Origin of the sequence: Vibrio mangrovi (assembly GCF_024346955.1) — a bacterium.
GTDB lineage: Bacteria > Pseudomonadota > Gammaproteobacteria > Enterobacterales > Vibrionaceae > Vibrio > Vibrio mangrovi.
On the sequence record NZ_AP024883.1, the window covers coordinates 1,268,773 to 1,499,458 of the forward strand.

The following is a 230,686-nucleotide window of genomic DNA, read 5'->3' on the forward strand; positions in this document are numbered from 1 at the left end:
TCAACAATTATCCTGTTTGGTGATGGCGCCGGAGCAGTTGTCCTTGGGCGGAGTGAAATGCCCGGAATACTATCTACTCATATTTATTCTGACGGAGAATATGGACCATTGCTGTCTCTGGAAACACCACAAAACGGTGGAGATTCAGATAAATGGCTTTATATGGCCGGTAATGAAGTCTTTAAAGTAGCCGTGACGCAACTGGCTCAGTTAGTTAAAGATACGTTGGCGGTTAATCAGATGGATAAAACCGAACTGGACTGGCTGGTACCTCATCAGGCCAATCTGAGAATTATCACCGCGACTGCGAAAAAGCTGTCTATGTCCATGGATCAGGTTGTCGTAACCTTGGATCGTCATGGTAATACATCAGCGGCGTCAGTACCGACTGCTTTGGACGAGGCTGTTCGTGACGGACGCATTCAGCGTGGTCAGACATTACTGCTGGAAGCTTTTGGCGGTGGTTTCACGTGGGGCTCCGCGTTAGTCGTATTTTAATACTGAGATGAGACAACCAATATCACGGAGTGATGATGCTCCGGGATGATGGTTGCTCGGCGAAAGGAATAAAAAATGAGCAAATTTGCTATCGTATTTCCCGGTCAGGGGTCGCAAACCGTTGGAATGCTCGCTGAATTGGGTGAGCAGTATGAAGTGGTTCAGCAGACTTTTGCAGAAGCATCAGACGCATTGGGATATGATTTGTGGTCACTGGTTCAGAATGGACCAGCCGATGACCTGAACCAAACTTTCCGGACTCAGCCAGCGTTACTTGCTTCTTCTGTTGCAATCTGGCGTGTATGGCAATTTCTTGGGTTGGAGCAGCCGTCCGTGTTGGCCGGACATAGTCTGGGGGAATATTCTGCACTGGTTTGTGCTGGTGTGATTGATTTTAAACAGGCGATCAAGCTGGTTGAATTACGTGGACAACTGATGCAGGAAGCTGTTCCTGCTGGTAGTGGTGCAATGTACGCTATCATCGGTCTTGAGGATGATGTGATTGCCAATGCATGTGAATCAGCCGCTCAGGGACAGGTTGTATCACCGGTAAACTTCAACTCTCCCGGACAGGTAGTGATTGCCGGTCAGAAAGAAGCTGTTGAACGTGCTGGAGAGCTATGTAAAGAAGCAGGGGCGAAACGTGCATTGCCACTTCCTGTTTCTGTACCTTCTCATTGTGCTTTGATGAAACCTGCTGCGGATAAACTTGCAGAGACACTAAAAGCAATTGAATTCAATTCACCGGAAGTTCCAGTCATCAACAATGTTGATGTGATTGCTGAAACGGATCCGGAGAAAATTAAAGATGCGCTTGTTCGTCAGTTGTATAATCCGGTCCGCTGGACTGAAACTGTACAGAAGATGCACGAACAAGGTGTTGAACAACTGTTTGAAGCTGGTCCGGGCAAAGTGTTGACCGGTCTGACAAAACGCATTGTTAAAACACTGACTGCCGGGGCAGTTAACGATACTGCTTCGTTTGATGCAGTTCAGTCATTATAGGGAAAAGAAACATGAGTAATTTCATGAATCTAGACGGTAAAATTGCACTGGTTACAGGTGCCAGCCGGGGAATTGGTCGTTCTATTGCTGAACTTCTGGTCGAACGTGGCGCGACTGTTATTGGGACTGCAACCAGTGAAAATGGCGCAGCTGCAATCAGTGAGTATCTGGGCGAGAACGGTAAGGGGTTTAAGCTGAATGTCACAGATACTGATTCTATCGAATCAGTACTGAAAGCCATTACCGATGAATTTGGTGTGATTGATGTTCTTGTGAACAATGCCGGAATTACACGTGATAACTTACTGATGCGTATGAAAGATGAAGAATGGTTAGAAATTATGGAAACCAACCTGACTTCTATCTATCGTCTTTCAAAGGCTGTTTTGCGCGGTATGATGAAAAAGCGCTGTGGCCGTATTGTGAATGTTGGTTCAGTTGTTGGAACCATGGGAAATGCGGGGCAAACGAACTATTCTGCCGCGAAAGCCGGTGTAATTGGTTTTAGTAAATCTATGGCCAGAGAAGTTGCTTCTCGCGGTATTACGGTCAATACTGTTGCACCTGGTTTTATCGAAACTGATATGACAAATGCCATGAATGATGAGCAAAGAGCTGCTACACTCGCTCAGGTTCCTGCAGGAAGACTAGGTTCTCCTCGTGAAATTGCGGCGGCTGTTGCGTTTTTAGCTTCGGATGAGGCAGCGTATATCAGTGGGGAAACGTTACATGTCAATGGCGGCATGTATATGATCTAAACCAGTGGTGAAAATGCTTGTAAAAGTGGATAAAATGCTATTATCGATGTTTATGAGCATTATCGTCATGAGTGTTTAGTATTTATGCATGATTTATATCAAAAATGGTCTGAACTTCGGTTAAAATCGTAAAAAAGTGTGGTTTGACCAGCGATGACCCTCTTGCAACTTTCCCTAGTTCTAATAAACTACGGGACATCGCATTAAGCGAAATCTGTAAAGGAAAAGAAAAATGAGCAACATCGAAGAACGCGTAAAGAAAATCATTGTTGAACAGCTAGGTGTAGACGAAGCAGAAGTTAAAAATGAAGCTTCTTTCGTTGAAGATCTAGGTGCAGATTCCCTAGATACTGTTGAGCTTGTTATGGCTCTTGAAGAGGAATTCGACACTGAGATTCCTGACGAAGAAGCTGAGAAGATCACGACTGTTCAAGCTGCGATCGATTACGTTAATAGCGCTCAGTAATCTATCTCTCCAGGCGGCTATCTGGCCGCCTGAGTTTTAATTAACTCGTCTTATCTCTTCCATAGAACTTTTCAATTCCGGAGAATATGATTGTGTCCAAGCGTCGTGTCGTTGTTACTGGTATGGGGATGTTATCACCAGTAGGCAACACAGTAGAATCTTCTTGGAAAGCCTTGCTTGCAGGTCAAAGTGGTATTGTTAATATTGAACACTTCGATACTGAAGGCTTTTCAACTCGTTTTGCAGGGTTGGTGAAAAACTTTAACTGCGAAGACTATATGTCCAAAAAAGATGCCCGAAAAATGGATTTATTTATCCAGTATGGTATAGCTGCGGGTATCCAGGCATTAGACGACTCAGGTCTTGTAATAAACGAAGAAAATGCAGCTCGTGTTGGTGTTGCGGTCGGTTCTGGTATTGGTGGTTTAGATCTGATTGAGGCTGGTCATCAAGCTCTTATTGATAAAGGTCCACGTAAAGTCAGCCCATTTTTCGTTCCTTCAACTATCGTGAATATGGTTGCTGGAAACCTATCGATTATGCGCGGATTACGCGGCCCGAATATTGCTATTTCTACCGCCTGTACAACTGGTTTGCACAATATCGGACATGCCGCACGTATGATTGCGTATGGCGATGCCGATGCAATGGTTGCCGGTGGTGCAGAAAAAGCTTCAACCCCACTGGGTATTGCCGGTTTTGGTGCGGCAAAAGCTTTATCTACCCGTAATGATGAGCCAGAAAAAGCGTCTCGTCCATGGGATAAAGGCCGTGATGGGTTTGTCCTCGGGGACGGTGCCGGTATCATGGTTCTTGAAGAATACGAACATGCGAAAGCTCGCGGTGCAAAAATTTATGCAGAGCTGGTTGGCTTTGGTATGTCTGGTGATGCTTATCATATGACTTCACCAAGTGCGGATGGTTCAGGCGGAGCTCTGGCCATGGAAGCTGCGATGCGAGATGCCGGAATTACGGGAACTCAGGTCGGTTATATTAATGCCCATGGTACTTCAACACCAGCTGGTGATGTTGCTGAGCTGAAAGGTGTGAAGCGTGCTCTAGGTGAGGAAGGTGCAAAACAAGTGCTTGTATCATCTACAAAATCAATGACAGGTCACCTTTTGGGTGCTGCTGGTTCGGTTGAGGCAATCATTACGGTAATGTCCCTCGTTGACCAAATTGTACCACCGACAATTAATCTGGATGATCCGGAAGATGATTTAGATATTGACTTGGTTCCGCATACTGCGCGTAAAGTTGATATCGAGTATGCAGTCTGCAACTCTTTCGGTTTCGGTGGAACGAATGGCACTTTAATCTTTAAAAAAGTGTAAGTCATCACTTTATCCACTTGTATTGATACGGCTTGATGCATAGCATTAAGCCGTTTCTTTTTTTGTAGGGTAGCAAAATATGTTTTTGATTGATGGGCAGCCAGCATCATCCATACCTGCTGATGATCGATCTTTTCAGTATGGTGATGGTTGTTTTTCGACGATTCTGACGATTGATGGACAGATGCAGCACTGGCCGTACCATCGGGAAAGAATGGAACGCTGTTTGCAGACATTGTTGATCCCATTTCCTGACTGGAATGAGGTCAGGCAATGGATTGATCAGACTGTTTGCTCTGATGCTAAAGCTGGTATAAAAGTTCATATCAGCCGGGGAAGCGGAGGAAGAGGATACAGTCCCGGTCGTTCTCACGCTCCCAGAGTAACAATCCAGTCGTTTACTTATCCCGAACATTATGATGTTTTCAATTCAGATGGAATTCAGTTAGGAGTCTGTCAGCAGCGGTTGGGGCATAATCCTTTACTGGCCGGACACAAACACAACAATCGTCTGGAGCAGATTTTAGCCAAGGCTGAAGCAGAAAATTGTGGTTATCCGGACGCTATCGTTCGGGACTTAAACGACAATGTCGTTGAAACAACCATGGCAAATTTATTTTGGTTTCGGGATAATACTCTTTATACCCCGGATCTGGCACTTGCCGGAGTTGCCGGAGTGATGAGACGTGTTGTTCTGGATATTGCTGCCCGAGAGAGGATTCCAGTGTGTATCAATCACTTTCCGTTGGATGATGTACTACTGGCTGATGAAGTATTTATCACCAATTCTATTCTGGGTGTGGCGCCCGTTATCCAGATTCAGTCTGCGAACTTTTTACCGGGAAAAATGGTGCGGGATTTCCAAAAGAGAGTGAACGAGTGTTAAAAAAAATATTATTGGGATGTTGTCTTATTTTCCTGGTGATGGTTGGGAGTGCTGTTGCGCTTTATCAGAAAGTTGATGCTTACCTGACACAATCCTTTCAGTTACCGGCGCAACAGTTTGTGACGATTCATCAGGGAGAGTCTTTACGTTCGGTTCTGAAGTCTTTTGAAAAGAAAAACTGGTTAAATAGTTCTGTTGCCGTGCATTTAGTTCATCGGTTTCATCCTGAGCTGGCTAAAATTAAAGTGGGTACATATTTGCTACAACCGAATGAGGTTTTACAAAGTGTACTTCAGCGGTTTGTTGCCGGAGATGAGTATCAGTTTGCCATTACTCTGATTGAAGGAAGCCGTTTTCAGGATGTATTGCAAAAGTTGGCGACAGAATCGCATCTTAAACATGAAATCCAGTCGATGACGGAAGCTGAGATAGCCAGTCAATTATCGATTTCCCGGTCAAAACTTGAGGGATTGTTTCTCGCTGAGACTTATCATTATACTGCAGGGACCAGTGATCTGGATATTTTGAAGCGGGCACATCAGAAGCTTACGGCGGTTTTACAGGATGCCTGGGAAAATCGCCAGAACAGCTTACCGTTGAGTTCACCTTATGAGGCTTTAATCCTCGCTTCTATTATTGAGAAAGAGACGGCAATTCAGAGTGAGAGAACTCGTATTGCTTCTGTTTTTATCAACCGGCTCAATAAGAGAATGAGGTTGCAAACTGATCCCACGGTCATTTACGGGATGGGAGAGCATTATGATGGCAATATCCGGAAGAAGGATTTGCTGACACCGACACCTTATAATACTTATGTTATTCGGGGATTGCCGCCGACGCCGATTTCCATTGTGGGAACCGCATCAATTCATGCAGCATTGAACCCTGAATCCGGGAATTATCTTTACTTTGTCGCAAGTGGCAATGGCGGTCATGTTTTTTCTAAATCTCTGTCAGAGCACAATGCTGCGGTAAGACGTTATCTGAAACAGTTAAGAACTAAAAAATGAAAGCAAAATTTATTGTTGTTGAAGGGTTAGAAGGGGCCGGAAAAAGTACGGCAATCCAGACAGTAGTTGATACTCTGAAAGATTTTGGCGTTCATTCTATGGTGAAAACCCGTGAACCGGGCGGAACACCATTGGCGGAAAAATTGCGCAGTCTGGTTAAAGAAGAACATGATGGGGAAGTCATCTATGATATGACCGAGTTATTACTGATTTATGCAGCCCGGGTACAGCTTGTGGAAGGGGTCATCAAACCTGCTCTCAATGCTGGTCAGTGGGTAATTGGTGATCGCCATGATTTATCTTCTCAGGCATATCAGGGGGGCGGGCGTCAAATTGATCTCCGGATGATTCAGCAACTGAAAATGTCAGCACTGGGAGATTTTGAGCCTGATTTTACCCTTTACCTTGATATTGATCCTGAGGTTGGGCTGGAACGAGCGAGAGGCCGGGGAGAACTCGACCGGATCGAAAAGATGGATTTGAGTTTTTTTGAAAGGACGCGGGAACAGTATTTGCGGTTGGCGAATGCTGATGAACGAATTCAGATCATTTCTGCTGAACAGCCACTAGCTTATGTGCAGCAGGATATACAGGATGTATTAATGGCCTGGTTATCGGCTCAGTAGGGATTTACGCATGTCAGTATACCCTTGGTTTAAACAGATATGGCAACAATGGTGTCAAACACTGGCACATGATTTAGTTTCTCCTGCCACACTATTGGTGGTTAAAGAAGGTATGGGAGAATCTGATTTTATTGAAGCGACAGCCCGCTCTCTTTTGTGTGTCCATGGTTCAGAGTTATGTGGTTACTGTCATCATTGCCAATTAATGGATTCTCAAAGCCATCCTGATTTTCATTGGGTTAAACCGGAAAAAGAAGGAAAAGCTATTACTGTCGATCAGGTGCGGCAGATTAATCAGCTTGCACAGGAATCCTCACAGTTTGGCGGATACCGGGTTATCGTGATTCAGCCGGCACATGTAATGAATGAATCTGCGGCCAATGCATTACTGAAAACATTGGAAGAGCCACCGGCCCGATGTTGTTTTATGCTTGTTACCGATTGTGTTGACCGGGTTCTGCCAACAATTTTAAGCCGATGCCGTCAATTACATGTCCCTGAACCGGATCATCGTATTGTCGCAGAATGGCTGGCGGTGGAGACCGGGCAGGAGATTGCACCATATATTATTAAATTAAATGATTATGCCCCGGTTCGGGTACTGGATTTTATTCAGTCACAGGGAAATGAAGCCTATCTTCGCCTGGAACAGCTATTCTGTCATTTTCTACGGGAACCATTGTCACATATACATGACCTAGCTAACCTGATTCAGGAAGCGCCATCAGAGCGCCTGACCTGGTTGTGGTATTTGCTGACCGATGCTCAGAAAGCTCAATTTCAGACGAAAGATGAAATTGTTCTTCCGGGAAGTGAAGAAGTTGCGCAATGTCTTTCTTATAGTATGCTTTATCAACAATACCGTGAATTAATTGTACTGCTGAACCGGCTGGAAATGCACCGGGGTTTGAATGCAGAACTGTTAGTTTTTGACTGGTTACTAAAATTTCAAGGAGCCCCATGTTTGTCGACTCCCACTGCCATTTAGATAAGCTCAATTATGATGAGTTGCATCAGGATATTCAGGATGTCTTAAATAAGGCCCGTCATGCTCAGGTTGAGCAAATATTGTCAGTGGGTGTGACTCTGGCGTCCTTTCCTAGGATGCTGGAGATGATCGAACCATTTGATTGTGTCCACGCATCTTGTGGCGTTCATCCGTTAGATGTCGAAAGTGACTTTGCTTTAGATACTTTCTATGAATATGCCAACCATGGCCGGGTTATTGCCATCGGGGAAACCGGTCTTGATTATCACTATCGCCCGGAAACTGCGGAGTTACAGAAATTAAGGTTCATGCAGCAGATCGAGGTTGCGGTTGCGGTCAATAAGCCACTGATTATCCATACTCGCAATGCAAGAGAAGATACTCTGGCATTACTGCGCCAAGGGAAAGCAGAACAGTGCCGTGGGGTGATTCACTGTTTCACTGAGGATATGGCTTTTGCCCGGGCTGCGATGGAGCTTGGTTTTTATATTTCAATTTCCGGAATTGTGACTTTCCGGCAAGCTACGGAGTTGAAATCCGTGGTGAAAGAACTACCTTTAGATCGTCTGCTGATCGAAACGGACTCGCCTTATCTCGCACCTGTTCCTCATCGGGGACAAGAGAATCAGCCCGCTTTTGTTACTGAAGTTGCAAACTGTATTGCTCAGTTGAAAGATATTCCTGTGAGTGAAGTTGCACATCAGACCACAAAGAATTTCTTGGATCTTTTTTTCTTGTAGAAATTAAGTTTATTGTCAAAAAGTAATCGACGCACCATTTTTGTGCAGTAAATTAATTTGAAGCTAGAAAAAATAGATTTTGAGCACATTACTTAGTTGATTTAGTCGACAGAAATCAGATAAAAGTTAATTTGTTAAAATAATTAACACTTGCGAGGCATTTATTTTCGCTGAAAAATTAGATTATTCCACATGTTATTCTATATTTATGAATGAGTTACGTGCTTTGTAATCCATTTCAGAGTGATTGTCGTGACTGTGATCTGTATATTACTTTGAAACTAAAGTTGCTAACTTTCTGGAAAGTTTGAGAGGCATCAATATATATTTAGAGCCGGAAAATATAATGCCTATGTGGTTAACATTCCACGAGAACTTGGGGAAATGGCGACGGGGGTGGCCATAAAAGTTCTCGATAATATTAGATAATAACTTACTCAGGAGCATAAAATATGTCTAAGAGCCTTTTTGCTGAACTGCAAAAAGTAGGTAAATCGCTGATGCTACCCGTATCAGTTTTACCTGTTGCAGGTATCTTACTTGGCGTTGGTGCCGCTAACTTTAGCTGGCTACCAGAAGTTGTCTCTCATCTGATGGAACAGGCCGGTGGTTCGGTATTCGGACAGATGGCATTGCTGTTTGCCGTTGGTGTTTCATTAGGTTTTACAAATAACGATGGGGTTTCCGGACTTTCTGCGATTGTTGGCTACGGCATCATGGTTGCAACACTGAAAGTGATGGCAACGGTCATGGGGGTCGAGTCGATCGAGACAGGGGTGCTCGGTGGTATCCTGGCTGGTGGTGTCGCTGCATGGGCATTTAACCGTTTCTATAAGATTCAGTTACCCGATTATCTGGGCTTCTTTGCCGGTAAGCGTGCGGTGCCAATTATTACTGGTTTCCTCTCTATCATCCTTGGTGTTGTGCTTTCGTTTATCTGGCCACCAATCGGTTCTGCAATCGCTGCATTCTCTGACTGGGCAGCTCAACAGAACCCTGTACTGGCATTTGGTATCTACGGTGTAGTTGAACGTTCTCTTATTCCTTTTGGTTTGCACCACATCTGGAACGTGCCATTCTTCTATGAAGCAGGTACATGTACAAACTCTGCCGGTGAAATTGCTCACGGTATTATGACTTGCTTCCTGACTGCAGATGATGCTTCTCGTGCTGCAGGTAACGGTTTCGGTCAGCTTGCCGGTGGTTATCTGTTTAAAATGTTTGGCCTGCCTGCTGCTGCTTTTGCAATCGCTCACTGTGCTAAACCAGAGAACCGTGCGAAAATCATGGGTATCATGGCGTCAGCTGCGTTGACTTCATTCCTGACAGGTATTACTGAACCAATTGAGTTCTCATTCCTGTTTATTTCTCCACTACTGTATGGAATCCACGCTCTTCTGGCTGGTCTGGCTTATGTTCTGACCAACTCTCTGGGTGTTGTTCACGGCCATACATTCTCTAATGGTTTCATCGATTTTGTTGTGCAATCTTCACATGCACAGAAAATGCTACTGTTAGTCGGTCTGGGTCTTGTCTACGCGGTAATTTACTATGTTGTCTTCACTGTAGTGATTCGTGCTCTGGATATCAAAACACCAGGTCGTGAAGATGAAACATTGGATGATGTTGTTGCTGGTGAATCAGAAATGGCTTCTGCACTTGTTGCTGCATTCGGTGGCAAAGCGAATATCACTAACCTTGATGCGTGTATCACTCGTCTGCGTGTTTCTGTTGATGATACAGATGCAGTGGATCAAGAAAAACTGAAAGCACTTGGCGCTGCTGGTGTTGTCGTTGTTCAGGGTGGTGTTCAGGCTATCTTTGGTACACGTTCTGATGTACTGAGAACAGAAATGGATGAGTGGATGCGCGGTCATAACTAATTGACTTGATTCATTCAACTTTATGAAAAGGGAGCTTCGGCTCCCTTTTTTAATGGTAATAAGAAACAATGCACTGAAAGCAGCAGGATATTTTCATCGGGGAAACATAGCTACTATCGGCTCCGACCCAGAGACACGGAAAATTTTGTGAATTTCTTTATTCTGCATTAACCCACTCATGACATTAATGACTGTTAACTCATTAAAGTAATCCTTATTTCTTCATTCAGATAAGAGAGTCTTACGATGAAAACAGTGATCGTTGCTATTGGAGCTTTAACATTGTCATCCATAGCTTATGCAGAATCATCGGTAACATCTCCTCAGGTTGCAGTGGGTATTGGCGTAGATCAGGGATTAAGTGCAATATTGGAACTTAATGATCAGTATCGTTTATCAGCCGGGAACGATGGTATGAGTGCTGACTATTTGTTTAAAAAAGGTCAGTTTGAACAACAGAATATCCCTGTTGACTGGTATGTTGGTGCTGGTGGATGGGCAGAGTGGGATGATGGCGATGACTTCGGCCTCAGGCTGCCTCTGGGGGTTGACTGGGTGTATAAAAGCCGTATTCATGTTTATGGTCAGGTTCATCCGGAGCTCAATTTACATGATGATGTTGAACTTCAGCTTGGTGCCGCGGCTGGTGTCACTTATAAATTCTGACGAATTTCACAGCAGATAATAAAAAGAGCCGGCAGATTTGTTTGCCGGCTCTTTTTATCAACGAAGCAATAGGCCTGAATTACTTATCCATTGCTTTCTTCATACAGATGATCGCTCCGCCCCAGGTAATTCCCAGACCAATGACCATCATTACGATTGAACTGATATCCATATTATACCTCCGGGGAACGGTTTTTCAGATTGATTGAGATCCCTACGACAAACAATGCGGCAATCAGAACCCATCCGATTGTCAGATCGTAACCGCCATACCCTTCGGTAAATAGGGTATGAAGTTTGGTCGCAAGAATAATGGCGAGTATAACCGGAGTGATAAACCGCAGGCAGATATCAAACCAGACACCAATTGAGAAATCAGATTTGTCGTTGGTGTAATGACGGATATCGGAAATCTTGAACAACCAGGTCATCATGACGATTTCAACGAAACAGCCAACCATAATACCGATGTTGTTAGCAAAGTGATCGACCAGATCAAGTAGCAGGATGCCACCATCAGTGACGAAAGCCATCGAGATAATAAAACTGACACCAATCACGATACTGGCTGCTTTATTACGGCGCCACTTTGTTTTGTCGATTACGGCAGAAGTTACAGCTTCCATAATCGAGATATGCGAGCTCAGACCGGCAACGACCAGAGCGAAGAACAGAAGCGGCCCTAAAATATACGGTGCAGGTAATAGGTTAATAGCTGCCGGAAGGGTGACAAATGCAAGTCCAACACCTGAAGATACGACTTCTGTCAGGGGTTTTCCCTGTTCCTGTGCCATATAGCCTAAGACTGAAAAGATCATAATCCCTGCAAGGATGGAAAATCCGCAGTTAATTAATACAGTCATAAATGCGTTGTTGGTAATGTCCGATTTTTCTGGCAGGTAGCTGGAATAAGCCAGCATGATGGCAAAGCCAATACTCAGGGTAAAGAAGATTTGACCATAAGCTGCTGCCCAGACTTTGACATCCCATATCTTGCTGAAGTCCGGTTTAAACATGTAGTTGACACCGTCCAGAGCTCCTGGAAGAACACTCATACGGACAATCAGTACCAGAACCATGATAAACAGAATTGGCATCATGACTTTCGAAGCACGTTCGATACCGGATTTTACCCCATTCACAATCGCGATGTAGGTAATGACCCAGGCGAGAGCAACGGTCAATGCAATATTCCAGCGGATACCACCTAAGTTTGTTGGCGTATTTTCACCAAGTCCCAGGTAGTTGCTGAAGAAGAAGGTATTGGTTTCTGTTCCCCAACCTTGGGTAAAGGAAAGGCCAAAATAGGATATTGCCCAGCCGATGACCGCAACATAGTAAACACCAATGGTGGCAGCAACACCGACCTGGAACCATCCAAGCCATTCAAATTTGGAATGGATCAGGGCAATTGTTTTTGGAGCCGAACCACGGTGTTTCTGACCCATGCTGAATTCCAGAATCATGAATGGGATACCGGCTGTGAGCATGGCGAAAAGGTATGGGATAAAAAATGCGCCACCTCCATTTTCATAGGCCATATACGGAAAACGCCAGATATTTCCCAGACCGATAGCGGATCCGACCGCTGCCAGGATAAAACCGGCACGAGATCCCCATTGTTCTCGCTTCATTTGATACTCCTTTGGTAATGCTTTCTGAGCGATGAAGTTTCATCTTACCGTTAATAGTTGATTATAGTTGGTTAAAACATAGAAGGGGTGAATCATCACCCCTCAGCATTATTTTTGTTACTTATAATCACTAATATTTAGAATTATATTTTTATTTCTAACCGATATCTCAGAATATTATTCTGTGTGTTGTGATGTGTGTCTGCGGTAGATGAGATGTTTACCTACGCATAGTCATCGAGATTACAGATTTATGAATAGAAAGGCAATAGATTGTAAATTTGGTGGATATGTTGTGTTGTAGTTATATGTGTTTTTTGTGTTTTTATTCATGGTGTATATGATTATTTATTTGTCTGATTTATGGTGTTTTTATCTGATATTTGTGAGTTATGTAGTAATTCGGGCTATCTTAATTGGAGTGGTCTTTACCTGAATTCTATTCTAGAACTAGTGTATTACTCGCCTTTTAGGTGGATTTGTCGCGATGTTTATCTTTTTCTGTTGTCGGTGATTCTGCTGTCAGAAAAGCGTACATGTTTTACTGAAACTAATCATGGTTTCCGGCCATGCTTCTGTGAATATTTGTGATATCCTTTTCATAAGTGTGATTAAAAAATTGACACTCATTGTCTTCATGTAAGATAGATGTAAGAGCTTAAGGCGGTAACAAGCATTTTACTTACTTCTTCTCGTCTGAATATGAGTCTTCGAACAGAGACTCGAAACACTGGAGGTGTGTATGGATGTTGATCTGAAATATGCAGTGATAATCACAGGAATTATTTTTGCAGTATTAATTGCTTCCGGATTGATCGCTATCGCTAACTGAATTACAGCGGCCTATGGAAAGAAATGTTGGTGTAATTTCTGAAAAACAGGTCATAGGAAATTGTGACCGTTTATCTCGGTTTATCGGTGGGAAAAATGCCTTGGTTGCTCAGGGAGGAGGCCAACGGGGGATTTTTACTGCCGGTGTTCTGGATGCTTTTAATTTATCTAACTTTGACCCGTTTGACGTTTACTATGGGACTTCTGCGGGTGCTTTGAACCTGTGTTCATTCCTCTGCCGTCAGCAAGGGCTTGGGAAAGCATTCATCACCGATCTGACAACAGACTCTTCATTTTTTAATCTCTTTTCCTATATCCGGAAAAAACAGTACGTTGATTTATCGTGGGCGCTTGATCGGATTGTAGAATATCCTTATCGGCTGGATTTGGATATGGGCCGTCAGGTTTTGGGTGAAAGGCAGGCATATGCAGCTGTCACCAGTTCAGATAAATTGATTGATCATTATTTACCGATTATTCAGCCAAACTGGAGAGATGTCCTGCTGGCAACATGTGCTATTCCGACATTGTGCCCTCAGCCGATAGATGTTGCTGGACATGCTTATGTTGATGGCGGTATTTCGGCTTCTATTCCGGTACAGGAAGCCTGGCGACAGGGAGCTCGTTTCATTGCAGTCATCCGTACGGAAAGTATCGAAGGGGATGAAATAGAATTACAGTCTGCTCCTCTGACGTCTGCACCAAATGAAGCATGGTTACGTCAGTCACTGAATTATCTGCAAACCCAGTGGCAGCAAAAGGTGACTCAGTGGCGGCAAGACTGGAGTGGATATCTGCGTCAGAAAATGTTGCTTGCTCCACGGGAAGAACGGTTGAATGGCGGGCGCTGGTTATTTGGTGCAGAGCATCTGTATCGGATGAGCCACTTGATAGGTGGTTCGGTTGATACGCGTCTGGCTGATATGTTGATGGTACATTATCAGACCTATGCTCTGACTCTGGAGTTTTTAAAACGCCCACCGGATGATGTTTTTGTTATACAGATCGCCCCGGAACAGCCACTACGCTCCAATACGTTGCTAAGCAGAAAAAGCGATCTGCTACTGGACTATGAACAGGGGCTCGAAGCCGGATATAATTTTATTCGCAGTTGGGAGGCTGCCCGGATTCAGTGTGGTCAGCCTCTGGAAACATCGAAGTCAGGATTACTTGAATAATTTCGATGCGCTGCAATTAAAATACTGGCAGGATTCTCATACAATTGGTACTGCCTTCTACACCCATCACATCGCCCTGAGTAATAATAACAATGTCACCGAATTCCAGCTGCTTTTTCTCTTTCAGAACGGCAAGGGCTTCCAGTGCAATATCGTAGGCGGAATCTTTATGGCTGTCGAAGTATAAAGGAATTACGCCACGATACAGGGCACACCGGTTTAATGTGCTTTCATTTTCAGAGAGAGCAAAGATAGGCAACTCTGAGTTCAGGCGAGAAGTCATCAGTGCAGTTCTGCCGGACTCGGTCATTGTGACGATTGCTTTAATACCTTCCATATGGTTGGCTGCGTAAATTGCGGACATTGCAACTGTTTCTTCTGCCGTGACGAAGGTGCTGTCCAGTCGGTAGCCCTGAGTTTTTACTTCCATGACGTTTTCTGCACCGATACAAACCTCAGCCATTGCTTTCACAGTTTCAACAGGGTATTTCCCGGCTGCTGTTTCCCCGGACAGCATCACTGCATCGGTTCCGTCAATAACTGCATTGGCGACGTCCATGACTTCAGCCCGGGTTGGCATCGGATGTTCTATCATCGACTCCATCATTTGAGTGGCAGTAATCACAACACGGTTTAACGCTTTTGCCCGATATATCAGTTTTTTCTGTACACCGACTAATGCCGGATCACCGATTTCAACGCCGAGATCTCCCCGGGCAACCATAATGACGTCGGACGCCATAATAATATCGTCAATATTCGCCTGATTGGATACAGTTTCCGCCCGTTCGACTTTGGCAACCAACTTTGCCTCTAGTCCGGCATCCCGGGCTAAACGCCGGGCGTATTGCATATCTTCCCCGTTTCTGGGAAATGAAATTGCCAGATATTCTACTTCAAGTTCAGCAGCCAGAAGGATGTCCTGTTTATCTTTTTCGGTTAGTGCCTGAGCAGAAAGCCCGCCTCCCTGACGGTTAATTCCTTTATTATTAGATAATGGTCCGCCAACGGTCACAAAGGTATGGATTTTTCTCCCTTCAACCATGATGACCTGAAGCTGAACCCGACCATCATCAAGGAGCAGAATATCGTCCCGTTGAACGTCATCCGGCAGGTTCTTGTAATCAATACCAACGGATTCCTGATTACCGGCCCCGGGTGGGAGATCGGCATCCAGTGTAAAGCGGTCACCGACATTGAGGGTGATTCTGTCATTGGCAAAGGTGGAAATACGAATCTTCGGTCCCTGTAAATCTCCTAAGATCGCAACACTCTGTCCAAGCTTTGCTGCGATCTCACGGACTTTTCTGGCTCGCAGCCGGTGATCTTCTGCTGTTCCGTGAGAAAAATTCAGCCGGACGACATTGGCTCCGGCGCGGATCAGTGCTTCAAGATTATTGTCCCGGTCGGTTGCGGGTCCGAGGGTGGTTACAATTTTTGTTCTTCGTTGTATTTTTTTCGGCATGATGTGCTCCTGATTGAAAATCGTAGAACGAGCACTGTTAAGTATATCTGAGAACAGCTGAAGCGCCGGATGAAAGCATCAGAATTTAACATTTTTGCAAAGAAAATATTGGTGGCTCAGGGAGTTCCGGAGAGGTGAACATTTGACTCTCAACACAAACTTGATGCAACGTACGTGATGCCTGTCACGCTCGGATATCAAATCGCTTCACAATTACTTTGCAAAGTAAAAAAATTAGCAGGTTGTTGATTTCTGGAGCACATCATGTATACGGCTCAGCCAGGCCATATTGATCATATCAAGCAGATTAATGCTGGTCGCGTTTATAAGCTGATTGATCAAAAAGGTCCTATTTCACGTATTGATCTGTCTAAAGAGAGTGAACTTGCTCCGGCAAGTATCACCAAGATTACACGTGAACTGATTGATGCCCATTTGATCCATGAAACCACCGTTCAGGAAGCGATTAGTCGTGGCCGGCCTGCTGTCGGTTTACAAACCCGGAATGAAGGCTGGCAGTTTCTCTCTATCCGGCTGGGGCGGGGATATCTGACCATTGCATTGCATGAATTAAGCGGTGATGTCCTGATTGATACCAAAATCGACATTCACGAAGTTGATCAGGATGATTTACTGGCTCGTTTATTTCACGAAATCGAAGAGTTTTTTCTGACTTATACTCAACAGCTCGAACGGGTAACCAGTATTGCTGTGACACTTCCCGGTCTGGTGGATGCAGATAATGGTGTGGTATTGCAGATGCCCCATTACAATGTGCATAACCTTGAACTGGGAGCTGAAATTTATCAGGTGACCGGCCTGCCGGTTTTTATCGCCAATGATACCCGTGCCTGGGCACTGGCTGAAAAGTTGTTCGGTCATTCTCAGGAAGACGAGAATTCAGTACTGATTTCAATTCATAACGGTTTGAATGCCGGAGTGATAGTGAATGGACGTGTGTTGCAGGGAAGGCATGGGAACATCGGTGATTTGGGGCATATTCAGATTGATCCGCAGGGTTTACCGTGTCATTGCGGTAATCGTGGATGCCTGGAAACCGTAACGAGTTCGAAGGCTCTCCGGGAGCAGGCTATCGCGAGGATTGCAAACGGAGAAGAATCATCTCTGAGCCGACTGACGGAGATATCCATTGAAGATATCTGTATGGCCGCAGCTCAGGGCGATCCATTGTCGTGTGACATTATGGATCGGCTGGGAAGACATCTTGGACAAGCCATCGCCATTGTCATTAATATGTTTAATCCGGAAAAAGTTCTGATCGGCGGTGTCATCAATCAGGCAAAAGCAATTTTATACCCGCCAATGCTGAAGTATATCGAGACGCAAAGTAATCCTGCCTATCGGGATCAGGTGAAAATTGTCGAATCCCGTTTCTACAAACAATCGACAATGCCGGGAGCTGCATTGATTAAACAAGCGTTATATGACGGCTCGTTGCTGATGACCATTGTTGACAGGTAAGAGGTAAGATCACTGGCTGATTCCCTGTCATTGTCTATTTTCTGATTTATTCTCCTAGCTTTATCGCTTAATATGTCTCACAGTTAGTTAGTAAAGTATTTTTTACTATTTCCGATATGTTATGTATATCCGTCATTTGGCTATAAGCAAGCATCAGACTGAATCGGGAATGCTGATACCGGAAGCCTCATTGTGTCAATGAATACGAGATGCTGGTGGCTGGTGATGCATAACACCCGATGGCGTTTGGGTATATACTATTAACAGTTTTTAATTGGTGGAAGCTCGTATGTCAGGTGTTTTAAATACGGTTGACCAACGTACGAATCTCGTCGGAGAGAATCGTCTTGAACTGCTCCTTTTCAGTTTGAATAGTCGACAGATTTTTGCGATTAATGTGTTTAAAGTCAAAGAAGTGATTAAAGTTCCGGTTTTGACGAAAATGCCCGGTGCACATCCTAATATTACCGGTGTGGCTTCTCTGCGAGGAGAGCCCGTTCCCGTCATTGACCTGAGAAGAGCAATCGGCTTTCCTCCGCCGAAAACCGAGTCGGAAGAGCAAAACCTGATCATTACCGAATATAACCGGACTATTCAGGGTTTTCTGGTCGGACAGGTCCGGAATATCATCAATACTGCATGGACAGAGATTCAGCCTCCGCCGCGAACCGCCGGAAGGGCGAACTATCTGACGGCAATCACGCAGATCAAAGAGCAGGATCAGACGCACATTGTTGAGATTATCGATGTGGAAAAGGTTCTGGCAGAGATCATTCATTACGATGTTTCAATTTCGGCAGAAGTTCTGGATCAGAATCTGATGCCGGAAATGGTCGGACGAAAAGTTCTGATTGTCGATGACTCGGCAACCGCCCGGAATCAGATTAAAGGTACATTATCTCAACTGGGACTGGAGATTATTGAGTGCAGAGACGGGCTTGAGGCATATCAGTTACTCCGGAGCTGGTGCGATGCCGGTAAGGATGTGAACAAAGAAATTCTGTTTATGATCACTGATGCAGAAATGCCGGAAATGGACGGTTATAAACTGACCTATGAAATTCGTAATGATGAGCGGATGAAAGATCTGCACATTACGTTAAATACTTCACTGAGCGGCAGTTTTAATGAAGCCATGGTAAAAAAAGTCGGTTGTGATCGTTTTATTTCGAAATTTCAGCCGGATATGTTAGTTGAAGTTGCTCAGGATCGGTTGCGGGAAGTTTTATCCTGAATGTGGCTGATCTGTTTTCCTGTCTGAATTCCGGGTCAGTTTATGACCCGGAGTCATATCCAGCGTATGTTGACTATCCTAAGTCGATAGACTTATAAGAAAGCATTAAATCATCATGAAAGGTCAACATACCCTCAGTTCGCACTAATCTTTGGTTTGCGCGGCAATACACTCGCCGTGAACTGCCTGACCTTCAGGAGCCATGAGATAAATATATAACGGCATAATATCAAATGGTGTTTTCAATGTTTCCGGATCTTCAGCCGGAAATGCCTGAGCACGCATTCCTGTCCGGGTACCGCCTGGATTAATCGCATTGACCCGAATATTGGTTTCACTGAGCTCGTCTGCCAGTATCTGCATCATTCCTTCCGTTGCAAATTTTGAGATTGCATATGTTCCCCAGTACGCCCGGCCCTGATGACCGACTGTTGAGCTCGTGAAGACAATCCGGGCATCGTCGGACTGATGTAGTAATGGTAATAACGCCTGAGTCATCATCAGTTGTGAACGTACATTGACTTGCATGACATCATCGTAAGTCGAGAGTTCGATTTGCTCAAACGGGCAAAGTGTTCCCAGCAGACTGGCATTATGAAGAACACCATCCAGATGACCGAACTGGTCCCGGATCGTTTGTGCCATGTCACGATAATCCTGCTGAGTTGCTCCATGCAAATCTAAAGGAATAATGGCAGGTTTAGGTGCATCAAGAGATACGATCTCATCGTAAGTCTGCTCAAGTTTTCTTACCGTTCGTCCCAATAGGATCACAGTGGCTCCATATTGGGCATAACTGATTGCAGCCTGTTTTCCAATTCCGTCTCCGGCTCCGGTAACCAGAATAACACGGTCTTTTAGTGTGTTTGATGAAACAGAATAATTCATCTAGCCTCCTTTTGTTATGCTTTGTTGTTTAAGACAGTTACAATACACCAATTCGTATAGAAGAGGATGAGAACATTGGAATTTTTATTGGATTATGGTCTGTTTCTGGCCAAGATTGCGACGCTGGTTATCGCCATTGTCGCTTTACTGGTTATTGTGAAATCAGTCAGTGGTAAAGGCCATGGAGCTAAAGGCGAACTGGAAATTACCGATCTAACGGAAAAGTATAAACAGACCACGCATCAACTAGAAGAGTATATGCATGATGATGCTTATATGAAAGCGCGGGATAAAGCTGAGAAGAAAAAAGAGAAAGCCAAACATAAGTCTGCCGAAAAAGAGATCAAAAAGGCAGCAAAAGAAGGAGATCTGGAGTCTCAGCGGGAGCCGCACCTGTTTGTACTTGATTTTCATGGCAGTATTGATGCGAAAGAGGTGACCTCTCTCCGGGAAGAAGTTTCTGCAATTCTGGCCGTTGCCAAATCCGGGGACGAAGTGTTGCTGCGGCTCGAATCCGGTGGGGGTATGGTTCATGGTTATGGCTTGGCAGCTTCACAGCTTGATCGTCTGAAATCTGCCGGTTTACCGCTGACGATTGCAGTTGATAAAGTTGCTGCCAGTGGTGGTTATATGATGGCCTGTATCGCAGACAAACTGGTTGCTGCTCCTTTTGCTATTGTCGGTTCAATTGGTGTGATTGCCCAATTACCAAACTTTAATAAGCTGCTGAAAAAGCATGATATTGAATTTGAGCAACTGACCGCCGGTGAATTTAAGCGTACATTGACGATGTTCGGTGAGAATACGGATAAAGCCCGCGATAAATTTAAACAGGAACTGGAAGAGACTCACGTGCTGTTTAAGCACTTCATCCGGGAGCACCGTTCATCTCTTGATGTTGATAAAGTCGCTACCGGAGAACACTGGTTTGGAACTCAGGCGAAAGACTTAGGATTGATTGATGACATCCGGACATCAGATGATTTAGTTATGGATGCCTGCCAGCAGAAGAAGGTTCTTTCTGTCCATTACGTGCAAAAGAAAAAACTGACAGAGAAACTACCGGGAATTGCCGGGGAAGCGGCAGACCGCGTTTTGCTGAAACTGATCAGTCGGGGACAGCGTCCAATCGTCTGAGGAGAATCTTGCCCTGTACTCTTCCAGGGCAAGACTTCTTATTGATGGAGTGAGTATGGCAAGCCTGTATCAAGTCTATTTTCTGATTAATCCACAAATTCATTTACTGGATTTGGCCGGACCCGTTCAGGCAATTGATGAAGCCAATCGTCTGACACATCAGTTTGACACTCACTTTATTGGTTTTTCCGGTCAGATAGAGAGTCATCAGGGACTGTCACTGGCGCATATTGCCTCACCTCCGGACCAACTGCCGGAGCATGCCATTATTTTTGTCTGTGGTTCAAAATACACGGATGACATTTATACCGATGAGATTTCCCGGCAAAGTATCGACTGGCTGAAAAAAGCTATACGCCCCGATACTTATATTATTGGTGTGTGTACCGGTACTTTTCTGCTTGCCAAAGCAGGGTTGAGCCGGGGAAAGGAAGTGACGACTCATCATGATCTGGCCGGGGTTCTGGCGACTCAGTTTCCGGAAACTCAGGTTTTGGTTGATCGGATTTTTGTTCACAGCGGGAACATGATTACCAGTGCCGGTGTCACAGCCGGGGTTGATACGACGCTGTATCTTATCGGTATACTTTCTTCAGTAAAAACCGCCGTGGATGTGGCAAGAGAACTTGTTGTCCATCGTCGCAGAATGGCTCATGATCCTCAGATTTCCATGCACCTGAAACATCGTAACCATATCAGCCCGCTGATTCATGCTGTTCAGGATTATATTATGGAAAATCACCGCCAGCCGCTGACGGTCAGCGAGTTATGCCGGTACTTTCGGATATCACAGCGACATCTGCAACGGACGTTCAAGGAGCAGACCAATACCACGTTGCGGGACTATATTGCCGATATCCGTCTGTATGAAGCCAAGGGATTGATCGAAAATGGCATGGGTGTAGAGCAGGCTGCATACTTATCCGGTTTCCCGAATCCCACTTCATTTCGTTCACTGTGGAAAAAACGTTTTGCTTCACTACCCAGTCAGGCTTCTTCCCATTCTTCTCCTATCCTTGCTGTGGGTGATGCTGTACGGGATAACAGACCTGCGGCAAAAGCTGATAAACCACAGAATAGAACCAACAGTAAAACAACATAGTGATAGTGGGCGAAAACGTCATATAAAATACCGCCGGCTGACACAGTCAGGAAGACACTAAGCTGATGAGCGGTGAACAAAAAACCAAACAGACGCCCTTTCATCTGTTTGCCGAAGCAGTTCAGACACATCAGAGAAGTAATGATGACCGTTCCCATATAAGTGAGTCCGAACAGAACTGCAAAAGAAAGGTAAGCAATGCTTGAGTGTGTATCATAGATGAGTAGCAGTGAACTGCCCCGAATCAGATAAAGGATGGTTAAAAGTGTGGTCGGTGAGACGTTTCTCAATAACCAGCCAATAATGACTGCCCCACATAATTCTGCAATACCCAACAGGCTTAGAGTTGAAGCTGCCACTTCCTGATATGCAGTGATGGATGTGAATTGTTGCTGTATTAAGGGGACAAGGTGAACATCAATGAATCCCATTGAGGCACCACATCCGGCAAAAGAAATAGCCAGACAGATGAATACGGGTGTTTTCATCTGGTTCATCACTTGCCGTAGCGTCACCTGGTTTCTGGATTGTCCGGCATTTACAGATGGCTTGGGAAGTTTGCGATTGAGCAGGAGAATCATCGGTACGACGCCGACCAGAAATATCAGACCAATGATCAGGCAGATGGTTGACCATGAGATGAATCCGCTCAGCCAGACCAGAATAGGAGAGAGCAGGATGAAGCCAATTGCTGTCCCATTTGAGATCGCGGCGAAGGCCATTCCTTTTTGTCGCTGATGAAATACCTGATCAATAAACATTCCCAGTGGAACATAAGTCATGGCTGTCAGCGCATAGGCTGCCAGCACTCCGTAGAAAGGCAGGAATAATAGGTAACTGTCTGTGAATGTCAGAAGCAGAAAAACCACAACAGTCACTACTGCACCACTGAAGATCGTTGGAAGAGCACCATATCGATCGCAAATCCATCCGACGAGCGGAGACATCACTCCGACAGACAGACCAAACAGGGCGCCGGAGACAGACAATTCCCCCTGGCTGACGGAGAGATGTTCCGTCAGTGGAATAAAATAGATTTGATAGCTGCTTTTAATGGTAGATGCCAGAAAGGTGACACATATTCCGACCACGATCGTCAGGGTGAGTTGAAAACGGGTAAAAGCCAATGTGCAAACTCCTTTTGTTAAGACACATCCTATGAATGCCATCATTATTAGATAACCGGAAATTTAAATCCGGTGAAAATACGCCATATATTCAGCACATTTGTGCACTCACCCTGAGAAAATAGTGGTATATCGTGTAATTTAATATGAGTGCCGATATTCAAGGATGATGTATATGGTGAATCATGAATTGGCGATAGGAATTGATTTAGGGACAACTAACAGCGCGATTGCTGTCTGGAGAAACGGGCAGGCAGAAATCATCCCGAATTCACAGGGTAAATATCTGACACCTTCAGTTGTGAGTATGGATGATAATGAGCAGTTATTAGTTGGTGATGCTGCATATTCCCGGTTGATTACAAATCCCCATCAGACAGTTTCTGCATTTAAACGCTTTCTGGGAACAGAGAAATGTTATCTGCTGGGAGAGCAGCAGTATACACCGGTAGAGCTGTGTGCGCTGGTTCTGAAATCGCTGAAAGCTGATGCTGAAGTTTACTTAGAGCAATCCATTCGTAATGTTGTCATTGCTGTTCCTTCTTATTTTAATGACCAGCAGCGGGAAGAAATACACCGTGCTGCAGTGCTGGCTGATCTCTATGTTGTTCGTCTGATTAATGAACCGGTTGCAGCTTGCCTGGCCTATAGTCTTCATCTGACCCATGAACATCGGTTTCTGGTTTTTGATCTGGGTGGCGGGACATTCGATGTCACCGTAGTTGGATTACAGAGAGGAACGCTTGAAGTTCTGGCAGCCACCGGGGATCACCGGCTTGGTGGAGATGATTTTACGGCGGCTCTGAGCGTATTTGTCATGAATCAGCTGACATTAAACTCTGAGACGGTGCCTCTGGCGGATTTATCGAAGATATTTCAGGTTTGTGAACAGGCGAAACAGCATTTTTCTACGGAAACAAAGATTATTTTACCCGCGCCCTGGAATCAGGAAATTGTTGTTACAGAAGCTGAGCTTGAGCAGATATGGCAGGGTCTACTCAGACGGTTAGCTCTTTCCGTGAAGCAGGTATTATTTGATGCGCATCTTGAATCAAAAGATATTGATGAGTTGATTTTTGTTGGCGGTGCGACCCGGCTACGGGAAGTTTATCAGATGGTCATTCGTCAGGTGGGGCGCTTTGGCAGAATTGCCTGGGATCCGGATTTAGTCATTGCGATGGGAGCTGCGGTTGTATCGAGTGGAATGACTGTACAGACGATCGTCGGTCATTCACTTCAGGTATAAAACAGGAAGTATCGAGCAACAGAGAACAAAAACGTATTCTGTTCCGGTGTGGAGCCAGAATACGTTTGAGACCAACACCTCTTAGTGGCTATGGCTATGGCTATGGATTGAAGCTTTTTTGAAGCGTGAGTGGTAAACCCGTGTCAGGAGATCTTTTCCTACAGCTAATGCCAGTACAAACGCAGATAGAGCGGTAAGCCAGAGTGGCATGAGACTATTGCTGCTTCCCAGTTCGCTCTGAATATCGATCTGCCAGAGTTCGACCAGTGTATTGGTCAGATAACCAAAACCAATAGCAACGCCAATTACCCCAATCAGGTAACTGCTCAGAGCGTGCCAGCCCATTTCTTTACGGACAATCCCCAATGTTGCTACATTCGTGGCGGGGCCAGCCAGAAGAAAGACCAGCACAGCTCCGGGGGAAACTCCGGCCATTAACAAACCTGCGGCCAGAGGTGTCGAGGCTGAAGCACAGATATACATTGGAACCCCGATCAGAGCCATGACAATCATTGCCCAGGCACCACGGCTGATTTCTGCCAGTGCATCATAAGGGACGAGCGCAACAACGCAGGCTGATATGAGTAAACCAACTAACAGCCAGAGTGATAAATCGCCTAACAATTCAGTAAACGCATAAACCTGGCCTTGCCATATTCTGTGAGATATTGAATCTGGCTGATTCTGCGGATGAGACTGCTTGTGGCAACAGCAGCTACTACCGGAAGATTCACAGGAAGTTTGCTGTATATTTGTTTCCTGCGTATGAGATGTTGTTTTTTCTCCTGATAAGACTAAAACTGCGGCCGCAATTGATGAGCAAATAGCAGCGATTGGCCTGACAACCGTCATAAATGGGCCGAGTAGTGCATAAGAGATAGCGATTGAGTCAACACCGGTTTCCGGTGTTGAGATTAAGAAAGCGGTTGTTGCACCTTTGGATGCCCCGGCTCTGCGTAGTCCGACAGCTGCGGGAATGACACCACATGAACACAGAGGAAGAGGAATCCCCAGAATTGCAGCTTTGATGACCGGCCAGAACCCGTGGCCTTTTAAGTGATCTCCCAATCGATCACTTTTAATGAAAGTATGCAGCAGCCCTGCGATAACCAGCCCCAGTAATAACCAGAATGCTGCATCCAGCCATAAGTCAATAAATGCCTGACTAATGAGTTTTATTGTGTTCATGAGAAACTTCCTCAGTAGATTCGGTATCGGCCAGAGCAGTCAGAATGGTGCAATGTTCCGCAGAGTGAGAACCACCACAACAACGGTTATTGAGAATAGTCAGTGCGTCGTACATATGTTGCAGTTCTCGGATCTTCTGCTGAATCTCCTGCTGTTTTGCCTGAGTGATCGCTTTGACTTCTTCACAGGTGTGTTCGCCCCGGGCAATTTCCAGTTCCAGCAGTTCTCCGATTTCTTTCAAACTTAAACCCACACTCTGAGCTCGTTGAATGAATTTAAGCCGGTCAATACATGAGACATCGAAACGCCGGTATCCGTTGCTGTCTCTGCCAGCTTGCAATAGTCCCTGTCGTTCGTAGTAACGGATTGCTTCCGGAGAAATGCCCACTTCTTTCGCCAGTTGCCCTCTTTTGAGTGTAGTCATACGACATTCTCTCTTCGATATGATGTCATACTATGAGTTTAAACCCTGTATCTGGGTACAGGGTCAAGTATTTTTTATTTGATGAGAGCAGGTTAAGTGTTCATATCTGTTTTCTTACAGAGATACGGTGAGTATTTTGTTCATTTTTCACTCTATAGCCTAAGCTTCAATTGTAGAGTTTTGACTAGGAGAATAATAAATGAGCCGGACAGAAATGATAAATCGCTTGAATGAACTGCCACGTATTCAGGCCCTTTTACAAGAGCTTCTTGAGATGGTCAATCAGGAAGATATTGATTTTATAGCATTGGCCAAGAAAATCTCTATGGATCAGGTTCTGAGTGCACGTCTGCTAAGAATGGCAAATTCGGCTCATTTCGGTGGCAGCAAAACTATTTCATCGGTGAATGATGCATTGATTCGGGTTGGCATTGGAGCCGTGAAGACACTGGTTGTTGCTTCTGTCCTTTCCAGTGCTTTCAGTAGTGTGAAAACACTGGATATGGAGCAATACTGGATCAATACATTCGAAGTATCCGTGATTGCCAGCCAGTTAGCTCCTCTTGCCGGTGTGGATAAAAATGAGGCTTTCACGATTGGCGTGTTACATAATGTTGGGGAGTTAATGATCCATTCACTGGTTCCGGAGCAGGCGTTACAGATTCAGGATCGGGTTCAGGAAGGAATGGATCCATTTGATGCGCAAAGGGAGATTCTCGATACAACGGCGCCAGCATTGGGTGGTGAACTTGCGGCTAACTGGAAATTCCCGGATCTGGTTATCGATGCAATAGCACATTGTGAAACACCGGAGCAAGCAACAAAAAGTCCTCAGTACGCGACATTACTCCATTTTGCCCGGGATATTAATCGTTCCTGGGATATTCTGTCGGATGAAACACAGAAAGCTCAGTTTCTGGCACAACATCCGGATAGCCACAGTCTGAATGTTCCGGCAACTTTAGTGGCTGAACTGGATGCACACCGCGGAGAAGGTAAAGAGTTGGCTATGCAAATATCAGCGGCATAAATTAGGTTGATTCAGTCAATATAACGCACATCAAACTTAGTTGTATATTATAAAAAGGAGAGCGGAATTCATGCTCTCCTTTTATATTTGAGTAACTAAAATACAGGACCGTTACTCTTGATCGATAATCCACTTACGGAACACTTTTCGTTCTTGTTCTGTAGCTTTTTGATACCAGCGTTTCAACTGCGTCACATTCGGAGTATCTGCATGTGCCTGTTTCGCTGATGGTGTCGCTACTGGTACAGAATGGTGTTGTTTTACAGGTTGCTGAAGTGTTGTGATATTCTGGGCTTCTGGTGCTACGTCTGAATGAATGGCGGCAATACCTGAACCGGCATTGTAATTTTGTGCTTCTTGTGCGTAGTCGCGGCCAACCTGAATACCATTTTTATGCAGAGTATCTTCTGCCAGTACGACATTATTGCCGTTGTCATCAACTAACGTCCATTTCATATGTCCGATTTCTTCTCTGGCCTGAGTCAGGCTGCGGTAGGACGGTAGTTTAAAATGAAGATTGGTATCTGATGCTGCAAATTTTGCAATAATGACCGGACTGTAGGCGTGTCTGATATCTTCACCAATTTCAAAAGCAGGTGAGTATTTAAATACGATTTGGTTCACACCATTCTTTAAGGTTTCTTTATCTGAAGGGAATAAGCCACTTGCCATTTCAGGTTGTTTCGCATTGATCGCGAGAATATCAACACTATCCGGAATCTGTAATACAGTCTCAGCAACAGCTGTATATGAAATGACTCCAATTGAGAGAGTTAAGAGTAGTGACAATGATGTTTTCATCTTTATTCCTTGAATAGAGATTGTTATGAGTGAGAGGAACAACTTATATCAGAGTAGGGATAATCAACAGAAAGTTTTATAAAGAAGATGATGGTTATCGATATGGTAACAGCCCGAAGGCAGACGAGCCGTTACCATGATATTTTACCGATTACCAGTAAACACGGACACCGATGCCCCAGTAGCTATCGCTACCTATTTTATCTGAATCGTTTACACCAGTTTCAGCGTATAACTTCGTCCAGCTTGCATATTGATAAAACAAACCAGAGTATACGCCGTCAAAGTCGTTATTTTCCTGTTGGAAATCTTTAATATATTCGTAACCGCCGTAGACAGATAGTTTCTCGGTTAAACTATAAGAACCTGCGAGTGCAACAGAATCTGAAGTGAGCTTTGTGTTGGCTGCATTGTCTTCTAATTCGAGATGCCAATATGTGGTACCTAAATTCCAGCCATCACCTTTATAGTTCACGGTCAGCATTTCGTGTGTCAGTTCCTGACTGTTCACGGTTGTTGTTTTAGATTCAACCGTATACGTGTTACTGCCACTTGTGATACTCACATCTTTGGTCTTTGTCGTGGTCGTTTTATTTTCCTGATAGCCAACACCACCGTACAACTCTACATTACCGAAGGTTGTTCCTGCATATAATTCAGCGGTTGTCGGATCATCATTACCGTTGTCATATGAATAAGCCACTTTTAACCAGCCTGCTGAACCTTCAAGCGTATACTTGATCATCGCATCCTGCAGCCAGTTCATTTCATAGCCTTCGGCCTGAGCTTCGGGAAGCACACTATAACCTAAGCCAATCCAGTCGTTCTCTACGCCCCAGACATCATCGCTCAGAATACTCTGTTTACCGACGGTAATTGTGCCCCATTCCTTCGAAGCAAAACCAAGATAGTGTTTACGGCTTGTGCCACTATTGCTTTGACCGATACCGAATTCAACGGTTGCCAGTACATCAATATCATCAGTGATTGTGTAAATAGAATTAACCCCAGCCCGGGATGAACCTGAAGATAAAGTGGTGTTTGCATCATCACTTTTATTTCCCCAGTCCACCTGTTTTAATTCTTCACGGAGCTGGCCGTAAAAATCTACGGATGCGGCATCTGTTTTGAGAATTTCAGCAGCATTAACCACATTGGCTGCTGAAAGCACTGCTAGCGCTATAAGCGTTTTTTTCATAATAATCCATTACCTTTTTTATTTAAAATCGAGAAGTCCTTTCTGGGTTCCCTGTATTTTTAGTAACAATGTTGCATCTGCAATTATTGACTTGCGTCACTAATTCGGGATATTAGATTGCAAAAGATAATTATATGTGTCAAGTGACAGAGTTGTTTGTTGCCTATCGGATATTATTTTTTTAAAAAACATATAGTTAAATGTTATTTTTGTGTGGGTTTGGTTTGATTTTGTGAGTTTCTGATGAGAAAGCCAAAAAATAATATAAGATGATGAATTAGATATATATCTGGGAAATTTTAATTTTGTAACGTCCGGTCGGTTGTTTATAGTACATTGAATGTTAAATTTGGGTTTATATTTTTGTCCTATATTTGTTAGTGCGAAATGTATCATGAATATTTATTTTTGTGATTTCCTTCAATTTTTATGGGTTTAAATATTAACAATAAGAAAAAGATAATAGTCCTGAAATTTCAAAACAGAGTGAATTTACAGTTTAGCCAGTGAATATTTGATAACTTTTTTCATAAGAATTTCACAAAATTATTGCTGCAATTCCGGAGTCTCATTTGGTTTGACCACATCATCAGCAATCTACCGGTAATATAAAAACAGAATGATATGGAACTGGTGCCATAAATATGCAACTCATTAGATTAGATGGATGAAGATCATCATTTCTCCGGAAATTTTATAACTGGCTACTGCGTGGATTCAGTTGTGTCATCCGGTTATCGGTGTGTTGTTTTCCAGATCTTCATTATGTTGAAATCTCAGAATATGAAGGACTAGTTATGTCTGCTAAATGCTCAAATCACAACAGGTCACATTCCCGGCAGAACTCCGGAGGAACGACTCACACTGAATTAGAAAATAAAATTATGATGGCCTTAAATAATTTGAAGGATGTGTATCAACACTTGAGATTATTACGGGATCATAATTGGTCAACGGACACTCTGGCCTCTGTTTTAGATCAATTGCGGGAGAAACGGTTACGGAGACCGGTATATAGTAAATCCTAAAATCGGACAGCAACGATTGGTTCATTATACCAGAGAGCATACGTTAAGTTGTTTACTCTTACTGTGTGTTCTCATAAAGGATGGTGTGTTCTCATAAAGTGTGTGAGTCTGGCCGGTCAGAATGTCATGTGAATTAAGTATTGCTGAGGATTATGCCAATAGAACCGTTTCATTTTTTAAGTCATAACTGGGTTGAACTATCGTATTTTTAAATTCATTTATATAGCCATTTTTTGATAAATATCATAGTGATTCATTTGCAATATATGCGGCTGGATGTGTGTTGTGATATTGACAGAAAAAATCATACGTCATTCATTTCATATTAGTATTTCTAATTATAATCTCCTCTATATATCTAAGTATCTATATATCTAAATGGCATCAAAATACAGGCTTTAAGTCTCTTCGGATATTTATCCCTGTTTGGTGCCAGATCCTGACGATCAATCATTTTTTACTAATCGTGTAAGAGGCGATATATGAAAAGCCGATCTATTTCTAAAGTTGTGCTGACTGCTCTGCTGTTTGGCTCAATGGTTGTAACGACATCCTTTGTCACCATCCTGATGGCAACACCTGTTGCAGAGGCGAAGAAACTAACACCAGAGGAAAAACAGCTCAAGGTTGATCAACGGCAGACCGCTTTAGCGCTCAAAAAGATCAATAGTATGCAGAGATATATTGAAGAAGATAATATTAAATCTGCAGAAAGAACGATTAAGCAGGCAAGTAAATATTACGGTAAAGTTTCCGATGAATTTAAGGAAAATGATAAAGATGCAATTCTGGTCGGACAAAAAATTGAGGAATATGCTGCCGCGATCCAACAACTGAAAGATAACCGGGAAGCACAACATCAGCTCAATGAAACGCTGACTCAGGAGCAACGTGCATATTCAAAAATGGTAACTCAGTGGGAAGGTGTTATTGAGCTGTTAATGGTCGGCAGAGATAAGGACACTAATACCAATTACTATTTGGGTAAGTTTCCTAAGTTTGAAGAGTCTTATGCGCAGTTTGTTTCTATTGAAGCACAAGTGAGAGAAAAGTTACCGAATCTGATTCAGTTGCATCCGAAAGCCAGTGTGAATATTCCCCCGAAAAAAATCTCAGTGGGTGAGTTTCTGGATTTAGTCCACAATGCGGCCAAATATCGTAAGGAAGGTTATCAGGTTGTGTGTGATAAATTGTTCGATGAGCAACTGGCTTATTATGAAAAAGAGTATAATACACTGAAATCAGATGATTATCTGAATGTCAGATGGCTTTCCCGGCTTTATGGAAAGAATGCTGACAATGACATTAGGGATATTGCTGAAATTAAACAAGCATATCAGTCTGCCGGTATTGAGGCTTCAAAAGAAAGACAAGACAGACTTGCGTCTATTAAGCCAAAAATGCGGGCACTTCTCAAAGAAAAAGCAGAGCATCATCATTGGTCCGAGCATGAAGATCAATACTCATATAGTGATGGCGATATGAAACGGATTCTGTCCAAATCAGGACGTGATGTCGAGGAGATGGGAGCATTACCGGCCAGAGAGTGGAAAATCGCGAAGAATGGTTTAGGTATTCCGGTTAATCGTCATTCAAATGGTTATGTGCTTTATGAAGTTGAGGATGCGCCGTTCCTCGCTGGTTTCTCTGTTATTTTCTACCGTCCGTTCAATGGCCAGGATTATGATCCGGTGAGTAATGTCAGTCTGAGAGATGTCTTTGTTCCTTACGAAGACTAGACGGTATCTACCACTGTTCAAACGAGATTAATGATTCATCTGCCGTTTGAGAAAGATAATACAATACAAGCCGGAATAGTTCATATTCCGGCATTTATTTCATCATCACCTTTGCTGAATACCTAATCAGAAATACTACGATAGCGGGAAACCGCTTTATACATATCATCGAGTAAAATTGCTGTGGTTCCGCCATTTTTTGCGGTCAGGGAGTTCTGACATAATTCATTGTGTATTTGTGCTGCCAGAACAATTTTTTCCTGCATACTTTGGGCATCCGTACTTAACATCAGATCGTTCATCAGATTACTGGTAATCTCTGCTTTCCCCTGTGCAATATGGTTTTCAAGATGAAATGGATGACTGGCTTTTTGCTGAAGTTGATCCACCTGAGGCTGGAACGATGTAATCAGCGATTTTTTGAGTGGGATGAGCTTCATATCGTCAACTGCATTGGAAAGCCCCATTTGCAGTTTATCCTGCGCAGAAACGCCTGGTGTTGCGTGTGCTTCTTCAAGTTTCTTCAGCGCGGAGGGTGTGTAAGATAAAGTCTTCTTCCCGTCAATATTTGTTGTCCACTGAATATGTTCACTGGCATCTATAGCTTCACTAAACGCAAGTTTTTCATATTTATTGTCGATTGAATCATAGGTATCTTGCAAATTGAGTAGAAAACCTTCTGATGGCTGTGCACCAACCGCTCCATTCTTTTGAGTGATATGTAGCAGCAGGCTTTTCTTATCCATTTCTGCATCTAAAAGAAGGCCTGTTTCGGATTTGATATGGTTGGCCATTTTCTCTCCGTATTGCTCCGGAGTTTTAAAATGCATACCAAGATGGTTGGCTTCTTTCTTCAGCCAGTGGCGGAAACCATGTTTCTTGTGATCGATCTTAGGCTGGTCAAAGCTTTCGATTGCTGTACCGAGGAGATTAATGATATCTGCCTGAACCTGTGATTCAGCTAATGCGTCTTTGGTTTCCATCCGTAATGCCGCTCGGGTTGTTGCCATGGATTGCACCAGATGCAGCGAGTCATGTTCTACCGTTTTGCTGGTATTTGCGATGTGGTCTTTTGTGATTTTTGATAGCAGAGACAGGTGATTCATGTCATTAACCAGTGGCAGGATTTTATCCGCTTTGGCTTCCAGCAGATTATTCACCTTCTGTTCGCAAATATAATCATCGTGAGCATACTTGGCCAGAGTCTTTATATCACTGAATTCAGTTTTGCCGCTTTCCGGATCCTGACCTTCCAGCAGATAAGGGCGCTGCTCTTCTATTTTTGCCAGTGAGTCACGAAATTCAGATATCTCTTGCTGTAATCCGGAGGAGAAGTGCTCACCCTGTTGTTCCAGTGCCCGTAAAATATCGCTTATCTCCTGATAGGTTGAAAGATGAGATTGTACGGTATCCCGATATTTTTCTTTTAATGCTGTTGTGTCATGTGGATCTGTCGGAGCAGCCTGATCGGCCTGTTGTATTTCGGATTGATGGTCTAAATTGTAGGCGAGCTGCTTTTCACGATATTTTTGCATGGCCTGATCAAGCTTGTTCGCATTGGGTTCTAAAGGTCGGTCATGGGCAGTCTGTTCTTGAATCTGTCTTTTTTCGGAGGAAACACCGTTTTTATTTGTCTCTGTTAACTTATGAAAATTGAAACCGGTTACAATACTAGCATGTGACGTTGAACTAAATATATTCATAGAAGAAAACTCCAGTTTTATTATATGCACATTATTTCTGTTGAACTTTTTATGTAAGCGGTTCCAATTTTGATGGAGAGTAAGAGAGGAAAGATAGGAAACAGAGAAGTAAGTCTAAGAATAAACAAGTTTCATATAGGAAGTTGTCATATAGAAAGGGCATATTTCTATTAAGTCCATATATAAAAATAAAATTATTAACACATACAATATTAACATGAGTCACATTTAACAGCTTGTTTCTTAACACTATAATCATATAGTAGTTTGGCTTGCTTCCCGGAAATTAAATGATTGGGCAACGTTGGATGTTTAAACCGGTTATATCCATATAAAAAGATATGGACGGCATCTGTAATCAGGCAGAAGTAGGTTAAGCAAAAGGTGATAATTTGGATGGGTGATGATGCATCAGAATAGACATCAGCATCCCGACGATGATTCGACAGGATGCTGATGATAACAGTTTAGCTCCGCAAGGAAGCGAAAGCTCTTCTTTAGTTGAGTAAGTCGATACTATCGATACTGTAACCAGCAGACAGGAAGCCACTCATACCCGATCCACTAATTGCTGTAACAGTCAGTCGGTTCCAGTCGTTACCGCTGGCCCAGGCACTGGCAGGAACATCAAATGTATAAGTCGTGTTGTTTCCCCGATAAGTCCCGACCGTTAAAGTCCGTGTTTTTGGCTGAGAAGAAGGGGACGGATTTGATGATGTCCAGTTATTGACCGAAATTTTAGGACGTCCGCCAGAATAAGCGACAGTAATACCAATCCGGACCCGGTGTGCTTTTGCGCGCTGTTCATTGCTGAGGCGGAAGTAGATAACATGGTCATTGTTAATATCTTTCCACATATAAGCCGGGAATGCGCTGGCTTGAGTGCTGCCGACGATAAAGTTCGACGGATTCCAGTCTGCCATACGGACATCTGAAGGATGCATTGTAGTCAGTTTATCGCCGTTGAGGAATTCCCGTGGAGTTCCGTCCCAGTCGCCGATACGCCAGATAGCATTGTCACTACTTGGGTCTCCGGTAATTTCATATGAATGCAAGACCGTTGTTTGTCCGGCATTGACAGTCACCGTTTGGGTGTTCACTGCCAGCTCGTTTTTGTATGTTGTCATGGTGTAAGTACCTGGCAACATATTGTCCCGGCTGAAATAGCCACTGGCTGGATTGGCTGTCGCCCAGTACTGAGCCCGGTTGTTAGCAAAACCGACAGTGTATTCATAGTTCGAATCACGTCCGGTGATACCGACACCGGCAACCTTGCCTCGGTTTGACTCGGCAACATAGCCTCTCAGGCCCATTTGTGAGAACCAGGAAAGATTAATATCGCCATCGGCTGGTGGTTCCTGGCCGCTATTGATGACCATTGTGTAATGGTTCAGTATGCCGGTGCGGAATGCTTCTGTCTGAGCTTCACCATAGTTGACGATATAGGTGATTTCCTGATCGGTTGTTGTTGCCTGATTGAGCAAGCTACGATAGAAAGGACCGCCGGAACCACCTTCCTGACTTCCCCGGACTAACCAGACACCAACATTTGATCCGGTAGCACCAATGGAACTCCAGTCTTTCAGACGCATGTTTGAATAATGTTTGGAACGTGTTTCTCCATTGGATAGCGCAAAAATATCACTGGCTTCAACCGTAGATACGGTTTGAGAAATATTGGAAGGCTCTGGTCCATTAGGGAGTCGACTACGTTGTAGTCTTAAAATATAACGCACATGACCATGAATATTTGGTTCAGATGCAAAATAAGTAGCCATGTAGATATATGGATAACCATTTCTGGCCATATAATAATGGGTGAGATCGCCAGCCTGAACCGTAATTTTTATATATTGGTTCTGATAGTTTTGAGCAGAGACTTGCACACTCGAGGTATTTTTATATAACCAGTCAAATCCCGAATTAATTTGTGAGCCTCTCTTTTGGTTCTGATACTCAACACCATTAATTTTGAGCGAAGCAAGATCTCCGGCTGATTGAGTACTGACCCCGTTATCGGTCCTTCGTATACTGAATACGACGCCAGCATTGGTATCGACAGTATAAAAATCATTGGAGGTTGATAACCGAAAGGCTGCCTGTGCGCTAAAGCTTGCAGCACAGGTAGCCAATACCCACGTGATGATAGATATATATTTGATTTTTTTCATAATTATGCCTAATTGACGCTGTTGTTTCTTGTGTGTGAATAAGCCTGTATATATTTTATCGTGGTAGTTATTATTTAAATTTATATATTTAAATTGATATTTCTGTATGTATTTAAATATATCTTATTGTTTTTTGTGAAAATGAAACGTTATTCCAAAACTAATAACCCTATCAAGAGTGTTTATTTAATTGTGCTTTTAGTTATTTGATTTCAGATTCATTCTGCTGTAAGTCTACCAGAGAAAATTTCATATAACGTGAAGTCCCTCAACAAAAAGAGCTTCCAAAAAAATAATGTTTAAATTTTAACCCAGATCAAAAAAGAAACAACGTTTCATTTTAAAGAGAATATTGTTTTGTTATATATAAATAATTCTTTAGTCAGCGGAGGGGTTTTTAAGGTACAAGCGACTGGGAATTTATTCATTGATTTACAACATAGTTTGTTGCTGCCATTAAAGACAGACAAAAAAGACGGCAGATATTTTTAAATATATAGATATATAGATAAGGAAGAGCATGATGATCGACAGAAAATTTAAGTACACCGTACTGGCTTCACTGATATCATCTCTAGCACTAATTTCTTCACCTTCATTTGCAAACGGTTTCCACACTAGTAATGGCGGAACAACCGGAGGCGAAGGGGGAAATGTTGTTTATGCTACGACAGGTACTCAAATTCATGAAGCTTTGTGTAACCGGGCTTCAAGTGACACACCAATCATTATTCAGGTAGAAGGAACAATCAATCACGGAAATACATCCAAAGTTTCCGGGGATAGCTGTAATACAGCAGCAGATAAAATTGAACTGAAAGACATCAGTAACGTGACACTGATTGGTGTCGGAAATGGTGCACTATTTGATGAGTTGGGTATTCATATCCGTTCTTCATCCAACATTATCATTCGTAATGTTCATGTCAGAAATGTAAAAAAATCAGGTTCTCCGACATCAAATGGCGGGGATGCAATCGGTCTGGAGAAAGATGTATCAAACGTCTGGGTTGATCACGTTACGCTAGAAGCCAGTGGTGGTGAGAGTGACGGATATGATGCTCTGATTGATATGAAAAACAACACTAAGTATGTCACTTTGTCTTACAGCATACTGAAAAACTCCGGCCGTGGTGGCTTGGTTGGTTCCAGTGATAGCGATAGTAATAACGGTCCTGTGACTTTCCACCATAACTACTACGAAAATATCAATTCACGTACACCACTGTTACGTCATGCGACGGCACACTCCTATAACAACTATTACAATGGCCTTATCTCTTCCGGTATGAATCCAAGAATCGGTGGAAAAATTAAGGCAGAGAATAACTATGTCAAAGATTCCAAAGATCCATTGGGTACTTTCTATACCAATGACATGGGATATTGGGATGTGAGCGGTAACATCTGGGATAATGTGACCTGGTCAAGTGATGGCAGCAAACTGCATCCGGCAGGTCCGAATCCGGTTTCAACCACATCGATCAGTATTCCTTACGATTATCATCCGGATAAAGCGAGCTGTGTTCCATCGATTGTGATGGCGACAGCCGGTGCGAATAAAGGTCTTGCTGTATCCGATGGTAGCTGTAGCGTAACTCCGGGTGATGGCAATTCTGGCGGTGGCAGTACTGGTGGCGGTAACGATGGTGGTTCAGGCGGCAATGACGGCGGCTCAACCAGCGGTACTAATCTGGCTCTGAATGCGGCGGCTGATGGTAGCTCTAAAGGTAGTGGTACCAGCTATGGCAACGTCACCGATGGAGATACCAGCACTTACTGGTCGCCACAGGGCAGAACCGGAACAATCAGTGTGAAACGTCTGAACAGAACAATTAATGCGGTCAGAATTGTTGAACTTTCCGGTACTCAGGGAACGGTTACATCATGGTCTCTGGTCAATAATGACAATGGTGCAACACTGGCATCAGGCAATTCAGTTCCTAACGTTATCACATTCCCGGATACCAATCTGGATAAAGTAAATTTTGTAATCAAGTCAGCGAATGGCACACCAGCCATTGCCGAGTTCGAAGTTTACAAAAATTAATTTGTCCCGGCTGGGAAAATGAAGTGTCAAAGGGGCGGCCGATAAAGGAGCCCCTTTGCTTTGTCTCTGTTAGCTATTTTCCGTGGTGAGTGCTTTTGGTTCTCTGCTCTGTGACTGACAACACGGCACCAGTATGAATTGGATATGAACACTCATCAGTTAAGTTAGCCACATGAATTTGGTTTGCATGGCGCAAACAATGCCTGATGAGGTTTATCAATCATGAATAGCTTTAATCGCATCACATCTGTATTACCCACACTTTTTCTTCTGTTCTGCAGTACTCAGATATCGGCTCAGACGCTGACGATTCAGGAAGATCAGCCTGGTTTCTGTAGTGCTGACGGCGACCCGCAGGAAACCAGTAACTCAGGTTATACCGGGAAGGGTTATGTTAATGTTGTTAATCAATCGGATACACAAGTTGTCTGGCAGGTAGAAGTCGGCTCTGCGGGAACATATTCGTTTGACTTCCGTTATGCAAACGGCTCAGCAGACAGCCGGGCGGCACATGTTGAGATTAATGGTTCCCGGTATGCACTTCCTCAAAATTCAACCGGAGGATGGAACCGGTGGCGGACCGACTCATTACAGGTCTATCTTCCTGCCGGAGTTGTGACGATTCATTTACAGTCGGACAGCAGTTCGGGGCTGGCTAATATCGATTCACTGACGGTATCCGGTAACCGTGTAAAAGCGGCCGCTTGTTCTGGTGTGACACCACATCCGCTGGTGAACAGTGCTCTGGCTACCCGTTGTGAAGGCACAACCAGTGGGCTGAATGCCAGCCGTATCTACTACGTTACCCCGAATGGCTCACCGAATAACAGTGGCAGTAGCTTCTCTTCACCGCTGGACTATGCCACCGCACTGGAAAAAGTGCGTGGCGGAGAAATGGTTCTGCTGCAACCCGGAACTTATTCCGTTGCTTATCGTGCCGGTAATAAAAATACCATCAGACTTAGTCGTTCCGGCAGTAACGGTGCACCGATTTATGTTGTGGCTGCCGATTGTGGACGGGCTGTATTTGATTTTTCCTTCCCACAAGGGCAGTGGGTACAGAACAGCTACGGTTTCTACATGACCGGAGACTATTGGTATCTGAAAGGAATCGAAGTGACCCGCGCCGGTTATCAGGGCGTTTATGTCACCGGTAGTCACAATACCTTTGAAAACAGTGCCTTCCACCACAACCGCAACAGTGGTCTGGAGATCAATAAAGGTGGTTCGTATACCTCAGTGATCAATTCGGACTCATACCGTAACTATGATCCGAAGAAAAATGGCGGAATGGCCGATGGGTTTGCTTCTAAACAGGAGCAGGGGCCGGGAAACTATTTCTTTGGCTGTCGGGCCTGGGATAACTCTGATGACGGATTTGATACCTACGATAGTCCGGAGACAGTAACGATCGAATATAGCTGGGCATTTCAGAATGGGATTGACTACTGGAATGACAGCAATTTCAGCGGCAACGGTAACGGCTTTAAACTGGGAGGTAAGAAGGCCTTAGAGAATAACCGTATCACTCACTCGGTTGCCTTTGGTAATGTGAACAAAGGGTTTGATCAGAATAGTAATACCGGAGGTATTACACTGATCAATAATTTCTCTTATCACAATGGTATCAACTACGGTTTTGGCACAAGCCTGCAATCCGGGCAGCGTCATTACTTCCGGAATAATGTCTCTCTTGACGGAAGTGTGGATATTGCGAATGCGAATGCCCGTTATAACTCATGGGATAACGGACCATCGGTTTCTACGTCTGATTATCTCAGTCTGGATACCTCATTTGCTACAGTTACCCGTCACGCTGACGGCACGTTACCGTTTACGCCATTGTTCCGGCTGAATCCGGGTTCTCAACTGATCGATGCCGGTTCGAATGAAGGGCTTTATTATGCCGGACAGGCTCCGGATCTGGGAGCATTTGAACGGGAGTAATCTTGGTTTGGTGTGATTTATTGAGCAAGCGGGCTTCGGCCCGCTTCATTTTTCAGGGATGTTTTCCTGACATGCTACTTTTCCAGCGTATTCAGATATTGTCTGGGAGAGAGTCCGAATGTTTTTGAAAACTGCTGACTGAACCTTTCCTGTGACTGATAGCCGCAGGCCAGTGCAATATCCAGCTGGTTTGTGGCACCTTCTTGCATCAATCCGACAGCATGGTTTAACCGGACATTAAGCAAAATCTCCCGAAAGGCGGTGTTTTCTGCTTTCAGACGTCGGATCAGCGTTGATTTACTCATACCTAAATGCGGGCAGATCTGCTCGATCTGATGAGGTTTATCCGGCTGCTGTTGCAAATACTCACTTACCTGTTGGGCAAGTGAGCACGGTGTATCAGGAAACAGGATATGCAATTTCCCGATTTCCGCCAGCTGTTGATAGAGCGCATATAACCAGTATTTCTGACTTTCCTGACTGAAATCTTTTGCAGACAGTGTTGAAAGTACAGAAAGTGTTTCCTGCAAGGGCGGAGTCAGATCCAGATAGGGAAGCGTATGATCTGCATGTGAATGGCTGAACGCCAGCATTGTCTGCTCCGGTGGGAGCAGGAAGCAGAACTGTATTGAGGAAAACGAATGGGACTCGGGAATATTCACGAAAGTGAGTTTTTCATGCGCCCGGGTCAGTAACAAACGCTTGCCCTGAATATCGATTTGCTTCCCCTGATAATGGCAGCATTTCTTTCCGGAACGAACCCAGATGAGACTGGGGGTCAGAATCGAAACATTCCGTAGATGCTGGGCATAACATCCTCTGTAATGGTGAACGGTAAAGGCTGTTGATGCCATACGTGCAATCCTTATCTGACGTAAGTTGCAGTGAGTTTTGCTTTATCCAGAGCCATGGCATTGAGCATAAAACCAGCGACAGCTGCAGAAGCATCTGGTGCAATATCAAGTTTCTCTACCGGTAGCGCCCAAACGGTAAACTGATAACGGTGCATCCCGTGTTTTTTCGGAGGACAGGCACCACCAAAATGGCGAATGCCGTAGTCGTTAACCAACTCCATTGCTCCGGTTTTAGTCACATCAGCACCTCGATTCAGTGTCGTAACCTGTGCCGGAATGTTAACCACCACCCAGTGCCACCAGCCACTGCCTGTCGGAGCGTCCGGATCATAGGTGGTCAGAGCGAAACTTTTAGTACCGGCAGGTATATCTTTCCAGGTGAGTTGTGGTGACAGATTCTTGCCCTGACAGCCGGAGCCCTGAAATTCGAAAGTGGCGCTCATCCGTTCGCCTTCATGTATATCGTTACTGGTCAGTTCAAGAGCTGAGCTTGCCATCGATGTGAGAGAACTTCCTAACAGAAGTAAAAGTGTACTGAGTTTCATGAATCAATCCTTAGTAAGTGAATGCCCTTCTATCTTAAGACGAGGTTGACGATGAATATCTACAATAAGTGTTATTTTTTATGAAATAAAGCCAATTGGTGAGACTTTTAGTTTGTTTTTATGCAACAAATGGCTGCGTGAGGCAGTTATTTTATCTTAATCGTCATATGCCCCGCCTTGGTGCCGGATCCAATAATGCTGCCCAAACATAGCGCAAAAAACTAACCAGTTAGTCAATAAATGATATCTCGATTTTGTCTGTTCTGTTGTAATGCATTGATATAAATATGTTTTTATGCTTTGGCACAGGAGTTGTATTCAGTGTTCCAACTGTTCCATCAATGCTCAACAATAAAGGAATATGTCATGTCTTCAACAAAGGATTTGATCTATCAACTGGAAGACCGGCCCACAACTGGTGCAGCATTGCTTGCTGCGTTTCAGCATGTGCTGGCAAGTTTCATCGGTATTATTACACCAACACTCGTGATTGGTGGCGTGCTGGGATTGGGAGAAGAAATTCCCTATCTGATTAGTATGGCCTTATTTGTCTCTGGTGTAGCGACTCTGATTCAGGTGAAGGGGATCGGGCCGGTTGGTTCCGGGCTTCTGAGTATTCAGGGAACCAGTTTCTCGTTTGTCGGTGGTGTGATTGCTGCCGGACTGGCGGTTAAAGGTCAGGGCGGCGATACACGGGAAGTTCTGGCAACGGTGTTTGGTGTCTGCATGGTCGGCTCATTTATTGAGATGGCTCTGAGCCGCTTTTTAGGTAAATTACGCAAAATTATCACACCGACAGTCACCGGGATCGTCGTTTGTCTGATCGGTCTGAGCCTGATTAAAGTGGGTATTACCGATATTGCCGGTGGATTCGGGGCCGAAGATTTTGGGAGTCTCCGTAATCTCGGGATTGCTGCTCTGGTGATTTTAACCGTATTGATATTGCAGTTATCCCGTTATCCGATGTTGCGTTTGTCAGCCATTTTTATCGGTCTTGTGGTTGGTTGTCTGGTTGCTGCCATTCTGGGAAAAGTTTCTGTTCCGGGGCTGGACAAGGTCGAACTGGTCGCTATTCCGCAGTTTTTTAAATATGGACTGAGTTTTAGCTGGGAAGCGTTTCTGCCGTTGATGTTCATCTTTGTGATTACCGCGATTGAAACGGTCGGTGATTTAACGGCCAGTTCCCGGGTTTCAGGTCAGCCCTGTTCCGGGCCGGTCTATGAAAAACGGATTCAGGGTGGTGTTCTTGGTGATGGGTTGAATTCTTTACTGGCCGGGTGCCTGAATACGTTTCCGAATACAACGTTCAGTCAGAATAACGGGGTGATTCAACTGACGGGTGTCGCCAGTCGCTATGTCGGTTTCTTTGTCGCCGGGATATTTATTTTACTGGGATTGTTTCCCGCGGTAGGAGCGGTGTTGCAAAGCATTCCCAAGCCGGTACTCGGCGCGACGACAACATTGATGTTCGGAACGATTGCAGTAGCAGGTATTCGGATCCTTGCCAGTGAAGAGTTTAATCGCAAGAAAGTTCTGACAGTCGCGATTTCTTTTGGCCTTGGTCTCGGTGTAGCGCTGGTACCGGACTTACTTCAGGGCATGCCACCATTGGTTCAGAAAATATTTTCATCATCGATCACGACCGGAGGATTAACTGCGATTTTGTGTACGTTACTGTTACCGGATGTGGATATCACGGAAGAAGAACCGAAAGCCGCTGTTGAAAAAGAAGTCTCGGTGTGAGGGTTTTCAGACAAACGGGAAAGAGCCGGATCATTGATGAACTTACCGGTTCGATCCCCGGATTGTACGTATAATAGGTGAAATTAGACCATTGAGAGGTTACCCGTTCCGGGACTATGGAATTAAAACAACTTCAACATTTGATTGCCGTCGTTGAATACGGCTCTATTTCTGGAGCAGCCCGCCATCTTAGCCTTGCTCAGCCTGCCATTAGTGCCAGTATTAAGAAACTGGAGTCGGAGCTGAATATTCTTTTGCTCCACCGGCGTGAACGTGGTGTCAGTTTAACCCGGGCCGGAGAAAACTTTATCCGCCATGCCCAGCTGATTGTAAAACAGGCCGATGATGCAAGGCTGTCCATGCAGGCCTTGGAAGGACTGGAACAGGGGGAAGTTCTGATTGGTGTTCCCAGCATGCTGGGGTCATATTTTTTCCCGCCTCTGCTGATGGCATTCAGACACCGCCATCCCGCTCTGGAAATGCATATCATCGATGATGGGACGCGTAATATCCGGCAACTTCTGATGGATGGTGAGATTGAAATCGGAGTGGTTGCCGATAAGGACTTACTCCCTGAGCTGGAAAGCATTCGTCTGGTCCGGGAGGAAATGGTGGTTTGTATGGCGACGGATCATCCGCTGGCGGAGAAAAAAAAGATTGAATACAGTGATTTTCTGGCCCATGACTTAGTTCTGTTCCGAAAAGGTTATTACCATCATGCACTGATCGAAAAGATCAGTCGTCAGGCGCAGATGAAACCTAATGTCGCTTTTACCAGTAATCTCCTGCCGTTAATTAAAGCAGTCATTCGTCAGGGATATGCGATTTCTCCGATGTGGAAAGTCGTGATTCAGGATGGCGATGATATTGTGACCCGGCCATTTACTCAGCCTTTTACGATTGATATGAGTCTGGCATGGCGGCGGGGTAGTCATCTGTCCCGCGCCAATCAGGCATTCAGAGATTTTGTACAGGATGAGCTTCACGTCAGACCGAGATAATACCGGCTACCTGAAATAGTTCGGGCAGCCTTTCCGGACTAATCGGTACTCAATGTCAGCGTAACCTGACTGTTGTTATCGCTGAGTTCCGTTTTACTATCCAGCAGGAAGATACGTTCCGGTGCCAGACCGGTTTCATTCACCAGAAATGCTTTGACTGCCTGAGCTCGACGCTGGGCCAGATAGCCGAGTTCATCATGGCTGACAGTTTGTGCATTCAGCAGTTGATTGTACATCCCGATATGGAGTCGGGTGGTTACCACCTTCGGATCGGGAGTTCCTTCCGGATTCTCATCTTGCAGGCGTTGCTCTACCTTCAGGCGTTCTTCTGCCGGTCGAATCTGAAGCTGGTCCTGAAATAGTTTGTTCAGTGTATCAGCTAATGGTCCGCTGGCAGGGAAACGGCTGGCGCTGAGATCCGCCGGAAGCGTCTCCAGACCACTGAGTCTCTGGAGTTCTTGTTTCAGCTTCATCTCTTTCAGAACCTGACTGTCCTGAGCAAATGAGACTAAGCCTTCGGCACTGACCCGCAGTTTCGGCCGGTCTGTCAGAGCTGAGGAGAGTTTCTTCAACCGGTCTTTTTCCGTATCGCTCAATACAGCGCTACCGGCATCAAACCGGACGATGTTAAGTTCATCATCGCTGCCGACTAATCCTGCCAGTAAGGCAAACGGTGCTGTGACCGCTTTAGCGATCATATTGGTGAGCGCCGTCATGATAATACTGCCAAAACTGAAGCTGGGATTGTCAAGATCACCGGAGATATCCAGACCAAGGTCAATAACGCCATTGCGATCCTGTAACAGGGCAATTGCCAGTTTCAGTGGCAGATTGAGTGCCTGGTCAGAATGACTGGCTTTCCCCAGTTGTAACTGGTCAATCACAATATGGTTTTTACCGATGAGCTGATTGTTCTCTAACTGATATTGCAGTCCTAATGAAAGTTGTCCTTTATCGATGTAATAACCGGCATAAGTCCCTGAATATGGATTCACGGAAGTCAGCTCAACACTGTGGAAACCGACGTCTAAATCCAGATAAGGCGGACTGGACAGCGGGTTGACTTCACCTTTGACGGTGACCGGCGCATATTGATCAATCTTTCCGGTTAAATTCACCAATGCTTTGGTTCCGGGAGTTGATGATAAATGGCTGATTTCACCTTCCAGAGACTCGATTCCGGAAGCAAAATTCGGTGTCAGTGACTGATCAGCAAAAAAAGCGGAACCGTGTCTGACTCTGATTGCGCCGATCTCAAGCTGAAAGGATGGTTGTTGTTCTGTTGTCTGCGAAGGTTCCGTCACTTTGGGTTTGACCGGAGACGCGGCTTTTTCAGATTTTTCGGCTGCCTTGGTTGAAACGACAATATCATCGATATTGGTTTTTCTGTCTTTGGCAATCAGGATTTTTGCATAGGGCTTATCCAGCACCATTTCATGGATGGTCAACTGTTGTGCTGCCTGATCAAACTTGATCGCATCAATCGCCATCGATTCCCATTTCAACAGAGGCTGGCGGTTCCGTGTATCTTTGATCATCAGTTGATTCAGTGCTGCTTTCCCCTGATAAAGCGCTGTGTGATTTGATGGTTCCACACTGAAATGGCCCTGTGTCGATAGCAAACCATGGCTGAGCTGTAAATTCAGATAGGGTTGCAGATAAGGCTGAAACTGACTGATATCTAACTGTTGCAGATGAATATCACCACTTGCCTGAAGCGCTTTAGCATCAATGGTTCCCTGCGTTGTGAAATGGCCTCTGGGTTTTTCCGGATGCTGGTGGCTGTCAGAAGTGATATCCAGTGCCAGCTGGTAATCGATGGGCTGGCTGAGATCACTGAGAATTTCGCCGGTCGAGAGTGACATGTGATGAAGCCGCCAGTGTACGCCATCAGTCTGTTGCTGCTCAGTCAGATTCAGATCGGTTCCGGTCATCTGTAGCTGATGCAGACGGACCAGCCAGGGCTCTGATACCTGCTGTTGTTCAGGCGTGTCTGATGCCGGCTCTGGGCTGGCAGACTCAGGTTTATCCGGGACTGGAGTAAAGAGACGCTGTAAATCGAGTCCCTGACGGTTCAGAAGCGCGTCGGTCCATAAACCGGAGAGTTGCAGTTGGGCAATATCAATCTGTTGTTTACTGCTGTTTAACCCAATGTTGTCCAGAGCAAGCCGTGACAGTTTCACTTTCGGGGACTGAGCGTCCTGAAAAACCAGTTGCTGCAAAGTAAACTGACCTTGTTGCGTGCTATAAACGAAACGATTCTGTTCTTTGCTGAGATGATAGTCTGAATGAAAGTCGATAACGCCTCCGGTGAGGCGGGCCGGGATCATTTTCGCAGCAAAAGGCCAGAAAGGTGCCAGCGTCATGGACTGAAGCGAGAGATTGCCACTGACTTCCAGAGGCTGAAGCTGAAACTGACCGCTGAGCTGCAATTGTCCCTGATCGGCCCCGGTGATCTGCACCGTATATTTGTTGTGCTGCGGTTTCAATTCTGATTCAGATGATTTGCCGGGTGCGGGTTGAGGAAGACTCAGCGTGAGTGCCTGTGTATCCAGCTGTTGCAGACTGAAATCGAGTCCGTGATAGGCGAGTCGGGCACCGGTGATCTGGTCATGGAACTGAAAACTTCCCTGTGACAGGTGAATATCTCTGCTGCGGAAACCGGGAATTGTGGTTGCCGTTTCTGTTTTCTGTTCCGGATTTGTTTCAGTCTGCCGGGAAGCGAGGCGATCGACAATGTCGCTGAAACTGAAGCGGGACTGATCCGAAGACGATACCAGCCGTTCAAGAGTGAGTTGCGGCTGTTCGATATATAAGTGATCGATTGTCGGTGTCAGATGAAAGACACTGCGCCAGAAACTGAGCTCTAACTCCAGATGGCCGATACCGGCAAAATTTTCCTGTCGATCCTGTGTCAGAATCCGGAAATCTTCGATTCGGGTACGCAATAAAAACGGATTAATACTGATATGAGCGATCTGTACTTCTCTTCCCAGTAGCTCACTAAGCTTTTTCGGTGCCTGAGACTGAAGAACCAGCGGTGTGATTACGCCCAGTATCAATGCGTAACAAGCATAGCTGAGCAACAGATATGTGAATATTCTGAAATAGCGGGGAAGTCGCCGGAAACGATTCCATAGTTTGGCCGGGAAATGAGTCATATGACAGACTGCCACTTATTTTTATCGACATGTGTTTATTTTAGCTAAAATTTTTGAAACGGTAAGTACTTTAAAAAATGCTAACTCTCTTAAACGATTTGTACTCTGAAATGATAGATGTGATGTGAAAGTGCCGCATTTGGGTTGGTGGAAGATGTGAAACTGTAACGAAAAACCGGGTTTTGCTCTTTGTTGCGGGTCATTTACTTCGAGTAGCTAAGCGACTGTTCCGCGCCGTGATCAAAACCCGTTCAGACTGAACAACATTCAGACACGAAAGGTCAACACGTTCTAGTGTGCTCCGGCCTGATAATTCCCGGCTTCAATACCAAATGATTTCATCAGGCGGTTCCAGGTATTGATCTGTGTAATGGCGAGTGTGAGCCAGGTGATATCCTCAACCGGGAAGAAGGTTTGCAGTTGGGTAAAATAGGCCTGTCTTTGCTGCTCGGTACAGTTGAGTTGGGTGACGGCTTCCGTCCATGCCAGCACAGCCTGTTCTTCAGCCGTATAATAAGAAGTATCCCGCCAGACCGCGATCGAATACAAACGCTGTGTCGTTTCTCCGGCAGCAATTCCTTCTTTAAAGTGCATGTCCATACAGTAGGCGCAACGATTGAGTACCGAAGCGTAGTAACGAATCAGTCCCAGCAGCGGCTCCGGTATTTTTTGCCGGGTGCGGATCTGTTTTTCTGTCTGCATCATACAGTCGAGCAGTGCGCGGGGAATATGGTCAAAAGTCAGGTGTGTCATGATTTGGTTCCTCTTTGTGTAAGACAACGAGGTGATTGTATGTTTTGCGTAAAAATATAGAATAGATGTATTCTGTTAAATAGTTTTGCTTATTATGCAAAGGTTCTATGCTGTCTTCCATCCGGATTTTCTTAAAAGTTGTTGAAGTCGGTAGCTTTTCCAAAGCTGCGGCAGTGTTAAATATGGCGCCTTCATCTATTGCCCGGAGTATCGATAATCTGGAGAAGCAGTTAGGTGTGACGCTGTTTGAGCGGAGTACCCGGGCATTACGTCTGACGGAGCGGGGCGGAGAGTACTGTTCCGGCGCTCAGAAATTAATTGATGACTACGATCAGCTCTGTAGCGGTCTTAGTGATACGTCTGTGGCAAAAGGAAAATTACGGGTTTCGGTATTTGAAAGTTTTGGCCGGGTTGTGGTTTGCCCTGTACTGGGGGAGTTTTTGCAGCGTTATCCGGAAATTGAGCTGGAGGTTGAACTGGAAAATCAGGTGGTTGATTTATACCAGTCGGACGTCGATATTGCGATTCGTGTCGGTCAGCCGGTTGATTCCCGGTTAAAAGCCAGAGTTCTGACCCCGATGAAAACGGTCGTGTGTGCAGCTCCGGAGTATCTGACCCGGCATGGCGTGCCGGATGAACCCGCAGAACTGGCACAGCATAACTGTTTGGTGATGAACCGGGGCAGACAACAAACGTTCTGGCACTTTTCCCGGAGGCGGCAGCAAAAGAAAGTTCTGGTTAATGGTAATTTGCAGTCAAGAGGCGGAACACCTTTACTTGCTGCTGCACTGACCGGTGGCGGAATCGTTCAGTTATCAAACTGGATGGTTGCCGGGCACATCAGGCGTGGTGAGCTGATACCGGTGCTGACTGACTGGACTCCGAGCCTGAGGGAACAGACCGATGGCAGTGTTTATGTGCTTTACAAACAGACGCATTATCCGAATCCTCTGGTGCGGTTGTTCATTGACTATCTGATCGAAAAAATTCATGTTGCCGATGACTAAGGTGATTTCAGCATCACCGCTAGATAGATGTTGATGAAAATATATTAGGCACTGATTAAAAAACATATTGCAGTCAGTGCCTTGTTTCGTGCGCTCATCTACATGTATGACTTGTTTTTATATGCAAATTAATGACCATGTTGTGAGTGTCACAAAAATGTAATATTGAGCATATGAGAATGCGATGTGTTCGAACGAACATTTATGTTTTATTTCCCCATTCTGGTGAGAGAAGTTTTGTTTTATCAGGATATGGATCATGACAACCATCGCTGAGGTCATTATGTTTGGAATTTTCAAACCGCAGGCTCATATTGAGCCTCTTCCCCGGGAACGGATTGATGGGGTTTATTCACGACTACGCTGGCAACTTTTCATCGGTATTTTTGTCGGTTATGCCGGGTATTATCTGGTTAGGAAAAACTTTAGTCTGGCAATGCCATTTTTGATTGAACAGGGTTTTAGCCGGGGAGACTTAGGCGTAGCTCTGGCTGCGGTTTCTATTGCTTATGGTCTGTCTAAATTTCTGATGGGAAGTGTTTCAGACCGCTCGAATCCCCGCTATTTCCTCAGTGCCGGATTGCTGCTCTCGGCCCTCGTTATGCTGTGTTTTGGGTTCATGCCGTGGGCAACCGGTAGTATTACGGCGATGTTTATTCTGCTCTTTTTAAACGGTTGGTTTCAGGGAATGGGATGGCCGGCCTGTGGACGGACAATGGTTCACTGGTGGTCCCGCAAAGAGCGGGGAGAATTAGTCTCGGTCTGGAATGTGGCTCATAATGTCGGCGGCGGTCTTATCGGACCGATCTTTTTGCTGGGGTTGTGGATGTTTCAGGACGACTGGCATACGGCATTTTATGTGCCGGCATTTTTCGCCATACTGGTTGCTGTACTGGTCTGGATCACATTAAGAGATACTCCGCAATCGTGTGGTTTACCGCCGATAGAAGTTTATAAAGACGATTACCCCGAAGATTATGACCAGTCGCATGAAACGGAAATGAGTGCTAAGGATATTTTCTTCAAATATGTATTTACCAATAAGTTGTTATGGTCGATAGCGATTGCCAACGCTTTTGTCTATCTGATTCGTTACGGGGTGCTTGACTGGGCTCCGGTGTATCTGAAAGAAGCAAAAGATTTTACCGTTGATAAATCATCATGGGCGTACTTCCTGTATGAATGGGCGGGCATTCCCGGAACATTATTGTGTGGATGGGTTTCTGATAAAGTCTTCCGGGGACGCCGGGCTCCGGCAGGGATTCTTTTCATGGTGCTGGTCCTGCTGGCGGTACTTGTTTACTGGTTCAATCCGGCGGGTCATCCGGGGGTTGATATGCTGGCACTGATAGCGATTGGTTTTCTGATTTATGGGCCAGTGATGTTAATCGGTCTTTATGCTCTGGAACTGGCTCCGAAGAAAGCCGCCGGAACGGCAGCCGGATTAACCGGACTTTTCGGTTATCTGGGTGGTGCAGTCGCTGCGAATGCTATTTTGGGATATACCGTTGACCACTTTGGCTGGAATGGCGGATTTATCATTCTGGTCGGTTCATGTATTACTGCAATTATCTGTCTGACCTATGCGTTGATTGGCGAGCGATCATACCACCGGGAAAAGCAGGCTCGCGCTGTGGCTTAATCTGGTTCTGGGATTGATGCCGACCATGCCCCTGTAATAGGGGCAATAGTTTTCCTGAGATCTTATTCATGTGGCTGATTCAGCTTTTCAAGATGTGAGCGTGTTTTCAGCCACTGTTCCAGTGATTTTTCCGGCAGAGGTCTCGAATAATAATAACCTTGTGCCTCAATACAGCCCAGCTCAAGCAGACGTTGTTCCTGAGACTGCGTTTCCACACCTTCGGCAATGACATCTATATGTAAGCTGCCAGCCATTGCCAGAACGGCTTCAACCAGCTCACCGCCTTTATCGTCTGTTGAGAGATCCTGAACGAATTCCCGGTCGATTTTCAGAACATGGAAAGGAAAGTTTCTGACATAGCTCAATGACGAGTATCCGGTACCGAAATCGTCCATCGCCAGATGAATTCCCATTCTGACCAGAGAATTCATTACCTCTTCCGATTTTTTATGATTTTGTATCAGCACTCCTTCGGTCATTTCCAGAATCAGAGCCTGCGGCGGAAGTCGGTGTGCTTGCAGTAACCGGCTCACAAGATCGACGAAGTTGGCGGTGTTCATCTGTTTCGGAGAGACATTCACCGTCACCGTATAGTCCTGATTCAGAGAGCGGCGCAGCCTTGCACATGCCGCGAGTGCTTCTGATAACACATATTCGCCAAGTTTGAGGATAAAACCGTTATGTTCTGCCAGCGGAATGAATTCACTGGGTGCAACATGACCGAGTTTAGGATTATGCCAGCGGGAAAGTACTTCAAATTTCTTGATTTCTCCGCTGCGGATATTGACGATAGGCTGAAAAACCAGAGCGAATTCCTGATTTTTCAGGGCCGTCATGAACTGTTCTTCCAGATGAATGCGGCGGTGCATCTGGGCATTCAGATCACTGGAGAAAAAGTGGAAATAATTACCGCCTTGTTTTTTGGAAACATACATCGCGGTATCGGCATTGCGTAACAGCTCTTCTCCGGATTCTCCGTCTGTCGGGTAGCAGGCAACCCCGATACTGAGAGTCATGCTCATACAGATATTGTCTAACTGGTAGCTGGTTGCCATGGTCTGCAATAATCTCTGGCAGATCATTCCGATTGAGATTTTTTCCCTGTAGTCATCGCTCAGAACAATGAATTCATCACCGCCAAAGCGGCTAATCAGCATTGAAGGATTCAGGAATGCTTTTAGCCGTTTGGAGATCGCCAGTAATAGCTCATCACCGATAGAATGGCCCAAAGTGTCATTGACCTTTTTAAAATCGTCGACATCAATAAACAGGACAGCAAACGAAGTACCTTCACGATCCGCCTTCATTACCCTCTGGCTTAGTTGTTCCATGAGAGCCGTCCGGTTCGGCAACCCGGTGAGCGAGTCATGTAAAGAGCGGTATTCGAGCAGAAAAGTCCGTTCACGGACTTTCTGTTTAAGCAGGTAATTCCAGTACAGTGTCATGACAATCGATGCGACCAGAATCAGAGAGATAGTGATAATCCATCCCCATGGAATGGATGATGAGACTTCGACCCGAACCCAGCGGGAAAATATTTCTGCTTTTTCCCGGGCCGAAATTGAATTCAGGGCTTTATTGAGAATATGAACCAGCTCCGGCCAGTCACTGCGAACTCCGAATGCTAAATCGTTCTGATAAGGCGTTTCGCCGGAAACCTTGAGATTACCCAATGCCTTGTCCTGAATAATATAACTACTGGTCGCTATATTGCCGACATAAGCAAATGCGTCGCCTCTGACCACCGCCAGCAGGGCAGCTTCCGTATTCGGATAGGTTTTCAGTTGGATCTCAGGATGATTGGTATTGAGCAGCTCATTGGTGGCATAACCTTTTTCCAGAGCAACCGTCTTTCCGGCCAGGCCTTCCATGCCCGGAACAAAATCAACCGAACTGAGAGTAATGATGACGATGGTATTGGACACATAAGGCTGGGTAAACTGGGAATAATTCTGGCGCTCGGGCGTATTCATCGCCAGACTGAACAGATCGAGACGGCGTTCACGTACATCTTTGACTAATTCCGACCACTGTTTCTCGGGAGAGCGGACAAAAGAAATACCGATTTTTTTCTCGATGAGCCGGATAAAATCAGCGGCGATGCCCTGATAGGAACCATCCTTATCAAAATATTCCAGCGGCGGCCAGTATGGATCGGAAGCCAGTCGGATAATCGGATGATCGGCCAGCCATTGTTTTTCCCTTAGCGTCAGCTTGAGTGCTTCATTGGTATTGAGAGCCGTCTGCTGCTGAATGATATCTGTCAGAATCGCATGGTATTCCTGAGAAGAAATACTACTGAGTGCCAGTTGTAATATGCGGGCAAGAATCGGCTGATCTTTGCGTGAACCGATAGCAAGAATAGAACCTTCGGTACCGGCGCGACCGTGAACTTTCAGGTTGTTCAGAATTTCTCGGTTGATGATGTAATTGGCGACGGCCCGGTTACCGATATAGGCATCGGCCTCACCCCGGGCAACTGCGTCAAGCGCTTCAGATGTATTCGCATACTCACGGATATGGATTGAAGGGTAGTTTTCCCTGTAGTACGTGACATTACCGAAGCCCTGCTCCAGTGCAATAGTTTTACCGACGAGAGCCGATTCATGCACATAGTAAGGCGCTTCATTGCGTCCGATAATCACATGCGGGATATTTAGATAGGGCTGAGTAAAATTGAAATAAGGTTTTCGTGATGGTTTTGGGGTGATGTCCAGCAGTGCATCCAGTTTGTTCTCTATCACCTGTTCGTACAGTTCCGGCCATTTTCCACTGGTTAGTTTGAGCCTTCCGCCTAAACGTTGATTGAGCAATGCAACCAGTGCCACCCCGAATCCATCCGGTTTTCCTTCGAGATTAATAAAGTCCAGCGGCGGCCAGTCGTCCATGGCGCCAATAGTAATTCTGTCATGCTGATTCAGCCAGAGTTGCTGTGCGGCTGTCAACTGAAGAGGCAGCTCCTCTGCCGGAACAGCAGCCTGGGCAATCGTGGCCTGAATGAAAAATAGCGTCAGGCTCAGCAAGAGAAGATGGCGAGTATTCAAGTGATTACACCTATATCAGTGTGTTTGTCAGTCATCTGACATCATTCATTATTCTGGTAACTCTTTTAAATTAGTTGTAAGTCAATTGTTTTACCATGTATTAGGATATTTTCGTGAAGTGTTCCGGGTTGTTTTTAAGTCAGGGTGAAAGCCGCCGCTTTGTATCCATAAATGGATGTTCAGGAATGAATCAGTATTGAAGTGCGGTATGGCAGAAAAAGTGAAGAATTATGGCTAAATATGCAAAGTGCAACTCAGGCAGTAAACATGTCTGAGTCGCACGTGTTTTAAGAAAAATGTTTTTAAAGTACGTTATTAACGGGAATTACTCACATCTGCATTAGAGAAAGTCGGATAACCGTTTGGTTTACCCTCGTTCAGACTATTCAGGAAGTTGCTGTCTTTAATCGGAACATTTGCTGAACCGTAGTCATAATCGTTAAGTCTTTGTCTCAGAGTGCTGTTACTGACATTGTCTCCGTACATGGTGTACCAGCTGACGATATCCGGTGTGACAAAATAGCCATATGGGTTTTCGGCCACTTCTCCCATCTTGCTGAAGCGAATTGCATGTGTCAGCGGACCATCTTTGTGGTAGACGAATTTGATGTGCTTACCATTGGTATCCAGTTCGGAGACCGGACGAGTGGTCAGATCGCCGTGAGCACTATAACTTCCATGGGTGACTCTGCCGTTGGTTGTCCAGATGACAACATTTTCCCAGTCATGGCGGTGGCCGCTTTCGACACCATTAAGAATCTGGTCTTTGAGAAAATATAAGGCATAGAAGTGGCTGCAATACCGGTTGGAGCCACTGGTTTTACAGGCGTAGCGGTGATAAGAATTGGACAGGTTCAGAAAGCCGGAGTTCCGGCAACCGGAGGTTAAGCCACCTGAAGGTTTCAGACCGCCATTTTGCTGACCGCTCCGGCTGATCCCGGCACTGGGCAGACAACCGTCGGTATCAAAATCAAACACGGGAGCGATTGAATAGGCATCGATAGATGAAGGTAAAGCCTGATCCAGTTTAGAGAAGTCGTGAGCATAAACCGGACTGAGAGATAACAGCGATATAGAGATAGCCAAACTAGAATGACGTATATATTTATACATTTAATAATTTCCTTTTATAATGAATTGATATTCGCTCTGATGCTTATTTGAGCAACTTTTTTCTAACTGAATCAGTCCAGTATAAGGTTGACCAATTTCAAATTTAAGACGTTTTTCTTGCATCTTGGCTAAAAAATGTGATTTGTATAGGGATCTGATGTCTGAATATGAAAGCGGTTACATTTGTGATATCTATGGATTTTGTGGGATTCTGGTTAGCTATGGCAGTGGTAACAGCCGGCAGGGTGTGTTGATTCTGGCAAGAGTGGGGCAGATATCTCAAGTATTGATTTGCTATACAGAGCAACCAAAGCGCGTGTCGGACTAAACTGGTGGTTGCGCTATTACCTAAAAACGCGCGACATCGGTTGTCGCCTGAAGCGGTTTGTGAGTTGCATTACTCATACTCTGGCTTTCGATGAATTTCTCTTAGTTCAAAAAGCTCATCTTTTTCAGAGAGGAGCACAACTTCTCCAGCCTCAATTTTAATATGAGTTAACTCGTAGTAACGAACTTCGTATTCTTCTTCATTAAACTCATGAGTAGACTCCATAAGAAAGTCACTTTTTAAAAATCTTGGCCCGAATGTTTTCAGCTCGTCTTTGAAAACGCCTAGCGTCTTTTCTCTTAGATAAGGCTCTCTGTCTCCGATAATTACACCCGGAATATTTTCTTGAACTTGTCCAACTATATAAATTCTTGATTTCAATCCCACGCTAGGAACCGAACAGATCATTGGTAAGCTTTCATCAGCAAAATTCAATTCATTTAATATGTTTTCTATATTCATAGCGCCCGAATCTAGCAACCTCTTGCTCGGCATATTCTAGATGCCATTTGAAATTAATTTCGTACAGCTTGAAGGATACACCTTGAAACACCCTGTTGGGATTTTCTAGGATCTCAGACCATTTGTACCGAGAGAGTGCAGCATCTACTAACGTGACAGCGACCACTTCAGCAGTTTCCTCTATATTTTTACTCAGAAGCCAATTCTTCAGTTTCTGGCAATGTTCCCTGTCCGAAACAGATGCGATAACCCATTCATTTGTATTATCACATCCCGTATCCCAGTGAAGCCACTCAGACTTATACGTGGCGAGCTTATTAACATCTCTCGCTCTTAAATCTCTATTTCGAAGATTACTCATTTATTTCTATGTATCCATTGAAATTTATTTTTAGACAATTCGTGCATACTTTTCTTTTAGATATTTGGATATTGGGTAATCATTTTTATCATAAGGTAGTTTTATTTTTTTTACTTCTATACCTAGCTGAAATTTACTAATAACTTCGACATTAAAAGTTTCTGTGATTCGAAATAATCCGCGATCAAAGGCGATCTCATGATTAACGCATAGACACAAACCATTATTAATAGTGTCAGGACCTCCATCAACTACAGCAACTATGTGTGCAGCTCGTAATAATGATTTCTCTTTCACGTCACATATACAGCATTCACTATTGTATGCTTTCAAAACGCGATCTCTAAAATTTGACTGCTTCCTAACAGGTTTTTTCTCAATCGATTCTTTCCATTCTCTACCGTTTGGGTATGGACGCTTACTATCCGTTTTAACCCTATTTTCGAACTCTATTCTTCCATCATCGTATTTATACAAATTTGGAAGTGTTTTATATCGTAATATCGATACATCGAGAAAGCCTAAATCCCCTTCTTGATTTATAATTAGCATCAACCGTATTTCGTTTTTAGCATGATACATTATTTTCCAGACTGGAATCTTTATATCTTCATCGAGATTATCCACAAATTCATCCGCCAAGGCTCTATTTCGTTTTTCTCTTACTGCTGCATCATTAGCTTCTTTTAAATCTTTTTTAGTAAGATATTTTTCTACGGTATAGTTCATAAATTTCCTTATCTAACTAGTGATGTGGATTCTCTTCCTGACTCGAAAGGCAAAGTCACTCTTCATCAATCTGTTACTCGCACTAAATTATTAACCACAATAGCAAATATGACACCTATACGTATAGGACTTGAATTGTGTAGAGGTGCACAGGGTTATGGTGAACTACAGGCAACGACAAAGCGAAGTCGGTAACGTTGTTGTTCGGGCAAAATTGGCTGCTGACGCAGCCAAAGGTATGTATTGACAAGCGGAAGGACTGAATAGCCACCGAGTCAGTAGACACTAGTTAGTCTTCTCTCATATTGCTTCTCATACTCTACAGGTGACAATTGATTATTGGAACCATGCCTGCGCTTCACGTTGTAGAACATCTCTATGTATTCAAAGATATCCATGCGAGCATCTCCCCGTGTGGAGTAGATTTTGCGTTTGATTCTTTCTCTTTTCAGTAGCTGGAAAAAGCTTTCTGCCACAGCATTATCGTGACAATTACCTCGACGGCTCATACTGGCTTCTAGTCCATGTTGCTTTAAGAACTTGTTCCAGTCGTGACTTGTATACTGGCTACCTTGATCGGAATGTACAAGTACCTTTTGGATTGGAGAACGTCGCCATATAGCCATTAAAAGCGCATCCAAAACCAACTCTTTAGTTATTCGACTTTTCATCGACCAGCCAATCACTCTTCTAGAAAAAAGATCAACAACAACGGCAAGATACAACCAACCTTCATGTGTTTTTATATAGGTAATATCGGTTACCCATGATTGATTTGGAGCCGTTGGATTGAACTCTCTGGCTAATTTGTTTGCCGAAATGACATGCTCAGTACCCGCTTTAGCTCTGGGTTTACGATATCCGCGTTGTGACTGTAAGCCTTCTCGCTTCATCAAGCGATACACTTGATTGATCCCACAGGATTCACCTTCATCTCGTAGGTCACTGTATATCTTTCGATAGCCATAAACCCCGCCTGATTCCAACCAAAACTGTTTGATAAGCCCGAGAAGATATTTACGCCGTTTCTCTTGTTTGCTGTCAGGGTGTTTTAACCAGGCATAATAACCACTGGGATGAACCCCAAGGATTTTACACATCCGTCGAACAGGCCAAATAGACTGATTGGCTTTGATGAAGGCGTACCTCAGTCGGACTGGCTTGCGAAGTACACCGCGGCTTTTTTTAGTATATCCCGCTCTTCGGTGACTCTTTGCAGTTCTTTTCGAAGCCTGCGAATTTCGGCACTTTCATCAGATTGAGCTTGGTGTTGGGAGGAGTCGGGACCGTAGCGCTTCACCCAAGCATAAAGGCTGTGGGTAGTCGTCCCTAAGCGGTTGGCAACATCAGCCACACTATGACCTTTTTCCGTGACCTGTTTTACCGCTTCAATTTTAAATTCTTCTGGATATCTTTTGCTGCTCATAAGCACCTCTCTGTTAGTCATTTTGTCTAACTAAAAGGTGTCTATCAAGTCGGTGGCTATTCAGCTCATCAGTATCAGAGAAGCCTAACCATTCGTCCCTGAATGGTTTTCTTCTTTCCATGCTCAAATAGGGTTGGTTAGATCAACAGTCAGATGTTATCTGAGCTTCTTCCATTTCTTCTTTCCTCAGATTGAGTTCATCGAAAGTAATCAGATTATTGAGAAACAGCAGAATTTCCCGCAGTTCGTTCTGATCCGTACTGGGATCAGTATTGGTGACAAGAAAATCAATCAGATAGCCACGGGCGGTGAGGTGTAAATCGAGATGATTTGATTCGGACATCGTAAACTCCTTTGGGTTGTAAATTCCACCACACAAAGGTCCTAATCAATGGGTGGTGAACTGAACAAGGTTAGGACTACCGCCAAAGGAAACGGCCAGCATATGCTGCCTTGTCAGCTCACCATAATTTGCATGAGCTAAGGCTACACAGAAAGGCAAATCAGTACAATACTGGCCTTTTGATATGCATCTGTCTTTGGCAGGGTCCTAATCCCGGCACCGGATTTTGCCGGTGCGGTTGCAGAGTAAGCGGTGTCTGGGATATTGGCGAGTCGGGGAGCAGAAAAGCGCGTGCGGTATGGTGAAATATCATACTTTTCTAATACTTGGCGGCGCATTATTTTGCGTGTGATTTCACTGTGTTGGTTTGGTAAGGGGCAGTTTAAGTTGTTTATGAACAAAAACGATTTATTTGTTTGTATTACCGAAAATTTTCTATGCGAGAAAATCTGAGACTAAATACCATTGATTTTCGTAACTTTCATAATTTGGTATATCTCTGAGGTTAACTTTACCCCAATTCTTACTTCGCGGTGCTGACTCGATTACATTAACTGGGAATACATAGTATTTAGGCGGTAATACTTCTTTTTTGCCATCCTTTGAACCGCGATTGAGCAATACTACTACTACAAAATCACAATCAAAATTTTTAATTGGAAAACCAGCAGCACCAGTTCGCCAGCGGCTTTTTACTTGTACCATTGCCGACTTATGTGATTCTGGATTTGTTGCAACTAAATCATAACCCGGCATATTTGTATACGTTTTATAAGACGCAATCTTTTGTAAAAGAAGCTGCCCTAACACTAAAAATTCAGCCCCTTCTGCTTCTAAACGAGTATCTAATCTGGGCATAACCCACCTTGAGTCCTAACTCCGCAATCACGCGATGTCGCGTGCATTGCTTTGTTAGCGAAATGCCCGACAGCGTGATAGTAAATTTCAGAAGCTGCATCTCGGTGCCGTTGCTCAGATGGCGAGAAGTGAATTTCATGCTGGTGAGTTGGCCATTGCCCTGAGATCTGGCGGCACAAGAACGCAACCTCAGCTTCTATCGTTTCCATCTCTTTAAGTGGAGCATAGACACCATTCAGCTTTGCGGTCCAAACGGATAGCTGCAAAGTGGTTTCTAAAAACTTCCACTTATAGCCGTGGTACCCGCCTTTACCGTTTGCTTTGAAGCCATACCCCAGACGGGCAGACATAGGCTGTTGAGCAATCCCTACGTACAACAATGAATCGTCGCACGAAACTGTATAAAGTTTAGCAACTCCTCTTGTCGTCGCTGGAGCTGAAAACTTGCAGATCTGTGACGAAATTGAAAGTTGATACCAACCACCTGATAAGGTTAGCTCAAAGTCTTGCGGCCGTTCTAGTATGCCTTTTCCTTCTTTCCCGCTAACGCCGCGTTAAGTGGTGAACAACGCGACCACCTAACCTAAACCATTGTGCTGTAAACACTAAAACCGATTCAAACTGAAAATGCCAAGCGTTGTGAATCCGTCTTAAACGCTTGTTATACGATTACTTAATCCAAATACCCAGATCAAACTTGAGATTTACTTTCCGAGTATAGTTAGCTTGCGCTAGAGCAATGCCCACTGTTGTAAGTTGCATTTTAGATAGACGGCTATCTTTTCTTCCCCAATTGTTAATTAGGTCGGCTAAACCAGGCACTTTCTCTACTAACCAATCTTTTACTTCATTTTTATTCATCAGATTGGATGTAAATAAAGATTTCAGCTTACTAATATCTTGTTCTTCAAAACCAAGTTCTGCCGCTTTTTCGCCCAAGGCATCTTCAGTGAGGAGATTAAACTCAAGTAATGAAACTGTATGATAAGAATGCTTTAAAAGAGGCTTATACTTTTCACTGCTGTCGCCTATTGATGCTACAAATTGCTCCTCATCAAAACCTTTTTGAAACATAGCAGGGTATTTCCCAAGAATGATATTGGGTATTTCTTTGTACCAAGACGCATCCAACAACGTTACACAACCACTATATGCAAGATGTTCAACCCAAGACTGATGCGGATTTTGCCCGTTTCCGAATTTAAGCAATTCATTAGTAAAAAAATCGACTAATGCATTTTGAGAAGTAACGTCTCCCCTGGATAGGCGAGTCAAAGCAAAGTTCATAGACAACATATCAAGTTGGTCAGGTGTTAATTTACTGACAACTTCTAGTGCTTCATCCAAAACAATTTGTTTAGTATTTCTTTCTGGGGTAGATGCTCGTTGAACCAAGATATCTACTAGCATCCCTTCAAGATCCGCATCTCCGGTTTTCGCGTACTGTTTTTGGGCTTCATATAAAGCAGCCTGCATTGAAGGTTGCTGTAATTCAGTGATAGCTGATTCATGCTCTTCTTTTAGTTTACGTAAGAAGCTGTCGGTCAACTCCTCTGCACGTGCACGAGCCAATTGTGCGGCACTCTGAGATAACTCTAGGAAGTTAGCTTTATATACATCTAATGCAATAGTTCTTGCATCTGAATAAGAAATGCCATTGATGTTCACAGACTCAGCTTGTACATTTGTGGAGTGATCTCCCCCTTGTTGTTTTTGGATATGATCGTTAATCATTTTTATTACCTATATTAATGTCACCACCCGCTTGATAATTCTTTGAGTTGTTACCAGATTTTTGAACCTGTTTCTTGTGTGATTTACTTTTGAAAAGCCCAAAAACTAGCATCAAAACAGAAACACCAATACCACTAAAAAACCACTCTTTGTTTTCAATAAACCAGCTCATTTCTACTCCAATCGCATAACAGCACCTTTTAACCAGACATTATCTGTATAGCTCTGGTAGAAAATGCAGATTATCGATTCATATCAATTTGTTTTTTTACACAAAACTGTATAAGCGACGCGACAATGACAGACGGTTTCTATCTAACACACCAATTCACCAACCCCTAAATTAAAAGCCGTCTTCAGCCCGAACTCATCCGCCAGTCATTACACCTTGCAACCCCCTTATGAGTTCATTTTCACAGTATAGACAGGTTTTGCACCATGGAAAGCCCCACAACCCAACCCAACTGTTGAACCTTTTTGACATTTATATCCGGATTTTTACTGTAGACACTTCTCTCATGCTCAAATTTGCCGCACAATAGCGCGAGTGAATACTTTCGAATATATACTCAAATAACCTCAAGGAGCAGTTTCAGCGCGCTTTTAGCTCGTCTGCATCAGTGAGTGATAGTGCCAACGAAACACGGAGCCGGATGTGAAGCAAATCCCGAGACATCAGAAAATTATTGAACTTGTTAAGAAGCATGGTTATGTCAGTACCGATGAGCTGGTCGAGCGGTTTAATGTCAGCCCGCAGACGATTCGCCGTGATTTGAATGAACTGGCCGACGAAAATAAGATTCGCCGTTACCATGGTGGTGCGACGGTGCCTATCAGTTCTGAGAACGATTCATATACCACCCGTAAGTCGCATAACTATTCTGAAAAAGACCACATTGCCGAGGCATTGGTGAAACATATTCCCAATCATGCCACGCTGTTTATTGATATCGGAACCACACCTGAAGCTGTTGCCCGGGCACTGAGCCGGAGTCATCAGCAGCTGCGCATTGTGACAAATAACCTCAATGTTGCCAGTATTCTGCTGTCCAAACCGGACTTTAATGTCATTCTGGCTGGTGGGGAAGTGCGTAACCGTGATGGCGGGATTATCGGTGAAGCAACGCTGGATTTCATTCAGCAGTTCCGGCTTGATTTCGGCATTCTGGGGATTAGTGGCATTGATTTCGATGGTTCACTGCTGGATTTCGATTACCACGAAGTCCGGGTGAAACAGGCGATTATTGAAAATAGCCGGAGTGTTTTTCTGGCGGTGGACCATTCCAAATTTGGCCGGAACGCCATGGTCAAATTAGGCAATATCTCTCAAATCAATACACTGTTTACCGACAAGCAGCCACCTCAGGAAATCCTGTCCATTCTGGAAGCAAATCAGGTTTCTTTTGAAGTGGCGGAAGACTCTGAGGACATGGCGGCGGAGTTTTCTCCGTCGGCCTGATTCAAATCAGTCACTTTCCGTCAATAAACTGAAACCTTCCTGTGGGAAGGTTTTTTTATGTCGTCACACCAAACGAACATTATCGAAAATAAAAGATGCATTTAAACGAAAGTTAGGTTACGCTCTTTAGTGTTTCGTAAATGTTCGTTTGCTCATTTTTCTGAGGTTATGCTATGGATGTAATGACACCCAATCAAGAGAATCGTTTGCTGGATCTGGTTATTGTCGGCGGAGGCATCAATGGTGCCGGTATTGCTGCTGATGCTGCCGGACGCGGTCTGTCCGTCGGGCTCTATGAAGCTCAGGATTTTGCTTCTGCAACTTCTTCGGCCAGCTCTAAACTGATCCATGGTGGGTTGCGTTATCTGGAGCATTATGAGTTTCGTTTGGTCGGGGAAGCGCTTGCCGAACGGGAAGTTTTACTGAGAAAAGCGCCGCATGTGGCTCGTCCGATGCGTTTCCGGTTACCTCATCGTCCTTATCTGCGTCCGGCCTGGATGATTCGTTGCGGACTGTTTTTATATGACCATCTGGGAAAACGGACCACATTACCGGCCAGCCATAAGGTGAATCTGGCTGAGAGCGGATTACTGAAACCGGAAATGAAAACGGGTTTTGAGTATTCGGATTGCTGGGTCGATGATGCGCGTTTAGTGATTCTGAATATTCTGGCGGCCCGGGAAAATGGGGCAGAAGTCTGTAATTACTGCCGGGTTGAGCAGGCGGTGCGGGAAAATGGTATCTGGCGTGTGACGGTTTACGATCAGCAATCGGATACCCGTTTCGTACGCTATGCCAAAGCACTGGTTAATGCTGCCGGCCCGTGGGTGAAGCAGTTCTTTGATGACGGTTTGCAGAGTGAATCGCCCCGGAATATCCGGCTGGTCAAAGGTTCCCATATTGTGGTGCCGCGTCTGCATCATGAAGAACAGGCTTATATTTTACAGAATCAGGATGGCCGGATTGTTTTTGTGATTCCTTATCAGGGGGAATTCTCCATCATTGGAACCACCGATGTGGAATATCGCGGTGATCCGCGTCAGGTGAAGATTTCTGATGCGGAAACGGATTATTTAATTGATATCGTCAATCAGCATTTTGTCCGCCAGATCTCCCGTGACGATGTGATTTGGTCATATAGTGGTGTTCGTCCGTTGTGTGATGATGAATCAAACTCACCTCAGGCAGTGACCAGAGACTATACCATTGAGCTGGAACAGGAAATGGAGCAGGCACCGCTGCTGTCGGTTTTCGGCGGGAAACTGACCACCTATCGTAAGCTTGCTGAAGCAGCAATGAAAAAACTCGAACCTTACTTTGCACAGATGGGTAAACCGTGGACGGCGAATGTTCCTCTGCCGGGCGGTAATTTTAGTTGTACCCGGGAGCAACTGGGTGAGTCATTGCGTTCCCGTTATCCGTGGCTGACCCAGAAGCAGGCATTCCGCTATGCAACTCAGTTTGGTTCTTATACCCGTAAAATGCTGGCAGGCGTGAATCATCTCGAAGGCATGGGACGCTGTTTCGCCGAAGATGTCTATCAACGGGAAATCGACTACATGATTGCATATGAGTTTGTCAGAACCGGTGAGGATTTCTTATGGCGCAGAACCAAGCTGGGTTTGTATCTGAATGAGGAAACCCAGCAGGAAATTACGGAATATATCTCAGCCCGGTGTACTGAAAAGTCGGTAGTCAGCCTGTTTAAAGCCGGGTGAAGTATTGAATCACTCTACAAAATGTTGCGGTGATTCAGGTTTAAGGTGATTCCGGAATTGTTCATTGTATAGCAGGCGGTGCAAAGGTTCCGGCCGGAAATAGAGAAAACCCTGGATGTAATTGCAGCCAAGTTTGATTAACGCCTGTTCTACGCTGCCTGCCTCCACACCTTCGGCAACAACACTCAGATTCAGATCCTGTGCCAGTCGGATCAGAGCATAAACAATAGTCCGGTTGGCTTCTTTCTGGTGATATTCGATGATGAATGAGCGATCTATCTTGATCTGTTTGACGGGCAGCTCACGCAGAATAATCAGTGAAGAATAACCGGTGCCGAAGTCATCAATACTGAAGCGAAAACCCAGGGCATGCATTTCATGGATGACCCGTTTGGCTTTGTCGATATCTTCAAATACTGCACTTTCGGTAATTTCGAACACAAAATCCGCAGGTTGTATCTGCCCGGAATTGAGCAAATTGTGCAGTTGTTCCGTGACCTCGTCATCCTGAAAATCTTTGGCGGAAAGGTTGATATGCAGACTGCCCTGAAAGCCGTGTGCTCTCAACACATTCAGATCCTGTGCGGCCCGGTGAATGACCCATTGGGTGAGTACGGAGATTAGTGCACTTTTTTCTGCGATCGGAATGAAATCTTCCGGCTCGATAAAACTGCCATCTTCCTGAGGCCAGCGAAGTAATACTTCCAGACTGGACACTTTTTGCGTCTGTCCCTGTATGATCGGTTGATAGTGGAGTTCAAACTCGTCGTTTTTCAGTGCTTCGGACAATTTGATGGATAGTTTGAGTTTCCCGTAAGAATTTGACCCTAACTGATCATGGTAAAACGTATAGCGTTTATGTTTTTTCTTCGACTCATACATGGCTAAATCTGCCTGTTTCAGCAGATTAAAAACCTCGTATCCGTTATGCGGGAACTTGGTAATGCCAATACTTGCCGAGGTCTTCATCGAGTAGGTCATCACCTGCACCGGTGCGTGAAGGGCATGATGGATACATTCAACCAGACTCAGGATTTTTGTATCGTCGTCATCCGGGAAGATAATGGCGAATTCGTCGCCGCCCATGCGATATAACTGACCGTGATTTCTGGTGTTTTCCTGTAAGAGTTTGGCGACAGAAATTAGGAATTTATCACCAAAATAATGACCCAGACCATCATTGATTTGCTTAAAATTATTCAGGTCGATCAACAGTAAGCTGAAGGTTTGCTTCGACTGAACCCATGTTTTAAGAGACTGAAGCAGATATTTACGGTTGGCCAGAGAAGTCAGGCTATCATGCAGAGAGCTATGCTGTTCGTCCTTAGCAAAGCGGTGTGCCTGCCGGATCGTATTCAGTGCCAGAGGAACGATCAATGCGACAAATATCCCGCCACCGAGGAGAATCAGAGAAACAGTAAACAGATGAGTATGAATGGGGGATTCAATCAGCAGTTCTGTGAGAACAAAAAGATAACCGAGAATAAAGACGGCGATCAGCGCGACAAGTATTTTCCAGCCCGGAGCTTTTTCAGTGCGGCATATCAGATATGCTGGCTTCATACTGTAAATCAGTAAAAAAATGCCTGTAGCGACACTCGCTAAGGCGATATATTTCATGACCATACATAGACCCCAGCAATGTAGCGTCCAACAGCCCCGATGGGCATACAACGTAAATTTGGCGAAATGTTACACAATTTTTCTTTTTATGACAATAGCTTAGATGTGCTTCTTTCGTGTACTGAAATAACGGGCTGATTAAATATATTCAATGGAGTGATTATATTTGGCTCATTTTTCAGATGATTTGCCTACTGACTGATAACTTATGGATATATAAAGCGTAGAACATTTTTTGTACAGGCGTATGTGTTTGTCACAACAAATGACAGGTGAGAGCCTGAATAGTTGAACCGGTCAGACGCTAATTTATTCAATCATCTGATACAGGCGTCTCGGTCTGCCGCCAGTGTTGTAGTTCAGGACCAGACGTAATACGCCTTCGGATTCAAGATATTCCAGATAGCGTCTTGCAGTAATCCGGCTGAAATTCATGCGCTGGCTGATATCATCAGCAGAAAAGTCATGCAATTGTTCACGGTAAAGCAGCGCTTTGAGCGATTCCAGCGTGGTCGCATCAATCCCTTTGGGGGTCTGACGAACCGCCTTGACCGGAGACTTCCGCAACAGTTGGTCAATATCATCCTGATCGACGGTCGAAGTACTGATGAGCTTTTGTTTATACTGAAGGTAATCATCCAGAGCCTGATTGACCCGTGACATCCGGATCGGCTTGACCAGATAATCGATGACGCCGAGTTGCACCGCTTTTTCAACGGTGGCAGTTTCACGTTCAGCAGTAGTCATGATGAAATGGCAGTCAGCAGACTGCTCACGCAACTGGTGGATCAGATCCAGACCGTTCCCGTCCGGGAGCGTAATATCAACAAAGACAAGCTGTGGCTGAAATGCATTGAACTGTATCTGCGCATCCGCGCAGCTTTCGCTGACGGCAACCACCTGAAAATGGGGATGTTGGTTGATCGTTGACTCCAGGGTATAGCTGGCACGAATGTCATCTTCAAGCAGCATTACTCGGGTTTTCATCGTCATGCGCCTCTTCTTTTTTTTCTAAATAGATACTAAATAAGGTGGTGTTCTGATCGGTTCGTTCCCAGTCAATACTACCGTGAAAGTAGTCGACCAGCTGTTTCACAAGGTACAGGCCGATCCCGTTCTGTTCATCTTCCTGTTTCGAACTGACACCAAACTCAAGGATGTGTTCGGCAATTTCATCGGGAACGCCGGTACCGTTGTCCTGAATTTCCAGCATGATATACCTGCCGCGATCACTCAGATAGACACTGACTTCTGGCTGTACGGCTTCCCGGTTCTGCCAGGCGGCCAGCAGGGCATTGTCGACCAGATTACCGAGGATCGTCACCAGTTTTTCAGAAGTCTGTTTGGCGTAGCCTGCCAGTGTCGTATCTTCATCAATGGTAAACTTTACGCCCATTTCGGAAGCTTTGTTAAATTTAGCCAGCAGCAGCCCGGCGACGGCACTGTCAGATACACTGAGAACAATATGATTGATAACGGCCTGATAGCGGTCGGTTTCCTGCTGAATGAAATCGATCGACTCTTCATATTTGCCGATTTGCAGCATACCTGACAGAACGTTTAATTTATTGGAATACTCGTGAGTTTTGCTGCGGAGTAGTTCAGCGTAGTTCTTCAGATAGGTAATTTCTTTTTCCAGCTCATTGGGTGTCAGATTGGCAAAGAACACAATGACATGACCGATTAAGCCTTTTGCGGTTTTGATCGGATAAAGATTCGCCCGGTATCTGAGTTTGCCGATGCTGAACTCTTCCTGATGAAAACGGCCCTGATTTTCCAGTACCAGATGGCTTAATGGGATCGAATAATGGGACAGAGGATGACTCTGATAGTCATAACGGCTCAGAACTCCCATCGAGAGAAGCTTCATCGCACTGTTATTAATCATGGTAATCTTCATGTCGTGGTCAACGGCAATGATTGCATCCCGGATACTGTCAAAAACCATCCCGTGTTCACGGAATTTATTGACGATGAATTCCGGCTCGTAATCCAGAAATGTCTTTTTCATCTTCAGCAGGAATGCGACGGTTGTCCCGATACCGAACAGATAGATTAAACCGATCAGCAGACCGATATGGACGTGTTGACGGAAGATGATGTCGGATATCTTTTCGGATAAATAACCGATACAGATTGCACCGATCAGTTCACCGTTGTCGTAGATCGGGACAAAATTGCGGATGGCTTTGCCAAGCGAGCCTCTGGCTTCGGTGCTATATGCTTTGCCCGTCTGTAACACCGGATAAATATCTTCCCCGATAAAATGTTTTCCGATGCGCTGTTTGTCCGGATGACTGAGACGAATGGCCTGTTTATCAACCACCACAATGTATGAAGCATCGGTCCGGGAACGAATTGCCTCAATGTAATCTTCAATGGAAGTTGTGGATTGCTGAAGATTTCTGGCCCGGACGGCCTGAATCACTTTGGGATCATGGGCAATGACCCGGGCAAGTTCCAGTCCTCTGGCTTCCAGTCCCGACTGATAAGAGCTCTGTAACAGATACAGAATTGCAATAGTCAGCACAATCACAACAGAGGAGGTTGTCGCAATCGTAGTCAGAGTCAGGTAACTTTTTAGCTTCATATACGGTAATTGTATGCTTTCTGTACAGTCCGGATGGCCGAGTGAGGGATTGTACCACGTGTATTGCGATTAGGGAGAAGAGAGAAAGGAGAAAGCTGGCAGGAAGTGAGAGCTGGCTCCCGTACACCATGATGGTATACGGGAGAATCAAATTAATGGATTGCAGTTGAAAGGAAGTAACCGACAATCGTTGAAGTGAGTACACAGATGAATCCCGGCAGGATAAAGCTGTGATTCAGTACGTATTTCCCAATCCGTGTGGTTCCGGTACGGTCAAAGGTGATTGCCGCCAGATCGCTCGGATAAAACGGGAAGAAGAAATAAGCGTAGCAGGCTGGTAATACCCCGATCAGAACTTTAGGTGGAATACCCAGAGAGAAACCGAGTGGTAACATGATCGTCAGAACTGCCGCCTGGCTCTTCAGGAAGATAGAGACAGAGAACATCGCGATAGCAAACGCCCATGGATGTGCATGAACAATATCGCGGACCATATCGATCAGATAGGTTTTGTGATAGCTGATGATCGTGTCACTCATCCAGGCAATACCGAAGATGATAATCACGGCGGTCATCCCGGCAATAAACACATTACTGTGCACGATCTTTTTCGGCGGAACTTTGGTGGTAACCAGAATGATTGCGCCAACGGCGAGCATCAGGAACTGAATACCGACGGACATTTTGACACCCGGAGGCAGCAGCCCCAGATTTTTCCCGAACATTGCGACGAAAACCACCGCAGCAATACCCAGCATAAAGATCAGCAGTCCTTTTTTCGCATTTTTGTCGATGCCGTGATCTTGATCCAGTGAGCTATTATCTTCCAGCTCCTGAACGAATTCAGGATCTTTACAACGCTCTTTAAACTCTGGGTCTTTATCCAGATCTTTACCGCGTTTCAGACTCCAGGTACAGGCGACCAGCAGACCGGTCAGCGTTGCAGGAATGGTGACCATCAGAACGTCGATAAGACCGATATCCAGATGATTATCAACAGCGGTTGCCATGACCACAGCAGCAGCGGCAGCAATCGGACTGGCTGTAATACCAACCTGTGATGCTACCGAAGCAATTGCCATCGGACGCTCCGGACGAATGCCTTTTTTATAGGCGACATCGTAAATGACCGGAAGCAGTGGATAAACAGAGTGGCCGGTGCCAACCAGAACAGTCAGAGAGTAGGTACACAATGGTCCCAAAAAGACGATCTGTCCGGGGTGTTTACGCATCAGTTTTTCGGCATATTTTACCAATAGTTTTAAACCACCGGTGGCTTCCAGAGTTGCTGAAGCAGCAACGACTGAGAGAATAATCAGCATCACGCTGATAGGCGGATGTCCCGGTGCTACTTTGAACACAAATGCAAGGATGGTGACGCCAAGTCCGCCGAGCAGACCGAACGCGATACCGCCATGCCGGATCCCGATGAAAATGATGGCAAGCAGCAACATCATATGTATATAAAACATCTTATTACCTCTTAAAAAAAGTGACCTGAACAAAGAGCAAGTCAGGTCACAAAGGGGAATTTACCCAACCATGAATACAAAAATAACTGCGATAGCCGATACGGCAAATGCGATGGCATAGCACAGAATTTTACCGACAATGCCGGTATGAAATTTCAGGTCATGCATACCGTGATGCACCCGGTGCATGGCGTGCCACATTGGCAGTGCGAGCGTACCGATGACAAACAGAGCGCCGAAAATATGGGAAACAAAATTGCTGACGCTTTCATAGCTCAGGGTGTCTGCATTCAGAATACCCAAAGGGCCGAGAATACCTATTACCAGAATAGTGACCGGTGTCAGCATTGCGAACCAGGTGCCGCCGGCACCGAAAAGTCCCCACCAGATGGGTTCATCAGAACGTCTGGGATTAAGATTAATCATGTGGTACTCCTTAAATCAGCACGAGTGCAAGTAGTGAAATGACCGCAACAATGAACCATTGCCCCAGAACGATGATTCCGGTGCTCAGTTTTTTGCCTTTAATCCGAACCGGAATCACCTGCGGCATCATGCCAAAGAAGGTATGGGCATGAAACAGACTGGCGATCAGGGCCACGATATTAATGGCAACAACCAGTGGATTCGCCATGAAATTCAGCCATGACTGCCATGCTTCCGGTCCTTTCACCAGACAGAGCAACCCGGCTGTGAGTGCGAGCGTAAAGAAAATCAGGGGAATCACCGTGCCTTCCCGCAGCATGTAGAAGCGGTAAAACGGATTGTTTTTCCACCAGGTCCGTTTTACTTCCCTGATATAGGGCTTACGATTACTCATTTCTTAGGCCTCCTGAGGTTTCAGCATCGCGATGACAAAGTCCATAGACGATTCCAGTTTGCCCTGGTTCACTGCGGCTGCCGGATCGACACTTTTCGGACAGACTTCAGAGCAGTAACCGACGAAGGTACAACCCCAGGCGCCGTTTTCACCGTTGATCAGCTTCATCCGTTCGGCTTTACCGTTGTCCCGGCTGTCGAGGTTGTAGCGGTGTGCCAGTGTCAGTGCAGCCGGACCGATAAACTCCGGATTCAGGCCAAACTGCGGACAGGCGGCATAGCACAAACCACAGTTGATGCATCCGGCAAACTGTTTGTATTTTGCCATTTGCTCCGGGGTTTGCAGGTTAGTACCGTCTTCCGGCTTGCGGTCATTGCCGATGATATAAGGCTTGATCGCTTCCAGCCGTTCGATGAACGGGGTCATGTCCACAATCAGGTCTTTCTCTATCGGGAAGTTAGCCAGTGGTTCGATTTTCACGCCGTCCGGATAATCCCGCAGGAAGCTTTTACAGGCCAGTTTAGGAACACCGTTGACCATTACGCCACAGGATCCGCAGATCGCCATCCGGCAGGACCAGCGATAAGACAGATTTTTGTCCAGATAGTCTTTCACATAAGAAATCGTGTCGAGGATCGACATGGTTTCGTTAAAAGGCACCTCAAATGTCTGTAAGTAAGGTTTGGTATCTTTTTCTGGGTCATAGCGCAGAATTTCAACTTTTTGGATGCGTTGAGCTACCATGATTAATTCTCCTCTCCGCGCTGTTGTGCTTCTTCAGCGGCAGCCTGCTCAGCTGCGGCTCCGTAAAGACGTGCTTTCGGCTGTGACTTGGTGATAGTGACATCACTGTAGTCAATCCGTGGGGCAGCATCTTTCTGGTAGAATGCCAGTGAGTGCTTGAGGTAGTTCACATCGTCACGCTCGGTACAGCCTTCATCAAGGCGCTGGTGAGCACCGCGGGATTCTTTCCGCAGAATGGCTGAGTGAACCATGGCTTCGGCGACTTCCAGACCATAACCAACTTCCAGTGCATACAGCAGGTCGGTATTAAATACTTTGCCTTTATCTTTGATGCTGATTTTCTTATAGCGTTCTTTCAGCTCAGCCAGTTTATCGATCGCCTGTTGCATCAGATCTTCCTGACGGTAGATACCGCAACCGGCTTCCATCGCGTGACCCATTTCAGTCCGGATGTCCGCCCAGTTTTCATCACCTTCCTGATTCAGCAGCGCTGAAATCCGGGCTTCGGTGGATTCGATTTGTGCGGTAATCGCCGCATCGTTCCAGCCTTTAAAATCTTCAACGCGTTTCACGGCCTGTTCGCCGGCAACCCGTCCGAAGACCACGAATTCAGCCAGCGAGTTGGAACCGAGGCGGTTGGCTCCGTGCAGACCAACAGAGGAGCATTCACCAACGGCAAACAGCCCCTGAATCCGGGTTTCACACTGCGCATTGGTTTCGATACCACCCATGGTGTAGTGAACGGTCGGACGGATTGGGATCGGCTCTTTGACCGGATCGACGTTGACATAGGCTTTAGCCAGCTCACAGATAAACGGCAGGCGCTCATGGAGGTAATCTGCTCCCAGATGACGCAGATCCAGATGAACGACATCACCCAGCGGATGTTTGATGGTGTTGCCTTTCTGCTGCTCGTGCCAGAATGCCTGAGAAACCTTGTCACGCGGGCCAAGTTCCATATATTTGTTCTTTGGCTGACCGACCGGTGTTTCCGGTCCCATGCCGTAGTCCTGAAGATAACGGTAGCCGTTTTTATTGACGATAATACCGCCTTCGCCACGACAGCCTTCGGTCATCAGAATACCGGTGCCGGGCAGGCCGGTCGGGTGGTACTGGACAAACTCCATATCCCGGAGCGGAACACCGTGGCGATACGCCATTGCCATCCCGTCACCGGTCACAATGCCGCCGTTGGTGTTACAGTGATAGACACGTCCGGCACCACCGGTGGCGAGAATCACGGATTTTGCTTTAATAGTAACCAGTTCACCTTCAGACATGTGGACGGCAATTAAGCCCTGAACATTGCCTTCGTCAACCAGTAGGTCAACCACGAAGTATTCGTCAAAGCGTTTGATTTGCGGATATTTGATTGAGGTTTGAAAGAGGGTATGCAGCATGTGAAAACCGGTTTTGTCTGCGGCAAACCAAGTTCTTTCAACTTTCATCCCGCCGAAACGACGGACGTTGACTTCACCGTTTTCTTTCCGGCTCCAGGGGCAACCCCATTGCTCCATCTGGATCATTTCCCGGGTTGCGTTGGCAACAAAATACTCGACGACATCCTGTTCACACAACCAGTCACCACCACCGACCGTGTCGTTAAAGTGATTGTCTAAACTGTCTTCTTCTTTGATAACGGCAGCGGAGCCACCTTCGGCAGCAACGGAGTGGGAACGCATCGGGTAGACTTTGGAAATCAGGGCGATTTCCAGATCCGGATTTGCTTCGGTTGCGGCAATGGCAGAACGAAGTCCTGCACCACCAGCACCAATGATTGCGATATCTGTGGTTAAGGTTTTCACAGCTATCCTCCAAGTGTAAAAATAATCAATTCAAAGTACCGGAGTACTTTCCACATCAAACAAGTGGGTATACCGGCCCTTGCGGGCCGGATACCTTATGCATTCTTGTTATTCTGAAATGAATGCTTATTTTCCTTGGGCTGACAGTATTGCTTTTCCGTATTTTCTGAGGATTAAACGCGAATCGGAGTATGAGCAGGCTCCGGACGCTTATTTAATATTTATCCTGTTTAATCTCAGTGTGTTATTCCAGTTTTATCTAAACGTTTTATTTAAACATCTTATTTAAGTAATGAGAGTATCAGTGTTGCCAGAATGAGCATAAATGCACCGCCGATCCGGGAAGAGATCTGAGCGAAAGGCATGAGCTCCATTCGTTTGGATGCAGCCAGAACGGCAACATCACCTGTTCCACCCATATTTGCCATACACAGACCTGCGGTAATCGCGGCTTCAATGGCATAAAATCCCATCAGACGACCCACCAGAGCGGCACCAACCACAGCACCAGCGACGGTAGCAAAGACCATCAGGAAGTATTCGACGCTGAGGGAAGCAATAATCTGGTTGAGATCGGTATAAGCGACGCCGATACCAACCAATAGTGCCGGAGTCAGGTTATCAACGACAAATTTGTACCAGGCATGGGCTGATTTTTCGAGTTCACGGGGAATCAGGCCAGTCACTTTTATAAAGGCAACAAAAAGGATCATCAGCGCATATGTGTGCATGCTGATGACCTGTGCCAGCATGCTGCCGACAAAAAACATCGTGATGGCAAGCAGAGCACCGAGACCGAGTGTATCGATTGAAGATTTTTCTTCTTTGTCTTCAAGAGATGGTTGTTGGGAACCACGAATCAACTGACCGTTACCCGTCAGAGACGGATACATATTGCCGAGTTTGTTGAGTAAACCGGCGACGACGATCGCCATAGCATTACCGATAGCCAGTGCCGGAACCATTCTTGACATCAGTTCCGCCGCGGACATGGTGGTATTTCCGGACATAATCTCAACCAGAGGAACGGCGCCTGCTCCCATGCCGCCGCCCATGATCGGCAAAGCAATCAGCATGATGGAATCAAAAAAGCCATCTCCGACCATAAAACCGACCAGACCGGCAAACAGAAACGCAAAAATAACACCGCCGAAAATGACCGGAATATATTTTAGGGCCGCTTTTTTCAGAACGTTTCTGTCCATGCCCAGAATTGAACCGGTGACCAGACTGGCAATAAAGAAAGAGAGGAAACCACCACCTTTGACAAATGTGGTAATCGAGCCGGCAATTTCTTGTGGAAGAAGTCCACTGTGAAAAAGGTAAGAAGAACCGAAGATAATTGCGATGGCGCCACCGCCAAAGAACTGGTTCAGAATCGGTGTTTTATCACCGACGACATTCAGGATATATCCGACAACGGCCATGACACCTATCGCGCCAATGATCCCTGTCGGCATCTTATTCTGGATCGTTGCAAGCAGTATCACTGCTGCAGAAAGCGCAAAGATGAGATGAATCATGCGCTTATCCGTTTGATTGATAGAGTTACTGGTCAACATAGTTTACCTGCGTCTTTTGTGTAGGGTTGGTTAGAGGATGCTTTATTATTTTGTATGGGTAGTCTATCAACACTGGTGGGAAGAAAGATTGATTCTCTGTCTAATGTAACTATCTTGTGCTTTTGTAACTTTTGTTCACGAAAGGGAAGGGATATTGCAGGTAAGAAGGGAAACAAACAGCGCCGTAGCATACTGTTTTCTGCGCCAGGTGAATGTGTGGCCTACCGCAGAAAACATGAATTATGCGTACATTTTTATCAGTATTTAGTCATGCAGATGTCAGACTGAGAAGCGCTTAATCTGGGTTGCCAGCACTTCAATATTAGTGACTGCATCCAGCACGGACTGATTCACCATATTTGACATGTCTTTAATCTGTTTCGACATATCGGAAAGGTTAGTTAAATTGGTGTTGATTTCGTTGGCCACCAGACTCTGCTCATCGGTCGCACTTGCGGTTTGCAGCGTGAGTCCCTGAATCTGATCAGAAGACGATTTAACCGTATCGAGCAGATGTTTGGTCTGATCATTCAGGGTTTCGGTGCTGGCTGCAATATCAACACTGGCCTTGATCGACTGAACCGCTTCAGAGACTTCATTTTGCAGAGAGTTGATCATTTGACGGATATCTTCGGTCGATAATTGTGTTTTACTGGCTAAATCTCTGACTTCATCGGCGACAACGGCAAAACCCCGTCCCTGATCTCCGGCCCGGGCTGCTTCAATTGCAGCATTCAGTGCCAGTAGGTTGGTCTGTTCTGAAATACCGAGAATCACATCCAGAACAGAAGATATTTTTTCAGAACTGTGTGAAAGACGTTCAATGACCGCCGAAGCATGTTCGACCTGATGGGTTAAGTCATGCAGGCGCTGTGTTGAACTGAGAATGGAATCTTCTCCCTCATCGACCAGCCGGGAAAGCAGTTCAACCTGAGTTGCAGTTTCCGCAGCATTCCGGGCCACGTCTTTGGTGGCACAGCTCATTTCTTCTATCGCGGTTACAACCAGATCCAGAGCCAGATCTTCTTTATCACTTAAAGAAGAGGATTCCGCAGCAGCCTGACTAATCCGCTCCATTTCATCCTGAATACTGCCGCAACCACCTCTGATCTGGCGGATAATATGGCCGAGTTTGTCAACAAAACCATCAAGCTCCCGACTTAGTGCTCCGGTTTCATCTGATTTCTGGCTATTGATGCGCCGGGTAAGATCACCGTCGCCCTGACTGATTTCATGAATATCCGATGTAACTTTCTTAATCGCATTGGAAATATTTCTCGGTGCCAGCCAGGCCAGCATAATGCTGGAAAACAGCACGATGACCGAAAGAATCGAGACAAATGATTTGAACTGTTCGGCCCGGTGATCAATCTGCTGTTTCTCTTGTGCGGCATATTTGCTGATGAGTTCTTCTGAACCGTCATACAAGGATCTTAATTCTCTGAAAGCATCGAAGTTACGGGTTAAAAACAGATTCATGGCAACATCAGGCTGATGGCTGTCGAGGGCCGTTAATACGGCGTTATATTCTTTGTTCCACCGTTGGTAATAATTCTGAAATGGCGCAAGATAACTGACAATTTCAGGTTCATCTCTCGTCATTTGCATGAAAGCGTTCATGCGATCCAGTGCCTGCTGTGCATTGGATAGAACGTCTTCTCTGAGTGCTTCTTTATTATTGAGCGTAAAGTCCTGCGAAAAGATTAATGTTGAGAGAGCAAGTCCGGACTGGTAGAGATCCCGGTCTGCATTCTGGATTAAGGAAGCACCTTGCGAGTAGCGTCCGGTATTATGCTGGATGTAGGTTACCAGCTCGTAAGCGGCAATAACGACGACAAGAAAAACGAAACTGAGTAATGAAAAATTGAATGTATATCTGGCCCGTATCGTACTAAATAGGTTCATTCTGTTTCTCCTTAGCCAACTGGTCGCCTGTAAAGGCTGCTGCAACTGTTGTTTGTTATTAGTTATGTGTTGCTTGTTCTGTCACGTATGTGTGATGAATAAGTTATATTAATAAAATTCACACCGAACCAGATCTAACCTAACGAATAGTATAGCGATGTTATTTTTTCAAGCGGCTGAGCAGGCCGAAAGGTTGTATTTATGGCTACTCACGGTATATTCGGATATGTAATTATTTGTTTTATATATGGTGCACAACAGTATGGAAATATCAGAAGCAGGGCCGGAAGATCTGCAATTTTTAGTTGATTTAGTGATCGATGTTGCGCAGGAAGATATTTTCCCTTATCTCAGTCAGGCCGGTGTCGATTATTTTTTATCGATCGTTGGCACCGAACTCAAACAGGTATTGGAGCAACCCGAACGCAGGGCGTATAAAGCGGTGATTGGCGGTAATATTGTTGGCTTCGGTATCATTTGCCATGGGTACTATATTACCCATCTGTTTGTGGCTAAAGAGGCTCAGGGGTGTGGATTAGGTCAGCGCTTATTGAATTTGCTGCTCGCAAATGCGACGAAATCAGTGATTGAATTATGGTCTTCTCTGAACGCACTTTCTTTTTATCTCCGCAATGGCTTCGAGGCGCAGGGAGATGAACAGGAGATGAATGGGATTCGTTATGTTCCCATGAAACGGATATTACCTAAGCCGGTTGATGAGGTAATCTGAGAGACAGAATCCGATAAACCGGAAAAGATAAGGCACGCCCCGGCGTGCCTTATGTCGTTAAATATCAGCTGTGACTGAGTCAGTTGGACTGAGCAACCTGTCCCAGCTTCAGCCAGGTATCAATGACGGTATCCGGGTTGAGTGAGACAGAGCTGATTCCCTGTTCCATCAGCCATTCTGCCAGATCGTCGTGGTCCGATGGTCCCTGACCACAGATACCAACGTACTTACCAGCCCGGGCTGCTGCCTCAATTGCCATTTTCAGCATTGCTTTCACGGCAGGATTACGTTCGTCAAACAGGTGAGCGACGTCGCCGGAATCCCGATCCAGACCCAGAGTCAGCTGAGTCATATCATTGGAGCCGATTGAGAAGCCGTCAAAGTGCTTCAGGAACTCATCAGCCAGAATAGCATTTGATGGCAACTCACACATCATAATGACTTTCAGCCCTTCATCACCGCGTCGCAGACCGAATTTAGCCAGCAGATCAATTACGGATGAAGCTTCTGATGGTGTCCGTACAAACGGAATCATGATCTCGACATTTTTCAGTCCCATTTCCTGACGAACCCGTTTAATCGCTTGAGTTTCCAGTTCGAAACAGTCTTCAAATACCGGCGAAATATAGCGGGAAGCGCCCCGGAAGCCGAGCATCGGATTCTCTTCGTGCGGTTCATAACCTTTGCCACCAACCAGATTGCTGTATTCATTTGACTTGAAATCAGACATCCGGACAATGACCCGCTTCGGCCAGAAAGCCGCAGCGATTGTTGCAATTCCTTCGGTCAGCTTGCTGACGTAGAAGTCGATCGGATCCTGATAACCTTTAATCCGCTCACTGATTTCGGCTTTCAGCTCATCACTCTGAGCATCAAAGTTGAGCAATGCTTTCGGGTGAATACCGATCATCTTGTTGATGATGAATTCAAGACGGGCCAGTCCGACACCTTCGTTCGGAATCTGAGCGAAGTCAAATGCACGATCCGGGTTACCTACGTTCATCATCACCTTGGTCGGAAGTGTCGGCAATTCATCAACTGAAGAGCGACGGACTTCAAAATCCAGCTTGCCACGGTAGACATATCCGGTTTCACCTTCGGCACAGGATACAGTGACTAATGCTCCGTCCTGTAAATCGCTGGTTGCCGTACCACAGCCTACAATCGCCGGAATACCCAGTTCACGGGCAATAATTGCTGCGTGACAGGTCCGGCCGCCGCGGTTGGTTACAATGGCAGCTGCCTTTTTCATCACCGGCTCCCAGTCAGGGTCGGTCATGTCGGTAACCAGAATGTCGCCTTCCTGAACCAGAGACATCTGATCCAGCGAATCAACCAGACGGACTTTACCTGAACCGATACGCTGACCAATTGCACGGCCTTCCATCAGAACATCAGCTTTATCATTCAACTGGAAACGCTCAATTACATTCTGTTCGCTCTGAGAGCAGACCGTTTCCGGACGCGCCTGAACAATGTAGAGTTTTCCGTCAATACCATCTTTGGCCCATTCAATATCCATCGGACGCTGATAGTGCTTCTCGATGATCATCGCTTGTTTGGCAAGCTCTCTGATTTCATCGTCATTCAGAGAGAACTGTTGCCGTTCCTGCTCTGTGGTGTCGATGATTTCAACCTGTTTGCCGATTTCCTGACGATCAGAGTAAATCATTTTGACTTGCTTGGAGCCGAATGTTTTCTTCACAATGGCTGTCTGACCAGCTTCCAGCAATGGTTTATGGACATAGAACTCGTCCGGGTTTACCGCACCCTGAACAACCATTTCACCCAAGCCCCAGGCGGAAGTGATAAAGACAACCTGATCGAATCCCGACTCGGTATCCAGAGTAAACATTACCCCTGAAGAGGCTTTATCGGAGCGAACCATACGCTGAATACCCGCAGATAAAGCGATGCCGCGATGATCGAAGCCCTGATGGACACGGTACGAAATTGCCCGGTCGTTAAACAATGAAGCGTAGACATGCTTGGTCGCTTCTAAGACGGCATCAATGCCTTTCACGTTCAGGAATGTTTCCTGTTGTCCGGCAAAAGATGCGTCAGGTAAATCTTCGGCCGTGGCTGACGAGCGCACTGCCACGGAGATTTCAGGGTTATTTCCGGTCAACTCGGTATAGTTAGTCCGGATCTCCTGTTCCAAATCTTGAGGGAATGGGGCATCTAAAACCCATTGACGGATTGTGGCACCTGTCTTACGCAGGGCATCAACATCGTCGACATTCAGCTCATCAAGCAACTGATGGATTCGCTCATCCAGTCCTTCATAATCGAGGAACTGGTTAAACGCATATGAGGTCGTCGCAAAGCCATTAGGTACAGATACTCCGGCATTGGCAAGGTTAGATACCATTTCACCGAGAGAGGCGTTTTTTCCGCCGACTTTATCGACATTTTCCATCGATAGGCTGTTGAACCATAGGGTGTTCTCTTGCATGTCTTTCTCCAGAAACATTGCTTTATTATTGGGTATGGCAATCGTTTACATCTGTCAGCTAAAAAAATACCCCAGAAATTTTCAAAGCTGTGGCACATGTAGTTGAATACCGAGGGTCGTTCTATTTATAGTGTGGCAATGATCCTAATCAAAATAATTTGAAAGTTTAAAGGAAATATGCACATAAATAGTCAAAGTCGTGACGTGTTCTACGTTTCTGATGGAACGGCGATCACTTGTGAGACATTGGGGCATGCAGTTTTAGGTCAGTTTCCCTTTGTTGCGAACGAGAAAACTTTTCCATTTGTTGAAAGCGAGGAAAAATTGACGGATCTGATGAAACAGATCGAATCGTCTTATCAGCAGAATGGTATTCAGCCGTTGGTGTTTTTTTCGATCGTTGTACCGGAAATTCGCGAGAAACTGCTTCAGGTGCCAGCACATTGCTACGATGTGCTGGAAAATATCGTCCAGCGGGTTCAGGCGGATACACAAACCGAGCCGCAGCCAAAGTTGCAGCGTTCGCGGAGTATCGGCAGAAATACCGATACTTATTTTGACCGGATTGCAGCCATCGAATATACGCTGGCACACGATGACGGTATTTCACTGAAAGGTATTGAGCAGGCCGATATTGTTCTTCTCGGCGTATCCCGGAGCGGGAAAACACCGACCAGTCTCTATATGGCGATGCAGTTTGGGCTAAGGGTCGTGAATTACCCATTCATTAATGATGATATGCAGGCACTCAAGCTGCTGCCGCAATTTGAGATTCACCGGCACAAACTGTTCGGTTTGACTATCAATGCTGAACGCCTGACGGCGATCCGTCAGAATCGTCTTGCTGACAGTGACTATGCCAGTGCAACACAGTGTGAACATGAACTGGCGAATGTTGAAGCGCTGTTCCGCCGGGAAGCGATTCCGTATATCAATACCAGTTCATTATCAGTGGAGGAAATTTCAGCCCGTATTCTGGAAAAAGCGGGCCTGAAACGACATCTGTTCTAGGGCTGACTGACCTGCCGTATGCTCCGGGACAGTTGTTGATTGTTTGAGAAGGAAACTGTTTTACAGCAAAGTTTTTCTTGTTGTCTATCGCTACCGGCGGAAGATACACCGTTTTTTCCAGCTGTATCTTCCGCAGGCTGCGCTCTGTACCTGCCCGTTTTGCGGGCACTGATCCAATCGTAATTCAGTAAACAAAAGGAAGAATAATAATGACTGTTACCCGACGAAACTTACTCAGAAAAACGTTATATGGCTCCGCAGGTATGCTGGCAGGCAGTATGCTTCCCAAAGCTGCTTTAGCGGATCGATTCAGTCCCGGCGCGGCACCAATTCATTATCCGGATCCGAATATCATCGGGCTCGACCCGCGTTTCAAATACAAAATCGGCAATGCAGCGGTTGAACGTATTTATACCGGAATGCGCTGGGCAGAAGGTCCGGCCTGGAATGCAGTAGGGCGCTATTTAATCTGGAGTGATATTCCACGCAATGAGCAGTTGCGCTATACCATCGAAGATGACCATGTTTCGCGTAACTTCCGTATGCCGTCAGGAAACAGTAACGGCAATACGTTTGATTTTCAGGGACGTCAGATTTCCTGTCTGCATCAGAGCCGTCAGGTGATTCGGTATGAGCACGACGGCAGTGTCACGGTACTGGCTGATAGCTATGACGGTAAATCGTTCAATGCTCCGAATGATGTTGTGGTGAATCCGAATGATGACAGTATCTGGTTTACCGATCCGGGATATGGTTCACTCGGGTGGTATGAAGGGACACTTGCGGACACTGGTTCACCGCAGCCTTATCAGAAAGAAGCGGTTTACCGTATTGACGCCCAGACGGGCAAAGTGGTGAAGGTGACGGATGATGTTTACAAGCCGAACGGACTCTGTTTCTCTCCGGATTATAAAAAGCTGTACGTTTCTGATACCGGGGCATCTCATTATAGCGCCGCAAAATCTGTTATTCGGGTCTGGAATGTTACCGGTAAAGTTCTTAGTGGCGGACGTGATTTCTGCTCAATGACATACAATGGTAAGACTGGAAATGCGGATGGTATTCGTGCTGATATCCACGGTAATATCTGGGCGGCTGCCGGCTGGGTCGGAGAAGGTTATGATGGTGTGCATACCTTTGCGCCGAACGGAGATCGCATCGGTGTAATTCAGATTCCGGAGATTTGTTCGAATCTCTGTTTCGGAGGAAAACATCGTGACCGGCTCTTTATTACCGCCAGCCAGTCGATTTATTCTGTATATGTTGGTACACAGGGCGCTCATATTACCTGAACTGTGTTCTGAACGCTGAATAAAAAAGGGTCAGCATGCTGACCCTTTACTATTTCCACTGACGTACTATTTCCGCTGAGTTACTATTTCCGCTGAGTTACTATTTCCGTTGACTGACTTATTCCTGCCGGGCAAAATCGATAAGTGCCTGTCCGGTCATTCGGTAGATCACCCACTCATCCTGTGGCTCAGCACCGATACTTTTATAAAAGTCGATTGATTTCTGATTCCAGTCGAGAACTGTCCATTCGAAACGGCCGCAATCTTTACTGACTGCCAGTTGAGCGAGATACTTCATTAACGCTTTTCCGGCGCCGATTCCCCGTTTTCCTTCAGAAATATACAAGTCTTCCAGATATAACCCGTATTTGCCCAGCCAGGTTGAGTAATTCAGAAAGTAGACCGCAAACCCAATTGGTTCACCATCATCTTCACAAATCAGAGCGTGGGCATGAACGTCGTCACCGAATAACTTACGTTCAATCGCTTCAACGGTGTTGTCTACGGCGTCGGGCTCTTTTTCGTAAATCGCCAGCTGATTGATGAATTCCAGAATCGTTGTTGCATCTGAGACTGTTGCAGGTCTGATATGAATGGTCATGATTTCCTTTCTTTCGTTGACTCAGGTTAGCGACAGTGTATGCTCAAATGAATTATGAATAAAATGCACTTTATTCAGGCTTCATATGAATGGTTGTCATGCGCAGATTTCCTAACATTGATTTAAATTTACTCAAATTGTTTGCCAGTTTATATCATACGGGCTCGGTGACGCTGAGCGCCGAAGAACTGAATATCAGCCAGTCGGCGTGCAGTCACGCACTGCAACGTCTGAGAGAGCGGCTTGGTGATGAACTTTTCATCCGGATTGAGAATCGTATGTTGCCGACCGCTTATTCCGAGCGGCTGGCCGAACAGGTTCTGCCGGGATTGGCGCTATTGAGGCAGGGGCTGGCTTCATCTCATGCTTTTACGCCAGATGATGCTCATGTGTTCCGAATCGCCGTGACGGATTATACATCCTGGTGTATGCGGGAATTCACCACATACCTGAGTGAGTCGTTTGGTAATATTCATATTGAATTCATTCAGTTGGCGGAACGGTTACCGGAGTCAGCACTGAAATCCGCAGAGATCGATCTGGTGTGCGGGTTTGCCCATCAGCAGGAAGATTCAGAAAGTCTGAATCGCCTTGTCTGGCTGAGTGATCACTATGTTAGTGTCCGGTGTCAGAGTCATCCGGTTGCTGAGAATCTTTCTCTGAAGCAGTTTCTTCAGTATCCGCATGTTCTGGTGACTCCGTGGAATGAATCCAGAGGCATTGTTGATATTACGTTGTCACGACAAAGAAAACGACGTCAGATTGCGATTCGTACTGCCAGTGTCCTGGCTGCGCCTTATTTTGTGCCGCATACTCCTTATTTACTGGCAGCGCCGTCCCGGTATGCTGAAACTATTGCTGAAAGTCTGTCTCTGCGTTTGTCACCGATGCCATTGGATGTGCCCGATTATCAGCTGACACTTTACTGGCATAAAACCCGCCATAATGATCCGAAAATCGAATGGTTTATCCGGTTGTTCAGTGAGTTTCATCAATGCTGATGAATTGGTACAGTTGTGGCTGGGTATTTTGAGTATGAACGGGAAAATAAGCAGGAACACAGGAGAAAGAGGATGAAAGTTTATCAGGGAAGTTGTTTATGTGGCCAGGTGACTTATGAAGTCCGGGGACTGAGTAAAAATGCTGCGCACTGTCACTGCTCAATGTGCCGCAAATTTCATGGTGCGGCATTCGGGACACTGTTTACTGCCGAACATGTACAGTGGACATCAGGACAGTCACTGGTGAAAGAATATGTTGCTCCGAACGGCACCACCCGGACTTTTTGCAGTGAGTGCGGTTCGAGTCTGGGATTCCGGGGGAAAGATGTACCTCAGGCACAAATGGAAGTCGCCATTGCCACGTTGGATGGTGATATTGACGTTACACCGGACGCGCATATTTACACCCGGTACAAAGCAAACTGGTATGTCATTGAAGATAATTTGTCCCAGTTCGGTGAAGGAAGAGAGGAAGGGTGAAATTTCCCCGGCAGAATCTGGAAAATAAGGATTTAGTTGTGTACTGTATGTAAATACAGTTGCCAGCAATGAGAAAATAATCAATGAAAGCGTCAGTTTCTGTTTCTTTATCTGCACAACGAGAATGGCAGGATACGCCTTATCCGGGGATTCGTTATGCATGGTTGCATCAGTCAGAACCCGGTCCGAATACGGCCCTGCTCCAGTTGGATCAAGGCGCTTTTCTCCCCAGACATCTGCATCCGGGCTGGGAACAGATCTATGTGATTTCCGGGCATATCGAAGTGAACGGATTTGATCTGTTTGCAAACGATCATATCTATATCGGGAAAGAACAGGCACATGAAGTGATTGCCCGGGAACCGTCACTCTACCAGACTGTTTCTGAAATCAGGGGAGTGACGTTTTGTGATGCTTCACCTTCCGGGCTGAATGATTAACGTTCCATTGCTGCCAGTTTGACGCCCATCAGGATGAATAATCCGGCAAAGCTTTTCTGGATCCGGCGTACGACTTTGGGTGACTGGATAATGGCATGACGGATTTTATTGGCCAGCAGGCCGTAGATGACGAATACGATAAAAGTCATCAGCATAAAAACCAGACTCAGTATCAGCATATACGGAACCGGAGATGTCTGCCCCGCAGGGACGAACTGGGGCAGAAAAGCCAGAAAGAAAATCGAAAGCTTCGGATTGAGAAGATTAATCAACACCGCTTTGGATGCGATGGTGAGGTAACCTGTCTGGTGAGACTCTTCATCAGTCAGGGTAAGTGCCCCCGAATCTTTCCACATTCCCCAGGCCAGATAAGCGAGATAAAGTACACCGACATATTTCAGTATCTGGAATAACACCGCACTGGCATGCAAAATTGCAGCAAGCCCGAATACACTGGCAACCAGATGCGGAATAATCCCTGCTGTACAACCTAATGCAGCATAGAGACTGGCTTTTGCTCCACGGGTCAGGCCGATAGATACGGTATAAAGCACACCGGTCCCGGGAAGTAATACAACGATTAATGAAGTGAGTAGAAATTCAATGGGCATATGAAGTCCTTATTCTTGTGCCGCTACCTTTCTTTTTAGGAAAAGTGTTCAGGGAATGTGAATGAGATGAGCATACCGGGATGGTGATAATTTCGCCATCTTTTTGGGTTTGGCTTGATAACTTTTGGCGTCACTCAAAAGTTACTGATGCGCGAGCTCTGAAGCTACTGAAATTGAAAGACTTACTGCACACCAAACCGTCACAAGCTAACCTGAGCAGCCTAACGATAGGGAATAAAAAAAGCCAACCACAAGAATTGTGATTGGCTGTCAATATGAACAATTTGGTTCACTAACAACGTCAGTTGGCTAGGTGACCCTCGGCTTAAAAGGGTCACTTTAACTATTGCAGTATGCGTGCCAATTTTTTATTTGTTTTTAATTTATTGATTTTAAATGGTTTGTATGAATAATCACCTAAATTCAATACTTCCATATTCATATGGGTGTTGCAAAGTGCAATTTATTTTTCATTTTGCAATGATTTATTCCATTAATATGATGTTTCTGTAGTATACGAGCCAGCAATCAGATCAGTGTGAGATGATGATAAGAATTTGTGGTTAGGGGAGAAGCGGTGAGGGGATATTATTGGGTGTTAAAAACGAACAGGCCACTCTTCCGAGTGACCTGTGTCTAGTGAATATTTCTGGTTAATATTTGGGCCAGCCGTTGCTATCCCAGTTTAGTGTACTAATTAACAACTTGGCATTACCGTTATCCGTTGCATCATATGCATGGCGTACGATGACATCAGTGTTGGCAATATCCTGACCACCGGGGCCAACCCATCTGTTGTTGCCGCCATCAAGTAAAGTACCACCACCATTCATCATGTCGTTACCATTTTTATCCAGATACGGACCGGCAATATCTGTGGCCCGGCCGTAACGGATCTGATAAGTACTATCCACGCCATTACAACAGCGACCTGTGGACACAAACAGATAATAGTAACCGCGACGGTACACAATACTTGGTGCTTCTATGCCACCGGAACGACTTGCCAGTCCTGAAATTTCTCCAATCGGTTTCATTGTGATTGGATTCAGACGAACCAGCTTGATACCAGAGCTCCATGAACCAAAGGTTAACCATGGATCTCCGTCTTTATCAATCACTAAGTCAGGGTCAATGGCATTGTAGTTATTGGCAGATGTTGTATTGATCACCATGCCGTGATCTTTCCAGTCACTTGCCGCTAAACTTGAGGCCGAAGCCAGGCCAATCGCTGACACGCGAGAACCAAAAGTCGAAACTGCATAGTAAAGCCACACCCGACCGTTATAATGCTTCACATCCGGAGCCCACACATCATCGTTTTTCAGGTTGGGTACATAGGTGTACCACCAACTTAAGCCACGAGGAAATACGGAGGGAAGTGGCTCCCAGTCCAAACCATTGTAACTGACTTTGCCATAAATACCGGTACCGGTCTGAAATTCCCACCAGGTACCATCTTCATAGGCGATTGTCGGATCGTGTGTGCCCAAATTGCCGCTTAAAGGCCAGTGATTGGTTCTGCCATTGGTAGATGAAGTATCCACCGGTTTGCCACCAGAGGCCTGTACTAAACTTAAGCGAAATTGCTGAACATCAAGATTATTGACCTCCCACTGATCAATATTTGCTCCATCAGATGTATCCCAGTCCCATAAATCCAGCGCTTTTCCGCTGTTTTTATTTACCAGCACATAATAGCTGTTACCGAGATCCCGAATGTCCCACTTTTGTGTGTCACCACCCCAATACTTCCATTGTGAAACATTATCGCCATCAGCCGTTCCAGCGCTGTATACTTCCATTGCTTTGGCACTGTTAAGGTTAATAATGGAGTAGTAGCCATCATCACGCTGAGTAATGATCCAACGTTGAGTGTTATGGCCGTTATCCGGCCATTGACTGACGTTGGCACCGTTACTGCTATCAGCATTCGCGACTTCGACTAACTTACCACTAACCTTCGACTGGATGGTATAGACACCATTCCTGACTTCTGCTTGTGCAGTTCCCGCGAGCATCGTGCCCGCAAGGAATATAATGTAGAGCGTTCTCATCAGAACCACCTTTCACTATATGAGAGATCAAATATCAACACTTACTTAGCTGTGACAGCGTTTGCGTCCCACAACCGTTGTAGCATGTCCCATTTTTCAGTTGCGAAACCTGTCCATGTACCCCAGCCTGATGTGTTGGTACGTGGATCATAGGCGTGAGTATACAAACCGCCGGTATCGTCTGATTCAGGGTTGATACTCCAGTAGCAACCTTCGATGTTTTTGTCTGACATGTAGTCAACAAGCGCATTTTGCCATTTTTGATCGTAGTCAGATTTTGGCAGGAAGCCCCACATATCCTGAATACGGATAGCTCCGGATCTTGGCCAGTCATAATGACCACCAAATTCACCCAGAACAACTGCATAGCCTTGATCTTTCAGGTAACCGAAGTGTTCTTCCCATCCTTGTTTCAACAGGGTAGGGTTAATCACGATGTTACATTTTGCTTTGGCAGCGGCATCTTCAGATAAGCCATTACATTCAGGTTGTGCTGGATCCAGGAATTGTTTCTGTACAGAAACAGAAGGACCGTAAGCATGTGGTGAAATAACTAAACGATCTTTTGGAATATCCAGTGGGCTGGTTGCCATGGAGAAGAAGTTTTCACCCCAGTTTGGATTTGTTTCTTCATTACCATGAGGGTTTTGTGTACCGTCTGATTTGACACTACCAATTCCTTCAACCCAGATAAGAACGTTTTTGTTCTCTTCATTGATTGCCTGATAAGCGTGTTCAGCCAGTGTTTTCCATTCTGTCCAGGTGTAATCCCATGGTTCGTTAAAGATATCGATACCCAGAATGTTATTGACTTTCAGATCATCCGCAAAACGTGCCAGTTGACGCAGGTCATCCAGCCATTTCTGTTCGTTGTATTCCTGAACAGTCACACCGTCACCAACATTTGTACCACATGAATAATCTTCACGTTTATAGATGTAGTTGTCACGAGTTGCATCGGTATATGGAGGTGTGGCATCCAGACGACCGGCACGCCAGCCCAGATAATTTGAGCAAGAGTGGATATCTAACAGGATATCAAGGCCATTTTGATCAGCCAGTTTGATGAAATCTTCCAGAGCCTGACGGGCATTTGTTGCACGAACAGACTGGTGGTTTTTAAATACGCGAGGCTGACCTTGCGGATCATTTGGATCCAAAGTCTGCGGCGCGATTGGAAGACGGATCAGGTTGATACCTTTGGCTTTAATTTCATCCATTGTTTGTTGGATTGTCCGGCCGGTACCCTGACTGTTGTTTGCCCAGAATGTGTTACCCACATAGAGCTCCATTGGTGCACCATTCGGGTTCGCTGAGTCGTTTGGTAGTTCATGACGACCTTCCAGACCGAACCATGAGCCGCAACGAAGTGGTTTAACTACATCATCTTTTGTGATACGACCGTCATCATTGACCCGGAATACGACCTGGTTACCATCAGTGTTACCGCCGCCAGTATCGCCACCACCAGTGTCACCACCGCCAGTGTCGCCGCCGCCAGTGTCACCACCGCCAGTGTCACCACCACCAGTGTCGCCGCCACCATTACATAGTGAACCGGTTAATGTTGGTGTTTCAGATGCGCCAGTTGCCTGGAAGCCGAATGTAGCACTGGAACCTGGTTGCAGATTACCGTTGTAGTCGACGTTGGTTGCAGTATAAGGGTTATTTCCGGATAGTACCGCGCCCCATATATTGGTAATTTGTGCCCCTTTTGTAAATTCCCAACCGGTATTCCATGCGGAAACGCTTGCGGAAGTGTCATTTGTTACCGTAACGCTTGCCACGAAACCAGCGCCCCAGTCATTCTGAACTTCATATGTACAACCTGCGTACGCAGAACCGGACAATGCAGCCAGAGCCAGACTGATACCAATACTCAAGGTGCGTTTTTGACAACTGATCTTTCTGAAAACATGCTGTTTTCTCATTTGTTGCTCCTTTAAATTATTTCTAAATCTTTATTTTTCTTGCTGGATATTATTTATTTCTATCCATAAATTAATTTTCACCCAAACACCTGACCCGAAAGTCATAAGCTGAGATAAAAAAGCCGAGCTTATTTACTTTGTTTGTAATCGGTTGCAACCCTGGGAAATATAGGAAACCATAGGTAACGACCGGGAAAATAAACGAAAGTAAAATTATCTCATAAAGCTCGTTAATCATTAGTTACTGAACAACTATCTGTCAAACTTTATTTGTGTCATAAATGAAGTTAATTATTGATCTGTTATTTTTATCGAAAAAAGCTATCCAATAAACTATATGCCTATCATCACGAATTATTTTATCGATAGGTGTAGAAATATATTTAATGTAAAATCAACATGATGATAAATTGACATAAAATTTGCAATAACATGTCATACGTTATATTTCATTGTGTTTTCCAAGGGTTGTGAGCTAATCGTATGTTGTATTGAAATTTATTCATGAACTAAGTTAGTTTATTCGTCAGTCACTTTTTCTTGCCTTAATTGTACTTATGTCAATTGATGACAATGGCCGTAGCAAACAGACACAACAAGGTATATCAGCGTGTGGGAGCTATGTTCTACTGTTATGTTTATTCAGAAAAATCAATGTGATTCAGTTCTAAATTATCTGACTTTATATGTTTTCTTTATCATGGTGAGCTTAACTGGAGATATCACTATATATGGACTTGTTACTCATTTTTATGAAAATTGAGGTGAGATATTCATTGAAGTCAGACAGATGATAAGTGTGATTCATTGAGAATCATTTTGTTCTGTGTAATAACATTTTTTTCAGCAAGAGAAGATGTTTTTCGTTTTATTTTTTTTGAAAAACTAAGATAAGATGATTTATATAAACACTATTAATGGTGATCCTTTTGGTCAAAAAAATGACATTTGCAATTGTCGGTCTGATTATAATGTTTGATAAAATAAAACGTTATTTTATTTTGTTGAGTTAGGCTTGGTGGGAAAGAATGAAGAAGGCTGTCTGTGATGATGTTTTCATGTGATGGAATTCTGACGATGATAGCTTAAGTTAAGGTTACAGATATTATCATATGAATTTAAGATGACATTTGGTAAGTGTCATCAATAGTGCTATCAACTAAATGATGATAGATTCAGTGTGGTTCTTTCCTGCTGAAATGAATTTCCTGTGATGCGGACAAGACCGGAACTCAGTTGTTCCGGCCGGAGTTTTCAGTTAACAGGAGTTTTCAGGTAACAGAAAGTGGTTATGCTTTATTGTAAGCTTTGATCAATACTGAAGTATCCATGCGACCCATACCTTGTGCCTGAAGTTCGGCGTACATAGCATCAACTTCTTTTGTCATAGGTAGATCAATCTGGTAACGGGCAGCTTCATTCAGGCAGAAGCCTAAGTCTTTTCTCATCCAGTCAATGGCAAAACCGAAATCAAACTTATTTTGTGACATGGTCACAGCCCGGTTTTCCATTTGCCATGAACCTGCGGCTCCATGCTTTAGTACATTGACGACTTGTTCTATGTCCAGATTGGCAGCCTGTGCAAGCTGTAGCGCCTCACTCAGCCCTTGCAGTATGCCGGCAATACAGATTTGATTGACCATTTTACAGCGTTGTCCCTGTCCGTGTTCCCCGAGCAACTCAGCTTGTCTGGCATAGTTTGCGATTACTGGCTGGATCTGAGTGAACACTTCTGTTTCACCGCCGCACATGATAGTGAGAACACCGTTTTCGGCACCAGCCTGACCTCCGGAAACCGGTGCATCGATAAATGAGATGCCTTTTTCCTGACATGCCTGAGCCAGTTCAAGTGCCAGTTCGGCGGAAGTCGTGGTGTGATCGACGATAACTGAGCCAGGTTGAGCACCTGCCAGAACACCATCATCACCATACATAACACTGCGGACATCATCATCGTTACCCACACAGAGAAAAATTGCTTCGCAGTTTTTGGCTGCAAGTTTTGGTGTGGCACAGGCTTTTCCGGGATATTGTTGTGTCCATGCTTCTGCTTTGGCTGCGGTCCGGTTATAGACATGAGTCTGATATCCGGCTTTAGCAAGATAGCCTGCCATTGGATATCCCATAACACCCAGGCCAATAAATGCGACATTTTTAATATTCATAAGTTCTCCTTTCCCTGCCCGTTGTTTATTGAAATATGTCATTGTGAGTGTTCAATAACTGAATATGAATCAGTCTGACAATCTGAATATGAGACAGACTATAAATTAACTCATTGACATATGTCAATGTGCTGTTGGCTGATTTTTCCTGAAATATTGAAGCCAGATATCTGTTCATTTATCGTCCTAAAATTAACAGGTATGCTCATTGTTCTTGTCGATGAACTTTTCGGGCGCTTCCTTCTGGTCATGAAAACTGAGAGGTCATACAGACGATTTTGTGGATGTCGTTAAAATAACAGACACTTTTAGTGTAGAATTAGACAATAAGCCCGATAATCTTAAGATGTATCTTGGAATTATCCGGGGATTATTTCATTGAATTCCCTGAACCCAAATGTCATTGAATACGGAAATAATAGGCATCAGGTGGAGCGGAGTCGGTTGCCCGGTCTGTTTTGCCTGAGTGTGGAAGTCGCAGAGTAGGATTTCATATGGCAGAGATTCCATCCGGTAGGCTGCATGGGACGAAAAAAATCAAATCGTATACTTTAGCTTTAGTGCTACCGGCGAAATTTGTGTTACTTGCAGTACTTTGTCTGGGCATTTTTGCTCAGGTGATGATGACAACTTTTCATCGGGAGGAGATGAAAGGGGTCGCTAATCTTGTACTCAGTCATGCAGATCATATTGCTACACAACTCGGGCAGGCGATTCAGTTGCTTTCCCGGACAAAAACTACTCCATGCAGTCCGGCTGATGAGCAGTTGATGCGGGAGATTCTGCATTCCAATCATTTCATTGCAGATATTGGCCGGACTGAGCGCGGAATGATCAAGTGTCTGATTCTGAATCAATTAAAAGCGCCACTCCGGGTTCCTGAGGCGCAGCATACCTCGAATGGCTATTCTTTTGTGAAGCGTTATCAATCCGATCAACTGGGTCATCTTCCGGTGGATCTGACTTATCGGGGAAATGTCATAGCAATGACGGCACCACGGGCATTTGAAGGATTTGAGATTTCTCCTCATTATACGGTGGAAGTCCGTACCGCAGATCTGAGCCATGTATTTGAACGCTTGGGTGATACTTCACTACCTGAGATCCATCTGGGGACATTTTTCGACCCTTTACTGATTAAAAAGCAGTGCACCCGTGAACCCTCTATTTGTGTGCTGGTCAGAGATAATTATCCTTTCCTCTATCATATTCTGAGCGGCCCGCTGCTGATTGTTTTTCTGATCGCCCTTGTGTTTATCTCAGTTAGCTACAAAATATGGGGAGATGCTGCTTCACAAGAGCGATTGCTGAAAAAGCGCTTGCGCAAAGCGATTGCTCATCGTCAGCTTTCGTTGGTATATCAGCCTAAATTTGTTCTGAAAGATGAGCGGATTCATGGATTTGAAGTTTTATGCCGTTGGCATGATCCTTTGCTGGGTTCTGTGAGTCCGGAGGTATTCATTCCTTTGGCAGAACAGACAAAGCAAATCAGACAACTGACATTGTTTGTCGTGGAGCAGTCAATTGAAGATATGGCGTTAATTTTACAAAGTCATCCGGAATATACGTTGAGTATTAATCTGGCCGTGGATGATTATCTGACTGAACCTTTTTTCAATCGGGTGACTGAGATTGTGAAAAAATATTCGGTGAATTTTAATCAGATTATTTTTGAAATTACCGAGCGCTCGTCATTTGGCTGTCAGGATGTGGTTTCCGTCTGTGACGCACTCCGGGTCCGTAATTTCAGAGTTTCTCTGGATGACTTTGGGACCGGCTATTCGAATCTCTCATGGCTGAGTGATATATATACGGATGAGATCAAGATTGATCGGATGTTTACCAGCGCTTTGGGGACAAATACGATTGCCGGCCGTACAGTCAATATGATGTTAGATCTGCTGGAAGGGTTTGACGATGTGACAGTTGTGTTGGAAGGTGTTGAAACCCGTGAACAGATTAGTTATTTACTGAAACGGGATATGGAATTGATTGGTCAGGGATGGTATTACGCAAAACCGATGTCAGTTAAAGATCTGAATGTTTTCATCCACAATCATCTGGTCAGAAAAATAGTTCAGGAAAAGCAAGCCAGATACTAGGGCGCGTTGACCTTTCGTGGTTGAATTTTGTTCAATCTGAACGGGTGTTGACTTGTGTGATGATTGGGGCGTTATCTGTTTTCCAGCCTGGAATCCTTTAATGATGGAGTGACTTGAGTGAAAGAAGCCGAGCGTATGCCCGAGGTTTACCGGCTGGGTGAGCACTGTTTTGTGCTTCAGGCTCCGGAACCGGTAACTCTGGCCCGGCAGCAGAAAATCTGGATGATCGCCGAACAGCTTCGGGCAAGAACTGAGATAGTAGATATCGTACCCGGAATGAATAATCTGACTGTCCGTATCCGGCCGGATGTTACAGAACATGAAAGCAATGAATATGAAAATATCCGCCGGCTGTTTTATCAGTACTGGACAGATGATGATGTTGTTTCAACGCTAGGACGCCAACTTGAAATTGCCGTGAAATTCGGAGGAAGCTACGGGCCGGATCTGGCACATGTAGCTGACAGTTCCGGGTTGAGTATTGATGAAGTGATTCGAATATATACGGCTGCTGAATACACGGTTTATTTTTTAGGATTTCAGCCCGGTTTTGCCTATTTAGGTGGTTTACCCAATATTTTAGCAACCCCAAGACATGCTTCACCACGGACAAGAATTCCGGCTGGCTCGGTTGGTATCGGGGGAGCACAGACAGGTATTTATCCGAATGCTTCTCCGGGAGGCTGGCAGGTGATTGGTCACACGGATGTGGTGTTGTTTGACCCACAAAGAGATCAACCTTCTTTTTGGTTACCGGGAGACCGGGTGAGATTTACTGTCACGGAGATTCATTATGATTGAAGTGATTCAGGCTGGGCCGGTGGTTACGGTTCAGGATCTTGGCAGAGAAGGATACCGGCATCACGGAGTTTCCCGGGCCGGAGCATTGGATGGCTTGGCGTTGACAATTGCCAATCGGTTGGTTGGCAATCCGGATAATACGGCAGGGCTGGAAATGATGTTTGGAGCGACCACTCTTTTATTTGAAAAAGATGTCTGTTTCGCTCTGACCGGAAGTGACTGTTTTGCAGTACTGGACGGGACACCGGTTTATCCGGGGTGGCGCTGTCATGCACAAGCCGGACAGATATTACGCTTAAGTGCGCCTAAACAGGGGCTTTGTGCTTATCTGGCCGTACGGGGTGGAATTAGTGTCCCTCCGGTGATGGGATCTGCTGCGACAGACTTACAGGCAGGTTTTGGTGGAGTTGACGGTCGGCCATTGCGAAAGGGCGACCGGCTTTTACTGGAAGAGAATCGTCAGCCTGCGCAGGTCGATCTCAGTGAAAAAGTCGGTGTTTTACTGCCGACAGCCGAGGCTGTCATTCGGGTATGTGCCGGTCCTGAAGCCGGAATGTATTCAGTACATGCCCGGAAACAGTTTTTTTCATCGGCATGGAAAATCAGTGTGAGTAGTAACCGGATGGGATTCCGGCTGGAAGGTTCTCCGATAGCAGAAACTCTCGATGGAAATCTATTGTCTCATGCTGTGTTTCCCGGTGTGATTCAGATTCCGCCGGATGGACAGCCGATCATTCTGGCTGCGGAGGGGCAAACCAGTGGCGGTTATCCGAGAATGGCTGTGGTAATTGACAGTGATTTATGGCGGTTAGGTCAGTTGCGTCCGGGTGAGATGATTTACTTTCAGGAAGTATCCTTACAGGAAGCTGCTGTTGCTGCGGATAAACAGGCTCATTATTTACAACGAATTGCGTTCGCATTAGCCTCACATTAAACAGGATATTGATTCACTTACATACAGGATTCAGTATTCTTACCAGAGCATACTGTTATCAGAATATAGAGGGAAAAAATGAATAGTGTCGATCTGAACTGTGACATGGGAGAGAGCTTCGGTACTTATTCACTCGGCAATGATGCAGCACTGATGGAATTTGTCAGTTCAGTGAATATTGCCTGTGGCTTTCATGCCGGTGATCCCGGTGTGATGCGGGATACAGTCAGGCTGGCACTAGAGAAAAATCTGGCGATAGGTGCACATCCTGGCCTGCCTGATCTGACAGGCTTTGGGCGTCGGGTGATGGAGATTTCTCCCCGGGAAGCCTATAACATAGTGGTTTATCAAATCGGGGCACTTGATGGTTTTGTCCGGGCTGGTGGTGGAAAGTTGCACCATGTGAAGCCTCACGGCGCTTTGTATAACATGGCAGCGAAAGATGAACAGCTGGCTCAGGCGATTGCACAGGCAGTGAAAGATACCGATCCGACGCTGGTGCTATATGGTTTATCGGGTAGTGCGTTGACTATCGCCGGAGAGAATGCCGGTCTGAACGTCGCCAATGAAGTATTTGCTGATCGCACCTATCAACCGGACGGAACGTTGACTCCCCGTTCCAGACCTGATGCTCTGATCCATTCCGATGAAGTAGCGTTGAATCAGGTTATCGGTATGATCCGGGAAGGTAAGGTGAGGGCAACGAATGGTCAGTGGGCTGATATTCGTGCCGACACCATATGTATTCATGGCGATGGTTCACATGCACTTGAGTTTGCCCGGAAAATAGCTCAGATGCTGACACAGCAGCACATCTCCATTCAAGCGGGGTGAACTCACCGCTCCTTTTTATTCAGACTTTCTCTTATTCATTAAGATACGTTCTGACTACACGCCGGGTTAACTGAATGACCAGCTCATATGGGATTGTACCGATTGATTTGGCAACCTGCTCCACCGGTAGGTTTTTGCCCCAGAATTCGACCCGGTCGCCGACCTGATCCGTTGCATCCGGTCCTAAATCGACGGTAATCATATCCATAGATATCCGGCCCGAGATAGGTACAAGACGCCCGTTAATATAAACAGGCGTACCATTGGGAGCCGATCTTGGATAACCATCTCCATATCCCATGGCAACTACGCCAATGCTGGTGTTCCGATCGGATGTCCAGTTTTCTCCATAACCGACCGGCTGATTTGCCTGATGCTGACGGACAGCAATCAGTTTTGACTGCAATGTCATTGCCGGTATCAGGTTGTGCTGTTGACCGGTTTCGTTGATATTGGGAGAAATTCCATACAGAGCAATTCCGGCCCGGACCGCGTCAAAGTAAGATGCGTCCCAGTACAGAATCCCGGCTGAGTTTGCCAGTGTTTTCATTCCTTGGTAAATCTGTGTCTGGGATTGAAAACGTTCGAGTTGTGCCTGTGTGGAAGGTGAATCCGGATCATCGGCACAACTGAAATGACTGATAAAGCCTACATCACCTGCAATTTTGTGGCTCTGTTCCAGCCGGGTAACATAAGTGTTCACTTCACCGGCCTGAACCCCCAGACGATGCATTCCTGTATCCAGTTTGAGCCAGACCGATACTTTCTGAGGTAGCGCCGTCTGTTCAAAGTCTTTCAGTTGTTCAATACAATGAATGGTGGTGTGAAAATTGTGCTGCGCTGCGAGCTGAAGGTCTTCCGGGCAGAAACATCCCTCCAACAGGAGAATCGGTTGGGAGATGCCGGCTTCACGTAATTCAAGAGCTTCTTCTATACGGGACACAGCGAACATATCCGCCTGCGCCAGCGCTCGTGCGACTTTGACGGCATTATGCCCGTAAGCATCGCCTTTTATCACTGCGATCAGCTGTTTTTCACTACCGCAGCGAGCTTTCAATGAGGTGTAATTATTCCTTAATGCATTTAAATCAATAACCGCTTCAGCAGTAATCATAATCGTTCCTGATTTTGGGCAATAATATAGGTCATCTGCAACTTCCTGTGATGGAGGTGCATGTCACCTGATAACAATGAATGTAAATTGTTAAACAAGGTGAATATCGAAGTGGGTGTGGCTTGTTGTGACCAATTCCCTTTAGCTTTAACAATATACAGATAGCAATATACAGGCCAGTGCTTTTCTCGCCGGAGAAGTTTTCTGACCGGATACTGACTTGTGAACATCACCCTCAGATACTGTGATTCTGGGAAATGCTGTGAATAATGCAGATGATTACGCTGTATTTTATTTTGTACTGGTTTGTATTCATTTGTTAGTTTTAAATCCCGTTGATTTTTATTGCTCAAATAACTATTTTCTTCATCAAATACACTGCCGGTATGATTTTGTTACGTAAAAAAGATGTTGTTCAGAAAAAGAAAATTCGCGATTAAAGCACCAATAGTGTGCATTTTGCACCATGGTTGTACGTTTGTGTTCCTGAGGTCTGAAGATATATACATACATTACTACATTTTTAGTGATTAACATCACATTTTTGTGATGTGGTAGCTATATAAGCAGATCAGTCTGAATCACTGATAAATGATGTATTTCGTGAAATTATATAAATTCAAAAAAATAGTGTGCACCATGCTTTTTTCTGAATCAGTGTGCGAGTCTGGAATAAGAAACTAAAAATTTCTATTGATCTGGGGTTTTCTATAAATAAGTAAAAATTTGCCGTTATGAATTTTTATTCGATAAAATCACCATTTGTGAATTTTTATTCATGCATTCTGCTCAAAAATGACTTCATTTCTAGTTTCCATTCCCTCAGGTTGTCATGTATTTTGCTCTGTAACCGATGATTGACCCAAAATGAACATTTTTACATTCACTCTTATTTGGATGGAGTTATAACGAGATGGAACTGAAGAAACCGTATTTATTGTTTTTAGGTGATGCTGCGGATGCATTAGCCGCTAAGGTTGCTCAGGGAATAAAAACATGGCGGCCGGAGTATTGTGTAGGACAGTTTCGTTTAGAGAACTGCAATGCCGATTGTGGCTTGAGTGATATGACGATTCAGGAAGCGGTTGCAGCCGGAGCGAAGACGCTGGTGATTGGTGTTGCAAACCGGGGAGGCATTATTTCTGACGAGTGGATCAATATCTTAGTTGAAGCGCTGGAAGCGGGGATGGATCTGGCTTCCGGTTTACATAATAAGCTGACAGATATTCCGGCGCTGGTTGAGTGTGCGGAAAAAAATGGTCGTTCTCTGTTCGATGTCCGCTATCCGACTCAGGCTTACCCGGTTGCCAATGGTAAGAAACGGGCTGGTAAGCGTTTACTGACGGTCGGAACAGACTGTTCTGTAGGGAAAATGTACACTTCTCTGGCTATTGAAAAAGAAATGCATGCGCGGGGAATAGATGCTGACTTCCGGGCAACCGGGCAAACCGGTATTCTGATTTCTGGCAATGGTGTGAGTGCTGACTGTGTTGTTGCCGATTTCATTTCCGGAGCTATTGAAACAATTTCTCCTGAGAATAAACCTGATCACTGGGATGTTATTGAAGGTCAGGGTTCGTTATTCCATGCCTCTTTTGCTGGGGTGACAACCGGATTGATTCACGGTTCTCAGGCGGATGCTCTGGTCCTCTGTCATGAGCCAACGCGTCAGCATATGCGTGGCTTGCCGGAATATGCGTTACCGGAAATTGATGTATGTATGGAAACGAATCTGGCTACGGCCCGTTTAACGAATCCGGATGTGCAGTTTGTCGGCGTTTCAGTTAACACATCAGCATTGGATGAAGATGCAGCAATGTCTTATATGGCCCGGCTTGAAGAACAGATCGGATTGCCGGTTATCGATCCTTTCCGTCAGGGTGTCGGACGTATTGTTGATCGTCTGGCGGCGTTGTCATGAATATTCGTCTTTACAGAAAAATCTGGCCGATCCGGGGAAGTTTTACCATTTCTCGTGGCAGTAAAACTTCTGCTGAAACGATTATTGTTGAGATTGAAAAAAACGGGGTTATCGGGCGGGGTGAATGTGTGCCCTATGCCCGTTACGGTGAATCTATTGAGCATGTGGCGGCACAGATTCAGGGGATTTTCCCTGAGATAAAATGTGGGATAAACCGTCAGCAGTTGCAGCCATTGTTACCGGCAGGAGCTGCCCGTAATGCGGTCGATTGTGCCATGTGGGATCTGGAATGTAAGCTTAGTAAACAAACGATCTGGTCACAGTTACAAATGTCACCTGCCGGGTTGACTACTGCTTATACCTTATCTCTGGATAAACCTCACAAAATGGAAGAAGCGGCCGTCGCAAATGCTTTCCGCCCGTTACTGAAGTTGAAACTGGGAGGTCCGGAAGATCTGGAACGTGTTCGTGCTGTCCGCCGTGGTGCGCCGCAGGCAACCATTATTCTGGATGCCAATGAAGCCTGGGATGTGGAAACATATAACGCGTTGATTCCTGAACTGGAAAAGCTGGAGGTTGCCATGATTGAACAGCCTTTCCATGCGGACGACGATGCGGTGTTAGAAGGGCTGGCCCGGCCGATTCCGATTTGTGCCGATGAGTCATGTCATGACCGGAGTAGTCTGAGCAAAGTTATCGGACGCTACGATATGATTAATATTAAGACCGACAAAACCGGTGGTCTGACCGAAGCTCTGGCTTTAAAACAGGAAGCTCAGGATGCGGGTTTACGCATTATGGTCGGCTGTATGCTCTCTTCTTCGCTGAGTATGGCTCCTGCATTTGTTGTGGCACAAGGGGTTGAAGTTGTTGACTTAGACGGCCCGCTGCTGCTGAGTCAGGATATTGAACACGGATTTGAATTCGAAAAAAATCAAATGTTGCCTTTTGGTTCAGAATTATGGGGATAAAAGGAAAAGTTATGGAACGGATTGTTTATGTCAATGGGGCGTATGTTCCTGAATCTGAGGCCAAAGTGTCTGTCTTTGACCGGGGTTTTCTGTTTGCCGATGCTGTTTATGAAGTCACATCGGTACTAGACGGCCGGCTGATTGATAATGCTGGTCATATTGCCCGGTTAGAGCGTTCCTGCCGTGAGCTGGAAATTAAAATGCCGGTTACTGCTGAAGAACTGACCTCAATTCAGCTGGCTCTGATTGAAAAAAATAAGCTGGTTGAAGGCGGAGTTTATCTGCAATTGACCCGGGGAAACGAAGGTGATCGTGATTTTTCTTACGGTGATGCGATTGAGCCGACACTAGTACTGTTTACCCAGGCTAAAAAACTGATCGATAGCCCGAAAGTACAAAGCGGCATTAAAGTGATTTCATTTGATGATATTCGCTGGAGACGCCGGGATATTAAAACGACCAGTCTGTTGCCTGCGTGTCTGGCAAAACATGCTGCCCATGCTGCCGGAGCTGACGATGTGTGGTTGCTGGAAAATGGTTACGTCACTGAAGGTGGTTCCAGTAACGCTTATATCATTACTCAGGAAGGAACATTGGTCACCCGGCCGCTCAGTAATGATATTCTGCATGGTATTACCCGGGCTGCGTTGATGAAACTGGCGCAGGAGACCGGGCTGAAGATCGAGGAACGCCTGTTTACGCTTGAAGAAGCCATGCAGGCCAAAGAAGCATTTATCAGTTCGGCAACAACATTTGTCTGGCCGGTTGTTGCCATTGATGACCAGCCGATAGGTAATGGTCAGCCGGGACCGATGGCACTGAAGTTAAGAGATATCTATATTCAGACCGCAAAAGCGTGTGCCTGATTCTGGATGTGATTCTCTCCGATAACCCAATCATTTTGATTGGGTTTTTTTATTTTCTACTGCGTGATTAGTTGGTTAGAACTTAATAAACAGGCTGTGAACACCAGTTATCGATAATATTCATTTTATAGCATGTTATTTATCAAATGATATGTTAGTCTGTCAGACCTATTTCGCTTGTTTGCATATGCTAAGGAAGCCTTATGCCGTTTCATCAGTGGATCATGTTTTTGATGGTTGTTGCTGCGTTGATTGCGCTTCCCGGGCCGTCATCTCTGTTATGTATGACTCATGGTGCCCGCTACGGTAGTAAAAAAGCGCTTGCTGCAATTGTTGGCGGATGTATGGCTGCATTAACTTTGATGGGACTTTCCGTACTAGGTGTCGGGGCGATACTACAGGCATCCACGACATTGTTTCTGGTTCTGAAGTTAGCCGGAGCTGCTTATCTGATCTATCTGGGAATTTCGGCATGGCGATCAGCGCCTGTTCAACTGGAGGTTCCGGATGAGTGTGTGGAGACTCGGTTTTTCTCTGTCTGGCAAGGAATGAAGGCTGGTTACATGGTTGGAATTGGTAATCCGAAAGACCTGCTGTTTTTCGGCGCATTATTTCCCCAGTTTATTGATACGACATCAGCCGTTGTTCCGCAGCTATCGATCCTGGCTGCGACTTGGCTGGTGCTGGATTTTAGTCTGATGTTTGCCTACGCGGTTGCAGGGAAAAGTATTGCCCGTTTTCTGTCTCGTCTGGGGGGCGGAAAGTTGTTTAACCGTTTGTCAGGTAGTGCTTTTATTCTGTCAGGCGGAGCGGTGGCAATGGCCAGTCGCTGATTCAGTGAGTGGCTTGCTCATGATCGCTAGTCCTTAATTGATAGATTAATCATATTAATTACTTCAATTGAGTAAAAATCATTCCTCATTAACCACTCTTTAACCCTTGAAATGCCTAGAATACGGTCAATCCTCTGTCATTTTGTGACGGTATGATTTGTGTTGGCTGACAATACGCCTCACCAAAGTTACATTTACGAACATTTACAGCACTTTACGCCACTTTGTTTGTAAAAAAATTTTCGTTATGTAACTGTAAGCACAATGCTGAAACCGCACACGGAACAATAAATGAAGTTCTGGAGTTCGATGACTTCAGAACCAGTAGCATAGTTTTAGGAGAGTAATGCATGACGAAAATCGTCCCCTTTTATCGCCAGTCATTGGTTGCACTTGGGTTGGCGTTGGCTCTGGCCGGATGTCAGCCAGATGCCACAGAATCTGCAGCCAGTCAGCAGCCACAGGCTGTTGCAGTGGATGCTGTTGCGATCCAGTATCATTCGGTTGAGCTGACAACCAGGCTTCCCGGGCGTACCAGTGCCTATCGGGTTGCGGAAGTCAGACCTCAGGTGGCTGGAATTATAACCAAACGGTTGTTTGTTGAAGGCAGCACCGTTAAGAAAGGTGAAGTGCTGTATCAGATTGATCCTGCCACTTATGAAGCGACGCTGGACAGTGCGAAAGCCAGCCTTGCCTCGGCACAAGCTACATTAGAAAAAGCTAAACTCCAGGCTGATCGTTATCAGGAACTGGTGAAAAGCCGTGCAATCAGTGAACAGGACTATGAAGATTCACGCGCTACTTACCGTGAAGCTCTGGCTGCGGTGATGTCCGCTGAGGCTTCGGTAAAATCTGCCCAGATTAATCTGGACTATACCCAGATTAAAGCTCCGATTTCCGGACGAATTGGTAAATCGAGTGTTACGGAAGGCGCATTGGTCACTGCCAATCAGACCGATTATCTGGCCACCATTCAGCAACTTGATCCTTTATATGTCGATCTGTCTCAGTCCAGTAGTGAGTTGTTGAAACTGAGAAAGCAGGCTGCGAACAGTGAGCAGAAACTCAGTGGTATCAAGCTGAGTCTGGATGACGGAACAAAGATTGAACAGGAAGCCACCTTACAGTTTGCGGATGTGACCGTAAATGAAAATACCGGAACGGTAAACCTGCGGGCATTGTTGCCCAACCCGGATCAGATGCTGTTACCGGGACTTTATGTCAGAGCTGATGTCCCGACTGAATATCGTGAGCAGGCGCTTTTAGTCCCACTGACGGCAGTTACCCGGGATTCGCAGGGGCAAGCCCACATAATGGTAATTAATGCTGAAAATAAGGTAGAAGACCGAATCATTGTGACAAACCGGATTATTGGTTCTCAGTGGTTGGTTGACTCTGGTCTGAAAGTCGGGGAAAAGGTCGTTGTCAGTGGATTACAAAAGATTCGGACAGGTAGTCTGGTGACGGCAAATATGACAGAGACAGCGCAGGGGCAATAATATATGGTTCGCTTTTTTATCGACAGACCGATTTTTGCATGGGTGATTGCGATCGTCATCATGCTTGCCGGTATTCTGTCTGTCAAAATATTACCAATTGAACAGTATCCGCAGATTGCGCCTCCGGCTGTAAGTATCTCAGGAATGTATACCGGTGCATCGGCGAAAACTGTAGAAGACAGTGTTACTCAGGTTATCGAACAGAATATGAATGGTATCGACAATCTGCTGTATATGTCTTCAAACAGTGATTCCTCTGGTACATTTTCTATTCGTCTGACTTTTGCCACCGGAACAGATCCGGATATTGCGCAGGTTCAGGTCCAGAATAAATTATCCGCGGTTGAATCCTCACTACCGGATTCGGTTGTGACTCAAGGGATTACGGTTGCAAAATCAACCAGTAGCTTTCTGATGGTGGTCGGTTTCATTTCATCAGACGGCAGCATGAACAATACCGAGATTGCTGACTACATTGTATCGCAAGTCAAGGATCCGATTAGTCGTGTTCAGGGGGTTGGTGAAGCTCAGGTTTTCGGCGCACAACATGCGATGCGGATCTGGCTGGATCCTCATAAACTGAATAAGTTCAGCCTGACCTCTAGTGACGTTCTCAGTGCGATCCGGGCTCAGAATACTCAGGTCTCCGTCGGTGAACTGGGCGGAACACCGGCAGTTAAGGGCCAGCAACTGACGGCAACAATTACTGCCCAAGGGCGTCTGAGTACGGTGGAAGAGTTTAAAAATATCCTGCTGAAGGTGGATACCAACGGTTCTCAGATCCGCTTGCAGGATGTTGCTCGTGTCGAAATGGGCGGTGAAGGTTATGCTGCAGTGGCCGAGTACAATGGTTTGCCTGCCACCGGGATTGCGATCCGATTGTCCACAGGTGCTAATGCGCTGGATACGGCGGATGCCGTCCGGGCTAAAATGGACGAACTGAAAGAGTTCTTTCCAAGTGCTCTGAAAATTGTTTACCCATATGACACAACTCCGTTCGTTAAAATTTCGATTGAAGAAGTGGTACAGACGCTGATTGAAGCGATCGTTCTGGTATTTCTGGTGATGTACCTCTTCCTGCAAAATTTCCGGGCAACGCTGATTCCTACAATTGCTGTACCGGTTGTTCTGTTGGGAACCATGGGAATCATGTCGGCCTTTGGCTTTTCCATCAATACCCTGACAATGTTTGGTCTGGTTCTGGCGATTGGTTTGCTGGTGGATGACGCGATTGTTGTGGTTGAAAACGTCGAGAGGGTGATGGCTGAGGATGGTTTGTCTCCGTTGGAGGCGACCCGTAAATCGATGGGGCAGATTACCGGAGCCCTGATTGGTATTGCACTGGTATTGAGTGCGGTGTTTGTGCCAATGGCTTTCTTTGGTGGGGCGGCCGGTGCAATTTATCGTCAGTTCTCGCTGACCATCGTTTCTTCAATGGTCTTGTCTGTATTGGTTGCAATGATTCTGACGCCGGCACTCTGTGCGACGATTCTGAGACCGCTGTCAGAAGGAAGTCATCAGGCCAAACGTGGCCCGATTGCATTATTTAACCGACTGTTCAATCAGGGGACAATTCGCTATCGGGGTACGGTAGAGAAAGGGATTCATCAGAAATTCAGATATGTGATTGTTTATGCTCTGATTGTTGGTGGTTTAGGGCTGTTATGGAACAAACTACCGACATCGTTTCTTCCTGATGAGGATCAGGGCGTTCTGATGGTCATGGTGAAACTGCCGGCCGGAGCGACTCAGGAAAGAACACTGGATGTGATGGAACAGATCCGTGGGCACTTCCTGCAGAATGAAAAAGATAATGTTGTGTCTGTCTTTACCGTTGCCGGGTTTAGTTTTGCCGGACGGGGACAAAATATGGGAATGGGGTTTGTCAAACTGACAGACTGGAGTGAACGGACCGATCCATCCCGGTCAGTCGATGCGATTATCGGACGGGCCTGGGGAGCACTCGGCCAGATTAAAGAGGCTCAGATATTTGCCTTTAACTTGCCTCCGATGCCGTCTCTGGGTACATCGAGTGGGTTTGATGCTTATCTGGTTGACCGGGGTAACTTAGGACACGAAACACTGATTCAGGCACGTAACCAACTATTGGGTATGGCAGCACAGAATCCGAATCTGGTTTCTGTCCGGCCAAATGGTATGGAAGACACGGCACAGTTCCGTATTGATATCGATTATGAAAAAGCGATGGCAATGGGAGTCTCTGTCAGTGATATTAACTCGACACTATCAACGGCGTGGGGATCAACTTATGTGAATGACTTTGTTGATAATGGGCGGATTAAGAAAGTTTACGTTCAGGCGGATGCACCGTTCCGGATGAATCCGGAAGACTTTAGTCTCTGGCATATCCGTAACGCCGCCGGTGATATGGTTCCGTTTGATGCTTTTGCGAAAACTTACTGGACTTTCGGTTCTCCCCGTTTAGAGCGCTTTAATGCATCGCCTGCGGTGAATATTCAGGGAGCAGCTGCACCCGGAAAGAGCTCGGGTGAAGCGATGCTGGAGATTGAAAAACTGGTGCAACAACTACCACAGGGAATCGGTGTGGAATGGAGCGGGTCCTCATATCAGGAAAGACAGTCCGGTTCTCAGGCTAGTTTGCTTTATGGCATCTCTCTGTTAATTGTCTTCCTCTGTCTGGCCGCGCTTTATGAAAGCTGGAGTGTTCCTTTCTCCGTTATGCTGATTGTTCCGCTGGGAATTTTCGGCGCTGTACTGGCAACGACACTCAAAGGGCTGTCGAATGACGTTTACTTCCAGGTTGGTCTGCTGACTACGATTGGTTTGTCGGCTAAAAACGCAATATTGATTGTTGAGTTTGCCAAAGCACAGTACGACCAGGGAATGGATTTATTCAAAGCGACGGTTGAAGCGTGCCGGATGCGTTTACGTCCTATTCTGATGACTTCTTTCGCATTCATTCTCGGCGTTCTGCCGCTGGCACTGAGTACCGGTGCCGGTGCAGCCAGCCGGAATGCAATCGGCTGGGGTGTTGTCGGTGGTATGGCATCAGCGACCGTATTATCTATTTTCTTTGTCCCGGTATTCTTTGTATTGGTGATGAAATTATTCAGAACCAAACCAAGAGATGTCTCTACCACACCTGTTGCGGAGGAAACAACGGATGCAAATTAAGTTACTGCCGATTCTGGTTGCCGCTGTTTTGAGTGGGTGTAGTCTGGCTCCGGATTATCAAAAGCCGGACACGCCTTCGACTGAAGGTTGGCAAGGGGTTGAAACGACTCAGGTGGCTGAGACTGTTTTGCCTGAGTGGCGCACTTTTATGCCGGATAAAAGATTGCAGTCTCTGATTGAACTGGCTCTGGCAAATAATAAGGATTTAAAAACCACACTGCTGAACGTTGCTTCTCTGCGGGCTGCTTACCGGATTCAGGATGCAGAACGTTATCCCGGACTGGATGCGGCTGGCAGTGGTTCAAGAACGCGTTTCTCTGACGCTTATACTGATGCCGGGAAGTCATATGCTTCCCAGTATACGGCGACAGTTGGTGTCACCAGCTATGAACTGGATCTGTTCGGGCGGGTGAAAAACCTTAGTGATCAGGCTCTGGAACGCTATTTATCTCAGGATGAGATTCGCCGTAGTACGGTGATTGCCCTGATGAGTGAAGTGACAACGTCCTATATAAACCTGCTGACCAACCAGGAATTACTAAAGCTGACAGCAGATACTGTGGACGCATATCAGGAAACACTGTCACTGGTTCAGACCCGGTATGATGCAGGTTATAGTGATGCGTTAACTCTTGCCCAGAGCAAAACGGCTTTACATAGTGCTCAGGCAACACTGGCTCAGTATAAACTGGCTGTTGCTCAGGAATATAATGCGCTAAGACAACTGGTTGGTGCGCCTATCATGAAGTATATCGATGGTCGTTTACCCGAAGAAGAAGGGCAGATGTTATCTGAGCTGAAAGTCGGGACACCATCTGAATTGTTACTGAGTCGTCCGGATATTCTGGCTGCCGAACATACACTTAAGGCGGCCAATGCCAATGTCGGTGCTGCCCGAGCGGCATTTTTCCCGAGTATCCGCTTGACCGGCAGTGCCGGGACCGCCAGCAATTCGTTGTCGGGGCTGTTTAATTCAGATTCGGGATACTGGCAGTTCGCGCCTTCTGTTTCTGTGCCTATCTTTGACTGGGGCAGCAATCAGGCTTCTCTGGATGTCGCAAAAATACAAAAGCAGAGCTCGGTTGTTGCATACCAGAAAGCAATTGAAACGGCTTTTAAAGAAGTATCTGATGCTTTACTGGGTCAGGAATTCTACATGGAAGAGTGGAAGGCTCAGCAGAAGAATCTGGCAGCGAACAAAGAGTACTACGAGCTGGCGAGAATGCGTTATGAAAAAGGCAATGATAGTTACATCGATCTGCTGGATGCACAGCGTTCGCTATTCAGTGCCAGAGAAAGTGAACTGTCATCGCATTTAAACCTGCTGACCAGCCGGGTGAATTTGTATAAAGCTTTAGGTGGTGGCTGGCGTGCTGCCGATCAGGAAACATCAACTCAGGTTTCCACTGTAATAAAAACGGTTGAATAGTAAACGGCAAAAGTATTCTTCTGTCTGACTAAGAAAGCGTGCAATTGGCACGCTTTCTTTTTGTCATTGAGGAATGATTGCTATGCAATGAAGAAATGGAATCATTCACGCTGTGTCTGCAAGTCATCGTAGTGATGCTGGATCGTCTGGATATCAAAAATGTTGTCTTCAATCCATTCAGCGAGAACGGCAACCTTTTGAGTGACTGTGTGACCATGTGGTGTTAACTGGTATTCGACATGAGGCGGAACCACCGGATAGGCGATTCGGGTCAGAAAACCATCGCGTTCAAGTGTCTGGAGGGTCTGAGCCAGCATTTTTTCACTGATCCCGGTAATTTTCTTCCTCAATTCCCCAAAACGGTGCCGTTCTCCGTCAGCTAACGCGATCAATACTAATACTCCCCAGCGGCTGGTGACATGATTCAGCACTTTCCGGGATGGACACTTATCGATAAAGACATTACCGCGCTGATATTTCTCACGGAGCTGTTCTATTTGGGTTATTTTTTCCATACTTACCTTTTTGTGCGTACTTACGAAAAGTTAGTTTTAGATTTAGTATACGTAGAGTTGGCTTTATGAGCAATTAATCTGTTGGTATCGATGATCCTTGGAGTTGTTGACCTTTCGTGATGTTTTTTGCAGCAATTTGTCGTTCATTTAACCACGAAAGGTCAACAGCCCCTAGAGACAGTGAATTGCTTTTAAGGCGGTGAATAGTGAAAGCGAAAGGAGATGTTATGTTAGCAATAACCGGAGCAACGGGTCAGCTTGGCCGTTTAGTGATTGAAGCCTTATTGAAAAAAGTACCAGCGGCACAGATCGTGGCAGCTGTACGTCAGGTGGATAAAGCTCAGGATTTGGCGGAACTGGGCATTCAGGTTCGGTACGCTGATTACTCAAAGCCAGAATCATTACGTGAAGCTTTTTCCGGAGTTAGTAAAGTTCTGCTGATTTCTTCCAGTGAGGTTGGACAGCGGGCGGCTCAGCATCAGGCTGTCATCGATGCGGCAAAATCTGCCAATGTAGAACTGCTGGCCTATACAAGTATTCTGAATGCCGAGAGTTCTTCACTGATGCTGGCAGAAGAGCATGTTGCAACAGAAGCGGCAATCCGGGAATCTGGTGTACCGGCGGTGATTCTGAGAAATGGCTGGTATTCGGAAAACTATACCATGGGAATTGCTCCGATTCTGCAACATGGTGTGATGATCGGGTGTGCCGGTGAAGGCCGTATTTCCTCTGCTCCGCGCCGTGACTATGCCGAAGCTGCTGCAACTGTGCTGACACAAGATGGACAGGCTGGCAAAGTCTATGAACTGGCAGGCGATCAGGGCTTCACTTTAGCTGAGTTTGCCGGTTATCTGTCTGAATTAACCGGACGGTCGATTACTTACCAGAACCTCCCTGAAGCTGATTATGTTCAGGCTCTGGAAGGTGCTGGTGTTCCGGCACCATTCCCTGTGGTGTTGGGCAATTCTGAAACCGGAGCTGCGGCTGGTGATTTATTCAGCGTCTCAAAAGATCTGAGCCAGTTGATCGGTCATCCGACGACGCCTATTGATGCGACAATCAAAGATGCGCTGGCTACTGTTTCTGCATAATTATTGTCAGAAACATAGATAAAATTTTCATCCCCGGCAGGTGACTGTCGGGGATTTTTACTACTGGTTACAACATGCTTTATCGTTGTATATACATCATGAGAACCTGACCATTATCTCCACAATGATCACAATCCGGGTGTGTTTCTTTTTCAGGAATGACCGGTTTTTTTTACTTGCCTCAAAAGATTTATTTCTCTTTCCGGAGTATCAAGATTTCTGTTAACAGGCGCACTTTTTTCACCGCCGCGTTTCTGAGAATCAACTACACTAAACGTAACGCATTGAGAAAAAAGCGTTCGTAAATATCACTTATCGATTTCAGCTCATGCTACTTTGGGGAGTCATAATGACGGACTTACAGTATTTTCAGCCGGAAAGAGTCGCGGACATGGTTGGTGAGGAAAATGTCGGAGAAATGTTAAGCGGCTACCTGACTTCACTGGAAGAATCTCTTTCCCAGTTGCGTTCTTACTGGACGGAAGGCGATGTTCAACATGTCAGAATGACATCCCATCGAATGAAATCATCAGCACGTTTTATTGGTGCAGATGAGCTTGCCGAAGAATTTCAGAAAATTGAAACCGATTCGTTAAACGAAGCAGAAAATATTTGTGAACAAACCACAAGGCTCAGCATGGTTGAACAATGGTGTCATCAACTGACCCTGGAAATTAACCATTATTTGGATTCAGCGCATTAAGGATCGGGTCATGACAAATCTTGAAGTTGTATGTGTTGATGATGACGAATTTATGTTGAAAGCGATTGGGCGTCTTGTCCGTCGTCTGCGCCCCGAATGGCGCTTTCTTCTGCTTCATGATCCAATGAGATGGCAGGAAGATCTGGCGGCTTCCGGGCTGGAACATCCGGCGATTTTTATTTCTGATCTGCTGATGCCAAAGAAGCGTGGAGACGAACTGCTTGATGAAGTCAAAGGTTATCTGCCGGAGTCGATTCGGGTATTACTAACCGGAGATACGACTCAGGAGTTGCCACAGAAAGCGCATAGCTATGCGCATTTTGTCTTGCCGAAGCCTTTCACTCAGGAAGATTTCGAACATCTTTTTTTATGTGCCGAACGTCTGCATAAAATGCCGTTTAATTCGGAATGCCGTAAAAAATTATGTGCGCTTTCCGGATTACCGGTATTACCGAATACGGTTCAGGAATTACAGGCTGTCATCGCATCTCCGAATTGTGATATGCATTTGATGGCTGAAGTTATTAGCCATGAACCTTCGCTGGTTGCCCGGATATTTCAGATTGCCAATTCATCATACTTCGGATTCAGAAGGCATACCGATTCACTGCCTGAAGCAGTCAGCCGGTTAGGGGCAACATTGATTGAGACGATCGCCGTTTCTTTACTGACTCAGATTTCTCATCATCGTGTTTCACCGAGCCAGCATAAGCAGGTTGCTGAACGGGCTTTGCAGGTGAGTTCTGTTGCCAGGCTGATTGCGAAGAAGATGGACTATAACCGTCGTGATCAGGATAAAGTGTTTGTCGCCAGTCTGTTAACTTCGATCGGTACATTGCTTGTTCTGGAAGAAGGCGCGACTTTAGAAAATGTAAAAACATTTCTGGGATTACAGGAAGGCTATTGTGACCACCATGTTGTCGCCGCCTATCTGCTGATTCTGTGGGGATACGATATCGATATTGGCGATATCATTCTGTGTCAGAGTCATATTGATTTTCTCAGTCAGGACGAGACGGTAATTTTTGGCAGTATTGCCGGATTAGCCTGTATCGTTGAAAAATTAAAAACAGAAGCACAAATAGAAAAACTAGCTGAACGGTTACCCGAGTCTGTTGGCAATGTGTTGTTAGAGTTAACACCATTATTATTAGAAACATCATAACAATAACAACTTTTTTGATTGTTTTTTGATTGTGGGAGATTCCAATGGCGATAAATGTAACGATAGCTGATGATTCGAAAATGTCGCGTAAGTCAGTCATGAGAGCGTTGCCTGATGAATGGGATGTAAACATTCATGAAGCCACAAATGGAAAGGAAGCCATTGTTAATTATGCTCAGGGACTGGCAGATGTGATGTTTTTAGACCTGACAATGCCGGAAATGGATGGTTTTCAGGTTCTGGAGCACTTACATGAGATTGATGCCAAAAGTGTTGTCATTGTGATCAGTGCTGATATTCAGCCTTATGCACAGGAACGGGTCAAGCAACTGGGTGCGGCATCATTTATTCAGAAACCGTTAGATCCTGCACAATTGAAACATGTATTGCATGGGGTAGGGTTGCTATGAGTACAGTTTTCTCTGCTGATCATAAAGATGCACTCCAGGAGTTCATGAATATTTCCATGGGACGTGCTGCCAATAAGCTGGCCACCTTGCTGGATCTTCATGTCACGATTTCTGTTCCGAATGTCCGTTTAGCCACTGATGAAGATTTAGCCCGTTTAAAAGAGCTGGAGACAGACTATTATTATACTCGGCAATCATTTTTTGGGGGAATGGATGGCGAGCTGATTACTTTGATGAGTCGTAAAGGTTGTCAGCAGGTTGTCGAGGATCTGAACCGGGCGAAAGGACACTCTTTTGATACGATTGATGTTGAAGAAAGTATTCTGGATATCTCGAATATTCTATCGGGAGCCAGTCTCAGAGGCTTGTGCGAACAAATCGATGTCAAAACGAAAATTCAGCCACCGGTGTTATTTGAACCCTCAAGACAGACTTTACCTGTTTCTGACTGGAAGCTTTCACTGATCATGGAAATTTCGTTTCTGGTTGAAAAAGACTCGTTTGCGGCGAAAACGATTATCTGTTTTGCTGATAGGGAATTAGACAGAATGCTTGCCCGCCTGAATGAATTACTATAGGAGTCAGTATGGCAAAAAGTAGGTTATTACTGTCAGATTTGTTAGACCAGCTCAATTTTGCACTGTGCATCATTCGTAATGACTATGTGATCGTAAAATCGAATGAATATTTTCAGTCGCGGGCGGTCTATGCGGGTGAGACCATGCATGGGCAGAACATTCTGGAGTTGTTTCCGCAATCTGCCGATTATCTGAAACGAAAGATAGATACCGCATTGGTGATTGAGTCATCAAGTTTTTCGTCGTGGGAACAGAAGCCTCATGTTTTACCCTTTAAAAGCTCCCGTCCTGTATCAGGTGAAGAGACACAGATGTTCCAGAATCTGGAAGTGATTCCGATTCACAGCGAGGATGGGTCAATAGAACATGTCTGTCTCTGCGTTTATGATGTGACGATTCAGGCAAGTCAGCAAGCTCAGCTGAAGAGTATTTCACAACAACTGGAAATCGAACATCAGGAGCAAAAGGCGCTGATTAAGAAACTGGAAGAGACTCAGGGACAACTGATTCAGTCTGAGAAAATGGCATCCATTGGTCAGCTATCTGCCGGGATTGCCCATGAGATTAATAATCCGGTTGGTTTTATTACCTCAAATATCCAGACTCTGAATGATTACTTTCAGCGACTGGCTCAGGTCATTGAAGAGATGAAGAAGATGATCGATGAAGCGGGTGATCATGCGCTGGCAGAGCATTGTCAGGAAGTTTTGCATCAGAAACAGGTCAATTTTATTCTGGAAGATACTTCAGATCTGATTCAGGAGTCACTGGAAGGCTCCTCCCGGGTGATGTCGATTGTGAAGAATTTGAAAGATTTTTCTCATATCGATGGTTCAGAGTGGGGATATGCCAGTCTTGCTAACGGCATAGAATCCACATTGAAAATTATTCATAACGAGATCAAATACAATATTACGGTTGAAAAGAATTACGAAGATATTCCGGATGTCTACTGTCAGCCGATGCAGATCAATCAGGTGTTACTGAATATTCTGCTGAATGCCAGTCAGGCGATTGAAGGTGAGGGTAAGATTTATATCTCTTTGCATCATATTGATGACAATCGGGTTGAAATTCGGATTCGCGATACCGGTCCTGGTATTCCTCCTGCGATTCGGGACCGGATATTTGATCCTTTCTTTACGACGAAAGCCGTGGGTTCCGGTACGGGACTGGGGCTGTCTGTTTCTTATGGTATTATCAACAATCATAAGGGGACGATTGCAGTTCAGAGTGAAATCGGTGTCGGGAGTGAGTTCATCATTACTCTTCCTATCGATGAAGTAACTTCAACAGATGAAGCGGTTGAGCAAGCAACCGGTTGAGTAGTAAAGGACTGAGAATGTGGAACATCCGTCAATAGTCAATGACATTCAGGTGAAACAGATTTTTCTTTCCGAAGAGGTTTTGTTGAGTGCGGAACGGAATTTTTCACTGGATGTTTTACGGGTTATGCTGGCCCCGGAGAGTCAGGATGATAGTCTGGATATGTTCATGGATTTCATGGTCAACTGCTTTTCAGACACAGAAGTTTATCTGTTTGCAATTCATGAACAGAGTACACTGCGGCTTATCCGCTCCCGGCCGATCTTAACTGGTCCTATCCGTGAGTATTTATTCCCCATATTGACCAGTGAAGATTTTTGCCTTATCGATGAGCTCCGGCACTCCCGTTTTTGGTGTGAACATTATGCGCCTTTTTTCCCGGATACTGACAAAGCTCTGGTTGTCTCTGTACGTATTCATTCACGTCAATACATGATGATGCTGACTTCCCGGTCTACAGACCTGTGGTATCAGGAGAGTCTGGGTAAGCTGGCTTATATCCTTGAAGTGGTGAAAATTGCGCTGACTTATATCACGTCAACCGAGATAATGTATGACAATAGTGAACACATTGAGCAGACGGAGAAATTCGCATCTTTAGGTAAGCTGGCCGCCGGTGTTGCTCATGAAGTCAATAATCCTCTTGGTTTTGTCATGAGTAACTTTGGTACATTGAGTGCCTATATGACCGAGTTTAAGCGGTTTGTATCGACATTATCCGAGACACAGAAAGCGTCAGTGGCGGATCTTCTGGAAGATGGTTCGGATATTATTGCCGAAACTCTGGAAGGACTGACCCGGATCCAGAATATCGTTTCCAGTCTGAATGTATATAATCATATCTCCGGTTCAAGACTTGGTCTGGTTGATTTGCGGGATGTTATCAGCTCTGCATTGAGTTTGATTCTGGGTGAGCTGAAAATGCGGGCCGAAATCGATTATCAGGTGCCGGAACAGCCTATGCGTGTTATGGGGCAATCCAATAAGTTGCAACAAGCTTTAATCCATCTGGTGATGAATGCCTTTCAGTCCATTACCAGTACTGAGGGAAAAATCCAGATTCAACTGACGTTTGAGCAGAGTGTGCTTACACCGAGAAAGCGGAACATCCGCCTGTCTATTAAAGATAACGGTAAAGGGATTCCCGAAGATCATCTGCAACATATTTTTGAACCGTTTTTTACCACCAAGCAAGTTGGAAGTGGCGCTGGATTGGGGCTGTCTGTCGCAAAAGAAATTATTGAGGACCATCATGGTCTCATCTCAGTTCAGTCTGAGTTGGGAAAAGGCACTCAGGTAACGATTCGGTTACCTTGTGTAGTCAGTATGACTTAGGAGGCAATATGCGTGCCCGTGAGATTTTGCTGGTTGATGATGAGGCACAGGTACTGAAAGCTCTGAAGAGAGAGCTCAGAGGACATTTTCGCATCATTCACTGTGCTCAGTCTGCGGCAGAAGCCTTGGACATATTGGCGAATAATCCGATTGAACTGGTCGTATCTGATTATCGAATGCCTGATGTTGACGGAGCAGAACTGATTATTCGGATCAAGCAACAGTACCCACATATCATATCGATTATTTTGTCTGGTCAGGCGGATTTAGAAGGCATTTCCCGGGCACTGAATGAGGGGCAGCTTTACCGGTTTATTGAAAAACCCTGGGATTACGATCATCTGCTGGAAACAATAGAACAAGGTTTGCAGGAGGCCGAAAACCGTCAGGCAGAAGATGTAATCACCGGCGTAAAGAACCTGCGTCACCTCAATCAGTATATTGCTCAACTCTCTACCCAGGATGTCCGTATGCCGGTCATGGCAATTATTCATATCGTTAACCTGGGTGAGATCAACCAGCAATTGGGACATGAAGCCGGGAATTTTCTGCTACGGAATATTGCCAATCAGCTGTTTGTTCATTCCTATATCAATGGGGTTTACCGCCACAGCAATAAGTTCATTGTATTACTTCCGTTAGATCATGAGATTTATGATCATGTTGAGTTTTTAAATCAACATATTACCCACATGATCGGTCATGATGAGATGGCTGATGTCTTCCGGGTGTGTTTGACGGAGCTTCCAGACGGTGAGATCACTCCGGAATTCCTCAGCGAAACTCGTCAGGCCAGTCAGGTTCCACTCAGAGACAATCGTATTACGTCAGTTGTCTGTAATGACCCTGAAAATTCGGACCTCTATCAATTGCTGAGTATTCAGTATGGGTTGCTTCATGACGAATTCCTGGCGTTTTATCAGCCACAGAAGGATATGATTGCCAATGAAATTGTCGGTTATGAAGCACTTGCCAGATGGTTGGTACCTTCCGGAGAATATCAGCTTCCGGCGCATTTTTTACCAATTATTGAAAAGTATAATATAATTGAATTACTTACAGAGAAAATTCTCTTGTCTGTGATTCAGTGCTTCCGGGCAAACTCTGAGTTGTTGGGAGCCACACGTATCAGCATCAATGTTCCGGGTAGACTAATATGTGACGGACGCTTCTATACGATGCTAACCCAGTGTGAACAGATGGATGAATCAATGCTTTCCCACTTGACGGTTGAAGTGACGGAACAGGATCTGATTGAAAATTTCGGGCAGGCAAATCAGGAACTAATGCGGTTAAAATCGTTGGGCGTGGCTTGTGCTCTGGATGATTTTGGTACGGGTTATGCAGGATATGAATACCTGTTTGAGTTGCCATTTGACATTCTGAAAATCGATGGACGTTTTGTCCGGGCTATCGGGGAAAATAAAGCCGCAGAAGTGGTGCTGGAGTCTATTTTGAAAAGTGCCCGTATTTTCCAGATCAGTGTCGTTGCCGAATGGGTGGAAACAGCCGCACAGGCAGACTTACTCCGACAAATTGGGTGTTCAGTGATTCAGGGGTACTTTGTCGGTCCGACCTTATCTGAACAAGAGCTACATTGTTCTCTCAGTGCTAACGAAAGTGGAGGGCGATAATCATGGAAAGTAATGCCACAGAATCTGACAGACTGACACTACTTTTATTAGATGATGAAAACGACATTCTGAAAGCTCTCAATCGGGTTCTTCGCCTTGATTATGACGTTGTCAGCTTTAATGATGGCCGGGAAGCATTGGAATACCTGAAAGAGAATGAGGTGTCTATTATTATCTCCGATATGCGGATGCCGGAGATGGATGGTGCCGAGTTTTTGGCTCATGCGAAAGAAATTTCCCCTGATGCTATTCGTATCTTACTGACCGGATATAGTGATATTCAGTCGACGGTCAGAGCTGTCAATTCCGGAGGTATTCACACCTATATCAGCAAACCCTGGGATAATGAAAATTTAAAACTGATTATTGCTAAGTCTGCTGAGTTTTTCCGCCTGACTAAAGAAAGAGAACGTTTGTCACAGGAGCTGGAGGAGCGTAATCAACAGCTTGAAACGATGAATGATGCATTGGAAGAGTCCAATCAGAAGCTGTCGGATTTCAATCATCAGCTGGAATTACAGGTTCAGGAACGAACCAAAGAACTGAGTGCTTCCAACGCCCGGCTGGAAATGTTACTGAAAAGCCGGAATAAAACATTCAGAGATATTCTGGGAATGGTCACAGCAATTATCCAGCACCGGACCGGATTTCCGGCTGACCACGCCGAGCGAATTGCGAATCAGGCTAAATCTGTTGCCCAACGTTTGAAACTACCTGAAGCAGAAGTCGGACATATTTATCTATGTGGGCTGATGCACCAGATTGGTTTGATTGGTGCACGGGATTCTGAGATCGAAATGACCAAAGTTGATCCAGAAAGTCAGGTTCCTATTTCACCCAGCGCAAACTCTGTGGTCGGAGCAACCATTGTTGAACGAATCAAACGATTTGAACCACTGGTCGAGATTATTCGTCATCAGGATGAATTTTATAATGGTCTGGGGCGGCCGGATCATCTGCGGGCTCAGGAAATCCCAATCGGAGCTCGGGTGATTAAAGTGGTCAAAGACTATGATTTTTATGTCGCGTCTCCTTATAACCCGAAAAGGATGACGACGAGAAGTGCACAGGGATATCTGAAACAACAGGCCGGTGAGTTATATGATCCACAGGTTGTTGATGTCTATCTCTCAATGCTTAAACAGCCCGGAGGAATTGAAGAAGGTATCGAACTGTGTATTGGTCTGAGTGAAATCAAACCGGGTATGATTATCAAACGGGATCTCTATCTGCCAAATGGCAATTTGATGTTAACAGCCGGTAATGCGATTAGTGCGGCATTGTTGTCTCGTCTGAAATCAATAGAAAAACAGACCAATATGCCGATTTCAGTTTATATCGGTTGAGTGGTTAGTGGTAAAAACCTAGCGGTAAAAATGATGCAGCGGCCCTTTTCCCTGACCCACAAGCAGTTTGTCAGCATGGAGAATTGCACCGGATATGTAGCTCTTGGCTTCTCTGATTGCTGAAGAAAGTGAATATCCCCGGGCCAGGTAAGATGCGATGGCGGAAGAGAGCGTACAACCTGTGCCGTGGGTATTCTTCGCATGAATCCGGGGAGCCGTAAACAATTGTGTCGATGACCCCGTAATCAGCCAGTCCTGACTGTGGTTGGGATCATCGGAGTGTCCGCCTTTGAGTAAAATTGCGGGTAAACCGAGTAAACGCAGATCATCGATTATTTCAGGAACATGCCACTTTGGTTCACTCTCCGACAGCTTTGCTGTCGGGTAGCCGAGCAGTGCCGCTGCTTCAGGAAGGTTCGGTGTGATCAGGTCAGCCATCGGGAGCAACTCTTTCTGCAATGGTCCGAATGCCTCACTGCTCAGTAGCGGTTTACCACTGGTTGACAGTAATACCGGATCAATCACCACATGACGGGGCCGGACGGCCTGAAGTTTCTTCATCACCACTTCCAGAATTTCTGCATTAGCCAACATGCCAATTTTTACGGCAACAATATTTAAATCTGCAAATACAGCATCCAACTGCTGACTTACATGTCTGGCCGGTAATGGAAAAACGTCCAGCACACCTTGCGTATTTTGTGCCGTGGATGCGGTGATGACCGAGCAGGCATAGCTGCCGGTGGCTGAAATTGTTTTGATATCGGCCTGAATTCCGGCACCGCCACTACTATCACTGCCCGCAATTGTTAACACAATCGGAACCGAAGATTGAAGAGAACTGGTCATATCTGAAAATCCTTTAGAGGCTGTCGGCCATGATTGCAATTCAGTCGTTAGCGATTTTTAACACTGGATGAATGTTATATCAACTGTCGCAGACTGACAGATGTAACAATAATTTGAAAATAAGAATGACTCTCATATTTATTTGTATATAATGCGGCCGTCTGTTCTTTGATGCTACTGATAAAGCGGAACATCATTTGATGTCGTGCGGTTAGAAGAAGATTGCCCGGTAACCATTTCTGACCACGGATATGGGATTACTTTGCTGTAAAAAGCCGTTGTTGATATGACTATTTTGAGAGAAACCTTATGAATTTAAAGCGTTTGTTCATTTATGCTGTTGTCGCAGTTTTTCCACTGTTGTCCCAGGCTCAGGTAAAAACAATTGAAGATGTCCTGAATAGAAAAATTGAAGTGGATGTTCCGGCTAAGCGGGTCGTTCTCGGTTTCTATGCTGAAGATTACATGGCAATCGGTGGAGAAAAAGCATTTGATCATGTGGTTGGGCTTTCCCGTGACACATGGAAAGTCTGGCGTCCTGCCAGTTGGGATATTTACACACAGAATAATCCGGCTTTAGCTGATATTCCTGATGTTGGTGAGGTTGAAGCACAGACTTTCTCGGTTGAGAAGGTATTAAGTCTACATCCTGATCTACTGTTACTGGCTGACTGGCAATATAAAGGACTGGGTTCGGACATTACCCGGATTGAAGATGCCGGTATTCCGGTTGTTGTGGTTGACTACAATGCTCAGACACTGGAACGCCATCTGGCAAGTACCCGGATTATCGGTGAACTGACCGGACAGGTTGCCCGGGCGGGAAAGATTGCCGATGAATACCGTCAGGCGATTGAACTGATTCAGCAGCGACTGAAAACCGCAAATCTGGCGAAACCCCGTGCTTATATTGAATTTGGTAACAAAGGACCACAGGAATACAGCTTTACCTACGGTAAGAATATGTGGGGAGCCATGATTACGGCTGCCGGTGGTGACAATATTGCGGCACCATTTGTTGAATGGTGGGGACCGATTAATCCGGAGCAGGTTCTGGCATCACGTCCTGAAGTCATTTTCCTTTCCGGGACGGAATCCGGGAAAAATAATGGTGCCATTCTGATGGGACAGGGTGTTGACCGGCATACCGCTGTTGAGCGTCTGAAAGGTTATACCCAGCGTCCGGGATGGTCTGCACTTCCGGCAGTGCAAGAACAGCGTGTCTATGGCATTTATCAGGGAGCGTCCCGCTCTATTCTTGACGCCAGTATGATTCAGTATCTGGCAAAAGCGCTTTATCCTTCGCTGTTCAGTGATTTGGATCCGGAGAAAGCCTATCTTAACTTTTACCGGACTTATCTGCCGGTCGTTCCTGAAGGAACATTTGCTGTCCGTATTACCGAATCATGATAGAAGTTGTGGCCTCATCGAGGCCATATTGTCAGCGGAGTTAAAACATGCAAGCAGATCTGATGCTTGAAGCGGTCGCGAAACAGAGAGCCAGTGAGAAAAGGCGTTGGTCGGTCATCGGGGGAATTTTTGCTGTCCTGACGGTTTCATTTATTCTGGATATCGTTACCGGCCCATCGATGCTGGATGTTTCACGGGTCAGTAATGCGCTGCTACAGTGGCTGGGTTTTTCTGTATCGGTTGATCCGATGACACAGGTTATTGTCACCAATCTGAGGTTACCGATTGCATTAATGGCAATCATTGTTGGTGGTTCTCTGGGCATTGGCGGTGCGGAAATGCAAACATTGCTGAATAATCCGATGGCGAGTCCCTACACTTTAGGCATGGCTGCTGCGGCAGGATTTGGCGCGGCTTTCATGCTCTATATGGGTTCTCTGGGATTAGAGGCGTATATCGCCGTACCTTTGGGAGCTTTTATCTGCTGCATGCTTTCTGCCTGTTTTCTCTTTGCACTGGCAATGATGCGTCATATCACTTCCGGGCAGTTAATTCTGGCCGGGATAGCATTACTTTTCCTGTTTCAATCGTTGTTGTCACTGGTTCAGTTCATTTCTTCACCAGAGCTGAGTCAGCAGATTCTGTTCTGGTTATTCGGTAGCCTGTCAAAAGCTACCTGGATGAACCTGATGATTACTGCCGTAGTTACCATCGGCTGCTTACTGGTACTGTTGGGCGACTCGTGGAAACTTACCGCACTGCGGCTGGGGGAAGAACGGGCGAAAAGTTTAGGTGTGAATGTTGCCCGCTTACGTTTGAAAACGCTGTTCATTGTGGCTGTGATGACGGCAACGGCGACCAGCTTTGTCGGGATCATCGGGTTTGTCGGGATTGTGGCACCGAATATTGCCCGGATTCTGGTTGGGGAAGATCAGCGTTTTTTCCTGCCGTTATCTTTCCTGATCGGGGCTTTTTTGCTGTCCAGCGCATCCGTACTTTCTAAAGTCATTGTTCCCGGAGCATTGTTTCCGATCGGTATTGTGACGGCAATCATCGGTGTTCCGTTCTTTTTCTGGCTCATTATCGGCAAAAGGCGTTCATGATGTTGAATGTAACCAGCTTAAATCTGAATATTGATGGGTTAACTCTGGCCGATCAGATGAGTTTCACCCTTCAGCCGGGGAAGGTGAATATCATTATTGGTCCGAATGGCACCGGCAAAAGTACATTGCTCAAAACCCTGTTTGGCGATATCCGCCCACAGTCCGGAGCGATCACTTTTGGTGATAAACAGCTCCAGCCTCAGAAAATATCCTCCTGGCGTCAGCTGTTTGGCTACATGCCACAGGATATTCGTCTGGATGTTAGTCTGACGGTGATTGAGGTTGTATTACTGGGTCGGCTGGATGCATTGAGTTTCCGGGTAGATAACCGGATGCTGGAAGAAGCGCTGTCTGCTCTGAAACAAATAGGCTTGTTGCATTTGGCAAATCGGGATGTCCGGACTCTGAGCGGTGGTCAATGTCAGATGATTCTGTTTGCACAGGCATTAATGCGTCATCCGGAAATTTTAATGCTGGATGAGCCTGTCAGCGCTCTTGATCTCCATTTCCAGCATGTTTTACTGGATCATCTGGCAGAACGGACAGTCAAACAGCAATGGGTGACTCTGATGGTTTTGCACGATTTGAATCTTGCGGCTCAGTATGCAGATAACCTGCTGGTTCTGAAACAGGGACAGATTGTTGCTCAGGGAGCTCCGCAAGTGGTATTGACGCCCGAGTTGATTTGGGATGTCTATGGCGTTGAAGCTGACGTTGCTCATGATAGTCAGGGTATTCCTTTTGTCCGAACCTTACGATCTCGGCGGCTGAGCGGAGCTGCTTAAAGACCCTGGCTATTTATATTGTCATTGTGTCCGGTACTCAGATGTGACCGTGTCCTGATTTTCTCCGGAAGATGTGAAAGTTCCGCTGCAGTTAACCGATTCTTAACCAAAATTCTATTACATTGCGCATGGGTATATACTCAAGTGTTCTGATGACACGCCGAATGCTTTACTTGGGTATGATGTCAGGCAGAATAGCGGATATAACAGAAGAGGTTATCAGAGTTTCAGATGCTGAAGGTATTACTCGTCGAAGATGATTTGGATTTGGCGACTGCAATTATTGACTACATGGCGCTTGAAGATATTGAAGCGGACTATGCAGCAGATGGTCAAATCGGTTACAACCTCATTACCAGTAACACCTATGATGTTATTGTTCTGGATTTGAACCTGCCTAAGATTGAGGGGCTGATTGTTTGTGAACGGGTCCGTTCTCAAGGGATCGAGGTTCCGGTTCTCATGCTAACGGCGAAAGACACGCTGGATGATAAACTGCGGGGATTTTCGAAAGGTGCGGATGACTATCTGGTAAAACCGTTTGAGATGGAAGAATTAATTGCCCGGGTTAAAGTTCTGTCGAAAAGGAAAAGCGGTCAGATTTCTAAACTTGTGGTTGAAGATCTGGAGTTTGACTTAACCGGCAGAGAGGTTCGCCGGGCAGGAGAACTTCTCAAGCTTTCTCCGATAGCCACTAAAATTCTGGAAGTGCTGATGCGCGAGTCTCCATCGACCGTTTCCCGGGAAAAAATCATTCAGACGGTCTGGGGAAGTGAGCAGCCCGATAGCAACAGTCTGAAAGTCCATATCTTTAATCTGCGTAAACAAGTGAATAAAGAAGGCTTAAAACCTCTGATTCATACCATCCCCAGCTTTGGTTTTGCTATCAAATAACCGGAATGTTGACATGCAAATTCGTCGTAGTCTGAAAATATACTTTTTATTTGCAGTGATCTCCGTAGGGACTCTGGTGGTTGTGGTTTTTTCTACGCTGGCTGCAAACTTCTTTGTTCAGGGTGCTGATCTGGCAATGCGCTACAGTATGGTTCAAATGGGGCGGGAAATCGCTGAATCAGGCACACAACCGGATAACCTGATGGGATTTTCTATTGCCCAACACTGGGAAGATACACCGGAACTGGTGAGAGAATATATCCCGAAGTTACAGACTCATCTGGCGTTTGGTAAATATATTGAACGGGATAGCTGGTTCGATATTCCGGATGTGGCTGCTTTTGCATTGCGCTATGACGGTGCTCCTCAGGGAACTTTCTATATTTCCTGGGTGTTTACCGATATTGTCCCGCCGCTTCCGGAAGACACATCGGATCTGCATTATTATCTGCGAATCATGATCTATGCCGTTATCGCCATTGCTTTATTTGCGTTGATCATGGTGATTTTACTGCACAGGATCGCGATTCCGGTTGAACGTTTGATTGACTGGGCCAAAGAGCTCTCTTCCGGTAACCTGAATCGTTCTGCCCCTGATTTTTATTATAACGAGTTAAATAAACTGGCTGAAATCATTCGTTCAAGCTTACAGTCCGTACAGACGACGCTGGACCGGGAAAAACAGTTTTTGTCTCATGCCAGCCATGAACTGAGAACGCCGATTTCTGTCGTCAGAAGTAACAGTCAATTGATGAAACGCCTCATCGAGAAAGAAGGGACGGAAGAAAAACAGCAGGAAGTATTGGATCGTATTCTCAGAGCTGGTATGACGATGACCGAATTATGTGAAACGTTGCTCTGGCTGAATCGCGGGGAGTTTGACAATTTGTCGACTGAATCTGTAGATCTGGGAAAACTGGTCAATCAGATTCGGTGTGAACTGGATTATCTGGTTCGTGATAAAGAGATTGATATCCTGATAGAAACTGAACCCGGAAGTTACCAATTGCCATCGGGAATGGTCCGGATCGTATTGGGAAACCTGATCCGAAATGCATTTCAGCATACTTACCATGGCCGGATTGAAATTGTTCAGTTAGGGCATACGGTGAAAATCAGAAACTGTAGTGCGATCGGAGAAACCGATGAGAGTCTGGGATTCGGACTGGGACTGAAGTTAACCAGCAGTATTATCGGGCATTATCAATGGCCTTATCATGTCGAGGAATTAGCAACGGGGAGAGATGTGTATATTAGTTTCACATCAGTTGATGATACAGCGCTGTGATACGTACGTCTGTTTGCTGAGGAAATAAAAAAGCCCATCATCAGATGGGCAGGGGTATAAGTTGTGAGAGTTGGGGGTTAGGCGGAAGCGTTGGCTTGTTGTCTCGCTTTTTCTCTCACACCTAGAGCATAGGTTAATCCAAAGGCGACAGCGAAGGAAATTACCATCCCGATAACATAATAGCTGAGTTTCGCCGGATTGATGGAAATAATCCCTGGTAAACCGGCTGCACCGAGTGCATGTGCTTTGACATGGAACAGGGTGATGAAAGCACTGGATATTGCTGCACCAGTGATCGCTGCGATAAATGGGTAGCGCATTTTCAGGTTAACCCCGAACATTGCTGGTTCTGTAATTCCCAACAGAGCAGTGATACCTGATGGTACAGCAATCCCTTTCAGTTTTTGATCTTTGGTCATCATACCGACAGCAAGAGATGCTGCGCCCTGAGCCACGTTAGACATTGCTGCAATCGGGAAGATGAATGTACCGCCGGTTACTGCAACATCGGCCAGAAGCTGAGTCTCAATCGCAATAAAGCTGTGATGCATTCCGGTAATCACGAATGGTGCGTAAATGAAACCGAAGATAGCGCCACCGATAAAGCCAGCTGAGTCATATAACCAGTTCAGTCCATCACCAAGCAGGAAGCCGAGATCCCGTGTAAACGGACCGACCAGAGTAAAAGTCAGGAAGCCAGTGATGAAAATAGCCAGCATTGGGGTTAGCAGGTTATCCAATACTGAAGGAATAATGCTTCGCAGGCCGTTTTCAACTTTAGCCAGAATGAACGCACTGACAAGTACCGGCAGGACTGATCCCTGATAACCAACTTTCTGAATTTCGAAGCCAAAGATGTTCCATGTTGGAACTGTCCCATGAACAGAGGCACTACCGAATCCCCAGCCATTCAACAAGTCCGGGTGAACCATTAACATCCCCAGAGCTGCGCCCAAGAATGGGTTACCACCAAATTTTCTTGTTGCTGAGAATGCCAGTAAAACGGGAAGATAAACGAAAGGTGCATTCGCAAAGGTATTGATCATGCTGGCAAGGTCAGCCAGTCCCGGATTCGCTTCAATCAGTGACTGACCATCAATGAACAGGCCTTTAGCCGTCAGGACATTAAACAGCCCCATCAACAGACCACCGGCAACGATAGCCGGAATGATTGGTACGAAAATGTCAGACAGACCTTTTACTGCACGCTGAACGATGTTCTGCTTTTGTGCTCCGGCCTGTGCAACATCATTGGTCGACATCTCTGCCATTCCTGTCGCTTCAGACATTGCGGCGTAGACTTTGTTCACAATTCCTGAACCGAAAATGATTTGATATTGTCCGGCGACTTTGAACTGGCCTTTTACACCTTCTAGTTCACTAATCGCATCTTCATTAATCACTGATTCGTCTTTGAGTGCTAATCTTAAACGGGTTGCACAGTGTGCCAATGCCTGAATGTTTTCTTTTCCACCCAGATGCTCTAGCAGCTGTTTCGCGATGACTGGATAGTCCATAACTTACTCCGATTCTGTTACTGGATCATGTTTGCGTAAACACTGATTTTTATGTTTTTGGGAACGTTTGCAATTTGGATTTTTGTCAATAATTAAGAAATGGTCAAAACGATGTGGGCTATTATGTGAGTCAGATCGCTAATAGAACGACGAATTATGATGAAAACAAGGTTAAAATCACGTTGTTATTCTTGAATGCAGCATTTTATCCCCGGCTCTTTTGAAGTAACCCAGGTATATTGCAATTAATTCCAAAGGAATGAGGTACACAGGATGGCGAGTTTACATGATGTCGCAAGATTGGCTGGTGTTTCAAAATCAACAGTCTCACGAGTCATCAATAATGAATATGGTGTTAAAGAAGCTACAAAAATCAAAGTGTTAGAAGCTGTATCTCAATGCGGTTATGTGGTGAACCAGGTTGCAAAAGATCTAAAATCTCAGAAAACTAACTTAATTGGTGTCATCGTTCCCCGGGTTTCATCTCATGCAACAGCGCAGGGGGTTGATGGTTTAACGGCGATTTTTGAACCTGCCGGCAAACATGTATTGCTGGCAAATACGCACCAGAACCATAGTAAAGAACTTGAGTATATTCAGATCTTTAACCAGAAACGGGTTGAAGGGATTGTGTTTTATGCGACCCATCTGGATATGCCTTTGATCCAAGCCATTCAGCAGTCATCAGTTCCGGTGGTGCTGGTGGGGCAGGATGGCTCTTTATATGATATTCCCAGTATCATTCATGATGATTTCCGGGTCGGTTTTGAAGCTGGACGGCGTTTGCTTGAGCGGGAATGTAAACAGATTGGGTTTATCGGTGTACAGAGTGATGACCTGGCTGTTGATGAACTGCGTTCTCAGGGGCTGGAGAAGTCTTTGCAGATGAACCAGCAGCAGGTTATTTTTCATGCTCATGGTGACTTTTCGATCGAATCCGGTTACCGGCTGGCGCGTGAATTTTTACAGAAATATCCGGATACCGACGGGCTGTTTTGCGCCACGGACAGAATTGCCGTCGGAGCCATTAAAGCCATGCGGGAAATGGGAATTCTGGTCGGGGAACAGGTAAAAGTACTGGGCGTCGGTAATGATGAACTGGCTTATATCAGTAATCCGGCACTCTCAACATTTAACTATGCCTTTGATAAAGCAGGAGAAAATGCAGCAAAGATGCTTTTAGACCGAATTGAAGGGCATGGCAAAGAAATGAGTAAAGTTGTTCTGACATTCCAGAATATTAAACGTGAGACATGTTGATTGTGTGTCCAGATGATCTCATGGAACTCTGAATTTTTCATCCTGAGATCACTTGGCTATGAGGTTGTGCCAATGTTCACATAATATGACTTTGGTATGACCAATTTGTGGCGTTCTCTTGCATTTTTCGGATAAATCTATATTTTGAGAACGTTCCCGAAAATATAGGATTATCCATAAATGTGCATAGAAGACCTCATAGAGCTGGCTGGCGGAGCCAGTAATATCTACCGAGTCCTGTTGCCTGAAGGTAATGTTTCATTTGCTGTCCGAGATACGGATGTGGTCAGGGCTCTGCCTTCTGAAGTCGTTCTGGAAAAAGTATTAGATGAATGGCATCTCACCTGTTCACGTGATGAAACTGTGACTGAAGATGCTTTGTTTCGTCTGGGAAGAGAAATCGAAGCACATCAGAGAGCTCAGTTGACTGACCTGGCACAGCCGGTTTCCTGTCATTATCGTCCCTCCTGGCATATTGCTCCGCCCCGGGGGTTAATCAACGATCCGAACGGTTTCATCTTCCACAATGGTCAGTATCATCTGTTTTATCAGTGGTCACCGATTGGTTGTGCACATACCGATAAGTATTGGGTGCATATGTTGAGTGACGATTTAGTCAACTGGAAATGGGATGATGTTGCTCTGACACCATCGGACTGGTTTGACAGTCATGGGGTTTATTCAGGCCATGCCGTGAGTCTGGATAATGAACTGATGGTTTTCTATACCGGTAATGTCAGGTTGGGCGAAGAACGTCACCGACAGACGATGCAGTGTGCCGCTATTTCCACTGACGGAGGACAACTGCATAAGATTGGGCCTCTGATTCGGGAACTGCCACCGGGTGTCACTGAACATACACGAGACCCGAAAATTATCCGCAGAAATGGTAAGTGGATTATGTTCCTCGGGACACAGACGACAGCAATGCAAGGCCGTTTAGCGGCTTACCATTCTGAGGATCTGCACCATTGGCAATTTGACAATCTGTACGGGCATGAACTCGGCGATTTCGGATATATGTGGGAGTGTCCGGATATTTTTGCTTTGAACCAACAGTACTGCTTTGTGTTTGCTCCTCAGGGAATCAAGTCTGAAAGTGAGTTTAACACGGTGCCGCATCAGAATCGGATTGCTCAGGTATCATTCAACGATCAGGATGAACTCTCAATTTCAAAACTTCAGGTGCTGGATTATGGTTTTGATTTTTACGCACCACAAAGTATGGAAACACAAGATGGCCGTCGGGTGATGTGTGGCTGGATGGGATTACCTGATGAGCTGAAACATCCGACTTGCCGTTCCGGATGGATCCATCAGTTGACAGCATTGCGTGAACTTGAACTCGTTGATGGACGAATAGTACAGCGTCCATTACAGGAATTAGCTTCGTTGAGAGGTGAGTTACGCGAAATTCAACTGGATAATGGTTCAACTGATCTGGCAACTAAAACTTTTGAGCTTTTTGTAGATATGGAATGGGGTAGCCGGCTGCGTCTGTTCGAAGATGAGCACTACTACGTTGAAATTTACCTTGATCCAATCAAACACCGTTTATTGCTTGATCGTTCCAATACACAGATTGAAGAAGGCGATACAGTCCGGGAAGTTGAATTATCTTCCGGGAATGTCTCTTTACAAATTCTGGCAGATAATTCTTCACTTGAGATCTTTATCAACCATGGAGAAGCCGTGATGACTGCCCGGGTCTTTACCCCTGAATCAGCCACACGACTTTCTGTTAAAGATACCGCAGTGAATGTACAGGTTTATGAACTTCAGGCACCATTGGCTCCTTATCGTTCATAAGAGATTGATTGATATCTTGTTATCATCGGGTGAAGTGTCTGCTTCACCCGTTTTATCAGTCAGGAATACATTAACCAATGAGTCTGAGTAAATCATCACGGGCCGGCAAGGCAGTCATTGCGCCTTTCTGGGTTGTTGCCAGACCACCACAGCAATTTCCCCAGGTTACAGCATCAATAATGGTTTCCCGGTTTTTCCACTGTTCAAATTCAGATAGACGGCAGAGCATGCCACCGACAAATGCATCACCGGCACCTGTGGTATCAACGACATTAACCGAACGGCTCGGAACTTTGATTTTTTCTCCCTGAGTGACGATCAGAGTGCCTTCTGCACCGAGTGTGATCACCACTAAAGGAATCGAAAACCCGGCCAGAGCCTGAATACCTTCTTCAATTGTTTCTGTCCCGGTCAGTAAAGTGAGTTCTTCTTCTGAAAATTTGACAACATCAGCCAGACGGACAACTTGCATAACCGTTGGGATCATTTCTTCAGGATTCAGCCAGACTTCTTCCCGCAGGTTCGGATCAAAACTGAAAGAGCCTCCGGCTTGTTTGATCTGCTGAATTGCTGCAATTGTCGAACTTCTGCTGGGCTCATTTGCCAGAGCAATTGAACAAACGTGTAACCACTCATTCTGGTGAAACTGTGGAATATCGGCAGTGGTTAAGAATTGGTCAGCACTGGGTTTTACCATAAAAGTAAAACTGCGTTCCCCGTGATCATCTAAATCAACAACGACAGTCGAAGTTCGTTGTGCTTTATCAAGATACAGATGTTCGGTATTGACGGATTCTTCACTAAGAGTTTGGCGCATAAATTTACCCATCGGATCAAAACCAACCCGACCGAAGAAAGCACTTTTCCCACCAAGCCGAGATATTGCAACTGCAACATTTGCTGGTGCTCCTCCCGGACATTTTAAATAATGAGATTCTCCGTCAGGAATTAAATCAACAACGGCATCTCCGGTTAACCATATCATATTCACTGTCATATCTCCTGTGTATTTTTCAGCCTCTATTTTACCTGATCTTACCCGGATGATCACGAATTTCATGATAAGATTGTTATTATTTTTTATATATAAATATCAATTAATTACATGTTTTTCTGTCGGTGGTTTTAAGCCTGTTTTAATCTGTGATAACGGTGTTTTTTTAAGTGTTTCTATACAATAATAATGCTATTTTTTCAGTTGTCTTTCAATTGAATTATATGTTTTTGGTAAGGTTTAAATTATATTTAAATTATTATTTTTCACTTTTTTGTTTGTAATTTTATATTATATTTTGGGGTTTGATTCTATGAAAAATATTATCTTATATCCTCGTTATGCATGGATAATCCATTAGTATTAATAATGTTATTTGACCATTTATTGCATATTTATAATGATTTATTTTTATAATGAAATGTATTGCATGGTTTTTATTCGAATAATTTGAATATGAAAGCCAGAGATAATGAATGTTGAATGAGGCTGGCTTTCCCTATAATTCATTCAGATGGTGACAGAGAGTGAGGGGAAACCGGATGGGAAAGCTGATTGAAGGTATATGGCATGATGTTTGGTATGATACAAAAAGTCAGCAAGGGCGTTTTATCCGTGAAGATGCCGGGTTTCGTCACTGGATAGAACACCGGCCTGATGCAGTGTTTCAACCCGAATCCGGTCGCTATCATCTCTATGTTTCTCTTGCTTGTCCGTGGGCGCACCGTACATTGATTTTTCGTGAACTGAAAGGACTGAGCGAACATATTGATGTGACCATTGTCTGCCCTGATATGATGTCTGAAGGATGGACATTTGGTATTCCCGAACCTTTGTTCGGCTATCGGCGTTTACATCAGATTTATACCCGGGCGAAATCTGATTATACCGGTAGAGTGACTGTTCCTGTTCTCTGGGATAAGCAGACCAGTACGATTGTCAGTAATGAGTCTTCTGAAATCATCCGGATGTTCAATCATGCATTCGATCATATCACCGGGAATTCACTGGATTTCTACCCTGAATCTTTACAGGCTGCGATAGAACAATGGAATTCATGTATTTACCCGAATGTGAATAATGGTGTCTATCGTTGTGGATTTGCAACCAGTCAGGATGCCTATGAAGAAGCTTATGAGTCGTTATTTGAGACACTGGATAAGATCGAGACACATCTGGCCGGAAGCCGTTATCTGGTCGGAAATCAATTAACAGAAGCGGACTGGCGATTGTTTACGACACTGATCCGGTTCGATGCTGTCTATGTCGGACATTTCAAGTGTAATAAGAAGCGGATTGCGGATTATAAGCATTTGTCCGGTTATCTGAGAGAGTTATATCAGACTCCGGGAGTCCAGGAAACGACCGACTTTTATCATATTAAGCGGCACTATTATTTTAGCCATACCGGAATCAACCCGACGCAGATTGTTCCCATCGGCCCCGATTTAGACCTGCTTTCGCCACATGGCAGAGAATATTTAGCCGGTGAACCATTGCAGACATTGTGAGTTTATAGCGAATAGAAAGTTATAAAAAAGCCCTTCCAGTTCAGGTAAGGGCTTTTGTCTATTCTATGGTCAGGAAAATTATTGCTGTTCCTGTCCTGCCTGGATTGCTGTCAGGGCGATGGTGTAGACAATGTCATCTACCAATGCACCACGGGACAAATCATTCACAGGTTTGCGCATACCTTGCAGCATCGGGCCGATAGAAACCAAATCAGCCGAACGTTGTACTGCTTTATAGGTTGTATTCCCTGTATTCAGATCCGGGAAGACAAAGACGGTTGCTTTTCCTGCTACCGGAGAATTCGGTGCTTTGGATGCTGCAACGTTCTCCATGATTGCTGCGTCGTACTGAAGTGGACCGTCGATGATCAAATCAGGACGTTTTTCTTTGGCGATACGGGTTGCTTCACGGACTTTATCTACATCAGCACCCTGACCAGAAGTTCCGGTTGAGTATGAGATCATGGCAACACGTGGTTCGATTCCAAATGCAGTTGCAGAATCAGCCGACTGAATCGCAATTTCAGCAAGTTGCTCTGAGTCTGGATCCGGGTTGATAGCACAGTCACCATAAACCAGAACCTGATCAGGAAGCAGCATGAAGAAAATGGAAGAAACCAGAGACGCATTTGGCGCAGTCTTGATTAACTGAAGTGGTGGACGAATGGTATTCGCCGTGGTGTGAACCGCACCGGAAACCAGTCCGTCAACTTCGCCTTTTTCCAGCATCATCGTACCCAGAACCACAGTATCCTGGAGCTGTTCCCGGGCAACAACTTCGGTCATGCCTTTATTTTTACGCAGTTCGACCAGACGTTCGACATATTGTTCACGGGCTTCGCTTGGGTTGATAATTGTGATACCGCTTCCCAACTCGACACCCTGCTGTTTGGCAACGCGTTTGATGTCATCAGGATGACCAAGCAGAACACACTCGGCAATGCCACGTTCCGCACAGATCGATGCTGCTTTCACTGTCCGTGGTTCATCACCTTCAGGAAGAACGATGCGCTTATGAGCCCGGCGGGCGAATTCAGTCAACTGATAACGGAAGGCTGGTGGACTCAGACGACGAACACCTTGTGTCCCTTCGGTCAGAGAATCGATCCATGGGCCGTCAATATGGCTGGCAACATGCTCATTCACAAACTCGATCCGCTCTTTATCATCTGCCGGAACTTCCAGACTGAAACTTTGCAGGTTCAGCGAAGTCTGCCAGGTATTTCCCTGTGCTTTGAAGATAGGCAGACCGGATTCAAATGCTGGCCGACACAGGTTCATGATTGTGTCTGGCATATCGTAACCACCGGTGAGCAGAACTGCACCGATATCGACACCATTCATTGCTGCCAATGCCGCAGCAACCATGACATCCGGACGATCAGCAGAAGTCACCAGCAGAGATCCCGGTTTGAAATGCTCAATCATATTGGGTAGTGAACGGGCACAGAAAGTAATACTTCTGATCCGGCGAGTCTTGATTTCACCTTCATTAATGATTTCTGCATTCAGGTGTTTCGCCATATCGATCGCACGAGTGGCAATCAAATCAATCCGCCATGGAATACAACCCAGCACTCTGATTGGGCTGGAGTTGAAGATTTGCATGACTTCAAGATTGGTCTGTTTCGCCTTATCGCTATCATCGAAGATCTCAGACAGATCCGGACGAGTCCGGCCATCTTCATCAACAGGTGCATTGAGTTTGTTGATGATCACACCGGAAATATTGTTGTTTTTGGTTCCACCAAAGTTTGAACAGGCAACTTCAATCCGTTCTTTCAACTGGGTTGGGTTGTCAGTTCCTGGTGTAGCAACAAAGACGATTTCAGCACCCAGAGTTTTGGCAACTTCTGCGTTAACCTGGTTGGCAAACGGATGCTTACGTGTTGGAACAAGACCTTCAATCAGAGTGACTTCGGAGTCTTTATTCACCTGATTATATCTCTCCACGATTGTTTCGAGGAGAACGTCCATCTGTTCGCTACCAATCAGCGTTTCAACCTTTGACATCTGCATAGATTCAGCGATTTTAATATCACTGCTTGAACTTAAAATTGCTGAAGTCAGATCAGGCTGGTCTCCGCCGTGACGAGGTTGGGCGATTGGTTTGAAAAAAGAGACCTTAACACCTTTGCGCTCCATTGCGCGGATTACCCCAAGACTGACGCTGGTTAAACCAACACCGGCACTGACAGGGATCAGCATAATAGTACGAGACATGAGTAGAGTACCTTTAGCTATCGATTGCAATACAACTGAAAACTTGATTGCAGAAAGGAACAAAGCTTAACCGATATCAATTGTTAAGCCCCAGAACAAAACTGGCTAACTCAATGAGTTAGCCAGTGTGTCATTACAGACCTGCGAGTCTCGCAGTGTCTTCGGCGATGACCAGCTCTTCGTTGGTAGAGATGACCATGGCCGGAATACGGCTGTCTTCGGTTGTGATTGAACCTTCACCACCGAAACGGGCTTTCAGGTTGGCTTCATTATCAACATGAATACCGAAAATACTTAAACGGTTTAACACCATTTCACGAATTGGTGCTGAGTTTTCACCGATACCACCGGTGAATACGATCGCATCAAGACGACCATCCAGACTGGCAGTATAACCTGCAACATATTTAGCCAGACGATGGCAGAATACGTCCATCGCACGGGTTGCATCTTCTTTTGTTCCGTAGTTGTCTTCAACATAGCGGCAGTCAGAAGTGACTTCGGTCAGGCCAAGCAGTCCTGATTCTTTAGTCAGCATCGTGTTGATTTGCTCAACAGAGTAACCAAGTGCGTCATGTAAATGGAAAATGATTGCCGGGTCGATGTCCCCACAACGGGTTCCCATGACCAGACCTTCAAGTGGTGTCAGTCCCATTGATGTGTCGACAGACTGACCGTTTTTGATTGCACAGACTGAAGCACCGTTACCCAGATGGCAGTTGATGATGTTCAGTTGATCGGCTGGTTTACCCAGACGCTCTGCTGCTTCACGGGCAATAAACAGGTGAGAAGTACCATGCATGCCGTAGCGACGAATACCATGCTCTTTATAGAGCTTATATGGCAGGGCATACAGAAATGCTTCTTCCGGCATGGTCTGATGGAATGCTGTATCAAAAACAGCAACATTTTTCAGGCTTGGGAATGCATGCTGTGCGGCTTTAATACCGATGATGTGTGCTGGGTTGTGCAGGGGTGCAAACGTTGCTGATTCTTCAATTCCCTTCAGAACGGAATCATCAATCAGAGCTGATTGGGTAAACTGTTCGCCACCATGAACAACACGATGACCGATAGCTGCCAGATTGTCTGCCAGTTCAGGTTTAGACGCGAGGATGGTTTCAACGATAAAAGCTAAAGCTTCTTCATGGGCAGCGCCATTTCCTAGTTGTGCTTCGTGCTTACCATCCAATTTCCATTTGATACGAGCTTCCGGGAGGTGGAGACATTCAGCAAGACCTGTGAGATGCTCATTACCATTTTCTGCATCTACGATCGCGAACTTAAGAGAAGAACTACCGCAGTTTAAAACTAAAACTAGCTTTGACATGAGTAACTACCTGTATAATCGGTTTAGATAAAAATCGGTTTCCAAGAATAATATGACAAAGAGGGTCATAAACTAATCCTGGTCAAACAAACATCAACTTACGTCTACCTATCGTGATTGACTTAAAGGTTACACGCTTTATTATCGCCTAAGTAAGTTTCAAAGTTGCTTAAATAAGAAATCAAGGCAACAATGATAAAAAGGCGCGCAAAGGATAGCGATGTTCTGCCATTATAACAAAAAAATTTGAACAAATATTAATTTCGGACAAAATTTTACGGGATTAGTTGAATTTTTCAATTATTCTTATAGTTTATCTGCCAGTGAGTGAGAAATGCCTATGAGCCATAACGCAGGATTGATCCATAGTCTGAGAGATGGACAAAAGTACATGGATATCTGGCCGATGCGTAAAGAATTGGCCCCGATATTCCCCGAACAGCGGATCATTAAAGCGACTCGCTTTGCTGTGAAAGTGATGCCGGCCGTTGCGGCGATTAGTGTGCTGACTCAGATGACTTTCCATAACAGCGGAGCAATGCCTCAGGCGATTGTTATTGCTCTGTTTGCAATCAGTCTTCCTTTACAGGGAATATGGTGGTTGGGAAACCGGGCTAATACACTTTTACCGCCATCTCTGGCAGGCTGGTATCGTGAACTACACCAGAAGATTATCGAAACGGGTTTTGCGTTAGAGCCGATTAAGGCGAAGCCCAGATATAAAGAGCTGGCACTGGTACTCAACAAAGCATTTCGCCAGTTGGATAAATCAGCGTTGGATCGCTGGTTTTAATTTTTTGCCATATCCATTCTACTATTTCATAGCTTTTTACAGTGAAGGTTATGATACTTATTTTATATTTGCACCCTGCCTGTTTGTGATTTATGTATATATCTATCACTATTTATTCTTCTGACCTGAAGAAGGCGTAAATCATGCTTCCCTTTACTGTAACTTGCTGGTAATAATGTTGTCCATTGCGGCCAGTAACGCAGTAATAACAAGTTAAATACATTAAACACAACATTAAACACAACATTAAACACAACATTAAACACAACATTAAACACAACATTAAACACTTAATGCCTTAGATTTAAGGAGTCACGATGAAAGCAGGAAAACTTGTAGCTACAGCAGTCCTTGCCGGAGCAGCGCTCATTTCCTCAACCAGTATTATGGCGAAGACTGCAAAAGTCGCGGTGTCACAAATTGTGGAACACCCGGCTTTGGATGCAACACGTCAGGGTCTTCTGGATGGATTGAAAGCGAAAGGATACGTTGAAGGGAAAAATTTAGAATTTGAATATAAGACAGCACAAGGTAATCCTGCAATAGCAGTGCAGATCGCCAGACAGTTTGTCGGAGAGCGTCCCGACGTTCTGGTTGGCATTGCCACACCGACAGCTCAGGCTTTAGTTTCCGCAACCCGTTCTATTCCTATCGTTTTTACTGCGGTAACCGATCCTGTCGGGGCTAAACTGGTCAAGACAATGAAGCAACCGGGGAAAAATGTTACAGGTCTGTCAGATCTGTCTCCGGTAAAGCAGCATGTTGAGCTGATTAAAGAACTGATGCCTGAAGTTAAAACCATTGGTGTTGTGTATAACCCGGGTGAAGCAAATGCTGTCAGTCTGATAGAACTGCTCAAGCAGAGTGTCAAAGAAAATGGCCTGAAACTTGTTGAAGCAACCGCACTGAAAAGTGCTGATGTTCAGTCTGCAACCCAAAGTATTGCCGCCAGATCCGACATTATTTACGCCTTAATCGATAATACGGTTGCCAGTGCGATTGAAGGAATGATTGTGGCTGCTAATCAGGCTAAAACTCCGGTTTTTGGTGCCGCAACCTCTTATGTTGAGCGGGGAGCAATTGCCAGCCTTGGTTTTGACTACTACCAGATTGGTGTTCAGACAGCTGATTATGTCGCTGATATCCTGAATGGGAAAGAGCCGGGTTCAATCGATGTCACTGTTGCGAAAGGCTCAGATCTGGTGGTGAATAAAACTGTCGCCGATAAACTGGGTTTTACAATTCCTCAGTCCGTTCTGGACCGTGCAACAAGTATAAAATAATCAGAACAATAAACGGGCTGGGTTACCAGCCCGAAACAAATAAGCAGAAAGGGAGTGTGTAATGTCTGCTTTTGCCTTTTTTGGTGCTCTGGAAATAGGGCTGATTTACGGATTGGTTGCTCTGGGTGTTTATCTGACATTCCGGGTACTCGATTTTCCGGATTTAAGTGTGGATGGTAGTTTTCCTATGGGGGCAGCGGTTGCTGCAACTGCAATTGTTGCAGGTATCAACCCCTGGGTCGCGACAGGATTGGCAATTATTGCCGGAGCCGTGACCGGATGGGTAACCGCTTTTCTGACCGTTCGTTGCGGTATTTTAAATTTGCTGGCGTCGATTCTGACGATGATCGCCGCTTTTTCGATCAATATTCGTATTATGGGACGTCCGAATCTGGCTTTGATTGGTGAAGATACGATTCTGACACCATTTGAAGCGATGGGCGATCCGATGTATGTCCGCCCGTTGGTTGTCGGTGTGTTGGTTTTACTTTCCGCATTGTTTATTGTTCGTCTGCTGAACAGTGATTTCGGTTTGGGGCTTCGGGCGACGGGCGTCAACGCACGCATGGTCGCAGCTCAGGGAGCCAGCACTGCATTTTATACCTATTTCGGGCTGGCGCTTTCGAATGGTTTTGTCGGTTTTGCCGGGGCTCTGTTTGCACAGACTAACAGTTTTGCTGATGTGACCTCCGGAGTCGGAACCATCGTTGTCGGACTGGCGGCGGTGATTCTGGGTCAGACATTGATTCCGGGAAGAAGAATATGGGTTGCCGTTGTGGCAGTGATTCTCGGTTCGGTACTGTATCGTCTGGCGGTTGCATTTGCACTCAGTTCAGGGATGTTTGGGTTACAGGCCTCGGATCTGAACCTTGTTACGGCCGTGTTGGTTGCCATTGCTCTGATCATGCCGCGAATGAAGAAAAAGATGAAATCTAATCGTGCCGGAGGTGCCGCATGATTCGGCTGGAAGATATACAGGTTACTTTTAATCCCGGAACTATTCTTGAAAACCGGGCATTGAGAGGTGTTTCTCTGACCGTTCCTGAACATCAGTTTCTGACGGTAATCGGTTCAAACGGCGCTGGGAAATCAACTTTGTTGGGGGCCGTGACGGGAGAAACCCCGATGGCCGGCGGTAAAGTGTTGATTGATGATACTGATGTTACCCGGCGTAGTGTGGATCAGCGTGCTAATTTCTGTGCGCGTGTTTTTCAGGATCCACTGGCTGGTACCTGTGGTTCGCTGACGATCGAAGAGAATATGGCTTTAGCCTATAAACGGGGAAGCCGCCGGAGCTGGAAACATGCTCTGTCTTCCAAACGGCGTCAGTTATTCCGTGAGCGTATCAGTATTCTGGGACTGGGGCTGGAAGATCGTCTCGGCGATAGTATCGGCCTTCTGTCCGGTGGGCAGCGTCAGGCGGTGAGTCTGGTTATGGCGACACTGGCAGAGAGTAAACTGTTGCTGCTGGATGAACATACGGCAGCACTTGATCCCCGGATGGCAGCATTCATCATTGAGCTGACCAACAAGATAGTGAAAGAGTTTAACCTGACGGTGATGATGGTGACTCATTCGATGAAAGATGCTCTGGCCTGTGGCGACAGAACGGTAATGTTGCATCAGGGAAAAATTGTACTCGATGTTTCCGGCGAGCAACGTCGGAATATGGATGTCCCGGATTTGCTGGAGATGTTCTCAAAAGTCAGAGGCGAAGAGTTAGCTGATGATAGTTTACTCCTGAGTTGATTGAGTTCTTCTCGAAATTCTGAACTCAAATGACGCGCAGCTATCGCGCGTCTTTTTCGTTGTCAGAGATGAAATCAGATGATTAAGATGAGTTTATTATATTGAGAATTCTCACAGTATTTAGCTTTGATAACAAAGGAGCTGCCACGCTTTATTGAATATATCGATTTATTTCATGTATGATGCGTCAACTTATCATTAGAAATGTTAATTAATATGAGAAAAATTCTGTGTTTAGTTCTGGCTGTCTTTGCTCTTGTCGGTTGTGCTTCGACTTCTTCACAAAACCGCTACATTACAGTGCAGGATAATGTGGTTTCAGCAGCACCATACAATACTCAAATTGTCTTAGCTGATGGATTTGTGTTAACGAATCAGGAAGAGAGCAGTGAATTTAAGGAATTTAGTAACACGACAACGACTAAAGGAAACGTCATAACTAAAGTAATGGTGTTTGCCAATGATCGGGGTATTAAAGTCGCTATTTTCGATAAAACAACAGTACCGGCCGGCTCTTACTGGATACCTAAGTCTCATCTGATTAATGATAAATATGCAAAATCAACTTTTTATCACGCAGGCAATAAGTATTATATTTGGCAGTGTAAGAATAATGGTTACACCACAGAAGGTTATATGACAGCGGTTGGACGTTATAAGCTGGGAATATATGTCACTTATCCGGATGACATGGATGTGAATATCGATGATGTCCTGACTTTAACCGAGATGTAATGGGTTAACTCCAGAGAAAAGTGCGTTGAGATGACGCACTTTTTTATGCATACCGCAAAGCATTTACATTAGTTTCATATAATAAAAATCAATTCTTATTATCTTTTTATATCAAATTTTGATATAAATTTGCGCTTTCGAATCTCAGTTGTTTTTCTTTGTATTACGCTTAAAAGAAGAACCCAATGATGAAGTGTATAACCGGAAATGAAGAAACAGTATGGTGTAAAGGGGATACTTTTAGCTCCGCTCATTTTTGCTGTGGCACTAGTGGCTCTGCTGTTTGAAGGGCACATCAGTCAATTGGATCGGGAATTGGATGATGAATACGAAAGGATTGGACGGGAATTCTTTCGGGCATCCAAAATGCTGACCATTCTGGATTACAGTTTCAACAACTATATTAAAGTCCGTCAGTCACTGAGACTGACACATACCCGACAGATTGTGAATGGCGTTTGTCAGATGCGGCCGAAGCTGAATACTACAGCGGCGGATGGTGATGATGTTAATTCACAACCGGTCAATCCGAAATATATTATTGTCGGAGATGAGGCGCTGTGTGACAGAAGCAGTGCATTATACCATGATGTCGGGTTCCGAATTGCGTTGGCTCCGGTTATCTCATTTCTGCATGACTTGGATGATTATCTGATTGGCGTTCATTACATCGACCCGTCGGGTTATGTTATTTCCTCTCCCGAGACTCTGACCGTCAAGATGACGCCGGAAGTGCTCCAATTGATTAAGTCTCCGGATTGGGAAGTTTATCAGAATCTGAGTGAAGAACGACCGATTAAAGTCCGGGGACCGATTGTCTTCCGGGAAATCCAGTATAGTGAACCACTTCTGTCTCTGATGTTGCCTGTTTATGCCAATCATCAGTTTGAAGGTATGATTTCACTGGATATTCTGCTCAAAAAACTACTCGGGTCTAACCGGCGTTTTGCCGGGAAGCTGAATATGATCGATACCCGCGTGGCTCAGTTGCCACCGGATGCCTACCGTGCTTTTCACCTCAGTGAGCCCGGAATCTTATTCCACCATTCAATTTATTACAGAATGAGCTGGAAAAACGAACTGTACCAGTTTGTTCATATGAAGAAGAATATGCTGTTCATTGTCGCGGCGATGTATGTGCTGGCTGTCATGTTATTCCTGTTTATGAATACCCGCAGTGCGAAATCCTATTATGAAGGTCTGGCGGTCCGGGATCCATTGACAGGTTTGCGTAATCGGCGTGGATTTGAAGCTTTTCTTGAAAGTAAACAACATCAGTCTTATGTGGCGATTGCCATGTTTGATATTGATGATTTTAAAGCGATTAATGATAGTTTTGGTCACGATGTCGGGGATGATGTCATCCGCTATGTCGGTGACCAGGTCCGGTGCCATATCCGTTCTACTGATACCGTTGCCCGTTACGGTGGAGAAGAATTTGTGCTTTATCTGACTGCAGAACATGAAAGTCATCTTAAGGCAACACTGCTCCGGGTTAAAGAAGAGTTGTGCAATGAGTCCGATATGGTTGTGGAGAAGGGGTTTACGATCTCCGGCGGGGTTGAGATTATTGCCAGTTCCGAGCTTAATGATATCGATGCAATTCTGAAATCAGCAGACAAGAAATTATATGCTGCGAAAGCAAGTGGGAAAAATCAGCTGATTTTCTAGAACGTGTGGGCCTTTCATGATCCGATGATTAGCTTACGCTGATTCTCTCAGTAGCTCGGACTGATGACGGGTAATCTGTTCAACAATCGGTTCTACTGTGGTCTGCGTCCGGATCTCCCGGAATAAGGCATTGGCCTGAGGATAAGCCTGTCGCAGATAAGAAAACCACTGTTTGACCCGGTTCGGATAGTACTTACTCTTATCTCCAGTGACTTCACAACGGGAATAAACCAGCAGCAGCTCAACAATCTGAGGCCAGGAGAGTGGCGCATGGTTATGTTTGATGATATTGCCCAGATTCGGTGTGTTCAAGGCGCCACGGCAAACCATCAGACTGTCTACACCGGTGACCTCGGTGCACCGTTGTGCATCGACCGCATTCCAGATTTCGCCATTGGCGATCAATGGCAAGGCTGTTTTCTGCCGGATCTGCTGAATGTATTCCCACTTTATTTCACTGGCTTTGTAGCCTCCGGCTTTAGTGCGGGCATGGACCGTCAGTTCATTCGCGCCAGCCTGTTCAATCGCATCAACGATCTCAAAGCAGTCTTGTGGATTCTCCAGTCCCAGCCGGATCTTCGCCGAGACAGGGATTTGTCCGGGAACGGCTTCCCGACAGGCTTTGACAACCTGATAAATCAGCTCCGGAAATTCTAAAAGCGCTGCGCCGCCTTTGCTTTTATTGACGGTTTTAGCCGGACAGCCGAAGTTCAGATCAATACCATGGGCACCAAGTTCAGCGGCAAATGCTGCATTTTCAGCCATCCAGTCCGGATCTTGCCCCAGAAGCTGAATATTGACAGGAACACCTGAACGGGTTCTGGAACCGTGGCGTAGTTCGGGACAGAGGCGATAATATACGTGTTTAGGCAATAGCTGATGTACCACCCGGACAAATTCTGTCACACACAGGTCGTAATCATTCATTTCTGTCAGTATTTCCCGCATCAGGTGATCGAGAACACCTTCCATCGGACCCAAAACTATACGCATAAACTTCCGCTCTTTAATCAGGACGCGCGATTGTAATTGGCTCTGTCGCAAATGTCACGCCGGAATATCTCCGGGTGTGTTATTGTTTTTTCTTCCGGGTATAATGCCCGATTGCTGAAAAACGAAGAACAGAAAAACGGAAAAGAAGTACCATGACTTATCAATTGCTGAATGTAACTGCGTTGCCGACGGAGGAATCTCCTCTTTTTGTCGAAGGTGCTATCCTTGCGGCCAATATGGCATGTCAGCCCCTTGAAGCCAGATTATGGATGTCGGCACTGATTTCTGAAGAAATCACAGAAGCAACAGAACAGGCGTTAACTGCTCATTATCAACAACAGTATTCAGCATTGCTTGGTAACCAGTATGCAGTCGGTGATTTTCTGGATGTGGCGAACCGGGATGAGTTGGCTGATTTTGCTGAAGGATTTATGGTGATATGGCCGCTTCCTGAACAGCATTGGCAGACAGCCTCTGTGTCTGACGGTACGCAACGGATGCTACAGGCATTGCTGACGACGCTGATGCTGGCGATTGATGAATCAGCGACTCGTCAGCAAATGCAGGACGCCGGTGTTGAAGAACCCCCGTATCTGGCGGATATGGCGGGCCATCTGGATATGATGATCCATGAAGTTGCCTGTGCTGCCGATGAACAGCAGAGCGGGGCTCAGGCGCATCGGGTGAATCCGTATAAGACTGTGGGCCGAAATGATCTCTGTCCGTGTGGCAGTGGTAAAAAATTTAAACAGTGTTGCCTGATCTCCGGTTAATTTATCTGATGTGTTTTCAGATGTGATTCTGTATTTTTTCAACATATTCATGACAAAAAGCCGAAAATAATGGTCTATATACCCAAGTAACCTCAAATGCAGAATTCAGAGTGTTTTTAATCGGCGTCATTTGGGTCTATCCATCAATATCAGTAAAAGTTTGTTCAGAAGCGGAGAACACATGAAAAAGATTTTTACCCTATTTGTATCTGTTTGTATGGTCTGTAGTTTTTCAGTGCTGGCGGATCCGAAAGATGAATTAAGTTCAAGACTTGCGCTAAACGAAGGATTCAGTGCCCATTTCCAGCAGCAGGTGCTCAGCCCTGATGGCGAGATGGTTTCTCAGGGGGAAGGGAAAGTTGATATTGCCCGCCCGAGTCTGTTCCGCTGGGAAACCCTGACTCCGGATGAAAATCTGCTGGTATCGGATGGTACAACGGTCTGGTATTACAATCCTTTTGTCGAACAGGTGTCTATTTATAACCAGGATCAGGCAACCGAACAGACGCCTTTTGTTTTACTGACCCGGAATCAGAAACAGGATTGGGAACATTATCGCGTTTCTCAGCAAGGCGATGAATTTACGCTGGTACCGGTTGAAACCGATAGCGGGCAAGGCGAATTTCACATCCGTATTGACGCGAAAGGAGTTGTGAAAGGCTTTGATGTAATTGAACAGGATGGACAGAAAAGTTTATTCTCTTTTCAGCAAATTAAGCTGAAACGGCCAGATAACAGTTTGTTCAGCTTTAAAATTCCCGCTGGCGTGGAAGTTGATGATCAGCGCCAGTAAAACTAACGGATAAAGAGTCATTGTGGATAACTATAGTTTGGATTTTTCAGGGGATGAAGATTTTCGTCCTCTGGCTGCAAGAATGAGGCCGCAACAGATCGAACAGTATATCGGTCAGCAGCATATTCTTGGTCCGGGTAAGCCGCTACGCAGAGCGCTGGAAAGCGGTCATCTTCATTCGATGATTCTCTGGGGTCCTCCGGGAACCGGCAAAACCACACTGGCAGAGCTGGCTGCAAACTATGCCAATGCCCGGGTTGAACGGGTTTCTGCGGTGACTTCCGGGGTGAAAGATATCCGGGCGGCTATTGAACGAGCCCGGGAAAATAAACTGGCTGGCTTTCGTACCATTTTATTTGTTGATGAGGTTCATCGCTTTAATAAATCCCAGCAGGATGCTTTTCTGCCGCATATTGAAGACGGAACCGTTACCTTTATCGGAGCGACAACCGAGAATCCTTCGTTTGAACTGAATAACGCACTGCTTTCCCGTGCGCGTGTCTATAAGCTGACTTCACTGACGGCTCAGGACATTGCCGGCGCATTGCAACAGGCAGTGACTGATGAGTCCCGGGGGCTTGGCGGGATTGAGGCGGACTTTCAGGAACAGGTTTTGGATCGTCTGGCTGAGCTGGTTCAGGGAGATGCCCGTATGGCACTGAACTATCTGGAACTGCTGTATGACATGGCCGGAGAAGATTCTGCGGGTAAAAAGATCATTAATTTATCTCTGCTGGCAGAGGTTGCCGGAGAGAAGGTCGCCCGTTTCGATAATAAAGGTGACATTTGGTACGATCTGATTTCAGCCGTTCATAAATCAATTCGGGGATCGAACCCCGATGGGGCACTTTACTGGTCTGCCCGGATGATATCGGCTGGGTGTGACCCGCTATATATTGCCCGCCGTTTGCTGGCGATTGCTTCTGAAGATATCGGCAATGCCGACCCGAGAGCAATGCAGGTGGCTTTGTCTGCATGGGACTGTTTTACCCGTATTGGTCCGGCTGAAGGTGAAAGAGCGATTGCACAAGCGGTTGTCTATCTGGCCTGTGCTCCGAAAAGTAATGCAGTGTATACCGCCTGGAAGCAAGCACTGACCGATGCCCGGGATGAACCTGAGTTTGAAGTGCCGTTTCATTTGCGTAATGCGCCGACCAAATTGATGAAAGAGATGGGTTACGGGGAAGAATACCGCTATGCCCACGATGAACCGGGTGCTTATGCTGCCGGAGAGCAGTATTTTCCGCCGGAGATGGCCGGAACCCGCTATTACCATCCTTCGGAAAGGGGATTAGAAGGTAAAATCAAAGAGAAACTCAATTATCTGGCTGAATTAGACGCAAAAAGCACGCGAAAGCGCTATGAAAAATAGCTGCTTTTCGTTAATCTCTTATACCCAAGTTGCTTAGGCTATCAGTCGATATGCCGGGCATGCCAAATTTCAGGACGTTTTGCTCTGTTGTTATCAGAATGATGCAGAGCAGGGCGCTATTTACAACATAATTAGCATAGGATTAGCAATGCTGGATTCTAAATTACTTCGCACAGAGCTGGATGAAACAGCGGTAAAACTGGCGCGTCGCGGATTTAACCTCGACGTTGAGACCATTCGTCAACTTGAAGAGAAACGCAAATCGATTCAGGTCGAAGTTGAAAATTTACAATCCACTCGCAACTCCATTTCGAAACAGATTGGTCAGCTGATGTCAGCAGGCGATAAAGAAGGTGCTGAAGCGGTAAAACAGCAGATCGGTTCTCTGGGCAGTGATCTGGACGCACGTAAAGTGGAACTGGAACAGATCCAGAAGCAACTGGAAGATATTGCACTGTCTGTCCCGAATATCCCGGATGATGCTGTTCCTGATGGTCTGGATGAAGATAGCAATGTTGAGGTTTCCCGCTGGGGTACGCCGAAAAGCTATGACTTTGCCGTAAAAGATCATGTCGATTTAGGTGAAATGGGTGACGGACTGGATTTTGCCAGTGCAACCAAAATTACCGGTGCCCGTTTTATCGTGATGAAAGGTCAGTTTGCCCGTCTGCACCGGGCGATAGCTCAGTTTATGCTGGATCTGCATACCGAGCAGCATGGTTACATGGAAATGTATGTACCGTATCTGGTGAATGCCGATACGCTATACGGAACAGGGCAATTGCCTAAGTTTGGTAAAGATCTGTTTCATACCGAGCCGTTGGCAGAAAAAGTGAATGATGAAGAACCTCGTCGCCTGTCTCTGATTCCGACGGCTGAGGTGCCGCTGACAAACTTGGTGCGCGATACCATAACTGATGAGTCTGATTTACCGCTGAAGATGACGGCACATACGCCATGTTTCCGTTCTGAAGCTGGTTCTTATGGCCGTGATACGCGTGGATTAATCCGGATGCACCAGTTTGATAAAGTAGAACTGGTACAGATTACCCGCCCTGAGGACTCAATGAATGCACTGGAAGAACTGACCGCGCATGCAGAGAAAGTACTTCAGTTACTCGAACTACCTTACCGTAAAGTGATTCTGTGTGCCGGAGATATGGGTTTTGGTGCTCGTAAAACTTACGATCTGGAAGTCTGGGTTCCGGCACAGGAAACCTACCGTGAGATTTCATCCTGTTCAAATATGTGGGACTTTCAGGCGCGCCGGATGCAGGCCCGTTTCCGTCGTAAAGGTGAGAAAAAACCTGAGCTGGTCCATACCCTGAATGGTTCTGGTCTGGCGGTTGGCCGGACAATGGTAGCGATTCTGGAAAATAATCAGGAAGCTGACGGACGGATTGCCATTCCTCAGGCGCTGCAAAAATACATGGGTGGGTTGACTCACATCGGATGAAAATCTCTGTGCTCACAGTAAGTAGTAAGTAGTAAGTAGTAAGTAGGAAACCGGGATGTTTATTCCCGGTTTTTTTATGACTCAGTCTATCGCTTCGGCATATGGTTGTCGCTGTTCCTCTTCCTGAGCAAAGCTGATGACTTCAGTACAGAGTCTCTGATCGAGATAATAAATCTCTTCAAGGGACACCGGTTTAGAGATCAGATATCCCTGATAAAAGCGGCATCCTTTCTGGTGGAGTATTTCAAGTTGCTCCTGATGCTCCACTCCTTCTGCTACAACCTGATAACCATAAGCATGTGCAATAGTTATCATCGATTCAATGATGGTAAGATTCCCACTTTCGTAAATCCTGCTGACAAAACTGCGATCGATTTTAATTTCATCCACCATGATTTTAACCAGCTGATTGAATGAGGTATAACCGGTGCCGAAATCATCCAGAGAGACCTTGCAGCCCATTTGCCGGAGTTTGTTGATCGTTTCTGCACATTGTTGATTGATATCGACGAAAAAGGTTTCGGTAATCTCCAGACAGATACGGTTGGCTGCAATTCCACTGGCCGTGAGGCGGGACTGGAAAAGTTCGGTAAACGATGAATCCAGTAGTTCTTTGGCTGAAATATTAATGGAAAGGACAAAATCATCCGGCAACCGGGTTTGATTCAGTAATATCAGACATTGCTCAATCACAAAGAAATCAATTTCCCGGATTAATCCAGTTTTTTCAGCTATCGGAATATAGATCTCCGGAGAAATCTCTTTCAGGTGAGTGTGTCGGGAACGGATTAATGCTTCAGCACCTGTAATCCGGTTTTTCCGGATATCGAAAATCGGCATAAAGACGAGATAGAACAGCTGATCGGTCAGAGAATCCCGGATATAACTTTCGATCGCTGTTGATTGTTCGGCTGCTGCGTGAATTTCCCGGTTAAATAGCTGCAGCGTCTGGTGACTTCCCCGGATTGATTCAATCGCATGTCGGGCACGGTTTATGGATCCTGAAGGGTCAATATTAGAATGAGCTTCTTCGGTAATACCGATTTTGATTTCCAGCCGTAGGTGGCCGATCCCGTGGATGTCCTTTCCGGCAAGAAAGTGAGCAGCCAAATGCTGTTCCGTTATCTCATCAAATCTGTTGCTGGTCAGAAGCGCCATTTCTTCGTTATTCAGACGGGCATAAATACACTGGGAATGGTCTAGGTATTTGAGAACATCTTCATTCGTTTCTTTCACCAGCCTGTAGGCGACATCCGGACCAAAGTGTTTTGTCAGGTTCTGCCAGTTCAGAATTTTAATGAGATAGAGTGTTGCGGGTTTGCCGTAGAACTTAACCTGCTCCTGTAAAAAACCATTGTAATTCAGTACGTCGGAGCCTGTTTCATAGTGGGCCTGCCGCCTGACTTTTTTGAGTAAATTGTTTTTCACCCACAAATAGAAAACAACGAAAACACCAATAGTAATCTGCCAGATATAGGCAAGGAGTCTGTTTAAGTCCTTACTGTTGAGATAATAGCCTTTTGCATCCAACTGACTGACGACGATCTGATAGTTACCGGGATGAAGGATAGGAATATCATTGACATAGAGTTCAAGGCTGACAATTTTAGAAAAGTCCTTACTGGCTTCCTCATAGGAGATGTTATACAGATCTTCCCACCAGGTTTCGACTTTAAAGCGTTCCAGAGGAACATTCTTTTCTCCGGTTGCCCGAAAACGGACGGCGTGAAATTTAATGTCGGCATTCTGATAAGTCGGCCAGGCATCGGGGTGGAATAGTCCTTTTACAACCAGCCGGACCCGCTGGTTAAATTCAGGTGCATCCGAGGTTGCGATAGCATTGATGTTCAGATGGTCGATATGTTCAAAAGACATCACCTGATCTTGCTCCGGTTGGAGCGGAAATAGTAGTCCGAAGCCACAGAGTACCTGCTGATCGGTTTTGGATACATTGCATGTGAGTATCACCCGGTGATTGTCGCGCCGGGCCTGAACGTGGTGTCCGGATGTATCGGTAGTATAAAGTGTCGCCCGATCCTTGTTGAGAATATCCACGGTATATTCGTTCAGTGACGAGTACGAAAAGAGTAATGCAGCCGATGTGAGAATCACGATAGCTACAAAGATAACCTGATAGATTCGAAATGCCTGATAGCGATTTAGCTCTGATATCATTGAGCGACACATGATTAAAATAAAGTAGTGAGCGCAGGTTGTATCATTTCTGATAAATTATTTCCAATGAATCTCGGTGATTTTGTTAAGCAAGTGTGTTCATATTTTAACGTGTGCCTTATCAGCTCGTTGATTGCCCGTATGAAGTGCTGATATGCTTCTTTTTGGTGCATCTGATGACGGGCTACTAAAGCTAATCTATTGTTTTTACGTCATATGAAAGTTGGTATATCTTTTGCTTTTCTTAACGAACAAACAAAATATAACGAAATAGCACAGATAACATTGCTAACAACGTCGCAGGCAAGGGCGCCTTACTCCGGGAGGAGTGAGGCGCTTTTTTATTATCAGGGCTGAAAACCATCACAAAAGCTCGATAGCCCCGATGAACTTTATGCGGAATAAAGCAAGGAAATGATCATGCAAAAAGAAGGTATCCAGTCAACTTGCCCGTATTGTGGTGTCGGGTGCGGTGTCCTGACTCAGGGACAGCAAATCATCGGTGATCCGAACCATCCGGCAAACTGCGGTGCATTATGTGTGAAAGGCTCCGCTTTACAGGAAAGTCTGGTTACTCCGGCCCGGCTGTTATATCCGAAAATGGGTAAAAGCGAAATCAGCTGGCAGCAGGCAACCCATGAGATTGCTACCCGGATCCACACCAGTGTGCAGCATTATGGACCGGATTCTGTCGCAATGTATGTTTCCGGACAGTTGTTGACCGAAGACTATTATGTTGCCAATAAACTGATGAAGGGATATGTCGGCTCTGCCAATATTGATACCAATTCCCGCTTATGTATGTCTTCGGCTGTTGCTGCACATGTGAGAGCTTTTGGTGAAGACGTGGTTCCGGTGAATTATGAAGACATCGACGATGCTGATTTATTGGTGTTGGTCGGTGCAAACAGTGCGTGGACGCATCCGGTTCTTTTTCGCCGGATTCAGCAGGCAAAGCAGCGTAACCCCGACTTAAAAATGATTGTTATTGATCCCCGGAAGACGGTGACAGCAGAGCAGGCCGATCTGCATATTCCATTAGCAAATGATGGTGATGTCTTATTATTTAACGGATTATGCCGTTATCTGCTCGACCGGCAGCTCACGGATGCTTCATTCGTCCGGCAGCATACACAAGGACTTGATGCGCTTTGCGCAGAGTTGTCCCACCACCGCTATCAACCGGAACAGGTTGCTGGTGCGTTAAATATACCGCAAAGCGTGGTAGACAAGTTTTACCAGTGGTTTGCTGAAAGTACCCATGTGATGACCCTGTTTTGTCAGGGAATCAATCAGTCTCAGTCCGGTGTAGATAAAGGAAACGCCATTATCAACACCCATCTGTTAAGTGGAAAAATCTGTCGGCCGGGTTGTGGCCCTTTTTCTCTGACCGGGCAGCCGAATGCGATGGGAGGACGTGAAGTCGGCGGTCTGGCAAATCAACTGGCAGTGCACCGGGGGTTTGATGATGAATCGATCGCACGGGTTCAGCAGTTCTGGAACTCGCCCGTGATTGCAACACAACCGGGACTGAAAGCCGTTGAACTGTTTCGTGCAGTGGCGCGCGGAGATATTAAAGTATTGTGGATTATGGCAACTAATCCACTGGTCTCGATGCCGGACAGCGACTTCATCCGGCAGGCGCTCAAGCAATGTGAGTTCGTCATTGTGTCGGACATGACCTCCGGGACAGATACGGCTGCTGATGCTGATCTGCTGTTGCCTGCTGCCGGATGGGGAGAAAAACAGGGAATGGTAACGAACTCCGAACGGTGTTTGTCCCGTCAGAGGAGGTTTCTGAATACACCCGGAGAGGTTAGACCGGACTGGTGGGCGGTGAGTCAGGTCGGACAGCAATTGTGTGAACTGATGGATGTTTCCAATGGGTTTGACTTTCTGTCTGAAAATGACATCTTCCGCGAATATGCCGCTCTGACTGAGATTAACCGGGGAACCCGTTATCAACTGGAACTTTCTGCTCTGGCTGCATTGAGCGATGCTGAACTTGAACAGTGGCAGCCAACCCGTTGGCCGCTGGACCGGAGTCATCCTTATCAGAACAGACACTTTTCTACTGAGGACGGCCGGGCTAATCTGGTGGTCACTCCGGCTCCGGATATTCAGCCTTCTTCCGGCTGGTGGCTCAACACGGGACGTCAACGGGATCAGTGGCACACGATGACCCGAACCGGGCATGTAGCTAAGCTGGCTGCCGGAGAACTTGAGCCAACTCTCTATATGAATTCAGGATCCGCTAAAGCCCTCGGACTTCAGGAACATACAATGGCCCGGTTATCGATGTCCGGCGAGGCGTGGATCTGGGGCAAGGTGGCGATCGATGAAGGATTACAACCCCGGCAACTCTTTATGTCAATGCACTGGGCCGGGGATTATGGTGGTGCATCTCAGGTGAACCGGGTTGTCCGGGCCGATTATGATCCGCTTTCCGGACAGCCGGCATTTAAGTCGGGATCAGTCATGATTCAGCCTGCACCAGTTACTCACTATGGTCTGACGGTCGGACACGCTCACTCCATGCCAGTGTGCGAGTATCTGTCGATGCAGCGTGAGAAAAAGGCAACTGTCTGGCGGTTTGCGACCTCGGAGCGTTTGTGTAAGACCGTACCGGATGTAAAAAGCGGAGAGCGGGTGCTGACATTGGATCAGGAACAGGGCTGGATGAAAGTAGCGCTGAGTCAGTCTGCGCAGAGTAATATTTTACAGGTTCGGGGAATTACCCTGATTTCAACACAACCGATTATTCAGGACTATCTCAGTTATGTGGCGTTGATTGATCAGCCACTGGATTTAGCAAAACTGTTGGCATTGAGCCATTCTTCTGTCAGCCGGACTGTCTGTAGCTGTTTCCGAGTCACGGAACAACAGATTCAGCAACAATTGCAGAATCAGAAAACGCTTTCTCTGGAAGCCCTGCAAGACCATTTAAAATGCGGTACTAATTGTGGTTCCTGTCTGCCTGAAGTGAACAAACTGATTGCCTCTCATCAGCAATCGATTGATGTTGTAACCGTGGAATGAAAGAGGGAAGCGAGATGAACTCAGCCGTTAAACCATATATTGCACGGGAAGTCTGTGATGATCGCTTTAGTGTCCATGAGCAGTTGTATCAGTTACGACCATCAGCAATACCCGCTTCAGGAGATTCATCTGGTTATTCTACAGAACAACAGGGCCATGTTTATCTGGTCGGTGCCGGACCCAATGATCCGGATCTACTGACCGTGAAAGCACTGAAGCTGCTGCAACAGGCAGAAGTGCTTGTCTACGACCGGCTTGTCGGGCGGGATATTCTGGAACTGGCTCATCCGGATGCTGAGTTGATTTATGTCGGTAAACGTTGCGGGCAGCCGAGTCTGAGCCAGGAAATGATTAGCCAGTTGCTGGTTGATTATGCCCGGCAGGGAAAAATTGTGGTCCGTCTGAAAGGTGGTGATCCGTTCATTTTTGGCCGGGGTGGGGAAGAAGCGTTACATTTGGTGGCAAACCAGATCCCATATGATGTTATTCCGGGGATCACAGCAGCAATCGGTTGTGCATCCAGTGCGTTGATTCCATTAACTCACCGACAGGTTTCACGCAGTGTTACGCTGATTACCGGCCAGGTGGTGACCGGCGCACTTCCCGCATGGGCAGGATTAGTTGCCGGCGGACAGACACTGGTTTTTTATATGGGACTGGAGCAGGCTCAGGCAATTCAGGACGGCTTGTTATCCGCCGGTTTGTCACCACAAACGCCGGTGGCGATTATCGGTAAAGGTTGTAGTCCTGCTCAGGAAGTGCACGAATTTGAAATTTCTCAACTCAAAAGTAAAGCCGAACAGCTGGCGGGTTTAAGCCCGGCATTGATTATTATGGGAGAAGTTGTCAGACTTCGGGAGCAGTTATCCCGCGATATTATGTACCCGGAGATTCTCGCTGAAACTGCATCTTGAAATCATTTGGGTATTATAATACCGGCATAGATACCGGTTTAAATTTTGAGGATGTAGATGAGTAGCATACTGGAATGTATCCGCACTGTCGGGCGTGGAGAGCGTGGACGCCGCCCGCTTACTTTTGAACAGGCCTATCAGGTTATGGACGAATATCTGGCTGGCCAGATTGACGATGATCAGATGGCGATGCTGATGATGTTGATCCGGGTTCAGAATGAGACCCGGGAGGAAATTGCCGGATTTGTCCGGGCTTTTCAGTCGAGAGTTCCGAATCTGGGAGCAACTTATGACTGGCCGTGTTACGCGGGGAAACGGGCTTCTGCCGGAAAACCCTGGCATTTGCTGGCAGCTAAAATTCTTGCCGGACAGGGCGAGAAAGTTGTTCTGCATGGTTTTCATGAAGCAGGCAACGGTCGGGAACACGCTGAAAACTATTTGCAGGCTGTTGGTATTTATCGTGCTGACAGTGTGGCAGACGCTCAGGAATCTCTACAGACACAATCTATTGTTTATCTGCCGCTTGAGGCTTTTGCTCCACAGGCTGCCCGAATGCTGGCATGGAAAGCCCGTTATGGTCTGCGTACTCCGGTCAATACAGTGGTCCGGGCACTCAATCCCGGTGGCGCTGAATTCGGCATCCGGGGAAGTTTTCATCCCGGCTTTCAGCAGTTACACGCGGAAGTTGAGCACTCAGTCGGTCATCCCGGTCATGCCGTGATTTCTTTTAAAGGAGTTTCCGGGGAGTCGGAATACAATCCCAAAGTGAGTCAGACGGTTTGGCTCAGCAGTGAACAGGGTGTTCAGTCATTTTACTGGCCGGAGCAGTTTCTTTCCGACTTACCGATTCCGAATACCTGTCCGTTGGGTACTCCGGCAGAAGAGATGACACTGATGGCCAATGCGGTATTATCGACTCTGGCAACCATGCTGTTTACCCGTTATCAGGATCGGGAAAAAGCCTTTGCGGAAGCGTTTGCATATTGGATGGCATACTGCTCCGATGATTGCTCATTTGTCTGAGTAAGAAGCTTTTATTTAGTGATCTGTTACCAAAAATTCAATATGATGAGACTGATTTAACATTCTTTGTGCCTAAATGAAGTGACCCATTGGGGGTTTATGGTGATTTGGGTATCAGTCTGGGTTGTATATATATGTATTTTTGGAGAGATGATGAAGTTTACTCATTACGACCTTAATCTTTGTGAGCGGGGACAGAAAGTAGAAGTTACTTTGAAGAATAATACCGCCAATGTACTTCTGTTAGATGATTCCAATTTTCAAAAATACAAGAAACGTCGTGATTATAAATATAATGGCGGGCATATGACGGATACAGTCAGCATGTTACTGATTCCATATTCCGGGCACTGGCATGTGGTTGTTGATCGCGGTGGTTATTCAGGTACAGTCCAGTCAAGTGTGCGTGTGATTCCGCTGTAAAACATTTCAGCACATTAATCAAAAGATAAGGGAGGCTCAGCGATAGGTGAGCCTCCCTTATTCACTTAACCAATCAGACCTTGCTTGGCCAGATATTCATCATAGGTTCCGTGGAAATCACGTACACCATCTTTGGTGATTTCAATGATGCGTGTTGCGATCGAGGAAACAAACTGACGGTCGTGAGAAACAAACAGCAGGGTGCCTTTGTAGTTTTCAAGAGCCAGGTTTAATGCTTCAATCGACTCCATGTCCATATGGTTGGTTGGCTCATCCATCAGCAAAATATTAGGCTTTTGCATAATCAGTTTGCCAAACAACATCCGTCCCTGTTCTCCACCAGAGATTACTTTCACCGATTTCTTAATATCATTTTGTGAAAATAACATCCGGCCAAGGATACTGCGCACGGTCTGCTCGTCGTCACCTTCTTTTTTCCATTGCCCCATCCAGTCCATCAGATTCATTTCATCACTGAATTCGTGGGCATGATCCTGAGCATAGAAACCGATGTTGTTATTTTCCGACCATTTGATTTCACCGGCCATTGGTGCCATGACACCAGCCAGTGTATTCAGCAGGGTTGATTTACCGATCCCGTTCTCACCGATAATCGCAATGCGTTCCCCGACTTCCACCATGAGACTGACATCGCTAAACAGAATATTATCGTCATAACCCTGTTTGAGTCCGTTCACTTCAAGGGCATTGCGGAACAGGGGTTTTTCCTGTTCGAAACGAATAAACGGAGACTGACGGCTTGAAGGTTTAACTTCCTCAAGCTGAATTTTTTCAAGCTGTTTCTGACGTGAGGTTGCCTGCTTGGCTTTTGATGCATTGGCTGAGAAACGGCTGACAAAGGTTTGCAGTTCAGCAATCTGGGCTTTTTTCTTGGCATTATCGGCATGCAGACGTTCACGTGCTTGCTCTGCTGCAATCATATATTCATCATAGTTACCGTGGAACAGACGCAGTTCACCATAATCCAGATCAGCCATATGCGTGCAGACAGTATTCAGGAAGTGACGGTCATGCGAGATAATGATCATGGTGCAGTTGCGGGCCAGCAATGTTTGCTCCAGCCAGGAAATGGTATGCATGTCCAGGTTGTTGGTCGGTTCGTCAAGCAGCATGATATCAGGTTCTGCAAACAGAACCTGAGCCAGTAGAACCCGCAATTTCAGGCCCGGAGCAATTTCACTCATCAAGCCAAAGTGCTGCTCTTCAGGAATTCCCAGTCCGAGCAGTAATTCACCGGCACGGGCTTCGGCAGAATAGCCATCCATTTCGGCAAATTCTGTTTCGAGATCACCGACTCGCATACCGTCTTCATCTGACATTTCCGGTAACGCATAAATACGATCCCGTTCTTCTTTGACTTCCCACAGCTCTTTATGGCCCATGATGACAGTGTCAATCACGGAAAAGGCTTCAAAAGCAAACTGATCCTGCCCAAGTTTTGCCATCCGCTCATTGGGATCCGTGGCTACCGTTCCAACGGATGCTTCCAGCTCTCCACTCAGAATTTTCATAAAGGTGGACTTGCCACAACCGTTCGCGCCGATAAGACCGTAGCGATTACCGTGACCAAATTTGATCGAGATATTTTCAAATAATGGCTTGTCGCCAAATTGCATGGTGATGTTTGCAGTTGATAGCACAGGAAATCCCAGGTTGGATGGTAAACAAGAAAAAAGCTGGCCTTTCAGCCAACTTTATAGATGAGCGTTATATTAACAGCTTTTGTGATGGACATCACCTCTAATGTGGTACATGACTATGACAATGTTACAGCACTATGGTGAGCACACTGCCACTGTGAACGTTCTGCTTTACCCTGCCACATTTTCTCATGGAAATAGTAGGCGCAGGTATTGATGCTGGGTTCTATCATTGCCATCACGCCACCAATTAACCAACTGCCGGTTAACATGTAGGCCACATTAAATGCGACACTGAAGTGAATCACTGCGAAGCTGGCCGTTTTGATGCGAGGATCAGAGGCATAGCGCCGTAGTGGTATATATTGGGACCATACTTTTTCATGAAAGTAGAATGCAACGGTATTGATCATCGGTTCTAACATGGCAATCAGACTTCCCAGAATAATGTCACCAGTCAATACATAAGCGACGGTAAACGCGATACTAAAGTGAATTGCTGCAAAACTGATAGTCTTTTTCATGGGATGTCCAACCTTGATTAACTTTGTTGTAATCATTATTGATAATAATTATCATTTATTGAAATTGATCATATCTATTTATGAGATAGGTAAAACCTCAGAAGATAGGTAAGCCGAGTGATTTTCCATTCTATAATTCAATATGTAGGCTAAACATGTCTCTCATTGAGTTTGTGAGGTCAGATCAACTTATAGCCTCAGCGTTTATGGTAAATACGTCGTAGCAAATTTATATATACGTGGAGAAGATGATGAATTTTACGCACTATGATCTGAAACTTTGTAAGCAGGGGCAGAAGGTGGAAGTCACGCTACAGGGGAATACTGCGAATGTGATTCTCATCGATGATGCCAATTTCCAGAATTATAAGAATGGAGGTAAGTATCAGGCTTATGGCGGTCATATGACATCTTCTGTCAGTCTGCTACAGGTACCACATTCCGGGCACTGGCATGTCGTGATTGACCGGGGAGGTTTCTCCGGCACTGTCCAGTCAAGCATTCGTTTGCTTTAACGTAGTTTCTTCCGGAGCTGTAAAAAATCCCCGTATGCTCCGGAGCCATTTCTGCCATATGATAATCTTTTGCCATATCGTGATATTGATGTAGCTGTCATTCTCGTTTTAAACTGTTTCCCCAATCTGTCTGAGTCATTATCGTATGATAAATAAGGAGTTCTGAGTGATTACAGTCCGGGAAATGGATATTGCAGACTATGATGCTGTGATTCAGTTGTGGTGTGACACTGAAGGGATGTCTATCCGGGATGCGGATTCCAGAGAAAGTATTGACGCTTATTTAAAACGTAATCAGGGGCTGAGTTTTGTTGCAGTCAGTGGCTCTGAGATCGTTGGGGCTGTTCTGGTAGGAACGGATGGCCGACGCGGTTACTTGCAGCATCTTGCGGTTTTACCAACATTTCGTGGGCGCCGGATTGGCTATGAACTGGTGGCTCAATCGGTGAATGCACTGGCTTTGATAGGAATTTCTAAAACTCATTTGTTTGTCTATCAGGATAACCTGAAAGCCCAGCATTTTTATGAAAAGTTGGGATGGTTTCCCCGGGATGAAATCCGGATGTACTCATATAACAGTTCAGAAAACAGTAATGTGTAGCGACCGGTTAATTGAAGTGACTGACTATATGATTAATAACAACAAATCGACCTGATTGTGATCCTGATAACTCACGGATTCTCCGATCTTCCTGTAAAGTAAAACATCGTTTCAATTTTCAGATGAGTTGAGTGTATGACGTTTGGCGCTCCTTTTCTGTATACAGGATTTTAAGGATAATCAAATGAATAAGTTGATCACAGCCGTGCTCATGACCGGTCTTTTCAGTCTGACCAGCTCAGCAGCGCTTGCTCACTACAACCGCGCTGCAACCGGGCCGGATTATGTCACTCAGGAGATCGATTCTCCCGATAATAGTTTTCCGCTGTTTTATGAAAAATTAAAAGCAGCACGGATGCCGTATAAACTGGCCTGGCAGGACGGATATAATCCCCAGATGTGGCACAATTTTGCGAAGGCAAAGGCTGAAGAAATCATTTTACCTTACCGGGACGATACACCATTTAATCCGATGGTGATTGATCAGATTGACCGGGGAAGTTACATCGCTCAGAAAGTTGTGTTTAACATCAGTAACGAGAGTCGGGTGATGGCACTGATGTTAACACCTAAAGGCGAAGGGCCTTTCCCTGCCGCGCTGTTTTTACACGATCACGGTTCGCGTTTTGACATCGGCAAAGAGAAGTTTGTTGAAACCTGGGGAGATGATGCCCGGTTATCATCATCTGTGGAATGGGCTCACCGTTATTTCACCGATCGCTTTCCCGGAGACGAACTGGCAAAACGCGGATATGTAGTTCTGTCTATTGATGCTCTCGGCTGGGGCGATCGTTCCGTTTCCGGTTTTCGCAACAGCTCTCAACAGGCTCTGGCCTCGAATTTATTTAATTTAGGCACCTCTTTTGCCGGTATTATTGCTCTGGATGATTTGCGGGCCGCGAAGTTCCTCGCCAGCAGACCGCAAGTTGATAAGTCCCGGGTTGCATCGGTTGGATTCTCTATGGGCGCTTTCCGCTCATGGCAGGTGGCGGCATTGTCAGACGATATTAAAGCCAGTGTTGTCGACTCTTGGATGGGAACCATGAAAGGGTTGATGGTGCCCGGTAATAATCAGCTGAAAGGGCAGTCGGCATTTACAATGATGCATCCGTTTATGGCGCGCTATCTGGATTATCCGGATGTTGCAGCCATTGCAGCACCCAAGCCGATGCTGGTTTTTGCCGGTGGGTTGGATCCATTGTTTCCGGTTGATTCCGTCAAAGATGCATTTAGCAAATTACACAGTGTGTGGCGGGCTAATGGTGCCGAGGATAAACTCAACACCAAGATCTGGCCGAATAAAGGGCATATCTTCACCGAGGACATGCAGGAAGAGGCATTTAACTGGCTGGATCAACAGTTTGATATGAATTAGAGACGGCCAGATATTTATTGGTTCTGCCTGCTTCTATTGCACAAGGCGTGGGTATCCGTTTAAGTCGTATGGATACCTGCATTGATTCTGTAACTACACTTTTACCGCGTCTATCTCCTGATAATGAGGTAAAGGATCACTCACCAGTCTCCCATAAAGTGCAGAATCAGAGACTATGCCATTGATTTCCCAGCGTTGCCGCAATAATCCCTCCTGAGAGAAGCCCAGTTTTTCAAGTGCTCTGGACGAGGCCTGATTATCCGGATCGATCTCAGCTTCAACACGGCGCAGACCCAGCGAATTGAACCCGTACTGAATGAGTGCTTCACCAGCCTCGGAAATATAGCCTTTTCCCCAATAAGCCCGGCCCAGACCAAAGCCAATCTCTGCACGTTTTGATGTTTTGAAATAACTAAATAACATGCACTTGCCGACGAGTTCACCGGTGGATTGAATATATATACCGAGTGCAATAGAGTTTTGACGTGTCATCGACTGGTGGCTGTTATTGATGAAATCAATCGCGTCCTGAATGCTGTCCCAGGGTGGTGTGCTCCAGTATTTCATCACCTCTGCGTCTGAAAATATGGCGAGTAATTTATCCGCATCACCGATGACTAAAGGTTTCAATATTAATCGAGAGGTTTGAATCGTTGGGAAGAACAGTTCATTCGGCATCATTTCTCCTTGTTATATCGTTTTTATATTTCCACTGGTTGTAATTTTTGAACACTGTATTTGTGAGTGTGCGTACTCTTCGATTGTCATTGTCTAATGAAAAATAACAATTAAATCTAACAGAAATCCATCTGGCACACTCTTTGATTATTTCCCGTAAGGAAATATCAATCATAAGGAAACCAGTATGACGATTTCTCAGGCCTCGCAAACCATTATTTGCTGTTGTGATCAACTCAGGGATCAGGATGTAGTGCGCAACCGGCTGGCCGTGGACTTTTCCCGGATTGTGACTTGTTCACTGCCTCAGATCGACCATATGCTCATGCAGGAAAATCACGGTGCTGTTGTGGTTTCGTGGCAGCAACCGACGGCTGAACTGCGACTGATGGTTGAGATCTGTTTTGCCCGGAGAATTCCGCTCCTGATTCTACTGAAACAATTTTCTAGTATTGATATCAATCGCTTACCTAGCATCAACAATTTTGTGATGCTGCCTTTTCATGGAGAAGAGCGTTTGAAACCCTGGATTGAATATGCACAGAAAGTGCAGGATAAAGCGCATCAGATGTGTGGGGAGATCGATAAGCTGCAATTGAAAATTGAGGAACGCAAGTGGGTTGAAAGAGCCAAAGGCTTATTAATGAAAGTTCACCGGATGGATGAAAATGAAGCTTATAAAGCAATGCGCCATTCATCGATGAAAACCAGCCAGCCGATGTATCAGATCGCGAAAAATATTATTCATACTTTCGAATTAAATCATGAATAACTCACTCTTTGGAGGTAGATCATTTTTCTGAGAATGGTGCACGCTGCACATCCGGACAGCAGAGAAAATACGTGCCAGAGCTAAATTATTTATAACTATATGAAAAATAAAAAAAATAAACATGGCATAAGAATTGGATTAGTAGAATTGAAAGAATTTAGATAACAATTTGTCTCTCTTAGTATTTATCAACGGCGGTAGGTATTGAGAAACCAAAGCGACGACGCTGCTGCACTTCGGTGTAGTGGCGTTTTTTTTGATTTTTTATTGGATTTGATTTTATACAGCGAAGGGAGTCTGGTTATGCAGCAAAAAGCGCAATGGATGCGGACGTTAGCATTGGGTTTTGCGATCATCTCAACACCGGTTCTGGCTGGCGTTGGAGAGCCTGAAAAGGAAGAACTGAAGTTTGGCTTCATTAAGTTAACTGATATGGCACCTCTGGCCATCGCTTATGAAAAAGGCTTTTTCGAAGATGAAGGATTGTATGTCACTTTAGAAGCGCAGGCTAACTGGAAAGTATTGCTGGACCGGGTGATTGACGGTGAACTGGATGGCGCACATATGTTGTCCGGTCAGCCTCTGGGGGCAACAATTGGGATTGGAACGAAAGCTGATGTGATCACAGCATTCAGCATGGATCTGAATGGCAACGCAATTACGGTTTCTAACCAAACCTGGGCGGCGATGAAGCCTCATCTGAAAATGCAAACGGATGGAAAACCACAGCATCCGATTCAGGCTGATGCACTTAAACCGGTGGTGCAAAGCTACAGAGAGCAGGGAAAGCCGTTCAATATGGGCATGGTTTTCCCGGTCTCAACTCATAATTACGAACTGAGATACTGGCTGGCTGCGGGTGGAATCAATCCCGGTTATTACGATCCACAGCACGGAGATAACAGTGGGCAGGTCCAAGCGGATGTACTGTTGAGTGTTACGCCGCCGCCACAGATGCCATCTACGATGGAAGCCGGGACGATTGAAGGGTACTGCGTGGGTGAACCATGGAATCAACAGGCAGTATTTAAAGGTATTGGCGTTCCGGTTGTTACCGATTATGAAATCTGGAAAGACAATCCGGAGAAAGTCTTCGGGGTTGCTAAAACATGGGCCGATAAATATCCCAATACACATATCCATGTCGTGAAAGCTTTAATCCGGGCTGCTCACTGGCTGGATGAACACAACAACGCCAATCGGGCCGAAGCGGTGAAAATACTGGCTAAAAGTGAGTATGTCGGGGCGGATGCGGAAGTGATTGCTAATTCAATGACCGGGACATTTGAATATGAAAAAGGTGATAAGCGACAGGTACCGGATTTCAATGTTTTCTTCCGTTATAACGCTACATATCCGTATTACAGTGATGCCATCTGGTATCTGACCCAGATGCGTCGCTGGGGACAGATTCCGGAACAGAAAACGGATCAATGGTATATGGATATCGCTAAAAAAGTTTACCGGCCAGATATTTACCGTCAGGCGGCACAGGCACTAATTGATGATGGTGTCATGAAAGCTGCTGATTTCCCGGATGTCAATACGACTGATGGCTTCCGTCCGCCACAGACCCATTTCATCGATCACGTGACCTATGACGGTCATCATCCCAATGCATATCTGGACAAATTTGCTATTGGTCTGAAAGGCAAAGAGAAAGTTTAGTTATCAGAAACTGAGTAATCCGTCTGGCTGGCATCTTCTGGTGCCAGTCGGAAAACAAGGAGTGTGTTATGTCGAGTCATGTGATTTCATTGTTGCCTTCAAAACAAAAAGTTGCCGATAAAGGGCGAATAGTTCTTTTGCCGTTACTGGGAATTCTGTTTTTTCTGGCTGGCTGGCATCTGGTGGCGAAAAATATAGAAACATCACTGGGAACATTGCCTGGGCCGGTACAAACCTATCAGCAGTTTCACCTCTTGGTGGTAGAGCATATTGAAGAACGGGAAAAGGCCACAGCTTTTATTGCCCGTCAGGAAAAAAGAAATGCTGCCAAACTGGCAAAAAATCCGGATGCTGAAGTGAAAATCCGCCCGTATACCGGGAAACCTACCTTTTTCGACCAGATTGGTACCAGTCTGGTGACTGTGGCGGCGGGGTTTCTGCTGGCTTCTCTGATTGCGATACCGCTGGGTATTCTGCTGGGACTCAATCGTGGCCTCTATCAGGCATTTAATCCGGTGATTCAATTGCTTAAACCAGTCTCACCTCTGGCGTGGCTGCCGATTGTGACCATGGTGGTCAGTGCCGTTTATGTCACTCCGGATCCATTCTTTGCCAAATCTTTTGTGAACTCATTACTGACCGTTGCTTTGTGTAGTCTGTGGCCGACACTGATCAATACAGCAGTCGGAGTGACCAGTGTGGAGAAAGATCTGCTCAATGTCAGCCGGGTATTACAGCTTTCCTGGGGAAAACATGTCACCACGATCGTTCTGCCATCAGCGATTCCGATGATTTTTACCGGATTGCGCCTGTCGCTGGGGATTGCCTGGATGGTTTTGATCGCCGCAGAGATGCTGGCCCAGAATCCGGGGCTGGGGAAGTTCGTCTGGGATGAATTCCAGAACGGCAGTTCGGCATCACTGGGGAGAATTATGGTGGCTGTGATGACTATCGGCTTTATCGGTCTGTTGCTCGATCGGGGCATGTTATATCTGCAGAAATGGCTGTCGTGGGACAAAACACAGGATCTACGTTAAGGGGGAGAAAGTCATGACCAAAATAATGGTGGAGCTCAGTCAGCTGGGGATGCGTTTCCCGACCCCAAAAGGTGATTTTGTGGCGTTGAAGAATGTTCATCTGCAAATCCGGCAGGGAGAATTCATTTCTCTGATCGGTCATTCCGGGTGTGGAAAATCTACTGTTCTCAATCTGGTAGCCGGGCTGCATTTGCCAACCGATGGCGGAGTGATAGTTTCCGGCCGGGAAGTTGCCGGACCGGGGCCGGAACGGGCTGTAGTGTTTCAGAATCATTCGCTGCTGCCGTGGCTGACGGTATATCAGAATGTTGAATTGGCCGTGAAGCAGGTCGCGAAAGGGCAGACGAAGCAGTGGATCAAAACACAGACTAATCACTACCTGGAACTGGTCCAGATGAATCATGCGGCCGGGAAACGCCCGGATGAAATTTCCGGTGGGATGAAACAACGGGTCGGAATTGCCCGGGCTCTGGCTCTGCAACCCAAAGTGCTGCTAATGGATGAACCGTTTGGTGCGCTGGATGCTTTGACCCGGGCGCATTTACAGGATTCGCTCATGCAGATTCAGGCTGAGCTGAACAATACGGTAATTATGATTACCCATGATGTTGATGAGGCTGTGCTGCTTTCTGACCGGATTGTCATGATGACTAACGGACCGGCGGCAACCATTGGTGAAGTGCTGGATATTGAACTGTCCCGTCCCAGAGATCGGGTCGCACTGGCTGATGACCCGGTTTATCAGCGTTACCGTCAGGCTGTGTTGCGTTTTCTGTATGAGAAACAGTCAAAACGTCACCTGAGTCCGCGCACAGAGACACGGCCAGAGCAGACAATGATGAAGCAAACTGCCTGAATGCCGGAAAACAGTTGAACAGAGGAAGTGAAATCATGATGGAACATGTGGTGATTGTGGGAAATGGGATGGTTGGTCATCATCTGGTTGCACAGTTGGTAGAAAAACAGGCACATCTGACCAAGAAGATAACCGTGATTGGTGCGGAGCGATCGATTGCCTACGACCGGGTACATTTGTCGGCTCTGTTTGAGGGGAAATCGGATGAAGACCTGTTACTCAGTAGTGAGGCATGGTATCAGCGTTATGGTATTGAACTGCTGCTGGGGAACGGTGTTTGTGATATCCGTCGCGAGCAGAAACAGCTTACTCTTGCCAATGGGACAGTGGTCAGTTATGACAAACTCGTGCTGGCGACCGGTTCTTATCCGTTTGTGCCTCCTGTTCCCGGTCATGAACGGGACAATATTTTCGTTTACCGCACATTAGATGATTTGGCTGCAATCCGTACGGCTTGTGCTACGGCAAAAACCGGTGCAGTGATCGGTGGTGGACTACTGGGGCTGGAAGCTGCTAATGCTTTGCGTTTGCTGGGTATTGATACCCATGTGGTCGAATTCGCTCCCCGTCTGATGCCGGTACAGCTTGATGGCGGTGCCAGCCATGTGTTACAGGAAAAACTGGAAGGGATGGGGTTGACCATTCATACCGCGACAGCAACGGAGAAGATAATTGATGGAGAAACAGCAAAGCACCGGATGGTGTTTAAAGATGCAGAGCCGCTGGAAGTCGACGTGATTCTTTTTTCTGCCGGGATCCGCCCACAGGATATGCTGGCACGTCAGGCCGGGCTGGAAGTCGGAGAGCGGGGCGGTATTGTGGTGAATGATCAGTGCCGGACTAGTGATGAAGCGATTTACGCGATTGGTGAGTGTGCCCTGTGGCAGCAACGAATTTTTGGTCTGGTGGCTCCCGGCTATGCGATGGCCCGAACCGTCGCAGGACAACTGACCGGAGCAGAAGAGACGTTTCAGGGAGCGGACATGAGTACCAAACTGAAATTGCTCGGGGTCGATGTTGCTTCTATCGGTGATGCTCAGATGCAAACCGAAGGCGCACAGGAAATGGTGTTGCAGGATACTGTCAGCGGTATCTATAAAAAAATTGTGGTCGATAAAACCGGCACACAATTGCTGGGGGCGATTCTGGTTGGTGATAACAGTGATTACGATGCCTTATTACAGTGTTATCTGAATCAGGTCACACTCCCGGACCATCCGGCTCATTTGCTCATGGACGCTTCCATGCTGCGTGGTGATGTTGCCGATGATACGGTGATCTGCTCTTGTCACCGTGTAACGAAAGGTGATTTGGTTGCTGCAATTCATGCCGGAGCACATCAGCTGGATGAACTGAAGGCCGAGACCAAAGCCGGAACCGGCTGTGGTGGTTGTTCCGGCATGGTCAAATCGGTGCTGGATCATGAACTGGTCGCGATGGGGATGGAGGTGAACAATCACATTTGTGAGCATTTTGCCCATAGTCGTCAGGAGTTGTTCCATCTCTGTCAGGTTGAAGAAATTAAAGACTTTGACACATTAATTTCCGCACACGGTCAGGGGCTGGGTTGCGATATCTGTAAACCAACCGCAGCCTCAATTTTCGCTTCGCTGTGGAACGAGCATGTGATGGAAGCACCGCTGAGTCGTTTGCAGGATACCAATGATGCCTTTATGGCTAATATACAGAAAGATGGTTCGTACTCCGTGGTGCCCCGGATTCCGGGCGGTGAAATTACACCGGAGAAACTGATCGTGTTGGGGCAGGTGGCACAGAAATATGATCTGTACACCAAAATTACTGGCGGGCAGCGCATCGATTTATTTGGCGCACAGATGGAACAGTTACCGGCGATCTGGCAAGCGCTGATCGATGCCGGATTTGAAACCGGCCATGCTTATGGAAAATCGGTCCGGACGGTGAAGTCCTGTGTCGGCTCAACCTGGTGTCGCTATGGTGTAGATGATTCGGTTGGCTTAGCTATTGAACTGGAGAACCGTTATAAAGGACTACGTTCACCGCATAAACTCAAATTTGCCGTCTCCGATTGTACCCGGGAGTGTGCTGAAGCGCAGAGTAAGGATATCGGCGTAATCGCCACTGAAAATGGCTGGAATCTTTACGTCTGTGGTAACGGTGGAATGAAACCACGTCATGCGGATCTGTTTGCGGCAGATCTCTCCCGGGAAGCTCTGGTCACACTGATTGATCGGGTACTCATGTTCTATATTCGCACAGCAGACAGACTACAGCGTACTTCGGTATGGATGGATAATCTGGAAGGTGGCATCGATTATCTGCGGGAAGTGGTTATCGAAGATTCCCTGGGATTGTGCCGCGAGCTGGAAACTCAGATGCAGCATGTTGTGGATACATATCAGTGTGAATGGAAAAGCACACTGGCATCGGAAGAAAAACTGCGGAAGTTCAGCCCCTTTATTTATTATGAGTCTGATCATCACGGGCAGGGCAGTCATCAACAAGGGAATAATGGACAAGGCAGTATGGCACTATCGTATCAGCGAATCCGGGAGCAGCGGATTCCGGTCAGAGAGGAGCCTTGAAAATGAGACAGGTTATTTGTCGTTTGGATGATTTGATTCCATATCAGGGAACCGCAGTATTTATTGCCGGGGAACAAATAGCGCTGTTTTATGTGCCTGAAAGTGAAGCCAGACTTTTTGCCATACAAAACTGGGATCCGATTGGTAAAACCTATGTACTGAGCCGGGGAATTGTCGGTGATATTCAGGGCCAGCTTTGTGTCGCGTCTCCACTGTATAAAGAGCATTACAACCTGCAGACCGGTCACTGTCTTGAACATCAGGAAGTGGTGCTGAAAGTGTGGCAGGTGACGCTTGAAAATGGCGAGGTTAATTTGCACCTGAAGCAGGAAGCCGCTGCCTAGCAGTAAAACAGGCTCTTAACAACTCAAATCGTGGGATACTTTCTGAGATGTATGAGCCTGTGTTTCAATAATAGAATCAGCAGTTGATAAACATCATTTCCGAATCGTATACGGAGAAGATAAAGGATTAGAATCCGATTGATGTATTACCACTATTTTATCAAATCATTACTTTGGGCAATCAGCAGAACTTAGTGCTAACCAATTGATTGACCAATGGTAGTTATTTGCAATGGCCGGAGTAATAGTATTACCACCTGAGAATCTTACATAAACCCGAAAACCGGTTTCAGTTGCAGAATAGATAGAAGTGACACCTGTGGTTCCCCAGTGGCTGCTGTTACCATTCATTGAGGTCATATAGGTTGGCATTGAATTGAGTTCACATGCAGAAGTGTCGATATCAACATAGATACCGGTATTGTTTGCATATGGCTGCCAACTTGTATCTCCGGGAGTTGTCTGACCTGAGCAGACAATATTGGGGGTTCTGCATACAGTATCTGCTTTGGCCGGAGAGATCATTCCTGCAGCAATACCAACCAAACTGAATGTAAGAATCGTTTTTAATTTCACAATTTTTCTCCATGTACTCTGTTTATCATTGATCATTCAGCACCGAGCACGAAATGCATAATGATTCATATGGTGCGTAGAGTATAAATGATCGATTTTAATCACAATGGATAATTAAAAGAATGCTCGCGCTAAATGAGTAAGTTGTGATCTGGTTTAAGTTATTACGTGTCATCATTTCGTTGGCAAAATAGATTATTCACTTTTATAGGATGATGTGTTTTAAATAAGGATATATCTTTGTAATAAATAAATTAACTTGTGACGTTTGAACTGGAAATATTACGAATAAATATCAATTTTGTTTCAGTTTTATTTCAAATTATTTGACTGATCTATTATTAGTGAGCATGTGAAGTCTGGCCCAAAAAAAAGCTTATTGTGTGTTTACATATTCGAGTTCATTTGGTTAACATTTATCCAGATCATTTAACGCACTAGTCACAAAAGAAATGAAATTAAATGACCATTATCTATTGATTTACAACGAATCAGGCACGTAAATCACGTCAAGTGAGGTACCGAATATGAATTTGAATTTTTCAGAAGAAGTGATGTATACACTTCCGTTTTACCTTGGGCCGCTCTTTATTTTATCAATTCTGAGTTATCTGAAAAAACATAAAAATTATCGTTTTAATGACACATTGACAAATGCGTCAATTGCATTGGGTAATTTGGGATTTTCATTTATTATATTACTTGGTGTTGTCGCGGTTTATTCTTATGCTTATAAGGAATTTAGAATATTTGAGTTAGATCAGTCTAATCCGCTGACTTATATTTTAGCCTTCTTTGCCTACGACTTTTGTTACTACTGGAATCACCGGATTCACCACATGATCGGATTGTTCTGGACTGATCATCTCGTTCATCATACCGCAGAGAATTTCAACTTTGGTGTATCGATCCGAATCAGTTATTTTACCGAACTGACGATGTGGATGAGTTTTATTGTGATGGCGTTTCTGGGGATATCGTTAGAGGTATTTCTTGTTGCCAGTTATATCCAGGTGCTCTGGGCATTTTGTATTCATACTCAATATGTGAAGAAAACACCACTGCTGGATAAATTTTTCAATACACCTTCATTGCATCGTGTTCATCATGCAAGAAATGGGAAATATATCGATAAGAATTTTGGCGGAATTCTGGTCATCTGGGATCAATTATTCGGGACTTATCAGCGTGAGCTGGAGGAGGAGCCTGCGGTTTATGGTGTGCGGGAATCTTATCCAAGTTTCAGTCCTTTGGTCATTAATAGTTATTTTCTCAAGACCATCTGGAAAAAAATTCAGCTTTCCCGGTCACCCTGGGAAATATTCTGTTCGGTGTTTGCTTCGCCTGGATGGCTGCCGAAAGGCGTTGAAAAAAAGAATTTTTACAGTGATATTGCCAGAATTCCATGCTCACAGTTTAAACCACGTGATCCCTACATTTCCTTAAGAACAAAATGGACAGCAATAGTGCGTTTTTCTGTGACGCTGGTTTTGTTTTGCTATCTGATGAGTTATTTCGGTGATTTTCCGGTATTACCCGTTACGGCACTGTCGCTATTATTTCTCTGGCTCAGTCACTATAACGGTATTGTACTTGATGGAAGAAATGTCGGCTGGAGTGCGGAAATTATTTCACAAGCTCTCGCCGGGATATTTTTGTATTGGACGATTGTTACCGAACAGAATCATTTTCTGGCTATTAGTTCTGTAAGTTTGATGGTTATCTCATTGCTGAATTATCTGGTTTACCGACAAAATGGTGAGCTGAAAAACCGATTATCGCCTCAAAGTGAAACACTATAGGTCGTTTCTTATATAGAAGGAAAAATAATGGAACATATAAAACAAAAGCCAAAATCCGGTGGTGTCAACCGGGAATATGGCAGTGCTGTTGCTCAACGTCTTACTTTTGTTGGCTTGCATTTTCTGTTAGTCGTTTTGTGCGCCTGGCTGGCCTTTAATGATGGTTTTACGACGCTTGGTCAGCTTATCGGACAGCAATGGACACTGACAGGAGATATCAGAGTACAGCTTCTTTTTGGTTGTGTTGTTTTATATTGGATCCGACATACGATTACCGTTTTGTACCTTTTACAGCGTATGGTCGACTGGAGCGAGGTGTTTGGCCTGATCTGTTTTATTGCATTTTTTGAAATCGGATTACTGGTTGTCGGAGGTGGTGCATTCCGTGAAAGCATTATTCCGCTTAGTTCTCAGGATGCTTTTGCTGCATTGCTGCTGGTACTGGGCTCGTTCCTGAATACTTACTCCGAGCTCCAGCGTAAATGGTGGAAAAAAGACCCGAACAACAAAGGGAAAATCTATACGGAAGGTCTGTTTAGTTACTCTATGCATATCAATTATTTTGGGGATGTTGTGCTGTTCTCCGGCTGGAGTTTACTGACCTGTAACTATTGGACATTATTGTTGCCGCTGGCAATGGGATATTCTTTCGTGGCGATGCACATTCCGGCGCTCGATAGCTATCTGGCCGATCGTTATGGTGATGCCTTTAGCCAATATGCAGCAAAAACCAAAAAGCTGGTGCCGTTTATTTACTGAATGATTTTAACGATTCTGTTAACAGATGACCGGATTCCACAAATGTGTGGAATCCGGTGACAGTATTACAGAATATAGCCGATGCGTTTGTGTGCCTGTATCAGGGCATAAGATAAGCCCAGTGACAGCAAAACACACGCAATAGCAAGTGGTGTATTTTCCCAGTGGCGTAGTTTGAGTAGCAGACTTAAACAGAACGGATGAATTAAATAGACCGCAGTCGAAAGATGAGCCAGATTCTTGCTGGTTGTTGTCAGCCCTGAACGGACAACCAGTAAAAACAGGGCCGGGCAAATCCATATTAAAGAAAGATAGTTATCAAATACACCGGTGCGGTAAGGTTGATTCAGGTTATACCAGCTTTCTCCGAGCAAGAGTCCGATACCGGTCAGAGAGAATACGATCAGTAATCCGGTTGAAGTTTCTGAAAATAGTCTGTGTTTACGAATCAGGAAACCAATATAGAAAAACGGGAAACCCAGCAACAGAAAATTCCGATGGGTGAAACCGATGTTAAATAGTTCGTCGGCAAATGTAGAAGACACCAGATGGTAATTGCCAATGTATTGAATCATCACACCCAGAACAAAACAGAGTAAGGCCAGTTGTATACCTGCACGTGTCCGGTCTCTGAAAACATAGGTCATGAGCCCCGCACCGAACATACCAACCAGATACCACAGATGATGATAGCCGACGATAATTGTTTCTACGATTGTCATGATTCCGACGAGATTCATTGTGACAGGTTTTAACCAGAAATAAGCATAGAATACTGTCCAGACAAGATAGAGTAATATCACTCTTTTTACCCATTGGGTTAACTTCTCTGATGTGGATATTGATGTGAAGTAATAGCCGTTAATGATAAAGAATATTGGGACGGCAATTCTGAAAATACCGGCAGAGATTAAATAGTATCCTTCTGTTGTCAGCTCACTGAGAAAATTACTGTGAATACCGATAACCATAAAAGCCAGTATAATTTTGAAAAGATCTAAGGTTAAATTTCTGCTGTTCATAAGTCTGATTAAACATATGGTGTTTCAGGCTAATGTACCATTTTGCAGCGATGATATGGTTTTCATTGTGTCATTTCTCTGAAATAAGACATGTGGTGTTAAATATTCTCCAGCAAGCTAACACTTTGAATGCTAAGTATTCACATGATATTCGATAGATTATTCGTTTGGTGAATATTTTATTTCTTAACTTCAGCATATACTATGCTATTAAAGTCATTTGAGTATTAAGATAACGATAAACAACCGGAGTAATGTCATGGGAATGGTTACGGTCGAGCGTCAGAAATATCTGCAAAAAATAACCCAGCGGTTAGTCATATTTACGTCGGTCATTTTGGTTGTCGTTGCCTTGGTATTTTATAACGTTGTTGGCACAACTTCCTGTAAAACGATGAATGACTGTAGTGAACACTCTTATTTGGTACTTCTGGTTTTTGTTGCCGGGTTACTGGGTGGATTTGTAAGTATTCAGCAACGATTGCCTTCAATTGAACTGGATGAATTAAAAGTTTTATCGGATTCGTGGATATCCATTACGCTCATTCCGATCAATGGCGGAATATTTGCTTTGGTATTAATGCTGATGTTTGCCGGAAACATTGTTCAGGGAGGGTTATTCCCGACTTATCCGGATACATTCAATATCAGTAACACTCAGTCTTTTTATACCTGGTTAAGTCAGGCGTATCCTGTGAATGGTGTCGATGTGGCTAAACTGCTGTTCTGGTCATTTGTTGCTGGTTTCAGTGAGCGTCTTGTGCCGCAGATTATCAGAAAAACATCGAGTGAATTGCTTGATGACGGTCATGATGAAGATGCTAATGGACAGGAACCACATAAGCCAGACAACAAACCCGATCCGAAAGGAAAAAAGGGCGATCATCACAAGGATTCCTGATTAATATTAGATGTGAACTGATATGGTTTTACTTTTCATGTGACTCTTCTTTGTGTACGAAATCAGCCAGCATCTCAGCAAACTGGGCTGATATTTTACGGTAACCGGCTTTATCACCCAGTAACAGAAAATGAAAACTGAAACCACAGAAGTACATATCTAAAATTCGGGTGATGTGGTTGCGTTGTTCTGCGGTCAGATCCGGCCGGAAAAAGTGGGAAATATTATGACTCCAGTGCTCGAACATGCTGTCTAGCATCAACTGAAGGCGTTTCCGGTATTCGGGTTTGTGGTGACTCTGACTCAGAAAATAAAAAAGCGTGGTTACGCTCTCCGGAGCGTTTTCCAACAGTTGCATGGTGTATTCGCTGGTGGCGTGAATAAATGCCTGTAGTGTCGTGAAATTACCGGGAGCCAGATCTTCGTCGAGGCGTTGAACCAATTGGTCCAGCATATATAAATACAGGTCTTCGATCTGAGGGAAATGATGGAAGAAACCCCCTTTACTGACACCTGCCTGATTGATGACTTTCAGAGATGAAAGTGCATGAATACCTTCGTTCCGGACGATTTGGTGAGCGGCTGCCAGTATTTTTTGTTTGGTCTGTTCTGCCTGCTTTTTTCTGGTTGTCGTCATGATTGCACTCATCAAAATAAAAACTAAAAGTAATGACGCAGTTGGAGATAAACCATCCACGCCGGAGTGACATAAATGTCAGTCTCCTGACTGAAACGTACACCTCCGTACTCGGTATTCTCCGGACCGACGGGAAACTGGAAGCCACTCAGTAGCGTTGAGTTATCACTGAGTGACCAGTTTATTTCTGCCGTACCGAAAGCGCTCAGATCATCAAGATTAACGATCAAACTGGAAGAAAGATTGAGTAATGGCGTCCATTCGAACGTCATTCCACTGGCAAGATAATTGCGGTTAAGGTTGAAAACCTGTCCGCGGTCCAGTCGCCTGAGCAAATCGCCGGGCAGTGTATCATACGTTGCTTCAGTATGGGTGCCGTAGCCATTATGGTAATATTCACTAAATACCGTGGCATTGTGTTCCAGTAACATCAGGGCATAGTCGATATTGGCAAGAGCCGAGACTTTAATATCACCGTCATCGTTTCGTGTCGAAACCACTTCCGTATTCCAGCTTGCTCCGCCGAGTGCTCCGCTGAGTCCCAGACCGAACATCTGGCTTTCATAATCGTGAGCCAGCAGCCAACTGGTATTGAGTTCACCGAAGGTCTGGCGGTAGTAGAGTGCCGCGGTACTGGCCGTCCATTGCAAATGATGATTCGATGCTGCTCTGCGGGGAGCTAAGGCGAACTGTAGATCGGAACCATCTTCATAAAGCCACTGCATATAAGTCATATCTGCACCGGGCTTGTACTCGGTATCCACTGTGTCCGGGGCAAACGGTGCGACTAAGTCCATGACCTGAAACATTTTACCTGTGCCCCAGGTCAGGGTTTGACGTCCGACACGTACGACGTAATCCGGCGTAGAATAGCCGATAGCCAGCCGATCGAGCCGGTGTGTAATATTGTTGTCCTGACCATCGTGAATCGTGTGTGACAGATCGGTCAGACTAACGGGTGACGACTGTTCAAAATAAGGAGACAGCTTCTGTGTATAGCTGACATTGTCACCATGATCAGCAGTTAACTGGTAATGAACCTGAATATCCCAGTTGTCGAAACGGGGTTCCCAGGTAAGTCTCAGATCTCCCAGAAAATCCTGACGGTACTGCTCATCAAGTTGGGCATCAAGGCTCTGATCGTCCGCCATGTTTTCTTGCCCGGTGAGCTGAATGCGGCCGTGTATTTCTTCGGCAGAAAGTATCGGTGTATGACTCAGCAGAATAAAAAACAGCGCTGTTTTCAGGTCAACCGACAGCTTGTGCATGATCCACCTGATATTCATCTCCGGTAATCTGGCCGTCAGTCATCTGAATCTGACGTCGGCTGTGTGCGACCAGACGCGCATCGTGCGTACTGATCAGGAATGTGGTTCCCGATTCTTCATTTAATCTGGCCATCAGTGTTATTAGTGATTCTGCCGTTTTTGAATCGAGATTTGCCGTTGGTTCATCAGCCAGGACAATCGCTGGCCGGGAAACCAGAGCCCGGGCGACGGCAACACGTTGTTGCTGTCCACCGGATAAATAAGACGGACGACGCTTTTCCATGCCTTCCAGTCCGACTTCCTTCAGTGCCTGATAAACCCGTTCATGACGTTCTGCCGCTGGAATGCCTAATAGTTGCAGAATGAACTCGACATTTTCCGCTGCGGTAAATACCGGAATCAGATTATATGCCTGAAAAATAAAGCCGATTTTATGCAGACGGATATCAGTCAACTGGGCTTTGCTGAGATCATTCAAAGGCTGGCTGTCGATCGTGACATAACCTGATGTCAGCGAATCCAGCCCACCGATCATATTGAGTAAGGTCGTCTTTCCTGAACCGGAAGGACCGGAAAGGGTGGCAAAGTCTCCGCTCATGATATCCAAATCAACACCATTGAGGGCGGCAACTTCCACATTCCCGACCTGATAGGTTTTGGTCACAGAGCGACAGGAAACGATGGGTGTTCTCGGGGGATTAAACATGATGCATTGCCTCCACTGGATTTGAATGGGATGCCCGATAGGCGGGCCATAGTGCGACAATAACCCCGAGTATCCAGACGATAACGGATAGCGTCAACAACTGATCCGGGGCGAGTTGGGGATAAAGAACGTGACCGGAACCAAGATATTCTGCACCCTGAGCGAGGAAGCTGAGATTGATTCCGTCATGGAGTGCGAGAATCGTTGCTGTTGCCGCGCCCATGCCTGCCAGAACACCGCATCCGATTAACAGGGCGGATTCCAGCAGAACCTGAGTCAGAATCTGGCGCGGGCGCATACCGAGTGCCAGCAGCAAGCCAAATTCACGAACCCGTTCAAAGACAGCCATCAACTGAGTATTAGTGACACCAATGGCCATAAAGGCGCACATAACCAACAGCCAGATGTAGACCATGCCCTGCATGAGAACATCAATTGCAGAAGTCATCGGCGACAGGATTCTCCAGGAAGCCACGTCTAGTGATGGTGCAGCCTGGCGTAGCCGGTGAATCGTGGTGTCCAGTAGTTGCTCATGAGCGATGGTAAAACTGATTTCAGAAATATCTTCTCCGATATCAAGCATGTGCCGGGCAGTATTCAGGCCGACAAAGGTGTAATTATCCTGAACTTCCTGATTCCCGGCAAACAAGCCGATGACCTGAAAGGCCTGCTCGGCCATATGGCCGTCCCGGGTCTGTGCCATAACGACGACCCGTTTACCCAGCCGGGTTTTGAGTCTTTTGGCCAGATGAGCACCGAGAACAATTCCCCGGTCATCCGGAGACGTCAGATACTGTCCTGCGCTGATTTGATGTGAAATCGTTGAGATATGCTGTTCCCGTTCGGGGACGATTCCTACCAGAATCAGCGGCAACGTTTTATACTCGCTCTGAATCACGGCCGGAACACGGACACGGGATGCCCAGCCAGAAATAGCAGGGTCATTGAGTGCTTGTGTCAGACTTTTATCCGGTTCAGGCATACGATAGGAAACGGTTGGATTATTCAGGTAACCCTTGGCATGAATCTGCCCACTGCCGGTCAGCAGATTCAGGTTGGCATCCCGGCTGGAACGCGCCCAGGCATCCATGGCTGCTCCAAGTACCAGCACTGAATAAAGCGCCACTGCAACAACAACGAAAGTGACCAGCGTCCGGTTCGGATTACGCCATAGGTTACGCCAGGCTAATGAAAAGAGAACAGGTAAGTTTTTCATTGTCCCTCCTTCATCGCACTAACGGCATCAAGCCGGCTCATGCGTAATACCGGAATACATCCGCCAATGGCGACAGAAATGAGAATGGCGGCCGGGCCGGTCAGGGCACTGGCCCAACTGAGTGCCGGATAGAATTGATCCGGTAAGCCCCACTGGGCAAATACGCCTTCCATTCCGCTGACCATGAGACCCTGCTGCCCATACCAGAGTGAGAAAACACTGCCGATGATGAGCCCGGCAAGATTTCCAATCAGTGACATGAAAATCAGCTCAAGCCATAGCATACGGGCGACATACTGATGTTGCATGCCGATGGCGATCAGCATTCCGAACTCTCGTTTACGCTCATGAACGGACATCAGCAACGTATTGAGAATGATAAATACCACGACGATGACCAGTGTTGCATACAGAATCATCGAGGTAGATAAATCAAGCTGAATTGCCTGTTTGAGCGCGGGTTGCAGAGATTGCCAGTTCCGGACCACAATATCGGTTGCATCCGTGTGCGATAATATCTGAGGCAGTGCATTTTCAACGGCCTGAAGGTCGTCACCGGACAGGACAATCGTGTTTGCCATGCCGGTCATGGCAAAGCTTTCCTGAAAGCGTGTCAGTGGGATTTCGGCCAACTGACGATCCAGTTCAGGAATACCACTGCGGAAAATGCCAACGAGCGTCAGATTGTCGGCAGCAACCGTTCCGTCTCTGGCTGAACCAATGAGTGTGACATTGTCACCGATCCCTACTTTCAGGTTCAGTGCCAGCGCTTCTCCCATGATGACCGCATTATCGTCACCGGTCTGGAGAAAACGCCCCTGTCGGATTGTTGCAGCCAGCGTTGTTGTTGCATTCTCCCGCTCCGGATCAATTCCCAGAATCGCAGCGCCATAGCCCTGATCACCATGGGCCAGAATTGAATAGGACGATGCTCTGGGGCTGGCAGCGGTAATCCCGGGAACAGATAAAGCCTGATCTGCCAGTGTGTATGGTTGATGAATTACTTTACGAATATCCGGATCATCTTCATACCCTGCCGGTTGGATCTGGGCCAGTCCATCGAATATTTTCAGGGTATTGGTTTTCATCGTATCGTAAATGCCGAGTTGCAGAGAAAGCATAAATACCAGTAGGGTTGCAGCAAAGGCGATACTGATCAGGCTGAGTGTTGTTCGTAGCGGTCTGCGCCACAGATTCCGCCACGCCAGACTAATGAGCATGGCTATCTCTCCCTTGGATTCTGTAGATTCGAGCGGGTAAATATGTAGCCGGGAATCTCCATATTGAACTGAGCTTCGGTCGTTTTTATGCGTGTCCAGTGGTCCGGTTTATCTTTCGGATACATGACCGTGACTGTAGGATAAGGTCTGTCACCTACCTGAGAAACAAGCTCGGTTCTCATTTCCCGGACTGGCTGCATGTCCTGATCGAAGTAAGTTTCACCCATCAGAATACCGTCTTCCCGGATTTTTACTTCAAGTTTTCCCCATACGACTGGTGCTCCGGGTTTCGGTTGTGCCTCGATTTTGTATATCCGGTGCTGCCCCTGTGTTTCTGCCGACAATGTTTTGTGCGTATATTGGGTCAGAATATCATCTGCTTTCGCCAAATCGTTGTATGAAAAGTCAGAACCCATCCAGGACTGGCTCAGCATGGAAGCCGGTAGCTTGATAATCTGATTAAGTTTTGGGTTATAGATAAATGTTTTCTTGTCCAGTTTGAGTGTAGCGTTTCCGGCATCTTTTACCGGTGCAGTGAAGCGGGCGAGTGTTTTTTCATTGCCGACCGTCCATGTTTTCATTGTCAGACTTCTTTCCCAGTCCGGGCGGTGTACAGTCATCTGGATGACGGTCTCTGATGATTTCCCCCGCCAGTTATCAAACGACGCATGCAGCAGAGCGGTTGGATCAATTTCTGCTGCCAGTGTATAAAAACTGCTCATGCTGCTAAGCAATATCAGACAGGAGCAGAAAGTTTTACCCGGGTTGAATTTTCTTATGCTGTCATTCATAAGGGCCACCTGACGGAATATTCTGAGATACTATGGCATTTATAGAACAGACCGTCCGGTCGGTCAAAATATCTTGATAGAAATATGATCAACCTGTCAATAACAGGACCAACTGATATATTTTTATAGTCTGGTGAATAGATAAATCGACGGATCTTGCATACATTGAATAACACGGAGTGTGAATTGAGGTGCAATATGTCCAGATTATTCATCATTGCAATTATTACTGTCTTTGTTACGGCCTGCGCTGGTCCTTTCCGGGCACATCCAAAAACCGGAGCACGTTATGCTGAACCGGAGTATGTTCAGTATCAGATGAATGATATGCGCTACCTGCGAGGCTATAAGCACTGATTGTGAGAGCTGACTTTGTGCAGGTTGAGGCTTCTTTGTTAAGCTGCTGAAAATATTAAATAGGTGGCTTATTATGATGAAACCACAACAGATTGGCGAAGCCTACAATCAGATTACTCATCTGTGGCAGAGTGAAGCGTTCGATGTTAAGAATGGTATTGTACCGCATGAGAGAGCCATTGCCTTTGTGAAAACCAGAGGCAAAGCTCTGGATGTCGGTTGTGGCTGTACCGGACGTTTTATTGATCTGTTGCTTCAGCAAGGCTTTCAGCCTGAAGGTGTTGATATCTCGGAAGAAATGATCAGACTGGCCCGGGAAAAACATCCGGAAATTGTTTTTCACCATCAGGATATCTGCGAATGGGGATTACCGGATACTTATGACCTGATTACAGCCTGGGACAGTATCTGGCATATTCCGTTAGAACAGCAGGAGAATGTGCTGACTAAACTGGCATCTGCCCTCAATCCTAATGGTGTACTGATATTCTCCTGCGGTGGTGTCGATGAACCGGGTGCTCATGAAGATGATTTTATGGGGCCGACGGTTTCCTATTCATCGCTGGGTATCAACGGATTTCTGCGTTTGCTGATGGCACACGGATGTGTGTGCCGGCATCTGGAATATGATCAGTATCCGCAGTTACATACTTATCTGATCGTACAGAAGTCAGGGTAATTTGTGATCTGAACAGACGACGGATGCTCAGGCTTTACTTAGTTCCTTATCGTTTTCCGTTTTCGCTTTCAGCAGATAATAAATGTTTGCGCCCGTGATAAACATGTTTGCGAGTATGACTGGCCATGAGTCGATGATCAGGCCGTATGCAACAAACAACAGACAGCCGATACAATTGACGATGCGTAGTTTGATGATGTCTTTCATTGTGAATGAAAGGGCAACCATCAGTGATGCTGCGTAACCGATAATTTCTACTGTGTTGGCATTCATTTTGTGATCTCTCTCCGATAATTCCGCGGGCACTATAACAGCAGAAAATTCCGGATCAAACCCTTAGAACAGAATTTGGGAAGGTGAACGATAACGCAATCGTTTGACCTTCCAAAATAAATATTTGTGCTTGTCCTGATATTTATGAAATTATATTCAAATGACCTTAAGATACAGTTTCAGTGAGAATTACCGGGTATAGAAACTGTGTTAGAGATCATTATTCATATGTACATGGAATAAGTATTCAGCCAAATAAGGAAAATGATTGATGAGCCATACGACGATTACCGGTCAGTGCTGTTGTGGTGCTGTGCGCTTTACAGTGAAGGATAGTTTTAGTCGCTTTTTTTTCTGCCATTGTGAGCAGTGTCGGAGGATGACCGGTTCTGCCCACGCATCAAACCTGTTTACTGAGCCGGAAAATATTACCTGGACTCAGGGTGTTGAACAGACAACCCGCTATGAGCATCCGGAACGTTCTTTTACTCAGGTATTCTGTTCGACCTGTGGTTCCGGTTTACCCTACGTGAATTCCAGCGGTAAGTATTTGATTGTTCCTGCGGGTAGTCTGGATAGCGAACCGTCAAAAGCAGTTGATGCCCGGATTTTTTGTCAGGAACAGACCTCATGGCACAAAGAGGGACTCTCCGCTAAAATCTTTGACGGATTTCCGGAATAATTACCGGAGCTATTATTCAACTAATTGAAAAACAGGTTCTGCTGAGAAAACTGATGATCAATATTACGGTTTTACCGATGGTGAAAAAATACTGGTCAGTGATAACACTGCTGATACTTATCAGTATTACGGTGTTGTCATTGTGGCCACTTGCGACATTACCGGAAGTTCCCGGAACAGATAAGATGCATCACTTGATTGCTTATGCGGCGTTGATGTTTCCGGTTGCGTTCAGACAGCCGCGGGGATGGATGCTGATCGGTATATTTTTTCTTGCCTATAGTGGTGGGATTGAGCTGATTCAGCCTTATGTCAATCGTTATGGCGAGTGGCTGGATCTGGCTGCTAATGCTGGTGGATTAACGTGCGGCTGGCTAATCGCCATGTTGTTAAATTTTTTCCGTTCAGAGCCGTTGATGGCAAAAGACGAACATCTGTAAAAAGAGAATCAGCGCTAAAAGAAGGGGTGAAAAATCACCCCTTTCTCATTGTTATACCATCCTGACAAAGTATCTGATTATCTGAATGGTTATGGCGGAACAAACGTACAAGGGCATGGATGCCCTTGTCTAAGCGAACAGGGATGTCTTGAGCGGTTTGTGGAACCATATCCATTCAGGTCATATTCTTATTTTGGTTTAACTGCCGGTGACCCGCTATCTGACTACTTGACTATCATTCATTCTGCCAGTGAGAACAGCGCCGGTTGCTGTAATGCACTTTCAATCGCCTGAACTAACTGAGACAGATCATCAGCCGCGGAGATATAAGGTGGCATGATGTAAATTAATCTGCCAAAGGGGCGAATCCAGACGCCCTGACTGACAAAGTGTGCCTGAATCTGTTCCATTTTTACCGGGATGTGGGTTTCCACAACACCGATCGCACCGATCCAGCGAACTTCTTTAACCATCTCATACTGCTGAAGCTGTGGGAGATTCTTTGCAAAGAACGTTTCAATCTGTTGCACCTGAGTCTGCCATTCCCCATTTTCTATCAGGCTCAGGCTGGCTTCTGCAACGGCGCAGGCCAATGGATTACCCATGAACGTCGGACCGTGCATGAAGCAATGTGCTTCTCCGGCGCAGACCGTCTCTGCTACGTGTCGGGTGGTCAGGGTAGCTGACAGCGTCATATAACCACCGGTTAGTGCTTTACCGACACAGAGGATGTCCGGTTCGATACCGGCATGTTCACAGGCAAACAGTTTGCCTGTCCGGCCGAATCCGGTCGCGATTTCATCGGCAATGAGCAATATATTGTACTGATCACACAGTTTTCTGACTTCCTGCAAGTAACGGGGATGATAAATCCGCATTCCGCCAGCTCCCTGAACGATGGGTTCAAGAATCACTGCGGCAATTGTTTGGTGATGTTGCTCAATCTGGTGTTGAAAATCTTCAATATCCTGTGGATTCCATTCATCGTGAAAGCCTGTCTGCGGTGAATCGGCAAAAATATGTTCCGGAAGAAATCCCTTATACAATCGGTGCATCGAGTTTTCCGGATCGGTGACTGACATGGCTGCAAAGGTATCTCCGTGATAGCCATGACGCAGTGTCAGAAACCGGGGACGGGATTCACCACGGCTGTGCCAGTATTGCAGTGCCATCTTCAGAGCAACTTCGACGGCGACGGAACCGGAGTCGGCCAGAAATACATGCTGGAGTGATGAAGGAACCAGTTGCAGTAATTTCTTGCATAAATTCACGGCGGGTTGATGCGTGAGACCGCCAAACATCACATGAGACATCTGTTCCAACTGCTTCATTGCTGCCTGATTGAGCTGAGGATGATTGTAGCCATGAATCGCCGCCCACCAGGAGGACATTCCATCAATAAGAGTTTCACCACTTTCCAGATGAATCTGATTGCCGGAAGCATGACTGACCGGATAACAGGTGAGTGGTTCAAGGGTTGAAGTATAAGGATGCCAGACGTGATTACGGTCAAAATTTAAATCTATTTTGTTCATTTTATAATCAACTGTAAACCTTGGTAATTTTATTTTGTTGACAGTGTAGCGCTTCTGTTTAGACTAGCCAAGAAAAGTCTCCCCATACATAAGAATAAGGAATACACGTGGAAGTTCGTCATGATTGGACGGTTGCTGAGGTGCAGTCTTTGCTCGATAAGCCTTTTATGGATTTATTGTTTGAAGCCCAGCAAGTACATCGTCAACACCAGCCCCATAATTATGTTCAGGTCAGTACACTCCTTTCGATTAAAACCGGAGCATGTCCGGAAGATTGCAAATATTGCCCGCAAAGTGCGCATTACCGGACGGATGTTGATAAAGAACGTCTGATGGAAGTTGAGCGGGTACTGGATGCGGCACAAAAAGCCAAAGCATCAGGTTCTACACGTTTCTGTATGGGGGCGGCATGGAAAAATCCGAAAGCCCGGGATATGCCACTACTTAAAGAGATGATCTCCGGCGTGAAAGATATGGGGCTGGAGACCTGTATGACACTGGGGATGTTGACATCAGAACAGGCACAGGAACTGGCAAATGCGGGGTTAGATTACTATAACCACAATTTAGATACTTCTCCTGAATTCTACGGCAATATTATCACGACCCGAACTTATCAGGATCGTCTGGATACGCTGGCACATGTCCGGGATGCCGGGATGAAGATCTGCTCCGGCGGAATTATCGGTATGGGGGAAAGCTCCCATGATCGGGCCGGATTACTTGTTGAACTGGCAAACCTGCCGACTCAGCCGGAAAGTGTACCGATCAATATGCTGGTAAAAGTTAAAGGAACACCACTCGAAGAAGTCGAAGATGTGGAGCCTTTTGATTTTATTCGTTTAATCGCAGTTGCGCGGATTATGATGCCTCAGTCTGCCGTACGCTTATCCGCCGGACGTGAGAAAATGAATGAACAGATGCAGGCACTTTGCTTTATGGCCGGGGCGAATTCTATTTTCTACGGCTGCAAATTACTGACAACGCCGAATCCGGCAGAAGACAGTGATATGCAGCTTTTCCGTAAACTGGGTATCAATAGTCAGCAAGTTGTACAAAAGCCGGACGAAATTCAGGAAAACGAGTTACTTGATCGTGTTGTCGAGCGAGTTGCAGCTCGTCCCGGAAAAGATGACTTATTCTATGAAGCTAGCGTTTAAACAGCGTATTGCTACTGCGTTGGCCGAGCGGGAATCGCAGGGGCTGACACGGCGGATAGTGCCGTTACAGAGGGAAAACGGAACAATTTTTGTTCATGAAGGGCAGAAATATCTCAATTTTTCCAGTAACGATTACCTTGGCCTTGCAACAGATCCGGCTTTGGTTTCAGCCTGGCAGGAAGGTCTTAATCGTTATGGATGTGGTAGTGGCGCTTCGCCATTGGTCACTGGCTTTCATCAGGCCCATCAGACTCTCGAAGCTATGCTGTGTGAGTGGTTGGGATATGAGCGGGCGATTCTGTTTAATTCTGGGTTCAGTGCTAATCAGGCGGTGTTATTCACATTACTGCAACGGGGCGACCTGTTGTTACAGGACCGTTTGAATCACGCGTCACTGATGGAAGCCGGAGCTCTCTCAGCGGCAACGATGAAGCGTTTTCGTCATAATGATGTAGACCATTTATCCTTACTTGTGACATCAGAGCAAACTAATGTTGTCGTGACTGAAGGTGTGTTCAGCATGGATGGTGACTGTGCTCCTTTAGCCCAGATTAGTTCATGTGTTGAGGAACAGGCAGTCCTGATGGTTGATGATGCTCATGGGATCGGAGTGCGGGGAGAATATGGCGCGGGGAGTTGTGCTGCTGCCGGTATTCATCCGGATCTGCTGGTTGTGACTTTCGGTAAAGCCTTTGGGCTTTTTGGTGCAGCAGTACTGTGTGATCGGGAAACCGGAGATTATCTCACTCAGTATGCCCGGCATCATGTTTATTCAACCGCCATTCCTCCGGCACAGGCGTATGCATTGTCCCGGGCAATTGAGATGATTCAGACTCAGCAGTGGCGTCGGGATAAACTTCAGCAACTGCGGGATATATATCATATCTGCCTTTCTTGTGATGACCGTGCTTCTTTGTCACAGACGCCAATCCAGCCTTTGATTATTGGGAATACTGAGCGAACCTTACAGGTTGCTGCGGCGCTGCGTGAACGGGGAATCTGGGTGAGTGCCATTCGTCCGCCTACTGTACCGGAAGGGACAGCAAGATTAAGGGTGACATTAACCGCAGGCCATAGTGAAGCACAGGTTCGTCAATTGGCAACAACATTGCAGCAAGTGACGGAGGCGATCAGTGACGATTGATCTTGCGCCGGAGCGATTACCGTTCATTTCCCAGAGAAAAGCCCGCATCGCGGATGCATTTGGTAAAGCAGCTCATAGCTATGACCGTCATGCCGCTTTTCAGCGGGATGTCGGCCAACATCTTCTGACTTATTTACCATCGGATCTACGGGGTGCGGTGGTTTTAGATCTGGGTTGTGGCACAGGTTTTTTTTCTGAACAGATTCGTCGTCGGGGAGCACAGGTGATTTGTGCAGATTTGTCGCAAAACATGTTGGATAAAGCCAGACAGCGTTGTGGGAACTCCGGGGTCGAATATTGTCAGTGCGATGCGGAAGCTCTGCCACTGGCAGATGAGAGTGTTGACTTTGTTTTCTCCAGTCTGGCCCTGCAATGGTGTGAATTGCTATGGATCCCTCTTCAGGAAATCAAACGTGTCCTGAAGCCGGGCGGTGGTGGTTATTTCTCTACACTGGTTTCAGGTTCCCTGAATGAACTGAAACAGGCTTGGGCAGAAGTCGATTCAGCCCGGCATGTGAACAGCTTTATCTCCGGGAATGCGGTAAAAATTGCGTTAGCGCAAGCCGGATGTACACAGTATCGGATAGACTTACGCTCGTTCGGGCTTTGGTATGACTCAGCCATGCATCTAATGAAAGATTTAAAAGGCATTGGTGCAACACATATTGATGAGCGGGCTGATCGGGTGGTGAGCCGCCGGATGCTCACTCAGGTTGAAGCTGCATACCGAAAGTTTGCCAGCCGAGAAGGGCTGCTTCCTGCTACTTATCAGGTTTGTTTTGGGGTTATTCATCAATGATCGACGCATTATTTATTGCAGGTACAGATACGGATGTCGGTAAAACGGTCGCATCGAAAGCGATTTTACAGGCACTTGCTGCCAGGGATTTAAAAACGATAGGTTATAAACCCATTGCTGCGGGATGTGAGAAAACTGAATCTGGTTTTCGTAATTCCGATGCATTGCATTTAATTAAAGCTTCAACCTGTCAGAGCGATTATACAAATATTAATCCATATGCACTGGAATTGCCGACTTCACCACATATCGCGGCTAAATATGCCGATGTAACGATCGATTTTTCAGTACTGAGTGACAAACTGGCATTGCATAAAGCCAATACAGATATCGTCTTGATTGAAGGTGCTGGTGGCTGGCGTGTTCCGGTATCAGACAGTGCATGTTTGTCCGACTGGGTGAAACAGGAGCGGTTACCGGTTGTTCTGGTGGTCGGTATTCAACTGGGATGCCTGAATCATGCGATGCTGACTGCAGAAAGTATTCGGGCTGATGGTCTGGAAATTGTTGGATGGGTAGCGAATCGTATCAATCCGGGCACAGAACATTATGCTGATATTATTGAAACGCTGGAGCGGACGCTGAATGCACCGAAGCTGGGGGAAATTCCTTATGTTCCCAGTGCAAAACGTCAGGAGCTCGGTCGCTTTATCGATGTTGAGCCATTACTGAGTCAGGCACATATCGACTAGTTTGGATGAAAATAGCAATAAAAATGCCGGGAAATACCCGGCATTTTTATTAGCTCGTCATTTGATTAACCACCCCATCCACGGCTGGAAGATCCGAAGCTGCGGCTCGAAGAACTTCCCCAGCTTGATTTCGCCGATGCCGTCGAACCAAAGCCACCCCGGGAAATTGTCCGGGTCACAGTTGGTTTCGGTTTCATCTGGTCACGATGAACTTTAACCCTGCTGGTTTTATAACGTGTGTCACCATAGCGATTACCACTCGCACTGCTCCATTGGTGGTAATAGGGGCTGAAAGGGTAGTCGGAATAAAACATGGGCTGCGTATAGTATGGTCGTGGACCATCCAGCATTCTGGCGAACATAAATCCGGCCATTGCCGGCATGAACCAGTTACTGTGGCCCGGATCCGGGCGGCACATGTCCACACCGAACTCAGCAATACACTCGTTCAGAGAACCATATCGTGGTGCAGTCCGGGAGGCTTCTTCTACGGCGTTCTGGTAAGCAGCCTTACACTCGGAGGTATAGCTTGGATTATCGTTGATACAATCGTCGACAGTTTTATAAATTACAGCATCCTGGCCACTATCACCACAGCCGGACAGGGCAATACCTGCAATTACAACGGTAATTGGCGTATAGGTGACACAACGCCAGTCTTTCTTCATATGTGCCAGAACGACTTGTCTGCTTCTTTTCATCATTCGGCTCCTAGTAAGTCATACAGGCCGCATTTAACAGACCGACAGAGATAGACATCGCGGCCATAAGAGTCGCTGCCGGTACTTCTCCGGCTTCGATACGTTCTGCCAGTTTTGGCATAAAACCGAAACGGACTACCAGAAAAGCAATGATTTGAGCAAGTAGTGCAACTACACTCCAGACACAGAAATCGACCAGATTAACTGAATTGCTGGCGGCTCCGGCAAGAGCCAGAGAAAACCCGATCATGGCTCCGGATAACGCAATTCCGGCAGCGATATTCTGGTTGTCCTTAACCAGTTTCCACTCATCATAAGGCGTGATACGGACATAAATCAGTTTAAACAGAATCAGAAAGACCAGTGATATCACAAAATAGAGTGAGAAATTACCTAGTCCAAGGAGTGAATGACGTATGAGTTCCATAAATATTTCCTAATAGGGTAGTGAAATTATCCAATGATTTTGAAATCGGTCGGATTCAGTTCAAAGTAAGTGCTCAGCACCAGACAATGTTCAGCATGGTTCTGGGTGATGACTTCCTCTCCGGCAACCATCAGGCCTTCAAAATAACCGGACTCGGTTTCCCGCTCATAAACCATCACAAACTGATCAGTTTCCGTGACGGAACCATCTTTATGCCAGGTTTTTTCTGTCATCGCGACCGGTACAATATTGTCCCAGGCTTTGTGGAAGTGATGTTCTTCCAGTGACCAGTCGGTTTTTACAATGCCATTTTCAAGCAATTTCTGCCACTGAGTCTCTGTGTCGACTGGTGATGTATCATAGTAATAGAACATTTTGACTTCGCGGACATCCGAGTCCTGATCGCCTTCTTGCAGAACCTGAACATAGCCATCATCGTCAGTGTAAAAACGCAGAAGACGGGTCTGAGCATCAAGTTTGACTTCACCGACGGCCTGAATGAGTTGTGTTGAGGAGACGCCCTCGACAATCAGTTCAGGTTCGATGAGTTTGAGTTTGAGTGGCTCAAATTCAAACGCACCTCCCAGACGAAGACCGAGAACCTCTGGAGCGGCAGGAGTGGAACTTTGTGAATCAGTTTTTTTCTTCAGCCAGCTAAACATGGAATCACCTTTATCGTGCGGAATGATGATCTGCGATTCAAATCATCATCTGTTGTGCGAATCACTACATTTTGTACAGACTGTTATACAGACTACTACAACTGATGAATGCGTTTCTCAGCAATGTAGAAGAGTTTGTTACCACCGGTTATTGGTGTATTTAGTGCTGGATTGAGCTCAATTCCCTGTCCCCGGTCGACAGCAATTAAAATGGCTTCGTATTGCTGTTTAAACTGCAGAAACAACTGTTCAACCAATGTTTCCGGTTGTCCGGCCGGGTAAATGATGGAATATTGAGTCATTCCTTTCTGAGAGCTGAGTAACTCATGATGGAGTGTACTTGAGCCAGGATCGACCGCTGCTTTTGCCAGCATCTCGACGGAAACCGAAGGAATACACTCAACATTAGGACAGTGCTGTTTCAGCAATGCACTAAGTGCTTCATCATTGAAATAGGCCAGTATATGTGCATTGGGGTTCTGACCTGAGCAGAACAGGGCTGCGGATAGCGTGATATCATCTTCGGGATTATCGATGATAATGCAACTGGCATGTTGTATTCCGGCCCGGTTCATCCCTGCCTGATCTGTAAAACTGGTTACCCGCACGAACTCAATTTCTCCGGGGCGGGGATTTTCGATTTCCGGACGGACGCAAAGCACAATTGGACGCCGTTTGTTTTCTTCATGTTGCAGCATGTTGAGCAGGTGAAGTGTGCGCTGTTCATTCCAGCCCAATACTAAAATATGATCATTCACTTTGATATTCCGTTTGCCAAGTAAACTACGTTTCCAGTACAGGATAAACAGTGTGGCGATGTGACCGACAGTCAGAGCAAAAATACCCAGTCCGACCGGAATGACAAACAGTCCGACAAACCATTTACCGGCATCGGTAGCCGGTGAAAAATCACCATATCCGACGGTTGAAGATGTCACCACAAGGTAGTAGACAAAATCAGTAAAAGATTGAGTAATCGCTGTTTCGCCTATAGCGTTCAGTCCCAGCCAACTGATCAGCAGGTAACCCCCAAATGCCAGAAGAATGTTCTTCTCGTTCATCTGATTGAGCTGAGTATATATCCAACGTTTTAATTGAATAAAGATAGGCATATTTTTTGTTTCGGTTGCTTTGTTGTTGCTGTTGTATGGAAGCCGTTTGTGTGCGGCAGTTGTAAGGTACAACTGCCGACATGTGATGGTTTATGACTGACCACCTTTCAGGATACGCTCAAGTTCATCGCTTGCTGAACTTGTTCCACCGGCAGTAATCCCGGCCTCTGCCAGTTTACGATCCAGACTCTGGCTGCTGTTGTCTTCGGCCATTTCTGCCGCAGCTTCCAGTTGGGCACTCCGTTCAGCCTGACGTTTTTTAATGCGTTCCAGCGATTCGACGGCGGTGTGCATTTTTGCATTGGCACCGACATTGGTCGCTGAAACGGCACTCTGGGCTTTCTGGACTGCTTCATTCGCTTTAACGACATCAATCTGTTGTTCTAACTGACGTAGTTTACTTTTTGCCTGAGTAATGTTTGTGCGCATTACCTGTTCAGACTTTTTAAATTCTTCAAGATAGTTATTTTCAACTGAAGATTCGTTTCTGAGATCGGCAACTTTCTGTGCACATTCAAGCGCCAGATCCTGAGAGCCTTTTTCCATTGCACTTCGGGCATGCGCTTCGTATTCCGCGATACCTTGTTCCAGCGAGGTGATTTTTTGCTCGGCAAGTTTGCGTTTGGCAACGATACTCACTAATGCCTGATCTGAACGTTTCAGTTCTTCTTTTGCTTCCCGAATCTCTTGATCCAGGATACGCAGCGCCTGTTGATCTGCAATTGCTTCAGCAGCTTCGTTTGCACCGCCTTTAATGGCTGTAAATAATTTTTTCCAGACACTCATCATATTACTCCGTGACTAATTCTTCCTGATACAGCTCGATAAACGCTTCAACATTGCGGAACAGGGTCTCAACCTCGATGAGAATACTTTCAGCTTTGGACTGAGATGACAATGCTCCGAAAGCAACGTAGTAATCGGTGTGATTGATTTCATTAATCGCAATTGTAGAAAGCGGAAACATCTTGTGGGTTTTCAGAATCAGTGCATTGAGCTGGGCACTATCTTTGACTTGTGCCGCGGAAAACAGCACAACTTCGGCAAGGATCTGCTCTCCGGCAACAGCAATATAAGCCTGAAGACCGTCAGCATTGGTTATGATCAAGGTATCTCCCTGAGTCTGAACCTGCCAATCATCGTTTTGTTGAAGAATGGGCATCATTTCATGAATTTGCCACATATATTTCTCCTTTTATGTGAAAGTACAATCAACTAAAAGCCGGGCTGTTACTGTCAGCCCGAAAGACTGGTGCGGTTGATGCATTTCATCTTGTTATGGTTGAGCGCCACCTTAACTGTGTCAGGGATGAACGACAACCGTTTCATTGATATTCATATATATAATTGTTGACGATAGCCTCGGTTTGGAAGGCATCTCTAAGTTTTAGTCAATAATGATATGCGGTATATAGCGCGACATATCCTGCGTGACACGAGAAACATCTTCCCGGATAGAAATCCCGGCAGCTTCCTGATTGACCAGCCAGCTACCGACTAATGTGTACCGCTGTCCGAATTTCGGCAAAGGATGATAAGCCTGATAAATGACACCTTCATCTCCATACGGTCCTTCAGTTCTTAGCGTCTGGCGACCATTCTGGACAATGGTAATATTAGCTCCTTCCCGGGCAAAAATGGGTTTAATCACATAATCTTTTAATGTACCTAGATCTTTATCATCGGCAAAGTAGGCCGGAAGCAGATTCGGGTGATCCGGAAACATTTTCCATAATAAGGGTAGCAGTGCTTTATTACTGATAATCGATTTCCACATCGGTTCCAGCCAGTTTACTGAAGCTGTATGAATGTCGGCAGCATATTCTTCCCGGAACATAAATTCCCACGGATAAAGCTTAAATATCCAGTGAATTGGTTTATCGGTCAGATCAGTGAACTGACCTTGTGTATTGAGGCCGATATCCTCAACATAAACAAATGCTGTCGATAATCCGGCTTCCCGGGCACAGTCTTCCAGATACTGAACGGTGCCCCGATCTTCGACGGAGTCTTTACAGCAGCATAAGTGAAGCGTCTGGCCCGGTTGGAAAGCTGCCAGTTGCTGAAAACGGCGGATCAGAAGTTCCTGAAGCAGATTACATTGATCGGCATCGCGGCGGATTTTGCCCGAATCAACCATATCTTCAAGCCATAACCATTGCCAGAAAGCCGTCTCATAAAGGCTGGTCGGTGTATCGGCATTATTTTCGTACAACTTTGCAGGCTGGGTACCGTTGTATGCAAAATCAACCCGGGAATAAAGGGAAGGTTCCCGTTTCTGCCATGAATCGTACAGGCTTTGCCACATAGATTCCGGAATTTGAAATTTTTGCAGCCAGTATTCGTTGCCGACAACAGTATCGACCACTTCCAGACACATTTGGTGGATTTCTTCGGTTGGTTTTTCCAGATCATCTTCAATCTGTTTGAGGGTGAACTGATAGTAGGCGGTTTCATCCCAGTATGGTTCACCATAAGCCGTGTGAAATCCAAAGCCGAACTTTTTAGCTAAATCCCGCCAGTGTGGTCGTTCCTCGGCATTTAATCGAAGCATTGTTATTGTCGCTATGGTCTGGTAAATGGATTATCGGATATTTAATAAACGAATCAAGTGGATATACAAAATGTCTAGAATTCAAATGATTATATGAGGTCAGGCCTTTATGCTTCAAGTGATTTATTTAACACTTAGGCGATACAGTACGGATATACCGCTACAGTCTCCATGTTGAGACTTGGATTGGAGAGAAATGTTCCGGAGGAAGCTCTTTTATTTTTGCCAAAAGAGTCAGACAAAAAATAAAAGCCGCCACCAAAGAGGATGACGGCTTAACCCGTGGAGAAGATTCTAGTGCGTTGTCTGATAAGAGTACTGAGCAGATACCGGACGTGATTGATTTTGTTTTTTCTGCTCATGGACTGGTTGATCAATGCCGAGTTGTTGTTTTGCTTCTTCCTCGGTCAGACCAAGATGACAACGTAATAAATCAATAGCCATTTGATAGTTGTTAGCTTCTGACATGACGGTTTCCTTTTTTATCATGTATGGAACGACATCGTACTCGGTAAAAGTAGATGCCTTTCCGGGAATTCACAATAAGACTAAAGTCTAATGTATGCATTTATTTGACTAGAGCTGTTGATCTCCCGCCACGGTCTTTGCTCCCGTTTCAAAGTATTTGTCACTGTTATCAGTAAGTCAGAGTCGTAGGTATGCTCTGACTTGTCACCAAATGTTGCAATTTAGAACTTCACCTTGTTTTTGAAATAAACGACCATATTTATGGATATGTGAATCTATTCGGTTTGATTCATTACAGAATGAGCTGGCTGAATGATTCAGTATAACAATTAAATAATTAAAGAAATGGCAGATCTTTGCTGAATGAATCGGTGGTCTGTCAGTTTGAGTCTGTTTCTCATGGGAGAGTGAGTCATGAAACGCATTTTGTTATTTTTGGCAACTAACCTTGCCGTCATACTGGTTCTCAGTGTTGTCCTGAATATCGTTTATGCAGTGACGGGAATCAGACCGGGAAGTTTATCGGGCTTACTGGTTTTGGCTGCTGTTTTTGGCTTTGGTGGTTCGTTTATTTCCTTATTGATGTCCAAAGGGATTGCGTTGCGTTCCGTCGGGGGAATGGTCATTGAAAGCCCGAGGAATGAAACAGAGCACTGGCTGTTTGAGACGGTGAAGCGTCAGGCGAAGCAGGTCGGCATCGGTATGCCGACGGTTGCGATTTATGACTCACCGGATATGAATGCCTTTGCAACCGGAGCAAAGCGGGATGATTCACTGGTTGCTGTGTCAACAGGATTATTGCATAACATGACCCGGGATGAGGCGGAAGCAGTACTGGCTCATGAGGTTAGTCATATTGCGAATGGCGACATGGTAACCATGACGTTACTTCAGGGTGTGGTGAATACTTTTGTTATCTTCATGGCCCGTTTTATTGCAGGTATCGTCTCTTCCCGTGATTCTGATGAAGGTGAGAGTAGTAACCCGATGGTTTACTTCATGGTTTCTATGGTTTTGGAGCTCGTATTCGGTATTCTGGCCAGCATGATTACAATGTGGTACAGCCGTCACCGGGAATTTCATGCCGATGCCGGAGCAGCACAGCTGGTCGGCAAGCAGAAAATGATTGCGGCACTGGAACGTTTGAGAATGAGTCATGAATCACAGCTTGAAGGTTCAATGATGGCCTTTGGGATCAATGGTAAACGTTCACTGACTGAACTTTTGATGAGTCACCCGCCACTGGAGAAAAGAATTGCGGCATTACGCCAGATGTAGGCTTTAGATTCTGGGTTCAATCCATATAGGATTGATAAGTGATTAAGAAAAAAAGGCTTCCGGAAGGAAGCCTTTTTAATGAGTATCTGATGCTGATTACAGTTTGTCAGTCAGTTCAATCGCCTGACCAATATAACTTGCTGGTGTCATCTGTTTCAGACGTGCTTTTTCCGCTTCCGGAATTTCCAGTCCGTCGATAAACTGACGCATTGCATCTCCGTCAACCCGTTTGCCACGAGTTAATTCTTTCAGCTTTTCATATGGCTTTTCGATACCATAGCGGCGCATCACAGTTTGGATCGGTTCTGCCAGAACTTCCCAGTTTTGATCCAACTCAGCCAGTAGTGCTTCACGGTTGACTTCGAGTTTACTGATGCCTTTCAGTGTGGAACCGTAGGCGATCACAGCATAGCCTACACCAACCCCTAAATTACGCAGAACTGTCGAATCGGTTAAGTCACGTTGCCAGCGGGAGATCGGTAGTTTCTGGGCCAGATGGCTGAAAACTGCGTTTGCCAGTCCCAGGTTTCCTTCCGAGTTTTCAAAGTCAATCGGATTGACTTTGTGCGGCATTGTAGAAGAACCGATTTCCCCGGCAATAGTTCTCTGTTTGAAGTGGCCCAGAGCGATGTATCCCCAGACGTCACGATCAAAATCAATCAGAATGGTGTTGAAACGGGCAACTGCATCGAACAGCTCTGCAATATAATCGTGCGGTTCGATCTGAGTTGTATAAGGGTTCCATGTTACACCAAGAGATTCGGTGATAAATGACTCGCTGAACTGATGCCAGTCCAGTTCAGGGTAGGCGGATAGATGCGCGTTGTAGTTTCCGACAGCACCGTTGATCTTAGCCAGAATTTCAACATGAGCAATTTGCTGATACTGACGTTCCATACGATAGGCAACATTGGCCATTTCTTTTCCCATCGTACTTGGTGATGCAGGCTGGCCATGGGTGCGGGAAAGCAATGGAATATCCCGGTATTCCTCTGCCAGAGCACGAATAGCATCAATGATTTTGCGTATCTCAGGCAGGATGACAGTCTCTCTGGCTTCTTTCAGCATCAGTGCATGAGATGTGTTATTGATATCCTCAGATGTACACGCGAAGTGGATAAACTCACTCACGGCATTCAATTCAGGATGTGCAGCAACTTTCTCTTTCAGGAAGTACTCGACTGCTTTCACGTCATGGTTCGTGGTCCGCTCGATTTCCTTGATTCTCTCAGCATCCGCTTCACTGAAGTTGGCTGCAATCTCATTCAGAATATTATTTGCTTCTTGACTGAATGCAGGGACTTCTTGAATGCCGGGGGTGTTGGATAGCTTCTGTAACCAACGGATTTCGACGATGGTCCGATACTTTAGGAGGCCATATTCACTAAAGATACTGCGTAACGCAATCGTTTTACTTCCGTAACGGCCATCTACCGGTGAAACAGCAGTCAGTGCTGACAGTTCCATGTTTTTCTCCTGAATATTGAGTTAGTTTTGAGAGTGAATTCGATTCGCCTTGTCCGGGGAATTTTAAATTCGGGCTAAAAGAATTCTAGCCTGTTCGACCATTTTCTTCCGACCAAAAATAAGATGGCGGCGTTTTCCCCCGACCTGACGCCATAAAACTGCGCTCCGGATCCCGGAGAGGAGCAGGGCGCGGACTTTATGCTGATTTGAGGTTTGTTGTAATACGGATGGAGTGCCGGTGACCTGAATACGAGGGCCAATCGGACTGATAACATCCAGATAGACACTGGCAATGTTGCTGATCATCTGTTCATCCAGAATGTTAAAATGAGCAGACTGACGCTCCAGCATTTCAAGGCGGTCACCAAGTTGCGACATCGCATCCCGGCGTGTATTCAGTTTTCGTTCCAGTGCCATCAGGCTAATAATATAGCGGGTCAGTTCATTTCCTGACGGAGTGCTGTCCAGCCCGTCTGTCAGACACTTTAGCCCGACTTGCAGGTTTTCTTCGTTGCCGAATACATCAACTGTACTGGATGGATTGATGTTCAGAATCGCTTTGATTGAAGTTTCAAAGGCGTTAGAGTCACAGTAACCGTTTTTCGCGACCTGTTGTACCAGAAAAGCTGCCTGACAAATTCCTGCAAAGGCGATGGTGCGGTCATAGTTTGTGTTCGCCACGTAAAACTCCTGAATCTTATAATGCGGTGTATGGAATTCTTGCTTCAATAATCCCGCCGCCGAGACAGACTTCTCCGAGATAGAATACGGCGGACTGTCCGGGAGTCACTGCGATTTGTGGATCATCGAAGATGACTTTCAGTTTACCATTATCGGCAGGGATGATAGTACATGGGATATCGGTTTGGCGATAGCGCGTTTTTACGGTGCATTTCAGCGGGTTTTCAGGTAATAAACGATCGACCCAGTGCAGTTGTGAGGCAATCAGGCCCTCAGACTTTAGCAGAGGATGATCAGAGCCCTGTACGGCAATCAGGACGTTACGTTGTAAATCCTTTTCAGCGACATACCAGGGTTGTTCGTTTCCGTCTTTCAGGCCACCGATATGCAGCCCCTTACGTTGACCCAGAGTGTGGTACATCAGCCCCTGATGTTCCCCGATGACTTTGCCTTCCGGTGTCTCTATTTTACCGGGCTGGGCCGGTAAATAACGAGACAGGAAATCGGTAAATTTTCTTTCTCCGATAAAACAGATCCCGGTAGAGTCTTTCTTTTTCGCTGTAATGAGTCCCTGTTCTTCAGCAATCTGACGAACCTGTGGTTTTTCCAGTTCACCCACGGGGAACAGGCTTTTTGCAAGCTGCTCATGACTCAGTGTGTACAGGAAATAGCTCTGGTCTTTATTATTGTCCAGCCCTCGTAGCATTTGAGGCTTTTCGTCACCTGACGGAAATGTTCGGCGAACATAATGTCCCATTGCAATGTAATCGGCGTCCAGAACCTCTTCGGCAAAGTCAAGAAAGGCCTTAAACTTGATTTCCTTGTTGCACAGGATATCAGGATTTGGTGTTCTTCCTGCTTTATATTCCGCAAGAAAATATTCAAATACATTGTCCCAGTATTCGGCGGCAAAGTTGATGGTATGAAGGTAGATACCTAACTTGTCACAGACGGCTTGAGCATCAGCGAGATCTTCGGCAGCTGTACAGTATTCCTCGTTATCGTCTTCTTCCCAGTTTTTCATAAACAGGCCTTCAACCTGATAGCCCTGTTGTTGAAGAAGATAGGCGGAAACAGATGAATCTACACCACCGGACATTCCTACGATAACTTTCTTCTGTGTGTTTGCTTCCCGGTTTACTGACATTTCTCAATACCACTTGTTTTGCTGAGGGGGCTGATTCTATCAGAAAGAATGTGACGGTTACAGACCTTCACAACAGTATGTACTCAGGTAGTATTCAGATATATATCTGAATGTCTTTAAGATGTCCTTTTAACCGAAAACATTAGTCATAAGCCAATGATTGAACTCATGAGAGTTATTGAATAGAAATTGATATTTTAAATTAATAAAACAGACGACTATATCAATATGCAATATGAGACTATTTTTTTGTAAGAAAATTTATCCTTAGTATTTTAAAGGATGTTTTCTGAAGTAATAAATGAAATGAAAAAAAGTGAATAGAAGCGTAAAGATTATCAGCAAAATATATATGTAATGATTATAAAAATAGTTGAGTAATAACTGGATGGTGATTTTGTGTTCGGTAGACACTGAATACCTATTTGTCAAGATTATATATGGCGACAAATACGTCAAAAATTTGGAACGAAGTTAATAAATTTATACAGTTAATGTTAAATTTTTAACTGAAATTAAGTGTTATTTGCAATGCGCAGATAACATATTTTCATATGTAGCTGAAGACAATTGATGAATGTTCGAAGTGCAATCGATTACTGTTGCTGAGGCCATTGCCGAGCTGCATATTGAAGGCTAAACTTACGCTGTCCTTTAATTTACTATTTATCAGAAGAATGAAGTTTCCCGGCCAGCGTAAGTCAAAACATTATTTCCCTGTCGATGATAGGGATCTTCTTATTTTACAAAGTTCACAGAAAAAAAGTACATCACATACACACGTGATTGGTATCGATCAGGTACTTGTCGATATTGAAGCTACGGTTGATGAAGATTTAATCCAACGATATGGGTTAAGTATGGGGCACTCTCTGGTAATTGATGACAAATCAGCAGAACAACTTTACTCCGAGCTTGTTGATCGTCAGTTGATTACTAATGAGTATGCGGGTGGAACGATTGGTAATACATTACATAATTATTCGGTATTAGCTGACGATCGCTCAACTTTATTGGGAGTTATGTGTAAAAATATCGGAATCGGTAGCTATGGATATCGGTATTTATGCAATACATCCAGCCGGGTAGATCTTAATTATTTACAGGGAGTAGATGGTGCTATTGGTCGATGCTTTACATTGATTACCTCAAGCGGAGAGAGAACATTTGCAATCAGTGAAGGGCAGATGAATCAGTTACAACCGGAAAGTATTCCGGAGAGTATTTTTAAGTCGGCTTCTGCTCTAGTGTTAACCGCATATTTAATTCGTTGTCAGTCTGGTGATCCTATGCCTGAGGCCACAATGAAGGCGATCGAATATGCGAAGAAATATAATGTTCCGGTTGTATTAACTTTGGGTACGAAACATGTGATTGAACAAGACCCGATTTTTTGGCAGGAATTTTTAAAGCAGCACATTACTGTTGTAGCCATGAATGAAGATGAAGGCCATGCATTAACCGGAGAAACCGAACCTTTAATGGCTGCGAATAAAGCACTTGAATGGGTTGATTTAGTGTTGTGTACCGCTGGTCCGGTTGGGTTATTTATGGCTGGATATACAGAAGAAAACGCAAAAAGGGAAACAAGCTTACCTTTATTACCCGGAAGTATCCCTGAATTTAATCGCTACGAGTTTAGCCGCCCAATGGTGAAGTCGTGTTGCTCCCGCCCGGTAAAAGTTTATTCACATATTGCACCTTATATGGGGGGGCCTGAAGTCATTAAAAATACTAATGGGGCTGGTGATGCGGCGCTGTCTGCTTTATTACATGATATGGCTGCAAATAGATACCATAAGATTAATGTGCCAAATTCGAGTAAGCATCAATATGATTTTATTACCTATTCGTCTTTCTCGCAGGTATGCAAATATTCTAATCGTGCAAGCTATGAAGTGTTAAATCAGCATTCGCCAAGATTATCAAAAGGTTTACCGGAAAGAGAAGATAGTTTAGAAGAAGCATATTGGGAACGATAACAAAAAATTGCGATGAAAGATCTGAACTAGAATAATAACTCTAAGATCAAAGGGTAGTATTAAATTGTTTGACTAATAAACAATAAAAAAGGCTCCCAAAGGAGCCTTTTCATTTTTGTTTATTTTTGCATTAGAGTGCAAATTCATCCAGAGAACGACCTTCATCGAGGGCTTTCTGAATTACAGATGGTGTACGACCTTGACCTGTCCAGGTTTTTTCTGAACCGTTTTCGTCGATATATTTATATTTTGCAGGACGCGGAGCACGTTTACCTTTTGTTTTACCTTCGGTAGACAGTGCCGAAATTAACGCATCTACATCAATACCATCTTGTGCAATTTGTTCAGCGATTGCAGCAAGTTTTGCTTCCTGAGCTTCTTTTTCTGCACGTTCTTGCTCTTCTGACTCTCTGCGTTCATCAACAACAGATGTCAATTTTTCTAAAGCTTCTTCTAACTGAACAAGCGTTAAATTACGTGCATAAGCACGTAAGCTGCGAATATTCAGTAGAGTTTTAGTTAGTTCCGACATTTTGTAATTCCTACAACTTTAATTTAAACACAGTCTAATAATAAACCCTGATATTTATTCTGACAACATTAACGAACTAATAATATATAAAAAATTGGCAGAATCGTAAAATAATGTAAAGATCACCGTTAAATTTCCATTAATTACGACGAGCATCATATATGAACTTGATTTGTTAGCCTGAATTATTATCTGGAGTTGATGCTATTTTAACTGCTTATTGATATACCGATTCATTTATGTTCAGGATAAATCTATTGCAAATGGTTCTGGTATTTGTACAATGGGCCCGTTCTAATTCGGTCGTCAACATATACTACCATCGTCCTGTCTGAGTGGTAGTGAATTGTTCTAGTCCGTGTAGAGGTGCAATCAAGATCAGTAAACCAAGCTAGGGTGATGCCTGTGACCTGGGTTGAAAGGCTTTTTTGCCGAAGTAAACGTGTAATATCGAGGCCGTTTGCTGGGGTTGTTCTCGAATAGGGGCAACACTGCCATAGTCTATTTATTTGTGTAACTATGGAGCGCTACTGTAGGACTGGGTGAATCAATTTTTCCTTTCACTTAGTTCATCTTTAAATTACGCAGACAGATTATTCATGTAATTACAATGCAGTAGATCTCTTACCATATTTTAATCATTGGTTATTGAAGATCATGACATTAGTTGATTTTTCCACTTCTCTGATATCACTTTTACCTCCCGCTGTTGCTCTGGGTATGGCTATCTTAACCAGACGAGTACTACTTTCTTTAGGGATCGGTATTCTATTGGGGGCATTCCTCCTTACCGATTATTCACTGTTCTCTTCATTAGGGTATATACAAGGCAAGGTCTATGCGCTTGTCGTTGAAGACGGTGCCATCAACAGCTGGAATATGAGCATCATCGGGTTCCTTCTCCTGCTGGGAATGATGACTGCAATGCTAACTCTCTCTGGTGGAACCCGTGCATTTGCTCTGTGGGCCCAGAAAAAAGTGAAGGGTAATAAAGGCGCGCAGTTGCTGGCTGCTTTTCTCGGTGTTTTTATTTTTGTCGACGACTATTTTAATAGTCTGGCCGTCGGATCCATTTCCCGTCCTGTTACTGACCGTTTTGGGGTTTCCCGGGCGAAACTGGCTTATATACTGGATTCAACCGCAGCCCCGATGTGTATCATCATGCCGGCTTCCAGTTGGGGGGCTTATATCATGACGATTATTGGTGGCATTCTGGTTTCCCATGGTATGACCGAATATACCCCGTTGAATGCGTACATTCAGTTAATTCCAATGAATTTCTATGCCATTTTTGCTCTGTTAATGGTTTTTGCCATGATTGTATTTCAATTGGATATTGGTTCAATGAAACAACATGAGCTTGGTGTAGCATCCGGAATCGGCCGGGATGATCAGGCGATAGAACTGAAAGATGAACTGAATATTCAGGAAAGTGAGTCTGGTAGTGTTAACGATCTGATTGTGCCGATTGTTGCTTTGGTTGTCGCAACGGTCGCTGCGATGATTTTTACCGGCTGGCAATCTCTTGCTGCCGATGATAAAGCATTCAGTATTCTGGGAGCTTTTGAAAATACTGATGTTGGTATGTCTCTAATCGATGGTGGTTTAGTTGGTCTTTTGATCTCGTTGATTTCTGTTTTCAGGCAGAGAATTCCGGCAGGTACTGTGCTGAAAACATTACTCATCGGAATGAAATCAATGTTCGGTGCGATTTTAGTTCTGTTTTTCGCCTGGACGATTGGCGCGGTCATTAAAGACATGCAAACCGGTGTTTATCTGTCATCTATGGCTCAGGGGAATGTCCCGGTGCAGTGGCTTCCGGCAATACTGTTTGTTCTGTCTGGCTGTATGGCTTTTGCAACCGGAACGTCATGGGGTACATTCGGTATAATGCTGCCGATTGCCGGAGATATTGCCGGAGCCACGGAACTGACGTTGATGATGCCGATGTTGGCTGCGGTTCTGGCTGGCTCAGTGTTTGGTGATCACTGTTCTCCGATTTCTGATACAACTATTTTGTCTTCGACCGGTGCCCGGTGTAACCATATTGATCACGTTGCAACTCAGTTGCCATATGCTTTACTGGTTGCCTTTATCTCGCTCGTGGGTTATATCGTTCTGGGACTGAGTGATTCAGTCAGCCTGTCTCTGGTTGTGACTTTTGCTGTATTTGCCGGTGCCTGTTTTATTTTTCGGATCCGGCAACAATCCAGAGAGACACTTTCTGATTTTGCCTGAACGTCACTTGTCAGAAAGTTATTTGCCTGATCTGCATAAAAAGTCAAAAGAGGGGGTTGCAAAATCCCTCAAGCTTGTATAGTGTGAACGAAGCTTGATTGGCAAGTTAAAGATTTTTCCAAGTATGCGCGGTTTCGTTATGAAAAACAGTTTTGTTATGAACATTCATCACCATCATCATCCCTAATTTGTCTTTCGGGAGATGAGCGCATACCCGGGAGACAGGATTCTCCCGGAGGTGAAATGAAAAAAATTCAATGAACCCTCGGGAGTAATTCCGAGGGTTTTTTTATACTCTTTTTATTACCACGGTTTATACCAAAGAACGGTTACAGCAAAGAACAAGAATCATCGACAAGGAATTATTTATGCAAGCACAACAACGCCTGAGAATTGCAGTTCAAAAGAAAGGTCGCCTGAGTAAAGAGTGTATGGCACTCCTGAAACAGTGCGGTGTGAAGTTTAATGTGATGGGGGAGCGTTTAGTCGTTCACTCACTGAATATGCCGATTGATTTACTCCTTGTCCGTGATGACGATATTCCGGGACTGATTATGGATGGCGTCGTGGATCTGGGATTCGTCGGTGAGAATGTTCTTGAAGAAGTTCGTCTGGATCGTCTGGCCCTGAATGAACCAAATGATTTTGTTTCTCTGAGACGTCTGGAATTTGGTGGATGTCGTTTGTCTATTGCGATCGATAAAGATAAGACTTACAACGGTCCTCAGGACCTGAATGGGATGAGAATTGCGACCACTTATCCTCATTTGCTAAAAGCTTATATGGATCGTGAAGATATTCCGTTTACAACCTGTATGCTGACAGGTTCTGTGGAGGTTGCACCAAGGGCTGGTCTGGCTGATGCAATTGCAGATTTAGTCTCAACAGGGGCAACATTAGAAGCGAATGGTCTCAGAGAAGTTGAGGTGATTTTCCAGTCTAAAGCGACACTGATCCAACGTGCCGGCGACTTTGCTGCTGATAAAGCTGCATTGATTGACAGACTGCTGACCCGGATGCACGGTGTTCAACAGGCGAAAGAGTCAAAATATATCATGTTACATGCACCGGTTGATAAACTGGTCGATATCAAAGCACTGCTCCCAGGGGCAGAAGACCCGACTGTGTTGCCACTTTCTGCCGACAAATCAAAAGTTGCGGTTCATCTGGTCAGTTCAGAAAACCTGTTCTGGGAAACGATGGAGCAATTAAAAGCTCTGGGTGCCAGTTCGATTCTGGTCTTGCCAATTGAAAAAATGATGGAGTAATCATAATGAGAACTGTTGTATGGCAATCTTTAAGTAAAGAGCAGCAGGCCTCAGTTCTGGAGCGTCCGGCGATTACGGAAGGCGCGAACATCACGGCTGCTGTGGCAGAAGTGATCGCGCAGGTTCGTCGGGACGGCGATCAGGCACTACGGGAACTGACTGCAAAATTTGACAAGGCAAGTCCGGAGACGATTCGGGTTTCGGAACAGGAAATTGAAGCGGCTTCAGCTCGTCTTTCCGAGAATATGAAGCAGGCACTGGATCAGGCCTACACTAATATTGCGAAATTCCACAAGGCACAAATTCCTCAGCCGATTAAAGTGGAAACCATGCCAGGTGTGGTTTGTGAGCAAACCACGCGTCCTATCAATACTGTTGGTCTGTATATTCCCGGTGGAAGTGCGCCGCTTCCTTCAACCGTATTAATGCTGGGTGTTCCGGCTCAGATTGCCGGTTGCCGGAAAGTTGTACTATGTTCGCCTCCGCCGATTGCCGATGAAATCCTGTATGTTGCGAAGTTATGCCAGATTGATGAAGTTTATAATGTCGGTGGTGGACAAGCGATTGCAGCCATGGCTTATGGGACGGAATCAGTGGCAAAAGTTGATAAGATTTTTGGCCCCGGCAATGCGTATGTTACGGAAGCAAAACGTCAGGTTAGTAATGATTTCCGTGGTGCCGCGATTGATATGCCGGCCGGACCTTCGGAAGTGATGGTGATTGCCGATGAAACTGCTGACCCTGATTTTATCGCTGCCGATCTGCTCAGTCAGGCTGAACACGGACCGGATTCTCAGGTTGTACTGGTGACTCCGTCCCCTGTTCTGGCGGATCAGGTAACGGAAGCCGTGAAAACCCAGTTGAGTGTACTTTCCCGTGCTGCGACTGCTGAGAAAGCGTTAGCCTCCAGTCTGGTGATTATTTCTGAATCAATGACTCAGGCAATTTCTATTTCTAACTTTTACGGACCAGAACATTTGATTGTTCAGACCAGGAATCCACGGGAATTGTTACCACTGTTGGATAATGCTGGTTCTATTTTCCTTGGAAGCTGGTCGCCAGAGTCTGCCGGAGATTACGCATCTGGAACCAATCACGTGTTGCCAACCTATGGTTATACCAGAACCTATTCCAGTCTGGGGCTGGCTGACTTCAGTAAACGCATGACGGTACAGGAACTGTCAGCAGAAGGATTGCGCGGACTTGCTCCGACAGTCGTTGCTATGGCTGAGGCTGAAGGTCTGGATGCGCACAAACGTGCAGTGACTATTCGTGTTGAAAAACTAAATCAGGTGGAATCGTAATGGAAAAGCTTGCCAGAGAACAGGTTCAGAAACTAACGCCTTATATGTCTGCCCGACGGATCGGTGGAAGCGGGGATGTGTGGCTCAATGCCAATGAATCTCCTTTTGACAATGAATATCAACTGAATTTATCCGGACTGAACCGTTATCCCGGTTGCCAGCCTGAAGGCATGCTTTCGGCTTATGCAGCTTATGCCGGTGTTCAGCCAGAACAGGTATTGACAACCCGTGGGGCCGACGAAGGCATTGAGTTGATGGTCCGGGCCTTTTGTGAGCCGGGTGAAGATGCCATCCTTTATTGTCCGCCAACTTATGGAATGTATGCGATCAGTGCTGAGACTATCGGTGTCGAACGAAGGGTTGTCCCACTAACGTCTGACTGGCAACTGGATCTGCCGACAATCGAAGCCAGCCTGGATGGCGTAAAAGTTGTCTTTGTCTGTAGTCCGAATAACCCGACCGGTAATCTGGTGCGTCGGGAAGATATTATTACACTGCTTGAGCTGACTAAAGACCGGGCAATCGTCGTGATGGATGAAGCCTATATCGATTTTTGTCCTGAAGCATCAACAGTAGATTTGCTGGCGCAGTATGAGAATCTGGCAATTCTACGCACGATGTCTAAGGCATTTGCGCTCGCCGGATTGCGCTGCGGTTATACTCTGGCGAATGCTGAGCTGATTCAGGTATTGCTGAAAGTCATCGCTCCTTATCCTGTTTCACTGCCGGTTGCTGAAATTGCTCAGCAGGCACTTTCAGAAAGTGGTCTGGCCCGGATGAAGTATCAGGTTCTGGACATTAATACCAATCGTGCTTATCTGCAGGCCGGGTTATCTGCAATTTCCGGAGTGAAAGTCTTCGACGGCTGGGGTAACTATCTGTTGGTCGAATTCCCTGATGGTGATGCTTTATTTAAAGCAACCTGGGATCACGGGATTATTCTGCGCAATTCACCGATCGAAAACTGTATCCGGATTAGTGCCGGTAACCGGGAAGAGTGCGAGAAGACATTAACTTTTATTCGTAACTATTATCAGTAACCCATGGTCTGACCGATAAGAAAAGGATGACTCCGTGAGTAAACAACAGAAGATTTTATTTATTGACCGGGATGGCACGTTGATCATTGAGCCACCGATTGATTTTCAGGTGGACCGTCTGGATAAGCTAAAGTTCGAACCTGATGTGATTCCCAGTCTTCTGGCACTTCAGGATGCCGGATACCGTTTGGTGATGGTGACTAATCAGGATGGTTTAGGGACTGACAGCTATCCTCAGGCTGACTTCGATGCCCCGCATCAAATGATGATGGACATTTTTACTTCGCAGGGTGTTCGGTTCGATGATGTCCTGATCTGCCCGCATTTTGATGCAGACAACTGTACCTGCCGTAAACCAAAACTCGGGATGGTCAAAGAGTATTTACAGGAAGGGCGGGTTGATTTTCAGACTTCTGCGGTGATTGGTGATCGGGCAACTGATATGCAGTTAGCCGAAAATATGGCAATTCGCGGGATTCAGTACAATCCGGAGACGATGAGCTGGAAACAGATTGTGAAACTGTTGACTACATCTCCCAGAACGGCGGAGGTTATTCGCAGAACCAAAGAAACCGATATTGTCATTGCCGTGAATCTGGATGAAGCCGGTGGGAATAAAATCGAAACCGGACTGGGCTTTTTTGACCACATGCTGGATCAGATTGCTACACATGGTGGTTTCAGATTAACCGCTCAGGTGAAAGGCGACCTTCATATTGATGACCATCATACTGTGGAAGATACAGCGCTGGCTCTGGGACAGGCTCTTAAAGAAGCGTTAGGAGACAAGCGTGGTATTGGTCGTTTTGGGTTCTCGCTGCCGATGGATGAGTGTCTGGCACAGTGTGCTTTGGATCTGTCCGGACGGCCTTATTTCAAATTTGACGCGCAGTTCTCCAGAGAACAGGTCGGTGATTTTTCAACAGAAATGACTTATCACTTCTTCCGCTCCCTGACCGATACTCTGGCTTGCACACTTCACCTCTCTTCAGCCGGTGAAAATGATCACCATATTATTGAAAGCCTGTTTAAGGTTTTTGGCCGGACACTCCGTCAGGCAATTAAAGTTGAAGGGAATGAATTACCCAGTAGTAAAGGAGTTTTATAATGACGAAAGCGAATGTTGTCATTATTGATACCGGTTGTGCCAATGTCTCATCTGTAAGATTTGCGGTGGAACGACTAGGATATTCGGTAACAATTTCAAAACAGCCGGATGTTGTACTGGCGGCTGATAAACTGTTTCTTCCCGGTGTTGGCACAGCCAAAGAAGCCATGAAGAACTTACAGGAACGTGATTTGATCGGTTTGGTCCGGCAAGTCGAAAAACCGTTGCTGGGAATTTGTCTGGGAATGCAGTTGCTTGGCAAATTGTCCGAAGAGAAAGTGATGGGCGGTAGTGATACTGTAGAATGTCTCGGCTTGTGTGACGGGGAAGTCAAGCTGATGGACAGCGGGACTCTACCTTTGCCACATATGGGCTGGAACACCGTGACAGCTATACCGGGCAATCCATTGTTTAAAGGGATTGAAAGCGGACACCATTTTTATTTTGTCCATAGCTATGCCATGCCGGTAGGAGACTACACGATTGCTGAATGTGATTATGGTCATCCCTTCAGTGCGGCAATTCAGAGTGGTAACTATTTCGGCGTTCAGTTCCACCCGGAACGTTCCAGTAAAGCCGGTGCGAAATTGATTCAAAACTTCTTGGAACTCTGAGAAGGATACAAGGGATATTGTTGTGATTATACCAGCATTAGATTTAATTGATGGTCAGGTTGTCCGCCTGTTTCAGGGGGATTACGGACAAGTGACCGAGTATAAAGTTGATCCGGTTGAGCAGTTCAACCTTTATCATCAGGCCGGTGCAGACTGGCTGCATCTGGTAGATCTTACCGGTGCAAAAGATACGGCAGCCCGTCAGCTGGATTTGATTGCCCGATTATTGGCGGGAACACCGGCAAATATTCAGATCGGCGGTGGAGTCCGGACCGAGCAGGATGTTGTGGATCTGTTGCAGGCAGGTGCCCAGCGGGTAGTAGTCGGTTCGACTGCGGTAAAACAGCCGGAACTGGTGAAAGCATGGATGGAAAAATACGGGCCGGAAAAAATTGTTCTGGCACTGGATATTAATATCGACAGTACGGGGCAGCGCCGGGTGGCTATTTCCGGTTGGCAGGAAGATTCCGGCGTGACGATTGAAGCACTGATTGCAGACTATCTGACTGTTGGACTGAAACATGTGCTGTGTACGGATATTTCCCGGGATGGCACGCTGACTGGTTCGAATGTTGACCTGTATGTTGACCTTTGTCGTCAGTACCCGCAAATTGCATTCCAGTCTTCCGGTGGTATCGGCTCTCTGGATGATATTCAGGCATTAAAAAGTTCCGGTGTGGCTGGTGTGATTGTCGGCCGGGCACTGTTGGATGGAAAATTTACAGCAGAGGAGGCATTTGCATGTTGGCAAAGCGTATAATTCCTTGTCTTGATGTCAGAGATGGTCAGGTGGTTAAGGGAGTTCAGTTCCGCAACCATGAAATTATCGGTGATATTGTCCCTCTGGCTAAGCGTTATGCAGAAGAAGGGGCCGATGAGCTGGTTTTTTATGATATCACTGCTTCCAGCGATGGGCGTGTGGTTGATAAAAGCTGGGTTCAGCGGGTGTCTGAAGTGATCGATATTCCGTTCTGTGTTGCCGGTGGAATTAAATCAGCAGCAGATGCGGCACGCATTCTTGAATTCGGTGCAGATAAGGTCTCGATCAACTCTCCTGCATTGGCAAATCCACAACTGATTACTGAACTGGCTGATCGGTTCGGAGTGCAGTGTATCGTGGTTGGGATCGATTCCTATTTTGATCAGGAAACCGGGAAGTATCAGGTTTATCAGTTTACCGGAGATGAAAGCCGGACCAAAGCCACTCAGTGGGAAACCAGAGACTGGGTTCAGGAGGTTCAGAAGCGAGGTGCCGGTGAGATCGTGCTGAACATGATGAATCAGGATGGTGTTCGCCAGGGATACGACATCCAGCAACTGAACATGGTGCGTGAAGTTTGTCATGTGCCGTTAATTGCTTCCGGCGGTGCCGGTGAAATGGTGCACTTTGCTCAGGCATTTGTACAGGCTGATGTCGATGGTGCGTTGGCAGCATCTGTTTTCCATAAACAGATTATTAATATTGGTGAACTGAAACAGTATCTGAAGTCTGAAGGGATTGAGGTGAGATTATGAGTTGTACAGAGACGCTGGAATCCCTTTCCGGGCGGATCGATTGGGATAAAGTGGATGGATTGATTCCTGCTATTGTACAGGATTTTACATCCGGACAGGTGCTGATGATGGGATATATGAATGCCCCGGCACTGGAAAAAACTCTGGAGACAGAGCAAGTTACATTTTTCTCCCGGACTAAACAGCGGTTATGGACCAAAGGAGAAACTTCCGGCAATGCGTTGCAATTGAAAAATATCGCGCTGGATTGTGACAACGATACATTGCTGGTTAAAGTGAATCCTGTTGGGCCGACCTGTCATACCGGCACAACCAGTTGTTGGGATGCCGATCAGCAGGAAGAGTCACAAATGGTGTGGCTTCATCAATTGGAACAGCTTTTGGGAGAACGGAAGCAAGCTGATCCTGAATCCTCTTATACCGCCAGTCTGTATGCCCGTGGCACCAAACGTATTTCGCAAAAAGTGGGTGAAGAAGGCGTTGAAGTCGCGCTTGCGGCGACGTCGGGTGATAAAGCGGAATTAGTCTGTGAATCTGCGGATTTAATTTATCATCTGCTGGTGTTGTTGCAGGATCAGGGTTTGTCGATGAATGATGTGATCGATAAGCTGAAAGAACGGCATAAATAATTAAAAATAAGCAACTAAATCAGCCCCGTCAGGGGCTGATTTCTTGCCACTCTCCCGGTTGCAGGGAACCTAAGGTCATCTCACCCATTGAGTAGCGGATCAGGCGCAGGGTCGGATAGCCGATATGTGCAGTCATACGCCGGACCTGACGATTTCTCCCCTCAATAATTGTGATTGACAGCCAGGTGGTCGGAATTGCAGCCCGAAACCGGACCGGTGGAGTGCGCGGCCATACTTGTGGTTCGGATATAATTTCGACCACTGCGGGAAGTGTCGGACCATCTTTCAGAGTGACACCATATCTGAGCTGATCGAGATCTGATTCCTCCGGTGCTCCTTCAACCTGAACCCAGTACGTCTTAGGGGATTTCGACTTGGGCTGAGTCAGCTTTGCCTGTAACTTGCCGTCGTTGGTTAATACCATCAGCCCTTCGCTATCCCGGTCCAGACGGCCGGCAGCATAAATATCTTTAATCGGAATAAAATCAGCCAGCGTCTGGCGGCCGTCACCGTCTGTAAACTGACTCAGGGTATCGTAGGGTTTGTTGAACAGAATGACTTTCCTTGTATGAGGCGTAACCGGTGGTTTTTGGGGGCCGGAACGTCTGGAACCATTGGTCGGCTGTTGAGACGGTTTTGATTTTTTTTTCCGGTTCTGATTCGGGTTACGACGCAATGATGAAGGATTGCGTGACGGGAAAGACATGTTAACTTCCTTGCAAATTTGTAAATGAACTGTATTTCTGAGTTTTCACAATGTTGAGTTTAAGCTATCATTTGCGCGCTCTGATACGATAATGAAGTGTGGATGATAGACTATTTCTTCAGTTTCGTTTAATTATACTCAATCAGCCTGTCATTCGATAGGCGGCAATATACCCAGGCAGCTTCCGGTACGACGATGTTCACCAAATCGTACGAAGTGAACAGAAAGACTATCACACGATGCCCTGAAGTCGTTTGGGTATAGCAACCATTCACTCACGGATCCGTATCGGATATCGCTAAATGGCGACCTGATTCGGAATGAGTGGTTTAATTGATGATGGTTTGAACAATCGTTCAGCTCATCTCAGATATTCACTAACTAACTGCCACAATCATATGGGGTTGTTAAGAACAGATAGGGAAATTTCATGCCTACAGACAAACCTACAATTATTTATACCGTTACTGACGAAGCGCCAGCACTTGCGACTTATTCTCTGCTGCCTATTATTCAGTCTTTTACCGCATCGTCAGGTATTAACGTTGAAACGCGTGATATTTCACTTGCCGGGCGTATCATCGCCAATTTTCCTGAATGCCTGACTCAAGAGCAGCGCATTGGTGACGCCCTGACTGAACTGGGTGACCTTGCTCAGACACCTGAAGCAAACATTATCAAATTACCGAACATTTCAGCTTCAGTTCCACAGTTGAAAGCAGCAATCAAAGAATTGCAGGAAAAAGGTTATAACCTGCCGGATTACCCGGAAGAACCGGCGAATGACGCAGAAGCTGCGGTAAAAGCGACCTATGACAAAATCAAAGGCAGTGCGGTAAACCCTGTCTTACGGGAAGGAAACTCAGACCGTCGGGCACCTTTATCCGTGAAAAACTATGCGAAGAAAAACCCGCATTCGATGGGAGCATGGTCTGCTGACTCAAAATCACATGTTGCATCTATGGATGCGATGGATTTCTATGGTACTGAAACATCACTGACCCTTCAGGGAGCGACTGAAGCAACAATTGAGTTTGTTGCTAAAGATGGTCAGACAACTGTACTGAAGAAACCTTTTGCTCTGCTGGATAAAGAAATTATTGATACAGCAGTGATAAGTAAGAAGGCACTGGATGTCTTTTTTGAACAAGAGATCGAATCGGCCAAGGCTCAGGGTGTTCTGTTCTCATTACATATGAAAGCGACCATGATGAAAGTCTCTGATCCGGTTATTTTCGGTCAGGCTGTTAAAGTCTTTTATAAAGACGTTTTCGCAAAATATGGTGAGTTATTCGAACAACTGGGTGTTGATGTGAATAATGGTCTGGGTGATGTTTATGCGAAGATTCAGTCGCTGCCGGCAGATCAGAAAGCTGAGATTGAAGCTAGTATTCAGGCTGTTTATCAGGATCGTCCTGAACTGGCGATGGTGGATTCTGACCGGGGAATAACTAACTTGCATGTGCCTAGTGATGTGATTGTCGATGCTTCTATGCCTGCGATGATCCGTGCATCCGGACAAATGTGGGGACCGGATGGTCAGCAGAAAGATACGAAAGCCGTGATCCCGGATCGTTGTTATGCCGGTGTTTATCAGACCGTGATTGATTTCTGTAAAGAAAATGGTGCTTTTGATCCTTCGACAATGGGCAGTGTTCCTAACGTTGGCCTGATGGCTCAGAAAGCAGAAGAATACGGCTCGCATGACAAGACTTTTGTATTGGATGCTGACGGTGTTGTTCGGGTCGTTGACAGTGCCGGGAAAGTGTTGCTGGAACAATCGGTCGAGGCCGGAGATATTTTCCGGATGTGTCAGGTCAAAGATGCTCCGATTCAGGATTGGGTGAAGCTGGCTGTTACCCGTGCGCGTTTATCCCAGACTCCGGCAATTTTCTGGCTGGATGCCGAGCGTGCTCATGATGCCGAGCTGATTAAAAAAGTTGAGCAGTATCTGCCAGAACATGATACAAGCGGACTTGAGATTCAAATTATGTCTCCGGTAGAAGCGACACAGTACTCTTTGGCTCGGATAAAAGAGGGCAAAGATACAATCTCCGTCACCGGTAACGTGCTGCGGGATTATCTGACTGACCTGTTCCCGATTCTGGAACTGGGAACTTCAGCAAAAATGTTGTCGATCGTACCGCTGATGAATGGTGGTGGCTTGTTTGAAACTGGCGCTGGCGGTTCTGCACCGAAACACGTACAACAGGTTCAGAAAGAGAATCACCTTCGCTGGGACTCTTTGGGTGAGTTCCTGGCACTGGCTGCATCTCTGGAGCATTTGAGTGTAACAACGGGCAATAAAAAAGCTCAGGTACTTGCCGATGCACTGGATAAGGCAACCGGTGTTTTCCTTGATGAGAACAAATCTCCTTCACGTAAGGTTGGTGAGCTGGATAACCGGGGAAGTCATTACTATCTGGCGAAGTATTGGGCCGAGGCTCTGGCTGCACAAACAGATGATGCTGATTTGGCTGCTGAATTTGCCCCTATTGCTCAACAGTTATCTGCCGGAGAAGAGAAAATTGTCGCTGAGCTGAATCATGTGCAGGGTGTTGCCGGAGACTTAGGTGGTTATTATCTGCTTGATTTCGCTAAGGCTTCTCAGACGATGCGCCCAAGTCAGACATTGAATGCGATTATTGATTAATCTGCGTTATATTGGCTGACGTCATAAACAATGAAACCCGCCTTTGGCGGGTTTATTACAATCATGTGTAGACATGTTTGGCAGCGACAGTTATTACAAACTTATTTGGCTTGTTGAGCCTCAATTGGTACAACGCAGCTGGCGTGGAAGCCTTTTGGTCCCTGTTCAATTTCATATGATACGTGTTGACCTGCTTTCAAGGTACGGTATCCATCCATCTGGATCGTAGAGTAGTGAGCGAAGATGTCGCCTTCTTCTCCTTCAGAGCAGATAAAACCAAATCCCTTGGCGTTATTGAACCATTTTACTTTACCGGTAGCCATGCTTTACATCCCTCATGCATTTTGTTACTGATGTTGTCGACAAGAAAACGTAACTGTTTTTTACAATTTTGCTTTCATTGCTGTGAGCTTTAATTTAGCGCTGCTGCCAAATTAACTAGTCACTAATTGACCAATTTAAACAATCAGTGGGGACAGTCAATAGAAAAAGTGTATAAACCTCGACATCTTTGCAACAAATTGCGTTATTGTTTACATTTCTATAACTATAATGAGAGGATGTTTATGGTTAATAATGGAGGTTGAAAAGTAGTCTGCATCGATATCGTGGATCGAATTCGCAATCTTTTATTTGCAGCGATACAATTGGTGCATTAGTCTCTAAGTATGAGATGTTTTCGCTTCGGCGCTAAGAACTTCATATCAGTTGGCTAAGAAACATTTGTTCTATTGCCAGAAGCCTAAATAATTAATCTAAATGGAAAACTCTCTGATTCACAACCGTTATGAGTAAAAATTTTGAATGGGTGGCTCCAGACTCAGAATTACTGGAGAAAGAAAAAACAGCAGTAAAGCCCCCATCTATGTATAACGTTGTTCTGATGAACGACGACTATACTCCGATGGATTTCGTTATCGAGATTCTGGAGCGTTTTTTCGCGATGGATATCGATAAGGCGACTCAAGTCATGCTGAAAGTTCATTACGAAGGGAAGGCGATTTGCGGGACGTATACTGCTGAAGTTGCTGAGATGAAGGTGGCACAAGTGACACTGTATTCAAAGGAACACGAGCACCCATTGCTTTGTATCATGGAGCGAGCTTAGTACTTGCCAGAACAACAAGGTTGTTCCTTAAGGGGGTCCCAATGCTTAACAAAGAACTAGAGTCTAGTCTGAACAATGCTTTTGCCCGGGCGCGGGATAAAAGACATGAATATATGACTGTCGAGCACCTGTTGCTTGCATTGTTGGAAAATGGAGCGGCTAAAGAAGCGTTAATTGCCTGTCGAGCAGATCTGGACGCTTTACGTTCAGAGTTGGATGTGTTTATCGACAAAACTACACCCCTGATTCCAGAAAGTGACGAAACACGGGAAACTCAGCCAACATTAAGTTTTCAGCGTGTACTACAACGCGCTGTTTTTCATGTCCAGTCTTCCGGACGAAATGAAGTCACTGGAGCAAACGTTCTGGTTGCTATTTTCAGTGAACAGGAATCTCAGGCAGCTTATCTGTTGAAAAAACATGATATAAGCCGCCTTGATATCGTGAACTACATTTCTCATGGTATTACAAAAACATCAGGCTCTGGTGATGAGTCTGCGCCGGATTCTTTTGGTACAGACAGCTCGGAAGAAACTTCTTCTGAAGAGCGTCTGGAAAATTTTGCCAGCAATCTGAATCAGTTGGCGAAAAATGGTCAGATTGACCCCTTGATTGGCCGGGATTTTGAGCTGGAACGTACCGTTCAGGTTTTGTGCCGCCGCCGCAAAAATAACCCGCTGCTTGTTGGTGAAGCCGGTGTCGGTAAAACTGCCATTGCTGAGGGACTTGCCTGGAGAATCGTTGAAGGGCAGGTTCCTGAAATCATTAAAGATAGTGTAATTTATTCGCTGGACATCGGTTCTTTACTTGCCGGTACCAAGTACCGTGGGGATTTTGAGAAACGTTTCAAAAATATCCTGAAGCAGTTGGAAAAAGAAAAAGATGCGATTCTGTTCATTGATGAAATTCACACCATCATTGGTGCCGGTGCTGCTTCCGGTGGACAGGTTGATGCAGCAAATCTGATTAAGCCACTACTCAGTAGTGGTAAATTACGCTGTATCGGTTCAACTACTTATCAGGAATACAGCAATATCTTTGAGAAAGAGCGGGCGCTTTCCCGTCGTTTCCAAAAAATCGATATCGCTGAACCATCGTTGGATGACACCACTAAAATTTTGATGGGGCTGAAAGCGAAATATGAAGCACACCATGAAGTGCGTTATACCAATAAAGCACTTCGGGCCGCCGTTGAGTTGTCGGCAAAATATATCAATGAACGGCATTTACCGGATAAAGCCATTGACGTTATTGATGAAGCCGGAGCCCGAGCCCGTTTAATGCCGGCCAGCCGCCGGAAGAAAACAGTTGGTGTTTCAGACATCGAAACGATGGTTGCGAAGATGGCCCGGATTCCTGAGAAATCACTTTCTTCTTCTGATAAGGATGTATTGCAGAGTCTGGATCAGAAAATGAAGATGCTGGTATTCGGACAGGATACAGCAATCGATGCTCTGAGCGAAGCCATCAAACTGTCCAGAGCCGGGTTAGGTGCTGAAAATAAACCTGTCGGTTCATTCTTGTTTGCCGGTCCTACCGGGGTTGGTAAAACTGAGGTAACGATCCAGCTTTCGAAACTGCTGGGAATTGAGCTGCTTCGGTTTGATATGTCTGAGTATGGTGAGCGTCACTCTGTCAGTCGTCTGATTGGTGCGCCTCCTGGTTATGTCGGATATGATCAGGGTGGATTGTTGACTGATGCAGTAATTAAGCATCCGCATGCAGTCGTGTTACTTGATGAAATTGAGAAAGCTCATCCGGATATTTTCAATCTGTTATTACAGGTCATGGATAACGGTACACTGACCGATAATAACGGGCGGAAGGCTGACTTCAGAAATGTCATCATGGTCATGACAACCAATGCGGGTGTAGCCGAAACTGTGAAGAAATCAATCGGCCTGATTCAGCAGGATCATAGTCATGATGCTATGTCTGAGATTAAGAAAGTCTTCAGCCCTGAATTCAGAAACCGTCTGGACAATATCATCTGGTTTAATGCACTGGATGAGCGTGTGATTCATCAGGTTGTCGATAAGTTTGTGGTTGAATTGCAGGCACAGCTTGATGCCCGTGGTGTGTCACTGGAAGTTTCTGAAGAAGCCAGACACTGGCTGGCACAGAAAGGTTACGACAGAGAAATGGGTGCTCGTCCGATGAGCCGGGTTATTCAGGAAAAACTGAAAAAACCATTAGCCAATGAACTATTGTTTGGTGCTTTAGTTGATGGTGGTACAGTGAAAGTTTCTCTGAAAGATGATGAGCTTATCTTTGAATATATCGGTGCAAAAGAAGCGGCTGTCCATTAACGGTCGGATGACTCTAATCTGAGAAATAAAAAACGGAGCATTGTGCTCCGTTTTCTTTTGCCAGACTATTTGAGGTATTAACGAGCGCGGAAGACGATACGGCCTTTAGACAAGTCATAAGGTGTCATTTCAACAGTGACTTTGTCTCCGGTAAGAATACGGATATAGTTCTTACGCATTTTACCTGAAATGTGTGCAGTAACGACGTGACCGTTTTCCAGTTCAACACGGAACATTGTGTTAGGTAATGTATCAAGGACAGTTCCTTGCATCTCAATTACGTCTTCTTTAGCCATTTAATCCTCTTTCAAAATGTGGCGAAAAATCACGGCCTGTATTCTGCCGTCATCTTTGAAAATAGTAAAGTTGCGCGTATTCTACCCTTGCCAACGTTGATTTACTAGCCTTTGATGCGGTTGAAAGCGTGTTTTATAATTCATTGCCGGACATTCATCGATTTGATAACCCAGATATAGCCAGACTTTCTGTTGCTGACGGCAATATTGAGCCTGTAACAGTACGGCAAGAGTTCCCAGAGAAAGTTTTTCGTCAGGGTCATAAAACGTATAGAAGGCACTGGCACTTTTGGGCAACAGATCAGTAACGGCAACTGCAACTAGTTCTTTTCCCTTATAAATATGTAGATAGACGGTTCTGAGCCAGCTGCAGGAAGAAAACTGTGCGAAGTCATCCCGGTTGGGAGGATACATGGTTCCGTCATGGTGTCGTTGGCTGATGTAGCGTTCGTACAATGAGTACCAGTCGTGATCCAGACTTTCTTTGATTTCCCAACTGAACTGGGTAGATTTGTTCAGAAGACGTTTCTGACTTTTACTGGGATGAAATGTTTCGACTGCAACTCGAATTGCCTGACATAAGTGGCACTCATCACAATACGGTTTATAGATGGTCTCACCGCTTCTTCTGAACCCATTGGCAAGTAGCATCTCATATTGAGCCGGTGTGTGTAACTCTTTATCCATCGCGATAGCAACACGTTCCTGTCGTTCTGATAGGTAGCTGCATGGATGATTGTGGGTTAGTCCAATTCGTATATTTTGCATAAAATTCAATTAGTCCGCCGATAGGTTCAATAATATCCATTGTGGCGAATAACAGTTGGGATCTACCTCTTCATATTTTAGTTTGGATAAGGTTTGTATAAAGAGGTCTCTTTCTAGTTCTTCAGCACCTAGTGATGCCAGATGAGGGTTCATCAACTGGCAATCAATTAACTGACCACCATGCTGGTAAAAATGCTGACAGAATGCCCATAGTCCGATTTTGGATGCATTGGTTTTTAAACTGAACATTGATTCACCACAGAAAATTTTCCCCATCTGAATACCATATAGACCACCGATGATTTCGGCATCCTGCCAGACTTCGATCGAGTGACAGTAGCCTAACCGGGAGAGTTGCTGATAAGCCCTTTTCATCTCTGGATTTAACCAGGTTTCTGAGGGTGTGCGGGTTGAGGAACATAATTCTATGACTTTATCAGTACATTGATTCATACTGATGGCATAGCCCGCTTTTCTCTGAAATTTACGGAGACTTTTTGCCGGATTAAATGTCTTAGGGTTGAGGATCGCTCTTGGAGAAGGGCTCCACCACAGAATCGGCTCTCCGGGACTATACCAGGGGAAAATCCCGGACTGATAAGCGGAGATAATCCGTTTAGGGTGGAGATCACCGCCGAAGGCGAGCAACCCATTAGGTTCATCGAGTGCTTGATATGGCGGTGGAAATGAATACTCGTCCATTGCCAGTTCAGGAAGATAAATTGTCATATCGATTCAGTTCATCGGAGATCTGTTTATGCGTCTGTTAACACTGATCTTATTTGTTTTTCCTATGATTGCAAATGCTGCTTACGACAGAAATGTTGCCCGTCCCGTCGACCAGGTTGTTTTTGGTCAGATCGATTCTGTCCGCTATTTTTCTCAGACAGAAGTGATTCATGCCCGGGAGAATGGTTGGGAAACATTTATTGGTGCTGTTGCCGGAGGAATCATCGGTCATCAGTTTGGCGGTGGTCGTGGTAAACCGCTGGCGACAATTGTCGGGTCAATCGCAGGGGCTGGAATTGCCCGGCATCATGCTGTTCGCTCATACCAAAGGGATGATCAGTTGGTTGAACTACTGATAAAAACAGAAGGGGATAAGTATATTGATGTGATTCAGGATGCGGACCCCAATATGATTTTTTCCCGGGAAGACCGTGTTCGTATTCTTTATTTTAATGATGGTGTTCGGGTCGACAAAGAATACTGAGTTCAGGATGCTGATCCTGACTGATTTGTTTTTATACAAATTGATGGTTTTGATACTAGTTTTCCCTCCGGAATTTCGATAGTCTCGCTATACGAAGAATTTTCACTACTCATAGCATGAAGACGAGTGGTGCAAGGAAAACAATTTTTAAATGGAAAGCCTTACATTACAGCCGATCAAAAGTATTCAGGGTGAAGTCAATTTACCCGGTTCAAAAAGTGTATCTAACCGGGCGCTGCTTTTAGCTGCTCTGGCGCAAGGGACGACACGTCTGACTAATTTGTTAGACAGTGACGACATCCGTCATATGCTCAATGCATTGAAGCTGCTGGGTGTGCCATACCGCCTTTCCGAGGATAAAACCGTTTGTGAAGTTGATGGACTGGGCCATGCATTTCAGTCTGGTAGTGATGTTCTGGAACTGTTTCTCGGTAATGCTGGTACGGCAATGCGCCCATTAGCTGCGGCGTTGTGCCTGGGTACTGGTGAGTATATTCTGACCGGTGAACCACGCATGAAAGAACGGCCAATTGGGCATTTGGTTGATGCATTGCGTCAGGCTGGTGCGGATATCCGGTATATGGAAAATGAGAATTTTCCACCACTCCGGATTCGGGGAACGGGTTTAAAAGGTGGGACAGTTTCGATTGATGGTTCTATATCCAGCCAGTTTCTGACCGCATTTCTTATGTCAGCACCACTGGCTGAAAGCGAGACGCGGATTAAAATTGTTGGCGACTTGGTATCCAAACCATATATCGATATTACGTTGCACATTATGGCAACTTTCGGTGTCGAAGTGATTAATAACGACTACCGTGAATTTGTGATTCAGGGTGGGCAGTCGTATGTATCTCCCGGTTCTTTTCTGGTTGAAGGTGATGCTTCATCAGCCTCTTATTTCCTTGCGGCGGCGGCGATTAAAGGTGGTCAGGTTAAAGTGACCGGCATCGGCAAAAATAGTATTCAGGGTGATATTCAGTTTGCTGATGCGCTGGAAAAAATGGGGGCAGAAATCGAGTGGGGCGCTGATTATATCTGTGCACGTCGGGGTACATTGAAAGCTGTTGATATGGATTTTAACCATATTCCTGATGCTGCGATGACAATTGCAACAACAGCCCTGTTTGCTGAAGGAACAACGACGATTCGCAATGTTTATAACTGGCGGGTGAAGGAAACCGATCGGTTGGCAGCAATGGCGACAGAATTACGTAAAGTAGGCGCTCAGGTAGAAGAAGGTGAGGATTATATCGTCATCACTCCGCCTGCTGTTTTACAACATGCGGCAATTGATACCTATGATGATCACCGGATGGCGATGTGCTTTTCTCTGGTCGCACTTAGTGATACACCAGTGACGATTAATGATCCGGGCTGTACGTCAAAGACATTTCCCGATTATTTTGACCGTCTGAGTAGTTTGAGTTGTTCGGTGGAGTAACCAACAATCAGGTAAAAGAAAAAGCCTCGAAAGAGGCTTTTTTTATGTTTAATCACCGAATGGTGAATTCCTTAGAAAGGTGATGAGCCAGATATTTGAACATATTAAATACTGCAGTCGTTTCTGTTGTCGGCAAGCCTTGTTCATCAAGAAAATAATTGCCTTTAAATACGAGTACGCCTTCTTTTTCTTCAACAGATTCTGCATGCATCCCCTCAATATAATGCTCATGATCCTGAATCAGTTGATTGGCAATCAGCAGAAGATCTGAAGAGGAAATCGTTTTTTTATCGTTCATCTGTACATCCTGTTTATTCAGTTTTGCTTATTCTATACCGAAATAGTCTCAAGATGCAGTTTTTGCGAGGAATCGCTCACTCTGGACCCGCCATCATGGCGGTTATCTGGTCATATTCTGTGACTTATCCCATAGTTCGGTGGATTTTTTTCGAGAGATGCCGATAGTCCATTTAGTATACGCAGGCAGTTTAGGATACCAGTACCGGAATGTGATCAATCAGCCGAAACCGTCTCCTGACAGAAATTGCCTGAGTACATATCTGAGTTTTAGACTAAGCTAAAATTCGATTCGGACAATTGTCGAGCAATTAAGTATCAATTTGAAAAAACAAGTTGATCTTCTCGTTATCTCGCTCGATAGTAAAAAGAAGTCTAATTTTGAGTGTAATTGCGATCAAGTTCGCATTTGGATTAAGGACATTTGAGTCAATTATGGGTAAATCACTGGTTATAGTGGAGTCTCCTGCCAAAGCTAAAACGATTAATAAATATCTTGGCCGGGACTATATTGTGAAGTCTAGTGTCGGTCATGTCCGAGATCTTCCTACCTCTGGTCAAACAAATTCAACCAAAAAAGCCACACCGGTTTCAACAAAACATTTGAGCGCAGAAGAAAAAGAACGTTTAAAAAAAGAGAAAGAACGCACTGCGCTGATAAAGAAGATGGGCGTTGATCCTTATCATGGCTGGGAAGCTAATTATCAAGTGCTTCCGGGGAAAGAAAAAGTAGTCTCAGAGCTTCAGAAGTTAGCAAAAGATGCTGACTGTGTTTATCTCGCGACGGATTTGGACCGCGAGGGGGAAGCAATTGCATGGCATTTGCGTGAGATTATTGGCGGAGAAGATGAGCGTTATAAGCGGGTCGTCTTTAATGAAATTACGAAAAACGCGATTCAACAGGCTTTCCATGAACCTGGTGAGCTGAATATGGATGGTGTGAATGCCCAGCAGGCGCGCCGTTTTATGGACAGGGTTGTGGGTTTCATGGTTTCTCCGCTACTGTGGAAAAAAGTAGCCCGCGGCTTGTCTGCTGGTCGGGTACAGTCTGTGGCGGTTAAGCTGCTGGTTGAAAAGGAGCGGGAGATTAAGGCGTTTGTTCCGGAAGAGTTTTGGGATATTCATGCTGATACTCAGACTCCGGAGGGAAAAGCCCTGCGCCTGTTGGTTGCTCAGAAAGATGGGCTAGCGTTTAAGCCGCTGAATGAGCAGGATGCCAAAGCTGCGGTTGCAGTGCTGGAATCTGCCCGTTATGAAGTGTGCAAGCGTGAAGACCGGCCAACAACCAGTAAACCCTCAGCACCATTTATTACCTCAACACTGCAACAGGCAGCAAGTACTCGTTTAGGCTATGGGGTAAAGAAAACCATGATGCTCGCTCAGCGGCTATATGAAGCGGGCTATATAACCTACATGCGGACCGACTCCACCAACCTGAGTTCTGAAGCGATCGATGCGGTTCGGGAATATGTTCATACGAACTTTGGGGAGGCGTATTTACCGGCTAAGCCTAACGTCTACGGAAGTAAAGCGGGTGCACAGGAAGCGCATGAGGCAATTCGTCCTTCCGATGTCAATGTGTTGGCCGATGCGCTGGAAGGGATGGATGCAGATGCTCATAAGCTGTATACCCTGATCTGGAATCAGTTTGTTGCCTGTCAGATGACTCCAGCCCGTTATGATTCGACCACAGTTAGTGTGAAAGCTGCAGAATATACCTTAAAAGCCAAAGGGCGTATTCTGAAGTTTGACGGCTGGACCAGAGTGCAGAGACCGCTTGGTAAGAATGAAGATCAAATTCTGCCGGGAGTTCAGATTGGTGAAGCATTATCCTTGACAGCTCTGGACCCGAAACAGCATTTCACTAAGCCACCGGCGAGATACACGGAAGCGGCACTGGTTAAGGAGCTGGAAAAACGTGGTATTGGCCGGCCATCAACGTATGCTTCAATTATTTCGACGATTCAGGAACGGGGATACGCGAAGATTGAACAACGGCGCTTTTATGCTGAGAAAATGGGTGAGATTGTCACTGATCGTTTAGATGATAGTTTTAACGATCTGATGAATTATGATTTCACTGCCCGGATGGAAGAGAAACTGGACCAGATCGCTGAAGGGCATATGAACTGGAAAGGTGTACTCGATAACTTCTTCAGTGATTTTTCAGTCTCTCTGGATCAGGCTGAACAGCAGGAAGAAGACGGTGGCATGAAGCCAAATCATATTGTCCTGACCGATATTGAGTGTCCGACTTGTTCCCGCCCAATGGGGATCCGGACTGCTTCAACCGGTGTGTTCCTTGGGTGCTCAGGTTATGCTCTGCCACCGAAAGAGCGCTGTAAAACAACCATTAATCTGGGTGATGAAGAGGGGATTATCAATGTTCTCGAAGAGGATGTTGAAACCGCAGCACTCCGGGCGAAAAAACGTTGTCCTATCTGTGAAACGGCAATGGATGCTTATCTGATTGATGATAAGCGGAAACTGCACGTTTGCGGAAACAACCCGAACTGTGACGGTTATATCGTTGAGCATGGGGAGTTTAAGGTTAAAGGATACGATGGTCCTGTCGTTGAGTGTGACAAGTGTGGCTCGGACATGGTGCTGAAAAATGGTCGTTTCGGTAAATATATGGGATGTACCAATGAATCCTGTAAAAATACCCGGAAGATCCTGAAAAATGGTGAAGTTGCTCCACCGAAAGAAGATCCGGTTCACTTCCCTGAGCTTCCCTGCGAGAAATCGGATGCTTACTTTGTATTACGTGATGGTGCCTCCGGATTGTTTATGGCCGCCAGTAATTTCCCTAAATCAAGAGAGACCAGAGCACCATTGGTGGAAGAGTTTGCCCGTTTTGAAGATCGGATTCCGGATAAATTCAAATATCTGGCTACCGCTCCCAGTCATGACCCTGACGGGCTGGCTGCAGTGATTCGTTTCAGCCGTAAATCGAAAGAGCATTATGTACGTACGGAAGTTGACGGAAAGCCAACGGGTTGGACGGTTTTATTTGTCGATGGTCAGTGGCAAGTCACAGATAAGAGAAAAAAAGCGAAGTAATAATGAACTAAGGCAGCAAATCGCTGCCTTTTTTTATGTAACTTGTCGACAGGTGTTAGTGTTTATTTTTGGATGTTCTGGCGAAGATCATGGCCGTAGGGATGCTTATTTATCATTGTTTCATATTGTCCCTTTTATCTGCGTTATAGCATGAAGTTTATAATCTTCATACTTTTTTTGCTTTCTGTGAACCAGCTTGGGAGTTGGAGACGTCAAGCGATAGGTGCTTCACTAGTTTGCAGTTTTAATTTTGTATTATGTGATAATTCCGATAAGTTATAAACAACGTGTTGCATTGATTTATGTGACATTGAAAGGAAAGTGTCGACCTCTGGCATAGAGGTCGGAGCAGATTATAAAAAGGTAATATGGAGTTTCAATCATGGCTGGTGTACTGAGTATGATTTTAGCCGGGGGAGAAGGATCTCGACTGAGACCTTTGACTGAAAGCAGAAGCAAACCCGCAGTTCCATTTGGAGGGAGCTATCGGTTGATTGACTTTGCTCTGAATAATTTTGTTAACGCAGATTTGATGCGTATTTATGTACTGACCCAATTTAAATCTCAATCACTTTATGTCCACCTGAAAAAAGGCTGGAATGTGTCCGGTATCACGGATCGGTTTATTGATGTCATCCCTGCCCAAATGAGAGATGGGAAGCGATGGTATGAAGGGACCGCTGATGCAATTTATCAAAATGTCCGTTTTATTGAACTTGCCTCACCTGATTATGTTTGTATCTTTGGCTCTGACCATATCTATAAAATGGATATTCGCCAGATGCTGGATTTCCATAAACGAACGGAAGCTCATCTGACGGTGTCTGCACTTCGGATGCCTCTCAAAGAAGCTTCTCAGTTTGGAGTCATTGAAGTTGACCGTAACGGGAAAATGATTGGTTTTGAGGAGAAACCTGAAAATCCCAAGTCAATCCCCGGAGAACCCGAGTGGGCTTTGGTTTCTATGGGAAACTATATTTTTGATGCGGATGTTTTGTGCCAGGAATTAAGGCTAGATGCAGCAAATGAACATTCCAGTCATGATTTCGGCAAAGATATTATTCCGAAACTCTTCCCTGAAGGAAATGTTTACGTTTACGACTTTTCGACCAATAAAATTAAAGGAGAGAAAGAAGCAACCTATTGGCGTGATGTTGGTACGATAGATTCTTACTGGGCCGCGAATATGGATTTGCTGGACAAAGACCCTCAGTTTTCTTTGTATAACCGAAGCTGGCCGCTGCATACATACTATCCACCTTTACCTCCGGCGACGTTCGTTGATGCTGAGGAACGCAGAGTAAAAATTACCGATAGTCTGGTTTCCGGAGGGAGTTATATTCAGGGAGCAACCATTTTTAAATCGATTCTTGGTTACCGGAGTAACATTGCTGCTGGTTCTCATATCAGTGAATCTGTTATCTTAGGGGATGGAAAAATCGGTGCAGGCTGTACAATAAAACGGGCGATTATCGATAAGCATGTTGAGATTGCGCCGGGCACTGTGATTGGTGAAGATTTAGAATTGGATAGAAAGCGTTTCCATGTCTCTGAAGGGGGAATCGTTGTTATTGCTAAAGGAACAAAAGTTGGATTCTAGAATGGAACAAATCGATGTATGGTTTACCGTTTCAGAAGTACAAGGAATTGTAAAGAGTGGTGGTTTAGCCGATGTAGCAAAAGCGCTTCCCTCTGCTCTGAATGCATTAGGTCATCGGGTGAGAATTGTGTTACCCGGTTATCGTTTGGTTCCGGATAAAACCAGCGCGGATGTTATTCTGGAAACCGAACTCTCTCACTGGCCTCATACACCTTATCAGGTACGTAAGTCCGAACTGGATGGTATCGAAGTTTACCTGATTGATTGTGACAAATATTTTGACCGTCCGGAATTATATTCCGAGCATAACCGGGCTTATGCCGATAATGGAGAACGGTTCGGATTTTTTTCTGCTGCGGTGCTGGATGTCTTACCGAAACTGGGAATTCAGCCGGATATCATTCATGCCAATGACTGGCATACGGGATTTGTCCCTTTTCTGTTGAAAACCCGTTATGCCAATGATGCGTATTTCCAGCGTATGAAAAGTGTATTAACTATCCACAATGCGTTATTTAAAGGAATTTTCTCTTATGATGAATTGGAAATTATTCCTGAATTGCATTTAAGTGGTATGGAATCGCTGCAATATGGTCATGGATACGTGAGTATGCTGAGGGCAGGTATCGCCTATGCAGATAAAATTAATGCCGTTAGTCCGCATTATGCTTCTGAGCTGCTGACACCACTTGGTGCGCATGGACTGGTTGATGATTTTGTCCGCCGGGCCAAAGATTTGTTCGGAATTATTAACGGTTGTGATTATTCTGAATGGAATCCCCGGACTGACAGTTATATTCCCCGCAATTATACCGATGAAGCGGAGTCTCTAAAGGAAGGTAAGGCAACCTGTAAACACCAGTTACAGGATGAGCTGTTGCTTCCGGCCAGAGATGTCCCTATGTTTGGTATGGTATGTCGTCTGACGCATCAGAAAGGCTTTCACTATCTGCTTCCGATTTTAGAACGCTTCCTGCTCAATGATGTACAACTGGTGATTGTTGGTACCGGAGAGCCGGAGATCGCAAATCGTTTGCATCAGATTGCTGTTGCATCATCACAAAAATTTGCTTTTGTTGATGCTTACAGTAACCGTTTCGCCCATTTGGTTGAAGCCGGCGCTGATTTTTTCCTGATGCCTTCAGAATTTGAAGCATGTGGATTGAACCAGATTTATAGTATGGCATATGGTACATTGCCGATTGTCCGGGAAGTCGGTGGTCTGAAAGACACGGTTTTTGACTGTGATCGTTTTCCGGAGAAAGCGACAGGATTCGGCTTTTCAGAACCCAGTGCTGAGGCTTTACTGATCTGTATGCAACGTGCACTATTGTTTTGTCTTCAACATCCGGAGCAAATGCTGGCGGTACAGCAGCGGGCAATGCAGCAGGATTTCCGATGGGAAGACTCTGCTCAGCAATACCTAAGGATGTATGCTGCGGCATTAATGGGATTCTGAGTTGGTTTTCTTGTTCAGGATTGAATGCAGATAAAAATAAAGCACCGGAAACGGTGCTTTATTTTTAGGTTCGGCTATGGGGTTGTTTCTGTATACTTTTTGTTTCGGTATACGATAGCCAGTTTTACTTTGATTTAAATCTGTCCGGCTAACTCATCACGTCTTGCCTGAGGAATAACAGACCAGTGTTTACCTTCAATCGCGCCTTCCAGTGCCCATAGAAGCTCCAGAGGTGGTTGAGTTGAAGGATGAGAGCTCTGAATTGCTTTATATGCCCCAAGAGCCCCTCTCTGGTGAAGCTCTTCAACAGAATTGATTCCTGCTTTACGTAGCATACGCTCTGTTGCCAAACGAAGGTTAGGAAGATCTTTCAACCGTTGAGGCTTGGTCTCTACGTGAGAAGTTTTCTCATTTTTTGCATTCAGGTAAGCTTCTTTAGCAATACTGAGAATGGTGTTCAGGTCGTCCCAGTAGTCAGAAGGAAGTGCGAAATACTTGGTAACTACAGGAAAGCCACGTTTTGTGTACACATAAGGTTCGAAACCTCTTGCCTTAAATGTCTCAAGTGAGTAACTGTCTGCCCGTATATGTAGTTTGTCTTGTACGACAAGTGCGAACATAATGTCGTCAACAAAAATACCAAACCCGCCAAACATTGAGCGAGATTTGACACGTCCCAGCTGTTCGAAAAGCCGCATTGAATCTTTAAGAATTGGTTTGTCCATGCTTTACGTCTCGGTGTATTTAAACGAATACGCCACCAGAATCAGGTCCGAGAATTTAGCAAAATAATGCAGAAAGTATGTTAATAAGACGTCAAATCATTGACGAATATGAAATGCATTTTTGCCATCGGTAACCCCGCTACCTACCACTTATCGTGGTTTAGGCCGGAGGCTTTGCGTCCCACCTTTTCAGATGGTTTGCCCTGTGCGTGACACTTTTCCATTAAGGAGTTATCAAAAAATGTGGAATAGACATCATGACTACCTATTACACAATATGTGATTCTAGTCCAATTAATGGAGGTTATCAATAGAAAGAAAGTGGTTGGAGGAATGACTTTCCTCCAATGGGTGTAAATTATTTGTTAAATTTTATTTAAATCTTTAACTGTGTCACGTTCTACAATTTCAGGATGCATTTCAAACGTGCGGCGATCATGTTCTTTATTTTTGATGCGTTCCAATAGAATTTCAAAAGCATTTTTGCCAACCCTGCGTTTGGGTTGGTGAATAGTCGTCAATGGGGGAGAAAAGTATTCGGAGATTTCGATGTTGTCATAACCAATCACGGAAATATCCTCAGGAACTTTGATGCCTCTTTGCTGCAACCGGCTCATGAGCCCTAAGGCCATGGTGTCATTGAAACAGAATACGGCAGTTGGCTGTTCATCCATTGCAATGATCTTGTCGGCAGCCAGTACTGCCGTGTCACATTCAAAATTTCCTTCCAGTATCCAGTCTTCATTTGGTGTCAGATTAGCTTCTGCCATGGCTCTGCGAAAGCCCTGAATACGTTCCTGACAGGCTGCTTTGGATAGATGCCCACTCAGGCAGGCAATATGCCGGTGGCCTTTATCGAGGAGATAACGGGTTGCAAGGTATCCACCTTCTTCGGAGTTATCGATGATTTTATCTGCCTGTGAACTTTCTGGTCCCCAGTCCATGATGACTTTAGGAATATCATCATAGGCTTCCAGCATCTCCAGAAGTTCAGCGGTCAGGTCTGAACACATTACCAGCATACCATCGACACGCTTTTCGGCCAGCATCCGGATATAATCACGCTGCTTCTCGTATAATCCACCGGTATTACAGAGGATTAGAGTATAACCCTGACGATAGCAGTAACTTTCAACACCATCGATGACTTCAGAGAAAAAGGGGTTGGTTGACTGGGTCACGAGCATCCCGATTGTACGGGTTGAATTACATTTCAGGCTTCGGGCCACAGCACTGGGAGCGTAGTTCAGAGTTTTGACAGCTTCCATGACTTTTTCTTGAGTCGTTTCCGCCACAAATCTGGTTTTGTTAATAACATGTGAAACAGTTGTTGTTGAAACTCCCGCCAAGCGGGCAACGTCCTTTATCGTAGCCATAGGTATTGTCCTGTCGCCTATGCTGAAGGTCCAGCAATCCGGAGCAAATTACAATTGAAAGTTTGATTATGAAGATTTTATATCCTGCTCAGCCAATAATTTTCGTGAAAGTCGTATTCTGAGTTATTGGATATAAGAACAAAAACCGCCGGTTATAGCGGTTTTTGTCTGGTATTTATTGCGCTTTAGCGGCGAATTTTAGACTGCTGCTTGGGTAATAGCAATCGAAATGAGGAAATATGTCGTCTCATTCAGGATTAGAACACACAAATTCAGGCTCATGTGATGTCTGCTACATCTCACTCTGTGATGGCTCAGATACGGTGGCTTCCTGGCTGGCGACCCAGTTCTTCAGATAATGCCAGAATTGTCCCAGAGTTTCGTACCAGTACTTTTCCGTTTGTTCCAGATAAATGGCTTTGGGGGCATACTTTATCCAGGGTTGAGCTATATTTCTATAAGACAAAAAATTGGTCGGAGCCGGAATCGGATTCAGTCCTGCAGATCGAAACTCAAGCAGTGCACGATTCATATGACTTGCGGAGGTGACCAGCACTAATTTTCTCGGTCCGACAAAGCTTGCTGCCTGCTGGGCTTCTTCCCAGGTATCTTTGGCAGTTTCCAGTAGTACGATGTCCGATTTGGCCACACCGAGAGATAGAGCTACTTTCGCCAGCATTCGTGCGTGACTGAACCGGGTTCCGCCGGCATATCCGGAAAGAATAAGTCTGGAGCCAGGATACATTCGCATGATCCGTATTCCTTCGGTCAGGCGCATGAGTGCGGAACGGCTGAGCTGTGAGGTCGGAGGAAGCTGGTCATCGACCACATGACTACTGCCGAGAACCATAATGTAGTCAATGCTGCCTTCAACAGGCAGAAAAGCGGAGTACTGACGCTCCAGTGGGGCCAGCAGACGATCAGATACCGGCTGAAAGGAAGCCAGAAATAACATGGTGTAGGAGAAAAGAACAATCAGGCAGCCCGTTTTCCTTTTGGTTGAAAACATGATCATCATCAGGCCGATAAAACCGATGATTAGCAAGGCAGGAAGGGGCATCATGAATGCAGATATGATTTTTTTAAGCTCAAACATATAAGAAATAGTCCGAAAAAACAGCAATTGAGATTAAAAACAAATAATCCTCTTTATTCCTGCCATTCCTATGACAGAATAGCAGCACGATTAGTTATCATAACTCAAGCTACAGTGACTGAAGATCGCAATTTCGACGATATTGCCCACAAATTTGCAAAAAATATATATGGTTCTGACAAAGGTATGATCCGTCAGACAATTGTATGGGAAGATATCCAGAATATCTTAATGACATTTTCTCCGGAACAGTTCCCGTTATCGGTTCTGGATGCCGGTGGAGGACTGGCTCAGCTATCGCAGAGACTGGCTGCGATGGGACATCAGGTGACATTATGTGATCTTTCTTCTGAAATGTTGCAGTTGGCGCAGGCTGATATTGAAAAAAATGGTTTGCTTGCGCAGTATCGCTTTGTCCATGCTGCAGTGCAGGATATGCAACAACATATCACCGATCCAGTCGACTTTTTGATGTTTCATGCCGTGATGGAGTGGCTGGCCGAACCGAGAGTTGCGTTGGAAAAGTTACTTTCTCAGGTCCGGACGGGTGGTGTTGCATCAATCATGTTTTACAATCATCACGGATTAGTTCTGAAAAATGTCATATGCGGGAATATTCCCCATGTGTTGGATGGCATGCCATACCGTAAACGATTTAAGTTACAACCTCAAAAAGGCCTGAATCCGGAAGATGTCTATCAATGGATAGAAGCGTGTGGGTTCAGAATTGAGGGAAAAAGCGGTATTCGCTCATTCAGTGATTATATTGGTAATCGCCAGAATATGGGTGAATACAGCGAAGAAGATGTACTGGCGCTTGAAAGGCAGTTGTGCCGGCAAGAGCCTTATTTATCTCTGGGCCGCTATATTCATGTATGGGCCAGAAAAAAGTAAACAATGATGGAAACAATGATAGACGAATTGGCGCAACAAGCCGAGGTACAACCAATCGATGAATTGGTTGGGTGGGTCAGGCAGCATGACTTGTCTCTCAACCTGAATACCGAACGGCTCGCATTTTTGATTGCGGTTGCGGTGTTAAGCCGGGATCGGTTTGATGATGAACTTGGTGAAGGGGAATTGCATGATGCTTTTACGATCGTCACCCGTTTATTTGATGATACCGGAGAAGCTTCTGCTTTCCGGGCGAATAATGCGATCAATGATCTGGTTCAACAGCGGCTCATCCGTCGTTTTACCAGTGAAGTAACCGATGGTGCCAGTATTTACAGACTTTCACCGCTGGCTATTGGCATCACTGATTATTATTTACGCCACCGGGAGTTTTCCAAACTGAAACTGTCGATCCAGCTTTCGATTGTTGCCGATGAAATGGCGAAGGCGAAAGAAGCGGCGGAAAAAGGTGGTACGGCGGCACATTGGCAGAAGAATGTGTATGGCGTTCTGAAATACTCCGTGGGAGAAATTTTTGATCAGATCGATCTGAACCAGCGGGTGATGGACGAGCAGCAGCAAGAAATTAAAGAACAGATTGCCCAGTTATTGAACAAAGACTGGCGTGATGCGATCCAGAATTGCGAGTCTTTACTGTCAGAAACATCATCAACGCTAAAAGAGTTGCAGGATACACTTCAGGCTGCCGGTGATGAAATGCAGACTCAGATTCTTGATATTCAGGAATGCGTCTATGGTGAGTCTGAACTAGAGTTTATCGAAGAAACATTGTTTCAGTTGCAGATCAAACTGGACCGGATTATCAGTTGGGGACAGCAGGCTATTGATTTATGGATTGGCTATGATCGCCATGTCCATAAGTTTATCCGGACAGCAATTGATATGGACCAGAACAGAGCATTCAGTCAGCGCTTACGCCAATCAATGAATGACTATTCTGAGGCCCCCTGGTTTCTTACCTTCGCTGATGCAGACCGTTTCATGGACATGCGGGATGAAGCTCTGATTCTCCGGGACGATGAAGTGACCGGACAAATCCCCGCTGATGTTGAATATGAAGAATTTCAGCAGGTTAACGATGCACTGGCAGAACGCATAGGCGAGATGCTGAGTGTGCATAAAGCTCAGGGAGCTCCGATAGATCTGGGCATGGTCTTAAAGAATTACCTCACAGAACATCCAAGAACACACCATTTTGATTTAGCCAGAATTGTGGTCGATCAGGCCGTTCGTCTGGGATATTCGGCATCCGATTATCAGGCGGTTCAGCCAGACTGGCAGGCAATCAATGAGTTTGGTGCAAAGGTACAAGCAAATGTCATCGACAGATATGAATGAATATATGCCAGAGAAGCTGGTGAAAGCACTTTCTAATCCACTGTTCCCTGCGCTGGATAGTCAATTACGTGCCGGAAGGCATGTTTCCGGTGAGGATATGGATAATCACACGTTTTTGTCGGACTTTGAAACTGAGCTGGCCCAGTTCTACCAGCGCTATAATACTGAACTGGTTCGTGCTCCCGAGGGATTCTTTTATCTGAGACCACGTTCTACATCCCTGATTAACCGTAGCGTGCTTTCCGAACTGGATATGCTGGTCGGAAAGGTGCTTTGTTTTCTGTATCTCAGTCCCGAGCGCCTGGCACATGAAGGTATTTTTACTCATCAGGAACTGTATGAAGAGTTACTGACGCTGGTCGACGAGAAAAAACTGATGCGCCTGGTTACTTTCCGGGCGGGTGGTTCTGATCTGGATCGGGAAAAACTGTTTGAGAAGGTCAGAACCTCTCTGCGGAAATTACGCCGGATGGGAATGCTTGTCGTTCTGGGTGAGAGTGAAAAATTCCGGATTACAGAAGCGGTATTCCGCTTCGGGGCCGATGTTCGTCTCGGTGATGATATGCGGGAAG

At 45.5% G+C, this 230,686-nt stretch carries 202 protein-coding genes, 2 pseudogenes, 2 riboswitches and 1 other annotated feature (2 of these 207 running past the window's edge); of the genes and pseudogenes, 120 read left to right on the forward strand and 84 right to left on the reverse strand.

What is annotated here, in order from left to right:
• The 12 genes from OCU74_RS05785 to OCU74_RS05840 form a co-directional block, all read left to right on the forward strand.
• A protein-coding gene (locus OCU74_RS05785; protein WP_087480672.1) for a beta-ketoacyl-ACP synthase III crosses the window boundary here: on the forward strand, positions 1–498 show its 3' portion. 453 nt of this gene lie to the left of the window's left edge; only the last 498 of its 951 coding nucleotides appear in the window; its start codon lies beyond the left edge, outside the window; the stop codon is at positions 496–498.
• Between the two features lie 75 nt (positions 499–573).
• Complete coding sequence (gene fabD, locus OCU74_RS05790; protein ID WP_087480673.1) at positions 574–1,503, forward strand: ACP S-malonyltransferase; 930 nt, start codon at positions 574–576, stop codon at positions 1,501–1,503.
• A gap of 23 nt (positions 1,504–1,526) precedes the next feature.
• Positions 1,527–2,261 (forward strand): 3-oxoacyl-ACP reductase FabG, encoded by a 735-nt coding sequence (fabG, locus tag OCU74_RS05795; protein WP_087480755.1) that lies wholly within the window; start codon positions 1,527–1,529, stop codon positions 2,259–2,261.
• A gap of 232 nt (positions 2,262–2,493) precedes the next feature.
• Positions 2,494–2,727 (forward strand): acyl carrier protein, encoded by a 234-nt coding sequence (gene acpP / locus OCU74_RS05800; protein WP_014204679.1) that lies wholly within the window; start codon positions 2,494–2,496, stop codon positions 2,725–2,727.
• 92 nt (positions 2,728–2,819) lie between these two features.
• The gene (fabF, locus tag OCU74_RS05805; protein WP_087480756.1) at positions 2,820–4,061 is read left to right on the forward strand and encodes a beta-ketoacyl-ACP synthase II; all 1,242 of its coding nucleotides are present in this window, start codon (positions 2,820–2,822) and stop codon (positions 4,059–4,061) included.
• A gap of 79 nt (positions 4,062–4,140) precedes the next feature.
• Positions 4,141–4,947 (forward strand): aminodeoxychorismate lyase, encoded by an 807-nt coding sequence (gene pabC, locus OCU74_RS05810; protein WP_087480674.1) that lies wholly within the window; start codon positions 4,141–4,143, stop codon positions 4,945–4,947.
• Positions 4,941–5,957 (forward strand): endolytic transglycosylase MltG, encoded by a 1,017-nt coding sequence (gene mltG, locus OCU74_RS05815; RefSeq protein WP_087480675.1) that lies wholly within the window; start codon positions 4,941–4,943, stop codon positions 5,955–5,957. Before pabC ends, mltG begins: the two co-directional genes overlap by 7 nt.
• A complete protein-coding gene (tmk, locus tag OCU74_RS05820) occupies positions 5,954–6,583 on the forward strand; it encodes a dTMP kinase (protein WP_087480676.1) in 630 nt (209 codons plus the stop codon). The genes mltG and tmk overlap by 4 nt, the downstream gene beginning before the upstream one ends.
• Positions 6,584–6,593: 10 nt before the next feature.
• A complete protein-coding gene (holB, locus tag OCU74_RS05825) occupies positions 6,594–7,571 on the forward strand; it encodes a DNA polymerase III subunit delta' (RefSeq protein WP_087480677.1) in 978 nt (325 codons plus the stop codon).
• Positions 7,544–8,311, forward strand: a complete 768-nt coding sequence (locus OCU74_RS05830; protein WP_087480678.1) for a TatD family hydrolase — start codon at positions 7,544–7,546, stop codon at positions 8,309–8,311. Before holB ends, OCU74_RS05830 begins: the two co-directional genes overlap by 28 nt.
• Before the next feature lie 452 nt (positions 8,312–8,763).
• Positions 8,764–10,194, forward strand: a complete 1,431-nt coding sequence (gene ptsG / locus OCU74_RS05835) for a PTS glucose transporter subunit IIBC (protein ID WP_087480679.1) — start codon at positions 8,764–8,766, stop codon at positions 10,192–10,194.
• 246 nt (positions 10,195–10,440) lie between these two features.
• Positions 10,441–10,860, forward strand: coding sequence for a hypothetical protein (locus OCU74_RS05840; RefSeq protein WP_087480680.1), 420 nt, complete (start codon positions 10,441–10,443; stop codon positions 10,858–10,860).
• Between the two features lie 79 nt (positions 10,861–10,939).
• Here OCU74_RS05840 and OCU74_RS05845 read toward each other — a convergent pair whose 3' ends face one another.
• Positions 10,940–11,032, reverse strand: a complete 93-nt coding sequence (locus tag OCU74_RS05845) for a MetS family NSS transporter small subunit (RefSeq protein WP_087480681.1) — start codon at positions 11,030–11,032, stop codon at positions 10,940–10,942.
• Between the two features lies 1 nt (position 11,033).
• Complete coding sequence (locus tag OCU74_RS05850) at positions 11,034–12,494, reverse strand: sodium-dependent transporter (protein WP_087480682.1); 1,461 nt, start codon at positions 12,492–12,494, stop codon at positions 11,034–11,036.
• Positions 12,495–13,236: 742 nt separating this feature from the next.
• On the opposite strand from OCU74_RS05850, the gene cydH reads away from it, so the two are divergent.
• Positions 13,237–13,326, forward strand: coding sequence for a cytochrome bd-I oxidase subunit CydH (gene cydH, locus OCU74_RS22085; protein ID WP_143693169.1), 90 nt, complete (start codon positions 13,237–13,239; stop codon positions 13,324–13,326).
• A gap of 13 nt (positions 13,327–13,339) precedes the next feature.
• Complete coding sequence (locus tag OCU74_RS05855) at positions 13,340–14,503, forward strand: patatin-like phospholipase family protein (RefSeq protein ID WP_087480683.1); 1,164 nt, start codon at positions 13,340–13,342, stop codon at positions 14,501–14,503.
• A 16-nt stretch (positions 14,504–14,519) separates the two neighbouring features.
• Here the strand turns inward: OCU74_RS05855 and pyk are convergent, their stop codons facing one another.
• A complete protein-coding gene (pyk, locus tag OCU74_RS05860; RefSeq protein ID WP_087480684.1) occupies positions 14,520–15,968 on the reverse strand; it encodes a pyruvate kinase in 1,449 nt (482 codons plus the stop codon).
• A gap of 264 nt (positions 15,969–16,232) precedes the next feature.
• Between pyk and mlc the strand changes: the two genes are divergently transcribed.
• On the forward strand, positions 16,233–17,450 hold the full coding sequence (gene mlc, locus OCU74_RS05865; RefSeq protein WP_087480685.1) for a sugar metabolism global transcriptional regulator Mlc: 1,218 nt from the start codon (positions 16,233–16,235) through the stop codon (positions 17,448–17,450).
• A gap of 289 nt (positions 17,451–17,739) precedes the next feature.
• Complete coding sequence (locus tag OCU74_RS05870; protein WP_087480686.1) at positions 17,740–18,684, forward strand: chemotaxis protein CheV; 945 nt, start codon at positions 17,740–17,742, stop codon at positions 18,682–18,684.
• 144 nt (positions 18,685–18,828) lie between these two features.
• Here the strand turns inward: OCU74_RS05870 and OCU74_RS05875 are convergent, their stop codons facing one another.
• The gene (locus OCU74_RS05875) at positions 18,829–19,572 is read right to left on the reverse strand and encodes a YciK family oxidoreductase (RefSeq protein ID WP_087480687.1); all 744 of its coding nucleotides are present in this window, start codon (positions 19,570–19,572) and stop codon (positions 18,829–18,831) included.
• 75 nt (positions 19,573–19,647) lie between these two features.
• Between OCU74_RS05875 and sohB the strand changes: the two genes are divergently transcribed.
• Both sohB and OCU74_RS05885 read left to right on the forward strand, forming a co-directional pair.
• Positions 19,648–20,709: a protease SohB gene (gene sohB / locus OCU74_RS05880; RefSeq protein WP_087480757.1), complete on the forward strand. Its 1,062-nt coding sequence runs from the start codon at positions 19,648–19,650 to the stop codon at positions 20,707–20,709.
• Between the two features lie 55 nt (positions 20,710–20,764).
• Positions 20,765–21,811: a GlxA family transcriptional regulator gene (locus OCU74_RS05885; protein ID WP_087480688.1), complete on the forward strand. Its 1,047-nt coding sequence runs from the start codon at positions 20,765–20,767 to the stop codon at positions 21,809–21,811.
• Here the strand turns inward: OCU74_RS05885 and OCU74_RS05890 are convergent.
• Positions 21,697–22,938: an MFS transporter gene (locus OCU74_RS05890; RefSeq protein ID WP_159457411.1), complete on the reverse strand. Its 1,242-nt coding sequence runs from the start codon at positions 22,936–22,938 to the stop codon at positions 21,697–21,699. The two genes, OCU74_RS05885 and OCU74_RS05890, sit on opposite strands and share 115 nt — an antisense overlap.
• A 175-nt stretch (positions 22,939–23,113) precedes the next feature.
• Between OCU74_RS05890 and OCU74_RS05895 the strand changes: the two genes are divergently transcribed.
• Positions 23,114–24,184, forward strand: a complete 1,071-nt coding sequence (locus OCU74_RS05895) for an Hsp70 family protein (protein ID WP_087480690.1) — start codon at positions 23,114–23,116, stop codon at positions 24,182–24,184.
• 81 nt (positions 24,185–24,265) lie between these two features.
• On the opposite strand, the gene OCU74_RS05900 is transcribed toward OCU74_RS05895, so the two are convergent.
• Entirely contained in the window at positions 24,266–25,372 is a 1,107-nt protein-coding gene (locus OCU74_RS05900; RefSeq protein WP_087480691.1) for an SO_0444 family Cu/Zn efflux transporter, read from the reverse strand.
• A complete protein-coding gene (gene zntR, locus OCU74_RS05905; RefSeq protein ID WP_087480692.1) occupies positions 25,350–25,796 on the reverse strand; it encodes a Zn(2+)-responsive transcriptional regulator in 447 nt (148 codons plus the stop codon). The genes OCU74_RS05900 and zntR overlap by 23 nt, the downstream gene beginning before the upstream one ends.
• Positions 25,797–25,995: 199 nt before the next feature.
• On the opposite strand from zntR, the gene OCU74_RS05910 reads away from it, so the two are divergent.
• On the forward strand, positions 25,996–26,826 hold the full coding sequence (locus tag OCU74_RS05910) for an HDOD domain-containing protein (protein ID WP_087480693.1): 831 nt from the start codon (positions 25,996–25,998) through the stop codon (positions 26,824–26,826).
• A 111-nt stretch (positions 26,827–26,937) separates the two neighbouring features.
• On the opposite strand, the gene OCU74_RS05915 is transcribed toward OCU74_RS05910, so the two are convergent.
• Together OCU74_RS05915 and OCU74_RS05920 are read right to left on the reverse strand one after the other, a co-directional pair.
• Positions 26,938–27,627: a DUF2057 family protein gene (locus tag OCU74_RS05915; protein ID WP_087480694.1), complete on the reverse strand. Its 690-nt coding sequence runs from the start codon at positions 27,625–27,627 to the stop codon at positions 26,938–26,940.
• Positions 27,628–27,778: 151 nt separating this feature from the next.
• Entirely contained in the window at positions 27,779–28,825 is a 1,047-nt protein-coding gene (locus OCU74_RS05920; RefSeq protein ID WP_087480695.1) for a porin, read from the reverse strand.
• A gap of 1,510 nt (positions 28,826–30,335) precedes the next feature.
• Here OCU74_RS05920 and OCU74_RS05925 point away from each other — a divergent pair.
• Positions 30,336–31,592 carry a CBS domain-containing protein gene (locus OCU74_RS05925; protein WP_087480696.1) on the forward strand — a complete coding sequence of 419 codons (1,257 nt, stop codon included), beginning with the start codon at positions 30,336–30,338 and terminating at the stop codon, positions 31,590–31,592.
• Between the two features lie 122 nt (positions 31,593–31,714).
• Here the strand turns inward: OCU74_RS05925 and OCU74_RS05930 are convergent, their stop codons facing one another.
• A complete protein-coding gene (locus OCU74_RS05930) occupies positions 31,715–33,295 on the reverse strand; it encodes a kinetochore Spc7 family protein (RefSeq protein ID WP_087480697.1) in 1,581 nt (526 codons plus the stop codon).
• 497 nt (positions 33,296–33,792) lie between these two features.
• Positions 33,793–35,466 carry a rhamnogalacturonan lyase B N-terminal domain-containing protein gene (locus tag OCU74_RS05935; RefSeq protein WP_087480698.1) on the reverse strand — a complete coding sequence of 558 codons (1,674 nt, stop codon included), beginning with the start codon at positions 35,464–35,466 and terminating at the stop codon, positions 33,793–33,795.
• A gap of 520 nt (positions 35,467–35,986) precedes the next feature.
• Between OCU74_RS05935 and OCU74_RS05940 the strand changes: the two genes are divergently transcribed.
• Positions 35,987–37,516, forward strand: a complete 1,530-nt coding sequence (locus OCU74_RS05940; protein ID WP_087480699.1) for a pectate lyase family protein — start codon at positions 35,987–35,989, stop codon at positions 37,514–37,516.
• Between the two features lie 222 nt (positions 37,517–37,738).
• Positions 37,739–39,463 (forward strand): right-handed parallel beta-helix repeat-containing protein, encoded by a 1,725-nt coding sequence (locus OCU74_RS05945; RefSeq protein WP_087480700.1) that lies wholly within the window; start codon positions 37,739–37,741, stop codon positions 39,461–39,463.
• A gap of 74 nt (positions 39,464–39,537) precedes the next feature.
• Here the strand turns inward: OCU74_RS05945 and OCU74_RS05950 are convergent, their stop codons facing one another.
• Positions 39,538–40,317 carry a helix-turn-helix transcriptional regulator gene (locus tag OCU74_RS05950; protein WP_087480701.1) on the reverse strand — a complete coding sequence of 260 codons (780 nt, stop codon included), beginning with the start codon at positions 40,315–40,317 and terminating at the stop codon, positions 39,538–39,540.
• Between the two features lie 11 nt (positions 40,318–40,328).
• Entirely contained in the window at positions 40,329–40,862 is a 534-nt protein-coding gene (locus tag OCU74_RS05955) for a YbhB/YbcL family Raf kinase inhibitor-like protein (RefSeq protein WP_087480702.1), read from the reverse strand.
• Positions 40,863–41,228: 366 nt separating this feature from the next.
• Here OCU74_RS05955 and OCU74_RS05960 point away from each other — a divergent pair, with 366 nt between their 5' ends.
• Both OCU74_RS05960 and OCU74_RS05965 read left to right on the forward strand, forming a co-directional pair.
• The gene (locus OCU74_RS05960; RefSeq protein WP_087480703.1) at positions 41,229–42,605 is read left to right on the forward strand and encodes a uracil-xanthine permease family protein; all 1,377 of its coding nucleotides are present in this window, start codon (positions 41,229–41,231) and stop codon (positions 42,603–42,605) included.
• A 116-nt stretch (positions 42,606–42,721) separates the two neighbouring features.
• Positions 42,722–43,606, forward strand: a complete 885-nt coding sequence (locus OCU74_RS05965) for a LysR family transcriptional regulator (protein ID WP_087480704.1) — start codon at positions 42,722–42,724, stop codon at positions 43,604–43,606.
• 38 nt (positions 43,607–43,644) lie between these two features.
• Here OCU74_RS05965 and OCU74_RS05970 read toward each other — a convergent pair whose 3' ends face one another.
• Positions 43,645–46,767, reverse strand: coding sequence for a DUF748 domain-containing protein (locus tag OCU74_RS05970; protein WP_087480705.1), 3,123 nt, complete (start codon positions 46,765–46,767; stop codon positions 43,645–43,647).
• Positions 46,768–47,058: 291 nt separating this feature from the next.
• Positions 47,059–47,520, reverse strand: coding sequence for a carboxymuconolactone decarboxylase family protein (locus OCU74_RS05975; RefSeq protein WP_200807700.1), 462 nt, complete (start codon positions 47,518–47,520; stop codon positions 47,059–47,061).
• A gap of 107 nt (positions 47,521–47,627) precedes the next feature.
• Here OCU74_RS05975 and OCU74_RS05980 point away from each other — a divergent pair, with 107 nt between their 5' ends.
• Both OCU74_RS05980 and glpT read left to right on the forward strand, forming a co-directional pair.
• Entirely contained in the window at positions 47,628–48,527 is a 900-nt protein-coding gene (locus OCU74_RS05980; RefSeq protein ID WP_087480706.1) for a LysR family transcriptional regulator, read from the forward strand.
• A gap of 283 nt (positions 48,528–48,810) precedes the next feature.
• Positions 48,811–50,169: a glycerol-3-phosphate transporter gene (gene glpT / locus OCU74_RS05985; RefSeq protein WP_087480759.1), complete on the forward strand. Its 1,359-nt coding sequence runs from the start codon at positions 48,811–48,813 to the stop codon at positions 50,167–50,169.
• Positions 50,170–50,231: 62 nt separating this feature from the next.
• Here glpT and OCU74_RS05990 read toward each other — a convergent pair whose 3' ends face one another.
• The 5 genes from OCU74_RS05990 to OCU74_RS06010 form a co-directional block, all read right to left on the reverse strand.
• Positions 50,232–53,213: an EAL domain-containing protein gene (locus OCU74_RS05990; RefSeq protein ID WP_143693173.1), complete on the reverse strand. Its 2,982-nt coding sequence runs from the start codon at positions 53,211–53,213 to the stop codon at positions 50,232–50,234.
• A 315-nt stretch (positions 53,214–53,528) separates the two neighbouring features.
• The gene (locus tag OCU74_RS05995) at positions 53,529–54,326 is read right to left on the reverse strand and encodes an NPP1 family protein (protein WP_087480708.1); all 798 of its coding nucleotides are present in this window, start codon (positions 54,324–54,326) and stop codon (positions 53,529–53,531) included.
• 397 nt (positions 54,327–54,723) lie between these two features.
• Positions 54,724–55,116 carry a hypothetical protein gene (locus OCU74_RS06000; protein ID WP_087480709.1) on the reverse strand — a complete coding sequence of 131 codons (393 nt, stop codon included), beginning with the start codon at positions 55,114–55,116 and terminating at the stop codon, positions 54,724–54,726.
• Complete coding sequence (locus OCU74_RS06005; protein ID WP_087480710.1) at positions 55,091–55,477, reverse strand: hypothetical protein; 387 nt, start codon at positions 55,475–55,477, stop codon at positions 55,091–55,093. Before OCU74_RS06005 ends, OCU74_RS06000 begins: the two co-directional genes overlap by 26 nt.
• A 30-nt stretch (positions 55,478–55,507) precedes the next feature.
• Positions 55,508–56,206, reverse strand: coding sequence for an HNH endonuclease (locus OCU74_RS06010; protein WP_087480711.1), 699 nt, complete (start codon positions 56,204–56,206; stop codon positions 55,508–55,510).
• Between the two features lie 39 nt (positions 56,207–56,245).
• Between OCU74_RS06010 and OCU74_RS06015 the strand changes: the two are divergent.
• Positions 56,246–56,356 (forward strand): annotated as a pseudogene (locus OCU74_RS06015) (IS110 family transposase); the annotation flags it as partial.
• 125 nt (positions 56,357–56,481) lie between these two features.
• Here the strand turns inward: OCU74_RS06015 and OCU74_RS06020 are convergent.
• From OCU74_RS06020 to OCU74_RS06040, 5 genes are all read right to left on the reverse strand, one after another.
• A protein-coding gene (locus tag OCU74_RS06020) for an IS3 family transposase (protein WP_087483081.1) occupies positions 56,482–57,632 on the reverse strand; the annotation gives its coding sequence in 2 pieces (ribosomal slippage) (positions 56,482–57,395 and positions 57,395–57,632; 1,152 coding nt in all).
• Between the two features lie 142 nt (positions 57,633–57,774).
• A complete protein-coding gene (locus OCU74_RS06025) occupies positions 57,775–57,975 on the reverse strand; it encodes a hypothetical protein (protein WP_087483069.1) in 201 nt (66 codons plus the stop codon).
• A 435-nt stretch (positions 57,976–58,410) separates the two neighbouring features.
• On the reverse strand, positions 58,411–58,833 hold the full coding sequence (locus OCU74_RS06030; RefSeq protein WP_087483070.1) for a hypothetical protein: 423 nt from the start codon (positions 58,831–58,833) through the stop codon (positions 58,411–58,413).
• A gap of 669 nt (positions 58,834–59,502) precedes the next feature.
• Positions 59,503–60,567, reverse strand: coding sequence for an LPO_1073/Vpar_1526 family protein (locus OCU74_RS06035; RefSeq protein ID WP_087483072.1), 1,065 nt, complete (start codon positions 60,565–60,567; stop codon positions 59,503–59,505).
• The gene (locus OCU74_RS06040; RefSeq protein ID WP_013868628.1) at positions 60,560–60,739 is read right to left on the reverse strand and encodes a hypothetical protein; all 180 of its coding nucleotides are present in this window, start codon (positions 60,737–60,739) and stop codon (positions 60,560–60,562) included. Before OCU74_RS06040 ends, OCU74_RS06035 begins: the two co-directional genes overlap by 8 nt.
• Before the next feature lie 483 nt (positions 60,740–61,222).
• On the opposite strand from OCU74_RS06040, the gene OCU74_RS06045 reads away from it, so the two are divergent.
• Both OCU74_RS06045 and glpD read left to right on the forward strand, forming a co-directional pair.
• Entirely contained in the window at positions 61,223–62,026 is an 804-nt protein-coding gene (locus tag OCU74_RS06045; RefSeq protein WP_087483073.1) for a DeoR/GlpR family transcriptional regulator, read from the forward strand.
• 173 nt (positions 62,027–62,199) lie between these two features.
• Positions 62,200–63,744 carry a glycerol-3-phosphate dehydrogenase gene (gene glpD / locus OCU74_RS06050; RefSeq protein ID WP_200807808.1) on the forward strand — a complete coding sequence of 515 codons (1,545 nt, stop codon included), beginning with the start codon at positions 62,200–62,202 and terminating at the stop codon, positions 63,742–63,744.
• Between the two features lie 9 nt (positions 63,745–63,753).
• Here the strand turns inward: glpD and OCU74_RS06055 are convergent, their stop codons facing one another.
• The 10 genes from OCU74_RS06055 to OCU74_RS06100 all read right to left on the reverse strand — a co-directional run bounded on the left by OCU74_RS06055 (position 63,754) and on the right by OCU74_RS06100 (position 76,265).
• Complete coding sequence (locus OCU74_RS06055) at positions 63,754–65,370, reverse strand: putative bifunctional diguanylate cyclase/phosphodiesterase (RefSeq protein WP_087483074.1); 1,617 nt, start codon at positions 65,368–65,370, stop codon at positions 63,754–63,756.
• Between the two features lie 306 nt (positions 65,371–65,676).
• Entirely contained in the window at positions 65,677–66,354 is a 678-nt protein-coding gene (locus OCU74_RS06060; protein ID WP_234993655.1) for a response regulator, read from the reverse strand.
• Entirely contained in the window at positions 66,329–67,957 is a 1,629-nt protein-coding gene (locus tag OCU74_RS06065; protein WP_087483076.1) for an ATP-binding protein, read from the reverse strand. The genes OCU74_RS06060 and OCU74_RS06065 overlap by 26 nt, the downstream gene beginning before the upstream one ends.
• 152 nt (positions 67,958–68,109) lie before the next feature.
• Entirely contained in the window at positions 68,110–69,429 is a 1,320-nt protein-coding gene (locus tag OCU74_RS06070; protein WP_087483077.1) for an anaerobic C4-dicarboxylate transporter, read from the reverse strand.
• A gap of 60 nt (positions 69,430–69,489) precedes the next feature.
• The gene (gene frdD / locus OCU74_RS06075) at positions 69,490–69,855 is read right to left on the reverse strand and encodes a fumarate reductase subunit FrdD (RefSeq protein WP_087483078.1); all 366 of its coding nucleotides are present in this window, start codon (positions 69,853–69,855) and stop codon (positions 69,490–69,492) included.
• Positions 69,856–69,865: 10 nt separating this feature from the next.
• Complete coding sequence (frdC, locus tag OCU74_RS06080; RefSeq protein ID WP_087483079.1) at positions 69,866–70,249, reverse strand: fumarate reductase subunit FrdC; 384 nt, start codon at positions 70,247–70,249, stop codon at positions 69,866–69,868.
• 3 nt (positions 70,250–70,252) lie between these two features.
• On the reverse strand, positions 70,253–70,993 hold the full coding sequence (locus OCU74_RS06085) for a succinate dehydrogenase/fumarate reductase iron-sulfur subunit (RefSeq protein WP_261856160.1): 741 nt from the start codon (positions 70,991–70,993) through the stop codon (positions 70,253–70,255).
• A gap of 2 nt (positions 70,994–70,995) precedes the next feature.
• Positions 70,996–72,798: a fumarate reductase (quinol) flavoprotein subunit gene (gene frdA / locus OCU74_RS06090; RefSeq protein ID WP_261856161.1), complete on the reverse strand. Its 1,803-nt coding sequence runs from the start codon at positions 72,796–72,798 to the stop codon at positions 70,996–70,998.
• Positions 72,799–73,079: 281 nt separating this feature from the next.
• A complete protein-coding gene (locus OCU74_RS06095; RefSeq protein WP_234993504.1) occupies positions 73,080–74,321 on the reverse strand; it encodes a 2-hydroxycarboxylate transporter family protein in 1,242 nt (413 codons plus the stop codon).
• A gap of 318 nt (positions 74,322–74,639) precedes the next feature.
• Positions 74,640–76,265: a methyl-accepting chemotaxis protein gene (locus OCU74_RS06100; RefSeq protein ID WP_087478886.1), complete on the reverse strand. Its 1,626-nt coding sequence runs from the start codon at positions 76,263–76,265 to the stop codon at positions 74,640–74,642.
• A 262-nt stretch (positions 76,266–76,527) separates the two neighbouring features.
• Between OCU74_RS06100 and OCU74_RS06105 the strand changes: the two genes are divergently transcribed.
• Complete coding sequence (locus OCU74_RS06105; protein ID WP_087478887.1) at positions 76,528–76,995, forward strand: GNAT family N-acetyltransferase; 468 nt, start codon at positions 76,528–76,530, stop codon at positions 76,993–76,995.
• Positions 76,996–77,074: 79 nt separating this feature from the next.
• Here the strand turns inward: OCU74_RS06105 and ppsA are convergent, their stop codons facing one another.
• Positions 77,075–79,450: a phosphoenolpyruvate synthase gene (ppsA, locus tag OCU74_RS06110; protein WP_200807631.1), complete on the reverse strand. Its 2,376-nt coding sequence runs from the start codon at positions 79,448–79,450 to the stop codon at positions 77,075–77,077.
• A gap of 177 nt (positions 79,451–79,627) precedes the next feature.
• Between ppsA and ppsR the strand changes: the two genes are divergently transcribed.
• On the forward strand, positions 79,628–80,461 hold the full coding sequence (ppsR, locus tag OCU74_RS06115) for a posphoenolpyruvate synthetase regulatory kinase/phosphorylase PpsR (protein WP_087478889.1): 834 nt from the start codon (positions 79,628–79,630) through the stop codon (positions 80,459–80,461).
• 209 nt (positions 80,462–80,670) lie between these two features.
• On the forward strand, positions 80,671–81,753 hold the full coding sequence (locus OCU74_RS06120) for an SMP-30/gluconolactonase/LRE family protein (RefSeq protein ID WP_087478890.1): 1,083 nt from the start codon (positions 80,671–80,673) through the stop codon (positions 81,751–81,753).
• Between the two features lie 118 nt (positions 81,754–81,871).
• Here the strand turns inward: OCU74_RS06120 and OCU74_RS06125 are convergent, their stop codons facing one another.
• Positions 81,872–82,354: a GNAT family N-acetyltransferase gene (locus tag OCU74_RS06125; protein ID WP_087478891.1), complete on the reverse strand. Its 483-nt coding sequence runs from the start codon at positions 82,352–82,354 to the stop codon at positions 81,872–81,874.
• 98 nt (positions 82,355–82,452) lie between these two features.
• On the opposite strand from OCU74_RS06125, the gene OCU74_RS06130 reads away from it, so the two are divergent.
• From OCU74_RS06130 to OCU74_RS06140, 3 genes are all read left to right on the forward strand, one after another.
• The gene (locus OCU74_RS06130; RefSeq protein WP_087478892.1) at positions 82,453–83,355 is read left to right on the forward strand and encodes a LysR family transcriptional regulator; all 903 of its coding nucleotides are present in this window, start codon (positions 82,453–82,455) and stop codon (positions 83,353–83,355) included.
• A gap of 72 nt (positions 83,356–83,427) precedes the next feature.
• On the forward strand, positions 83,428–83,835 hold the full coding sequence (locus OCU74_RS06135; protein ID WP_087478893.1) for a GFA family protein: 408 nt from the start codon (positions 83,428–83,430) through the stop codon (positions 83,833–83,835).
• A gap of 83 nt (positions 83,836–83,918) precedes the next feature.
• Positions 83,919–84,275: a cupin domain-containing protein gene (locus OCU74_RS06140; RefSeq protein ID WP_087478894.1), complete on the forward strand. Its 357-nt coding sequence runs from the start codon at positions 83,919–83,921 to the stop codon at positions 84,273–84,275.
• On the opposite strand, the gene OCU74_RS06145 is transcribed toward OCU74_RS06140, so the two are convergent.
• The 4 genes from OCU74_RS06145 to OCU74_RS06165 form a co-directional block, all read right to left on the reverse strand.
• The gene (locus OCU74_RS06145; protein WP_087478895.1) at positions 84,272–84,886 is read right to left on the reverse strand and encodes a LysE family translocator; all 615 of its coding nucleotides are present in this window, start codon (positions 84,884–84,886) and stop codon (positions 84,272–84,274) included. The genes OCU74_RS06140 and OCU74_RS06145 overlap by 4 nt on opposite strands.
• 653 nt (positions 84,887–85,539) lie before the next feature.
• Positions 85,540–86,943 (reverse strand): RICIN domain-containing protein, encoded by a 1,404-nt coding sequence (locus tag OCU74_RS22045; protein ID WP_200807632.1) that lies wholly within the window; start codon positions 86,941–86,943, stop codon positions 85,540–85,542.
• A gap of 41 nt (positions 86,944–86,984) precedes the next feature.
• Entirely contained in the window at positions 86,985–88,874 is a 1,890-nt protein-coding gene (locus OCU74_RS06160) for a cellulase family glycosylhydrolase (RefSeq protein ID WP_087478898.1), read from the reverse strand.
• A 1,289-nt stretch (positions 88,875–90,163) separates the two neighbouring features.
• Complete coding sequence (locus tag OCU74_RS06165) at positions 90,164–91,039, reverse strand: NAD(P)-dependent oxidoreductase (protein ID WP_087480033.1); 876 nt, start codon at positions 91,037–91,039, stop codon at positions 90,164–90,166.
• Positions 91,040–91,533: 494 nt separating this feature from the next.
• On the opposite strand from OCU74_RS06165, the gene OCU74_RS06170 reads away from it, so the two are divergent.
• The 4 genes from OCU74_RS06170 (at position 91,534) to OCU74_RS06185 (ending at position 95,710) form a co-directional block, all read left to right on the forward strand.
• Complete coding sequence (locus OCU74_RS06170; RefSeq protein WP_087478899.1) at positions 91,534–93,141, forward strand: EAL domain-containing protein; 1,608 nt, start codon at positions 91,534–91,536, stop codon at positions 93,139–93,141.
• A gap of 117 nt (positions 93,142–93,258) precedes the next feature.
• Positions 93,259–93,942 (forward strand): 5-oxoprolinase subunit PxpB, encoded by a 684-nt coding sequence (gene pxpB / locus OCU74_RS06175; protein ID WP_200807633.1) that lies wholly within the window; start codon positions 93,259–93,261, stop codon positions 93,940–93,942.
• Positions 93,935–94,876: a 5-oxoprolinase subunit C family protein gene (locus OCU74_RS06180; RefSeq protein WP_087478900.1), complete on the forward strand. Its 942-nt coding sequence runs from the start codon at positions 93,935–93,937 to the stop codon at positions 94,874–94,876. The genes pxpB and OCU74_RS06180 overlap by 8 nt, the downstream gene beginning before the upstream one ends.
• Positions 94,877–94,954: 78 nt before the next feature.
• Positions 94,955–95,710 carry a LamB/YcsF family protein gene (locus tag OCU74_RS06185; protein ID WP_087478901.1) on the forward strand — a complete coding sequence of 252 codons (756 nt, stop codon included), beginning with the start codon at positions 94,955–94,957 and terminating at the stop codon, positions 95,708–95,710.
• Positions 95,711–95,741: 31 nt separating this feature from the next.
• Here OCU74_RS06185 and alr read toward each other — a convergent pair whose 3' ends face one another.
• Positions 95,742–96,824 carry an alanine racemase gene (alr, locus tag OCU74_RS06190; RefSeq protein WP_087478902.1) on the reverse strand — a complete coding sequence of 361 codons (1,083 nt, stop codon included), beginning with the start codon at positions 96,822–96,824 and terminating at the stop codon, positions 95,742–95,744.
• Between the two features lie 913 nt (positions 96,825–97,737).
• On the opposite strand from alr, the gene dgcN reads away from it, so the two are divergent.
• From dgcN to OCU74_RS06225, 7 genes are all read left to right on the forward strand, one after another.
• A complete protein-coding gene (gene dgcN, locus OCU74_RS06195; RefSeq protein WP_087478903.1) occupies positions 97,738–98,745 on the forward strand; it encodes an N-acetyltransferase DgcN in 1,008 nt (335 codons plus the stop codon).
• Positions 98,742–99,716, forward strand: a complete 975-nt coding sequence (gene dgcA / locus OCU74_RS06200; RefSeq protein ID WP_087478904.1) for an N-acetyl-D-Glu racemase DgcA — start codon at positions 98,742–98,744, stop codon at positions 99,714–99,716. Before dgcN ends, dgcA begins: the two co-directional genes overlap by 4 nt.
• Before the next feature lie 11 nt (positions 99,717–99,727).
• Entirely contained in the window at positions 99,728–100,582 is an 855-nt protein-coding gene (locus OCU74_RS06205) for a D-amino-acid transaminase (RefSeq protein WP_087478905.1), read from the forward strand.
• 203 nt (positions 100,583–100,785) lie between these two features.
• A complete protein-coding gene (locus OCU74_RS06210) occupies positions 100,786–101,415 on the forward strand; it encodes a LysE family translocator (RefSeq protein WP_087478906.1) in 630 nt (209 codons plus the stop codon).
• Between the two features lie 350 nt (positions 101,416–101,765).
• Positions 101,766–102,914, forward strand: coding sequence for an efflux RND transporter periplasmic adaptor subunit (locus OCU74_RS06215; RefSeq protein WP_087478907.1), 1,149 nt, complete (start codon positions 101,766–101,768; stop codon positions 102,912–102,914).
• Between the two features lie 3 nt (positions 102,915–102,917).
• Positions 102,918–106,070: an efflux RND transporter permease subunit gene (locus tag OCU74_RS06220; RefSeq protein ID WP_087478908.1), complete on the forward strand. Its 3,153-nt coding sequence runs from the start codon at positions 102,918–102,920 to the stop codon at positions 106,068–106,070.
• Positions 106,060–107,499: an efflux transporter outer membrane subunit gene (locus OCU74_RS06225; protein ID WP_087478909.1), complete on the forward strand. Its 1,440-nt coding sequence runs from the start codon at positions 106,060–106,062 to the stop codon at positions 107,497–107,499. The genes OCU74_RS06220 and OCU74_RS06225 overlap by 11 nt, the downstream gene beginning before the upstream one ends.
• Positions 107,500–107,600: 101 nt before the next feature.
• Here OCU74_RS06225 and OCU74_RS06230 read toward each other — a convergent pair whose 3' ends face one another.
• Positions 107,601–108,014 (reverse strand): winged helix-turn-helix transcriptional regulator, encoded by a 414-nt coding sequence (locus tag OCU74_RS06230; protein ID WP_087478910.1) that lies wholly within the window; start codon positions 108,012–108,014, stop codon positions 107,601–107,603.
• Positions 108,015–108,241: 227 nt separating this feature from the next.
• On the opposite strand from OCU74_RS06230, the gene OCU74_RS06235 reads away from it, so the two are divergent.
• The 9 genes from OCU74_RS06235 (at position 108,242) to OCU74_RS06275 (ending at position 117,602) form a co-directional block, all read left to right on the forward strand.
• Complete coding sequence (locus OCU74_RS06235; RefSeq protein ID WP_087478911.1) at positions 108,242–109,105, forward strand: SDR family oxidoreductase; 864 nt, start codon at positions 108,242–108,244, stop codon at positions 109,103–109,105.
• A gap of 349 nt (positions 109,106–109,454) precedes the next feature.
• Positions 109,455–109,808: an Hpt domain-containing protein gene (locus tag OCU74_RS06240; RefSeq protein ID WP_087478912.1), complete on the forward strand. Its 354-nt coding sequence runs from the start codon at positions 109,455–109,457 to the stop codon at positions 109,806–109,808.
• Positions 109,809–109,818: 10 nt separating this feature from the next.
• The gene (locus OCU74_RS06245; protein ID WP_087478913.1) at positions 109,819–110,973 is read left to right on the forward strand and encodes an HDOD domain-containing protein; all 1,155 of its coding nucleotides are present in this window, start codon (positions 109,819–109,821) and stop codon (positions 110,971–110,973) included.
• Positions 110,974–111,017: 44 nt separating this feature from the next.
• Positions 111,018–111,383 (forward strand): response regulator, encoded by a 366-nt coding sequence (locus tag OCU74_RS06250; protein ID WP_087478914.1) that lies wholly within the window; start codon positions 111,018–111,020, stop codon positions 111,381–111,383.
• Positions 111,380–111,961 carry a chemotaxis protein CheC gene (locus OCU74_RS06255; RefSeq protein WP_087478915.1) on the forward strand — a complete coding sequence of 194 codons (582 nt, stop codon included), beginning with the start codon at positions 111,380–111,382 and terminating at the stop codon, positions 111,959–111,961. The genes OCU74_RS06250 and OCU74_RS06255 overlap by 4 nt, the downstream gene beginning before the upstream one ends.
• A gap of 8 nt (positions 111,962–111,969) precedes the next feature.
• Positions 111,970–113,286: an ATP-binding protein gene (locus OCU74_RS06260; protein WP_087478916.1), complete on the forward strand. Its 1,317-nt coding sequence runs from the start codon at positions 111,970–111,972 to the stop codon at positions 113,284–113,286.
• A 19-nt stretch (positions 113,287–113,305) separates the two neighbouring features.
• Positions 113,306–114,622, forward strand: coding sequence for a sensor histidine kinase (locus tag OCU74_RS06265; RefSeq protein WP_087478917.1), 1,317 nt, complete (start codon positions 113,306–113,308; stop codon positions 114,620–114,622).
• 8 nt (positions 114,623–114,630) lie between these two features.
• Complete coding sequence (locus tag OCU74_RS06270; protein WP_087478918.1) at positions 114,631–116,256, forward strand: EAL domain-containing protein; 1,626 nt, start codon at positions 114,631–114,633, stop codon at positions 116,254–116,256.
• 2 nt (positions 116,257–116,258) lie between these two features.
• Positions 116,259–117,602 carry a response regulator gene (locus OCU74_RS06275; protein ID WP_087478919.1) on the forward strand — a complete coding sequence of 448 codons (1,344 nt, stop codon included), beginning with the start codon at positions 116,259–116,261 and terminating at the stop codon, positions 117,600–117,602.
• An 18-nt stretch (positions 117,603–117,620) separates the two neighbouring features.
• On the opposite strand, the gene thiD is transcribed toward OCU74_RS06275, so the two are convergent.
• Complete coding sequence (thiD, locus tag OCU74_RS06280) at positions 117,621–118,451, reverse strand: bifunctional hydroxymethylpyrimidine kinase/phosphomethylpyrimidine kinase (RefSeq protein WP_087478920.1); 831 nt, start codon at positions 118,449–118,451, stop codon at positions 117,621–117,623.
• A 309-nt stretch (positions 118,452–118,760) separates the two neighbouring features.
• Between thiD and OCU74_RS06285 the strand changes: the two genes are divergently transcribed.
• From OCU74_RS06285 to OCU74_RS06305, 5 genes are all read left to right on the forward strand, one after another.
• Positions 118,761–119,861: an ABC transporter substrate-binding protein gene (locus OCU74_RS06285; RefSeq protein WP_087478921.1), complete on the forward strand. Its 1,101-nt coding sequence runs from the start codon at positions 118,761–118,763 to the stop codon at positions 119,859–119,861.
• Positions 119,862–119,908: 47 nt separating this feature from the next.
• Positions 119,909–120,964 carry a FecCD family ABC transporter permease gene (locus OCU74_RS06290; protein WP_087478922.1) on the forward strand — a complete coding sequence of 352 codons (1,056 nt, stop codon included), beginning with the start codon at positions 119,909–119,911 and terminating at the stop codon, positions 120,962–120,964.
• On the forward strand, positions 120,961–121,749 hold the full coding sequence (locus OCU74_RS06295) for an ABC transporter ATP-binding protein (protein WP_234993505.1): 789 nt from the start codon (positions 120,961–120,963) through the stop codon (positions 121,747–121,749). The genes OCU74_RS06290 and OCU74_RS06295 overlap by 4 nt, the downstream gene beginning before the upstream one ends.
• 231 nt (positions 121,750–121,980) lie before the next feature.
• A complete protein-coding gene (locus OCU74_RS06300; protein ID WP_087478923.1) occupies positions 121,981–122,643 on the forward strand; it encodes a response regulator transcription factor in 663 nt (220 codons plus the stop codon).
• A gap of 13 nt (positions 122,644–122,656) precedes the next feature.
• Positions 122,657–123,931 carry a sensor histidine kinase gene (locus tag OCU74_RS06305; protein ID WP_087478924.1) on the forward strand — a complete coding sequence of 425 codons (1,275 nt, stop codon included), beginning with the start codon at positions 122,657–122,659 and terminating at the stop codon, positions 123,929–123,931.
• A 77-nt stretch (positions 123,932–124,008) separates the two neighbouring features.
• On the opposite strand, the gene OCU74_RS06310 is transcribed toward OCU74_RS06305, so the two are convergent.
• Positions 124,009–125,448 (reverse strand): sucrose-specific PTS transporter subunit IIBC, encoded by a 1,440-nt coding sequence (locus OCU74_RS06310; protein WP_087478925.1) that lies wholly within the window; start codon positions 125,446–125,448, stop codon positions 124,009–124,011.
• 273 nt (positions 125,449–125,721) lie between these two features.
• Here OCU74_RS06310 and OCU74_RS06315 point away from each other — a divergent pair, with 273 nt between their 5' ends.
• The gene (locus tag OCU74_RS06315; RefSeq protein WP_087478926.1) at positions 125,722–126,708 is read left to right on the forward strand and encodes a LacI family DNA-binding transcriptional regulator; all 987 of its coding nucleotides are present in this window, start codon (positions 125,722–125,724) and stop codon (positions 126,706–126,708) included.
• 180 nt (positions 126,709–126,888) lie between these two features.
• The gene (locus tag OCU74_RS06320) at positions 126,889–128,517 is read left to right on the forward strand and encodes a glycoside hydrolase family 32 protein (RefSeq protein ID WP_087478927.1); all 1,629 of its coding nucleotides are present in this window, start codon (positions 126,889–126,891) and stop codon (positions 128,515–128,517) included.
• Positions 128,518–128,587: 70 nt separating this feature from the next.
• Here OCU74_RS06320 and OCU74_RS06325 read toward each other — a convergent pair whose 3' ends face one another.
• Positions 128,588–129,508 (reverse strand): aminoimidazole riboside kinase, encoded by a 921-nt coding sequence (locus tag OCU74_RS06325; protein WP_200807634.1) that lies wholly within the window; start codon positions 129,506–129,508, stop codon positions 128,588–128,590.
• A gap of 545 nt (positions 129,509–130,053) precedes the next feature.
• Here OCU74_RS06325 and OCU74_RS06330 point away from each other — a divergent pair.
• Complete coding sequence (locus OCU74_RS06330) at positions 130,054–131,022, forward strand: glutathione S-transferase family protein (protein WP_087478929.1); 969 nt, start codon at positions 130,054–130,056, stop codon at positions 131,020–131,022.
• Between the two features lie 78 nt (positions 131,023–131,100).
• On the opposite strand, the gene pta is transcribed toward OCU74_RS06330, so the two are convergent.
• Complete coding sequence (pta, locus tag OCU74_RS06335) at positions 131,101–133,245, reverse strand: phosphate acetyltransferase (protein ID WP_087478930.1); 2,145 nt, start codon at positions 133,243–133,245, stop codon at positions 131,101–131,103.
• Positions 133,246–133,378: 133 nt separating this feature from the next.
• Positions 133,379–134,575, reverse strand: a complete 1,197-nt coding sequence (locus OCU74_RS06340; protein ID WP_087478931.1) for an acetate kinase — start codon at positions 134,573–134,575, stop codon at positions 133,379–133,381.
• Positions 134,576–134,915: 340 nt separating this feature from the next.
• On the opposite strand from OCU74_RS06340, the gene yfbV reads away from it, so the two are divergent.
• The 6 genes from yfbV (at position 134,916) to OCU74_RS06370 (ending at position 140,806) form a co-directional block, all read left to right on the forward strand.
• A complete protein-coding gene (yfbV, locus tag OCU74_RS06345; protein ID WP_087478932.1) occupies positions 134,916–135,368 on the forward strand; it encodes a terminus macrodomain insulation protein YfbV in 453 nt (150 codons plus the stop codon).
• A 317-nt stretch (positions 135,369–135,685) separates the two neighbouring features.
• Complete coding sequence (locus OCU74_RS06350) at positions 135,686–136,651, forward strand: ABC transporter substrate-binding protein (protein WP_087478933.1); 966 nt, start codon at positions 135,686–135,688, stop codon at positions 136,649–136,651.
• Between the two features lie 61 nt (positions 136,652–136,712).
• On the forward strand, positions 136,713–137,609 hold the full coding sequence (locus OCU74_RS06355; protein ID WP_087478934.1) for an ABC transporter permease: 897 nt from the start codon (positions 136,713–136,715) through the stop codon (positions 137,607–137,609).
• Positions 137,606–138,400, forward strand: coding sequence for an ABC transporter ATP-binding protein (locus tag OCU74_RS06360; protein WP_087478935.1), 795 nt, complete (start codon positions 137,606–137,608; stop codon positions 138,398–138,400). The genes OCU74_RS06355 and OCU74_RS06360 overlap by 4 nt, the downstream gene beginning before the upstream one ends.
• Positions 138,401–138,616: 216 nt before the next feature.
• Positions 138,617–139,135 carry a putative periplasmic lipoprotein gene (locus OCU74_RS06365; RefSeq protein WP_087478936.1) on the forward strand — a complete coding sequence of 173 codons (519 nt, stop codon included), beginning with the start codon at positions 138,617–138,619 and terminating at the stop codon, positions 139,133–139,135.
• Positions 139,136–139,342: 207 nt separating this feature from the next.
• The gene (locus OCU74_RS06370; RefSeq protein ID WP_087478937.1) at positions 139,343–140,806 is read left to right on the forward strand and encodes a sensor domain-containing diguanylate cyclase; all 1,464 of its coding nucleotides are present in this window, start codon (positions 139,343–139,345) and stop codon (positions 140,804–140,806) included.
• A 33-nt stretch (positions 140,807–140,839) separates the two neighbouring features.
• Here OCU74_RS06370 and dusC read toward each other — a convergent pair whose 3' ends face one another.
• Complete coding sequence (gene dusC / locus OCU74_RS06375; protein ID WP_087478938.1) at positions 140,840–141,799, reverse strand: tRNA dihydrouridine(16) synthase DusC; 960 nt, start codon at positions 141,797–141,799, stop codon at positions 140,840–140,842.
• Positions 141,800–141,951: 152 nt separating this feature from the next.
• On the opposite strand from dusC, the gene OCU74_RS06380 reads away from it, so the two are divergent.
• The 4 genes from OCU74_RS06380 (at position 141,952) to serS (ending at position 146,193) form a co-directional block, all read left to right on the forward strand.
• Entirely contained in the window at positions 141,952–142,572 is a 621-nt protein-coding gene (locus tag OCU74_RS06380; protein ID WP_087478939.1) for a YecA family protein, read from the forward strand.
• A gap of 181 nt (positions 142,573–142,753) precedes the next feature.
• On the forward strand, positions 142,754–143,365 hold the full coding sequence (lolA, locus tag OCU74_RS06385) for an outer membrane lipoprotein chaperone LolA (protein ID WP_087478940.1): 612 nt from the start codon (positions 142,754–142,756) through the stop codon (positions 143,363–143,365).
• Positions 143,366–143,387: 22 nt separating this feature from the next.
• A complete protein-coding gene (locus OCU74_RS06390) occupies positions 143,388–144,737 on the forward strand; it encodes a replication-associated recombination protein A (protein WP_087478941.1) in 1,350 nt (449 codons plus the stop codon).
• Between the two features lie 148 nt (positions 144,738–144,885).
• Positions 144,886–146,193, forward strand: a complete 1,308-nt coding sequence (gene serS, locus OCU74_RS06395; RefSeq protein WP_087478942.1) for a serine--tRNA ligase — start codon at positions 144,886–144,888, stop codon at positions 146,191–146,193.
• 81 nt (positions 146,194–146,274) lie between these two features.
• Here serS and OCU74_RS06400 read toward each other — a convergent pair whose 3' ends face one another.
• A complete protein-coding gene (locus tag OCU74_RS06400; protein WP_159457364.1) occupies positions 146,275–148,368 on the reverse strand; it encodes an EAL domain-containing protein in 2,094 nt (697 codons plus the stop codon).
• Between the two features lie 420 nt (positions 148,369–148,788).
• On the opposite strand from OCU74_RS06400, the gene OCU74_RS06405 reads away from it, so the two are divergent.
• From OCU74_RS06405 to OCU74_RS06420, 4 genes are all read left to right on the forward strand, one after another.
• Positions 148,789–151,407 carry a nitrate reductase gene (locus OCU74_RS06405; protein WP_087478944.1) on the forward strand — a complete coding sequence of 873 codons (2,619 nt, stop codon included), beginning with the start codon at positions 148,789–148,791 and terminating at the stop codon, positions 151,405–151,407.
• 14 nt (positions 151,408–151,421) lie between these two features.
• Positions 151,422–152,321 carry a uroporphyrinogen-III C-methyltransferase gene (cobA, locus tag OCU74_RS06410; protein WP_087478945.1) on the forward strand — a complete coding sequence of 300 codons (900 nt, stop codon included), beginning with the start codon at positions 151,422–151,424 and terminating at the stop codon, positions 152,319–152,321.
• A gap of 57 nt (positions 152,322–152,378) precedes the next feature.
• A complete protein-coding gene (locus tag OCU74_RS06415; protein WP_087478946.1) occupies positions 152,379–153,344 on the forward strand; it encodes a glycosyl transferase family protein in 966 nt (321 codons plus the stop codon).
• A gap of 150 nt (positions 153,345–153,494) precedes the next feature.
• Positions 153,495–153,767 (forward strand): DUF1883 domain-containing protein, encoded by a 273-nt coding sequence (locus tag OCU74_RS06420; RefSeq protein ID WP_159457365.1) that lies wholly within the window; start codon positions 153,495–153,497, stop codon positions 153,765–153,767.
• A 65-nt stretch (positions 153,768–153,832) separates the two neighbouring features.
• Here the strand turns inward: OCU74_RS06420 and OCU74_RS06425 are convergent, their stop codons facing one another.
• Together OCU74_RS06425 and OCU74_RS06430 are read right to left on the reverse strand one after the other, a co-directional pair.
• Complete coding sequence (locus tag OCU74_RS06425; RefSeq protein ID WP_087478948.1) at positions 153,833–155,428, reverse strand: ABC-F family ATPase; 1,596 nt, start codon at positions 155,426–155,428, stop codon at positions 153,833–153,835.
• A gap of 116 nt (positions 155,429–155,544) precedes the next feature.
• Positions 155,545–155,952, reverse strand: a complete 408-nt coding sequence (locus tag OCU74_RS06430; protein ID WP_087480036.1) for a DUF2061 domain-containing protein — start codon at positions 155,950–155,952, stop codon at positions 155,545–155,547.
• A 248-nt stretch (positions 155,953–156,200) separates the two neighbouring features.
• On the opposite strand from OCU74_RS06430, the gene OCU74_RS06435 reads away from it, so the two are divergent.
• From OCU74_RS06435 to OCU74_RS06445, 3 genes are all read left to right on the forward strand, one after another.
• Entirely contained in the window at positions 156,201–156,467 is a 267-nt protein-coding gene (locus OCU74_RS06435) for a DUF1883 domain-containing protein (RefSeq protein ID WP_087478949.1), read from the forward strand.
• Positions 156,468–156,633: 166 nt separating this feature from the next.
• Positions 156,634–157,068: a GNAT family N-acetyltransferase gene (locus OCU74_RS06440; protein ID WP_087478950.1), complete on the forward strand. Its 435-nt coding sequence runs from the start codon at positions 156,634–156,636 to the stop codon at positions 157,066–157,068.
• Positions 157,069–157,252: 184 nt separating this feature from the next.
• Positions 157,253–158,443 (forward strand): dienelactone hydrolase family protein, encoded by a 1,191-nt coding sequence (locus OCU74_RS06445; protein WP_087478951.1) that lies wholly within the window; start codon positions 157,253–157,255, stop codon positions 158,441–158,443.
• A gap of 93 nt (positions 158,444–158,536) precedes the next feature.
• On the opposite strand, the gene OCU74_RS06450 is transcribed toward OCU74_RS06445, so the two are convergent.
• A complete protein-coding gene (locus OCU74_RS06450) occupies positions 158,537–159,124 on the reverse strand; it encodes a GNAT family N-acetyltransferase (RefSeq protein ID WP_234993506.1) in 588 nt (195 codons plus the stop codon).
• Between the two features lie 184 nt (positions 159,125–159,308).
• On the opposite strand from OCU74_RS06450, the gene OCU74_RS06455 reads away from it, so the two are divergent.
• The 6 genes from OCU74_RS06455 (at position 159,309) to nirD (ending at position 166,362) form a co-directional block, all read left to right on the forward strand.
• Positions 159,309–159,893 carry an ANTAR domain-containing response regulator gene (locus tag OCU74_RS06455; RefSeq protein ID WP_087478953.1) on the forward strand — a complete coding sequence of 195 codons (585 nt, stop codon included), beginning with the start codon at positions 159,309–159,311 and terminating at the stop codon, positions 159,891–159,893.
• 324 nt (positions 159,894–160,217) lie between these two features.
• Positions 160,218–161,561 carry a CmpA/NrtA family ABC transporter substrate-binding protein gene (locus OCU74_RS06460; protein WP_234993546.1) on the forward strand — a complete coding sequence of 448 codons (1,344 nt, stop codon included), beginning with the start codon at positions 160,218–160,220 and terminating at the stop codon, positions 161,559–161,561.
• Positions 161,562–161,629: 68 nt separating this feature from the next.
• Positions 161,630–162,598 carry an ABC transporter permease gene (locus OCU74_RS06465; protein ID WP_087478955.1) on the forward strand — a complete coding sequence of 323 codons (969 nt, stop codon included), beginning with the start codon at positions 161,630–161,632 and terminating at the stop codon, positions 162,596–162,598.
• A 13-nt stretch (positions 162,599–162,611) separates the two neighbouring features.
• Positions 162,612–163,454 (forward strand): ABC transporter ATP-binding protein, encoded by an 843-nt coding sequence (locus OCU74_RS06470; protein ID WP_087478956.1) that lies wholly within the window; start codon positions 162,612–162,614, stop codon positions 163,452–163,454.
• 38 nt (positions 163,455–163,492) lie between these two features.
• Positions 163,493–166,018 carry a nitrite reductase large subunit NirB gene (nirB, locus tag OCU74_RS06475; protein ID WP_087480037.1) on the forward strand — a complete coding sequence of 842 codons (2,526 nt, stop codon included), beginning with the start codon at positions 163,493–163,495 and terminating at the stop codon, positions 166,016–166,018.
• A 2-nt stretch (positions 166,019–166,020) separates the two neighbouring features.
• Entirely contained in the window at positions 166,021–166,362 is a 342-nt protein-coding gene (gene nirD, locus OCU74_RS06480; RefSeq protein ID WP_087478957.1) for a nitrite reductase small subunit NirD, read from the forward strand.
• 168 nt (positions 166,363–166,530) lie between these two features.
• On the opposite strand, the gene OCU74_RS06485 is transcribed toward nirD, so the two are convergent.
• Positions 166,531–166,938 carry a hypothetical protein gene (locus OCU74_RS06485; RefSeq protein WP_143693087.1) on the reverse strand — a complete coding sequence of 136 codons (408 nt, stop codon included), beginning with the start codon at positions 166,936–166,938 and terminating at the stop codon, positions 166,531–166,533.
• Positions 166,939–167,465: 527 nt separating this feature from the next.
• Between OCU74_RS06485 and OCU74_RS06490 the strand changes: the two genes are divergently transcribed.
• Positions 167,466–168,740 carry a sterol desaturase family protein gene (locus OCU74_RS06490; RefSeq protein WP_087478959.1) on the forward strand — a complete coding sequence of 425 codons (1,275 nt, stop codon included), beginning with the start codon at positions 167,466–167,468 and terminating at the stop codon, positions 168,738–168,740.
• A 27-nt stretch (positions 168,741–168,767) separates the two neighbouring features.
• Positions 168,768–169,499 carry a methyltransferase family protein gene (locus OCU74_RS06495; protein ID WP_087478960.1) on the forward strand — a complete coding sequence of 244 codons (732 nt, stop codon included), beginning with the start codon at positions 168,768–168,770 and terminating at the stop codon, positions 169,497–169,499.
• A gap of 65 nt (positions 169,500–169,564) precedes the next feature.
• Here OCU74_RS06495 and OCU74_RS06500 read toward each other — a convergent pair whose 3' ends face one another.
• The gene (locus OCU74_RS06500) at positions 169,565–170,521 is read right to left on the reverse strand and encodes an acyltransferase family protein (protein WP_087478961.1); all 957 of its coding nucleotides are present in this window, start codon (positions 170,519–170,521) and stop codon (positions 169,565–169,567) included.
• A 259-nt stretch (positions 170,522–170,780) separates the two neighbouring features.
• On the opposite strand from OCU74_RS06500, the gene OCU74_RS06505 reads away from it, so the two are divergent.
• Positions 170,781–171,422: a hypothetical protein gene (locus OCU74_RS06505; RefSeq protein ID WP_087478962.1), complete on the forward strand. Its 642-nt coding sequence runs from the start codon at positions 170,781–170,783 to the stop codon at positions 171,420–171,422.
• A gap of 28 nt (positions 171,423–171,450) precedes the next feature.
• Here the strand turns inward: OCU74_RS06505 and OCU74_RS06510 are convergent, their stop codons facing one another.
• From OCU74_RS06510 to OCU74_RS06535, 6 genes are read right to left on the reverse strand one after another with little or no spacing between them, the layout of a single operon-like run.
• A complete protein-coding gene (locus tag OCU74_RS06510; RefSeq protein ID WP_159457366.1) occupies positions 171,451–172,059 on the reverse strand; it encodes a TetR/AcrR family transcriptional regulator in 609 nt (202 codons plus the stop codon).
• 23 nt (positions 172,060–172,082) lie between these two features.
• Positions 172,083–173,327 carry a hypothetical protein gene (locus tag OCU74_RS06515; protein WP_087478964.1) on the reverse strand — a complete coding sequence of 415 codons (1,245 nt, stop codon included), beginning with the start codon at positions 173,325–173,327 and terminating at the stop codon, positions 172,083–172,085.
• Positions 173,308–174,033, reverse strand: coding sequence for an ABC transporter ATP-binding protein (locus OCU74_RS06520; protein ID WP_087478965.1), 726 nt, complete (start codon positions 174,031–174,033; stop codon positions 173,308–173,310). The genes OCU74_RS06515 and OCU74_RS06520 overlap by 20 nt, the downstream gene beginning before the upstream one ends.
• Complete coding sequence (locus tag OCU74_RS06525) at positions 174,026–175,249, reverse strand: ABC transporter permease (RefSeq protein WP_087478966.1); 1,224 nt, start codon at positions 175,247–175,249, stop codon at positions 174,026–174,028. Before OCU74_RS06525 ends, OCU74_RS06520 begins: the two co-directional genes overlap by 8 nt.
• Positions 175,246–176,469: an ABC transporter permease gene (locus OCU74_RS06530; protein WP_087478967.1), complete on the reverse strand. Its 1,224-nt coding sequence runs from the start codon at positions 176,467–176,469 to the stop codon at positions 175,246–175,248. The genes OCU74_RS06525 and OCU74_RS06530 overlap by 4 nt, the downstream gene beginning before the upstream one ends.
• Positions 176,470–176,471: 2 nt before the next feature.
• Positions 176,472–177,260 (reverse strand): outer membrane lipoprotein-sorting protein, encoded by a 789-nt coding sequence (locus tag OCU74_RS06535; RefSeq protein WP_087478968.1) that lies wholly within the window; start codon positions 177,258–177,260, stop codon positions 176,472–176,474.
• Between the two features lie 198 nt (positions 177,261–177,458).
• Between OCU74_RS06535 and OCU74_RS06540 the strand changes: the two genes are divergently transcribed.
• Both OCU74_RS06540 and OCU74_RS06545 read left to right on the forward strand, forming a co-directional pair.
• Complete coding sequence (locus OCU74_RS06540; protein ID WP_159457367.1) at positions 177,459–177,617, forward strand: hypothetical protein; 159 nt, start codon at positions 177,459–177,461, stop codon at positions 177,615–177,617.
• Positions 177,618–177,693: 76 nt separating this feature from the next.
• Positions 177,694–178,296, forward strand: a complete 603-nt coding sequence (locus OCU74_RS06545) for a class I SAM-dependent DNA methyltransferase (RefSeq protein WP_087480038.1) — start codon at positions 177,694–177,696, stop codon at positions 178,294–178,296.
• A 27-nt stretch (positions 178,297–178,323) separates the two neighbouring features.
• Here OCU74_RS06545 and OCU74_RS06550 read toward each other — a convergent pair whose 3' ends face one another.
• Positions 178,324–178,569, reverse strand: coding sequence for a YgjV family protein (locus tag OCU74_RS06550; RefSeq protein ID WP_087478969.1), 246 nt, complete (start codon positions 178,567–178,569; stop codon positions 178,324–178,326).
• A 271-nt stretch (positions 178,570–178,840) separates the two neighbouring features.
• Here OCU74_RS06550 and OCU74_RS06555 point away from each other — a divergent pair, with 271 nt between their 5' ends.
• A complete protein-coding gene (locus tag OCU74_RS06555; RefSeq protein ID WP_087478970.1) occupies positions 178,841–179,251 on the forward strand; it encodes a GFA family protein in 411 nt (136 codons plus the stop codon).
• A 53-nt stretch (positions 179,252–179,304) separates the two neighbouring features.
• Positions 179,305–179,691 carry a VanZ family protein gene (locus OCU74_RS06560; protein ID WP_087478971.1) on the forward strand — a complete coding sequence of 129 codons (387 nt, stop codon included), beginning with the start codon at positions 179,305–179,307 and terminating at the stop codon, positions 179,689–179,691.
• 239 nt (positions 179,692–179,930) lie between these two features.
• Here OCU74_RS06560 and bioA read toward each other — a convergent pair whose 3' ends face one another.
• Positions 179,931–181,217: an adenosylmethionine--8-amino-7-oxononanoate transaminase gene (gene bioA, locus OCU74_RS06565; protein ID WP_200807674.1), complete on the reverse strand. Its 1,287-nt coding sequence runs from the start codon at positions 181,215–181,217 to the stop codon at positions 179,931–179,933.
• Between the two features lie 116 nt (positions 181,218–181,333).
• On the opposite strand from bioA, the gene bioB reads away from it, so the two are divergent.
• From bioB to bioD, 4 genes are read left to right on the forward strand one after another with little or no spacing between them, the layout of a single operon-like run.
• Positions 181,334–182,386, forward strand: a complete 1,053-nt coding sequence (gene bioB / locus OCU74_RS06570; RefSeq protein ID WP_087478973.1) for a biotin synthase BioB — start codon at positions 181,334–181,336, stop codon at positions 182,384–182,386.
• Positions 182,370–183,530 carry an 8-amino-7-oxononanoate synthase gene (gene bioF, locus OCU74_RS06575; RefSeq protein WP_087478974.1) on the forward strand — a complete coding sequence of 387 codons (1,161 nt, stop codon included), beginning with the start codon at positions 182,370–182,372 and terminating at the stop codon, positions 183,528–183,530. The genes bioB and bioF overlap by 17 nt, the downstream gene beginning before the upstream one ends.
• The gene (bioC, locus tag OCU74_RS06580) at positions 183,526–184,329 is read left to right on the forward strand and encodes a malonyl-ACP O-methyltransferase BioC (protein WP_087480039.1); all 804 of its coding nucleotides are present in this window, start codon (positions 183,526–183,528) and stop codon (positions 184,327–184,329) included. Before bioF ends, bioC begins: the two co-directional genes overlap by 5 nt.
• The gene (gene bioD, locus OCU74_RS06585; RefSeq protein ID WP_087478975.1) at positions 184,326–185,021 is read left to right on the forward strand and encodes a dethiobiotin synthase; all 696 of its coding nucleotides are present in this window, start codon (positions 184,326–184,328) and stop codon (positions 185,019–185,021) included. Before bioC ends, bioD begins: the two co-directional genes overlap by 4 nt.
• 65 nt (positions 185,022–185,086) lie before the next feature.
• On the opposite strand, the gene OCU74_RS06590 is transcribed toward bioD, so the two are convergent.
• From OCU74_RS06590 to OCU74_RS06625, 8 genes are all read right to left on the reverse strand, one after another.
• Positions 185,087–185,725 carry a DUF1190 family protein gene (locus OCU74_RS06590; RefSeq protein WP_234993507.1) on the reverse strand — a complete coding sequence of 213 codons (639 nt, stop codon included), beginning with the start codon at positions 185,723–185,725 and terminating at the stop codon, positions 185,087–185,089.
• 7 nt (positions 185,726–185,732) lie between these two features.
• Complete coding sequence (locus OCU74_RS06595; RefSeq protein WP_087478977.1) at positions 185,733–186,149, reverse strand: DUF350 domain-containing protein; 417 nt, start codon at positions 186,147–186,149, stop codon at positions 185,733–185,735.
• Between the two features lie 26 nt (positions 186,150–186,175).
• Complete coding sequence (locus OCU74_RS06600) at positions 186,176–186,811, reverse strand: YjfK family protein (RefSeq protein ID WP_087478978.1); 636 nt, start codon at positions 186,809–186,811, stop codon at positions 186,176–186,178.
• Between the two features lie 95 nt (positions 186,812–186,906).
• A complete protein-coding gene (locus tag OCU74_RS06605) occupies positions 186,907–187,923 on the reverse strand; it encodes a potassium channel protein (protein WP_087478979.1) in 1,017 nt (338 codons plus the stop codon).
• Positions 187,924–188,013: 90 nt separating this feature from the next.
• Positions 188,014–188,709: a PspA/IM30 family protein gene (locus OCU74_RS06610; RefSeq protein ID WP_087480040.1), complete on the reverse strand. Its 696-nt coding sequence runs from the start codon at positions 188,707–188,709 to the stop codon at positions 188,014–188,016.
• Positions 188,710–188,713: 4 nt separating this feature from the next.
• Entirely contained in the window at positions 188,714–189,106 is a 393-nt protein-coding gene (locus OCU74_RS06615) for a DUF2170 family protein (protein ID WP_087478980.1), read from the reverse strand.
• 204 nt (positions 189,107–189,310) lie between these two features.
• The gene (locus tag OCU74_RS06620; protein ID WP_087478981.1) at positions 189,311–190,477 is read right to left on the reverse strand and encodes a glutathionylspermidine synthase family protein; all 1,167 of its coding nucleotides are present in this window, start codon (positions 190,475–190,477) and stop codon (positions 189,311–189,313) included.
• Between the two features lie 294 nt (positions 190,478–190,771).
• Positions 190,772–190,945: a hypothetical protein gene (locus OCU74_RS06625; protein WP_200807635.1), complete on the reverse strand. Its 174-nt coding sequence runs from the start codon at positions 190,943–190,945 to the stop codon at positions 190,772–190,774.
• Positions 190,946–191,359: 414 nt separating this feature from the next.
• Between OCU74_RS06625 and htpX the strand changes: the two genes are divergently transcribed.
• A complete protein-coding gene (gene htpX / locus OCU74_RS06630; RefSeq protein WP_087478982.1) occupies positions 191,360–192,223 on the forward strand; it encodes a protease HtpX in 864 nt (287 codons plus the stop codon).
• Between the two features lie 96 nt (positions 192,224–192,319).
• Here the strand turns inward: htpX and purB are convergent, their stop codons facing one another.
• From purB to mnmA, 3 genes are all read right to left on the reverse strand, one after another.
• Complete coding sequence (gene purB / locus OCU74_RS06635) at positions 192,320–193,690, reverse strand: adenylosuccinate lyase (RefSeq protein WP_087478983.1); 1,371 nt, start codon at positions 193,688–193,690, stop codon at positions 192,320–192,322.
• A gap of 63 nt (positions 193,691–193,753) precedes the next feature.
• On the reverse strand, positions 193,754–194,371 hold the full coding sequence (gene hflD / locus OCU74_RS06640) for a high frequency lysogenization protein HflD (RefSeq protein ID WP_087478984.1): 618 nt from the start codon (positions 194,369–194,371) through the stop codon (positions 193,754–193,756).
• Between the two features lie 16 nt (positions 194,372–194,387).
• A complete protein-coding gene (mnmA, locus tag OCU74_RS06645) occupies positions 194,388–195,518 on the reverse strand; it encodes a tRNA 2-thiouridine(34) synthase MnmA (RefSeq protein ID WP_087478985.1) in 1,131 nt (376 codons plus the stop codon).
• Between the two features lie 677 nt (positions 195,519–196,195).
• Here mnmA and OCU74_RS06650 point away from each other — a divergent pair.
• On the forward strand, positions 196,196–197,500 hold the full coding sequence (locus tag OCU74_RS06650; RefSeq protein WP_087478986.1) for an inosine/guanosine kinase: 1,305 nt from the start codon (positions 196,196–196,198) through the stop codon (positions 197,498–197,500).
• Positions 197,501–197,630: 130 nt separating this feature from the next.
• Here the strand turns inward: OCU74_RS06650 and OCU74_RS06655 are convergent, their stop codons facing one another.
• On the reverse strand, positions 197,631–198,032 hold the full coding sequence (locus OCU74_RS06655) for an H-NS histone family protein (protein WP_087478987.1): 402 nt from the start codon (positions 198,030–198,032) through the stop codon (positions 197,631–197,633).
• 353 nt (positions 198,033–198,385) lie between these two features.
• A riboswitch (Lysine riboswitch) is annotated at positions 198,386–198,570 on the forward strand.
• A 119-nt stretch (positions 198,571–198,689) separates the two neighbouring features.
• Between OCU74_RS06655 and OCU74_RS06660 the strand changes: the two genes are divergently transcribed.
• The 9 genes from OCU74_RS06660 to hisIE all read left to right on the forward strand — a co-directional run bounded on the left by OCU74_RS06660 (position 198,690) and on the right by hisIE (position 207,748).
• The gene (locus OCU74_RS06660) at positions 198,690–200,270 is read left to right on the forward strand and encodes a Na+/H+ antiporter NhaC family protein (RefSeq protein WP_087478988.1); all 1,581 of its coding nucleotides are present in this window, start codon (positions 198,690–198,692) and stop codon (positions 200,268–200,270) included.
• Between the two features lie 165 nt (positions 200,271–200,435).
• Positions 200,436–200,563 (forward strand) — a sequence feature (His leader region).
• Positions 200,564–200,638: 75 nt separating this feature from the next.
• Positions 200,639–201,538 (forward strand): ATP phosphoribosyltransferase, encoded by a 900-nt coding sequence (hisG, locus tag OCU74_RS06665; protein ID WP_087478989.1) that lies wholly within the window; start codon positions 200,639–200,641, stop codon positions 201,536–201,538.
• A 5-nt stretch (positions 201,539–201,543) separates the two neighbouring features.
• A complete protein-coding gene (gene hisD, locus OCU74_RS06670; protein ID WP_087478990.1) occupies positions 201,544–202,842 on the forward strand; it encodes a histidinol dehydrogenase in 1,299 nt (432 codons plus the stop codon).
• Complete coding sequence (gene hisC / locus OCU74_RS06675) at positions 202,842–203,882, forward strand: histidinol-phosphate transaminase (protein WP_087478991.1); 1,041 nt, start codon at positions 202,842–202,844, stop codon at positions 203,880–203,882. The genes hisD and hisC overlap by 1 nt, the downstream gene beginning before the upstream one ends.
• A 34-nt stretch (positions 203,883–203,916) precedes the next feature.
• A complete protein-coding gene (gene hisB, locus OCU74_RS06680) occupies positions 203,917–204,990 on the forward strand; it encodes a bifunctional histidinol-phosphatase/imidazoleglycerol-phosphate dehydratase HisB (RefSeq protein WP_087478992.1) in 1,074 nt (357 codons plus the stop codon).
• Complete coding sequence (gene hisH / locus OCU74_RS06685; protein WP_087478993.1) at positions 204,990–205,604, forward strand: imidazole glycerol phosphate synthase subunit HisH; 615 nt, start codon at positions 204,990–204,992, stop codon at positions 205,602–205,604. Before hisB ends, hisH begins: the two co-directional genes overlap by 1 nt.
• 22 nt (positions 205,605–205,626) lie before the next feature.
• Complete coding sequence (gene hisA / locus OCU74_RS06690; RefSeq protein ID WP_087478994.1) at positions 205,627–206,364, forward strand: 1-(5-phosphoribosyl)-5-[(5-phosphoribosylamino)methylideneamino]imidazole-4-carboxamide isomerase; 738 nt, start codon at positions 205,627–205,629, stop codon at positions 206,362–206,364.
• Positions 206,346–207,119 (forward strand): imidazole glycerol phosphate synthase subunit HisF, encoded by a 774-nt coding sequence (gene hisF, locus OCU74_RS06695; RefSeq protein WP_087478995.1) that lies wholly within the window; start codon positions 206,346–206,348, stop codon positions 207,117–207,119. Before hisA ends, hisF begins: the two co-directional genes overlap by 19 nt.
• Positions 207,116–207,748 (forward strand): bifunctional phosphoribosyl-AMP cyclohydrolase/phosphoribosyl-ATP diphosphatase HisIE, encoded by a 633-nt coding sequence (hisIE, locus tag OCU74_RS06700; RefSeq protein WP_087478996.1) that lies wholly within the window; start codon positions 207,116–207,118, stop codon positions 207,746–207,748. The genes hisF and hisIE overlap by 4 nt, the downstream gene beginning before the upstream one ends.
• A 28-nt stretch (positions 207,749–207,776) precedes the next feature.
• Here hisIE and OCU74_RS06705 read toward each other — a convergent pair.
• A pseudogene (locus OCU74_RS06705) lies at positions 207,777–208,322 on the reverse strand (pseudouridine synthase); the annotation flags it as partial.
• Between the two features lie 562 nt (positions 208,323–208,884).
• Between OCU74_RS06705 and OCU74_RS06710 the strand changes: the two are divergent.
• Positions 208,885–211,107 (forward strand): NADP-dependent isocitrate dehydrogenase, encoded by a 2,223-nt coding sequence (locus OCU74_RS06710; protein WP_087478998.1) that lies wholly within the window; start codon positions 208,885–208,887, stop codon positions 211,105–211,107.
• Between the two features lie 101 nt (positions 211,108–211,208).
• Here OCU74_RS06710 and cspD read toward each other — a convergent pair whose 3' ends face one another.
• Positions 211,209–211,430 carry a cold shock domain-containing protein CspD gene (cspD, locus tag OCU74_RS06715; RefSeq protein WP_087478999.1) on the reverse strand — a complete coding sequence of 74 codons (222 nt, stop codon included), beginning with the start codon at positions 211,428–211,430 and terminating at the stop codon, positions 211,209–211,211.
• 464 nt (positions 211,431–211,894) lie between these two features.
• Here cspD and clpS point away from each other — a divergent pair, with 464 nt between their 5' ends.
• Together clpS and clpA are read left to right on the forward strand one after the other, a co-directional pair.
• Positions 211,895–212,215, forward strand: a complete 321-nt coding sequence (gene clpS, locus OCU74_RS06720) for an ATP-dependent Clp protease adapter ClpS (RefSeq protein ID WP_087479000.1) — start codon at positions 211,895–211,897, stop codon at positions 212,213–212,215.
• Between the two features lie 41 nt (positions 212,216–212,256).
• Positions 212,257–214,524, forward strand: coding sequence for an ATP-dependent Clp protease ATP-binding subunit ClpA (gene clpA, locus OCU74_RS06725; protein ID WP_087479001.1), 2,268 nt, complete (start codon positions 212,257–212,259; stop codon positions 214,522–214,524).
• Positions 214,525–214,601: 77 nt separating this feature from the next.
• Here the strand turns inward: clpA and infA are convergent, their stop codons facing one another.
• The 3 genes from infA to aat all read right to left on the reverse strand — a co-directional run bounded on the left by infA (position 214,602) and on the right by aat (position 216,317).
• Complete coding sequence (infA, locus tag OCU74_RS06730) at positions 214,602–214,820, reverse strand: translation initiation factor IF-1 (RefSeq protein WP_001040192.1); 219 nt, start codon at positions 214,818–214,820, stop codon at positions 214,602–214,604.
• A gap of 81 nt (positions 214,821–214,901) precedes the next feature.
• A complete protein-coding gene (locus OCU74_RS06735) occupies positions 214,902–215,588 on the reverse strand; it encodes an arginyltransferase (RefSeq protein ID WP_087479002.1) in 687 nt (228 codons plus the stop codon).
• A gap of 9 nt (positions 215,589–215,597) precedes the next feature.
• The gene (gene aat, locus OCU74_RS06740) at positions 215,598–216,317 is read right to left on the reverse strand and encodes a leucyl/phenylalanyl-tRNA--protein transferase (RefSeq protein ID WP_087479003.1); all 720 of its coding nucleotides are present in this window, start codon (positions 216,315–216,317) and stop codon (positions 215,598–215,600) included.
• Between the two features lie 28 nt (positions 216,318–216,345).
• Between aat and OCU74_RS06745 the strand changes: the two genes are divergently transcribed.
• Positions 216,346–216,801 carry an outer membrane lipoprotein gene (locus tag OCU74_RS06745; protein WP_087479004.1) on the forward strand — a complete coding sequence of 152 codons (456 nt, stop codon included), beginning with the start codon at positions 216,346–216,348 and terminating at the stop codon, positions 216,799–216,801.
• A gap of 151 nt (positions 216,802–216,952) precedes the next feature.
• Complete coding sequence (aroA, locus tag OCU74_RS06750; protein WP_087479005.1) at positions 216,953–218,245, forward strand: 3-phosphoshikimate 1-carboxyvinyltransferase; 1,293 nt, start codon at positions 216,953–216,955, stop codon at positions 218,243–218,245.
• Positions 218,246–218,297: 52 nt separating this feature from the next.
• On the opposite strand, the gene OCU74_RS06755 is transcribed toward aroA, so the two are convergent.
• Complete coding sequence (locus OCU74_RS06755) at positions 218,298–218,543, reverse strand: YciN family protein (protein ID WP_087479006.1); 246 nt, start codon at positions 218,541–218,543, stop codon at positions 218,298–218,300.
• Between the two features lie 434 nt (positions 218,544–218,977).
• Here OCU74_RS06755 and topA point away from each other — a divergent pair, with 434 nt between their 5' ends.
• From topA to glgA, 3 genes are all read left to right on the forward strand, one after another.
• A complete protein-coding gene (gene topA / locus OCU74_RS06760; RefSeq protein WP_087479007.1) occupies positions 218,978–221,605 on the forward strand; it encodes a type I DNA topoisomerase in 2,628 nt (875 codons plus the stop codon).
• A gap of 382 nt (positions 221,606–221,987) precedes the next feature.
• Complete coding sequence (gene glgC / locus OCU74_RS06765) at positions 221,988–223,205, forward strand: glucose-1-phosphate adenylyltransferase (RefSeq protein ID WP_087479008.1); 1,218 nt, start codon at positions 221,988–221,990, stop codon at positions 223,203–223,205.
• Position 223,206: 1 nt separating this feature from the next.
• Positions 223,207–224,664, forward strand: a complete 1,458-nt coding sequence (glgA, locus tag OCU74_RS06770) for a glycogen synthase GlgA (protein WP_087479009.1) — start codon at positions 223,207–223,209, stop codon at positions 224,662–224,664.
• Between the two features lie 134 nt (positions 224,665–224,798).
• Here the strand turns inward: glgA and OCU74_RS06775 are convergent, their stop codons facing one another.
• The 3 genes from OCU74_RS06775 to elyC form a co-directional block, all read right to left on the reverse strand.
• On the reverse strand, positions 224,799–225,389 hold the full coding sequence (locus OCU74_RS06775; RefSeq protein WP_087479010.1) for a TfoX/Sxy family DNA transformation protein: 591 nt from the start codon (positions 225,387–225,389) through the stop codon (positions 224,799–224,801).
• 126 nt (positions 225,390–225,515) lie between these two features.
• Positions 225,516–225,602, reverse strand: a riboswitch (cyclic di-GMP riboswitch).
• Positions 225,603–225,754: 152 nt separating this feature from the next.
• Positions 225,755–226,765 (reverse strand): HTH-type transcriptional repressor PurR, encoded by a 1,011-nt coding sequence (gene purR, locus OCU74_RS06780; protein WP_087479011.1) that lies wholly within the window; start codon positions 226,763–226,765, stop codon positions 225,755–225,757.
• Between the two features lie 292 nt (positions 226,766–227,057).
• Positions 227,058–227,888 carry an envelope biogenesis factor ElyC gene (gene elyC, locus OCU74_RS06785; RefSeq protein WP_200807636.1) on the reverse strand — a complete coding sequence of 277 codons (831 nt, stop codon included), beginning with the start codon at positions 227,886–227,888 and terminating at the stop codon, positions 227,058–227,060.
• Positions 227,889–227,975: 87 nt separating this feature from the next.
• Here elyC and cmoM point away from each other — a divergent pair, with 87 nt between their 5' ends.
• The 3 genes in view from cmoM to mukE are tightly spaced (at most 15 nt apart) and all read left to right on the forward strand, a layout consistent with a single transcriptional unit that may run on beyond the window.
• Positions 227,976–228,755 carry a tRNA uridine 5-oxyacetic acid(34) methyltransferase CmoM gene (gene cmoM / locus OCU74_RS06790; RefSeq protein ID WP_087479012.1) on the forward strand — a complete coding sequence of 260 codons (780 nt, stop codon included), beginning with the start codon at positions 227,976–227,978 and terminating at the stop codon, positions 228,753–228,755.
• Positions 228,756–228,770: 15 nt separating this feature from the next.
• Positions 228,771–230,114, forward strand: a complete 1,344-nt coding sequence (mukF, locus tag OCU74_RS06795) for a chromosome partition protein MukF (RefSeq protein ID WP_087480042.1) — start codon at positions 228,771–228,773, stop codon at positions 230,112–230,114.
• Positions 230,092–230,686, forward strand: partial view of a chromosome partition protein MukE gene (gene mukE / locus OCU74_RS06800; protein WP_200807637.1) — the 5' portion only. The gene runs 146 nt beyond the window's last position; 595 of the gene's 741 nt are visible here — the first part of the coding sequence; its start codon is at positions 230,092–230,094; its stop codon lies beyond the right edge, outside the window. The genes mukF and mukE overlap by 23 nt, the downstream gene beginning before the upstream one ends.

Bases quoted from the DNA above. Each gene is read 5' to 3' on its own strand.
- OCU74_RS05975 (WP_200807700.1), bottom strand. From the start codon at position 47,520: ATGACACACCTGACTTTTGACCATATTCCCCGCGCACTGCTCGACTGT.
- OCU74_RS06450 (WP_234993506.1), bottom strand. From the start codon at position 159,124: ATGATGCCGAATGAACTGTTCTTCCCAACGATTCAAACCTCTCGATTA.
- cspD (WP_087478999.1), bottom strand. From the start codon at position 211,430: ATGGCTACCGGTAAAGTAAAATGGTTCAATAACGCCAAGGGATTTGGT.
- glgA (WP_087479009.1), top strand. From the start codon at position 223,207: ATGGAACAAATCGATGTATGGTTTACCGTTTCAGAAGTACAAGGAATT.
- OCU74_RS06315 (WP_087478926.1), top strand. From the start codon at position 125,722: ATGGCGAGTTTACATGATGTCGCAAGATTGGCTGGTGTTTCAAAATCA.
- ppsA (WP_200807631.1), bottom strand. From the start codon at position 79,450: ATGCAAGAGAACACCCTATGGTTCAACAGCCTATCGATGGAAAATGTC.
- OCU74_RS06610 (WP_087480040.1), bottom strand. From the start codon at position 188,709: ATGAGTGTCTGGAAAAAATTATTTACAGCCATTAAAGGCGGTGCAAAC.
- OCU74_RS06495 (WP_087478960.1), top strand. From the start codon at position 168,768: ATGGAACATATAAAACAAAAGCCAAAATCCGGTGGTGTCAACCGGGAA.
- OCU74_RS06205 (WP_087478905.1), top strand. From the start codon at position 99,728: ATGGAACGGATTGTTTATGTCAATGGGGCGTATGTTCCTGAATCTGAG.
- OCU74_RS05910 (WP_087480693.1), top strand. From the start codon at position 25,996: ATGAGCCGGACAGAAATGATAAATCGCTTGAATGAACTGCCACGTATT.
- OCU74_RS05995 (WP_087480708.1), bottom strand. From the start codon at position 54,326: ATGTATAAATATATACGTCATTCTAGTTTGGCTATCTCTATATCGCTG.
- htpX (WP_087478982.1), top strand. From the start codon at position 191,360: ATGAAACGCATTTTGTTATTTTTGGCAACTAACCTTGCCGTCATACTG.
- OCU74_RS06240 (WP_087478912.1), top strand. From the start codon at position 109,455: ATGACGGACTTACAGTATTTTCAGCCGGAAAGAGTCGCGGACATGGTT.
- OCU74_RS06755 (WP_087479006.1), bottom strand. From the start codon at position 218,543: ATGAACGATAAAAAAACGATTTCCTCTTCAGATCTTCTGCTGATTGCC.
- mukF (WP_087480042.1), top strand. From the start codon at position 228,771: ATGATAGACGAATTGGCGCAACAAGCCGAGGTACAACCAATCGATGAA.
- pta (WP_087478930.1), bottom strand. From the start codon at position 133,245: ATGTCTCGTACTATTATGCTGATCCCTGTCAGTGCCGGTGTTGGTTTA.
- OCU74_RS05945 (WP_087480700.1), top strand. From the start codon at position 37,739: ATGAATAGCTTTAATCGCATCACATCTGTATTACCCACACTTTTTCTT.
- OCU74_RS05940 (WP_087480699.1), top strand. From the start codon at position 35,987: ATGATGATCGACAGAAAATTTAAGTACACCGTACTGGCTTCACTGATA.
- OCU74_RS06130 (WP_087478892.1), top strand. From the start codon at position 82,453: ATGCGCAGATTTCCTAACATTGATTTAAATTTACTCAAATTGTTTGCC.
- OCU74_RS06600 (WP_087478978.1), bottom strand. From the start codon at position 186,811: ATGTTTAGCTGGCTGAAGAAAAAAACTGATTCACAAAGTTCCACTCCT.
- OCU74_RS05980 (WP_087480706.1), top strand. From the start codon at position 47,628: ATGCTGTCTTCCATCCGGATTTTCTTAAAAGTTGTTGAAGTCGGTAGC.
- pabC (WP_087480674.1), top strand. From the start codon at position 4,141: ATGTTTTTGATTGATGGGCAGCCAGCATCATCCATACCTGCTGATGAT.
- OCU74_RS06305 (WP_087478924.1), top strand. From the start codon at position 122,657: ATGCAAATTCGTCGTAGTCTGAAAATATACTTTTTATTTGCAGTGATC.
- OCU74_RS06745 (WP_087479004.1), top strand. From the start codon at position 216,346: ATGCGTCTGTTAACACTGATCTTATTTGTTTTTCCTATGATTGCAAAT.
- OCU74_RS06545 (WP_087480038.1), top strand. From the start codon at position 177,694: ATGAAACCACAACAGATTGGCGAAGCCTACAATCAGATTACTCATCTG.
- OCU74_RS05870 (WP_087480686.1), top strand. From the start codon at position 17,740: ATGTCAGGTGTTTTAAATACGGTTGACCAACGTACGAATCTCGTCGGA.
- fabG (WP_087480755.1), top strand. From the start codon at position 1,527: ATGAATCTAGACGGTAAAATTGCACTGGTTACAGGTGCCAGCCGGGGA.
- OCU74_RS06620 (WP_087478981.1), bottom strand. From the start codon at position 190,477: ATGCTTCGATTAAATGCCGAGGAACGACCACACTGGCGGGATTTAGCT.
- OCU74_RS06215 (WP_087478907.1), top strand. From the start codon at position 101,766: ATGACGAAAATCGTCCCCTTTTATCGCCAGTCATTGGTTGCACTTGGG.
- OCU74_RS06185 (WP_087478901.1), top strand. From the start codon at position 94,955: ATGAATAGTGTCGATCTGAACTGTGACATGGGAGAGAGCTTCGGTACT.
- hisF (WP_087478995.1), top strand. From the start codon at position 206,346: ATGTTGGCAAAGCGTATAATTCCTTGTCTTGATGTCAGAGATGGTCAG.
- OCU74_RS05920 (WP_087480695.1), bottom strand. From the start codon at position 28,825: ATGAAAAAAACGCTTATAGCGCTAGCAGTGCTTTCAGCAGCCAATGTG.
- OCU74_RS05895 (WP_087480690.1), top strand. From the start codon at position 23,114: ATGGTGAATCATGAATTGGCGATAGGAATTGATTTAGGGACAACTAAC.
- OCU74_RS06405 (WP_087478944.1), top strand. From the start codon at position 148,789: ATGCAAAAAGAAGGTATCCAGTCAACTTGCCCGTATTGTGGTGTCGGG.
- OCU74_RS06350 (WP_087478933.1), top strand. From the start codon at position 135,686: ATGAAAGCAGGAAAACTTGTAGCTACAGCAGTCCTTGCCGGAGCAGCG.
- hisD (WP_087478990.1), top strand. From the start codon at position 201,544: ATGAGAACTGTTGTATGGCAATCTTTAAGTAAAGAGCAGCAGGCCTCA.
- OCU74_RS05915 (WP_087480694.1), bottom strand. From the start codon at position 27,627: ATGAAAACATCATTGTCACTACTCTTAACTCTCTCAATTGGAGTCATT.
- OCU74_RS06055 (WP_087483074.1), bottom strand. From the start codon at position 65,370: ATGGTCATGAAATATATCGCCTTAGCGAGTGTCGCTACAGGCATTTTT.
- fabD (WP_087480673.1), top strand. From the start codon at position 574: ATGAGCAAATTTGCTATCGTATTTCCCGGTCAGGGGTCGCAAACCGTT.
- hisIE (WP_087478996.1), top strand. From the start codon at position 207,116: ATGAGTTGTACAGAGACGCTGGAATCCCTTTCCGGGCGGATCGATTGG.
- OCU74_RS06470 (WP_087478956.1), top strand. From the start codon at position 162,612: ATGACCAAAATAATGGTGGAGCTCAGTCAGCTGGGGATGCGTTTCCCG.
- OCU74_RS06420 (WP_159457365.1), top strand. From the start codon at position 153,495: ATGATGAAGTTTACTCATTACGACCTTAATCTTTGTGAGCGGGGACAG.
- hisG (WP_087478989.1), top strand. From the start codon at position 200,639: ATGCAAGCACAACAACGCCTGAGAATTGCAGTTCAAAAGAAAGGTCGC.
- OCU74_RS06255 (WP_087478915.1), top strand. From the start codon at position 111,380: ATGAGTACAGTTTTCTCTGCTGATCATAAAGATGCACTCCAGGAGTTC.
- OCU74_RS06125 (WP_087478891.1), bottom strand. From the start codon at position 82,354: ATGACCATTCATATCAGACCTGCAACAGTCTCAGATGCAACAACGATT.
- glpT (WP_087480759.1), top strand. From the start codon at position 48,811: ATGTTTGGAATTTTCAAACCGCAGGCTCATATTGAGCCTCTTCCCCGG.
- OCU74_RS06060 (WP_234993655.1), bottom strand. From the start codon at position 66,354: ATGAAAACCCGAGTAATGCTGCTTGAAGATGACATTCGTGCCAGCTAT.
- OCU74_RS06655 (WP_087478987.1), bottom strand. From the start codon at position 198,032: ATGTCGGAACTAACTAAAACTCTACTGAATATTCGCAGCTTACGTGCT.
- frdC (WP_087483079.1), bottom strand. From the start codon at position 70,249: ATGAGTAATCGTAAGCCCTATATCAGGGAAGTAAAACGGACCTGGTGG.
- serS (WP_087478942.1), top strand. From the start codon at position 144,886: ATGCTGGATTCTAAATTACTTCGCACAGAGCTGGATGAAACAGCGGTA.
- OCU74_RS06290 (WP_087478922.1), top strand. From the start codon at position 119,909: ATGCAAGCAGATCTGATGCTTGAAGCGGTCGCGAAACAGAGAGCCAGT.
- OCU74_RS06275 (WP_087478919.1), top strand. From the start codon at position 116,259: ATGGAAAGTAATGCCACAGAATCTGACAGACTGACACTACTTTTATTA.
- alr (WP_087478902.1), bottom strand. From the start codon at position 96,824: ATGATTACTGCTGAAGCGGTTATTGATTTAAATGCATTAAGGAATAAT.
- OCU74_RS06435 (WP_087478949.1), top strand. From the start codon at position 156,201: ATGATGAATTTTACGCACTATGATCTGAAACTTTGTAAGCAGGGGCAG.
- OCU74_RS06445 (WP_087478951.1), top strand. From the start codon at position 157,253: ATGAATAAGTTGATCACAGCCGTGCTCATGACCGGTCTTTTCAGTCTG.
- OCU74_RS06210 (WP_087478906.1), top strand. From the start codon at position 100,786: ATGCCGTTTCATCAGTGGATCATGTTTTTGATGGTTGTTGCTGCGTTG.
- OCU74_RS06120 (WP_087478890.1), top strand. From the start codon at position 80,671: ATGACTGTTACCCGACGAAACTTACTCAGAAAAACGTTATATGGCTCC.
- mlc (WP_087480685.1), top strand. From the start codon at position 16,233: ATGTATACGGCTCAGCCAGGCCATATTGATCATATCAAGCAGATTAAT.
- OCU74_RS05845 (WP_087480681.1), bottom strand. From the start codon at position 11,032: ATGGATATCAGTTCAATCGTAATGATGGTCATTGGTCTGGGAATTACC.
- purR (WP_087479011.1), bottom strand. From the start codon at position 226,765: ATGGCTACGATAAAGGACGTTGCCCGCTTGGCGGGAGTTTCAACAACA.
- OCU74_RS06490 (WP_087478959.1), top strand. From the start codon at position 167,466: ATGAATTTGAATTTTTCAGAAGAAGTGATGTATACACTTCCGTTTTAC.
- nirD (WP_087478957.1), top strand. From the start codon at position 166,021: ATGAGACAGGTTATTTGTCGTTTGGATGATTTGATTCCATATCAGGGA.
- OCU74_RS05970 (WP_087480705.1), bottom strand. From the start codon at position 46,767: ATGACTCATTTCCCGGCCAAACTATGGAATCGTTTCCGGCGACTTCCC.
- OCU74_RS06415 (WP_087478946.1), top strand. From the start codon at position 152,379: ATGAGTAGCATACTGGAATGTATCCGCACTGTCGGGCGTGGAGAGCGT.
- OCU74_RS06140 (WP_087478894.1), top strand. From the start codon at position 83,919: ATGAAAGCGTCAGTTTCTGTTTCTTTATCTGCACAACGAGAATGGCAG.
- glgC (WP_087479008.1), top strand. From the start codon at position 221,988: ATGGCTGGTGTACTGAGTATGATTTTAGCCGGGGGAGAAGGATCTCGA.
- OCU74_RS06625 (WP_200807635.1), bottom strand. From the start codon at position 190,945: ATGTCAGAAGCTAACAACTATCAAATGGCTATTGATTTATTACGTTGT.
- OCU74_RS06010 (WP_087480711.1), bottom strand. From the start codon at position 56,206: ATGAACTATACCGTAGAAAAATATCTTACTAAAAAAGATTTAAAAGAA.
- OCU74_RS06160 (WP_087478898.1), bottom strand. From the start codon at position 88,874: ATGAGAAAACAGCATGTTTTCAGAAAGATCAGTTGTCAAAAACGCACC.
- yfbV (WP_087478932.1), top strand. From the start codon at position 134,916: ATGAGCCATAACGCAGGATTGATCCATAGTCTGAGAGATGGACAAAAG.
- OCU74_RS06520 (WP_087478965.1), bottom strand. From the start codon at position 174,033: ATGTTTAATCCCCCGAGAACACCCATCGTTTCCTGTCGCTCTGTGACC.
- OCU74_RS06595 (WP_087478977.1), bottom strand. From the start codon at position 186,149: ATGGAACTCATACGTCATTCACTCCTTGGACTAGGTAATTTCTCACTC.
- OCU74_RS06145 (WP_087478895.1), bottom strand. From the start codon at position 84,886: ATGCCCATTGAATTTCTACTCACTTCATTAATCGTTGTATTACTTCCC.
- frdD (WP_087483078.1), bottom strand. From the start codon at position 69,855: ATGATTAATCTTAATCCCAGACGTTCTGATGAACCCATCTGGTGGGGA.
- zntR (WP_087480692.1), bottom strand. From the start codon at position 25,796: ATGACTACACTCAAAAGAGGGCAACTGGCGAAAGAAGTGGGCATTTCT.
- OCU74_RS06355 (WP_087478934.1), top strand. From the start codon at position 136,713: ATGTCTGCTTTTGCCTTTTTTGGTGCTCTGGAAATAGGGCTGATTTAC.
- OCU74_RS06465 (WP_087478955.1), top strand. From the start codon at position 161,630: ATGTCGAGTCATGTGATTTCATTGTTGCCTTCAAAACAAAAAGTTGCC.
- OCU74_RS06380 (WP_087478939.1), top strand. From the start codon at position 141,952: ATGACTTATCAATTGCTGAATGTAACTGCGTTGCCGACGGAGGAATCT.
- OCU74_RS06225 (WP_087478909.1), top strand. From the start codon at position 106,060: ATGCAAATTAAGTTACTGCCGATTCTGGTTGCCGCTGTTTTGAGTGGG.
- OCU74_RS06000 (WP_087480709.1), bottom strand. From the start codon at position 55,116: ATGAATATAGAAAACATATTAAATGAATTGAATTTTGCTGATGAAAGC.
- OCU74_RS06360 (WP_087478935.1), top strand. From the start codon at position 137,606: ATGATTCGGCTGGAAGATATACAGGTTACTTTTAATCCCGGAACTATT.
- OCU74_RS06430 (WP_087480036.1), bottom strand. From the start codon at position 155,952: ATGAAAAAGACTATCAGTTTTGCAGCAATTCACTTTAGTATCGCGTTT.
- OCU74_RS06025 (WP_087483069.1), bottom strand. From the start codon at position 57,975: ATGTCCGAATCAAATCATCTCGATTTACACCTCACCGCCCGTGGCTAT.
- OCU74_RS06590 (WP_234993507.1), bottom strand. From the start codon at position 185,725: ATGATGAAAAGAAGCAGACAAGTCGTTCTGGCACATATGAAGAAAGAC.
- OCU74_RS06525 (WP_087478966.1), bottom strand. From the start codon at position 175,249: ATGAAAAACTTACCTGTTCTCTTTTCATTAGCCTGGCGTAACCTATGG.
- OCU74_RS06030 (WP_087483070.1), bottom strand. From the start codon at position 58,833: ATGCCCAGATTAGATACTCGTTTAGAAGCAGAAGGGGCTGAATTTTTA.
- tmk (WP_087480676.1), top strand. From the start codon at position 5,954: ATGAAAGCAAAATTTATTGTTGTTGAAGGGTTAGAAGGGGCCGGAAAA.
- OCU74_RS06460 (WP_234993546.1), top strand. From the start codon at position 160,218: ATGCGGACGTTAGCATTGGGTTTTGCGATCATCTCAACACCGGTTCTG.
- cobA (WP_087478945.1), top strand. From the start codon at position 151,422: ATGAACTCAGCCGTTAAACCATATATTGCACGGGAAGTCTGTGATGAT.
- OCU74_RS22045 (WP_200807632.1), bottom strand. From the start codon at position 86,943: ATGAGAACGCTCTACATTATATTCCTTGCGGGCACGATGCTCGCGGGA.
- OCU74_RS06650 (WP_087478986.1), top strand. From the start codon at position 196,196: ATGAAGTTTCCCGGCCAGCGTAAGTCAAAACATTATTTCCCTGTCGAT.
- OCU74_RS06500 (WP_087478961.1), bottom strand. From the start codon at position 170,521: ATGAACAGCAGAAATTTAACCTTAGATCTTTTCAAAATTATACTGGCT.
- OCU74_RS06285 (WP_087478921.1), top strand. From the start codon at position 118,761: ATGAATTTAAAGCGTTTGTTCATTTATGCTGTTGTCGCAGTTTTTCCA.
- aroA (WP_087479005.1), top strand. From the start codon at position 216,953: ATGGAAAGCCTTACATTACAGCCGATCAAAAGTATTCAGGGTGAAGTC.
- OCU74_RS06235 (WP_087478911.1), top strand. From the start codon at position 108,242: ATGTTAGCAATAACCGGAGCAACGGGTCAGCTTGGCCGTTTAGTGATT.
- OCU74_RS06180 (WP_087478900.1), top strand. From the start codon at position 93,935: ATGATTGAAGTGATTCAGGCTGGGCCGGTGGTTACGGTTCAGGATCTT.
- mnmA (WP_087478985.1), bottom strand. From the start codon at position 195,518: ATGTCAGTAAACCGGGAAGCAAACACACAGAAGAAAGTTATCGTAGGA.
- hisC (WP_087478991.1), top strand. From the start codon at position 202,842: ATGGAAAAGCTTGCCAGAGAACAGGTTCAGAAACTAACGCCTTATATG.
- OCU74_RS05840 (WP_087480680.1), top strand. From the start codon at position 10,441: ATGAAAACAGTGATCGTTGCTATTGGAGCTTTAACATTGTCATCCATA.
- OCU74_RS05900 (WP_087480691.1), bottom strand. From the start codon at position 25,372: ATGAACACAATAAAACTCATTAGTCAGGCATTTATTGACTTATGGCTG.
- OCU74_RS06100 (WP_087478886.1), bottom strand. From the start codon at position 76,265: ATGAACCTATTTAGTACGATACGGGCCAGATATACATTCAATTTTTCA.
- OCU74_RS06260 (WP_087478916.1), top strand. From the start codon at position 111,970: ATGGCAAAAAGTAGGTTATTACTGTCAGATTTGTTAGACCAGCTCAAT.
- OCU74_RS06035 (WP_087483072.1), bottom strand. From the start codon at position 60,567: ATGATTAACGATCATATCCAAAAACAACAAGGGGGAGATCACTCCACA.
- OCU74_RS06310 (WP_087478925.1), bottom strand. From the start codon at position 125,448: ATGGACTATCCAGTCATCGCGAAACAGCTGCTAGAGCATCTGGGTGGA.
- OCU74_RS05965 (WP_087480704.1), top strand. From the start codon at position 42,722: ATGGAATTAAAACAACTTCAACATTTGATTGCCGTCGTTGAATACGGC.
- OCU74_RS06535 (WP_087478968.1), bottom strand. From the start codon at position 177,260: ATGAATGACAGCATAAGAAAATTCAACCCGGGTAAAACTTTCTGCTCC.
- OCU74_RS06220 (WP_087478908.1), top strand. From the start codon at position 102,918: ATGGTTCGCTTTTTTATCGACAGACCGATTTTTGCATGGGTGATTGCG.
- ppsR (WP_087478889.1), top strand. From the start codon at position 79,628: ATGCACATAAATAGTCAAAGTCGTGACGTGTTCTACGTTTCTGATGGA.
- OCU74_RS06070 (WP_087483077.1), bottom strand. From the start codon at position 69,429: ATGTTTTATATACATATGATGTTGCTGCTTGCCATCATTTTCATCGGG.
- aat (WP_087479003.1), bottom strand. From the start codon at position 216,317: ATGACAATTTATCTTCCTGAACTGGCAATGGACGAGTATTCATTTCCA.
- bioF (WP_087478974.1), top strand. From the start codon at position 182,370: ATGAAGCTAGCGTTTAAACAGCGTATTGCTACTGCGTTGGCCGAGCGG.
- OCU74_RS06365 (WP_087478936.1), top strand. From the start codon at position 138,617: ATGAGAAAAATTCTGTGTTTAGTTCTGGCTGTCTTTGCTCTTGTCGGT.
- OCU74_RS06735 (WP_087479002.1), bottom strand. From the start codon at position 215,588: ATGCAAAATATACGAATTGGACTAACCCACAATCATCCATGCAGCTAC.
- OCU74_RS06530 (WP_087478967.1), bottom strand. From the start codon at position 176,469: ATGCTCATTAGTCTGGCGTGGCGGAATCTGTGGCGCAGACCGCTACGA.
- dgcA (WP_087478904.1), top strand. From the start codon at position 98,742: ATGAATATTCGTCTTTACAGAAAAATCTGGCCGATCCGGGGAAGTTTT.
- hisH (WP_087478993.1), top strand. From the start codon at position 204,990: ATGACGAAAGCGAATGTTGTCATTATTGATACCGGTTGTGCCAATGTC.
- OCU74_RS06660 (WP_087478988.1), top strand. From the start codon at position 198,690: ATGACATTAGTTGATTTTTCCACTTCTCTGATATCACTTTTACCTCCC.
- infA (WP_001040192.1), bottom strand. From the start codon at position 214,820: ATGGCTAAAGAAGACGTAATTGAGATGCAAGGAACTGTCCTTGATACA.
- thiD (WP_087478920.1), bottom strand. From the start codon at position 118,451: ATGACCAGTTCTCTTCAATCTTCGGTTCCGATTGTGTTAACAATTGCG.
- OCU74_RS06560 (WP_087478971.1), top strand. From the start codon at position 179,305: ATGATCAATATTACGGTTTTACCGATGGTGAAAAAATACTGGTCAGTG.
- OCU74_RS06540 (WP_159457367.1), top strand. From the start codon at position 177,459: ATGTCCAGATTATTCATCATTGCAATTATTACTGTCTTTGTTACGGCC.
- OCU74_RS06555 (WP_087478970.1), top strand. From the start codon at position 178,841: ATGAGCCATACGACGATTACCGGTCAGTGCTGTTGTGGTGCTGTGCGC.
- OCU74_RS06615 (WP_087478980.1), bottom strand. From the start codon at position 189,106: ATGTGGCAAATTCATGAAATGATGCCCATTCTTCAACAAAACGATGAT.
- OCU74_RS06515 (WP_087478964.1), bottom strand. From the start codon at position 173,327: ATGCACAAGCTGTCGGTTGACCTGAAAACAGCGCTGTTTTTTATTCTG.
- OCU74_RS06230 (WP_087478910.1), bottom strand. From the start codon at position 108,014: ATGGAAAAAATAACCCAAATAGAACAGCTCCGTGAGAAATATCAGCGC.
- OCU74_RS06165 (WP_087480033.1), bottom strand. From the start codon at position 91,039: ATGAATATTAAAAATGTCGCATTTATTGGCCTGGGTGTTATGGGATAT.
- OCU74_RS06340 (WP_087478931.1), bottom strand. From the start codon at position 134,575: ATGTCAAAGCTAGTTTTAGTTTTAAACTGCGGTAGTTCTTCTCTTAAG.
- OCU74_RS05875 (WP_087480687.1), bottom strand. From the start codon at position 19,572: ATGAATTATTCTGTTTCATCAAACACACTAAAAGACCGTGTTATTCTG.
- holB (WP_087480677.1), top strand. From the start codon at position 6,594: ATGTCAGTATACCCTTGGTTTAAACAGATATGGCAACAATGGTGTCAA.
- OCU74_RS05950 (WP_087480701.1), bottom strand. From the start codon at position 40,317: ATGGCATCAACAGCCTTTACCGTTCACCATTACAGAGGATGTTATGCC.
- purB (WP_087478983.1), bottom strand. From the start codon at position 193,690: ATGGAACTGTCAGCACTGACTGCTGTTTCACCGGTAGATGGCCGTTAC.
- OCU74_RS05850 (WP_087480682.1), bottom strand. From the start codon at position 12,494: ATGAAGCGAGAACAATGGGGATCTCGTGCCGGTTTTATCCTGGCAGCG.
- OCU74_RS06710 (WP_087478998.1), top strand. From the start codon at position 208,885: ATGCCTACAGACAAACCTACAATTATTTATACCGTTACTGACGAAGCG.
- dusC (WP_087478938.1), bottom strand. From the start codon at position 141,799: ATGCGTATAGTTTTGGGTCCGATGGAAGGTGTTCTCGATCACCTGATG.
- OCU74_RS06005 (WP_087480710.1), bottom strand. From the start codon at position 55,477: ATGAGTAATCTTCGAAATAGAGATTTAAGAGCGAGAGATGTTAATAAG.
- OCU74_RS05935 (WP_087480698.1), bottom strand. From the start codon at position 35,466: ATGAAAAAAATCAAATATATATCTATCATCACGTGGGTATTGGCTACC.
- OCU74_RS06775 (WP_087479010.1), bottom strand. From the start codon at position 225,389: ATGGACAAACCAATTCTTAAAGATTCAATGCGGCTTTTCGAACAGCTG.
- glpD (WP_200807808.1), top strand. From the start codon at position 62,200: ATGGATGTAATGACACCCAATCAAGAGAATCGTTTGCTGGATCTGGTT.
- OCU74_RS06320 (WP_087478927.1), top strand. From the start codon at position 126,889: ATGTGCATAGAAGACCTCATAGAGCTGGCTGGCGGAGCCAGTAATATC.
- nirB (WP_087480037.1), top strand. From the start codon at position 163,493: ATGGAACATGTGGTGATTGTGGGAAATGGGATGGTTGGTCATCATCTG.
- OCU74_RS06040 (WP_013868628.1), bottom strand. From the start codon at position 60,739: ATGAGCTGGTTTATTGAAAACAAAGAGTGGTTTTTTAGTGGTATTGGT.
- OCU74_RS06250 (WP_087478914.1), top strand. From the start codon at position 111,018: ATGGCGATAAATGTAACGATAGCTGATGATTCGAAAATGTCGCGTAAG.
- OCU74_RS06455 (WP_087478953.1), top strand. From the start codon at position 159,309: ATGACGATTTCTCAGGCCTCGCAAACCATTATTTGCTGTTGTGATCAA.
- bioD (WP_087478975.1), top strand. From the start codon at position 184,326: ATGATCGACGCATTATTTATTGCAGGTACAGATACGGATGTCGGTAAA.
- acpP (WP_014204679.1), top strand. From the start codon at position 2,494: ATGAGCAACATCGAAGAACGCGTAAAGAAAATCATTGTTGAACAGCTA.
- OCU74_RS06085 (WP_261856160.1), bottom strand. From the start codon at position 70,993: ATGGTAGCTCAACGCATCCAAAAAGTTGAAATTCTGCGCTATGACCCA.
- OCU74_RS06605 (WP_087478979.1), bottom strand. From the start codon at position 187,923: ATGCCTATCTTTATTCAATTAAAACGTTGGATATATACTCAGCTCAAT.
- OCU74_RS05830 (WP_087480678.1), top strand. From the start codon at position 7,544: ATGTTTGTCGACTCCCACTGCCATTTAGATAAGCTCAATTATGATGAG.
- clpA (WP_087479001.1), top strand. From the start codon at position 212,257: ATGCTTAACAAAGAACTAGAGTCTAGTCTGAACAATGCTTTTGCCCGG.
- OCU74_RS06270 (WP_087478918.1), top strand. From the start codon at position 114,631: ATGCGTGCCCGTGAGATTTTGCTGGTTGATGATGAGGCACAGGTACTG.
- lolA (WP_087478940.1), top strand. From the start codon at position 142,754: ATGAAAAAGATTTTTACCCTATTTGTATCTGTTTGTATGGTCTGTAGT.
- OCU74_RS06550 (WP_087478969.1), bottom strand. From the start codon at position 178,569: ATGAATGCCAACACAGTAGAAATTATCGGTTACGCAGCATCACTGATG.
- OCU74_RS06295 (WP_234993505.1), top strand. From the start codon at position 120,961: ATGATGTTGAATGTAACCAGCTTAAATCTGAATATTGATGGGTTAACT.
- OCU74_RS06135 (WP_087478893.1), top strand. From the start codon at position 83,428: ATGAAAGTTTATCAGGGAAGTTGTTTATGTGGCCAGGTGACTTATGAA.
- OCU74_RS05885 (WP_087480688.1), top strand. From the start codon at position 20,765: ATGGCAAGCCTGTATCAAGTCTATTTTCTGATTAATCCACAAATTCAT.
- cydH (WP_143693169.1), top strand. From the start codon at position 13,237: ATGGATGTTGATCTGAAATATGCAGTGATAATCACAGGAATTATTTTT.
- OCU74_RS06105 (WP_087478887.1), top strand. From the start codon at position 76,528: ATGGAAATATCAGAAGCAGGGCCGGAAGATCTGCAATTTTTAGTTGAT.
- OCU74_RS06245 (WP_087478913.1), top strand. From the start codon at position 109,819: ATGACAAATCTTGAAGTTGTATGTGTTGATGATGACGAATTTATGTTG.
- OCU74_RS06510 (WP_159457366.1), bottom strand. From the start codon at position 172,059: ATGACGACAACCAGAAAAAAGCAGGCAGAACAGACCAAACAAAAAATA.
- ptsG (WP_087480679.1), top strand. From the start codon at position 8,764: ATGTCTAAGAGCCTTTTTGCTGAACTGCAAAAAGTAGGTAAATCGCTG.
- dgcN (WP_087478903.1), top strand. From the start codon at position 97,738: ATGGAACTGAAGAAACCGTATTTATTGTTTTTAGGTGATGCTGCGGAT.
- OCU74_RS06065 (WP_087483076.1), bottom strand. From the start codon at position 67,957: ATGAAGCTAAAAAGTTACCTGACTCTGACTACGATTGCGACAACCTCC.
- OCU74_RS06170 (WP_087478899.1), top strand. From the start codon at position 91,534: ATGGCAGAGATTCCATCCGGTAGGCTGCATGGGACGAAAAAAATCAAA.
- OCU74_RS06370 (WP_087478937.1), top strand. From the start codon at position 139,343: ATGAAGAAACAGTATGGTGTAAAGGGGATACTTTTAGCTCCGCTCATT.
- pyk (WP_087480684.1), bottom strand. From the start codon at position 15,968: ATGCCGAAAAAAATACAACGAAGAACAAAAATTGTAACCACCCTCGGA.
- OCU74_RS06300 (WP_087478923.1), top strand. From the start codon at position 121,981: ATGCTGAAGGTATTACTCGTCGAAGATGATTTGGATTTGGCGACTGCA.
- OCU74_RS06330 (WP_087478929.1), top strand. From the start codon at position 130,054: ATGGGAAAGCTGATTGAAGGTATATGGCATGATGTTTGGTATGATACA.
- OCU74_RS06095 (WP_234993504.1), bottom strand. From the start codon at position 74,321: ATGATTCATCTCATCTTTGCGCTTTCTGCAGCAGTGATACTGCTTGCA.
- clpS (WP_087479000.1), top strand. From the start codon at position 211,895: ATGAGTAAAAATTTTGAATGGGTGGCTCCAGACTCAGAATTACTGGAG.
- OCU74_RS06400 (WP_159457364.1), bottom strand. From the start codon at position 148,368: ATGATATCAGAGCTAAATCGCTATCAGGCATTTCGAATCTATCAGGTT.
- OCU74_RS05930 (WP_087480697.1), bottom strand. From the start codon at position 33,295: ATGAATATATTTAGTTCAACGTCACATGCTAGTATTGTAACCGGTTTC.
- OCU74_RS05925 (WP_087480696.1), top strand. From the start codon at position 30,336: ATGAAAAGCCGATCTATTTCTAAAGTTGTGCTGACTGCTCTGCTGTTT.
- OCU74_RS05955 (WP_087480702.1), bottom strand. From the start codon at position 40,862: ATGAAACTCAGTACACTTTTACTTCTGTTAGGAAGTTCTCTCACATCG.
- topA (WP_087479007.1), top strand. From the start codon at position 218,978: ATGGGTAAATCACTGGTTATAGTGGAGTCTCCTGCCAAAGCTAAAACG.
- OCU74_RS05960 (WP_087480703.1), top strand. From the start codon at position 41,229: ATGTCTTCAACAAAGGATTTGATCTATCAACTGGAAGACCGGCCCACA.
- OCU74_RS06505 (WP_087478962.1), top strand. From the start codon at position 170,781: ATGGGAATGGTTACGGTCGAGCGTCAGAAATATCTGCAAAAAATAACC.
- OCU74_RS05855 (WP_087480683.1), top strand. From the start codon at position 13,340: ATGGAAAGAAATGTTGGTGTAATTTCTGAAAAACAGGTCATAGGAAAT.